At 71.3% G+C, this 221,980-nt stretch carries 182 protein-coding genes, 5 pseudogenes and 1 riboswitch (1 of these 188 cut by a window edge); of the genes and pseudogenes, 80 read left to right on the top strand and 107 right to left on the bottom strand.

Going from position 1 to position 221,980, the window contains the following annotated elements:
* Nucleotides 1-427: 427 nt before the first annotated feature.
* On the top strand, nt 428-514 hold the full coding sequence (locus ACFWPQ_RS15500; protein ID WP_384033855.1) for a DUF664 domain-containing protein: 87 nt from the start codon (nt 428-430) through the stop codon (nt 512-514).
* Nucleotides 515-768: 254 nt separating this feature from the next.
* On the opposite strand, the gene ACFWPQ_RS15495 is transcribed toward ACFWPQ_RS15500, so the two are convergent.
* Together ACFWPQ_RS15495 and ACFWPQ_RS15490 are read right to left on the bottom strand one after the other, a co-directional pair.
* Nucleotides 769-2,394, bottom strand: a complete 1,626-nt coding sequence (locus ACFWPQ_RS15495) for a bifunctional 3-(3-hydroxy-phenyl)propionate/3-hydroxycinnamic acid hydroxylase (RefSeq protein ID WP_384033786.1) — start codon at nt 2,392-2,394, stop codon at nt 769-771.
* Between the two features lie 17 nt (nt 2,395-2,411).
* Nucleotides 2,412-3,395 (bottom strand): amidohydrolase family protein, encoded by a 984-nt coding sequence (locus ACFWPQ_RS15490; RefSeq protein WP_384033783.1) that lies wholly within the window; start codon nt 3,393-3,395, stop codon nt 2,412-2,414.
* 194 nt (nt 3,396-3,589) lie between these two features.
* On the opposite strand from ACFWPQ_RS15490, the gene ACFWPQ_RS15485 reads away from it, so the two are divergent.
* Nucleotides 3,590-4,408 carry an IclR family transcriptional regulator gene (locus tag ACFWPQ_RS15485; RefSeq protein ID WP_384033781.1) on the top strand — a complete coding sequence of 273 codons (819 nt, stop codon included), beginning with the start codon at nt 3,590-3,592 and terminating at the stop codon, nt 4,406-4,408.
* Nucleotides 4,409-4,445: 37 nt separating this feature from the next.
* Here ACFWPQ_RS15485 and ACFWPQ_RS15480 read toward each other — a convergent pair whose 3' ends face one another.
* The 5 genes from ACFWPQ_RS15480 to ACFWPQ_RS15460 form a co-directional block, all read right to left on the bottom strand.
* Entirely contained in the window at nt 4,446-5,156 is a 711-nt protein-coding gene (locus ACFWPQ_RS15480; RefSeq protein WP_384033778.1) for a GntR family transcriptional regulator, read from the bottom strand.
* A gap of 138 nt (nt 5,157-5,294) precedes the next feature.
* Nucleotides 5,295-6,125, bottom strand: coding sequence for an amino acid ABC transporter ATP-binding protein (locus ACFWPQ_RS15475; RefSeq protein WP_384033775.1), 831 nt, complete (start codon nt 6,123-6,125; stop codon nt 5,295-5,297).
* Nucleotides 6,125-6,916 carry an amino acid ABC transporter permease gene (locus ACFWPQ_RS15470; RefSeq protein ID WP_384033772.1) on the bottom strand — a complete coding sequence of 264 codons (792 nt, stop codon included), beginning with the start codon at nt 6,914-6,916 and terminating at the stop codon, nt 6,125-6,127. Before ACFWPQ_RS15470 ends, ACFWPQ_RS15475 begins: the two co-directional genes overlap by 1 nt.
* 34 nt (nt 6,917-6,950) lie before the next feature.
* A complete protein-coding gene (locus ACFWPQ_RS15465; protein WP_384033769.1) occupies nt 6,951-7,823 on the bottom strand; it encodes a substrate-binding periplasmic protein in 873 nt (290 codons plus the stop codon).
* A gap of 287 nt (nt 7,824-8,110) precedes the next feature.
* Nucleotides 8,111-8,977, bottom strand: coding sequence for a LysR substrate-binding domain-containing protein (locus ACFWPQ_RS15460; protein WP_384033853.1), 867 nt, complete (start codon nt 8,975-8,977; stop codon nt 8,111-8,113).
* 70 nt (nt 8,978-9,047) lie between these two features.
* Here ACFWPQ_RS15460 and ACFWPQ_RS15455 point away from each other — a divergent pair, with 70 nt between their 5' ends.
* The 6 genes from ACFWPQ_RS15455 (at nt 9,048) to ACFWPQ_RS15430 (ending at nt 15,719) form a co-directional block, all read left to right on the top strand.
* Nucleotides 9,048-9,644, top strand: a complete 597-nt coding sequence (locus ACFWPQ_RS15455) for a short chain dehydrogenase (RefSeq protein ID WP_384033766.1) — start codon at nt 9,048-9,050, stop codon at nt 9,642-9,644.
* Nucleotides 9,645-9,817: 173 nt separating this feature from the next.
* Nucleotides 9,818-10,867: a proline racemase family protein gene (locus ACFWPQ_RS15450; RefSeq protein WP_384033763.1), complete on the top strand. Its 1,050-nt coding sequence runs from the start codon at nt 9,818-9,820 to the stop codon at nt 10,865-10,867.
* Between the two features lie 78 nt (nt 10,868-10,945).
* Nucleotides 10,946-12,190, top strand: coding sequence for an NAD(P)/FAD-dependent oxidoreductase (locus ACFWPQ_RS15445; RefSeq protein WP_384033761.1), 1,245 nt, complete (start codon nt 10,946-10,948; stop codon nt 12,188-12,190).
* Between the two features lie 29 nt (nt 12,191-12,219).
* Nucleotides 12,220-13,137: a dihydrodipicolinate synthase family protein gene (locus ACFWPQ_RS15440; RefSeq protein ID WP_384033758.1), complete on the top strand. Its 918-nt coding sequence runs from the start codon at nt 12,220-12,222 to the stop codon at nt 13,135-13,137.
* Complete coding sequence (locus ACFWPQ_RS15435) at nt 13,137-14,213, top strand: proline racemase family protein (RefSeq protein WP_384033757.1); 1,077 nt, start codon at nt 13,137-13,139, stop codon at nt 14,211-14,213. The genes ACFWPQ_RS15440 and ACFWPQ_RS15435 overlap by 1 nt, the downstream gene beginning before the upstream one ends.
* 3 nt (nt 14,214-14,216) lie before the next feature.
* Nucleotides 14,217-15,719 (top strand): gamma-aminobutyraldehyde dehydrogenase, encoded by a 1,503-nt coding sequence (locus ACFWPQ_RS15430; RefSeq protein ID WP_384033754.1) that lies wholly within the window; start codon nt 14,217-14,219, stop codon nt 15,717-15,719.
* Between the two features lie 84 nt (nt 15,720-15,803).
* Here the strand turns inward: ACFWPQ_RS15430 and ACFWPQ_RS15425 are convergent.
* The 4 genes and pseudogenes from ACFWPQ_RS15425 to ACFWPQ_RS15410 all read right to left on the bottom strand — a co-directional run.
* Nucleotides 15,804-16,073 (bottom strand): annotated as a pseudogene (locus ACFWPQ_RS15425) (gluconate transporter); the annotation flags it as partial.
* Nucleotides 16,074-16,756: 683 nt separating this feature from the next.
* Complete coding sequence (locus tag ACFWPQ_RS15420) at nt 16,757-18,397, bottom strand: choline dehydrogenase (protein ID WP_384033752.1); 1,641 nt, start codon at nt 18,395-18,397, stop codon at nt 16,757-16,759.
* A gap of 15 nt (nt 18,398-18,412) precedes the next feature.
* Nucleotides 18,413-19,576 (bottom strand): NAD(P)/FAD-dependent oxidoreductase, encoded by a 1,164-nt coding sequence (locus ACFWPQ_RS15415; protein ID WP_384033749.1) that lies wholly within the window; start codon nt 19,574-19,576, stop codon nt 18,413-18,415.
* A gap of 91 nt (nt 19,577-19,667) precedes the next feature.
* Nucleotides 19,668-20,675: a PucR family transcriptional regulator gene (locus ACFWPQ_RS15410; RefSeq protein WP_384033747.1), complete on the bottom strand. Its 1,008-nt coding sequence runs from the start codon at nt 20,673-20,675 to the stop codon at nt 19,668-19,670.
* 204 nt (nt 20,676-20,879) lie between these two features.
* Between ACFWPQ_RS15410 and ACFWPQ_RS15405 the strand changes: the two genes are divergently transcribed.
* The 6 genes and pseudogenes from ACFWPQ_RS15405 to ACFWPQ_RS15380 all read left to right on the top strand — a co-directional run bounded on the left by ACFWPQ_RS15405 (nt 20,880) and on the right by ACFWPQ_RS15380 (nt 27,455).
* A complete protein-coding gene (locus ACFWPQ_RS15405; RefSeq protein ID WP_384033744.1) occupies nt 20,880-22,418 on the top strand; it encodes an aldehyde dehydrogenase family protein in 1,539 nt (512 codons plus the stop codon).
* 429 nt (nt 22,419-22,847) lie between these two features.
* A complete protein-coding gene (locus ACFWPQ_RS15400) occupies nt 22,848-23,810 on the top strand; it encodes an amino acid ABC transporter permease (protein WP_384033741.1) in 963 nt (320 codons plus the stop codon).
* A 5-nt stretch (nt 23,811-23,815) separates the two neighbouring features.
* Entirely contained in the window at nt 23,816-24,610 is a 795-nt protein-coding gene (locus tag ACFWPQ_RS15395; RefSeq protein WP_384033850.1) for an amino acid ABC transporter ATP-binding protein, read from the top strand.
* Between the two features lie 104 nt (nt 24,611-24,714).
* Entirely contained in the window at nt 24,715-25,692 is a 978-nt protein-coding gene (locus tag ACFWPQ_RS15390; protein WP_384033739.1) for an ABC transporter substrate-binding protein, read from the top strand.
* 717 nt (nt 25,693-26,409) lie between these two features.
* A pseudogene (locus tag ACFWPQ_RS15385) lies at nt 26,410-26,825 on the top strand (ATPase); the annotation flags it as partial.
* 31 nt (nt 26,826-26,856) lie between these two features.
* Nucleotides 26,857-27,455: pseudogene (locus ACFWPQ_RS15380) on the top strand (response regulator).
* Nucleotides 27,456-27,473: 18 nt separating this feature from the next.
* Here the strand turns inward: ACFWPQ_RS15380 and ACFWPQ_RS15375 are convergent.
* The 3 genes from ACFWPQ_RS15375 to ACFWPQ_RS15365 all read right to left on the bottom strand — a co-directional run bounded on the left by ACFWPQ_RS15375 (nt 27,474) and on the right by ACFWPQ_RS15365 (nt 34,275).
* Nucleotides 27,474-29,804 (bottom strand): SpoIIE family protein phosphatase, encoded by a 2,331-nt coding sequence (locus ACFWPQ_RS15375; RefSeq protein ID WP_384033736.1) that lies wholly within the window; start codon nt 29,802-29,804, stop codon nt 27,474-27,476.
* 691 nt (nt 29,805-30,495) lie between these two features.
* Nucleotides 30,496-32,367: a putative nucleotidyltransferase substrate binding domain-containing protein gene (locus tag ACFWPQ_RS15370; RefSeq protein WP_384033733.1), complete on the bottom strand. Its 1,872-nt coding sequence runs from the start codon at nt 32,365-32,367 to the stop codon at nt 30,496-30,498.
* Between the two features lie 45 nt (nt 32,368-32,412).
* Nucleotides 32,413-34,275 (bottom strand): APC family permease, encoded by a 1,863-nt coding sequence (locus ACFWPQ_RS15365; RefSeq protein ID WP_384033847.1) that lies wholly within the window; start codon nt 34,273-34,275, stop codon nt 32,413-32,415.
* A gap of 389 nt (nt 34,276-34,664) precedes the next feature.
* Here ACFWPQ_RS15365 and ACFWPQ_RS15360 point away from each other — a divergent pair.
* Nucleotides 34,665-34,865: pseudogene (locus ACFWPQ_RS15360) on the top strand (IclR family transcriptional regulator); the annotation flags it as partial.
* A gap of 75 nt (nt 34,866-34,940) precedes the next feature.
* Here the strand turns inward: ACFWPQ_RS15360 and ACFWPQ_RS15355 are convergent.
* The gene (locus ACFWPQ_RS15355) at nt 34,941-35,312 is read right to left on the bottom strand and encodes a zinc-binding dehydrogenase (RefSeq protein ID WP_384033730.1); all 372 of its coding nucleotides are present in this window, start codon (nt 35,310-35,312) and stop codon (nt 34,941-34,943) included.
* Nucleotides 35,313-35,641: 329 nt separating this feature from the next.
* On the bottom strand, nt 35,642-37,030 hold the full coding sequence (locus ACFWPQ_RS15350; RefSeq protein ID WP_384033727.1) for a glycoside hydrolase family 43 protein: 1,389 nt from the start codon (nt 37,028-37,030) through the stop codon (nt 35,642-35,644).
* Between the two features lie 224 nt (nt 37,031-37,254).
* Between ACFWPQ_RS15350 and ACFWPQ_RS15345 the strand changes: the two genes are divergently transcribed.
* From ACFWPQ_RS15345 to ACFWPQ_RS15335, 3 genes are all read left to right on the top strand, one after another.
* Nucleotides 37,255-38,679, top strand: coding sequence for an amidase (locus tag ACFWPQ_RS15345; protein ID WP_384033724.1), 1,425 nt, complete (start codon nt 37,255-37,257; stop codon nt 38,677-38,679).
* 47 nt (nt 38,680-38,726) lie between these two features.
* Nucleotides 38,727-38,945 (top strand): hypothetical protein, encoded by a 219-nt coding sequence (locus tag ACFWPQ_RS15340; protein ID WP_384033721.1) that lies wholly within the window; start codon nt 38,727-38,729, stop codon nt 38,943-38,945.
* Between the two features lie 133 nt (nt 38,946-39,078).
* Complete coding sequence (locus ACFWPQ_RS15335; protein ID WP_384033718.1) at nt 39,079-40,569, top strand: SPFH domain-containing protein; 1,491 nt, start codon at nt 39,079-39,081, stop codon at nt 40,567-40,569.
* A gap of 51 nt (nt 40,570-40,620) precedes the next feature.
* Here the strand turns inward: ACFWPQ_RS15335 and ACFWPQ_RS15330 are convergent, their stop codons facing one another.
* Nucleotides 40,621-41,034 (bottom strand): MarR family winged helix-turn-helix transcriptional regulator, encoded by a 414-nt coding sequence (locus ACFWPQ_RS15330; RefSeq protein WP_361293748.1) that lies wholly within the window; start codon nt 41,032-41,034, stop codon nt 40,621-40,623.
* A gap of 61 nt (nt 41,035-41,095) precedes the next feature.
* Between ACFWPQ_RS15330 and ACFWPQ_RS15325 the strand changes: the two genes are divergently transcribed.
* Both ACFWPQ_RS15325 and ACFWPQ_RS15320 read left to right on the top strand, forming a co-directional pair.
* Nucleotides 41,096-41,896 (top strand): alpha/beta fold hydrolase, encoded by an 801-nt coding sequence (locus ACFWPQ_RS15325; protein WP_384033715.1) that lies wholly within the window; start codon nt 41,096-41,098, stop codon nt 41,894-41,896.
* A gap of 76 nt (nt 41,897-41,972) precedes the next feature.
* On the top strand, nt 41,973-42,365 hold the full coding sequence (locus ACFWPQ_RS15320; RefSeq protein WP_384033844.1) for a type II toxin-antitoxin system PemK/MazF family toxin: 393 nt from the start codon (nt 41,973-41,975) through the stop codon (nt 42,363-42,365).
* A gap of 150 nt (nt 42,366-42,515) precedes the next feature.
* On the opposite strand, the gene ACFWPQ_RS15315 is transcribed toward ACFWPQ_RS15320, so the two are convergent.
* A complete protein-coding gene (locus ACFWPQ_RS15315) occupies nt 42,516-43,337 on the bottom strand; it encodes a TIGR02452 family protein (RefSeq protein WP_384033712.1) in 822 nt (273 codons plus the stop codon).
* A gap of 279 nt (nt 43,338-43,616) precedes the next feature.
* On the opposite strand from ACFWPQ_RS15315, the gene egtA reads away from it, so the two are divergent.
* From egtA to egtD, 4 genes are read left to right on the top strand one after another with little or no spacing between them, the layout of a single operon-like run.
* Nucleotides 43,617-44,954, top strand: a complete 1,338-nt coding sequence (gene egtA, locus ACFWPQ_RS15310; protein WP_384033709.1) for an ergothioneine biosynthesis glutamate--cysteine ligase EgtA — start codon at nt 43,617-43,619, stop codon at nt 44,952-44,954.
* Nucleotides 44,951-46,276 (top strand): ergothioneine biosynthesis protein EgtB, encoded by a 1,326-nt coding sequence (egtB, locus tag ACFWPQ_RS15305; RefSeq protein WP_384033706.1) that lies wholly within the window; start codon nt 44,951-44,953, stop codon nt 46,274-46,276. The genes egtA and egtB overlap by 4 nt, the downstream gene beginning before the upstream one ends.
* Nucleotides 46,276-47,067 carry an ergothioneine biosynthesis protein EgtC gene (gene egtC / locus ACFWPQ_RS15300; protein WP_384033703.1) on the top strand — a complete coding sequence of 264 codons (792 nt, stop codon included), beginning with the start codon at nt 46,276-46,278 and terminating at the stop codon, nt 47,065-47,067. Before egtB ends, egtC begins: the two co-directional genes overlap by 1 nt.
* Nucleotides 47,064-48,026, top strand: coding sequence for an L-histidine N(alpha)-methyltransferase (gene egtD, locus ACFWPQ_RS15295; protein ID WP_384033700.1), 963 nt, complete (start codon nt 47,064-47,066; stop codon nt 48,024-48,026). Before egtC ends, egtD begins: the two co-directional genes overlap by 4 nt.
* Before the next feature lie 152 nt (nt 48,027-48,178).
* Here the strand turns inward: egtD and ACFWPQ_RS15290 are convergent, their stop codons facing one another.
* The gene (locus ACFWPQ_RS15290) at nt 48,179-49,441 is read right to left on the bottom strand and encodes an extracellular solute-binding protein (protein WP_384033697.1); all 1,263 of its coding nucleotides are present in this window, start codon (nt 49,439-49,441) and stop codon (nt 48,179-48,181) included.
* Between the two features lie 198 nt (nt 49,442-49,639).
* On the opposite strand from ACFWPQ_RS15290, the gene ACFWPQ_RS15285 reads away from it, so the two are divergent.
* On the top strand, nt 49,640-49,855 hold the full coding sequence (locus tag ACFWPQ_RS15285; protein ID WP_361293772.1) for a dodecin: 216 nt from the start codon (nt 49,640-49,642) through the stop codon (nt 49,853-49,855).
* Nucleotides 49,856-49,866: 11 nt separating this feature from the next.
* Here the strand turns inward: ACFWPQ_RS15285 and ACFWPQ_RS15280 are convergent, their stop codons facing one another.
* Complete coding sequence (locus ACFWPQ_RS15280; protein WP_384033694.1) at nt 49,867-50,358, bottom strand: hypothetical protein; 492 nt, start codon at nt 50,356-50,358, stop codon at nt 49,867-49,869.
* 88 nt (nt 50,359-50,446) lie between these two features.
* On the opposite strand from ACFWPQ_RS15280, the gene ACFWPQ_RS15275 reads away from it, so the two are divergent.
* Nucleotides 50,447-51,445 carry an LLM class flavin-dependent oxidoreductase gene (locus ACFWPQ_RS15275; RefSeq protein ID WP_384033691.1) on the top strand — a complete coding sequence of 333 codons (999 nt, stop codon included), beginning with the start codon at nt 50,447-50,449 and terminating at the stop codon, nt 51,443-51,445.
* Between the two features lie 18 nt (nt 51,446-51,463).
* Here ACFWPQ_RS15275 and ACFWPQ_RS15270 read toward each other — a convergent pair whose 3' ends face one another.
* The gene (locus ACFWPQ_RS15270) at nt 51,464-53,935 is read right to left on the bottom strand and encodes an ATP-dependent Clp protease ATP-binding subunit (RefSeq protein ID WP_384033687.1); all 2,472 of its coding nucleotides are present in this window, start codon (nt 53,933-53,935) and stop codon (nt 51,464-51,466) included.
* A 210-nt stretch (nt 53,936-54,145) separates the two neighbouring features.
* Here ACFWPQ_RS15270 and ACFWPQ_RS15265 point away from each other — a divergent pair, with 210 nt between their 5' ends.
* Nucleotides 54,146-54,337, top strand: coding sequence for an antitoxin (locus tag ACFWPQ_RS15265; protein WP_361293784.1), 192 nt, complete (start codon nt 54,146-54,148; stop codon nt 54,335-54,337).
* A 194-nt stretch (nt 54,338-54,531) separates the two neighbouring features.
* Nucleotides 54,532-55,923 (top strand): DUF3500 domain-containing protein, encoded by a 1,392-nt coding sequence (locus ACFWPQ_RS15260; protein WP_384033684.1) that lies wholly within the window; start codon nt 54,532-54,534, stop codon nt 55,921-55,923.
* Here the strand turns inward: ACFWPQ_RS15260 and ACFWPQ_RS15255 are convergent.
* The 5 genes from ACFWPQ_RS15255 to ACFWPQ_RS15235 all read right to left on the bottom strand — a co-directional run bounded on the left by ACFWPQ_RS15255 (nt 55,878) and on the right by ACFWPQ_RS15235 (nt 61,233).
* Nucleotides 55,878-56,741 carry a lysophospholipid acyltransferase family protein gene (locus ACFWPQ_RS15255; protein ID WP_384033682.1) on the bottom strand — a complete coding sequence of 288 codons (864 nt, stop codon included), beginning with the start codon at nt 56,739-56,741 and terminating at the stop codon, nt 55,878-55,880. The genes ACFWPQ_RS15260 and ACFWPQ_RS15255 overlap by 46 nt on opposite strands.
* On the bottom strand, nt 56,741-57,505 hold the full coding sequence (locus tag ACFWPQ_RS15250) for a GNAT family N-acetyltransferase (RefSeq protein WP_384033841.1): 765 nt from the start codon (nt 57,503-57,505) through the stop codon (nt 56,741-56,743). The genes ACFWPQ_RS15255 and ACFWPQ_RS15250 overlap by 1 nt, the downstream gene beginning before the upstream one ends.
* Before the next feature lie 359 nt (nt 57,506-57,864).
* Nucleotides 57,865-58,614, bottom strand: coding sequence for a succinate dehydrogenase/fumarate reductase iron-sulfur subunit (locus tag ACFWPQ_RS15245; protein WP_384033680.1), 750 nt, complete (start codon nt 58,612-58,614; stop codon nt 57,865-57,867).
* Entirely contained in the window at nt 58,611-60,560 is a 1,950-nt protein-coding gene (locus tag ACFWPQ_RS15240) for a fumarate reductase/succinate dehydrogenase flavoprotein subunit (RefSeq protein ID WP_384033677.1), read from the bottom strand. Before ACFWPQ_RS15240 ends, ACFWPQ_RS15245 begins: the two co-directional genes overlap by 4 nt.
* 1 nt (nt 60,561) lies before the next feature.
* Nucleotides 60,562-61,233: a succinate dehydrogenase gene (locus tag ACFWPQ_RS15235; RefSeq protein WP_384033838.1), complete on the bottom strand. Its 672-nt coding sequence runs from the start codon at nt 61,231-61,233 to the stop codon at nt 60,562-60,564.
* Between the two features lie 119 nt (nt 61,234-61,352).
* Between ACFWPQ_RS15235 and ACFWPQ_RS15230 the strand changes: the two genes are divergently transcribed.
* Both ACFWPQ_RS15230 and ACFWPQ_RS15225 read left to right on the top strand, forming a co-directional pair.
* Nucleotides 61,353-62,237, top strand: coding sequence for a LysR family transcriptional regulator (locus tag ACFWPQ_RS15230; RefSeq protein ID WP_384033674.1), 885 nt, complete (start codon nt 61,353-61,355; stop codon nt 62,235-62,237).
* 723 nt (nt 62,238-62,960) lie between these two features.
* A complete protein-coding gene (locus tag ACFWPQ_RS15225; RefSeq protein WP_384033672.1) occupies nt 62,961-63,293 on the top strand; it encodes a DUF397 domain-containing protein in 333 nt (110 codons plus the stop codon).
* On the opposite strand, the gene ACFWPQ_RS15220 is transcribed toward ACFWPQ_RS15225, so the two are convergent.
* The 7 genes from ACFWPQ_RS15220 to ACFWPQ_RS15190 form a co-directional block, all read right to left on the bottom strand.
* The gene (locus ACFWPQ_RS15220) at nt 63,290-64,153 is read right to left on the bottom strand and encodes a helix-turn-helix domain-containing protein (protein WP_384033669.1); all 864 of its coding nucleotides are present in this window, start codon (nt 64,151-64,153) and stop codon (nt 63,290-63,292) included. The genes ACFWPQ_RS15225 and ACFWPQ_RS15220 overlap by 4 nt on opposite strands.
* Nucleotides 64,154-64,870: 717 nt before the next feature.
* Entirely contained in the window at nt 64,871-65,791 is a 921-nt protein-coding gene (locus ACFWPQ_RS15215; protein WP_384033666.1) for a carbohydrate ABC transporter permease, read from the bottom strand.
* Nucleotides 65,788-66,720, bottom strand: coding sequence for a carbohydrate ABC transporter permease (locus ACFWPQ_RS15210; RefSeq protein ID WP_384033662.1), 933 nt, complete (start codon nt 66,718-66,720; stop codon nt 65,788-65,790). The genes ACFWPQ_RS15215 and ACFWPQ_RS15210 overlap by 4 nt, the downstream gene beginning before the upstream one ends.
* Entirely contained in the window at nt 66,717-68,105 is a 1,389-nt protein-coding gene (locus ACFWPQ_RS15205; RefSeq protein ID WP_384033659.1) for an ABC transporter substrate-binding protein, read from the bottom strand. The genes ACFWPQ_RS15210 and ACFWPQ_RS15205 overlap by 4 nt, the downstream gene beginning before the upstream one ends.
* A gap of 25 nt (nt 68,106-68,130) precedes the next feature.
* A complete protein-coding gene (locus ACFWPQ_RS15200; RefSeq protein WP_384033656.1) occupies nt 68,131-69,228 on the bottom strand; it encodes an enolase C-terminal domain-like protein in 1,098 nt (365 codons plus the stop codon).
* Nucleotides 69,229-69,281: 53 nt separating this feature from the next.
* Nucleotides 69,282-72,491, bottom strand: coding sequence for a discoidin domain-containing protein (locus ACFWPQ_RS15195; RefSeq protein ID WP_384033835.1), 3,210 nt, complete (start codon nt 72,489-72,491; stop codon nt 69,282-69,284).
* Nucleotides 72,492-72,783: 292 nt separating this feature from the next.
* Nucleotides 72,784-73,611, bottom strand: coding sequence for a FadR/GntR family transcriptional regulator (locus ACFWPQ_RS15190; protein ID WP_384033653.1), 828 nt, complete (start codon nt 73,609-73,611; stop codon nt 72,784-72,786).
* Between the two features lie 248 nt (nt 73,612-73,859).
* Here ACFWPQ_RS15190 and ACFWPQ_RS15185 point away from each other — a divergent pair, with 248 nt between their 5' ends.
* Nucleotides 73,860-74,183, top strand: a complete 324-nt coding sequence (locus ACFWPQ_RS15185; RefSeq protein WP_384033832.1) for an L-rhamnose mutarotase — start codon at nt 73,860-73,862, stop codon at nt 74,181-74,183.
* Between the two features lie 21 nt (nt 74,184-74,204).
* On the opposite strand, the gene ACFWPQ_RS15180 is transcribed toward ACFWPQ_RS15185, so the two are convergent.
* The 3 genes from ACFWPQ_RS15180 to ACFWPQ_RS15170 all read right to left on the bottom strand — a co-directional run bounded on the left by ACFWPQ_RS15180 (nt 74,205) and on the right by ACFWPQ_RS15170 (nt 78,444).
* Complete coding sequence (locus ACFWPQ_RS15180) at nt 74,205-76,349, bottom strand: EAL domain-containing protein (RefSeq protein WP_361293823.1); 2,145 nt, start codon at nt 76,347-76,349, stop codon at nt 74,205-74,207.
* Nucleotides 76,346-77,158 carry an SAM-dependent methyltransferase gene (locus ACFWPQ_RS15175; protein ID WP_384033651.1) on the bottom strand — a complete coding sequence of 271 codons (813 nt, stop codon included), beginning with the start codon at nt 77,156-77,158 and terminating at the stop codon, nt 76,346-76,348. The genes ACFWPQ_RS15180 and ACFWPQ_RS15175 overlap by 4 nt, the downstream gene beginning before the upstream one ends.
* Before the next feature lie 317 nt (nt 77,159-77,475).
* Nucleotides 77,476-78,444 (bottom strand): SCO0930 family lipoprotein, encoded by a 969-nt coding sequence (locus ACFWPQ_RS15170; RefSeq protein WP_384033648.1) that lies wholly within the window; start codon nt 78,442-78,444, stop codon nt 77,476-77,478.
* Nucleotides 78,445-79,195: 751 nt separating this feature from the next.
* On the opposite strand from ACFWPQ_RS15170, the gene ACFWPQ_RS15165 reads away from it, so the two are divergent.
* The 3 genes from ACFWPQ_RS15165 to ACFWPQ_RS15155 all read left to right on the top strand — a co-directional run bounded on the left by ACFWPQ_RS15165 (nt 79,196) and on the right by ACFWPQ_RS15155 (nt 81,100).
* Nucleotides 79,196-79,324: a hypothetical protein gene (locus ACFWPQ_RS15165; RefSeq protein WP_256216080.1), complete on the top strand. Its 129-nt coding sequence runs from the start codon at nt 79,196-79,198 to the stop codon at nt 79,322-79,324.
* Nucleotides 79,325-79,355: 31 nt separating this feature from the next.
* Nucleotides 79,356-80,120: a DUF4239 domain-containing protein gene (locus ACFWPQ_RS15160; RefSeq protein ID WP_384033645.1), complete on the top strand. Its 765-nt coding sequence runs from the start codon at nt 79,356-79,358 to the stop codon at nt 80,118-80,120.
* 197 nt (nt 80,121-80,317) lie between these two features.
* Entirely contained in the window at nt 80,318-81,100 is a 783-nt protein-coding gene (locus tag ACFWPQ_RS15155) for a hypothetical protein (protein ID WP_384033642.1), read from the top strand.
* A 65-nt stretch (nt 81,101-81,165) separates the two neighbouring features.
* Here the strand turns inward: ACFWPQ_RS15155 and ACFWPQ_RS15150 are convergent, their stop codons facing one another.
* A complete protein-coding gene (locus ACFWPQ_RS15150) occupies nt 81,166-82,017 on the bottom strand; it encodes a hypothetical protein (protein ID WP_384033639.1) in 852 nt (283 codons plus the stop codon).
* A gap of 335 nt (nt 82,018-82,352) precedes the next feature.
* Between ACFWPQ_RS15150 and ACFWPQ_RS15145 the strand changes: the two genes are divergently transcribed.
* Nucleotides 82,353-83,027, top strand: coding sequence for a class F sortase (locus ACFWPQ_RS15145; protein WP_361293843.1), 675 nt, complete (start codon nt 82,353-82,355; stop codon nt 83,025-83,027).
* A gap of 28 nt (nt 83,028-83,055) precedes the next feature.
* On the opposite strand, the gene ACFWPQ_RS15140 is transcribed toward ACFWPQ_RS15145, so the two are convergent.
* Together ACFWPQ_RS15140 and lysX are read right to left on the bottom strand one after the other, a co-directional pair.
* Nucleotides 83,056-83,889, bottom strand: a complete 834-nt coding sequence (locus tag ACFWPQ_RS15140) for a polysaccharide deacetylase family protein (RefSeq protein WP_384033635.1) — start codon at nt 83,887-83,889, stop codon at nt 83,056-83,058.
* A 117-nt stretch (nt 83,890-84,006) separates the two neighbouring features.
* Nucleotides 84,007-87,282 (bottom strand): bifunctional lysylphosphatidylglycerol synthetase/lysine--tRNA ligase LysX, encoded by a 3,276-nt coding sequence (gene lysX, locus ACFWPQ_RS15135; RefSeq protein ID WP_384033632.1) that lies wholly within the window; start codon nt 87,280-87,282, stop codon nt 84,007-84,009.
* Nucleotides 87,283-87,408: 126 nt separating this feature from the next.
* Here lysX and ACFWPQ_RS15130 point away from each other — a divergent pair, with 126 nt between their 5' ends.
* Nucleotides 87,409-87,864, top strand: coding sequence for a universal stress protein (locus tag ACFWPQ_RS15130; RefSeq protein ID WP_384033630.1), 456 nt, complete (start codon nt 87,409-87,411; stop codon nt 87,862-87,864).
* Here the strand turns inward: ACFWPQ_RS15130 and ACFWPQ_RS15125 are convergent.
* The gene (locus ACFWPQ_RS15125) at nt 87,800-89,047 is read right to left on the bottom strand and encodes an MFS transporter (RefSeq protein WP_384033628.1); all 1,248 of its coding nucleotides are present in this window, start codon (nt 89,045-89,047) and stop codon (nt 87,800-87,802) included. The genes ACFWPQ_RS15130 and ACFWPQ_RS15125 overlap by 65 nt on opposite strands.
* A 102-nt stretch (nt 89,048-89,149) precedes the next feature.
* Between ACFWPQ_RS15125 and ACFWPQ_RS15120 the strand changes: the two genes are divergently transcribed.
* Nucleotides 89,150-90,100 carry a LysR family transcriptional regulator gene (locus ACFWPQ_RS15120; protein WP_384033829.1) on the top strand — a complete coding sequence of 317 codons (951 nt, stop codon included), beginning with the start codon at nt 89,150-89,152 and terminating at the stop codon, nt 90,098-90,100.
* Between the two features lie 10 nt (nt 90,101-90,110).
* A pseudogene (locus ACFWPQ_RS15115) lies at nt 90,111-90,311 on the top strand (amino acid permease C-terminal domain-containing protein); the annotation flags it as partial.
* Here the strand turns inward: ACFWPQ_RS15115 and ACFWPQ_RS15110 are convergent.
* Nucleotides 90,308-91,123, bottom strand: a complete 816-nt coding sequence (locus ACFWPQ_RS15110; RefSeq protein ID WP_384033625.1) for an alpha/beta fold hydrolase — start codon at nt 91,121-91,123, stop codon at nt 90,308-90,310. The pseudogene ACFWPQ_RS15115 and the gene ACFWPQ_RS15110 overlap by 4 nt on opposite strands.
* 98 nt (nt 91,124-91,221) lie before the next feature.
* Between ACFWPQ_RS15110 and ACFWPQ_RS15105 the strand changes: the two genes are divergently transcribed.
* Nucleotides 91,222-91,695, top strand: a complete 474-nt coding sequence (locus tag ACFWPQ_RS15105) for a MarR family winged helix-turn-helix transcriptional regulator (RefSeq protein WP_384033622.1) — start codon at nt 91,222-91,224, stop codon at nt 91,693-91,695.
* Between the two features lie 6 nt (nt 91,696-91,701).
* Here ACFWPQ_RS15105 and ACFWPQ_RS15100 read toward each other — a convergent pair whose 3' ends face one another.
* Nucleotides 91,702-92,856, bottom strand: a complete 1,155-nt coding sequence (locus tag ACFWPQ_RS15100; RefSeq protein ID WP_384033620.1) for a CapA family protein — start codon at nt 92,854-92,856, stop codon at nt 91,702-91,704.
* A 221-nt stretch (nt 92,857-93,077) separates the two neighbouring features.
* Between ACFWPQ_RS15100 and ACFWPQ_RS15095 the strand changes: the two genes are divergently transcribed.
* The 3 genes from ACFWPQ_RS15095 to ACFWPQ_RS15085 all read left to right on the top strand — a co-directional run bounded on the left by ACFWPQ_RS15095 (nt 93,078) and on the right by ACFWPQ_RS15085 (nt 95,092).
* Nucleotides 93,078-93,626 (top strand): sigma-70 family RNA polymerase sigma factor, encoded by a 549-nt coding sequence (locus tag ACFWPQ_RS15095; RefSeq protein ID WP_384033617.1) that lies wholly within the window; start codon nt 93,078-93,080, stop codon nt 93,624-93,626.
* 144 nt (nt 93,627-93,770) lie between these two features.
* Nucleotides 93,771-94,286, top strand: a complete 516-nt coding sequence (locus tag ACFWPQ_RS15090) for a hypothetical protein (protein WP_384033614.1) — start codon at nt 93,771-93,773, stop codon at nt 94,284-94,286.
* Nucleotides 94,287-94,435: 149 nt separating this feature from the next.
* Nucleotides 94,436-95,092 (top strand): zf-HC2 domain-containing protein, encoded by a 657-nt coding sequence (locus tag ACFWPQ_RS15085; RefSeq protein WP_384033611.1) that lies wholly within the window; start codon nt 94,436-94,438, stop codon nt 95,090-95,092.
* A 7-nt stretch (nt 95,093-95,099) separates the two neighbouring features.
* On the opposite strand, the gene ACFWPQ_RS15080 is transcribed toward ACFWPQ_RS15085, so the two are convergent.
* Together ACFWPQ_RS15080 and ACFWPQ_RS15075 are read right to left on the bottom strand one after the other, a co-directional pair.
* Nucleotides 95,100-95,963 carry an Fpg/Nei family DNA glycosylase gene (locus ACFWPQ_RS15080; protein WP_384033608.1) on the bottom strand — a complete coding sequence of 288 codons (864 nt, stop codon included), beginning with the start codon at nt 95,961-95,963 and terminating at the stop codon, nt 95,100-95,102.
* A gap of 138 nt (nt 95,964-96,101) precedes the next feature.
* Complete coding sequence (locus ACFWPQ_RS15075) at nt 96,102-98,201, bottom strand: SpoIIE family protein phosphatase (RefSeq protein WP_384033605.1); 2,100 nt, start codon at nt 98,199-98,201, stop codon at nt 96,102-96,104.
* A gap of 158 nt (nt 98,202-98,359) precedes the next feature.
* Here ACFWPQ_RS15075 and ACFWPQ_RS15070 point away from each other — a divergent pair, with 158 nt between their 5' ends.
* The gene (locus ACFWPQ_RS15070; RefSeq protein ID WP_384033603.1) at nt 98,360-99,781 is read left to right on the top strand and encodes a lipase maturation factor family protein; all 1,422 of its coding nucleotides are present in this window, start codon (nt 98,360-98,362) and stop codon (nt 99,779-99,781) included.
* Here ACFWPQ_RS15070 and ACFWPQ_RS15065 read toward each other — a convergent pair.
* The 8 genes from ACFWPQ_RS15065 to ACFWPQ_RS15030 are packed head-to-tail and all read right to left on the bottom strand — an operon-like array spanning nt 99,769 to nt 107,623.
* Nucleotides 99,769-100,599, bottom strand: coding sequence for an amidohydrolase family protein (locus tag ACFWPQ_RS15065; RefSeq protein ID WP_384033600.1), 831 nt, complete (start codon nt 100,597-100,599; stop codon nt 99,769-99,771). The genes ACFWPQ_RS15070 and ACFWPQ_RS15065 overlap by 13 nt on opposite strands.
* Entirely contained in the window at nt 100,596-100,910 is a 315-nt protein-coding gene (locus tag ACFWPQ_RS15060) for an L-rhamnose mutarotase (protein WP_384033597.1), read from the bottom strand. Before ACFWPQ_RS15060 ends, ACFWPQ_RS15065 begins: the two co-directional genes overlap by 4 nt.
* Nucleotides 100,907-101,893, bottom strand: a complete 987-nt coding sequence (locus ACFWPQ_RS15055; protein ID WP_384033595.1) for an aldo/keto reductase — start codon at nt 101,891-101,893, stop codon at nt 100,907-100,909. Before ACFWPQ_RS15055 ends, ACFWPQ_RS15060 begins: the two co-directional genes overlap by 4 nt.
* Nucleotides 101,890-102,645, bottom strand: a complete 756-nt coding sequence (locus tag ACFWPQ_RS15050) for an SDR family NAD(P)-dependent oxidoreductase (RefSeq protein ID WP_384033592.1) — start codon at nt 102,643-102,645, stop codon at nt 101,890-101,892. Before ACFWPQ_RS15050 ends, ACFWPQ_RS15055 begins: the two co-directional genes overlap by 4 nt.
* The gene (locus ACFWPQ_RS15045) at nt 102,642-103,982 is read right to left on the bottom strand and encodes an enolase C-terminal domain-like protein (RefSeq protein WP_384033589.1); all 1,341 of its coding nucleotides are present in this window, start codon (nt 103,980-103,982) and stop codon (nt 102,642-102,644) included. The genes ACFWPQ_RS15050 and ACFWPQ_RS15045 overlap by 4 nt, the downstream gene beginning before the upstream one ends.
* Nucleotides 103,983-104,023: 41 nt before the next feature.
* A complete protein-coding gene (locus ACFWPQ_RS15040) occupies nt 104,024-105,049 on the bottom strand; it encodes an ABC transporter permease (protein WP_384033587.1) in 1,026 nt (341 codons plus the stop codon).
* Nucleotides 105,042-106,556, bottom strand: a complete 1,515-nt coding sequence (locus ACFWPQ_RS15035; RefSeq protein ID WP_384033584.1) for a sugar ABC transporter ATP-binding protein — start codon at nt 106,554-106,556, stop codon at nt 105,042-105,044. Before ACFWPQ_RS15035 ends, ACFWPQ_RS15040 begins: the two co-directional genes overlap by 8 nt.
* On the bottom strand, nt 106,553-107,623 hold the full coding sequence (locus ACFWPQ_RS15030) for a sugar ABC transporter substrate-binding protein (RefSeq protein ID WP_384033581.1): 1,071 nt from the start codon (nt 107,621-107,623) through the stop codon (nt 106,553-106,555). The genes ACFWPQ_RS15035 and ACFWPQ_RS15030 overlap by 4 nt, the downstream gene beginning before the upstream one ends.
* A gap of 175 nt (nt 107,624-107,798) precedes the next feature.
* On the opposite strand from ACFWPQ_RS15030, the gene ACFWPQ_RS15025 reads away from it, so the two are divergent.
* The 4 genes from ACFWPQ_RS15025 (at nt 107,799) to ACFWPQ_RS15010 (ending at nt 112,509) form a co-directional block, all read left to right on the top strand.
* The gene (locus tag ACFWPQ_RS15025; RefSeq protein ID WP_384033578.1) at nt 107,799-108,524 is read left to right on the top strand and encodes a FadR/GntR family transcriptional regulator; all 726 of its coding nucleotides are present in this window, start codon (nt 107,799-107,801) and stop codon (nt 108,522-108,524) included.
* 267 nt (nt 108,525-108,791) lie between these two features.
* A complete protein-coding gene (locus ACFWPQ_RS15020; RefSeq protein WP_384033576.1) occupies nt 108,792-109,907 on the top strand; it encodes an NAD(P)-dependent alcohol dehydrogenase in 1,116 nt (371 codons plus the stop codon).
* A gap of 105 nt (nt 109,908-110,012) precedes the next feature.
* Entirely contained in the window at nt 110,013-110,993 is a 981-nt protein-coding gene (locus tag ACFWPQ_RS15015) for a protein-ADP-ribose hydrolase (protein ID WP_384033573.1), read from the top strand.
* 55 nt (nt 110,994-111,048) lie between these two features.
* The gene (locus tag ACFWPQ_RS15010) at nt 111,049-112,509 is read left to right on the top strand and encodes an aldehyde dehydrogenase family protein (protein WP_384033570.1); all 1,461 of its coding nucleotides are present in this window, start codon (nt 111,049-111,051) and stop codon (nt 112,507-112,509) included.
* Here ACFWPQ_RS15010 and ACFWPQ_RS15005 read toward each other — a convergent pair.
* Complete coding sequence (locus tag ACFWPQ_RS15005) at nt 112,497-113,423, bottom strand: helix-turn-helix domain-containing protein (RefSeq protein WP_384033568.1); 927 nt, start codon at nt 113,421-113,423, stop codon at nt 112,497-112,499. The genes ACFWPQ_RS15010 and ACFWPQ_RS15005 overlap by 13 nt on opposite strands.
* Nucleotides 113,424-113,458: 35 nt before the next feature.
* Between ACFWPQ_RS15005 and ACFWPQ_RS15000 the strand changes: the two genes are divergently transcribed.
* A complete protein-coding gene (locus tag ACFWPQ_RS15000; protein ID WP_384033565.1) occupies nt 113,459-114,325 on the top strand; it encodes an NAD-dependent protein deacetylase of SIR2 family in 867 nt (288 codons plus the stop codon).
* A 35-nt stretch (nt 114,326-114,360) separates the two neighbouring features.
* On the opposite strand, the gene ACFWPQ_RS14995 is transcribed toward ACFWPQ_RS15000, so the two are convergent.
* From ACFWPQ_RS14995 to ACFWPQ_RS14970, 6 genes are read right to left on the bottom strand one after another with little or no spacing between them, the layout of a single operon-like run.
* Nucleotides 114,361-117,378 (bottom strand): alpha-mannosidase, encoded by a 3,018-nt coding sequence (locus ACFWPQ_RS14995; RefSeq protein WP_384033562.1) that lies wholly within the window; start codon nt 117,376-117,378, stop codon nt 114,361-114,363.
* 28 nt (nt 117,379-117,406) lie between these two features.
* Nucleotides 117,407-119,416 carry an endo-beta-N-acetylglucosaminidase gene (locus ACFWPQ_RS14990; protein ID WP_384033559.1) on the bottom strand — a complete coding sequence of 670 codons (2,010 nt, stop codon included), beginning with the start codon at nt 119,414-119,416 and terminating at the stop codon, nt 117,407-117,409.
* Nucleotides 119,413-120,660, bottom strand: coding sequence for a glycosyl hydrolase (locus ACFWPQ_RS14985; protein ID WP_384033557.1), 1,248 nt, complete (start codon nt 120,658-120,660; stop codon nt 119,413-119,415). The genes ACFWPQ_RS14990 and ACFWPQ_RS14985 overlap by 4 nt, the downstream gene beginning before the upstream one ends.
* Before the next feature lie 29 nt (nt 120,661-120,689).
* The gene (locus ACFWPQ_RS14980) at nt 120,690-121,595 is read right to left on the bottom strand and encodes a carbohydrate ABC transporter permease (RefSeq protein ID WP_384033825.1); all 906 of its coding nucleotides are present in this window, start codon (nt 121,593-121,595) and stop codon (nt 120,690-120,692) included.
* Between the two features lie 14 nt (nt 121,596-121,609).
* Complete coding sequence (locus ACFWPQ_RS14975; RefSeq protein WP_384033555.1) at nt 121,610-122,497, bottom strand: carbohydrate ABC transporter permease; 888 nt, start codon at nt 122,495-122,497, stop codon at nt 121,610-121,612.
* A 7-nt stretch (nt 122,498-122,504) separates the two neighbouring features.
* Nucleotides 122,505-123,797: an ABC transporter substrate-binding protein gene (locus ACFWPQ_RS14970; RefSeq protein WP_384033552.1), complete on the bottom strand. Its 1,293-nt coding sequence runs from the start codon at nt 123,795-123,797 to the stop codon at nt 122,505-122,507.
* A 263-nt stretch (nt 123,798-124,060) separates the two neighbouring features.
* Here ACFWPQ_RS14970 and ACFWPQ_RS14965 point away from each other — a divergent pair, with 263 nt between their 5' ends.
* Nucleotides 124,061-125,068: a LacI family DNA-binding transcriptional regulator gene (locus ACFWPQ_RS14965; RefSeq protein ID WP_384033822.1), complete on the top strand. Its 1,008-nt coding sequence runs from the start codon at nt 124,061-124,063 to the stop codon at nt 125,066-125,068.
* Nucleotides 125,069-125,163: 95 nt separating this feature from the next.
* Here ACFWPQ_RS14965 and ACFWPQ_RS14960 read toward each other — a convergent pair whose 3' ends face one another.
* The 3 genes from ACFWPQ_RS14960 to ACFWPQ_RS14950 are packed head-to-tail and all read right to left on the bottom strand — an operon-like array spanning nt 125,164 to nt 130,982.
* A complete protein-coding gene (locus ACFWPQ_RS14960; RefSeq protein ID WP_384033550.1) occupies nt 125,164-126,714 on the bottom strand; it encodes an alpha-L-fucosidase in 1,551 nt (516 codons plus the stop codon).
* A 16-nt stretch (nt 126,715-126,730) separates the two neighbouring features.
* On the bottom strand, nt 126,731-128,602 hold the full coding sequence (locus tag ACFWPQ_RS14955; RefSeq protein WP_384033547.1) for a family 20 glycosylhydrolase: 1,872 nt from the start codon (nt 128,600-128,602) through the stop codon (nt 126,731-126,733).
* Complete coding sequence (locus tag ACFWPQ_RS14950) at nt 128,595-130,982, bottom strand: alpha-L-fucosidase (protein ID WP_384033819.1); 2,388 nt, start codon at nt 130,980-130,982, stop codon at nt 128,595-128,597. Before ACFWPQ_RS14950 ends, ACFWPQ_RS14955 begins: the two co-directional genes overlap by 8 nt.
* Nucleotides 130,983-131,239: 257 nt before the next feature.
* Here ACFWPQ_RS14950 and ACFWPQ_RS14945 point away from each other — a divergent pair, with 257 nt between their 5' ends.
* Nucleotides 131,240-132,583 (top strand): amidase, encoded by a 1,344-nt coding sequence (locus ACFWPQ_RS14945; protein WP_384033544.1) that lies wholly within the window; start codon nt 131,240-131,242, stop codon nt 132,581-132,583.
* Nucleotides 132,584-132,700: 117 nt separating this feature from the next.
* On the opposite strand, the gene hutH is transcribed toward ACFWPQ_RS14945, so the two are convergent.
* Together hutH and ACFWPQ_RS14935 are read right to left on the bottom strand one after the other, a co-directional pair.
* On the bottom strand, nt 132,701-133,885 hold the full coding sequence (gene hutH, locus ACFWPQ_RS14940) for a histidine ammonia-lyase (protein ID WP_384033816.1): 1,185 nt from the start codon (nt 133,883-133,885) through the stop codon (nt 132,701-132,703).
* A gap of 235 nt (nt 133,886-134,120) precedes the next feature.
* The gene (locus ACFWPQ_RS14935) at nt 134,121-134,702 is read right to left on the bottom strand and encodes a TetR family transcriptional regulator (RefSeq protein WP_384033542.1); all 582 of its coding nucleotides are present in this window, start codon (nt 134,700-134,702) and stop codon (nt 134,121-134,123) included.
* A gap of 125 nt (nt 134,703-134,827) precedes the next feature.
* Here ACFWPQ_RS14935 and ACFWPQ_RS14930 point away from each other — a divergent pair, with 125 nt between their 5' ends.
* Both ACFWPQ_RS14930 and ACFWPQ_RS14925 read left to right on the top strand, forming a co-directional pair.
* Nucleotides 134,828-135,811 (top strand): aldo/keto reductase, encoded by a 984-nt coding sequence (locus ACFWPQ_RS14930; RefSeq protein ID WP_384033539.1) that lies wholly within the window; start codon nt 134,828-134,830, stop codon nt 135,809-135,811.
* Between the two features lie 67 nt (nt 135,812-135,878).
* A complete protein-coding gene (locus tag ACFWPQ_RS14925; protein ID WP_384033536.1) occupies nt 135,879-136,835 on the top strand; it encodes an SDR family NAD(P)-dependent oxidoreductase in 957 nt (318 codons plus the stop codon).
* A 22-nt stretch (nt 136,836-136,857) separates the two neighbouring features.
* Here the strand turns inward: ACFWPQ_RS14925 and ACFWPQ_RS14920 are convergent, their stop codons facing one another.
* The gene (locus tag ACFWPQ_RS14920; protein WP_384033533.1) at nt 136,858-137,340 is read right to left on the bottom strand and encodes a GNAT family N-acetyltransferase; all 483 of its coding nucleotides are present in this window, start codon (nt 137,338-137,340) and stop codon (nt 136,858-136,860) included.
* Between the two features lie 58 nt (nt 137,341-137,398).
* Nucleotides 137,399-137,572 (bottom strand): hypothetical protein, encoded by a 174-nt coding sequence (locus tag ACFWPQ_RS14915; RefSeq protein ID WP_107436349.1) that lies wholly within the window; start codon nt 137,570-137,572, stop codon nt 137,399-137,401.
* A gap of 485 nt (nt 137,573-138,057) precedes the next feature.
* On the opposite strand from ACFWPQ_RS14915, the gene ACFWPQ_RS14910 reads away from it, so the two are divergent.
* Both ACFWPQ_RS14910 and ACFWPQ_RS14905 read left to right on the top strand, forming a co-directional pair.
* The gene (locus ACFWPQ_RS14910) at nt 138,058-138,435 is read left to right on the top strand and encodes a hypothetical protein (RefSeq protein WP_384033530.1); all 378 of its coding nucleotides are present in this window, start codon (nt 138,058-138,060) and stop codon (nt 138,433-138,435) included.
* Between the two features lie 25 nt (nt 138,436-138,460).
* On the top strand, nt 138,461-139,231 hold the full coding sequence (locus tag ACFWPQ_RS14905) for an SDR family oxidoreductase (protein ID WP_384033527.1): 771 nt from the start codon (nt 138,461-138,463) through the stop codon (nt 139,229-139,231).
* A gap of 189 nt (nt 139,232-139,420) precedes the next feature.
* On the opposite strand, the gene ACFWPQ_RS14900 is transcribed toward ACFWPQ_RS14905, so the two are convergent.
* The 8 genes from ACFWPQ_RS14900 to ACFWPQ_RS14865 form a co-directional block, all read right to left on the bottom strand.
* Nucleotides 139,421-140,947 carry an SDR family NAD(P)-dependent oxidoreductase gene (locus ACFWPQ_RS14900; protein WP_384033812.1) on the bottom strand — a complete coding sequence of 509 codons (1,527 nt, stop codon included), beginning with the start codon at nt 140,945-140,947 and terminating at the stop codon, nt 139,421-139,423.
* Between the two features lie 103 nt (nt 140,948-141,050).
* Complete coding sequence (locus ACFWPQ_RS14895; protein ID WP_384033809.1) at nt 141,051-142,310, bottom strand: wax ester/triacylglycerol synthase family O-acyltransferase; 1,260 nt, start codon at nt 142,308-142,310, stop codon at nt 141,051-141,053.
* Between the two features lie 221 nt (nt 142,311-142,531).
* The gene (locus ACFWPQ_RS14890) at nt 142,532-144,865 is read right to left on the bottom strand and encodes a GH92 family glycosyl hydrolase (protein WP_384033524.1); all 2,334 of its coding nucleotides are present in this window, start codon (nt 144,863-144,865) and stop codon (nt 142,532-142,534) included.
* Nucleotides 144,866-145,063: 198 nt separating this feature from the next.
* The gene (locus ACFWPQ_RS14885; protein WP_384033521.1) at nt 145,064-145,828 is read right to left on the bottom strand and encodes an SDR family oxidoreductase; all 765 of its coding nucleotides are present in this window, start codon (nt 145,826-145,828) and stop codon (nt 145,064-145,066) included.
* Between the two features lie 13 nt (nt 145,829-145,841).
* Complete coding sequence (locus tag ACFWPQ_RS14880) at nt 145,842-146,753, bottom strand: aminoglycoside phosphotransferase family protein (RefSeq protein ID WP_384033518.1); 912 nt, start codon at nt 146,751-146,753, stop codon at nt 145,842-145,844.
* An 89-nt stretch (nt 146,754-146,842) separates the two neighbouring features.
* Nucleotides 146,843-148,063: a glucose-1-phosphate adenylyltransferase gene (gene glgC / locus ACFWPQ_RS14875; RefSeq protein ID WP_384033515.1), complete on the bottom strand. Its 1,221-nt coding sequence runs from the start codon at nt 148,061-148,063 to the stop codon at nt 146,843-146,845.
* Nucleotides 148,064-148,167: 104 nt separating this feature from the next.
* Complete coding sequence (glgA, locus tag ACFWPQ_RS14870; protein ID WP_384033807.1) at nt 148,168-149,319, bottom strand: glycogen synthase; 1,152 nt, start codon at nt 149,317-149,319, stop codon at nt 148,168-148,170.
* Nucleotides 149,320-149,357: 38 nt separating this feature from the next.
* Entirely contained in the window at nt 149,358-150,167 is an 810-nt protein-coding gene (locus ACFWPQ_RS14865; RefSeq protein WP_384033804.1) for a (2Fe-2S)-binding protein, read from the bottom strand.
* A gap of 210 nt (nt 150,168-150,377) precedes the next feature.
* On the opposite strand from ACFWPQ_RS14865, the gene ACFWPQ_RS14860 reads away from it, so the two are divergent.
* The gene (locus tag ACFWPQ_RS14860) at nt 150,378-151,562 is read left to right on the top strand and encodes a DMT family transporter (protein WP_384033512.1); all 1,185 of its coding nucleotides are present in this window, start codon (nt 150,378-150,380) and stop codon (nt 151,560-151,562) included.
* Here ACFWPQ_RS14860 and ACFWPQ_RS14855 read toward each other — a convergent pair.
* Nucleotides 151,552-152,775, bottom strand: coding sequence for a transglycosylase family protein (locus ACFWPQ_RS14855; protein ID WP_384033509.1), 1,224 nt, complete (start codon nt 152,773-152,775; stop codon nt 151,552-151,554). The two genes, ACFWPQ_RS14860 and ACFWPQ_RS14855, sit on opposite strands and share 11 nt — an antisense overlap.
* Before the next feature lie 328 nt (nt 152,776-153,103).
* On the opposite strand from ACFWPQ_RS14855, the gene gndA reads away from it, so the two are divergent.
* The gene (gene gndA / locus ACFWPQ_RS14850) at nt 153,104-154,543 is read left to right on the top strand and encodes an NADP-dependent phosphogluconate dehydrogenase (protein WP_384033506.1); all 1,440 of its coding nucleotides are present in this window, start codon (nt 153,104-153,106) and stop codon (nt 154,541-154,543) included.
* Between the two features lie 458 nt (nt 154,544-155,001).
* Here gndA and ACFWPQ_RS14845 read toward each other — a convergent pair whose 3' ends face one another.
* The 3 genes from ACFWPQ_RS14845 to panD are packed head-to-tail and all read right to left on the bottom strand — an operon-like array spanning nt 155,002 to nt 156,457.
* Nucleotides 155,002-155,661 carry an aspartate/glutamate racemase family protein gene (locus ACFWPQ_RS14845; RefSeq protein WP_384033503.1) on the bottom strand — a complete coding sequence of 220 codons (660 nt, stop codon included), beginning with the start codon at nt 155,659-155,661 and terminating at the stop codon, nt 155,002-155,004.
* A gap of 10 nt (nt 155,662-155,671) precedes the next feature.
* A complete protein-coding gene (locus ACFWPQ_RS14840) occupies nt 155,672-156,016 on the bottom strand; it encodes a GNAT family N-acetyltransferase (RefSeq protein WP_181805538.1) in 345 nt (114 codons plus the stop codon).
* A gap of 21 nt (nt 156,017-156,037) precedes the next feature.
* Nucleotides 156,038-156,457, bottom strand: a complete 420-nt coding sequence (gene panD, locus ACFWPQ_RS14835; protein WP_362602480.1) for an aspartate 1-decarboxylase — start codon at nt 156,455-156,457, stop codon at nt 156,038-156,040.
* 186 nt (nt 156,458-156,643) lie between these two features.
* Between panD and ACFWPQ_RS14830 the strand changes: the two genes are divergently transcribed.
* A complete protein-coding gene (locus ACFWPQ_RS14830) occupies nt 156,644-157,099 on the top strand; it encodes a MarR family winged helix-turn-helix transcriptional regulator (protein ID WP_384033500.1) in 456 nt (151 codons plus the stop codon).
* The gene (locus ACFWPQ_RS14825) at nt 157,096-158,874 is read left to right on the top strand and encodes an MFS transporter (RefSeq protein WP_384033497.1); all 1,779 of its coding nucleotides are present in this window, start codon (nt 157,096-157,098) and stop codon (nt 158,872-158,874) included. Before ACFWPQ_RS14830 ends, ACFWPQ_RS14825 begins: the two co-directional genes overlap by 4 nt.
* Nucleotides 158,875-158,961: 87 nt before the next feature.
* Here ACFWPQ_RS14825 and ACFWPQ_RS14820 read toward each other — a convergent pair whose 3' ends face one another.
* The 3 genes from ACFWPQ_RS14820 to ACFWPQ_RS14810 form a co-directional block, all read right to left on the bottom strand.
* A complete protein-coding gene (locus ACFWPQ_RS14820; protein ID WP_384033494.1) occupies nt 158,962-161,148 on the bottom strand; it encodes an RICIN domain-containing protein in 2,187 nt (728 codons plus the stop codon).
* Nucleotides 161,149-161,180: 32 nt separating this feature from the next.
* The gene (locus ACFWPQ_RS14815) at nt 161,181-162,542 is read right to left on the bottom strand and encodes a ricin-type beta-trefoil lectin domain protein (RefSeq protein ID WP_384033492.1); all 1,362 of its coding nucleotides are present in this window, start codon (nt 162,540-162,542) and stop codon (nt 161,181-161,183) included.
* A 194-nt stretch (nt 162,543-162,736) separates the two neighbouring features.
* The gene (locus ACFWPQ_RS14810; protein ID WP_384033801.1) at nt 162,737-164,602 is read right to left on the bottom strand and encodes an ABC transporter ATP-binding protein; all 1,866 of its coding nucleotides are present in this window, start codon (nt 164,600-164,602) and stop codon (nt 162,737-162,739) included.
* A 213-nt stretch (nt 164,603-164,815) separates the two neighbouring features.
* Between ACFWPQ_RS14810 and ACFWPQ_RS14805 the strand changes: the two genes are divergently transcribed.
* Both ACFWPQ_RS14805 and ACFWPQ_RS14800 read left to right on the top strand, forming a co-directional pair.
* Entirely contained in the window at nt 164,816-165,799 is a 984-nt protein-coding gene (locus tag ACFWPQ_RS14805; RefSeq protein ID WP_384033489.1) for a YbhN family protein, read from the top strand.
* Between the two features lie 46 nt (nt 165,800-165,845).
* Nucleotides 165,846-166,610 carry a crotonase/enoyl-CoA hydratase family protein gene (locus tag ACFWPQ_RS14800; RefSeq protein WP_384033486.1) on the top strand — a complete coding sequence of 255 codons (765 nt, stop codon included), beginning with the start codon at nt 165,846-165,848 and terminating at the stop codon, nt 166,608-166,610.
* Here ACFWPQ_RS14800 and ACFWPQ_RS14795 read toward each other — a convergent pair.
* From ACFWPQ_RS14795 to ACFWPQ_RS14785, 3 genes are read right to left on the bottom strand one after another with little or no spacing between them, the layout of a single operon-like run.
* A complete protein-coding gene (locus ACFWPQ_RS14795; protein WP_384033483.1) occupies nt 166,597-167,673 on the bottom strand; it encodes an NAD(P)/FAD-dependent oxidoreductase in 1,077 nt (358 codons plus the stop codon). The two genes, ACFWPQ_RS14800 and ACFWPQ_RS14795, sit on opposite strands and share 14 nt — an antisense overlap.
* Nucleotides 167,670-169,052: an FAD-dependent oxidoreductase gene (locus tag ACFWPQ_RS14790; RefSeq protein ID WP_384033480.1), complete on the bottom strand. Its 1,383-nt coding sequence runs from the start codon at nt 169,050-169,052 to the stop codon at nt 167,670-167,672. Before ACFWPQ_RS14790 ends, ACFWPQ_RS14795 begins: the two co-directional genes overlap by 4 nt.
* Entirely contained in the window at nt 169,049-170,554 is a 1,506-nt protein-coding gene (locus ACFWPQ_RS14785) for an FGGY family carbohydrate kinase (RefSeq protein WP_384033478.1), read from the bottom strand. Before ACFWPQ_RS14785 ends, ACFWPQ_RS14790 begins: the two co-directional genes overlap by 4 nt.
* A 140-nt stretch (nt 170,555-170,694) precedes the next feature.
* On the opposite strand from ACFWPQ_RS14785, the gene ACFWPQ_RS14780 reads away from it, so the two are divergent.
* Nucleotides 170,695-171,771: a mechanosensitive ion channel family protein gene (locus tag ACFWPQ_RS14780; protein ID WP_384033475.1), complete on the top strand. Its 1,077-nt coding sequence runs from the start codon at nt 170,695-170,697 to the stop codon at nt 171,769-171,771.
* Nucleotides 171,772-171,788: 17 nt separating this feature from the next.
* Here ACFWPQ_RS14780 and ACFWPQ_RS14775 read toward each other — a convergent pair whose 3' ends face one another.
* Entirely contained in the window at nt 171,789-173,372 is a 1,584-nt protein-coding gene (locus ACFWPQ_RS14775) for a M1 family metallopeptidase (RefSeq protein ID WP_384033472.1), read from the bottom strand.
* Between the two features lie 261 nt (nt 173,373-173,633).
* On the opposite strand from ACFWPQ_RS14775, the gene ACFWPQ_RS14770 reads away from it, so the two are divergent.
* A complete protein-coding gene (locus ACFWPQ_RS14770; RefSeq protein ID WP_384033469.1) occupies nt 173,634-175,850 on the top strand; it encodes an NADP-dependent isocitrate dehydrogenase in 2,217 nt (738 codons plus the stop codon).
* Nucleotides 175,851-175,928: 78 nt separating this feature from the next.
* Here ACFWPQ_RS14770 and ACFWPQ_RS14765 read toward each other — a convergent pair whose 3' ends face one another.
* Together ACFWPQ_RS14765 and ACFWPQ_RS14760 are read right to left on the bottom strand one after the other, a co-directional pair.
* Nucleotides 175,929-177,068: a DNA glycosylase AlkZ-like family protein gene (locus ACFWPQ_RS14765; protein WP_384033466.1), complete on the bottom strand. Its 1,140-nt coding sequence runs from the start codon at nt 177,066-177,068 to the stop codon at nt 175,929-175,931.
* Nucleotides 177,069-177,231: 163 nt separating this feature from the next.
* On the bottom strand, nt 177,232-178,113 hold the full coding sequence (locus ACFWPQ_RS14760; protein ID WP_384033463.1) for an SDR family oxidoreductase: 882 nt from the start codon (nt 178,111-178,113) through the stop codon (nt 177,232-177,234).
* Between the two features lie 161 nt (nt 178,114-178,274).
* Here ACFWPQ_RS14760 and ACFWPQ_RS14755 point away from each other — a divergent pair, with 161 nt between their 5' ends.
* Together ACFWPQ_RS14755 and ACFWPQ_RS14750 are read left to right on the top strand one after the other, a co-directional pair.
* Entirely contained in the window at nt 178,275-178,868 is a 594-nt protein-coding gene (locus ACFWPQ_RS14755; RefSeq protein WP_384033460.1) for a TetR/AcrR family transcriptional regulator, read from the top strand.
* Nucleotides 178,869-178,955: 87 nt separating this feature from the next.
* Complete coding sequence (locus tag ACFWPQ_RS14750) at nt 178,956-179,294, top strand: hypothetical protein (protein WP_384033457.1); 339 nt, start codon at nt 178,956-178,958, stop codon at nt 179,292-179,294.
* Here ACFWPQ_RS14750 and ACFWPQ_RS14745 read toward each other — a convergent pair.
* A complete protein-coding gene (locus ACFWPQ_RS14745; RefSeq protein ID WP_384033454.1) occupies nt 179,268-179,795 on the bottom strand; it encodes a hypothetical protein in 528 nt (175 codons plus the stop codon). The genes ACFWPQ_RS14750 and ACFWPQ_RS14745 overlap by 27 nt on opposite strands.
* A 465-nt stretch (nt 179,796-180,260) precedes the next feature.
* On the opposite strand from ACFWPQ_RS14745, the gene ACFWPQ_RS14740 reads away from it, so the two are divergent.
* From ACFWPQ_RS14740 to ACFWPQ_RS14725, 4 genes are all read left to right on the top strand, one after another.
* The gene (locus tag ACFWPQ_RS14740; RefSeq protein WP_384033451.1) at nt 180,261-181,625 is read left to right on the top strand and encodes a bifunctional o-acetylhomoserine/o-acetylserine sulfhydrylase; all 1,365 of its coding nucleotides are present in this window, start codon (nt 180,261-180,263) and stop codon (nt 181,623-181,625) included.
* Complete coding sequence (locus ACFWPQ_RS14735; RefSeq protein ID WP_384033798.1) at nt 181,622-182,779, top strand: homoserine O-acetyltransferase; 1,158 nt, start codon at nt 181,622-181,624, stop codon at nt 182,777-182,779. Before ACFWPQ_RS14740 ends, ACFWPQ_RS14735 begins: the two co-directional genes overlap by 4 nt.
* A 75-nt stretch (nt 182,780-182,854) precedes the next feature.
* Nucleotides 182,855-183,646, top strand: coding sequence for an N-formylglutamate amidohydrolase (locus ACFWPQ_RS14730; protein WP_384033448.1), 792 nt, complete (start codon nt 182,855-182,857; stop codon nt 183,644-183,646).
* Between the two features lie 58 nt (nt 183,647-183,704).
* On the top strand, nt 183,705-184,979 hold the full coding sequence (locus ACFWPQ_RS14725; protein WP_384033445.1) for a cytochrome P450: 1,275 nt from the start codon (nt 183,705-183,707) through the stop codon (nt 184,977-184,979).
* A gap of 56 nt (nt 184,980-185,035) precedes the next feature.
* Here the strand turns inward: ACFWPQ_RS14725 and ACFWPQ_RS14720 are convergent, their stop codons facing one another.
* From ACFWPQ_RS14720 to ACFWPQ_RS14710, 3 genes are all read right to left on the bottom strand, one after another.
* Nucleotides 185,036-185,527 carry a hypothetical protein gene (locus ACFWPQ_RS14720; RefSeq protein WP_384033442.1) on the bottom strand — a complete coding sequence of 164 codons (492 nt, stop codon included), beginning with the start codon at nt 185,525-185,527 and terminating at the stop codon, nt 185,036-185,038.
* The gene (locus ACFWPQ_RS14715) at nt 185,524-186,123 is read right to left on the bottom strand and encodes an RNA polymerase sigma factor (RefSeq protein WP_384033439.1); all 600 of its coding nucleotides are present in this window, start codon (nt 186,121-186,123) and stop codon (nt 185,524-185,526) included. Before ACFWPQ_RS14715 ends, ACFWPQ_RS14720 begins: the two co-directional genes overlap by 4 nt.
* Nucleotides 186,124-186,206: 83 nt before the next feature.
* On the bottom strand, nt 186,207-187,649 hold the full coding sequence (locus ACFWPQ_RS14710) for a S8/S53 family peptidase (protein ID WP_384033436.1): 1,443 nt from the start codon (nt 187,647-187,649) through the stop codon (nt 186,207-186,209).
* Nucleotides 187,650-187,798: 149 nt separating this feature from the next.
* Between ACFWPQ_RS14710 and ACFWPQ_RS14705 the strand changes: the two genes are divergently transcribed.
* Nucleotides 187,799-190,366, top strand: a complete 2,568-nt coding sequence (locus ACFWPQ_RS14705) for a CHAT domain-containing protein (RefSeq protein ID WP_384033795.1) — start codon at nt 187,799-187,801, stop codon at nt 190,364-190,366.
* Nucleotides 190,367-190,483: 117 nt separating this feature from the next.
* Here the strand turns inward: ACFWPQ_RS14705 and ACFWPQ_RS14700 are convergent, their stop codons facing one another.
* Nucleotides 190,484-192,220, bottom strand: coding sequence for a LuxR C-terminal-related transcriptional regulator (locus ACFWPQ_RS14700; protein ID WP_384033433.1), 1,737 nt, complete (start codon nt 192,218-192,220; stop codon nt 190,484-190,486).
* Nucleotides 192,221-192,314: 94 nt separating this feature from the next.
* Here ACFWPQ_RS14700 and ACFWPQ_RS14695 point away from each other — a divergent pair, with 94 nt between their 5' ends.
* A complete protein-coding gene (locus ACFWPQ_RS14695) occupies nt 192,315-193,394 on the top strand; it encodes a hypothetical protein (protein WP_384033430.1) in 1,080 nt (359 codons plus the stop codon).
* Between the two features lie 194 nt (nt 193,395-193,588).
* On the opposite strand, the gene ACFWPQ_RS14690 is transcribed toward ACFWPQ_RS14695, so the two are convergent.
* Nucleotides 193,589-194,437 carry a sulfurtransferase gene (locus tag ACFWPQ_RS14690; protein WP_384033427.1) on the bottom strand — a complete coding sequence of 283 codons (849 nt, stop codon included), beginning with the start codon at nt 194,435-194,437 and terminating at the stop codon, nt 193,589-193,591.
* A gap of 403 nt (nt 194,438-194,840) precedes the next feature.
* Here ACFWPQ_RS14690 and ACFWPQ_RS14685 point away from each other — a divergent pair, with 403 nt between their 5' ends.
* The 5 genes from ACFWPQ_RS14685 to ACFWPQ_RS14665 all read left to right on the top strand — a co-directional run bounded on the left by ACFWPQ_RS14685 (nt 194,841) and on the right by ACFWPQ_RS14665 (nt 199,499).
* Entirely contained in the window at nt 194,841-195,761 is a 921-nt protein-coding gene (locus ACFWPQ_RS14685) for an ABC transporter substrate-binding protein (protein ID WP_384033424.1), read from the top strand.
* Nucleotides 195,762-195,878: 117 nt separating this feature from the next.
* A complete protein-coding gene (locus ACFWPQ_RS14680; protein WP_384033422.1) occupies nt 195,879-196,916 on the top strand; it encodes an ABC transporter substrate-binding protein in 1,038 nt (345 codons plus the stop codon).
* The gene (locus tag ACFWPQ_RS14675) at nt 196,913-197,674 is read left to right on the top strand and encodes an ABC transporter permease (protein WP_384033419.1); all 762 of its coding nucleotides are present in this window, start codon (nt 196,913-196,915) and stop codon (nt 197,672-197,674) included. Before ACFWPQ_RS14680 ends, ACFWPQ_RS14675 begins: the two co-directional genes overlap by 4 nt.
* Nucleotides 197,671-198,432 carry an ABC transporter ATP-binding protein gene (locus ACFWPQ_RS14670; RefSeq protein WP_384033416.1) on the top strand — a complete coding sequence of 254 codons (762 nt, stop codon included), beginning with the start codon at nt 197,671-197,673 and terminating at the stop codon, nt 198,430-198,432. Before ACFWPQ_RS14675 ends, ACFWPQ_RS14670 begins: the two co-directional genes overlap by 4 nt.
* A complete protein-coding gene (locus tag ACFWPQ_RS14665) occupies nt 198,429-199,499 on the top strand; it encodes a phosphotransferase enzyme family protein (RefSeq protein WP_384033414.1) in 1,071 nt (356 codons plus the stop codon). The genes ACFWPQ_RS14670 and ACFWPQ_RS14665 overlap by 4 nt, the downstream gene beginning before the upstream one ends.
* 3 nt (nt 199,500-199,502) lie before the next feature.
* On the opposite strand, the gene ACFWPQ_RS14660 is transcribed toward ACFWPQ_RS14665, so the two are convergent.
* The 11 genes from ACFWPQ_RS14660 to ACFWPQ_RS14610 form a co-directional block, all read right to left on the bottom strand.
* Nucleotides 199,503-200,627 (bottom strand): MsnO8 family LLM class oxidoreductase, encoded by a 1,125-nt coding sequence (locus tag ACFWPQ_RS14660; RefSeq protein ID WP_384033411.1) that lies wholly within the window; start codon nt 200,625-200,627, stop codon nt 199,503-199,505.
* Nucleotides 200,620-201,702 (bottom strand): LLM class flavin-dependent oxidoreductase, encoded by a 1,083-nt coding sequence (locus ACFWPQ_RS14655; protein WP_384033408.1) that lies wholly within the window; start codon nt 201,700-201,702, stop codon nt 200,620-200,622. The genes ACFWPQ_RS14660 and ACFWPQ_RS14655 overlap by 8 nt, the downstream gene beginning before the upstream one ends.
* On the bottom strand, nt 201,699-203,072 hold the full coding sequence (locus ACFWPQ_RS14650) for an NtaA/DmoA family FMN-dependent monooxygenase (protein WP_384033405.1): 1,374 nt from the start codon (nt 203,070-203,072) through the stop codon (nt 201,699-201,701). Before ACFWPQ_RS14650 ends, ACFWPQ_RS14655 begins: the two co-directional genes overlap by 4 nt.
* Before the next feature lie 21 nt (nt 203,073-203,093).
* Nucleotides 203,094-204,308 carry an LLM class flavin-dependent oxidoreductase gene (locus ACFWPQ_RS14645; protein WP_384033402.1) on the bottom strand — a complete coding sequence of 405 codons (1,215 nt, stop codon included), beginning with the start codon at nt 204,306-204,308 and terminating at the stop codon, nt 203,094-203,096.
* A 66-nt stretch (nt 204,309-204,374) separates the two neighbouring features.
* Entirely contained in the window at nt 204,375-204,470 is a 96-nt protein-coding gene (locus ACFWPQ_RS14640; protein WP_384033399.1) for a putative leader peptide, read from the bottom strand.
* Nucleotides 204,471-204,522: 52 nt separating this feature from the next.
* Nucleotides 204,523-205,347, bottom strand: a complete 825-nt coding sequence (locus ACFWPQ_RS14635) for a GNAT family N-acetyltransferase (protein ID WP_384033396.1) — start codon at nt 205,345-205,347, stop codon at nt 204,523-204,525.
* A gap of 47 nt (nt 205,348-205,394) precedes the next feature.
* The gene (locus tag ACFWPQ_RS14630; RefSeq protein WP_384033393.1) at nt 205,395-206,420 is read right to left on the bottom strand and encodes an ABC transporter substrate-binding protein; all 1,026 of its coding nucleotides are present in this window, start codon (nt 206,418-206,420) and stop codon (nt 205,395-205,397) included.
* Nucleotides 206,421-206,483: 63 nt separating this feature from the next.
* Entirely contained in the window at nt 206,484-207,272 is a 789-nt protein-coding gene (locus ACFWPQ_RS14625) for an amino acid ABC transporter ATP-binding protein (protein ID WP_384033390.1), read from the bottom strand.
* Nucleotides 207,269-208,252 carry an amino acid ABC transporter permease gene (locus ACFWPQ_RS14620; protein ID WP_384033387.1) on the bottom strand — a complete coding sequence of 328 codons (984 nt, stop codon included), beginning with the start codon at nt 208,250-208,252 and terminating at the stop codon, nt 207,269-207,271. The genes ACFWPQ_RS14625 and ACFWPQ_RS14620 overlap by 4 nt, the downstream gene beginning before the upstream one ends.
* A gap of 387 nt (nt 208,253-208,639) precedes the next feature.
* Nucleotides 208,640-208,763: riboswitch (SAM riboswitch) on the bottom strand.
* A 77-nt stretch (nt 208,764-208,840) separates the two neighbouring features.
* Nucleotides 208,841-209,713, bottom strand: coding sequence for a glutathione S-transferase C-terminal domain-containing protein (locus tag ACFWPQ_RS14615; protein WP_384033385.1), 873 nt, complete (start codon nt 209,711-209,713; stop codon nt 208,841-208,843).
* A gap of 142 nt (nt 209,714-209,855) precedes the next feature.
* Nucleotides 209,856-209,987, bottom strand: coding sequence for a hypothetical protein (locus ACFWPQ_RS14610; RefSeq protein WP_361294119.1), 132 nt, complete (start codon nt 209,985-209,987; stop codon nt 209,856-209,858).
* A 161-nt stretch (nt 209,988-210,148) separates the two neighbouring features.
* On the opposite strand from ACFWPQ_RS14610, the gene ACFWPQ_RS14605 reads away from it, so the two are divergent.
* Nucleotides 210,149-210,406, top strand: coding sequence for a hypothetical protein (locus tag ACFWPQ_RS14605; RefSeq protein WP_384033382.1), 258 nt, complete (start codon nt 210,149-210,151; stop codon nt 210,404-210,406).
* 90 nt (nt 210,407-210,496) lie between these two features.
* Nucleotides 210,497-211,309 (top strand): hypothetical protein, encoded by an 813-nt coding sequence (locus ACFWPQ_RS14600; RefSeq protein ID WP_384033379.1) that lies wholly within the window; start codon nt 210,497-210,499, stop codon nt 211,307-211,309.
* Nucleotides 211,310-211,322: 13 nt separating this feature from the next.
* On the opposite strand, the gene ACFWPQ_RS14595 is transcribed toward ACFWPQ_RS14600, so the two are convergent.
* Nucleotides 211,323-212,222 carry an aminoglycoside phosphotransferase family protein gene (locus ACFWPQ_RS14595; protein ID WP_384033376.1) on the bottom strand — a complete coding sequence of 300 codons (900 nt, stop codon included), beginning with the start codon at nt 212,220-212,222 and terminating at the stop codon, nt 211,323-211,325.
* Between the two features lie 54 nt (nt 212,223-212,276).
* Nucleotides 212,277-212,615 (bottom strand): DUF2218 domain-containing protein, encoded by a 339-nt coding sequence (locus ACFWPQ_RS14590; protein ID WP_361294131.1) that lies wholly within the window; start codon nt 212,613-212,615, stop codon nt 212,277-212,279.
* A 272-nt stretch (nt 212,616-212,887) separates the two neighbouring features.
* Here ACFWPQ_RS14590 and ACFWPQ_RS14585 point away from each other — a divergent pair, with 272 nt between their 5' ends.
* Genes ACFWPQ_RS14585 through ACFWPQ_RS14575 form a run of 3 tightly spaced genes read left to right on the top strand, consistent with a single transcriptional unit; the run spans nt 212,888 to nt 221,771 of the window.
* Nucleotides 212,888-216,670, top strand: coding sequence for a hypothetical protein (locus ACFWPQ_RS14585; protein WP_384033373.1), 3,783 nt, complete (start codon nt 212,888-212,890; stop codon nt 216,668-216,670).
* Nucleotides 216,667-220,908 (top strand): hypothetical protein, encoded by a 4,242-nt coding sequence (locus tag ACFWPQ_RS14580; protein WP_384033370.1) that lies wholly within the window; start codon nt 216,667-216,669, stop codon nt 220,906-220,908. The genes ACFWPQ_RS14585 and ACFWPQ_RS14580 overlap by 4 nt, the downstream gene beginning before the upstream one ends.
* Before the next feature lie 14 nt (nt 220,909-220,922).
* On the top strand, nt 220,923-221,771 hold the full coding sequence (locus ACFWPQ_RS14575; protein ID WP_384033368.1) for a hypothetical protein: 849 nt from the start codon (nt 220,923-220,925) through the stop codon (nt 221,769-221,771).
* A gap of 30 nt (nt 221,772-221,801) precedes the next feature.
* Here ACFWPQ_RS14575 and ACFWPQ_RS14570 read toward each other — a convergent pair whose 3' ends face one another.
* Nucleotides 221,802-221,980, bottom strand: the end of a protein-coding gene (locus tag ACFWPQ_RS14570) for an MFS transporter (RefSeq protein ID WP_384033365.1). Its footprint extends 1,189 nt past the window's final position; 179 of the gene's 1,368 nt are visible here — the last part of the coding sequence; its start codon lies off the right edge, out of view; it ends in the stop codon at nt 221,802-221,804.

The following is a 221,980-nucleotide window of genomic DNA, read 5'->3' as shown; positions in this document are numbered from 1 at the left end:
ACCACTCCTCCCGGCCTGGCTCAACGAGCCAGACCCCTTGGAGGGGGTCAACTTTCAAGCGTCGCTACTGGTCCACTTTTCAGCCGTCGCCGACATGCCTGTCCGGACACTCCGAATGCTGCGGCCACCCCCACACCCAACGCGAGCCTGAGCGTAAGAGCGACCAAATACGGCTTCAGCGGCAGCTCGCCCTTGACTCTCCACGGAAGATTCTTCACGCGGCCAATGGTGCTGTGCAGCTGATGGGCCTCGATGGCACAGGCACCCAGAAGACCCCAGACACACGCCATCCATACCGACACAGGGGATACGCACCTCCTGTCACAGTGTGAACTCGCGTACATGGCCGGGCTCCGCCGTTCACAGAGTCCCACCGCAACAGGCCCTTCAGGAAGAGTGCAGCGAGCGGGGCGGCGGCAGTTGTCGCATGCGGCGCCACTGTCTCGAGTACGCACATCACAACGGGCATGCCGATCTCATCCGCGAGCAGATCGACGGAGTCACCGGCGCGTGAGATGTGCTTGAGCCGGTCTGGACGAGCGCGCTGTTGAAGGTCAGGCGGTCGGTGATTGTCCACGGTGAAGCTCATGGTGGTGGCCCTCGCCGCTGCCGGCGACCTCCAGCACGAGCCGACCTCCGGCGGGCTGCGGGCCGTTGAGACCAAGGACAGCAAGGGCTGCCGTGGACGGCCGACCCGTCGCGGCCCGGGAGGACCCCCGGTCGCCAACCCACCCTCGCCCGGAAACAGTTCCCCGACCGGAGCCCAGTTCAGCGCCCGATCCTGCCGATGCCCGCTGCCGAGGCTTGGGTGGGAGCAGATCGGCCGGGCCGGATCACTGATGCGAGCCTTCGCAGGAGCCTCGGGCCGTCCGCTGTGGTGGCCGCAGTGCCGAAGACGTAGAAGTCGGGGCGCCACAGCACGGCCGCGCATCGCTTCTCGTCGAACCATGCGCCGTACACGCCCGCCCGGTCGGTCACTTCACCGAGCCGGGCGTCACGGGTGACGAGATGGTGCACGGAAACCCCGAGTGCGGTGGCCTGCCGGAGCGCCGACTCGCCCAGTCGCGCGCCACCACGGCCGTCGACGAGCAGGACGAAGCCGCCGCCCAGTACGGCGTCGAGGAGATCCTCGCGGCCGTCCCGCGCCACGCGTCCGTGGGGCATCAGCTGTCCAGCAGGTGAGTCCACGTCGTGCAGCCCCGGGCCGAGCCCCGGAAAGCGCATCTTCTCGGGACGGCCGCCTGCCCTGCGCTGGACGATCAGTCGGACGTCGCGCGCCTCGGCGGCAACAGGGTCACGCATGGTCTGCACTCTGCCGAGTTCGACGCCCTTGGCGATGACAGCCCGTACGTGCGGTTCGCGTTCGCTCTGGTACGTGTCGAGCAGCGTGTCATCGGCACCACCCAGAACGGCGTCCAGTTTGAAGGCGAGGTTCTGGGCATCGCGAATGCCCGAACACATCCCCTGCCCGAGGAAGGGCGGCATCTGGTGCGCGGCGTCCCCCGCCAACAGCACCGGGCCGACTCTCCACTGCCGGGCCACCAGTGAACGGAACGTGTAGGTGGCGACACGGATCAGATCGGCCTGTTCCGGACCAAGACTGCCGGCCACACGTGCCCACACCCGCTCCGGCGCGCTCTCCGCCGCGAACCTCTCCGGGGAATCGAGCATGAAGCTGAATCTGTGGTGCAGGGGTCCCAGAGAGATCACCGACACGGGCTGCGCAGGATCACAGATCTGCCGGGCCCTGGGTACGTCCACGGGGCCTCGCAGACGGAAGTCGCAGACCATCCAGGGCTCGGAGAACCCGTAGTCGTCCTGGGCGACGGCGAGCCACTGGCGGGTGAAGCTGTTGCCGCCGTCGCACGCCACCACGTACCGGGCCGATATGACGGTGCCGTCTCCCCCGACCTCGACGTCCACGCCCCTTTCGGTGGTCCGCAGACCCAGGACCTCGGAACCCATCCTGACCTCGACGTTCGGCAGCGCGCGGACCACGCCGTCGAGCGCGTCCTCCAGATCGGGCTGGTACATCATGTGCCACTCCGCCCAGCCCTGCCCGCCGACGGCCGCGAACTCGTGCTCGATGAGGAGTTCGCCGACGCCGTTGCGCCACTCGTAGCTCGTCTGGACGTGCAGCTTCGGCAGCAGGTCGCGGGCGATGCCGAGGCGGTCGAAGGTACGCATCGTCTCGTCGTCGAAGGTCGCCGCACGCGGCAGGTTGTAGAGCGACGGGTAACGCTCCAGCACGACGACGTCGTGGCCGGCCCGGCCGAGCAGCGCGGCGACTGTCATGCCCACCGGCCCGTATCCGATGACAGCGACGTCGTACCGACTCCGTACGCCCTGCCCTCGCGCTCGTCGGCCCTGTGCGGCGTTCGTGCTTCCGGTCATGTCCTCCCTCCTCATGGTCAGGCCTGGACGGGTACGTGCGGAGCAAGGCCGAGCAGGAGTTCGGCATTGCGATGGGCGATCTTGGTCCGGTCCGCTTCGCTGATCGGCGCGGAGCGGAGGAACTCCGTGGCCGTGCCGATGTCCTCGAAGGGATAGTCGGTGCCGAAGAGAATGTGGTCGGCACCGAGCGAGAGCAGCGCTGCGAGCAGGGGCGGAGCCGAGCACACCCCGCTCGTCGTGACGTAGAGATTGTGGCGGAGGTACTCGGACGGGTTGCCGCGCTTCAGTTCGATCCCGTGGTGGGCGTGGAAGCCCCACCGGGAATCCATCCGCCACAGTGCGAACGGCAGTCCCTCCCCCATGTGCCCCAACAGCAGTTTGGCGGCGGGGAAGTCGTCGAAGACCCCACCGAAGATCAGTCGCAGGACGTGGGTGGCCGTGTCGATGCCCCAGCTCCACATCGGGCCGACCAGTTCAGGGTGTCCCGAGAACACATCGGCGGTGTCGACGCCGTTGGCCGGGTGCAGATAGAGCGGCACATCGAGGTGCTCGGCGCGCTCCCATACGACGCGCAGGGCGGGGTCGTCGAGATACCTGCCCTGGGTGTGGGCGTTGACCAGGGCTCCGCGCAGGCCGAGTTGGGTGACCGCACGTTCCAGTTCGTCGGCGGCCGCCTTGGGGTCCTGCAAGGGCAGGGCCGCGAAGCCGGAGAACCGGTCGGGGTGCTCGGCGATCACGCCGGCCAGGAAGTCGTTGACGGTGGTCGCCTGCCGTACGGCCGCCGCCGGATCGGTCTCGGCCTGGATGCCGGGCGAGTTGAGCGAGAGCACCTGCATGTCGAGCCCGGCGGCGTCCATCCGGTCCAGCCGCTCCTCGGTCAGGTCGAGGAGCCGCCGGGACGCCTCGGCCCAGACGTGCGGCTCTGCGATCGAGGCCGACGAGGCTCCGTGGCCCACTAGCGCAGGGGTCACGAAGTGTTCTTCGAGGGCTATGAGCTTCATTGCGGAGATCTCCTCGAACTGCAGCGCACGGTCGGGTGCGCGCTTGGAGACGGCGGGGCCGCCGTCGACAGCAGTTCACCAGAACGTAATGCGTTACGCAATAAGTAATCTCATGGCTCGCGGATCGATACGATGTCCCACGCCCTCCCGATAAGCTGCTCGGACGCATTCACCAGCACTGAGAGGCGTACGGCGTGACGTCAACCGACCCGACTCCGGACGCGAACGGCGAGTCCCCCGCCCCGGTGACCGACGGCGCCGGGCGCCATGGCATTCAGTCGGTCGAGACCGCCATGCGCGTACTTCTGGCGCTGGAGAGCGGCGGTGGTGCGCTGAGTCTGTCGGCCGTCGCACAAGCGAGCGGGATGCAGCCCAGCAAGGTGCACCGCTATCTCGTCAGCCTCGGTCGCATCGGTCTGACCTCGCAGGACCCGTCGTCGGGTCTGTACGACTTCGGTCCCACGATGCGGCGCATGGGCGCGGAGTCCCTGCGGCGCACGAACGAGGTGGCCATCGCCGGCGGCCATGTGACGCGACTGCGGGACCGCACAGGCCACTCCGTGAACCTGTCGGTCTGGGGCGACCACGGGCCCATCGTGGTGAGCTGGGCGTACGGTACCCAGCCCCTTCCGCTCACGGTCAGGGTGGGGGCCACGCTGCCGCTGCTCGCGTCCTCCGTGGGCCAGGTCTTCCTGGCCCACCTCCCCGAGAGCCTGACCTCCGCGGCCCTGACGGAGGAACTCGCCCGGAAGGACACAGACTGGACGAGGGAACGGGTCGCGGCCGTGTGCGCGCGCATCCGCCAGGACGGCCATGCCGTCACCTACAGCGGTGTGGTGCCCGGCATCATCTCGATCGCGGGACCGGTCTTCGCCGCCAACGATCCGTTGCCGCTCGCCATGTCCGTCGTACTACCGGAGAGCGCGGGCACGCCGGACCACCTCGCCGAGGTGACGAACGCACTGGACGACGCCGTCAGGGCGGCCTCGCAGGAACTGGGGCATCTGCCTTAGCAAGGGTCCGGCTCTCAGCCGTCAACCGGCGCCCGGTTCAGCCTTCGGCGTCTTCCCCTGCACGCTGTCGGTCAGCGATGATCTCGATCAGTTCGTCGGCGCTCGACCGAGTGTGGCGCTCCACCTCGGCTTCGATGACGACGGGGTCGCCGCCGAGAATGGCGTCGATCAGTCGTTCGTGCACATGCAGGGCCCGGTCGGGATCGGACCGGGTGCTCTCGTCGAAGGTGATGGCCAGGTTGATCTGCGCTTCGACGGTCGGCCAGATCCGCCTCAGCATCGCGTTGTCGGACGCGTCCCAGATGGTGCGGTGCAGGGCGATGTGGGCCTGGTGGAGACGAGTGGTGTCCTGGGCGCGGTGCGCAGCACGGTACTCCTCCCACGCCGTCCGCAGCAGTGCCTTGCCGGAGCCGTCGGGAGCGTCGACCAGGGCTCGTGCCGCGAGCGTTTCGAGGGCGACGCGGACGGCCGCGGTGTCGGTGATGAACTTCTCATCGATCGTCGTGACGACGACTCCGCGGTAGGGCTGCTGCTCCAGGAGTCCCTCGTGGATCAACTGGTAGATGGCCTCGCGCAGGGTGGGGCGGCTGACGCCCAGCTGCTGCGCGATGTGCACCTCGCGCAGGGGCTGACCTGCCTTGAGTTCTCCGGCCATGATCGCTCGGCGTAGCTCGTCCACCACCGCGTCGCGACGGGTCTGGGTGGCGACCGGCCTCGGACCGGCGCCCCGGGCGCCCTGCTCGCTCATGAATCCTCCGCAGATTGTCAGACTGCATTCTAGAGCGACGGAGCGAGCGACCGGACATTGCCCAGCTGGGTCCGGTGCACCGCGATGCCGTCGCCTCCATGCCGCTCGGCCAAGGGTGCGACGACATCGCGTGCGCGGTCAGAACCGGATGGCGTCGATGAACGCCCTGAGGCCTGGCGTGCGGGGAGCGGTGAAGGCCTCGTCGGGTGGCGCGTCCTCCTTGATCAGCCCGTCCTCGAAGAAGCACAGCCGGTCGGCCGCTTTGGAGGCGAACGCCATGTCGTGGGTGACGATGGCGCAAGCGATTCCTTCCTCCCTCTTGAGCTTGGTCAGCACGCCGAGTACCTCTGCGGCCACCGGCGGGTCGAGCGCGGAAGTGATCTCGTCACAGAGCAGCAGACGCGGACGCATCATCAGCGCCCGTGCGATCGCCACGCGCTGGCGCTCTCCTCCGGACAACTGGGTGCAGCGGCTGCGCAAGTGGTGAGCCATGCCTACGTCGGTGAGCGCCCGTTCGGCCCGATCCAGCAGTTGCGCCTTGCTCTCGCCGAGGACACGCCGGGGCGCGATGGTCAGGTTGTCGAAGACGTTCATGTGGGGCCAGAGAGTGTAGCTCTGGAAGATCATCCCCACTTGGCCCCGGAGGTCCCTCCAAGCCTCCTGGTATTCGCCGTCCTGCACGACCGGCTGCCCGGCGAGGTGGATGTCGCCGGCGTCCGGCTCCTCCAGGCCCGCGATGACCCGCAGCAGGGTGCTCTTGCCGGAGCCGCTCTTGCCCATGAGCACGGCGATCTCGCCGCTGCCGATACGGAAGTCGGCTTCCTTCAGGACCTGTCTCCCGTGGAACGACTTGCTGACACCTCGGGTATGCAGGAACGCCTCGCCGTCCGGCCGAGGGTCGGTGTCTGTGGTGGTCGCGGCTTCGGGCGTGTCCTCACCCAGGGGTGAATCGATTTCCTGCATCGCCATCAGGCACCTTCCGGCTGGGACGTCGAGCTGGGAGAGCCCGCCAGGGCGGGCGGCCGGTACCCGGGCCGCAGCCGGCCGAGTACACCGCGCAGCGGGGACGCCGGCGGCGGGGCGCCACGTGAGCCGGCAACGATCAGGCGCCGTTCGATGTAGCTGGTGAAGAGCGTGGCGGGGAAGGCGACGGCGAAGTAGATGAGGGCGACCATGGTGAAGATCTCCATGGGCCGGTAGGTCTGGCTGGACAGGATGTTCCCCTGGAACGTCAGGTCGGCCATGCCCAGCGCGGACACCAGGGAGGTGTCCTTGAACATGCTCACGTTCAGCGACAGGATCGAGGGGATCTGCTGGCGGAAGGCCTGCGGAACGATGATGTACCGCAGGATCTGGAGCCGGTTCAGCCGGAGCATCTCGGCCGCCTCGATCTGTTCGGCGGGCACCGACTGCATTCCGGCGCGGTAGGTCTCCGCCATGAAGGCCGTCAGGTGAGCGGTCAGCGCGAGGACTATGGAGAGGGTGGCGGGGAAGGTCGTGTCGAGAAGTGCCGGCAGGGCGTAGAACACCCACAGCAGCTGAATCAGCAGCGGCGTGCAGCGGAACACCTCGATATAGAGCTGGGCCGGCCAGCGGATCACCTCGATCTTCGACATCCGCGCCACGGCGACCGGGAAGCCGAGCACCGCGCTGGCCAGGATCACTACGCTTGAGATCTCCAGAGTCAGCTTCAGGCCGTCGAGCAGGGTCGGCAGCGAGGGACCGATGACTCCCAGGTCCGGGGAGTAGGCGAGTTTCATCGCGGCATACCTTCGGGAGACGGGGAGCGGCGGGTCAGGGCTTGATCTGCAGGTCGCCCAGTGCGTCGACGTCGCGGTAGCCGGCCTCGGCGAAGGCGCGAGCAACCTCGCCGCTGGCCACGGAGTTGTCGATCGCGACGTTGGCGATGTCCAGGGAGCGGGCGTCGATGTCGGCGGGGACGCCGTAGGCCACGTAGTGCACGAAGACCGCCGGATCGGGGACGACGATGCCCATCGACTTGTCCTTGGTCGCCATGTCGACAGCGGTTCCCAGGTCGGTGAAGAGGGCCACGGCCCGTCCGGCCTTGACGCTGCTGGCCGCATTCTGGTTGGTGTCCACCCGCAGTTCCTTGGCCTTGGCCTGCTGCAGCGCCGCGTCCTCGGCGGTGCCCTGCGGGGTGGCGATCGCCTTGCCCGAGGCCAGAATCTTCTTGCTGGTGGTGTAGCGGCCGTCACGCGCCGTCAGGAACACACCGGGGTAGGACCACGAGGGCTTGGTGAAGCGGATCGCCAGGCTGCGCTCGACGGTCTGGTCGAGGTCCGCGGCGACGTCGTACTTGTTGGCCTGAAGTCCCGCGACCATGTTCTGCCAGGTGGTCGCCACCGTCTTGAGCTTCACGCCGATGCCGTCGGCGAGATTCTGCATCGGGATGAGGTCGGGGCCGGTACACGTACCGTTCGACTTCACGACCAGGGTCGGCGGTGCGTCGGCACAACCGACCTTCAGTTCACCGGCGTTCTTGATCTTGTTGATCCAGACGGCCTTGCCTGAGGAGACGGACGAGGCGACGGTGACCGACGAGTCTCCGTTCGAGCCCGATCGTCCGCCGAGGTATCCGGCGAGAAGGGACAGGAGGAGGAGTCCCAGCACGTAGAAGGTGTATCTGCTCTGCTTGGTGAGAGCCATGGCGTACTCCGGAGCTAGAGGGTGGCGGAGGAGAAGACAGTCGGCGCAGGGGCAGGAGCGCGGGTTCTCATTCGCGAGTGCCGGGGCTCTGACGCCCGATGCAAATTGTCTGACAAGCAGCAAGATGGGGGAAGGCTAGAGAGGCGGCCCCCGGCTGTCAATGGGCGAATTCGTGATACTTCGAGGCCCCGCCCTGAGGCCCGGCCATCGGCGCCACGGGTTGCCTGCCGCCTACATCAGGGATCTGACCTGGGATTTCACAGCGTGAGCCAAGGCGTGCCGACCGGTCAGGGCTCCAGATCCTCGGCGCCGGCCACGATCCGCAGGTGTCGGAGAAACATATGTGTCGCCGGATGTGTGGGCAGGCGCGGCCAAGCGATGAGGACCGTCACGGGAGGCGCGTCGGCGAGCGAGACGTAGCGAACGCCAGGGTGCGGGTGGCTGTGCTCGGTGGCCGCCGCGGTGACGCCCACGGCCTCACCGGTGGCGATCACCGTGAGCCATTCGTCGACGTTGGCCACCTCGAAGGTGGTGGGCCGGCCTGCCTCGGGCCAGAGACCTGCCGTGGTGGCGGCGGTCGCGCAGAGCACCACCGAACGCTCGGCCAGGTCGGCAAGACGCACAGCCGCGCGCCGGGCCAGCGGATCCCCCTCGGGCAGGGCCGCCAGACGCCCCTCCCGGTACAGCGGCCGGACCTCCAGCCCGGCGCCCGGGGCGGGCGCGCCACGCAGCAGCGCCGCGTCGATCTCTCCACGGCGCAGCGCCGCCTCCGGGTCGTCCGGGCGGTGCACTTCGATCGGGGTGTCGGGATGCGCCTGACGCCAGGTTCGCAGCACCGGCACGGTACGGTCGCCGAGCGCCGCCCAGGCGAAGCCGACGCGCAAGGGCCGCACTCCCCTCGCGGTCTCCGTCAGCGCGTCGTCCAGCTGCCGGAGGATCAAGTGGGCGCGCTCATACAGCCGTTGGCCGGCGTCGGTGAGAGACAGGGCGCGGGTAGTGCGGTGCACCAGGCGTACGCCGACCCGGCTCTCCAACTGTTCCAAGGTCCGCGAAAGCGCGGGCTGACTGATGTGGAGCACGGCCGCCGCGCCGGTGATGGTGCCCTCGTCACCGATCGCCGCCAGCGCCCGCAGGTGCCGCACCTCCACATTCATAACCCGCAAGCATAAGTGCTCTCCGGAACGCATTTCCCGGGACCTCGTGAGCAGGCCTACCGTCGCGCCCATGAAGATTCTCCTCATCGGCGCCACCGGCACTCTCGGCACGGCCGTCCACCAGGCGCTCGCGCACCGCGGGCACGAGATCCTCACCGTGGGACGCAGCGGAGGCGACCTGCGCTACGACATCACCGACCCCGCACAGGTCACCGCCCTGTACGACCGGACCGGCCGGGTGGACGCGGTGGTCAGCGCCGTCGGCCATGTGCCGTACAAGCCGGTGGTGGAGCTGACCCCCGAGGACTACCTGGCCGGTTTCCGCGGCAAGGCGCTCTGCCAGATCGACCTGGTGCGTCAGGGGGTGCGTCGTGTCGCGGAGCGTGGCTCCTTCACCCTGATCACTGGGGTGCTGGCCCGCGAGCCGATCCCCACCGCGAGCGCGGCCGCCGTGGCCAACGGCGCCGTGGAGGCGTTCGTTCGCACCGCGGCCGTCGAGATCGCCCCGCAGCGCGTCAACGCGGTCAGCCCCACCGTCTTCACCGAGAGCCTCGCCGCCTACGGGGACTTCTTCGTCGGCATGGCACCGGTCGCCGTGGCCGATGCCGCACAGGCGTACGTCCGTTCTGTGGAGGGCGCTCAGACCGGGCGGATATACACCCTCTGAAGACACCTCTCCCCAGGTCAGGGCCTCCGTACCGGTACGGAGGCCCTTTCGCGTATCCGGTCGCCCGCAACAAGTTCACCGGCCCTTATTGACTGCGACCGGCGTTGAGCTTAGCGTCTGGTTTCGCAGATTGTTTGACAATCTGCAAAGTAGTCACCGTGAAGGGGAAGCCCATGAGGTTCAGTCGCGCCTTGAACGTGGTGGACGCGCACGCCGAGGGCGAATCCGGCAAGGTCGTGGTCGGCGGGGTCGGGCCGGTCCCGGGAGAGCGCGCCTTCGACAAGATGCGCTACTTCGAGGCTCACCACGACCAGCTGCGCAAGCTGCTGTTGCAGGAGCCGCGCGGAGCGATGTGGCACAACGCCAACGTCGTGCTGCCGTCGCAGCATCCGCGGGCCGACATGGGCTACATCATCCTGGAGTCCACGGAGTACCCGGCGATGTCCGGCTCCAACACCATGTGCGTGGCCACGGTGCTGCTGGAGACCGGGATGCTGCCCATGGTCGAGCCGGTCACGCGCCTTACGCTGGAGTCACCGGCCGGTCTGATCCACGTCGAGTGCCAGTGTGCCGACGGCAAGGTGCGGCGGGTGAAGCTCGTCAACCAGCCCGCCTTCGTCTACCACCGGTCCGCGGACCTGGATGTGCCCGGCCTCGGCCGGCTGACCGTGGACGTCGCCTACGGCGGGATGACCTTCGTCATCGTCGACGCCGAGTCGGTCGGCTTCAGGCTCGACGTGAGCGAGGAGGCAGCGCTGTGCGAACTCGGGCAGCGCCTCAAGAAGGCCGCCGTGCACCAGTTGGACGTGAGCCATCCGGAGAACCCTCTCCTCCCCGGCATCACGAACACGGTGTTCGCGGGCCCACTCCACCACGACACGGACAAGGACGGCACCGAGCTGATCCGGTCCAGGAACGCGACCGTCGTCTCCCCCGGCCGGATCGACCGCTCCCCGTGCGGCACGGGCACCTCCGCACGCCTCGCCGTCCTGCACGCGCGCGGTCTGCTCGAACCCGGGCAGCTCTTCCGGCACGAGTCACTCATCGGCAGCCGGTTCGACGCCCGTATCGAATCCACCACCACGGTCGGGCCCTACGACGCCGTCGTGCCGAGCGTCTCCGGGCGTGCCTGGATCACCTCGTTCAACCAGCTGGTCCTCGATCCCACGGACCCCTTCCCGCACGGCTTCGTGGTGGGACGCCCCTGGGAACCAGCGATCTGAGAACCAGCTATCTGACCATGCCGATCCTCGCGTCGCGGAGACATGGCGACGCACCCCTGTCAGGAGGTACACGACTCCATGCGGATCATTGTTGTGGGCGCCGGCGCCGTCGGCCTGGCCAGTGCCTACCGGCTGGCCCGGAGCGGCTGTGAAGTGGTCGTACTGGACGCCAGGCGCGCGGGTTCCGCCGCCACACACGGCAACGCGGCCAAGATCGCGCTGGCCGAGAGCGGACCGGTCCCCGCCCCCGGCGTCATCCTGCAGTCCCTGAAGTGGATGCTGAAGCCGGACAGCCCGCTCTACGTCAGACCCTCCCTTGCCCCGGGCTTCCTGAAGTTCATGCTGACCATGGCCCGGCACTGCACCGCCCGGGACTTCCGGCACGGCCTGGAGACCCAACTGCGCCTGGCCGAGGGCACCATGGACCTGCTCGACGACTGGACCCGGGACGGCGTCTCCTTCGAGATGCACAAGGCCGGTGTCCTGCTCGCCTTCGAGACCCGCGAGCGCTACGAGGAGCAGTGCGCGTCCCTGGACGTCTTCGAGCAGTTCGGCATGCTCCCCGACCACCTGCACGGCGACGCCGTCCAGGCGTGCGAGCCGGCGCTGAACAGCCGTACCCAGCACGGCCTCTACTTCCCGGACGACCGCCAGGTCGAGCCCGATTCCCTCACCGCCGGCCTGCTCAAACGCTGCCAGGAACTCGGTGTCGAGGTCCACGAACACGCCCCGGTACGACGGTTCCTGCGCCAGGGCGACACCGTCACCGGCGTGCTGACCGACCACGGTGAGTTCACCGGTGACACCCTCCTGCTGGCAGCGGGCGTTTGGACCGGCCGGATGACCCGGGCGCTCGGCGTCCCGCTCCCCATCCGCCCCGGCAAGGGATACAGCGTCGACTTCACGCCCGCACCCGTCCAACTGCGCACCTCCCTCACCCTGGAGGACGCCCGGGTCGCGGTGACCCCGCTGAACGGGTTCCTGCGGCTGGCCGGGACGATGGAGTTCGGCGGCCTGGAGGAGAACATCAACCCCAGGCGGGTCGCCGCCATCAAACAGGCCGCGGCCGACGCCTTCACCGACTGGGACAACCCGCCCGGCGAGGCCGCCCCGTGGGCGGGCCTGCGCCCCATGACCCCGGACGGCCTGCCAGTCATCGGCAGGCTCGGTCCCCTTCCCAACGTCTACGTCGCCTCGGGCCACGGCATGCTCGGCCTCACCCTGGCCCCCGCGACCGCCGAGATCATCACCGAGGCCATCACCCACCGGCGTCTCCCCGCCGTCGCCGAGGCGCTCTCCCCGCGCCGCTTCACCCGCCGATGACCCACTCCGACACTTCCGAAGGATCTTCCATGAGCGCCCCGCAGTTCACCGGCATCCTCGCCGCCGTGGTGACCCCGCTGACCGAGGACGGCTCCGCGGTCGACGCCGCGGGTGTCCGCCGCCAGGCCGACCACATCATCGACGGTGGCATCCACGGCCTCGTCCCCGGCGGCAGCACCGGCGAGTTCACCACCCTCACGCTCGCCGAACGCAAGCAGGTCACCGACCTGTACGTCGAGGCGGCCGCCGGACGCGTCCCCGTCGTCGCCGGAACGGGCGCGCTGAGCACGGCCGAGACCGTCGAGCTGAGTGTTCACGCCGAGAAGGCCGGCGCGGCCGCCGTCATGATCGTGCCGCCCTTCTACGACGCCCCCTCCTACGAGGAACTCCTGGCGTACTTCGGCGCGGTCTCCGACGCCATCGACATCCCGATCATGTACTACAACATCCCCTCGGCCTCAGGTGTCCACCTCACCCCCGAGCAACTGGCGAAGCTCGCCCGCGAGACGGCGGTGACCTCGTACAAGGACACCGGCGGTGACTTCGCCTGGCTCTCCGCCGTCCAGCAGCAGCACGCCCAGGACATCACCACCCTCAACGGCTGGGACACCCTCACCTTCGCGGCTCTCGCGAGCGGGGCGAAGGCCGGCGTGTGGGGCACCGCCAGTGTGATCCCCCGGCTGTGCGCAGAGTTGTTCGACGCCCTCTCCGTCCGTGGCGACCTGCACACCGCTCGGGAGCTGTGGGCCAGGATCTTCCCGATCTGCCGGTTCCTGGAGTCGCACAACTACGCCTGCGGCATCAAGACCGGCCTCGACCTCGTCGGCGTCAGTGCCGGGCCGACGCGCCGTCCCGTCCTGCCGCTGGCCCCGGAACACCGCGCGGAGTTCCGCGCCCTGCTCACCGCCGCGGGCGTCAAGACCGTCGAGGCACCGGTGGCGGCGTGATGACCGGACAGCCCCGCCGCATCCACGCGATCGACGTCCATGCCGAGGGCGAACCCGGGCGGGTGCTGATCGGCAGCCACCTGCACGTCCGGGGCGCCACCATGGCGGAACGGCTGGAGTACTGCGAGAAGCACCTCGACGAACTGCGCCGCCTCCTGCTGCGCGAGCCGCGCGGTTACCCGGCCCTGTGCGGGGCGCTCATACTGCCCCCGGCCGACCCGGCCGCCGACTTCGGTCTTGTCGTGCTCGAACAGGGCGGGTTTCGCCCCATGTCCGGCTCCAACCTCATCTGCGCCGTCACCGCCCTGGTGGAGACGGGCGCGGTCCCCGTCACCGAGCCGGTCACCGAACTCACCGTGGACACCGCGGTCGGCCTGGTCCGGGTCCGCGCCGACATCGAGAACGGCAAGGCGACCCGGGTCACCTTCGCCAACGTGCCCGCATTCGCCGTCGCCCTCGACCACGTCCTGGAGCTCCCCGAGTACGGCCTGGTCCCGGTCGACATCGTCTTCGGCGGCCAGTTCTACGTCCAGGCACGCGCCGCCGACCTCGGCGTGCGCCTCGACCCGTCCGCCGCCAAGGAACTGACCCGCGCCGGATCGGTCTTGCGGACCGCCGCGCAACAGCAGTTCCCGGTCGCACACCCGGTCAACCCGGGCATCGACGAGATCTCCCTGGCGATGCTGCACGGCCCCTCCCCCTCCCCGGGCATCTCCGGCCGCAACACAGTCGTCCTGCCGAACGGAGAGGTGGACCTCGGGGACCCGTCGACCTGGACCGGCACGCTGGACCGCTCCCCCTGCGGGACCGGCACCAGCGGGCGGATGGCGGCTCTGCACGCCCGTGGGCAACTCCCCCTCGACAGCCCGTTCGTGCACGAGTCGATCATCGGCACGACCTTCACCGGCACTCTCCTGTCCGAGACCCGGATCGGTCCGTACGAGGCCGTACTGCCGACGATCAGCGGACGCGGCTGGATCACCGCCTTCAGCGAGTACGTCCTCGACGACACAGACCCCTTCCCGTACGGCTACACGCTCGGCGACCTGTGGGGCGAGCAGACCTTGGAGAACTGACTGATGCACACCGACGGATCTGACGAGGGACTCCAGTTCATCGCGGGCAAACGGCGCTCCGGGACATCCGGAGAGCGGTACGAGGTGACCGCCCCGGCCACCGGGGAGGTACTGGCCGCCGGCGCCTTGGCCGGCTCCGACGACGTGGACGAGGCGGTGGCCGCGGCCCGCGCGGCCTTCGACGAGTGGTCGCACACCACGCCCGCGGAACGCTCCGAGGCGCTGCTGCGCTGGGCGGACCGACTCCAGCTCCGCGACGAGGAGTTCGCGGAGGTCGAGAGCCGGAACGCCGGCAAGCCGATCCGGCTCACCCGCGGTTTCGACGTCCCCGGCACCATCGACAACGTCCGCTTCTTCGCCGGCGCGGCCCGCAATCTGGAGGGGCGCGCCTCGGCCGAGTACTCCGCCGAGCACACCTCCGCCATCCGCCGCGAACCCATCGGTGTCGTCGGCTCCATCGCCCCCTGGAACTACCCGCTCCAGATGGCCGCCTGGAAGGTGCTGCCCGCTGTCGCCGCCGGCAACACGGTCGTACTGAAGCCGTCCGAACTGACCCCTCTCACCTCGGTGTTGTTCGCCGAAGCAGCCCAGGAGGCGGGCATCCCGGACGGTGTCATCAACATCGTCACCGGTACCGGGGGCGTCGCGGGCCAGGCCCTGGTCACCCATCCCGATGTCGCCATGGTGTCGTTCACCGGTTCCACGGCCGTCGGCCGCCAGGTCGCCGCGCAGGCAGCGGGGTCGGTCAAGCGCGTCCACCTCGAACTGGGCGGCAAGGCCCCGTTCGTGGTCTTCGACGACGCCGACCTGGAGGCCGCCGCCCGGGGCGCCGTGGCCGGCTCCCTCATCAACGCCGGCCAGGACTGCACCGCCGCCACCCGCGCCTACGTGCAACGGCCTTTGTACGAGGCGTTCGTCGAGCGGGTCGCCGCCCTCATGGACGACGTGCGTCTGGGCCCGGTCGACGACCCCGACACCGACATGGGCTCCCTGATCTCCCTCCGGCAGCGGGACCGGGTGGCCGCAATGGTCGAGGCCGCCCGCGGGGCCGGGGCCACGATCGTGCGCGGCGGCCGCGTCCCCGACGGGCCGCTGGGCCGGCACGCCTACTACGAGCCGACCCTTGTCACCGGCGCGGCCCAGGACTCTGCCGTCGTCCAGCAGGAGATCTTCGGCCCGGTGCTGGTCTGCCTGCCGTTCGACACCGACGACGAGGCCGTCCGCCTGGCCAACGACACCCCTTACGGGCTGGCCGCCTCCGCCTGGACGAGCAACGTCTTCCGGGCGGGCCGCGCGAGCCGTGAGATCAGGGCGGGCTGTGTCTGGATCAACGACCACATCCCGATCATCAGCGAGATGCCGCACGGCGGGTACAAGGCGTCCGGCTTCGGCAAAGACATGTCGGCGTATTCCTTCGACGAGTACACGAACGTCAAGCACGTCATGTCGGAGAACACCGGCGAACGGCACAAGTCCTGGCACGACGTGGTCTTCACCACCCGCTGACCCCGTCGGCCGCGCGAAGACGGACAGCGGCAGTGCCATGCCCAGTGCCAGCACGCTGACCAGACTCTGAACGACGGTCTGTGTCTTGGTCGCCTGGCCGAGGTCCATCCGGAAGGACTCCTTGACCAGCCAGAAACCGGCGTGGTTCACGTAGTTCAGACCGAGGGAACCCGCCCCGATGGCCACCACGAGCAGGGAGGCCTCCAGGCCTCCTCCGGCCACCACTGGTGCGACGATGCCGGTGGCGGAGGCAATGCCGACTGTGGCGGAGCCGGTGGTCAGCGAGAGCAGCAGGGCGATCAGCCTGCCGAGGACGATGACGTTGAGATGCGCTCCCTTCGGGGCGGAGGCGATCGCGTCGCCGATGCCGGAGTCCTGCGGGACCTGCTCAGCAGCATGAGGGCGACAGGGACGAGTACCGTCGTGACGGCCAGACCGGTGGGCACGGCGGAGCGAACCTTGTCGCTCGTGCCCAGTTGCGTGCCAGGACCGTCCTCCACCGCTTGAGTGCTCGGGCCGGTCCCGGTGAACTGGGCCACGAGGGTGGCGTCTGGGCGGACCTCGGACAGGCGCGGGGCGATCCAGCGGGCGTAGACGCGGCCGCCCTCTCCGTAGTGATCACCAATAGCTCGGTATAGATCGCTGGCACGGACGAGAGCATGAATCCTTGCGCGTGTTCCCCCAGCTGACTGACGGAGACCAAGCCGTCGAAACGCCACCTTGGTTCCCAATAGATGCCCAGACGAGGGCAAGCTTGACATCCGAGGATGCGTGCTGATCCTCGCCCGTCCGCTGAACCGCAGCCAGGAAATTCGTGGCTTCGGGGTCAAGCCAGGCCAACGCCGCTGCCCCACTCTCGAACTCATGCCCTATCCAGTTCGCCGCATCCGGCCGGATGATCTGCAGGTGCCGGCAGGCGGATTTTGCCTTCCCGGCATACCACTGCAGCACCCGCGCCCGGCCGCCGCCGCTGCTCGCGGAAGACCGTGGCCTTCAGCGAGCGGGGCGCGTTCGTCGTGTCGGGGAATCCCGGCCTGCTAGCCCGCGGACCGGTAGTACACGGCTTCGGACGGCGGCAGCGGCTCCCGTCCCCGGATCCGGTCGGCGATCTTCTCGGCCATCATCATCACGGGGGCGTTCAGGTTCCCGGTGATGACCTTCGGCATGATCGAAGCATCGGCGATCCGGAGGCCGGGCACAGCGTTGACCCTGCCCTCGCCGTCGACGACCGCTTCGGGGTCGGTGCCCATGCGGCAGGTGCCGGAGGGGTGGTACGACGTGCCGGTGGCCGTGCGGATCCAGCCCTCGATCTCACGGTCGCTGGCCAGGTCCGGGCCGGGGTTGAGTTCCTGCGGGCGGAATCGCTGCCAGGCGGGCTGCCTGACCAGCCGCTCCCGCACCAGCCGTACGCCGTCGACCATGTCCTGGAGGTCCTGAGGGGAGGCGTAGTGGTTGAACACGGTCACGGGCGCGTCCGCCGGGTTCGCCGACCGCAGCCTGACGTAGCCGCGGCTCTGCGGGCGCGAGAGGTCCATCCAGAACTGGAATCCGGGCACCGGTACCAGCTTGCCGTTCCTGAGCTGCCGGGTGAGCGGCAGGAACTCGTACTGCATGTTGGGGAAGTCGACGTCGTCGCGGGTGCGCAGGAAGGCGCCCGTCTCGAAGAAGTTGGTGGTCCCCAGGCCCCGGCGCAGGAACAGCCACTCGGCGCCGAGCCTGGCCCGGCCGGCCATGCCGAGTTCGGCGGTGAGGGAGTCCTCGTGCCGGGTGCCGAACTGGATGTCGACGCCGGGGTGATTCTGGAGGTTCTGGCCCACTCCGGGGACGTCCACGGTGACCTCGACACCGGTCTCGCGCAGGTGGTCGGCGGGGCCGATGCCCGAGAGCAGCAGCAACTTGGGTGTGTTCATGGCGCCCGCGCAGAGGATCACCTCGCGTTCGCAGGTGACCCGGCGCGGGCTGCCGTCGCGTCCGGTCACCTCGATACCGACGGCGGTGCCGTTCTCGACGAGGATCCGGTTCACCAGCGCCCTGGGCAGCACGGTGAGGTTGGGGCGGTCAAGGGCGGGGCGCAGATAGGCGCGCGAGGCGCTCCAGCGGACGCCGTCGTGGATGAAGGACTGGGCGATGTGCAGGCCCTCCTGCCGGTAGCCGTTGTGGTCCGGGGTGACCTCGAACCCGGCCTCCTCGCCGCCGCGAAGGAAGGCGTCGTACAGCTTGTGCCCGGCCTTGGCGCGGCTGATCCGCAGCGGGCCGTCACCGCCGCGGAAGTCGTCGGCGCCGTCCTCGAACGTCTCCATCTTGCGGAAGTACGGCAGGCAGTGGGCGTAGTCCCAGCTCTTGAGGCCGTCGGCGGCCCAGCCGTCGTAGTCCATCGGGTTGCCGCGATTGAAGATCATCGCGTTGATCGAGGACGAGCCGCCGATGACTCTGCCGGCCTTCTCATCGATGAGTTTGCCGTGCAGGTGCGGCTCCGGGCCCGACCGGTAGCCCCAGCCGATCCGCTTGTTCTGGTAGACGAAGGGCAGGCCGCCGGGCATGGTGATGAACAGGCTCCGGTCGGAGCCGCCCGCCTCCACCAGCAGGACCCGGACCGAGGGGTCCTCGGTGAGTCGGGCGGCGATGATGCAGCCGGAGGAGCCGGCGCCGATGACGATGTAGTCGAATGTCCTGCTCATCAGTGCTACGGCTCCTCAGATGATGCCCTGCTCGGGCAGCGGGGTGCCGTCGAGCAGTCGCTGCCAGCCGAAACGGGAGAGGTCGATCGTGCTGTACTCCCCGGTGAGGAGGAGTTCCGCCATCGCACGGCCGCAGCCCGGCGCGTGCATCAGGCCGTGGCCGGAGAAACCGGACAGCATGTGGAAGTTGGCGAGGCCGTCGGCGCCGGGGCCGATGATCACATTGCCGTCGAAGTCGTTCTGGTCGTACAGGCCGGGCAGGGTGCTGTGGCACTTGGTCCGCTCGAACTGCGGGAAGCGGTGGGCGAGGGCCGGCCAGACCGCGTTGTCGAAGTAGGCACGGTCGACGGCGAAGTTGTAGCCGCGCGGCTCTTCGAGGGTGGGCACGCCGCCTGAGTAGCCGCCGCCCTCGGGGCGGAAGGCGAGGCGCTGGGTGTCCTTGAGGTAGGGCAGCGGCTCGATCGGGTCCTGGGACTCGAAGTAGTGCTCGAATCGGCGCAGCGGCTCGATGGGCACCTTGATGCCGAGCATCGCGCACACGTCCTTGGCCCAGGCACCGGCCGCGTTGACGAACTGGCCCGCCGACACCCGCTGTCCCGACTTCAACAGCGCTTTGGTGACGTGATCGCCCTCGCGGGTCAGGCCCACCACCTCGTCCGCGAGGAACCGTGCGCCGAGCGACTTCGCCTTGTTGCGGAAGCCGGTCAGCACACTGTGCGGGTCGAGCCAGCCGTCGTCGGGAGAGTGCACGGCGGCGCCGAGGTCGCCGACGTACATGGACGGGAACTTGCGCTTCAGCTCGTCCGGTTCGAGCCAGACGACATCGCAGTCCTGCTCGCGCTGGATCTCGTAGTTGCGCCGGAGCATCTCGCGGTCGGCGGGCGGGACGATGAACAGGTATCCGTTTTTCCTGAACCCGATGTCGGCCGGGACCCCGTCGACGGCCATCGTTTCGGGGAACCGCTCGAAGAAGTCGATGCTGTACTTCGACAGTTCGATGTTCTCGGGGAGGTGGAACAGGCGCCGCACACCGCCGGACGCCCGGGGTGTGGAGGCCAGTTCGTAACGGGGATCGCGTTCGACGACGACGACGTCGGCGCTCGGATCGAGGAGTTTCGCGTAGTAGGCGACGGCCGCACCGACCGCTCCGCCGCCGATGACGACCATGTCGGTTCTCATGTCAGCCGACCGTAGGTGTGCTGGTCAGCGGCCGCATCCACGGTGGAGAGGAGAGATCTCCAGTGCCTTCGACAACTGTTGAAGACGGCCGCTACACGGCGGTGGCCCGGTAGGCCGCCAGCCACAGGGCGAGTTGCAGGCTGGTCCGGTCGGCGCCGGTGCGCAGGTCGGCGCCGGTGAGCTCGGTGATCCGGTTCAGGCGGTAGTAGAGGGTGGTGCGGTGGACATGGAGTTCCTCCGCCGCCGTGGTCACCTCGCCACCGTGGTCGAGGACGACGCGTGCCGTGGTCATCAGGTCGTCGCGCGGCTGACCGACGAGGATCTCGGCACCCGGATGCACCTGCCGGACGGTCAGCGAGTCAGGGGCGTCGACGATGAAGCGCCAGGCTCCCAGCGCGTCCCAGGACACCTTCTCCAGCCGCGCGCCTGCGGCGACGGCCCGTCGGGTGGCCGCCGCCCGGCGCGCCGCCTCGCCCAGGTCGGCGAGCGGCAGCGGGCCGCCGCTGGTCGCTCCGCGCTCCCGGCCTCCCGCGATGTGCGCGCTCATCCCGTCCGGCAGCGGCCAGCCGCCGGTCGCCGCCGGGGCCTCCACCTGGACCCGGGCATCCGGCGGCAGGTTCTCCAGACGGGTCAGCTCCCGCGCGGCTTCCTCGTCCGGGCCCCGGAGCAGGCGCTCGATCAGGTCGTCGCGCCTCTGGAGCCGTTCCTCGCCGGACCGCCGGGACTTCGCCATCGCCTCGGCGGCAAGGTCCGCGCACTCCACCAGCGCGGGCAGCTCGGCCTCGGTGAGGGTGTCCTCGGGGTCGAGCACCCACAGCAGACCCAGGACCCTGCCCTCGTACCGCACGGGCATGCACCAGCGGGCCCACATGTCGGCCTCCGGAATGGCCGGGGTGTGCACGGGGGCCGTCGCCTGCATAAGCCGGTAGCGCTGTACGACCGCGGCGGCGGCCGGCTCCACCCGCCGGTTCAGGATGGTTCGGACGCGGGTGTCGTCGACCGCGCCCCGGGTGCTCCACCAGACGGGCTGCTGGTGCTGGTCCTCGATGAGCACGGAGAGACCCACCGCGGCGGCCAGGTCGTCCACAGCAGCCTGCATGTCGACCCGCTCCATCAGGAGGTTCCCCTTCGTTCCGTCCAGGGTGCGCACCCCGGGACCTGGACTCTTCGACAAGAGTATGAACGCGGGCAGCAGATTCCACTCCATCGCCGAAGCCGGTCGGCGCACCCCCCTCCTAGGGTCGGGACACCTGCGCCTCTCTTCCGCCGGGACCACCGTGCCCGCATCGCCAACGGAGCTGTCATGACCGAACTCGCCGCGGCGCTCGCCGAGGTCCGCGCCGCCGACTACGACGTCCCGAACCTGGTGGGCGGCCGCGAGGTCCGCACCGGCCGGGTGCTGCCGATCGTCACCCCGCACGAGCACGCCGTACGCCTCGGGCAGGTGCACCACGCCTCCGCCGGCACCGTCACGGACGCGATCGAGGCGGCGGCCGACGCCGCGCGCTCGTGGGGCAGGCTCGGCTTCGAGGAGCGCGCGGCGCCCTTCCTGCGGGCGGCCGAGCTGCTGGAGACCGGGCCGTGGCGCGAGCGGCTCACCGCCGCGACCATGCTGGAGCTGTCCAAGACCCGCGAGCAGGCCGACGGCGACGCCGTACAGGAGACGGTCGAGCTGATCCGCGCCAACATCGCGAACATGCGGGCGATGTACGACGTCCAGCCGCACTCCCCGGAAGGCGTCCGCAACCTCCTCGACTACCGGCCCCTGGAAGGCTTCGTCCTCGCCGTCTCGCCTTTCAACTTCGTCTCCACCAACAACCTCGCCTTCGCCCCGGCCCTGCTCGGCAACACGGTGGTGTGGAAGCCCGCCGAGAGTGCCGCGCTGACCGCGCACCTGTCGACGCTGCTGCTGCGCGAGGCCGGTCTGCCCGACGGCGTCGTCAACGTCGTCCACGGCGGCGGCCCCGAACTCGGCCCCACCGCCCTCACCCACCCGCACCTGGCCGGGGTCCACTTCACCGGCTCGACCGGCACCTTCCGGCAGATCCTGCGGACCGTGGGCGAGCACATCGACGGCTATCGCGACTATCCGCGAGTGGTCGGCGAGACCGGCGGCAAGGACTTCATCATCGCCCACCCCTCTGCCGACCTGGACGCCCTCGCGGTGGCCTGCGTGCGCGGCGCCTTCGACTACCAGGGGCAGAAGTGCGCCGCCCCGTCCCGGTTGTACGTTCCGCGCAGCCTGTGGCCCGCGCTGAAGGAGCGGCTCGTCGAGCTGACCCGGCGCCTGGTGACCGGCGACCCGACCCTGCCGGGCACCCACATCGGTGCCGTCATCAGCGCCCGCCAGCACGCCCGGCAGACCGAGGCGCTGGCGCGGGCGCGGGCCGAGAACCTGGTGGTCACCGGCGGCACCACCGACGACTCGGTGGGCTGGTTCGTCGAGCCCACCGTCCTCGAAGTGGCCGATCCGCACTCGCCGTTCATGACGGAGGAACTGTTCGCTCCGGTGACGGCCGCGTACGTGTACGAGGACGCCGACTGGGAGAAGACCCTGCGGCTCGTCGACGAGTCCACCGCCTACGGCCTCACGGGCGCCGTCTTCGCCGACGACGAGCAGGCGATCGCCCGGGCGCGTGAAGTGCTGCGCTACACGGCCGGCAACTTCCACGTCAACGACAAGCCGACCGGCGCGGTCGTCGGCCAGCAGCCGTTCGGCGGCTCCCGGGCCTCGGGGACCAACGACAAGGTGGGCACGGTGTGGAACCTGATCCGGTTCACCAGCCCGCTGACCGTCAAGCGCCCGGACCGGCCGGAGCGGGCCCCCTGGCCGGCTCCCTGACACAGTCCCCGCCGCCCTGCCGGGCCCCGCCGATCCCCTCATCCGAGGGGGCGGCAGGGCCCTTTGCCATTGGCCCCGGGCATCGGTCGGTGACATCTGCGTTTCCTGGTGAATACGGCCGGGACGCGGTCGGATCTCTTTCGACATCTGTGGAAAAGCGGGGGCAGATCTCCAACATCCGTACATGTCCCACGAGGGTGATCTGCTCCACGATGGTCTCCAATCACACGGGGCCGAGCCCGGAATCCGGAATCCGACGGGGAGCCACACGGCCCGGTGTTCCGACCGCCGACGCCGACGCCGGCACCCCATGTCTTCCGCTGATCCCCCCTCGCACATGCCCTGAGAATCCGGCCTTCCCGGCGGATCTGACGAGTGATCGGAGCGACAGATGCGCACCCACCCGTGTCGCGACAAGGAACACACACGATGAAGGCAACGGCACCCGAGCAGACCACGCAGCTCCCGACGGAGCCCGACGAGATACGTGTCGCACACCGCTCGCATCCGGCCTGGTGGCTGCTGGTGGCGTTCGTCGCCCTGTGCGCCGCGGGGATCGTGAAGATGCTCTTCACCAACCCCAATCTCCAGTGGGGCGTCGTCGGTGACTACTTCTTCACCGCGCGGGTCCTCAAGGGACTGCTGGTCACCCTTGAGCTGACCGTGCTCGCGATGGTCTCCGGCATCCTGCTCGGCGTACTGACCGCCGTGATGCGGCTGTCGCCGATCCGGATCCTGTCCTCGGTCGCCTGGGCATACACCTGGTTCTTCCGGGGCACACCGCTGCTGGTCCAGATCATCTTCTGGTACAACCTGGCCGCGCTGTTCCCGAGGATCGAGATCGGGATCCCGCTGGTCGGGCCCACCCTCTGGGCGGGCGACTCGAACGCCGTCATCACCCCCTTCGTGGCCGCCCTGCTCGGGCTGGCGCTCAACGAGGGCGCCTACATGTCCGAGATCGTCCGAGGCGGCATCGTCTCGGTGGACCAGGGGCAGCACGAGGCTGCCGTGGCACTCGGGATGCGCAGCGGGCGCGTCATGCGCCGGGTCGTCCTGCCACAGGCGATGCGGGTGATCGTGCCGCCGACCGGCAACCAGGTGATCAGCATGCTGAAGTCGACGTCCCTGGTCAGCGTCACCTCGACCTCGGAACTGCTCTACACCTCGCAGCAGATCTACAACCAGACGTTCCAGACGATCCCGCTCCTGGTCGTGGCCAGCATCTGGTACCTGATCGTCACGAGTGTGCTGAGCGTCGTCCAGTACTACATCGAGCGCCACTACGCACGCGGCGGGCGCCGGGAACTGCCGCTGACGCCGTGGCAGCGACTCAGGCGCAGCGCCGGCGTCCTGTGGGCCCGGATCACGGTCGCCGGCCAGGGAAAGGCGTGATGAACATGCTTGCCGTCGAGGACAACACCCGCGAGACCGGGGAAGTGGTGCTCCGTGCCACCGGGATCAAGAAGCGGTTCGGGGCGCTGGAGGTGCTCCGCGGTGTCGATCTGACCGTCCTGCGAGGGGAGGTGATGTGCATCATCGGTCCCTCCGGTTCCGGAAAGAGCACCCTGCTGCGCAGCCTCAACCACCTGGAGGAGATCGACGGAGGAAAGGTCGAGCTGGACGGTGAGCTGATCGGCTACCGGGGGCGCGGCCACAAGTACGTCACCCTGCCCGAGAAGGAACTCGCCTCCCAGCGGGCCCGGATCGGGATGGTGTTCCAGTCCTTCAACCTCTTCCCGCACATGACGGTGGTGCAGAACATCGTGGAGTCCCCGGTCGGGGTGCTCAAGGTGCCGGCCGCCGAGGCGCGCGCCACCGCGATGGGGCTGCTGGACCGGGTGGGTCTGGCCGGCAAGGCCGACAACTATCCTCGCCAGCTGTCGGGCGGTCAGCAGCAGCGCGTCGCGATCGCCCGTGCCCTGGCCATGAAACCGCGGCTGATGCTGTTCGACGAGCCCACCTCGGCGCTGGACCCGGAACTCGTGGGTGAGGTCCTGGACGTGATGAAGAGCCTCGCCCGTGACGGTCTGACAATGGTCGTGGTCACCCACGAGATGGGCTTCGCCCGCGAGGTCGCCGACTCCCTGCTGTTCATGGACGGCGGCGTCGTGGTCGAGCGCGGACACCCCCGGGACGTGCTGGGCAACCCGCAGATGCCGCGCACCCGGGACTTCCTGTCGAAGGTCCTCTGACCTCCCCGCTCCCCCACGCTCTCTCCTCCACACCCTCCCCGGAAACACCCGGGCGGCCGGGGAACACCCCTGCCTCTTCGGAAGATCAGCTAGGAGAACCTGCCATGGCCTGCAAGATCGGAACCCGCCGTTCGATCGCCCTGCTCGCGTCCAGCGCCATAGGCGCCCTGGTCGTGTCGGGCTGTGCCGATCCGGCTGCCAAGTCCGGCTCCGGCAGCGGCGGCACGTCCGCCTCTGCGTCCGCGACGAGCCAGTCGGCCATCACCACCTCATGGGGCGGCAAGCCTGCCGCCTCGGTGACCGCGCTGGTACCGGACGAGTTCAAGAACAAGGCGATCAAGAACGCCATCTACAACAACTTCCCGCCGGAGGAGTTCCTGGAGGGCAGCACTCTCGTCGGGATCCAGCCGGACATCGCCCTCGCGATCAGCGAGGTGATGGGCGTCAAGCTGCAGAACACGCCAGTGGGGTCTTTCGACTCGCTGATCCCGGGCACCGTGAGCGGCCGGTACGACATGTCGACCGCCGACTTCGGCGTCACCGCGGAGCGCCTCAAGCAGGTCGACTTCGTGACCCAGTTCAAGATCGGCACTGGCTTCGCGGTCAAGAAGGGGAGTTCGGTCACCGTGAGCAAGGCGACCGACCTGTGCGGCCACTCGGTGGGCGTGGTGGCCGGCACGTACTTCATCGACCAGGTCAAGACCGCGAACAAGGACTGTGCGAAGGCCGGGCTCAAGCCGATCGACCTCAAGACCTACCCGGATGACGGCGCCCGCATCCTCGCCGTCACCAACGGACGCGTCGAGATCACGGCGACCGCCCAGGACTCGATGGGCTACGCGATCGCCGGCCAGAACATCCCGATCGAGCTCCAGAAGTTCGTCTACGCCCCGCTGGAGCAGGCCATCGTCGTCCCGAACGGGAGCAAGCTCGGCCCCGCCGTCGAGGCCGCGATGAAGGAGATCGTGAAGAACGGCACCTATGCGAAGATCATGAAGAAGTGGGGGGTCGAGGCGTCAGCCTACAGCTCGGCCGACGACGTCCTCTACCTCACGGACCCGTCCCAGACACCGAAGTCATGAGACGTTCCCGGACCAGATGCCGGACTTCCCAGGGGCGATGACGCCGGCCGGGGCGTGGGCGTCCTTGACGCATTCGCAGATGCTCTGGCGCGAGGCGACCCCGGCCGGCGTCTACCACACGGGACGTGAGCAATTCGGGAGCAGCTCCCTACGGGAGACCGACTATCTCTTCGAAGGGTACGTCGGCCGCCAACTCCGCCTGATACCGGAGGCCGAGGTCATCGCCGAGACACATGGTCCAGCCGTGGTAGCGCGCTGGGACTTTTCCGGGACTCCCGGCCCCATCAACCGGCACGAGCGTGCAACCGAAGGGTCATTCGCGCAGGTCAGCGACCACCGAGCGCCCATCGCCGCAGGCCATCGCGTCCGCTGGTCCCTTCCGTGCCGTCTGCCCAGCAGGATCAGTAGATCTGCGCTCAGCGTCGTCTGCCCTCGGCGCCCCATCGATGCCCGCCGCCTCGACAGGGCCCGACCTGCTCGACAAGCCGCCTGACATCCCATCAGAACGAGCGTCAGATGAGCGTCACATGCGTCATTTCAGCGTCAGGATTCCGTCCGTAACATCCACACCGCACATAACGCGCACGGGCAAACCCACAGGTCAGGAGCCCTTTGCCGTAGACTCAAGGATCGCGACGCACTCCATATGATGCGTCAGCAGTAAAGGTCGAGTTCATTGCGGTCAGCCCTTTTCGTCGCCATACGCTCGCGGGCGAGATGCTGGTGCTCCAACTCGCGATCGAGGTGGTCGTGTTGGTGGCCGTCGCGACGGTCTCGCTCGCCCAGTCCGAGGCCACCTTCGACCGGGTCGAGGGCCGACGCGTCGGGGCCCTGGCCGAGCAGCTGGCCGCCATCCCGTTGGTGCGCACCCAACCGTCCCGACCGGCACCAGAGGAAGCACTCGCGCCTTTGGCACACTCCACCCTGGTGCAGTCCGGAGTCACCTCCGTCACCATGGCCGACGCCACCGGACGCATCATCAGTTCGACCAACCCACTGTCGTCGGGGACCGTCTGCCCCTGGGGCCGGGGGTGGCCCAGGGCCGCGGCTGGTCGGGCGCGCTCACTTGGGACGGCAGTCGCGAGCCGGTCGCCCAAGTGCCAGCGCTCGGCGCCGCGGGCGACGACCTGGGAGACACCCGTCCTGGTGGTCGACGACGACTTCATGGCGGCCCGGGTCCACCGGACCTTCGTCGACCGCGTGTCACCCTTCCGGGTGGTCGGCACGGCGGGCACCGGCGAGCAGGCCATCACAGCGGTGGACGAGCTGCGTCCGGACCTGGTCCTTCTCGACCTGTTCGGTCTGGACGTCGTCCCGAGACTGCGCGCCGCCGGACACGACTGCGACATGATGGTCATCAGCGCCGTCCGTGAGGCCGAAGGGTGCGCCGCGCCGTCCGTCACGGCGTGGTCGACCACCTGCTCAAACCCTTCGACTTCGAAGGCCTGCGACCCCGCCTGGAGTGGTACGCCGCCCGGCGTGGCCGTCTCCTCACCACGGTGGTACGCGGGCAGGCCGACATCGACCGGGTGCTGTCCGCGGGGCCCGTACCCCGGACCGGTGCCACGCTTCCGAAGGGGCTGAGCGTGGAGACCTCCGACCTCGTCGAGCATGCGCTGCGTAAAGCCGACGGCACCTTGTCGGCGGCCGAGTGCGCCGCCGCCACCGGGATCTCACGCGTAAGTGCCCGCCGCTATCTGGAGCACTTCCACGCCGCCGGCGCCGCCGACCGGCCGGAGCGGCGCTGCGGCTGGCGCGGGTGAGCAAGGGGGCAAGGACGCTCAGGAACGGGGTTGGTGAAGCGTCTGTTCTGCCCAGATGGTCTTGCCGTCCCCGCTGTAGCGGGTGCCCCAGCGCTGGGTGAGCTGGGCTACCAGGAAGAGGCCGCGGCCGCCCTCGTCGAAGTCACGGGCACGGCGCAGATGGGGCGCGGTGCTGCTTTCGTCGGACACCTCGCACACCAGGCTGCGCTCCCGGATGAGCCGTAGCCGAATGGGCCCCGTGGCATATCTGATCGCGTTGGTCACCAGCTCACTGACCACGAGCTCGGTCACGAACCCGTCATCCTCCAGGCCCCACGAGGCAAGCCGGTCCGCGACCTTGCGGCGGACCTCAGCCACGGCCGCGGGTTCACACGCCACCTCCCAGTCGGCGACCTGACTCTCGTCTAGCATGCGGGTCCGCACCAAGAGCAGGGCCACGTCGTCGGTGCGGGACCCGGAGGACATGGACTCCAGAACGCCGTCGCTCAGCGCTTCAAGGGAAGGGGCGGGCCGGGCCAGGGCACGGCACAACTCGACGAGGCCGTGATCAGGGTCTCGGTCCCGCGTTGCGATGAGTCCGTCCGTGAACAGTGCCAGCAGGCTCCCGGGAGGTGCGGGAAACTCCATGGCTTCGAAGGGCAGACTGCCGAGTCCCAGGGGCGGTCCGAGAGGCAGGTCGACTGCCCGGCTGCTGCCGTCCGCGAGGACCAGTACCGGCGGCGGATGTCCCGCCCGGGCTGCGGTGCAGGTCCCGGAGACCGGGTCGTAGACGGCGTACAGGCAGGTGGCGCAGAAGTCTCCCGATGGCTCGCCGAGGGCGTCGCCTTCGAGCTCGCCCACCCCATGGGTCACGATGTCGTCCAGGTGGGTGAGGAGCTCGTCCGGCGGCAGATCAATGTCGGCGAGGGTGCGCACCGCTGTGCGCAGTCGCCCCATCGTCGCCGCGGCGTGGATGCCGTGCCCCACGACATCACCGACCACGAGCCCGAGGCGCGCCCCGGGCAGGGAGATCACGTCGAACCAGTCGCCGCCCACTTCGGAGCCGCTGTCGGCAGGCAGGTAGCGGGTGGCCGTCTCGGCCGCCGGATGGACCGGCGCCCCCGGCGGCAGCATGGCTCGCTGCAGGGTGAGCGCCACGCTTCGCTCCCGGGTGTACCGGCGTGCGTTGTCGAGGCAGATCGCGGCGCGGGCGACGAGATCCTCGGCGACGACCAGGTCGTCCGGTCCGAAAGGCGCCCGTGACGCCGCCGACCGGACGAACAGCACGGCACCCAGCGACACCCCCCGGGCACGAATGGGGACGGCGACGAGCGTGCATCCAGTCGCACCATCGCCATTCTCGCGCCACACGGCCTGGCCATCGGCGAGACACTGTTCCACGACAGAGAACCACTCGAGGGGAGCCGACCGTGCCTCGGCACCGCCGGCCCCGGGCTGGAGCGGCGACCGCGGCGCCCATGCGGATGCCGCCTCTCTGAGCGGTGCGGCACCTGCGAAATGCGGGGCCGGCACATCTCCCCGGAACACCGGCTCCAGGAGTTCCACACTCGCGTAGTCCGCATAACGCGGAACGGCGACCGCGACGAGTTCCTCGGCGGTCCCCGTGACGTCCAGGCTGCCGCCGATGCGCGCCCTGGCCTCGCTGAGCAGCGCGAGCCTCTCCCGCGAGCCGTACTGCTCCGAGTAGTCGGCGGCAGCAAACCCCACAGCCCGGGTACGGCCGGTCTCGTCCGTGAGCGGGAACAGATCGTCCACCCAAGCGTGCGCGCGTGTCTCTCCGGGAAGCCTGACGAAGTTCTCCAAGGACTCCGGCATCCCGGTCCGGGCGACCCGCAGGACTCGGCGCTCGATCTCGTCGTAGACCGGGCCCTCAAAGACTTCGGTCGTACGTTGGCCGCGCATCTGAGCGGCATCGGTGCGTCCAGCCATCCTGAGCGCACGCTCGTTCACATCGAGAATGCGTCCCTCGAGATCGAAGATCACAAGGACGGTGGACTGCTCATCGAACATTCGCTGTAGAAGCAGTCGGTCCGACCCAGTGAACGACTCCGCCGGTTCCTGGACAGCGAACACGAACTGTGTCCCCCGCTCGGTGTCCTCCAACCGACACAGCCGAAAAGCCAGGTCCATGACATGACCATCGCGATGCCTCAGCGCACGGTCACCGACCATCAAATCGGCGATCGGTCTGTCGACGATCTCTTCAGCGGCGTATCCGAGCAGCACCTCCGCGCCGCGACTCCAGGATCTGAGGCGTCCCTCGCAGTCCACCGTCGCGACAGGGAGAGACTTGTCCATGAGACCGGCCAGTTCCGGGAGAAGGCCGGGCTGCCGACCGTTTCTGTCCATTTCCGCTCCTGCCCACTACGCGAGGAGTGGAGCCAAGTCCAGAATTACCGCAATTGGAACGGAAGGCAAGAAATGAAAAGAGCTCGAAAACCTTCGCTTGCCCCAGGGCCACAATCGCTTCGGAGTACTCGGCATCGGCAGGTGCGCCGCGGTCGAGCGGGCGACGTTACGGCCGCGGGCGGCGATGATGCGGATGGCGATGCCCCGAACACGGCCGGAGAGCGGTCCCTGGCATCGGACTGCTGCGGCGCGCCCTCGAAGACCGTCACCCAAGGCCGCATGGAGAAACATCGAATCGAAGGGCCCCCGAAGGCCGCCATCGCCGTCGGTGAGGTGGAATGCACTGTCGGTGCGCGCGGTCCATCGGCAATGGCCGGTTCCGGCTCTCACGGATCCTCGCCGAGCGGGTCAAGGCCAGGCGCGGGACCCGGGTTCTGGTCGCTACTGGTGTCCACCAGACGCCCCCCGGGTTCCCCGGCGACACTCTGATGATCTTCACGCCCCACAGTACGAGGGCAAGAGCCCCGACATCGCCAGAACCGACCACTGCGCGATCATCTGCGATGTGATCCACGGCGGGGTGACGGCAATGGCCGCCCGTGCACCCGCACTCACGCGCTTCTACGGCGCGCGGGTACGAGAGCAGCTCGCGGATCCGGGAGACGGACGGGCCGAGCGGAGTCGATGACGTTCACTTGTCCCCCCTCATGTTCCCCGGGCGCTGTCGCATCTCGGGCATGACGAACCGCGCCATGTTGCCCATACGACGCTGACTGCCGACGACCACGCGGGTCACTTCCGCGAGGATCGCGCGGTCGACCGGTGTGAGGTGTTCGAGTCGGACCACGTCGGTCGGAGCCCGCCCGGCTGTCGCCTGCTCCATCTGCCACGCGAGCCTGATGCCCTGAACGGCGTCGAAGGCATCGGCGAGTGCGGTGGCGTCGGTCTCGGTGAGCATGTCGGAACCGCTCGCCGCGAGGAGCCGATCGTCCGTCGGCAACGCTGTCGAGCCCACGCTGAGGGCGGCCCAGCGCGCGATGTTGGCGATCGGAAGGAGGAACTGGGCCTTGAGGTCGACCTTCTTGCGACGCCATGGGGCAGGGCGACCGCTCTGTGCGATGGAGGCCGCCAGCAGCATGGACATCGTGCGCGGGTGCATCCTCAAGTCACCGAAGACCCGGACGACTTCAGGCAGTCCGCGATCGCCGTGGATCGGGCGTCCGTCGATGAGCAGACAGGTCATGATGACGGCGTCGTCGACCTCGGGTGCGGTGATCCAGTCCCGGCCGGCCCGGGCCCAGTCCGCGTGGGTCCGCGCGAACTTCGGGTTCGCCGGGCTGACCCCGTGCCGGTCGTGCGCGAGGCCGGCTTCCTCCAGCACTTCGGCGACCTTCTGGAACATGGGCCGGTACCGGGCGATCCCTGCGGCGTCGAAGGCGTTGTCGAAGGACGCCGCCGCGTCGATGTCCGACGACAGCAGGGCCTCCCGGCGCCCGTTGCTGCCCAGCGAGAGCCAGGTGAACGCCTCGGTGCTCAGGTCCGGGTACTGCTCCGAGACGAGTTCGATGGTCCGTCGTACCGCGGCGTCGATGACGGCCGAATGGACCGTGATGATCCGGCCCGGGGCCAGCCCCCGGGCCATGAGGCCGGTCAGCATGCCCGGCACGGATCGGTAGCGGCCCTTGAGGTCGTCGATGGTCTCGGCACGGTGGATCTGCTCGTGCAGAGAGGCTCCGGCGGTGGTCGAGGAGACGACGAAGTCGCGTGAGGCGATGGCACCTCGGAGCCGTCCCGCACGGTCGGTGACGAGAACGACATCGCCGTCCGACTCCAGCACGGCGATCAGAGCCTCGGCGGCGGAGGCACCCAGCCGCATGGACGGCGCGTCGGTCTGCATCGCGCTGCCCACCACCTCGGTGACCGGCGATGCCGAGGCCACCGCCCGCCGGATCCCGGCATCGGTGAGGATGCCGTAGCCGCCGTCCTCCTGCCTTACGGCGGCATACGGCAGTCCCTTCTCCTCCATCCGGGCCGCTGCCTCGGCGATGCTCGTCGTCGGTTCGACCAGCAGCGGCGAGGTCACGATCAGGTCGTCGACGAGGGTGTACGTCGGGATGGAGCCGTGCACCATCATCCGGCGGCTCATGTCGACCTCGCGCGCCAGCAGTCGAGCACCGTGCCGCGTCGCGAACACCGGATCCACCAGGTCGGGGTCGAGGCGTACGACCATGGCGTCACCCGAAGCCGCGACCCGCGGACCGACCGCCTCGCCGAGCAGGGTCGCGACGTACCCGAACATCTCGGTCGGTCCGAGGTTGAAGGCGGGCAGTTCCCGGATCCGGTCGGGGTTCGTCCAGACGGAGACCTGGCCGTGCCACACGACGTAGAGGCCCCGCTCGGGCCGTGCGAAGGCGTCGAGGATCACCTCGCCCGTGCGGTGGGAAGTCACCGTGGCACGCTCGGCCGCGCGGGTCAGGTGTTCCTCGTCCAGGGTGTCGAGCGGCGGGCAGAGTCTCAGGAACTCCACCAGCGCGCGGACGTCGGCCGGATGGCGGGCGTTCATCATGGGCTCCTCGGAGCGTAGGTGCGACCGGAGCGCGACGGGTTGCTACCGGGCGTCAGCCACGGCCTGTTCCTCGGCCTGTTGATGTGCCAGCACCTGGGTCAGCTCCTCCGTCGGGCCGCCCGACCGCACCGCCCAGACGAAGCTGCCGATGGCGATGAGCATCATGACGATCAGGTCGGTCGGGCCGTCCAGCGCGGGAGAATTCATGGGGCCGTACTCGCCGAGGTAGGAGATGAGCAGCATCACGAGGAAGGTGCCGACGATCCACACGCCGCTGCGCACCTGCCGTCGGCCCTCGGCCGTGCTCACGGCGTAGAGCCCGGCCATGAAGGCCACGACGGCGACGGCCATCGCCGTGTAGTACACGGGAAAGCTCCACCCGTCCGCCGACTGCTTCTGATCACGGTTGAACAGCCAGCCACCGCCGATCGCGATGAGGATCCAGGCGACGCTGAACACTCCGGACACCACCCAGCTGCCGACGGGATTGCTCCAGCCGTTCCGCACGCTGTTGTAGGCGCCGTAGACCGGCAGGGCCAGGAACACGATGGTGAACAGGTTGATCAGGGAGACCCAGCCCGCGAAGTAGATCAGCATCAGGCTCGCGACGAAGCCCGCGATCGCCCAGAAGTACGCCCACTTGACACGGACCGGCCGGTGCATGTCGGGCGCGGTGCGGCGCAGGACCATCATCACCGGACCGCCCATGACGTACGACAGCGTGAGCGCGACCGACACCTGGGAGACGAACGAGTACCAGCTCGGCGCCGGGAAGAAAAAGAAGAAGCCGAGCAGCGTGCACACCAGGAGTCCGACGATCGGCGTGCCGTACTTGTTGATCTTCTGGGCCCGCTTGGGCAGTTCGCCGTTGACCGACATCGAGTACACCGAGCGGGAGCCGATGCCCAGCCACACCCAGCCGGTCGCCGCGGGGGACAGCGCCGCGTCGGTCAGCAGAACCGTCGCGAACCAGGTGAAGCCGGCCGCCGTCACCGCGTTGAGCAGCGGAGCCGATGCCCAGCCGCTGCTCATCAGGCCCGCCCAGTTGCCGGGGGCGACGTGCGCGTCGCTCCAGTCGATTGCACCGATGAAGCCGACCTGCAGAACTCCGTAGATGACGAGTGGGATCAGCAGACCGCCGACGATCATCGCGATCGGGATGTTGCGCTGCGGGTTGACCGCCTCGCCGCCGAAGTCGAGGATCTGCCGCAGCCCCGAGTACGCGAACACGATGCCGCCGCTCGCCAGGGCTCCGAAGATCGCGCCCGATCCACGCGGCGTGAACCCGCCGCCGATCGTGAAGTTGGCGGACTTGAAGGCCGTGAACATCAGTACGGCGGTCGTGATCGGGATGACGAGCTTCCAGACCGTGACCCACTTGTTCGACTCACTGAGCAGCTTGGCGCCCATCGAGTTGAGGAAGAAGAACACGAACAGCAGGCCGAAGCCGACGAGGATGCCCCTCGGCCACGACAGCACCACCGTGCCGCCGCTCTTGGAGAGCCAGCCCAGTTGCGGCCAGTGACCGCCGACATAGGTGATGACCGCCTGGGCCTCGATCACCGGCAGGGACAGTGCGGCGATCAGATAGCCCCAGCCGTTGAAGAAGGAGAGGAACGCGCCGTGCGTCAGCCGCGGGTAGCGGACCCCGGCGCCGGACCTCGGCAGCATCGTGCCGAGCTCCATCCAGGTGACGCCGATGACGGCGAAGAACACCGCGCCGAGGACCCAGGTAATGATCGAAGCAGGCCCCGCAATACTGCTGGCGGCGAGTGTGGCCAACAGCCAGCCGGACCCGATCTGGACGCTCACGGCCAGGGCGATCAGTCCGAACAGGCTGATCTGTTTCTTCAGGTGCGCGTCACTGGCTTCGTACGCGCCCTCGGCCGGCACCGATGCCTGCATGTCTGTCACGGTGACTCCTCTGTTCATGATGCGAGGTTCCGAGCGGGATGAAGCCGGTGCAGTGGAGATTCCGAACACTCCAGCGCCCGCTGTTTGTCAGACAATCTGCGGGTAAAGTAAGCTCCGAAGGGAGGCCGGTCAACAGGCAGCACAAAATCCGCTGCAGATTGCCAGACAATGCATGGGCAGATCGGAGCCCGGCCCGCTCGGCGAGCGGTCCTATCGTGTGCGTAGGGCGCGGGACCCCCGGATCTTCTCGCGGGCAACGAAACCTCACGGCACTCAGCCGCTGCCGCTCACGGTCCGCGTCGGAGCCGCTCTGCCGCTGCTGACCTCTTCCGTGGGCCGGGCGCCTGGCCCACCTTCCCGAGACCCTGACGGCCGCAGGGGTGGCGGTGGAGCTCGCCCGGAAGGACACGGACTGGACGATCGAGCGGGTCGCGGACGTGTGCGCACGGATCCGCCGGGACGGCTGCGCCATCACCTACAGCGGCGGGGTCCCCGGCATCATCCCGATCGCGGCGCCCGTCTTCGCGGCCAACGACCCGCTGCCACTCACCGTGTCCGTCGTACTGCCGGAGAGCGCAGGCACGCCGGACCATCTGAGCAAGGTGACGGTCGAACTGCGAAGCACCGTGCGGGCCGCCTCACAGGCGCTGTCCGGCTCACGGCAGGAGGAGCACCTTGCCGATCTGACGCTGACTGTCCAGGTAGGCGTGTGCCTCGGCCGCCGACGCCAGAGGGAAGGAGCGGTCGATGACCGGCCTGATCTTCCCGGCCTCCAGCAGTTCCATGCACAGCTTCTGATCCCGGCGGCCGGCACCGCGGACACCGGCGATCGTCAGTTCCTGGAGGATGAACACCATCGCGCTCAGTTCGAGGCCGAATCCCTGCTCATACGGTGTGCCGAGGACCGTCACAGTTCCGCCGAGCCGTGTGCACGCGGCGGACAACTTGAGGAACGGGGTGCCGCCGACGCAGTCCCACACGGCATCCGCCCCCAGGCCGTGGGTGAGCTCCTTCATCTGAGTCGGCATGTCGGGATCGGTGGAGTACAAATGTGGTCGTAGCCCAGGGGCTTGAGCTCGCCCTGACGGCCGGCCTTGGTCGTCGTTCCGATGACAGTGGCGCCACTCAACTTCGCCAGCTGACAGCAGGCGATGGCCAGTCCCCCACTGGCCCCGGTGATGACCACGGTGTCGCCCAGTCCAACCGGAGCGCGTCGCGTGGCACAGTTGACCGGGGTCATGTAGGCCCAGTGCACAACTTGTGCACATCTCCGCGGGAAATCCCGGGAAATCGAGGGAACTCGCGGGCACTGCTGACGGGTCATCAAGAAGTTTGCCCAGGTCAGCATCGGTGCAGGTCAGGCCCAGGATGTCACCGGAACGAACGAACTGTCCTGCCGGAACAGGTCGGTTCCGTTCGAGATGTCCACGCGGAGTTGGTAGTTGTAGTGGCGCAGGTAGTAACCGGGGTAGTTGTACGACTCGAAGCGGACCGAGCCGGTGGTCGTGCCCGTGCGGGCTATGAACGTGGCGTCCTGGGCGAACGTCGTCGTGCCGTCGTTGGCGTCGAAGCGGCCCCGGAAGTCGTAGTGGCGCAGGTAGTTCCCGGCGGCGTCGCGGAAGGAGTAGCCGTTGGAGTCGGCGAGCCCCGCGACCACCGTGAAGGTGGCCGCCTGCTTGTCGGCGGTGGCGCTGGAGCTGGTCACCACGGGGAGGTTGAGGAGGGAGGACACCTCCTCCCAGTACCTCGTCGTGTAGTTGACCGACTGGAGGGAGCGGGTCGCGTTCTTGGTCACCGAGGCGCCGCCGGACACCGTCTCCTTGATCACCGTGAAGTGCCGGGCCGTGCCGGAGAGCGTGGCCAGGGCGGTGGGGGTGCTCCAGGTGGCGAACGTGTCGTAGCTGTCGCTGTAGTAGTAGTTGCCGTCGCCGTAGCCGTCGAAGAAGATCCGCCAGCCGCCGTTGTCGAGCTGGATCACCGAGGGGCCCTCGCGGTAGCTCCCCCAGCCGGCCCAGTCGCCGGTCCTGGAGATCGTGTAGGGGCCCTTGAGGCTGGCGGCCGTGCCGTACTCGATGTACTTCGCCGTCTCGTTCTTCGTGAACGCGTGGTACGTCGAGCCGACCTTCACGATGTACGTGTCGATGTGGTTGGAGCCGATGCCGGAGAGGGCGGTCGGTGAAGTCCAAGCTGTGAGGGCGGAGTTGGTCGCGGTCAGGACGTACGGGGTGAAGATCCACTCGTCGTCCGTCGTCGAGCAGGACACGATGACGTTGACGCTGCCGTCGCTGTCCACGAACCACTCGGGCGCCCAGGCCCGGGACAGGTCGGTGATGGGGATCGTGTAGTCGTACAGGAACGTCCAGTTGACCCGGTCGGCGCTGCGGGCGAAGCCGATCGTGGTGCTCTCGTCCTCCCAGGTGTGGGTGGTGTAGGTGATGTAGTAGTAGCCGTCCGTGTGCTTGAAGATGCTCGCGTCGCGGATGCGGTTGCTGGGCGGGGTGTAGGCCGAGGACTGGAGGAGGCGGAAGTCCGTGGCGTCGTCGGACTGGTAGACGTTCACCGTCCCGTCGTCGCTGTTGAGGAAGGGCACGATGGTGTAGCGGGTGGCGTAGCCGCTGGCGGGGGCGGCGGCCTCGGCCGCCCCGAGCAGGCCGGGCAGTTCGCCCAGGGCCAGGGCCGTCGCGGGCAGGGCGGCCAGCGCGCGCAGCAGGGTACGGCGGGACGGGGTGGGGGGACGTGTGGTCACGGCGGCTCTCCGGGTGCTCGTACAGACGCGGACGCAGCGGCGCGTCCGGTATTTCGAACTGGGTTCGACAAGTCGCGCAGAAACTAAGAGTCGCGGCAGGTTCACGTCAATGCTTTCTGCAGGACTGGGGCGCAGCTGGACGCCGGCTGTGCGAAACCTGTCCTCCGGGAACCGGATCGACGTTACTCTCCGGTAAACGCAGTGCCCCGGAGGTGGGTCCCCGTATGCCGTACGACCGTTCCGCAGGCCTCGCCGAGTCCGTACGCGCCCTGGCCGCAGGCGAGTTGACCTCCCGTCGGCTGGTGGAGGAGTGTCTCGCGCGCATCGAGGCCACCCAGGACTCCCTCAACGCCTTCCGGATCGTGCGCCGTACGGCGGCCCTCGCCGAAGCGGACGCCGCCGACCGGGAGTTGGCCGACGGAGTGCGCCGGCCGCTGCTCGGGGTGCCGGTCGCGGTGAAGGACGACACGGACGTGGCCGGCGAGCCGACCGCCTTCGGCTGCCGGGGCGACTTCCCGGCAGCGCAGGAGGACTCGGAGGCGGTACGGCGGCTGCGCGCGGCCGGGGCCGTGATCATCGGCAAGACCAACACCTGCGAGCTGGGGCAGTGGCCGTTCACGGAAGGGCCGGCCTTCGGCGCCACGCGCAACCCCTGGCAGCCGCGGCACACTCCGGGCGGGTCCTCGGGCGGGTCGGCGGCCGCCGTCGCGGCGGGCCTGGTGCCGGCCGCGCTCGGCTCGGACGGCGCCGGCTCGGTACGGATCCCGGCCGCCTGGACCCACCTCGTCGGCATCAAACCGCAGCGCGGCCGCATCTCCACCTGGCCGCGCGGCGAGGCGTTCCAGGGCATCACGGTCAACGGCACCCTGGCCCGCACGGTCGCCGACGCGGCCCTGCTGCTGGACGCGGCGAGCGGGAACCATCCGCAGGACCCTCATCGGCCGAGCCCGTTGACACTCACCGAGGCCATCGGACGCGCCCCCGGGCGGCTGCGCATCGCGCTCTCCCTCAAGCCTCCGTTCACCGCACTGCCCGCCCGGCTGCAGCCGGAGGTACGCGCCCGCGTGCTTGAACTCGCCCAGCACCTGGCCGCGTTGGGCCACACCGTCGAGGAGGCCGACCCGCCCTACGGTCAGATCGGGCTCACCTTCGTCCCACGTGCCACGGTCGGGATCGCCGAACGCGTCCGCGAGGCACCGCATCCGGACCTCCTCGACCGGCGCACCCTGGAGGCGGCCCGCCTGGGCCGGCTGCTGGACGGGGCCCCGCTGCGGGCCGCCCGGCGCGCGGAGGCCACCCTGCGGGGCCGGATCGGCTCCTTCTTCACGTCGTACGACCTGATCCTCGCGCCGACCACCGCCGCTCCCCCGCCCCGCGTCGGAGCTCTGCTCGGACTCGGTCAGTTCGCCACCGACCGGGCGATGATCGCCGCCTGCCCCTACGCGTGGCCGTGGAACGTGCTGGGGTGGCCGGGGGTGAACGTGCCCGCCGGGTTCACCGGGGACGGGCTGCCCGTGGGTGCCCAGTTGCTCGGACCGGCGGACAGCGAGCCGCTGCTGGTCTCCGTCGCCGCCCAGCTGGAGTCCGAACTGCGCTGGCACGAGCTCTGGCCGCCGCACGCCGTGGCCGCGGACTCCCCCGCTGCGTGACGGCCCGCGGCTTCTCTGCCGCCTTCACCTCCCCGTACCCTCTGGCCATGGACGATGCGCCGATGGTGGGGCTGATGGGTCGGGTCACCGGAACGATCGGGCCCGGGCTCGTCGGCGAAGTGATCGTCCGGGTGCGCGGGGGCGCCGAGCACTTCCTCGCCTACGCCGCCGACGGCACCGGCCGCTTCGAGCGGGGAACGGTGGTCATGGTGGTCGAGTACCTGGCGCCGCGGACTGTCTACGTCACGCCTGCGTACGAGAGTTGAGTCCCCTCAGCCCCAGGTGAGGGGCTTGTGCGCCAAGATGGCAACAAGGGTCCGCCGATGTCTTCAATCGGGGCCCCCGCGAGCGCACACTCCCCTCGTTCGGTGCCGAGAGGGCACCATTCAAAGGGGGCGAATGCCGATGATTGTCGGCGTCGTTGCGGGGGCGGCGGTTGCCGCCGTTCTCGCGCTGATCGGTGTGTTCAAGATGATGTGGCGGGTCGCCGAGCCGAACGAGGCGCTCATCATCTCCGGTTCGAATCATCGGACCGAGGGGCTCGAAGAGGGCATGGGGTTCCGGATCGTCACGGGGCGCGGCACGCTGGTGATGCCGGGTGTACAGGCGGTGCGCAAGCTCTCCCTCGACCTCAAGGAGACCGAGCTGTCGGTCGACTGCGTGACCTTCCAGGGCATTCCGCTGAAGGTGCGGGGTGTGGTCATCTTCAAGGTCGGCGACGACTTCGTGTCGATCGCCAACGCGGGCCGCCGTTTCCTGGACCAGCAGAAGCTGGTGTCCGAGCGGGTGCACAACGTGTTCGCCGGTCATCTGCGGTCCATCGTGGGCGGGTTGACGGTCGAGGACATGATCCGCGACCGCGACAAGCTCACCGGGCAGACCCGGGCCGCCTGCGGCACGGAGATGGAGAAGCTGGGGCTCATCGTGGACTCCCTGCAGATCCATGAGATCGACGACCCGACCGGGTACATCAAGAACCTGGCCATGCCGCACGCGGCCGCCGTCCAGCGGGACGCGCGGATCGCCCAGGCGGAGGCCGACCGTCTCGCCACCGAGGCGGAACAGCAGTCGCTCGCCCGGATGGCGGAGGCCACCCGGGACAGCGAGATCCTGCAGGCCGGTTACCAGGCCGAGCGCGACAAGGCGGGGGCCGAGGCACGCCAGGCCGGTCCGCTCGCCGACGCGGCCGCCCGGCAGGAGGTCGTCGTCCAGGAGACGCGGGTCGCCGAACTGGAGGCGTACCGGCGCGAACAGCAGCTCCAGGCGGACGTCCGCAAGCCGGCCGACGCCATGGCCTACGAGAAGCGCACGCTGGCCGAGGGCGAGCGTGACGCACGTATCTCGGCGGCCGAGGCCCAGGCGAGGGAGACGGAGCTGGCGGCGGTGGCCGAGGCGACCCGGGTCAAGACGGCCGCGGGCGCCGAGGCCGAGGCGACCAGGGCCCGGGGTGAGGCGAACGCGGCCGCGACCCGGGCCACCGGCGAGGCCGAGGCGGCGGCCGCCCAGGCCAGGGGGCTGGCGGCGGCCGAGGCGGCCAAGGCCAAGGGGCTCGCCGAGGCCGCGGCCATCCAGGCCCGTGCGGCCGCGCTCGCCGAGAACCAGGAGGCGGTCGTCGCCCAGCAACTCGCCGAGAACTGGCCGGAGATCGTCCAGGCCGGCGCGTCCGCCTTCGGCAACGTCGACAACATGGTGCTGCTCAACGGCGCCGACGGCATGGCCGAGCTGTTCGCGAAGGCGCTGACGATGGGCGGCACGGGGCTGGGTCTGGCCCGCCAGCTCCTTGCCTCGATGAACCAGAACGGGCAGGCACCGGGCGGGACTTCACCGGCCCTCGACGGGACCGCGGCCCCGAAGACGGAGAAGGTGCCGGTGGAGCAGGACGGCAGGTGACGGAGAACAGAGCGAAGGTGCCTCCGGTCCGGCCGGGGGCGCCCCTTCGGTTCACTCCTGCGCGTTGAGCCGCCGCAGCAGCTCCAGCAGTGTCGCCCGCTCCGCCGCCGTCAGCCCGGCGAAGCAGTCGGCGAGCACCTCGCCGGCCACCCCGTGTCCTGCCGCCAGCGTCCGCTCCCCGTCGGGGGTCAGATGGTGCTCGATGCGCCGGCCGCGGCCCGGCCGCCGTTCCACCAGGCCCTGCGCGGCCAGCCGGCCGACCAGCGTGCCGAAGGCCTGCTCGCTCTGGAAGGTGGCCGCGGCCAGCTCCCGTGCCGAGGCGCCCGGCGACCGGTCGACGGCGCGCAGTGCGTCCCACTGCGCGAGGGTGGTGCCGACGGCCGCGAGCGCGCTGTCCAGCGCCCGGTGCTGCCGGTACTGGGCCTGTTTCACCGCTCTTCCGAGAACCTGCAGGTCATCGTGCATGGCTCCACTGTAACCGATGACTAAGCTTGTTTACATAAACATCCTTAGTTAGATTGACGGCATGACGACGAACCGCATCGCCCAGGTGTATCCGGACCTCTCCATCTCGCTGACCGAGGCCGGTTCCGGCCGCCCGGTGCTCGTACTCCACGGAGGCGGCGGCCCGGCCACGGTCGCCGGCCTCGCCGCCCGCCTCGCCGGGTCGGCCCGCACCATCACCCCCGTCCACCCCGGCTGGGACGGCACACCCCGCCCCGGCTGGCTGACGAGCGTCGACGACCTCGCCGTCGCCTACCTCCACCTGCTCCAGGACGCCGAGTTGAGCGACGTCCTGGTCATCGGCTCCTCGCTGGGCGGCCAACTCGCCGCCGAAATGGCCGTACGCGACACGGCGGGGACGGTCACCGGCCTGGTCCTGGTCAACGCGGTCGGCGCGGACATCGAGGGCGAGCCGGTCACGGACTTCTTCGCGCTGGATCCGCGTGCCCAGGCCGAGCACTCCTGGCACGACCCGGACCGCTTCTACGTCGACCCGGCCACCCTGCCCGCCGCCGAACTCGCCCGCCGCCAGGCCAACATGGCGACCATGCGGGCGCTCACCGACGGCGGCCGGATGACCGACCCGAAGCTGCTGCCCCGGCTGGCGCGGGTGCGGCGGCCCGCGCTGCTGATCTGGGGCGAGAGCGACCGTATCGTCACGCCCGCGTACGGAGCCGCCTACGCGAAGGCCTTCCCGCAGGGCCGGTTCGCGCCGGTCCCCGAGGCCGGCCACCTTCCGCACCTCGAACGCCCGGACGTGACGGCCGCGTTGGTCGAGGCCGAGCTGCACCGCACCGCCACCCCGCCTGTCCTCGCAGGCTGAGGCCCCTTAGGGTGCCCTCGTGACTGCGTATATCGACGACGAGAACATCCCCGGCCGGTTCGGCCCCACCGCGACCATGGAGGCCGACCCGCACGAGGTCGGCAAGGTGCGCACCGAGTACTCCCCCGCCCACGACGGCGACCCGGACCCCGGTGAGATCGTGTGGACCTGGGTGCCCTTCGAGGAGAACGACGGACGCGGCAAGGACCGGCCGGTGCTGGTCGTCGCCCGGGAGGCGGCCGGCACCCTGCTCGCCGTCCAGCTGTCCAGCAAGCGGCACGACAACGACCGTGAGTGGGTGGCGATCGGCAGCGGGCCGTGGGACCGCTCCGGGCGCGACTCCTGGGTGGACGTGGACCGCGTGCTGCGGCTGCACGAGGACGGCATGCGCCGCGAGGCCTGCGCACTCGACCGGGGCCGCTTCAACCTCGTACGCAACCGGCTGCACGAGCGGTACGGCTGGAAGTGAGTTCCGGGCGCTCCGCCGGAACTGCCGCGATACGCCGTCTGCGGCGCCGTCGTGGCTGGTCGCGCCCGCACGGCGGTAGCCGCATATCGGATACGGCCCCGCGCCCCTTTCGGGGCGCTGCGGAACCGCAGCGGACTCCGCCGGACCCGCTCAGACCCCGGCGGTCCCGAACGCCTCGGCGAAGGCGCCCCGGACCACGGATCCCGGCGTGCGGTCCAGGACCCCGAACACCACGTGTTCGAAGGTCCGCGCGAACCGTCCGCCGGGGCCCAGCAGTGCCCGGAAGGCGCCCGCGACCTGTGCGGGGTCGTTCTGGAACACCCCGCAGCCCCAGGCGCCGAGGACCAGCCGCCGGTAGCCGTGCACGGCGGCGACCTCCAGCACCCGTTCGGCCCGTACGGCGAGGGCGCGGGGCAGTTCGCCGACCCGCTCCGGAGCCGTACGGCGGATCACGCCGGCGTTGGGCGCGGCGGCCGTGAGGAACCCGGCGAGGTAGGGCTCGGCGAGAAGGCGGCCGCGGTCGTCGCGGAAGACCGGGACGGCCGGGGAGTGGATCACGCGGTCCGTGTAGAACGTGTCGCGGTGGGCGCGGTGGTGGTCGTAGTACGCGGCGGCCTCGCGCACACACGTGTACAGCGCGGAGGCGCGGCACAGGGCCTCCTCCTGCGCCTGGGCGCCGTTCAGGTAGCCGCCGCCCGGATTGCGGGCCGAGGCGAAGTTCAGGACGGCCACCGGGGCGTCGGCGAGGCGGTGGGCGGCCTCCAGACTGCTCTCGCCGGTGACCTCGAAGGCGGTGTCCAGGTCAGGGGCGGGCGGGACCGGCACCGGCACCGGCCCGTACAGCCGCGTCCCCGCCCGGGCGGCGGCGATGTCGGCCGCCAGGACGACCTCCCGGCCGTCGGGCGCGCGGTAGCTGCCCGCCGCCACGATCTGTTCGGTCTGCTGGGCGATGCCGCGCAGGCGCGCGCTCATGGCGCCACCCCCGTGGACGCCATGACCGCGGCCCGCGCGGCCTCCCCCGTCGTGCTCATGCACGCATCCTGGGCGATGCTGGTGATGCCGTGCAACGGAGTTTCCATGGCCCGAAACGGTCGGAAACTCGCAAGGAAGCAGAGGTTACCGATCTAGAACGTCCCCATAGGTGCCCTTGTGCGAATGGACGCGACGGTCTTGGGTGGAACGGACGATGCCGCCCCGGACGCATCCACGGCCGGGGCGGTGGCATGGTGGAATCTTCAGGAGGATCCCTACATGTCCGACTCGATATCCGACGACGGCGACTGTACCGACGGGTCTGTGAGGACCGACTTCTCGGACGACCGCACCGCTGTCACCGAGGCCGAGGTGGAGGCCCTGGTCAAGGGCATCTGCTTCAAGACCGGCCCGCCCCGCACCCTCGGGGTGGAAGTGGAATGGCTGGTCCACGGGCTGCGCAGGCCGCAGCTCCCCGTAACACCCGAACGGCTCGAAGCGGCCTACGCCGCACTGCGCACGGTGCCCCTGGATTCGGCGCTCACCGTCGAACCCGGCGGCCAGCTGGAGCTCAGCTCGCCGCCCGCCGCCTCCCTCATGGAGTGCGTCGGCACCGTCTCCGCCGATCTGGACGCCGTCCGCAAGGTCCTCGCCGAACAGGACCTCGGACTCGTGGGCGTCGGTCACGATCCCTGGCACGCACCCCGCCGCTTCCTGCGCGAACCGCGCTACGACGCGATGGAGAGCTGCCTGGACCGTACCGGCACGGCGGGCCGCCACATGATGTGTTCCTCGGCCTCCGTGCAGGTCTGCCTGGACGCCGGCCACGAGGAGCCCGGCCCGCTCGGCTACACCCGGCGCTGGTGGCTGGCCCATCAGCTGGGCCCGGTGCTGGTGGCCGCGTTCGCGAACTCCCCGCTGGTCGGGCACCGGCCCACCGGCTGGGTCTCCACCCGGCAGCTGCTGTGGATGGAGATCGGCGCGGGCCGCGCGGGCGCGCCCGCGCTGGACGGCGACCCGCGCACCGCCTGGGCCCGGCACGTCCTCGACGCGCCGGTGATGTGCGTACGGCGGGACGGCGGCCCCTGGGAGGTGCCCGAGGGCCTGACCTTCCGGGCCTGGACCCGGTCGGGGACGCCCGCCCCGCCCACCGGCGCGGATCTGGCGTACCACCTCACCACGCTGTTCCCGCCGGTCAGGCCGCGCGGTCATCTGGAGCTGCGGATGATCGACGCACAGCCCGGCGACGACGGCTGGATCGTGCCGCTGGCGGTGACGACGGCGCTGTTCGACGACCCGGAGGCCGCCGAGACCGCGTACCGGACGGTGAAACCGCTGGCCGAGCGGGCGGGGCCGCAGCCCGCTCCGCACAACCCGCTCTGGCTCGACGCGGCCCGCACCGGGCTCCGCGACCCGGAGCTGCACGAGGCCGCCGTCGCCTGCTTCACGGCGGCACTGGAGGCCCTGCCGAGGATCGGCGCGACCCCCGAGGTCATCGACGCCGTGACGACGTACCGGGACCGGTACGTGCTGCGAGGCCGCTGCCCGGCCGACGACCTGCTGGACGGAGTGCGCGGCACGGCCGGTCGCGCCCATGGGAAGGACATCAGCGCATGACCGAGACCGACGTCGACATCGATATCGAGACCCTGCGGGACCGGGCGCTGAAGTCCCTGACCACCGCCCGGGACCGCACCACGCTGCTGACCAGCTGCGTGGAAGGGCCCGACCTCACCGCCCAGCACTCCCCGCTGATGTCCCCGCTGGTCTGGGACCTGGCGCACATCGGCAACCAGGAGGAGCTCTGGCTGCTGCGCAACGTCGGCGGCCGGGAGGCGATGCGCCCCGAGATCGACAGCCTCTACGACGCCTTCGAGCATCCGCGCTCCGAGCGGCCCTCGCTGCCGCTGCTGCCGCCCGCCGAGGCCCGGCAGTACGCGGCGGAGGTCCGCGGCCGGGCCCTCGACCTGCTGGACAGCGCGGCGTTCAGCGGCACCCGGCTGACCGAGGCGGGCTTCGCCTTCGGGATGATCGCGCAGCACGAACAGCAGCACGACGAGACGATGCTGATCACCCATCAGCTCCGCAGGGGCCCGCAGGCCCTGACCGCCCCGGACCCGGCCCCCGCGCCGCCGTTCACCGGTCCGGCCGAAGTGCTGGTCCCCGGCGGCCCGTTCACCATGGGCACCTCCACCGAGCCCTGGGCGCTGGACAACGAACGGCCCGCACACCGGCGGGAGGTGGCGCCCTACTGGATCGACACCACCCCGGTGACCAACGGCCAGTACCTGGCGTTCATCGAGGACGGCGGCTACGAACAGGAGCGCTGGTGGACGCCGGAGGGCTGGGCGCACATCCGGCAGCACTCCATCGTCGCCCCGCAGTTCTGGCACCGGGAGGGCGCCCAGTGGCTGCGGCGCCGGTTCGGGATCACGGAGGTGGTCCCGCCCGAGGAGCCGGTGCTGCACGTGTGCTGGTACGAGGCGGACGCCTACGCCCGCTGGGCCGGGCGCCGGCTGCCGACCGAGGCCGAGTGGGAGAAGGCCGCCCGGCACCACCCGGGCGAGAACCGGTCCCGGCGCTACCCGTGGGGCGACGCCGACCCGGCCCCCGCCCACGCCAACCTGGGCCAGCGGCACCTGCGCCCGGCCCCGGCGGGCAGCTACCCGGAGGGCGAGTCCCCGCTGGGCGTACGGCAGTTGATCGGTGACGTGTGGGAGTGGACGGCCAGCGACTTCGAGCCGTACCCGGGCTTCGCCGCCTTCCCGTACAAGGAGTACTCGGAGGTGTTCTTCGGCCCCGAGTACAAGGTGCTGCGCGGCGGTTCGTTCGCCGTGGACCAGGTGGCCTGCCGGGGGACGTTCCGCAACTGGGACTACCCGATCCGGCGGCAGATCTTCTCCGGCTTCCGCACCGCACGCTCGGCGGAGACCGCCTGATGTGCCGTCACCTGGCCTTTCTGGGACCCGAGGAGCCGCTCGGCCGGCTCCTCGTGGAGCCCGAGCACTCCCTCTACCGGCAGTCGTGGGCACCCCGGCGGCAGCGGTACGGGACGGTCAACGCGGACGGTTTCGGGGTGGGCTGGTACGCCCCGGACGATCCGCAGCCGGCCCGCTACCGGCGGGCCGGGCCGATCTGGGCCGACCCGTCCTTCGCCGACCTGGCCCGGGTCGTGCGCACCGGCGCGCTGCTGGCCGCCGTACGGGACGCGACCCTGGCGGGCGCGGACGGGGAGGCCGCGGCGGCGCCGTTCGCCGCGGGCCGCTGGCTGTTCAGCCACAACGGGGCGATCCCGGGCTGGCCGGGGTCCATGGCACCCCTGGTCCCGCTGCTGCCCCCGGCCGACCTGCTGTCGATGGAGGCCCGCACCGACTCGGCGTTCGTCTGGGCGCTGGCCCTGCACCGGCTGCGGTCCGGAACGGAGCCGGGCCCGGCCCTTGCCGAAACGGTTCGGCAGGTGGCCGAGGCGGCCCCCGCGGCCCGGCTCAACCTCCTCCTCACCGACGGCGAGACCATCACCGCCACCGCCTGGGGCGACAGCCTCCACTACCTCGCGGAACCCGGCCTGCGCACCGTCGTCGCCTCCGAGCCGTACGACGACGACCCGCGCTGGCGCGAGGTCCCCGACCGCACGCTGCTCACCGCGAGCCGCGCGGGCGTCGTACTCACGCCCGTCGAGAACCCGGTCGAGGACCTGGCGTCGGTACCCCCTAAGGAGCCCTGTACGTGAGTCCCTTCCGTGTCACCCGCACCCTTCCCGAGGACGCGACGGACGCCGCGCTGCGCGCCGACGTCCTGACCGGCCTCACCGCCACCCCCAAGACGCTGCCGCCGAAGTGGTTCTACGACGCCCGGGGCAGCGAGCTGTTCGAGCAGATCACCGAGCTGCCCGAGTACTACCCGACCCGGGCGGAGCGGGAGATCCTGCGCACCCGGTCCGGCGAGATCGCCGCCGCCTGCGGCGCCCGCACCCTCGTGGAGCTGGGCTCGGGCTCCTCCGAGAAGACCCGCCTGCTCATCGACGCGCTCACCGGTCTCGAGGTGTACGTCCCGGTCGACGTCAGCGAGAGCGCGCTCACGCAGGCCGGCCAGGCGCTCGTCGCGGAGCGGCCGGGGCTGACCGTGCACGCCCTGATCGCCGACTTCACCGGCCGGCTTGAGCTGCCCGAGACGCCCGGGCCGCGGCTGGTGGCGTTCCTCGGCGGCACGATCGGCAACCTGCTGCCCGCCGAGCGGGCCGGGTTCCTGGCCTCGGTGCGGCGGCTGCTCGCGCCCGGTGACGCGCTGCTGCTCGGCACCGACCTGGTCAAGGACGAGGAGGTGCTGGTCCGGGCGTACGACGACGCGGCCGGGGTGACGGCCGAGTTCAACAAGAACGTCCTCGCCGTCGTCGACCGCGAACTGGACGCCGACTTCGACCCGGAGGCCTTCGACCACGTCGCCCTGTGGGACGCGGAGAACGAGTGGATCGAGATGCGGCTGCGCTCCCGGGTCGCGCAGACCGTGAAGGTGCCCGCGCTCGATCTGGCCGTGGACTTCACGGCGGGCGAGGAGCTGCGCACCGAGGTGTCGGCGAAGTTCCGGCGGGACGGCGTGACCGCGGAACTGGCCGATGCGGGGCTGGAGCTGACCGACTGGTGGACCGACGCGCAGGGGCGCTTCGCGCTGTCCCTGAGCTTCGCGCGCTGAGTCGCTCCGCCTCAGCGCTCCGCTGGAAGTGCCGCGCCATGTCGTCGGTCGTCTGCGGCGCCGTCGTGGCTGGTCGCGCCCACGCGGCGGTGGCCGCACATGCAATACAGCCCCGCGCCCCTTTGGGGCGCTGCCGAACCGCATGCGCCGGGTCACCCGAAGTCCGGTGCCAGTAGCTCGGTGATCCGTCGGGAGGCGCGGCGGGCCTCGGTCGCGGGGTCCGCTCCGCCGAGCACCTTGGTCATGTAGCCCTTGATCGGGTTGTCGGCCTCGACGGCCGGCCAGTCCGGGGAGTGGGGCGTCGCCCGCCCTCGCGCGGCACCCGCCGCCATCGCGGCGACCCCCTCCTCCCCGGCCACCGCGCCCGCCAGCGTGGTCTTGTTGGGCACGTAGTTCATGGTGCGGGCCAGCTCGGTGTCCCACTTGGCGCCGGCCAGCGCGCCGACGACGGCGGTCGCGTCGTAGGGCCGGTCGGTGTTCTGCGGTACGACGAGGTCGGAGCCGCCGGTGAAGACGGCGCCGGGGTGGGCCGCGGTGAGACCCGGCACCGGGAAGTAGCCGATCTCGTCCTTGAGTTCGGGGTTCTCCTGCACGATGGACTGGGCGAGGCCGGGCACCGCGACGATCTGCGCGACCTGTCCGCCGGCGAACACCTGCGCCTGGGGCGGGTGTTCCTCGTCGGCGTCGACGGGCCCCTTGCCGAGGGCCTGGAGTTGCCGGTAGAAGTCCATCCCGCGCAGCGCGGCCGGGCTGTCGAGGGTGCCCTTCCAGCCGGCGTCCGTCTCCTCGGCGAGGTCGCCGCCCTCGTCCCAGACGAACCCGGAGAGGGTGTACCAGTCCTGTCCGGCGAGGTAGATCCCCTGGTTTCCGCCGGAGTTGAGCTTCCCGGTGTCGGCCAGCCACTCCTCGCGGGTCTTCGGCGGGGAGGTGATCCCGGCCTTCCGGAACAGGTCCTTGCGGTAGATGACGACCCGGTTGGCGGCGTACCAGGGGATGCCGTACTGACGGGAGTCGTCCCGGCCGGGCTCGGCGAGGCCGGGCAGCCAGTGCTCCTTGCCCCAGTCGCGCATCGACTCCAGGGTGAGGTCGGTGAGCCGGCCGCCCTCGACGTACTGCGGGACCTGGGTGTTGCCGACCTCGATGACGTCGGGCGCGTCGGCGGAGTCGCTCTTCAGGGCCGTCTGCACCTTGTCCACGATGCCGGTCCACTCCTGGATGCGGATGTCCAGGCGGATGTCCTTGTGGGTGCGCTCGAAGTCCGCGGTGAAGCGGCGCAGGAAATCCGCGGAGGCGCTGTTGCGCATCAGCCACACCGTCACCGTGTGCCGGTCGCCGCCTCCGCCCGGCAGGACTCCACAGGCGCTCAGCAGGGCGGCGGACACACAGACGAGGGCGAGCGGGCGGCGATGTCTCACGAGGGGGTCCTGTTCTGTCTGGCGGACAGCCGAAGAGGCCCGACGTGGGGGAACGAGCACCAGGGGCTCGTGCGGGTGTAGGGGATTTTGGTATGGACCAATACGGAGGGTCAAGAGCTGTCGGCATTTCGGAACCGACGCCTCGCGCTCCGCTTCCGGATACGGCACGGTGGAGTGACGACGAGAGGAGCTCCCCCGATGGCGAATCACACCTACCGCGTCACCGAGATCGTCGGCACCTCGCACGAGGGCATCGACCAGGCCATCCGCAACGGTGTCGCACGCGCCAACCAGACCCTGCGCAACCTGGACTGGTTCGAGGTGACGCAGGTCAGGGGCCAGATCGAGAACGGGCAGATCGAGCACTACCAGGTCGGCCTGAAGGTGGGCTTCCGCATCGACGACGAGGGCTGACGATCCTGCCGTCAGGTCCGTCCCTCCCCCTCCTGGGCCTGTTCCAGGGCCGCCGAGCGCTCGGCCCAGCGGGCCCGCACGACGGTGAACCCGGCCCGTTCGGCGGCATCGCACACCAGCTCGTCGTCGTCGGCCAGGAAGCGGACCTGACGTCCTTCCGCGAGCCGCCGCAGGATCTCCAGCTTGGTGTGCCGGGCGGGCCTGCGGTCGGCGTTGCGCCGCATGTGCACCCGTCCCTCGGGCAGCGCGTGGGCGGCGAGCCAGTCCAGCGTGTCGCGCCGGCAGCGCTCGGGCCGCCCGGTGAGATAGACGATCTCGCACTCCTCGGCGGTCGCCACGGCCAGCGCGATCCCCTCGGCGATCGGCGGATCGTGCGGCGCCGCCGCGAAGAACGCGTCCCAGTCCCTGGGCTTGCGCTCCAGGAACCGCTGCCGGTGCGCGGTATCCGCGAGCGTGTTGTCGATGTCGAACACGGCGATCGGACGCTTGCTGCTCTCTGTCACGCGGCAACCCTAGAGCGGCAGCCCCGGAACGGGCGGCGACCGCCTGTGACGGCGGGAATCCTGGGGCCGCCCGGCTGTTGAACCCCTTGTGAACGCAACCATCGCCCGGACCCGGTTCTCCGTCCTCGACCGCTCGCGCACCAGGGAGGGGCATGCGCCGGGCGAGGCGCTGCGGGACACCGTGGCGCTGGCGCGGGAGGTGGAGGCGCTCGGGTACCACCGCTTCTGGGTGTCGGAGCACCACGGGGTGCCCGGGGTCGCCGGTTCCGCACCGACCGTGCTGGCCGCCGCCGTGGCCGCCGCCACCCGGAGCATCCGGGTCGGGACGGGCGGGGTCATGCTGCCCAACCACCGGCCTCTGGTCGTGGCCGAGCAGTTCGGGGTGCTGGAGTCCCTGTATCCGGGGCGGATCGACATGGGGCTCGGCCGGTCGGTGGGCTTCACCGACGGCGTGCGCAGGGCACTGGGACGGGACAAGGACGACGCCGAGGACTTCGCGGCGCAGCTCGGCGAGCTGCTGGGCTGGTTCGAGGGCACCTCGCCGACGGGGGTGCGGGCCCGCCCGGCGGAGGGGCTGCGGGTGCCGCCGTTCGTGCTGGCGATGGGTGAGGGCGCGGACATCGCGGCCCGCGGCGGGCTGCCGCTGGTCATCGGCGACCTGCGCAACCGCGAGAAGATGCGGCGCGGTGTCGACCACTACCGCGACCGGTTCCGTCCCTCCCCCTGGGCCGCCGAGCCGTACGTCGTGATCTCCGGGACGATCGCCGTCGCCGACACCCCGGAGGCGGCGCGCCGGCTGCTCGTCCCGGAGGCCTGGTCGATGGCGTACTCCCGCACCCACGGCACGTTCCCGCCGCTGCCCCCGGCCGAGGCCGTCGAGGCCCGGACGATGACCGCGAAGGAACGCGGCTTCTACGAGTCCGGGCTCACCGGACACCTCGCCGGCACCGAGGACCAGGTGGCCCACGAACTGGAGACGGTCCTGAAGGAGACCGCCGCCGACGAGGTGCTGGTCACCACGAGCACGTACGACCGCGCGGCCCTGCTGGACTCGTACCGGCGGCTGGCCGGGATCGTGACCTCCTGAACAGGCCGATCGGACCGGTCAGACCGTGGCCGGCTTGGCGGACCTGATCACGATCTCGCCGTTCGCCGCGTCCACCACCGCTCGCTCGCCCGCCACCAGCTGGCCGGAGAGCAGCAGGTCGGCGAGGCGGTCGTCGACCTCGCGCTGGATGGTGCGGCGCAGGGGGCGGGCGCCGAAGTCGGGCTCGTGGCCGAGGTTGGCGAGCAGCTCCGCGGCCGTGTCGGTGACTTCGAGGCTGACGTCCTGGGCGTGCAGCCGGCGCCGGGTGTGTTCCAGCAACAGGTCGACGATCTCGCGCAGTTGGGTGCGGTCCAGGCCCCGGAAGACGATGATCTCGTCGATGCGGTTGAGGAACTCCGGCCGGAAGTGCTGCTGGAGGGCCGGCATGACCGCCTCGCGGACCTTTGCGTAGTCCTCGGTGCCGGCGGCCAGGATGCGGTCGGCACCGATGTTCGACGTCATGATGACGACGGTGTTCTTGAAGTCGACGGTACGGCCCTGGGCGTCGGTGAGACGGCCGTCGTCCAGCAGCTGGAGCAGGGTGTTGAAGACGTCCGGGTGCGCCTTCTCCACCTCGTCGAGGAGCAGCACGGCGTACGGCTGCCTGCGCACCGCCTCGGTGAGCTGGCCGGCCTCCTCGTGGCCGACGTATCCGGGCGGGGCGCCGACCAGCCGGGAGACCGTGTGGCGCTCCTGGAACTCGCTCATGTCGAGCCGGATCATCCGGGTCTCGTCCCCGAAGAGGGCGGCGGCCAGGGCGCGGGCCAGTTCGGTCTTGCCGACGCCGGTCGGGCCGAGGAAGAGGAAGCTGCCCACGGGACGGTTGGGGTCGCTCATGCCGGCGCGGGCTCGGCGGACCGCGCGGGCGACGGCGGTGATCGCCTCGTCCTGGCCGACGACCCGCTCGTGCAGGTGCTCCTCCAGCTTCATCAGCCGTTCCCGCTCCTCCTCGGTGAGCTCGGCGACCGGGATGCCGGTGGTGCGGGAGACGACCTCGGCGATGTCCTCGGCGGTGACCTTGGGTGCGTGTTCCTCGGCGGTGCCGGCCTGCGCCAGCTCGGCCTCGGTCTCCTTGATGCGGTCGCGGACCTCCTTGGCCCGCTCGTACTCCTCGTCGGCGACGGCCTGGTCCTTCTCGCGGTTCAGGGCGGCGATCCGGTCCTCGATGTCCCGGGTGTCGGTGGGCGGGGTCTTCGAGCGCAGCCGCACCCGCGCGGCCGCCTGGTCCATCAGGTCGATCGCCTTGTCGGGCAGGAACCGGGAGGTGATGTACCGGTCGGACAGCTCGGCCGCGGCCACCACCGCCTCGTCGGTGATGCGGACCTGGTGGTGGGCCTCGTAGCGGTCGCGCAGGCCGCGCAGGATCTCGATGGTGTCGTCGACGGTGGGCTCGCCGACCAGGATGGGCGCGAACCGGCGCTCCAGGGCCGCGTCCTTCTCGATGTGCTTGCGGTACTCGTCGACGGTGGTCGCGCCGATGAGGTGCAACTCGCCGCGGGCGAGGGCGGGTTTGAGGATGTTGCCGGCGTCGAGGGCGCCGTCGCCACCGCCGCCCGCGCCCACCACGGTGTGCAACTCGTCCAGGAACAGCACCAGTCCGTCGCTGTGCTCGCGGACCTCGTCGAGGAGCTTCTTCAGGCGTTCCTCGAACTCGCCCCGGTACTTGGTGCCGGCCACCATCCCGGCCAGGTCGAGGGAGACCAGCCGCTTGCCTTCGAGGGTCCTGGGCACGTCACCGGCGACGATCCGCTGCGCGATGCCCTCCACGATGGCGGTCTTGCCGACGCCGGGGTCACCGATCAGGACCGGGTTGTTCTTGCTGCGCCGGGAGAGCACCTCGATGGTCTGTTCGACCTCCTCGTCCCGCCCGATCACCGGGTCCAGGCGCCCGGCCCGGGCGTCCTCGGTGAGATCACGGCCGTACTCGTCGACGGTCGGCGTGGTGCTGGGCTTCTTGCGCTCCGCCGCGCCCTCGGCCGGCATCCTGGTCGGCTCCCAGCCGCTGTCGCCGAGCACCCGCCCGGCCGCCGACTCCGGGTTCGCGGCGAGCGCGCGCAGCAGGTGCTCGGGGCCGATGTAGGAGGCGCCCTCGGCGCGGGAGATCTGGTAGGCGTCGAGCAGGGCGCGCTTGGCGGCCGGGGTGAGGGCGGTGGGCTCGGTCTTCTCGCCGCCGCCGTGGCCCGCGGTGAGCCGCGCGCGGAGCTGGTCGGGGTCCGCGCCCGCCTCGGTGAGCAGCCGCCGGGTGGAGTCATGGGTGGTGGCGGCGGCCAGCAGGTGCCGGGCGTCCAGTTCCTCGCTGCCCTCGAAGGCGGCGAGGTCCCGGGCCTCGGCGACCAGTTCCCGGGCCCGCTCGGACAGCAGGCTGCCGATGTCCACGCGCTGCGGGCGGCGAGGCTGGGCGCCCGCACCCGCGCCGCCGAAGAAGCGGGACATCAGCTCGTCGAACTCCTCGAAGGGACTGCGTCCGAATCCGAAACCGGGAGTGCTCATGGGGCCGGGCCTTTCTGCGGACGGCTGTGCGGGCGGCGCTACGGGGCGGCTGCGCGAGAGCCCCTGCCCAGGGCTCCGCGATCGGCGGCATTCCGCGCCTTCAAAGCTCGCACAGGCTTGCCGGGCCCGCACGGGGACGCCCGCCGAGATGCGGACGGCGCCCCGGCCGGTGACGCTGGGGGTGGAACGCAACCAGCGAGGAGGGCTGCCATGTCCATGCTGGACAAGCTCAAGGGGATGCTCAAGGGCCACGAGGACCAGGCCAAGAAGGGCGTCGAAAAGGGCGGCGACATGATCGACCAGCGGACCGGGAACAAGTACCAGTCCCAGGTCGACATGGCCCAGAAGCAGGCCGACGACTACATCGAGCGGGAGCGGAGGCAGGGCAACCCTCCGCAGTAGCGAACGACCGCGCACCAGCGAACGACCGCGCCGGCCGGCCTCGCGGGATCTGTCCCTGCCCCGCGAGCCGCCGGTCGCGGGGTGTCCGCCCACGGCATACCCGCCGACGCCCCCGGACGTCGGTGTCCGCGGGCGCGTTCCCTGTCCTCCGGGGTCTTCAGGAACGCTTCAGGTTGCCCCGGGACCTTGGGCCCATGCACGGACACCACCCCCGCACCCCCGAAGCCGAGCGCAGCCGCCGCTGGTTCATGAACAAGGCGCTGCTCGCCGGCGGTGTCGCCGCGCTGGCGACCATGACCGGCTGCTCCAACGGCTCGTCCAACGCGTCGAGTTCGCCCTCCTCCGGGGCCCCGAACGGCGGCATGCCCTCGGGCGGCCCCGGCGGAGCCGGCGGCATGGGTCCCGGCCAGACCGAGGTCAAGTACAAGGACTTCACGGGCCTCACCACGGACGGCAAGGTCGTCGACGGCCTGTACTCGATCCACTCCACGGACGTCTCCACGGACAAGGTCGTCAAGGCCGCGCAGGCGTTCCTGGACGGGCTCAGCGCGAAGGAGCGCAAGTCCTGCACGTTCGACGTGGACGACGACGAGTGGCTGGCCTGGAGCAACGTCGACGGCTACGAGCGCAAGGGCGTCCGGATGGGTGACATCACGGACAAGAAGCGGGAGCTGGGCTTCGCGCTGCTCGGCACCGCGCTCTCCGCGAAGGGTCTCACCCAGACCCGCAACATCATGAAGCTCAACCAGTTCCTGGGCGACTACAACGGCGGCAACCGGGACACCCTGACCGAGGGCGCCTACTTCTTCACCTTCATGGGCACCCCGTCCACCACCAAGCCGTGGGGCTTCCAGTACGAGGGCCACCACGTGGCGATCAACTACTTCGTGCTCGGCGACCAGGTCGTCATGACGCCCACCTTCATGGGCTCCGAGCCGACGTCGGCCACCTACAACGGCGAGAAGATCACCCTCTTCAAGCCGGAGACCAAGGCCGGTCTGGCGCTGCTGCGCTCGCTCACCTCGACCCAGCGCGCCAAGGTGATCGACTCCAAGGTCGGCAAGTCCGGCACCGACATGAAGGCGGGCGCGGGCGCCGACAACCTCAAGCTCGCCTACCAGGGCCTGCCCGGCTCCGAGCTCACCTCGACCCAGCAGGACAAGCTCCTCGACCTGGTCCGGGTGTACGTCGGCTACATGGACGACGGGCACGCGGGGGTGAAGATGACCGAGGTGGAGAAGCACCTGGACCAGACGTACTTCTACTGGCTCGGCGAGACCAAGGACACCTCGGCGTTCTACTACCGGGTGCACAGCCCGGTCGTCCTCATCGAGTACGACGCCCAGTCCCCGCTCGCCTACGGGACGAAGACCGGCACCGGCGGCGGCCAGCCCTCGGGCCAGCCCACCGGTCAGACGACCGGCCAGCCCACCGGCGGTATGCCCTCCGGCGGGCCGGGCGGCGGTGGCATGGGCGGCCCCAACGGCACGCCCACCCAGCAGCACATCCACACCATCATCCGCACGCCCAACGGCGGCGACTACGGGGTGGACCTGCTCAAGCTCCACTTGGAGACCGACCACTGAGCAGCCCGCTCAGGGCTCACCAGAGCCGCGTGCGTCCAGGCGGGTTCGTGGGTCCCCGGCTGGGCGGCGCGGGCGAGGGTACGACGGTCCGCGTGGCTGCCGGCCGGTATCAGCGGCCGCACGTCCACCTCGGCCACCAGGCCGCGGGCCGTCACCACTCGCCAGAGGGAGGCCAGCAGCGTGTCCTCGCCGACATAGGCGGGCACGGTGCTGGCCGCTCCCGCTTCCAGCCGGTAGTGCAGCCGCACCGGCTGGACGGGGGCGCCGGCGTCCAGCGCGGCCTGGAACACGGCCCGCCTGAAGCGTCCCTGGGCCCGGCCGCACCAGGTGCTGCCCTCCGGGAAGGCGACCACCGCGGCCCCCTCCCGCAGTGCCCCCGCGATCCGGCCGACGGTGTCGGGCAGCGCGCGCAGCCGGTCCCGGTCGATGAACAGCGCCCCGGCCCCGGCCACCAGCGCGCCGGCCACCGGCCACTCGCGGATCTCCTTCTTGGCGAGCATCCGGGCCGGCCGTACGGCGGCCAGCAGCGGGATGTCCATCCAGGAGATGTGGTTGGCGACGAGGAGCACCCCGCCGGCGCTCGGCGCACTTCCGGTGATCCGGACCTGGACCCCGGCGGCCCGGACGAGTGTCCGGGAGAACCGCCGCACCCACTCGGCGGGGATCCGCCCGCCGAGCGGCAGCAGCGCGATGGCGACGAGCATCAGGGCCACGACCGCGGCGAACCGCAGCACGGCCCGGGGCAGGGCCGTGACGGACCCGGCGCGCTCCACACAGGCGCCCGGAGTGCAGGGCGCGCTGGGCAGCCAGACGCTCATCAGGCCGGGACGAGCGAGAGGAAGTGCCGCAGATAGCGCGCGTTGACCCGGCGCATCGACAGCAGCACGTACATGTCGGCGACCCCGAAGTCCGGGTCGTGCGCGGGCTCGCCGCACACCCAGGCGCCGAGGCGGAGGTAGCCGCGCAGCAGGGCGGGCAGCTCGGTGCGCCCCTCGGGGGCGGGTCCGGTGGGCACCCAGGGGTTGAGGGGCCGTACCCGGAACTCCTCCGGCGCGAGGTGCTTGGCCTGGACCTTGTCCCAGGTGGCGGTGGCGAGGGCACCGCCGTCGGCGAGCGGGACGGAGCAGCAGCCGGCCAGCCACTCGTGGCCGCGGTCCACCATGTACCGGGCTATGCCGGCCCAGATCAGACCGATCACGGCGCCGTCGCGGTGGGCGGGGTGCACGCAGGAGCGGCCGACCTCGACCAGGCCGGAGCGGATCCCGGCCAGCGGGCCGAGGTCGAACTCGCCCTCGGAGTACAGGCGGCCGGCGACCGTGGCACGCTCCGGCGGCAGCAGCCGGTAGGTGCCGACGACCTCGCCGGTGAGGGCTTCGCGGATGAGGAGGTGGTCGCAGTACGCGTCGAAGGCGTCCACGTCCAGACCCGGCTCCGGCCCGTCGAGCCGGGCGCCCATCTCTCCGGCGAACACCTGGTAGCGCAGCCGCTGTGCGGCCCGGACGTCGTCCTCGTCACGGGCGAGCTGCACCAGATAGCCGGAGTCCCCGGGCGGGGCGGCGAGAGCGGGGGGTGAGGCGGGCATGGCGGTCATGGAGGTCTCCTGCGCCGAGCGGAAGCTGAGGAAATCTGCACCTGCTTTCTTCCGTGGCAGGCTGGACTCGGCGTGACGTGCGCGGGACCCGTGGATGTGGGACTGCTGAATGCCGGGGGTCGCAGGGCGTACGGTCACTGAGAGACGCGCCGGGGTAACGCTACCGTGGTCCGACGGCCACCCGGAAACGCGAGACGGGGCCGGAGAGCACCACCCCGACCCCGCCCGTCCGCACCTTTCGGCGAACGTTCACTGAATCGCCCCTGAAAGGGGCGCGGGGCTGCATTTGATTTGCGGCTGCCGCCGCGTGGGCGCGACCAGCCCCCGCGCACCCGCACTCCCCGACGGCGCTACCGCTTCCCCGCCTTCCGGGTAGCCCGCAACCACTCGCGATTCATACTGGTGATCGACACCAAGGGAATGCCCTTCGGGCAAGCAGTCGCGCACTCCCCAGTCAACGTGCACCCCCCGAACCCCTCCGAATCCATCTGCGCCACCATGTCCAGCACCCGCGTCTCCCGCTCGGGCGCCCCTTGCGGCAGGACGTTCAGGTGATTCACCTTGGCGGAGGTGAACAGCATCGCCGCCCCGTTCGGGCAGGCGGCCACACACGCCCCGCACCCGATGCACTCCGCATGCTCGAACGCGAAGTCGGCGTCGGGCTTCGGCACCGCCGTGGCATGGGCCTCCGGCGCGGCCCCGGTCGGCGCCGTGATGTATCCGCCGGCCTGGATGATCCGGTCGAACGCCGACCGGTCCACCACGAGATCCTTGATCACCGGGAACGCCGACGCCCGCCACGGCTCGATGTCGATCGTGTCGCCGTCCTCGAAGGACCGCATGTGCAGCTGACAGGTGGTGGTGCGCTCCGGCCCGTGCGCGTCCCCGTTGATCACGAGGGAGCACGCGCCGCAGATGCCCTCGCGGCAGTCGTGGTCGAAGGCGACGGGGTCCTCGCCGCGCAGGATGAGTTCCTCGTTGAGGGTGTCGAGCATCTCCAGGAAGGACATGTCGGAGGAGATGCCGTCCACCTCGTACGTGGACATCGCGCCGTCGGCGTCGGCGTTCCGCTGCCGCCAGACGCGCAGGGTGAGCTTCATGCGTAGCTCCGCTGGGTGGGGTGGACGTACTCGAAGACCAGGTCTTCCTTGTGCAGGACCGGGGCGTCCCCGGTGCCGGTGAACTCCCAGGCGGCCGCGTAGGCGAACGCGTCGTCGTTGCGGGCGGCCTCGCCGTCCGGCGTCTGGGACTCCTCCCGGAAGTGGCCGCCGCAGGACTCGGCGCGGTGCAGCGCGTCGAGGCACATCAGCTCGGCCAGTTCCAGGTAGTCGACGATGCGGTTGGCCTTCTCCAGGGACTGGTTGAACTCCTCGCCGGTCCCCGGCACCTTGATCCGCCGCCAGAACTCCTCACGGATCTGCGGGATGCGCTCGAGTGCCTTGCGCAGCCCGGCGTCCGTGCGGGCCATCCCGCAGAACTCCCACATCAGTTCGCCGAGTTCGCGGTGGAAGGAGTCGGGGGTACGGTCGCCGTCCACGGACAGCAGCAGGTTCAGCCGGTCCTCCGTCTCGGCCAGCGCCTCCTGGACCACCGGGTGTTCGACCGTGACCGCCTCCTGGTGGGGGTTGCGGGCGAGGTAGTCGTTGATGGTGGCGGGGAGCACGAAGTAGCCGTCGGCCAGGCCCTGCATCAGCGCGCTCGCGCCGAGCCGGTTGGCCCCGTGGTCGGAGAAGTTGGCCTCGCCGACCGCGAACAGGCCGGGGACGGTGGTCTGGAGGTCGTAGTCGACCCACAGCCCGCCCATCGTGTAGTGCACGGCGGGATAGATCCGCATCGGCACCTGGTACGGATCCTCGTCGGTGATCCGCTGGTACATGTCGAAGAGGTTGCCGTACTTGGCCTCGACGGCCGCCCGCCCCATCCGCCTGACGGCGTCGGCGAAGTCGAGGTAGACGCCCTGCCCGCCGGGACCGACGCCCCGCCCCTCGTCGCAGACGTTCTTCGCGGCGCGGGAGGCGATGTCACGCGGGACCAGGTTGCCGAACGACGGGTAGATGCGCTCCAGGTAGTAGTCGCGCTCGTCCTCGGGGATCTGGTTCGCGGGCCGGGTGTCGCCCTTGGCCTTGGGCACCCAGATCCGGCCGTCGTTGCGCAGCGACTCGCTCATCAGGGTGAGCTTGGACTGGTGGTCGCCGGTGCGCGGGATGCAGGTGGGGTGGATCTGCGTGAAGCAGGGGTTGGCGAACCAGGCGCCGCGCCGGTGCGCGCGCCAGACGGCGGTGGCGTTGGAGTTCATGGCGTTCGTCGACAGGTAGAAGACGTTGCCGTAGCCACCGCTGGCGAGGACGACGGCGTCCGCGAAGTACGTGTCGATCTTCCCCGTGATCAGGTCCCGGGCGACGATCCCGCGCGCCCGCCCGTCGACGACGATCACGTCGAGCATCTCGGTGCGCGGGTGCATCTCCACGTTCCCGGCGGCGATCTGCCGGCTCAGCGCCTGGTAGGCGCCGAGGAGCAGTTGCTGCCCGGTCTGGCCGCGGGCGTAGAAGGTCCGCGACACCTGCACGCCGCCGAAGGACCGGGTGTCGAGCAGACCGCCGTACTCACGGGCGAACGGAACGCCCTGCGCCACGCACTGGTCGATGATCTCGACGGAGATCTGCGCGAGGCGGTGGACGTTGGACTCCCGCGCCCGGAAGTCACCGCCCTTGACGGTGTCGTAGAACAGCCGGTGGACGGAGTCGCCGTCGTTGCGGTAGTTCTTCGCCGCGTTGATCCCGCCCTGTGCGGCGATGGAGTGGGCGCGGCGCGGGGAGTCCTGGTAGCAGAACTGGACGACGTGGTAGCCCTGTTCGGCGAGAGTGGCGCCGGCGGAGCCGCCGGCGAGGCCGGTGCCGACGACGATCACCGTGTGCTTGCGCCGGTTGGCGGGGTTGACCAGCTTGGCCTCGAAACGGCGCTTGTCCCAGCGTTCGTTGATCGGGCCGTCGGGGGCCTTGCCGTCGGAGACGGGTGCGCCGGTCGGGTAGTTCACGTAGTCGGTCATGTCAGCTCACCACTCCGGTCATGACGCCCACGGGTACGGCGATGAAGCCGGCCGTGAGCAGCAGCGCGAGAACGTCGGCCGTGATCTTGAGGGCGCGGTCGCGCGTGCGGCTGCCGACGCCGAGGGTCTGGGCGGCGCTCCAGAAGCCGTGCCGGATGTGCAGGCCGAGCGCGAGCATCGCGACGATGTAGATGACGTCGCCGTACCAGGTGGAGAAGGTGTCCACGACGTTCTGGTACGGGTGGCCCTCCTGGAAGCCGCCGGAGTGCACGGTGCCGGTGGTCAGGTCGAGGATGTGCCAGACGATGAAGAGGCCGAGGATGATCCCGCCCCAGCGCATGGTGCGGGTGGCGTAGGAGGCCCTCGGCTTCTTGTGCACGTACTTGCTCGGGCGTGCCCGGATGTCGCGGCGGCTGAGCTGGTACGCGGACGTAGCGTGCGCGACCACCGCGACGACCAGGACGATCCGGATGAGCCAGAGCGTCCACTCGTAGTGCATGAACGGTTCACCGACGGTGCGCAGCCAGTGGGCGTAGTGGTTGAACTCGCCCGCCCCGAAGTAGATCTTCAGGTTCCCGATCATGTGCGCCACCAGGTAGAGCAGCATGATCAGGCCGCTGACGGCCATCACGGTCTTCTTGCCGACGGAGCTGTCCCACATCGTGCGCGCCATGGACGGCCGTCGGTCCGTCCGCGTTGCCAGAGCCATGTGCAGGACGGTAGGGCCGAACGGCCCCATCGGTCCAAGACATGGTCCGGCTTGATTCGATAGGCAGAAGCTATCGTGTCACCATGCAGTTCCAGCAGCTTCAGTACTTCGTCGCCGTGGCGGAGACCCGGCACTTCACCCGGGCCGCCGAGCTGGTCCATGTCGCCCAGCCGTCACTGTCCCAGCAGATCAGGGCGCTGGAGCGGGAGCTGGGGGCGGACCTGTTCCTGCGGGCGCGGGGCAACATCACCCTCACCGACGCGGGCGAGGCGCTGCTGCCGCTGGCCCGGCGGATCCTCGCCGACGCGGACACCGCCCGGTACGAGGTGCAGGAGCTGGTGCAGCTGCGCAGCGGCCGGGTGCGGCTGGGGGCGACGCCGAGTCTGTGCACCGGGTTGCTGCCGGACGTGCTGCGGGCGTTCCACGACCGGTATCCGGGGATCCAGCTGCTGATCGAGGAGAGCGGGTCCCATGATCTCGTCCGGGAGCTGGCGCGCGGGGCGCTGGACCTGGCACTGATCGTGCTGCCGCTGCCGCCGGGATCACCTGCCCTGACCACCGTGGAACTGCTGCGGGAGGACCTGGTGGTGGTCTCCTCGCCCGAGGCGACGGTGCCCGGGCGCGGGCGGGGTGGAGTGAAGATCTCTGATCTGGAGGGGGAACGGCTGGTGATGTTCCGGCACGGGTACGACCTGCGGGAGCTGACCGTCGCGGCGTGTCGCTCCGCCGGGTTCGAGCCGGGGTTCGCTGTCGAGGGGGGCGAGATGGACGCGGTGCTGGGGTTCGTGCGGGCGGGGTTGGGGATGGCCGTGGTGCCGCGGATGGTGGCGGCGCGATCGGGGCGGGGGCTGCGGGTCACTCCGTTGGCCCGGCCGGGGTTGCATCGGACGATCGCTCTGGCCCACCGGAGCGATGTGGCGCCGCCTCGGGCTGCTCGGGAGTTGCAGAGGATGCTGTTGGAAAGGTGAGAGAGCCTGCCGGCACCGGATTGGTCGATCACCGTCCGAGGCCGCGGGTTCGCCCTGGCTGGTCGCGCAGTTCCCCGCGCCCCCGAGGGGACGTCTCGATCGTGGCCAGGGCCCTCCGGCCTGACCTCGCCGAAACGATCTGTTCGCTGCAGTCGGGACGGCGCACTGCAGGGCGCATGTGGTCATGACAGACCCCCAGGGGGCGTTGGCTTCGGTCGGCCCCGCGTAGGTTCTGATCCCATGGGTGCACGGGACGCTTCTGCGTGCCGAGGGTGCGCCCTTCGTACCGCGCCGAATGAGGGCGACGATGATGCGAAGTGGCCCAGGACCGGCCGCGTCGGCGCCTGCCGGGGGCGGATGCCGGGCAGGCGCGCTCGGGACGGTGGCGCCTGGAGGTGCTTCGAGAGTGGGCCGAGTTTAGGCTAGCTAGCCGCGCTGGGCCCACCACACTATGAGGGACACGAAGGCAGCGCCGACGGCGGTGCCCGCACCCTGCAGGACGTGACCTGCCGTGGTGCGGCCCCAGGCGTGCCAGTGTTTGCGTGCAGCTGTGCGGATGACGTGAGTGGAAGAATCGCTAGACTTCATCGAGTGAGGTGTCCTTATCGATCCGAACGGGACGCTTCGCCAGGGGAGCCCACGGCCGGATGCTTGCCGGCTAGGCCATGGGCTCCCTTTTTAATGTGCATATTCAGGTGAAAATTTTCCAAACATGCACATATCGTGCCTTGTCGCTCTTTTTGTGTTTTCCGTTGCCCGCTGCGCGACGGGCAACGTGCCTGGAATACTGCCTTGTCCCACGTCATCAGGTCACTCATACTTTTCTGTGCCATTGACGGGGACCCGGGAGGCGCAGTGATTCGCCCTGGAGACAACTGGAAGAAAAGCTCCTACAGTGAAACCAACGCCTGTGTCGAGGTCGCTTTCCGTGCCTCCGTGCGGGTGCGCGACTCGAAGCAGTCTTCACCGACCTTTGTGGAATTCTCGACTCCAGCATGGCGTTTCTTCGTCGGGGCCTGCCAGGCGGAACCCTCCCTTCGACGACGGGTTGACTAGTCTTCTGGCCCGAACAACACCTCGCGGGTGATCGGCCTGGCCAGCGTCTTCTCCACGAGCCAGAAGGCATCCAGGTAGTCGGCCGGCTCCTTGCGTTCGCCCAGGGCCGCCCGCTCGTTCAACAGGGCCTCACCGCCGGGGCTTTCCAGGTAGGCGACAAGGTCGTCATTGGCTGTCCCGAATTCGAAGATCTGATACGGCGTGCGGAACAACGGGTAGGGCCCCACCGTAAACGGAACGTACAGGATGGTGACATTCGCCAGGGCGTCGAGCCGCAGCAGCGTCTCGTACTGCTGATTCATCACGGCCTCGGTCCCCACGGTGCGCCGCAGCACGGCTTCGTCGAGGATGAAGAAGAACTGGGCATCGGCCGATTCCAGCGCTTTCTGGCGCTTCATGCGCAGGTCGACCCTCAGCTCCAACTGCCGCTCTCCGGTACCGTCCGCCTCCTCCTGCAGCGCCTTGAACAGGGCGCGGGCATACTCCTCGGTCTGCAGCAGTCCGGGCACCACGTTCCGCTCGTAGTTGCGCACGATGGTGGCCGACTCCTCATAGGCGATATACGCCTCCAGAGCCGGGGTCATGACCTGCCGGTAGGGGGCATACCAGGAGGGCTGACGGGCCGCCCTGGCCAGCTCGACGAGTTCATGCTGCTCCTCCTCGTCGACGCCGTAGTGGGACGTCAGCGCCATGGCGTCGGTGATGCTTACCGCGATCTTCCCGTTCTCGATACGGATGACCTTCGACGGGGACCAGCCGAAGGCGTCGGCGACTTGTTGCTGGGTCTGTCCGGCGGCCTCTCGGGCCTTCTTGAGCCGGTCCCTCAGCCGCTGCCGCAGGAACATCGGGTTTTCAGACAAGATCACGGCATCCCTTTCGCGTCATCACTGGCACGGGCCATGACGCCGTTGCTGCAGCGGCAGGGCCGCGCGCCAGGCTACCGGGCTTGGACGCAAACTGCCCCCTGGCCGAATCGGCTCTACCATGCCGTGCCCGATCGAAATGTGACCGAACAGCGTACTGGCAGGCACACTCAGGCATGACTAAATCCCGCATGGCATGCGGGAGGGTGACGGATACATGTCTGGCAAAGCAGACTCTAGCCGATGTCACGGTGGCCTTCGTTCATACGACTGAATGCTATGTAGCAAAATTGTGCCTGCCAGCACCTCACCAGGCAAGTAGCGGTCCTGCGGCGACACCCACACACGAGACGCGCAGCCACCAGTGGGCCTCCCGTGCCGAATGAGTTTTCTCGACCACCCGCTCACCTGCACGGAGGCTCCCCTCAACAGAGCGAGTCCCCCGCTCCCGCCGGCCCCTCCGCCTTCGTGGAACAGACACCACAACAGTCGATACCGACGGCCCCAGGTACCACGTTCGCCGTCCAGGCACCGCACGTGCGGCGCAGCACCCTGCTGCCGGCGAGGACGACGGCATCGCATCGTCGGCCCGCCGACGCCGGGAGGCTCACCACCTGCTCAGGCCCGGAAACAGGAAAACCAACGGGCAGGGGTCGGCAGTCCCGCACCCACTGATCCGCGAGGAACGGTTTCAAGGGGCGCTCCACGCGCCGTTCATTCCTTGGTAGATCCCGCCAGCATCCCCGACACCAGCGTGCGTTGGGAGAAGAGGAACAGGACCAGGACCGGGAGGATCGCGATGATGATCGCCAGGGCCAGTTCGGGGATGGTGATGTTCAGGCCTGCGCCTGCCACGGGGTTGAAGGACGGGGTGGAGGTGAGGAGTTGGTTGAGGCCCACCTGGACCGGGAACTCGTTGCTGTTCGGGAGGACCAGGTAGGGGAGGAAGAAGTTGTTCCAGTTGCCGACGAAGCTGAAGAAGGCGACCAGGCCGATTACCGGCTTGGCCAGGGGCAGGGCGATGCGGGAGAAGAGCTGCCATTCGGTGCAGCCGTCGATACGGGCCGCCGACAGCAGGTCCCTGGGCAGGCTGCTGCCGAAGTAGATGTACACGAGGTACACGCCGAACGGGTAGAAGGAGAAGGGCAGGATCACCGACCAGACCGTGCCGATCAGGTGGAAGCGGTTGAGCTCCAGGAAGACCGGGAGCACCAGGGTGGCCTGCGGCATGATCATGGTGACCAGGGTGATCACGAGGAGCGTCTTGCGGCCTTTGAACTTCGTCAGGGCGAGGGCGTAACCGGCCGGGACGCTGACGGCGAGGGTCAGGACGAGGGAACCGCCGGAGTAGATCGCCGAGTTCTTCAGCCAGGTGAGCATCGCGCCGTCCTGGAAGGCGAAGAGATGCCGCCAGGCCGCGCCGATCTGGCCGAACGAGCCGAAGGAGAGCGGGTTGTCGCGGACCACCTCGCCGGCCGTCTTGGAGGGGGCGAGCAGCAGCCAGATCACCGGCAGGACGAAGAACACCAGCAGGAAGGCCAGGAGGAGGGCCACGATCAGGAAGGAGAGGGCCCTCGATGTCGACGGCCTGACGCGTCGGATCGGCGCCGCCGGAGCGAGAGTTGGTTGCGTCATGACTCGTCCAACCTGAACAGGTTCGAGCGGGCGACCAGCAGGCCCGCGGCCAGGAGTCCCACGGCGAGCAGGACGACGGAGATGGCGGCGGCGCCGTTGAAGTCGCCCTGCTGGAAGGCGTACACGTACGCGAGCTGGTTGGGCGACCAGGTGGGACTGACCCGGCCCAGGCTGGCCGTCTGGAGCAGCTGAGGCTCGACGAACAGCTGGGTGCCGGTCGCGAACGCCATGATGGTCATGTAGACGATCCACTGCCGGATCATCGGGATCTGGATGTGCCAGGCGGTCCGCCAGGGACCCGCGCCGTCCATCCGGGCGGCTTCGATCACCTCGTCGGGGATGTTGTTGAGCGCCCCGTACATCACCACCATCCAGCCGCCGGCGCCGGTCCAGAAGGCGATGAGCATGAGGATCAGCGGGAGGTTGGAGGGGGCGAGGACGGCCGCGAAGGTCTGCATGCCCATGCTCTTCAGCAGCCAGGACACCGGGCTGACGTCGGGATCCAGCATGAACAGCCAGACCAGGACGCTGGCCACGCCGGCGAGGGCGCCGGGGATGTAGTAGAGGAAGCGGAAGAGGGCGGAGGTGCCGGGGCGGACCCGGCTGCGCAGGATCACCGCGACCAGGACGACCAGGACCACCAGGGTGGCCAGCCACAGCAGCAGGTAGATCAGCATGTGGGTGAATGCCGGCCCGAAGCGGTAGTCCTGGACCACCTTGACGAACTGGTTCAGTCCGGTGAACTGCCCCTGGTCGTTGGTGAACGCCAGGTAGAAGGAGTACGCGGTCGGGACGATGCCGAACGCGAGCAGGAGCAGCGCGTAGGCGGCGACGAACCAGTAGCCCGCACGGCCGCGGGCCCTGCGCCGCGGCGGGCTGCCGCGGCGCAGGGCGGAGACGGCGACGTGCTCGGTCTCCAGCAGGGTCACTGGTTCTCCACCTTGTATCCGTGCGCCTTCGCCTCGTTGCTGATCTCCTTCTGCCAGGCCGGCAGCGTGTCGGTCAGGCTCTTTCCGGCGGTCAGCGCGGGCAGGACGACACTGGACCAGGCGGTGGCGTCGGAGAACTTGGTGTTCGACCAGCCGGTCCACACCTCGTTCGCGGCCTGCTGGAACGCCGTGCTGACGTCGTTGGCGAAGTAGCCGCTGTTGGCGGGGTTCTTCAGCCAGGCCTGCGCGGCCTTGGTGTAGGCCGGGTAGGTGGGTGCGGTCGCCTGGTTCTCGTCGGACGTGGTCAGCCAGGTGACCAGGTCCGTGGAGGCCTTGAGGTTGGCGCTGTGCGAGGACACCATCCAGACCCCGCCGCCGACGTTGCCGGTGGCCGCCTTCGACTCCCCCTCCCAGGTGAGCGGGGGTGCCGCGGCGATCTGCTTGGCCGGGGCGTTGAAGGCCGCCTTGAAGAGGTACTGGCCGTACCAGGACGGGCCGTACGCCATCAGGACCTTGTTGCCGCTCTCCTTGGCGAAGCCCTGGCTGAAGAAGCCCTTGGTGGTGACGGCCTTGGCGTCGATCAGGCCGTCCAGGAGCTTCGCCGTGCGGGTGCAGTTCTGGTCCTGCAGGTCGGTGCGCAGGGTGTCCGGCTTCACCAGGTCGAAGGCCGGGCACTGGCCGGACCAGAAGTACGACTCGTGGGAGTTGGTGTCACCGACCGAGCCGACGAGGTAGCCGGGGTGCTCCTTGGCCACCTTCTTGCCGAGGGCCTCGTACTGCTCCCACGTGGTGGGGACCTGGTAACCCCACTTGTCCATCAGGGACTTGTTGTACCAGAGGACGACCTGCGCGATGTCGTTGCGCAGGCAGTAGGTGTGGCCGTTGAACTGACAAGGCGTCAGGGAGCCCTTGGCGAAGCCGTCCAGCGTGTTCTGCGGGACGAGCTTGTCGTCCAGCGGGGCGGCGAACGGCTGCACGCCGGGCTTGGTGGGCTCCGAGGCCCAGGTGACGTCGGTGGGCGAGCCGAACACCACGTCGGGCCAGCCGCTGCCGGTCCGGTCGAAGAGCTGCACCTTCGACTGGAGGTAGGTCGAGCCGTCGGCACCGCCGTCGTACGTGACGATGTCCATCTTCACGTCCGGGTGTGCCTTCTGGTACGCCTGCACGGAGGGCAGGCGGGTCGAGTCCGCCCAGACCGTGATCTGCGAACCGTCCTTCTGCGCGGCCGGCTTGAACGTCGACCGGGCGGAGGAGGAGGACTGGGCGGTGGTGTCGGCGCTGGCGCAGCCGGCCAGCAGCGCCGCGGTGGACAGGGCGAGCACGGCGGCCGCGGTACGCAGAGCGGTGCGGCGGGAGCCCGGTCTCGGGGACTCGGAAGACCTCATCGTCTTGCCTTTCTGTTCTTGCCGGTCAGCGCGGCTGTTCGACGAACGGCAGGAGTTCGCTGCCGTAGCCGAGGTCGAGGGGAAGGGCGATGCCGGGTCCCGTGGGGGCGTGGACCAGGCCCTGGTCGTCCACATGGCGTTCGCGCACGACCGTGGTCGCGGTCACCAGGGACTCGTAGTAGGTGGTGTTGGAGATGGCCATGCACAGGTGGTGGTTCGGGATGTCCGAACCGTGCACCTCGGCGCGGAGCCGGTAGGCGTCGGCGAGGTGGGCGGTGCGCATGGCACCGGTGATGCCGCCCCGCAGGTTGGTGCTCGCCCGTACCCCGAAGGTGGCGGCGCCGGCCCGGATGAAGTCGGCGGAGTTCATGTGGACGCCGTCGGAGGTCTCGGCGACCAGCAGCGGGACGTCCACCGCCGCGGCGAGCTGCTGGTAGGCGGAGACGCTGAACTCGCGCATCGGCTCCTCGTACCAGAGGTAGTCGGCCTCGGAGAGGGCCCGTCCCAGGCGGATCGCGTCGGGGAGGTCGAAGCCCGCAGAGCCGTCGTACATCAGGGGCACGTCGGGGCCGACGTGTTCGCGGAGCGCCAGGCAGAGGTCGGCGTCGCGGCGGGCGTCGCCCCAGGCGTGCAGTTTGATGCCCCGGTAGCCGAGGTCCAGGCACTGGTCGGCGACGTCGAGGAACTCCTCGGTGGTGGCGAACGTCGACGTCGACGCGTAGGCGGGGATGGCTTCGCGGAAGCCGCCGAGCAGCCGCCAGACCGGCTGGCCGTGGTAGCGGCCGGCCAGGTCCCACAGGGCGATGTCGATCAGGCCCAGGGTGGGGAGCGGGAGTTCGTGGATACGGTCCAGCTCCCACACCCGGTGCCACAGCCACTCCCGCTGGAACGGGTCGGCACCTACCAGTTCCTCGCGGAAGACCCGGTCCACCAGCTCGGTGAGCGTGGTGAAGGCTCCCGGGCGGGCGAACAGGGCCACGCCCTCGGCCCCCTCATCCGTGCCGATGCGCAGGACCGCGCCGTCGCCGACCGGAGCGCTGCCGCTCAGCCCCTCCCGCCAGCGGAAGGGCGGGTTGGCCGCCGGAACGTCGATCCGGTGTACTTCGACATGGGTGATCTTCATCCTGGCTTTCGTTTCTGTGGGAAAGGGGACGGCGACGACCGGGAGCGGACGGCTCAGAAGCCGCCGTACGCCTGGAGTTCGTAGACGCTGCCGCCGTTCCAGCTGGAGCCGGTGACGGTCAGCCGCAGATAGCGGGCCGTGACGGGCTCGTCGGCGAAGGAGTAGTCGGTCTGCGCGACGGTGTTGTCCGCGGTGTGGTCCTCGAAGGTCGACCAGTTGGCGCCGTCGGTGGAGTACTCCAGGCGGTACTTGTAGCCGCTCGGCTTCTCGAAGGTGGTGACCACGGCGGAGACGCCGGTGTCCTTGCCGAGGTCCACCTGGAGCCAGGACGGGTCGGGCAGCCCGAGGCCCTGCGCCCAGCGCGTCGACAGGTCGCCGTCGACCGCCTTCGCCGGAGCGTATCCGTCCGAGTCGGAGGAGGCCGTCGCGGTCTTGTCCAGGGCCAGGTCGTCGTCGGACGGGGTGGTGACCTCGGCCGCCGCACTGGGGTCGGAGGCGTTGAGTTCGGCGTCGCGGGCGACGACGGTGAAGGAGTACTTCGTTCCGGGCTTCAGGCCCGTGACCCGGTAGCGGGTGTCGCCGGTGACACCGATCCGAGTGCCGTCCTGGTAGACGACGTAGCCGGTCACGCCGGTGTCGTCGGTGGCGGCCGGCCAGCTGACGTCCACCAGGCTGGGCAGCAGCGCCTTGGCGGTGGGCTGTCCGGGTGCCGTGGGGGCGGTGTGATCGGTGCCGGGGGCACGGGCGGTGCCGTAGACCTGGAAGTCGTAGATGCTGCCGCCGTTGCCGCTGGAGCCGGTGACGGTGAGCCGTACGAAGCGGCCGGTGACCGGGGTGCCGGCGTCGGCGTAGTCGGTCTGCGCGGTGGTGTTGTCGGCGGTGTGGTCCGCGAGGGTCTGCCAGTGGACCTCGTCGGGCGACACCTGGATGCGGTACTTGTAGCCGCTGCTCTTCTCGAAGGTGGTGATCGCGCCGGTCACGTCGTACGACGCGCCGAGGTCGACCTGGATCCAGGACGGGTCGGGCAGCCCGAGGCCCTGTGCCCAGCGTGTCGACAGGTCGCCGTCGACCGCCTTGGCCGGGACGTTGCCCTCGGAGTCGGAGGACGCGGTGACCGGCTTGTTCAGCGCGAGGTCCGAGCCGTCGGGCATGGTGACCTTCAGCGACCTGCTCGGCGCGGACTCGTTGCCGGCCGCGTCCCGGGCGGTGACGGTGAAGGTGTACGTCTGTCCCGCCGTCAGGCCGGAGAGCCGTACGGAGGTCTTGCCGGAGGCGCTGACCAGCTTGCCGTCCCGGAAGACCGAGTAGCCGGTGACTCCGGTGTCGTCCGTGGCCGCGCCCCAGCTGAGGTCGGCGACGGTCGGGAAGTCGGTGACCGAGGTCGGGTCGCCGGGGGCGGTGGGCGCCTGGTGGTCGGTGATCGCGGGGCCCGGGTCGAGGTGCTGGTAGGCCTTCTCCAGGCCGGCGTTGTCCACGACCGAGGCGGGCAGCTGGTCGCAGGAGCCGACCGTGGTGTTGCCGCTGACGTCGTTGTTCTGGCTCAGGTACTGGACGCTGAAGGCGGGCTGGGTGGTGAAGTTGCCCGTCGCCGCGTTGTCCTGGGCGTGGTTCATCAGCAGCCACTGGAAGGAGACGTCGCAGAACGCGTTGCCGGTGTTCTCCCAGTGCCGGCTGCCCTCGTCGTGGTAGACGGCGCCGTAGGCGGGGGCCGGGATGCCGTGGACGTAGTTGCCGGTGACCTTGCCGCCGGGGTCGCTGCTGAGCGTGTAGATCGCTCCGCCGTCGGCCTGCGACTGCATGATGTCGCTGATCTCGTTGTCGCTGACCACGTTGTCACGGCTGATCGTCGGGGTGTCCGAGACCGGGACGCCGGCGTTGCCCGGGTAGGCCGAGTTGCCGCCCTGGTCGGTCAGGCCCCAGCCCCAGCCGACGGAGATGCCGCTGTAGGGCAGGTCGTGGACCTTGTTGTGGGTGATCACCGTGGAGTCGGTGTACCCGGCCAGGATGCCCAGCGAGCCGTTGTACTGGTCGGCGACCTTGGTGACGACGTTGTCATCGACCAGGGTGTCCTTGGTGATGTCCCTGGGGTCGTCGGGGTGGGCGTCGCCCCAGGTGACTCCGCCGATCTGGATGCCGGTCGCGGCGATCTGCTTGAAGACGTTGCCGGTGATGGTGGTGTGCTGGGTGCCGGTGTTCAGGTTCAGGCCGACGGCGCCGAGGTGGGTGAAGGTGTTGCCGGTGAACTCGACGCCCTGCCCGTGGCTGACGTTGACGGCTCCCGGTGTCTTCTTCCAGTTCAGGCGCGTGGAGTCGAAGGTCGGGTTGTCGTCGCCGACCATCCGGAAGCCGGCCTGGCCCTCGATGAGCCCGTCGGACGAACTCGGCTCCAGCCAGCTGGAGCAGGAGAAGGTGAGGCCCTGGAAGGACACGTTCGCGACGGGGTGGTCACGGGTGCCGTTCAGGTCGACCAGGTCCTGGACGACGGGCACGGTGACGTCCGCGGTCCTCATGTTCTCGCCCTGCTCGGGCATGTAGTAGACCTCGCCGGCGCTCCTGTCGAGGTACCACTCCCCCGGGCTGTCCAGCAGCTCGCGGGCGTTCTCCAGCCAGGTCGGGTTCTGGATCTCCTGCCCCTGCTGGAGGTTGGCGTTGTGCCAGCACGGCTGCTGCATCGTCATCGAGTTACCGGAGATCGACTCGACCGGGCAGCGCATCAGCTTCCATCCCCAGGAACTGACGACTTCGAGGTCCGAGGGGTTCTTGTAACTGCTGATGCCGCTGTCGGTGAAGGTGTAGCCGGTGGACGTCTTGCTGAAGCCCGAGGGGTTCTTCCCGCTGCGGGCCCGAGTCCTCGACTCGCCGTTCACGTACAGCTGGCGGGTGTCGAGGCCGGTCAACTTGGCCTTGTAGACCCTGCCGTCGGCGTCGGCCTTCGTCCAGCCGGTGACCTGCCTGCCGCCGCTGATCACCGGGTGCGCGCCGGGTGCGGCCTCGTAGACGATCCGCTGCCCGGCCTCGCCGGAGTCCTTGGCGGTGAGGGCGAAGGTGCGGCTGAGCCGGTAGGTGCCGGACAGCAGCCGGACGTGGACGTCGCCGTCGGCCTTGCTCTTGGCGTCGCGCACGTAGTCCCGTGCGTGTTCCAGGGTCTTGAAGGGGTGGTCGGCGGTGCCGCGGCCGGTGTCCTTGCCGGTCGGGGAGACGTAGACGGTGAGACCGGAGGCCTTCGGGGCCGCCTGGGCCGGGCTGACGGCCAGCGGGGCCATCGCAAGGGCGAGGGGCAGGGCGGCTATGAGGGTTCTCGGCAGGGGCACGGCTCTGCCCCTGCGCACAGACAGAAGAGACACGGAGATCCAATCGCCTGATGGGATGAAGCATCGGAACCGGGTCGTCCGCCCGGTTCCCGGGGTGCAGGCCTTCTCGTTCGGGTGCGGGCCGGTGGGGGCTGGTCGCGCAGTTCCCCGCGCCCCTGAAGGGGCGCCAGGTGCACGCGCCTGAAAGGGGCGCGGGAATTGCGCGAGCAACCACCCACCGGCCCGCAGCCGGCACTGAACCGGCCTATGACACCGACGTCTGCGGGGGCTGCGCGGAGTCCCGGGGACCGCTGCCCGCCGACGGCCCCGCGGACGCCCCGGGGGCACCCCGTTCGCCGAGGTTGAACAGCCGGTCGCGGATCTTCCGTTCGAACTGGCTCTGCGTGGTGGCGATGTGCTCCACCATCAGCTCGCTCGCGAGATCGGCCTCCCCCGCGGCGACCGCCTCTGCGATGGCGAGATGCTGCCGTGCGGCGACCTCCAGCGAGCCGGGGGCGTCGCCGTGGAAGAGCAGCACGTCGGACTGGGACGCGAGGCGCCGTACGCCGGCGACGCTCGACCGCAGGAACACGTTGTGCGAGGCCGCGCCCACCGCGTCGTGGAAGGCCTCGTCGGCCCGTGCGAAGGCGTGCGCGTCGTTCTGCTGGGCCGCCGTCAGGGAACTCTGCGCGCCCTCCCGGATGGTGCGGACCTGGATCGGGGTGGCGAGGCCGGCGGCCCGGCGAGCCGTCTCCGACTCGATCACCGTGCGGTAGTCCAGCAGCATCAGGACGTCTTCCATGCTCGTCGGCCGGAAGTGCGCCAGGTGGTCGTCCACCAGCCCGCCGGACGCCTCCGCGACGAAGATTCCGGCGCCCCGGCGCACGCTCAGCCGCCCGATGGCGGCCAGCACCTTGACGGCCTCACGCGTGACGTTGCGGGACGCCCCCAGGATCTCGGCCAGACCCGCCTCCGTGGGGAGCCGGTCGCCCGGCCGCAGGTCCTGCTCGGCGATGTACTCCAGCAGCTGTTCGGCGACCAGCTCGTACCCCGGCCGGTAGGGACCGCCGGATGCCGCTGACGGATCGGCCACGGTGTACCCCCTCCTCCACGTTCGGATTAATCAGGTTCATCGGCGGTGGTCACTATGACACCCGCGTTACGGGGAGGGAAGACGTCGGACGGATCTGGTTTCAAGTGCCCGATGACGCCGGGCAGATCCCTCCCGTAAGCGACATCTCTCCGGGCCATTGCGCAGGAAGGATCTGATCCTTAGGGTCCTGCCCGTCCGATGAAACTGATTCTTCGCCGTTCGTCCCCCGGGAGGGAGAGGTGAGCAAGGTGCAGCGCTTCGCCGCCGTCATCCGACTGCGCCCGGAGAAGGAGTCCGAGTACCGAGCACTGCACGCGGCCGCCTGGCCGGGTGTGCTGGCGGCCCTCGAACGGGCCCGCATCGGCAACTACTCGATCTTCCTGCGGGACGGGCTGCTGTTCAGCTACCTCGAGTACTCGGGGAGCGACTACGCCGCCGACACCGCGGAGATCGCGGCCGACCCGGTGACCCGCGCGTGGTGGGCCCTCACGGACCCCTGCCAGCAGCCGCTGGACACCGCCGCCGAGAACGAGCGGTGGGCCCCCGCCGAGGAGATCTTCCACCTCGACTGAGGGCCCCGAGGGGACGCCGGGTCAGCCCGTGGCGTCCACCAGCGCCAGCTCGTGCAGGCGCTCCGGCGGGCCCGGACGGGCGTAGTACCAGCCCTGGGCCGTGTCGCAGCCCAGTATCCGGAGTTGTTCCGCCTGGGCGCCCGTCTCCACGCCCTCCACCGTGACCGCCAGGTCCAGGCTGTGGGCCAGGGTGACGATGCCCTCCACGATCTTGAGGTCGACCGGGTCCGCCGGGAACTGCTGCATGCTCTGGGTGAAGGAGCGGTCCAGCTTGAGGATGCTCACCGGCAGGCGGCGCAGGTTCGCGAGGTTCGAGTAACCGGTGCCGAAGTCGTCCAGGGCGATGTCCACGCCCATCTCGGCGAGGCGCCGCAGGGGTTTGAGGAGGTCGTCGTCGGCGCCGATGAGCGCCGACTCGGTGACCTCCAGGCAGAGGGCGTCCGGGGCCACCCCGGTGCGCTCCAGGATGTCCACCGTGTCCTGGACCAGGCCGGGGTGGCTGAGCTGGCACGGGGAGAGGTTCACGTTGATCCGCAGCGGACCGGCCTCGGTGTCCTCGCCGTAGCGCTCTCGCCATTCGCGGGCCTGGCGGATCGACTCCTCCAGGACCCAGCGGCCCAACGGGACGATGAGACCGGTGTGTTCGGCGAGCGGGATGAACCGGTCGGGGCCGAGGACGCCGTGCTGCGGGTGCAGCCAGCGGACCAGGGCCTCGGCACCGCGGACGCTGCCGTCGCCGAGGTGGACCAGCGGCTGGTACTCGATGAAGAACTCGTTCCGGTCCAGGGCGGCGGGCAGCGCCGTGGTCAGGCCGTGGCGGGTGATCGCGCGGGCGTCCGCCTCCGGGTCGGCGAGTTCGGAGCGGTTGCCGCCCGCCGACTTGGCCCGGTACATCGTGATGTCGGCGCTGCGCAGCACCTCGGCCGGGGTGCGCTCGCCCGCGGGGCCCTCGACGATGCCGATGGAGCCGCGGACCATGAGGTCACGGCCGTCGATGCTGATCGGGGTGACCAGGGCGTTCATGATGCGGTCGGCCAGGTCGTCGACCTCGCGCTGGGTGGCCGGGCCGGTGGTCAGCGCCACGAACTCGTCGCCGCCGAGCCGGGCGACCATCTCGCCGGGCGCGGTCGCGCAGGACTGCAGCCGGTCGGCGACCTCGACGAGCAGCCGGTCGCCGGCCGAGTGGCCGAGGCTGTCGTTGACGGTCTTGAAGCCGTCCAGGTCGAGGTAGCACAGCCCGAACCGCTGGCCCTCGCCGGCCGCCAGGGCCTTCTCCAGTCGCTCGAAGAACAGCGTGCGGTTGGGCAGGCCGGTGAGCGCGTCGTGGGTGGCCTCGTAGCGCAGCCGGAGGTTGAGCAGGCGGCGCTCGGTGGTGTCCTCCATGAGGGCCAGCTGGTACTGCGGTTCGCCGTCCGCGTCCCGCAGCAGGGAGACGGTCAGGTTGGTCCACAGGACCGTTCCGTCGGAGCGGTTGAAGGCCTTCTCGACGTGGTAGTGCTCGCGTTCGCCGCGGACCAGTTCCTCGTAGAGCCGCCAGGTCTGGGGCGCGTCCTCGGGATGCGCCCACTCCAGGACGTTGCGGCTGCGCAGGGTCTGCTCGGAGCCGCCGAACATGCGCAGCAGCGCGCCGTTGACCTGGAGGACGTTGCCTTCGAGGTCGGCGATGCCGATTCCTATCGCCGCGCCCTCGAAGACGGCGCGGAAGCGGGCCTCGCTGGCGTGCAGCGCCTGGGCGACCACGCCCTGGGCGCGCAACGCGGCCTGGGCGATGGCCTCCTGCTCGGCCAGCGTGCGCTCGCGCAGCGCCTGGGCGAACCCGGCGGCCATCGCGTGCTGGATCCGCGAGGAGCGCATCCGCAGCTCCTCCTGGGGGCCGTCCTCGCCGCAGTACAGGACCAGGTAGGCGTCGACGCAGTCGAGGGTGCGGGTCAGCGCCTCGGGGTCGGTGCAGTGCGCGTCGATCAGCGCGGCGCCCACCTGCCGGGCCTCGTCGGCGTCGAAGCCGTGCGCCAGCAGGATCTCGCTCAGCCGGCGGGCCAGCGGCAGCAGTTGCTCCTCGAACTCCGGGCGGGTCAGCGACGTCGAGGTGACCGGGAAGACCGCCCGGCTCCAGATCGTCGCGAACCTGTGCAGTCTGTCCTCCGGGCCGCCCGGCTCCGCGGTCACGCCGCGATCCCCACGCCGGCGAATCCGGAGAAGGCGTACGGATCCTCGTCCTCCGGTGCCGACTCCGGCCGCCAGTGAGGCATCGGCACCAGTCCGGGTTCCACCATGTCGTACCCCTCGAAGAACCGCGCGATCTCGTCGCGCGAGCGCATGATCAGCGGGTTGCGAATGTCCTTGTATACGTCCACCGCGCCCTCGGCCCGCTCGGCCGGCAACGGGATTCCCTCGTACGAGGCATGCGTGAGAACAAGCAGGCTGCCGGGCGCGAGTGCGTCGCGCAGCTGTGCCACTGCCCCGTACGGGTCGTCCGCGTCTTCCACGAAGTGCAGTATGGCAACGAGAAGCAATGCCACTGGCCGATTCAGGTCGATGAGGCGCTCCACCTGAGGGCTGGACAGGATCTCCTGGGGCTTGCGGAGGTCGGCCGCCACGACGTCCGCGTCCTCGTTGCCATCGAGGACGGCGTTGCTGTGGGCCACGGCCACCGGGTCGTGGTCGACGTACACCACGCGGGCGCCGGGGTGCGCCGCCTGCGCGACCTCGTGGACGTTGCCGAAGGTGGGGATGCCGGAACCGATGTCCAGGAACTGGTCGATGCCGGTGCCCACCGCGTGGCGTACGGCGCGGCGCATGAACGCCCGGTTGGCCTGCATGATCTTCGGCAGGCCGGGCAGGTGCGTCATCGCCTTGCGGGCCGCTTCCCGGTCGACCTCGAAATTGTGCGAACCGCCCAGGTAGTAGTCGTAGATACGCGAAACGCTCGGCACCGAGATGTCGATGCTTCGAGGGGCCCAGGCGGGACGCTCCATGTATCTCTCCAAGGCTGAGGCGATCCGGTGTTCGAGCAGAGGCTACTGATCGTCTGCGAACAGGGCGAGCCGAAACGGAAATTGACCGTCCGTTCCCGGTCATGGCCTGGGAATTCGGTGTTCGGTTTGGGGCGCGTTCGGTTTGTTCGTCGGGTGCGGGTGATTCGTGGTTGCTCGCGCAGTTCCCCGCGCCCCCAAAGGGGCGCTCCGCATCGCGTACGCCAAGAAGCCCGCCCCCTCCGTGCGGTGTGGAGGGGGCGGGCGGTCGTGCGCCGTTGTGTTGTCGTGGGGGGCGGTCAACGCCGGGGAGGTGATCCCTAGCTGGCCGGCGCGCCGACCAGCTTCCCTTCGGGCGAGACGGCGTACCACGTGCCGCCGACGCCCTGGCCGTTGGTGTCACCGGCCTTCGCGTCGCCGGAGAAGGTGTAGATCGGCCAGCAGTTGACCGTCTGCTGCTTCTGGCCGTTGTCGGGCCGGGTGAAGCCCATCAGGCCCTTCTTCACGACGCCCTTGGTGTCGCTGGAGGCGACCTCGGCGACGGCCGGCCACTTCGCCAGGCAGTCACCGGTGCAGTTCGAGACGACCTTGGGCCACGCCTTGTCCTTGATGAAGCGGTAGACCGTCATGCCGTTCTTGTCGACGATGATGTCGCCGAGCTTGGCGTCCTTGCGGACCGACAGACCGGGCAGCGAGGCCAGCGTGGCCTTCTTGCCGTCGGGGGCCAGCGCGAACCACTTGCCGCCCACACCCTGGCCGTTGACGTCACCGGCGTTGACGTCCTTGGCGTAGCGGTACACCGGCCAGCCGCCGACGGTCAGCTGCTTGGTGCCGTCGGAGCGGGTGACCTCGCCGAGCAGGGACTTGTCGATGCCCTCACCGGCCGTGGCGTCGTTGGCGGGCACCGGCGGCCAGGTGGTGGCGCAGTCGCCGTCGCAGTTCGACTTGGGGGGATTGGCGGTGTCGGCATCGAAACGGTAGAGGGTGAGGCCGCTGCCGTCGGTCAGCACCTTGCCCAGGTCGGGGTTGCTGGCCACGGTCAGCTTGCCGGCGGGCGCGACCGCGGCCGGGGAGCTGGCGGCCTGGCTGCCGTCGGCGCCGTAGCCGTTGCCCGCGCCGGTCGAAGCGGAGGGGTCGGTGATGCTGCCGATGCCGGCCGGGGCCGTGGCACCGACGTTCTGGGCCGCCGAGGACGGAGTGGTCGTGTTGTCCTGACCGCACGCCGTCGCGAACACCATCACCCCCGCGGCCGTGGCCACCAGCGAGGCGCTCCTCCACGAGGTCTTCATCGTCAACTCCATATAATCGCCCGGTTATTGCAGCGCCTCTGCGCCGCCGCACGACACCAGGTACGGATGCCGGGGGCCGGAGTGTTCAACGGGCGCAGAAATTTCTTTCGGCGCACTGTGACCGCGGACCGCGTCCCGCACGGGCGTACGCTTCGAGCCATTCGCGGGACGGTGTGATTCAAACCGGTTTACGGCGCATGTCCCCCGTTCGGGCCAATCGCCCGGTACTCCGGCGTGCGACGGCGCCCGACGCTCCATGATCTCCGTCGTGCATGCACCCGATGCGACCAGACTCGCGCCCGTCCCAAGGGTGTTGGCCCTGCTGACGCTGACGTGGACCCTGGTGGGCTGCCCGGTCGGCACGGCGTCGGCCGACGCCTGCGCCTCCGCCTCGACGGGCCCCGACGGCATCCACGCGGTGGCCGTCGCCGGGGGCTCCTGGCCCACTCCCCCGCCGTGTCCGGAGCCCACCCCGCCGCCCTGTCCCACGCCCACCCCGACACCCACGCCCACGCCGACGCCCACCCCGAGGCCGACACCGAAGCCGACACCGAAGCCCTCACCGACGCCGAAGCCGACGCACAGCAAGCCGCCGGCACCGCGCCCGGCCCCACCGCCACCACCCCGGCGGGCGCCGGCCCCGAAACCCACGCCCACTCCCACCCCGCCACCGGCTCCCCGGCCCCGGCCGAAGCCCACCCCGGCCCCGACCCCGTCGCCGAAGCCCACCCCGCGGCCCTCGCCGACCCCGGTGACCTATCCGCCGTACCACGTCCAGTCGACCGGCGCGGCGGCCCCGAACCGCACCTCCCCGGTCACCTACGTCCTGCTCATCGCCGTACCCGCGATCATCGCCGTCGCCGCGTTCCGCGCGCGCTGACGGCCTGCCCACCGAATCCTGGAGGCTTCCGTTGCCGGATTGGCTTGTTCTCGTCCTCGCGATGCTCGCGGCCGTCGCCGTGGTCGTGATCATCACCCTCGTCCGCGACAAGAGGGCGGCGGAGGACGAGGATCCCTCCGAGACGCCGGACGTCATCGAGTACATGACCATGTGGATCGGCGTCATCTACGCCATCGTCCTCGGTCTGGCGGTGGCCGGGGTGTGGGAGGCCCGCAGCGCCGCCCAGGACCATGTGCAGGCGGAGGCGCAGGCGCTGCACGAGATCTACGAACGGGTGCGGGTGTATCCGCCCGACGCGCGTGACCGGATCCGGGCGGACGTGGACGCCTACGCGGCCCAGGTCGTCGACAAGGAGTGGAAGGAGATGGCCGACCACGGCCGGCTCTCCCAGCGCGGTGCCGATCTGCTCGCGCAGATCCGCCAGGACGTCACCGACTACGAGCCGAAGACCGACTTCCAGGCGCAGGCCTACCAACCGCTGGTGGACCAGGTGGCCGCTCTGGACCAGGCGCGCAGCGCCCGGGCCGACTCGACCGGGGCGACCATGCCGAACGTGGTGTGGATCGGGCTGCTGGCCGGGGCGGCGATCACCATCGGCATGGTCTTCGCGCTGCAGATCAGGCGCACCCGGCGCGAGCTGGTCCTCGCCGGCCTGTTCTCCGCGACCATCACCTTCATGCTGTTCCTGATCTGGGACTTCGACGAACCGTACAGCCGCGGGATCACGGCGACGGCACAGCCGTTCCTGAACCTCTTCCCGCACATCAAGGGGTAGCAAGGTTCAGGAGGTGCCCCCGGGGGACGCCGCGCCACGCCGCCGGCGTCCCCCGTACGGCCCAGGCATCTCCCCCGTTCGCACTACTGCGTTCGCGCGCGTGTGCGGATGTTTCTAGCGTTCCGATCATCGAGGTGCATTCCCGGCACTGGCGGAACAGGTCCGCATGCTGCTCCTCGGGGACCGGAGGAACCACCATGCGCGCGATACGCGTTGCTTCGGCCGCACTGCTGGGTGTCGGTGCTCTCGCCCTCTCCGCTCCGGCCATCCTGGCGAGCGACAGCGGTGACGGGGGCGGGGACGGCACGCCCTTCGGCTTCCGGGTGACGCCCTCCACCGTGACGGCGGGCGGCCGGGTGAGTCTGCACCTGGACCGCGACAGCGGCTGCCGGGGCGCCGCGACGGTCACTTCGGGGGTGTTCGACACGGTCCGCATCCCGTCGGAGCGGGACTCGGTGACGGCCACGGTCGACCGGGCCGCGAAGTCGCAGGCGTCGTACCGGGTGACGTTCACCTGCGACGGGTCCAGCGCGACGACGGAACTGGCCATCGCGAACAGCACCTCGGCCGGGCACGGCGACGGACACACGGACGGACACACGGACGGACACACCGACGGACACACCGACGGGGACGGCAACGGGCGCGCCGACGACGAGAGCGGCGCGAGCGACGGCGGACGCACGGACGGGGGCACCACGGGCGGGCACGGCGACGATGCCACCCACGTGAGCACGGGCGCCGCCACGGACGGCCACGCCGACGCCGGTACCGACGGGCGCGCGGACGGTGGCTCCGGCAGCGGCGAGTCGCTCAACCCGCAGCCCATTCCGCCCGGGCGAGGTGTCCAGGCCGGTGAGGGCGGCAGCATCGGGGGGGTCGACCTCGAGGAGATCGGCCTCGGCGCGGCGCTCGTCCTGGGCTCGGTCGGTACGGCGTACCGGCTCTCGCGCAGGCCCGCCGGCGAGGACGGCGCCTGATCGTGACACGGCCGTCCCTGCCCGTGCCCCGGTCCGCCGAGGGACCGGGGCGCAGGCCCGCCGGGTCAGATCCGCTTCTCGCTCCGGCGGCGCACCCAGATCCCGCAGCCGGCGAGTACGGCCGCGCCCACCAGGCCGCCGCCGATCGCCATGTCGGTCGGGGTGGCCCCGGTGGAGACACTCCCGCCGAGTCCGCCGCGCACCCCGCCCAGCACGAAGAACGCGGCCGGCCGGAGCAGGGTGCGTCCGTCGCAGCGGACGGTGAGGTCGTAGGGGCCCGGGCTGGCGTTCCGGTCGATGGTGGCGACACCGCGCGCCATGTCCCCACCGAACGGGAAGAGCGGTGTCGTACGGAAGGCGCGGGAGGTCATGACTCCGCTGCGGCAGTTGTTGACGGTGACGGTGAGCCGCTGGCCGGTGGCGATCGACCGGGGCTGAGCGACGATGTCACGCGCGCCGTCGAAGTTGTCGAAGCGCCCGTCACCCCGGCCGTCGAAGTCGTCGAACCGCCCGTCTCCGCCTCGCCCGTCCCCGCCCCGCCCGTCCCCGCCCCGCCCGCCGAAGCCGTTGTTGAAGCGCCCGTCTCCGAACCCGCCCACCCCGTATCCGGGGACCACGACTCCGGGGACCGCGATCCCGGGAGCCACTCCGACACCGCCGACACCGGGGGCCACACCGACACCGCCGACACCGGCCCCCGGGGCGACGCCCACCCCGCCTACCCCGCCTACCCCGCCGACTCCGCCGACTCCGCCGACTCCGGTCCCGGGGGCGACGCCCGTCCCACCGACGACCGGGGCCTGGGTGTTGGCCGGGCCGCCGGGGTTGCCCAGGCCGTCGGCGACGGCCACCGGGGCGGCGGCGCCGAGAACGGCGACCACAGTGCACGCGGCCGCCAGCGCACGTGAGTTTCGCATCTCTTCCTCCGCGGAAGGCGCCCCGGGAACGGTCCCCGGTGGATCGGCGAGAAAGCACCTCCCGAATAGACCCTCAGATGCCCGGAACACGCCCGCATTTCGAGAATGGGCCGTCCTGGTGAGGGGACACGCCGAACGAAAAGCACACAATCGGATATTGCCGCAGGTCACGGACTGTCAGAAAAATCCTGAGAACGGCAACTCGGATGGCTCACCGGAATACCCGCGGGCCACCCGTTCGCCCGTCGCCCCGTCGCCGCACGTGCGCGGGGGACTTAGCTTTTTCCCATGCGCGATACGGACCTGAAGGCGGCCGCGTCGAGAGGGGTTGGCGAATGTCTGCGTCCGAACTTTCCGAGCTGGCCGAAGAGGAGGAGCGGCGGAGGAAGCGTGCCCCTTGGGGCGTGATAGCGCTTGTTCTGCTGACCGGTCTGGCACTCATTCGGAATGGTTCGGGAGAGTTCGACGTCGGTCCACCGCAGCCGGCTTCGGCCGCCGCCCCCGACACCCGTACCACGGTCCCGGGCACCTTCGCCACGGCGCCCGCCCCGCTGCCGTTCGCCACGGCGGACCGCATCAGGATCCCGGCGATCCGGGTCGACGCACCGGTGATGCCGGTGGGTCTGGACACGGACGGCTGGATCGCGGCACCGCCGCCGGACGACCCGAATCTGGCCGGGTGGTTCACCGGAGGTGTCTCGCCCGGGGAGAACGGCACGTCCGTCGTCGTGGGCCATGTCGACAACACGAAGGGCCCGGCGGTTTTCTACGGACTCGGTTCCCTGAAGAAGGGAAACCGGATCGAGGTCGACCGCCAGGACGGCAGGACGGCCGTGTTCGAGATCTACGGAATCGAGGTCTTCGCGAAGGCCGGTTTCCCGGGCGACCGGGTCTACGGTTCCAAGGGCACCCCGGAGTTGCGGGTCATCACCTGCGGCGGCGGTTTCTCGAAGCAGAACGGCTACGACGGGAACGTCGTGGTCTTCGCCCGCCTGGTCGAGGCCCGCTGAGGCCACCACCGGGCGGGCGCGGGCCCGTTCACGTACGGCGGCGCGGCACGGTCAGGTGGTAGCCGTTGTCCAGCAGATAGGGCAGGTACTCGCGCAGGGCCTGGACGCTCTGCGAGCGGTCGCCCCCGGCGTCGTGGGAGAGGACCACGACACCGGGGGCGGCGCCGTTCTCGATCGTGTCGACGATGGTGCGGGTGCCCGGGACAGTCCAGTCGGTGCTGTCCACGGTCCAGGCCATCGGCTCCATGCCCATCTCGGCGCCGAGCTGGAAGGCCGCGCGGTTCCAGGCTCCGTAGGGTGCGCGGAACCACTGCGGGCGTTCGCCGTAGGTGTCCTCGATGGCGTCGCTGGTGCTCGTCATCTCGTCGCGGATCTCACTGCGGTTCAGGGTGGTCAGCAGCGGATGCGTCCAGGTGTGGTTGCCCACGACATGCCCCTCGTCCGCCATCCGCGCGACCAGTTCCTTGTTCACGACGATGCACTCCCCGCACAGGAAGAACATCGCCCGCACGTCGTACTTGGCGAGGGTGTCCAGGATGTGCGGGGTGTAGTTCGGGTTGGGGCCGTCGTCGAAGGTGAGCATCATGCGTCTGCCGCTGCGGGAGATCTCCGTGATGGGTTCCTTGCGGACCTTCAGCTTGCCCGGCCGGGCGGGCGGCGGGCCGTATCCGGTGAGCGGCTGGAGCCGGAAGGCGGAGGACTTGAGCGCCGGGCGGGCCTGCGCCCCCGCGGCGGGGGCGACCCCGCCGGCAGCTTCCTCGGCGCTGCTCGCCAGCACGATTCCCGCGGTCCCCGCGGCTCCCAGAGCAGCGCCGCCGGCGAGCAGCAGCCGGCGTCGGGTGAACAACTGATCCTTCTCCATGACTCATCAGTCGCCCGGCGGGGCTCCGGCGCACCACTACGACACCGGTGCGGCGGCGGGAAAGCACCCGCACGGACCAGCAGCTGGAGGTTTCGGTAAGAAAAGACCAAAAAAACATCAACGATGGCGGACCAGCGGGAAAGGAAGCGTCTCGCGGATGGTCAGGCCGGTGAGGAACATGACGAGCCGGTCGATGCCGATGCCGAGCCCGCCGGTGGGCGGCATCGCGTATTCGAGGGCGTCCAGGAAGTCCTCGTCGAGTTCCATCGCCTCGGGGTCGCCGCCGGCGGCGAGCAGCGACTGGGCGGTGAGCCGACGGCGCTGTTCGAGGGGGTCGGTCAGTTCGGAGTAGGCGGTGCCGAGTTCGGTGCCGAAGGCGACCAGGTCCCAGCGCTCGGCGAGCCGCGGGTCGGTGCGGTGCTGCCGGGTGAGCGGGGAGACCTCGGTCGGGAAGTCCTTGTAGAAGGTGGGCAGCTGGGTGCGTTCCTCCACCAGGCGCTCGTACATCTCGAGGACCACGTCCGCGGGCCCGTCGTCGGCGGTGTACGGCACGCCGAGGCGGTCACAGTGCCGGTGCAGCCGCAGCAGTTCGGTGCCGGGGCCGATCTCCTCCCCCAGCACCTCCGAGATCGCCCCGTACACGGTCCTGACCGGCCAGCTGCCCGAGATGTCGTACTCCAGTCCGTCCCTGCGGGCCACGGGTGCGCCGTGGGCGGCGGTCGCGGCGCCCTGGACCAGTTCGCGGGCGAGGTCGAGCATCACGTCGTAGTCGGCGTACGCCTGGTAGGCCTCCAGCATCGTGAACTCGGGGTTGTGCTTGTGGGAGACGCCCTCGTTGCGGAAGGTCCGGCCGAGTTCGAAGACCTTCTCCAGACCGCCGACGCAGAGCCGCTTGAGGTACAGCTCGGGGGCGATGCGCAGGTACAGGTCGAGGTCGTAGGCGTTGATGTGGGTGGTGAAGGGGCGGGCGTTGGCGCCGCCGTGGATCTGCTGGAGGATCGGGGTCTCGACCTCCAGGTAGCCGCGGTCCAGGAGGCCCTGGCGCAGTGCCTGTACGGCGGTGGAGCGGGTGCGGACCACGGCGCGGGCGGCGGGGCTGGTGGCGAGGTCGAGGTAGCGGCGGCGGACCCTGGCCTCGGGGTCGGCGAGGCCGCGGTGTTTGTCGGGCAGCGGGCGCAGGCACTTGGCGGTGAGCTGCCAGTCGGTGGCGAAGAGGGTCGGTGCGCCCGTGTCGCTGACGCCCATGCGGCCGGTGGCGCTGATCTGGTCGCCGATGTCGGTGTCGGCGGTGAAGCGGTCCAGGGCGGGTCCCGACCCGTCGCGGGTGAGTGCCAGTTGGCGGTCGCCGGACCAGTCGCGCAGCGTCACGAAGACGATGCCGCCGAAGTCGCGGACCAGCATGATCCGCCCGGCGACGGTGACCGTCTCGCCGTCGCGGACGCCCGCGAGGGCGCGGGGTGGTGGGCCGCCGGCCACCGGGTAGGGATCGACGCCCGCCGCCCGCAGCCGGTCCAGCTTGCGGCGCCGGACCCGGAACTGGTCCGGCAGGCCGGCGTCGGGTGCGCCGGGCCCGGCCTCGTCCCCGCCTACGGCACCGGGCACCGGCGCGGACGGCGCCGCCGCCTCGACGAGCGGCGGTCCGGTTCGCGGGTGCCCCTTTCCCCAGAGCGTGCGCAGGGACGGTACGGAGACGAAGCCTTCGGCGATTCCGGAGGCGAGGCCGATCCGGGCCAGGGAGCCGGCGTCGCCGTAGCAGAGGAAGCGCGGGTACCACTCGGGGCGGTACTTGGCGTTGGAGCGGTACAGGGCCTCCAGCTGCCACCAGCGGGAGAAGAACAGCAGCAGCCGGCGCCACAGCCGCAGCACCGGTCCGGCGCCGATCCGGGCGCCCTCCTCGAAGACCGAGCGGAAGACGGCGAAGTTCAGCGAGATGCGGTGCACGCCGAGTTTGGGGGCGGCCGCGCACAGGTCGGCGACCATGAACTCCATGACGCCGTTGGGGGCGGTGCGGTCACGGCGCATCAGGTCGAGGGAGATGCCGTCGGCGCCCCAGGGCACGAAGGAGAGCAGGGCGAGCAGTCTGCCGTCCTCGGCCATGGCCTCGACGAGCAGGCAGTCGCCGTCGGCGGGGTCGCCGAGCCGGTCCAGGGCCATGGAGAAGCCGCGCTCGGTCTCGGTGTCGCGCCAGGCGTCGGCCCTGTCGACGACCTCTTCCATCTCGGTCTCGGTGAGGTCGGCGTGGCGGTGGATGCGGCAGCCGGCGCCGGTGCGCCGGACGCGGTTGACGGCCTGCCGGGTGACCCGCATCTCGCGGCCGCCCAGGTCGAAGTCGGCGACGTGCAGGATCGCCTCGTCGCCGAGCTGGAGGGCGCCGAGGCCGGCACGGACGTAGGCTCTGGCGCCGTCCTCGGAGGCGCCCATCACCGCGGGCGCCCAGGCGTGCCGGCGGGCCACGTCCAGCCAGGCGGCGATGGCGTGCGGCCAGGCCTCGGGGTCGCCGACGGGGTCGCCGCTGGCCAGGCAGACGCCGGCCTCGACCCGGTAGGTGACGGCGGCCTTGCCGCTGGGCGAGAAGACGACGGCCTTGTCGCGGCGGGTGGCGAAGTAGCCGAGGGAGTCCCGGTCGCCGTAGGCCTTGAGGAGAGCGCGGATGCGGGTCTCCTCGTCGCCGTGCAGGGCCGCTTCCAGGCGCTGCGAACGGAACAGGGTGGCGGCGGCGTTGAGCAGGGCGAGGGCGCCGAAGAGGCCGAGCAGGAAGGCGACGAAGCGGGGCGGGCGGCCGCCGTAGCTGCGGACGGATACCAGGCCGCCGCAGACCCGGTCGGCCGCCCAGGCCAGGTGCTGGCCGTGCGGGAGCGAGCCGGGGAAGAGCGAGACCAGGCCCCAGCCGGCCAGGATCGCCACCAGCAGGCCGATCAGCAGGACGCCGAGGGCCCGGCGTACGGCGGCTCTTCGGGAGGCGGCGTAGAACTCCCGGCGGGCCACGATCAGCAGGGCCAGGGCGAGTCCGCAGACCACCAGTGAGCTGAACGAGTACCAGTCGAAGCCGAAGGCGACGGTGAGGACGTCGGCCAGCACCAGCAGGCCGAGGTAGATCACCACCAGCCACCAGGCGACCTTCTTGCGGGCGGCGGTGGCGCCGCCGAGCAGGAACAGGAAGACCGCGTAGGCCAGGTTGGGGCTGACGGGCACCACGACGGCGTCGACGAAGTGCACGACCGGGTGGAGCAGTACGCGCAGCGGGGCGACGAAGGAGAGCAGGGCGCACAGCAGGGCGAGGGTGCCGAAGAAGGTCCCGAAGGCCTCCGGCACCCAGGTCAGCCGCCCGCCGCCGGGCGGGCGTATCGGCCCCGCCGGATCCCTGCCCGCGGCGGGCTCCACGGCGGCACTCATGTCTCCGACTGTAGGAAGGGCCCGCCCGGCCCGCCCGTCGAGCGACCTCGGACCGGTCGGCGTGCGGGTGCGCGCCGGGCCGCCCCGGACACCCACCGGACCTGCGGATTCCGATAGCCTCGGATCGTGGCGGAACAACACCAGTTCGAGCGGGGCACGGACGGCCCCAAGGTCATCGTGGTCGGCATGGACGGCTCGGACTCCTCCTGGCGTGCGACCTCCTACGCCGCCGGTCTGGCCCGGCGGCAGCACGCGCTGCTGGCCGTCGTGTACGTCCAGCCGGTGCTGGCGGCCGGGGCGGTGCTCGGGGCGCCGGTGGCGGAGACCACCGACGAGATCGCGGAGGACCTGGTCGCCCAGATCCGGGACGCGGCCGAGCGGCTCAAGGGGATATTCGAGGTGCGCTGGGAGTTCCACACCTTCCGCGGCGACGCCTACGGCGGACTGGTGAAGGCGGCCGACGAGCTGAAGGCCGACGCGGTCGTGGTGGGCGCCTCCGAGCAGGCCGGCCACCGGTTCATCGGCTCGGTCGCGATCCGTCTGGTGAAGGCGGGACGGTGGCCGGTGACGGTCGTGCCGTAGCGGTCTCCCGCCGGAGCAGCAGCGGGGTCGCGAGGAGCAGGATCCCGGCGAGGGCGATCGCGGTGCGCGGGCCGGTGAGACTCGCCAGCAGGCCCCACAGGGCGGTCATGGCGGCCGTGGTGGCCTTGCCGGTGACCGACCAGGCGGACAGGGTGCGGGCGACCCGGTCGTCGGGGGTGTGCTCCAGACGGCGGGTGGCGTACACCGGGCTGTAGACGGCCGAGCAGGTGATCACCCCGAACTCCAGGACCATCACCAGCAGCAGTCCGGGCAGCCCGGGCATCACGAAGGCCAGCCCGAGGGGCCAGACGGCGCGCAGGGCGCTCGCGGTGCGCAGCACCCGCCACTGCCCGTACCGGGCGACCAGCGGGCGGGCCAGCCGGGCGCCGAGGAGGCCGCCCAGGCAGGGCACGGCGAAGGCGAGGCCGTACTGCCAGGGGGCGAAGCCGAGCCGGCCGAGCATGAGGACGGCCAGCGGTGGCGCGGCGACCATGATCAGGGCGTTGCCCGCGAGGCTGTTGAAGAAGAGGGGCCGCAGGGCCGGGCTGCCGAGGATGTACCGCCAGCCGACGAGCAGGTCGGCGGCGCGCAGGCGCTGCGTGTCCCTGGGGGCGGGGCGGGGCTCGCCGCCGCCGACGGCCCGGATGCCGAGCGCCGACAGCAGGAAGCTGACCGCGTTCGCCGCGACGGTCGTCACCGGTCCGAACAGGCCGATCGCGGCGCCGCCGAGGGGCGGGCCGAGGACCAGTGCGGTCCAGTTGGTGGACTCGAAGCGGGCGTTCGCGGTGAGCAGCCGGTCGGCCGGGACGAGGGACTTCAGGAAGGCGCCGGAGGCCGCGCCGAAGGTGATGTCGGCGGCCGCGACGACCACCGAGACCAGCAGCAGCTGGCCGAGGCCCAGGGCGCCGAGGGCGTAGGCGGCCGGGACGGTGAGCAGCGCGGCGAACCTGACCAGGTCCATCGCCACCATCACCGGCCGCTTGCGCCGGAACTCCACCCACGGCCCGAGCGGCACCGCCGCCACCGCGCCCACGGCGGGCCCGATCGCCGCGATCAGCGCCACCTCGGCGGACCCCGCGTACAGCGCGATGACCGCGATCACCGAGAACGCGTCGAAGGCGAGATACGTGCCGAGCGCACTCACCGAGTACGCGGCCCACAGCCACCCGAACCGCCGCCCCATGCACAACCTCCCGTTGACCCGGGACATGAAAACCCGCAGGTGGCCGCCGAATCAAACAACCCCCGGGCCCGCTGCCACAACCAGCGGTTGTACGGTGTGGACGTGGACCTCACCGCCGTACGCACCTTCGTCACCGTCGCCGACCACGGGCAGTTCCAGGAGGCCGCGGCCGTGCTTGCGGTCACCCAGCAGGCGGTGTCCAAGCGGATCGCGGCGCTGGAGAAGGAGCTGGGGGTACGGCTGTTCACCCGGACCGCCCGGGGCGCCGAGCCGACCGTCGACGGCCGGACCTTCCTGCCGTACGCCCGCGAGCTGCTGCTGGCCGAGGAGCGGGCGGCCGCCTCCGTACGACGGGGCCGGCGCCCCCTGCGGGTCGACGTGGTCGGCGCCCGGCTCGCCCCGGCGGCGCTGCTGCGCGGCTTCCACGAGGCGCACCCGGACCTCCCCCTGGACGTCGTCACCCTCTTCGACGTGGACTCGGCGCTGACCGCGCTGCGCTCCGGTGCGATCGACGCGTCCTTCCGGGCCGTCGCCATGCCCGGCCGGCCGCTGCCCAGGGGCGTCGAGGCCGCCCGGGTGTACGACGAGCCGGTCCAGTTGCTCACCGGCCCGGGGCACGCCCTGGCCGGCCGGACCTCGGTCGCGCCCGGGGAGCTGGCCGGGCACCGGATCTGGATCCCGGGGATCGTGGACGGCACCGAGTGGGCCGCGTACTACGCCTCCCTCGCCGCCGAGTTCGGGCTCGCCATCGACTCCTCGGGCCCCAACTTCAGCGGGGCGTTGCAGGACACGCTCGCGGGCTCCGACACCCTGGCGACCCTCGTCAGCGAGCAGACGGGGCTGACCTGGCCGGACGGCCACGACCTGCGCCGGATCCCGCTGGTGGACCCGACCCCTCTCTACCCGCACTCGCTGCTGTGGGCCGCCGCCAACCCGCACCCGGCGCTGACCGTGCTGCGCACCCATCTCGCCGGCACCCGCCCGCCGCGCAGCGCCGCCCGCACCTGGACGCCGGGCTGGGCCGAGACCGTGCGTGGCGTCTTCCGTCCCTGACGCCCCTGAGCGCTACCGGCAGCCGGACCTGCCGCGCACCTTCCGTACGCCGTGGATGCCGTTCGTGCCGGCGCTGGGCGTCGTCTTCTCGGTCTGGCTGATCACGTTCCTGAACTGGGAGACCTGGGTGCGGTTCGCGGTCTGGTTCGTGGTCGGGTGCGTGATCTACTTCGGCTACTCGTACAAGAGGTCGCGGCTGGCCGGGCGTTAGAGGCCACGGAGGAAGCCGAGCAGGAGGGCGTTGAACTCCTCGGGCTTCTCCAGGTTCGGATAGTGGCCGACCCCTTCGACGACCTCGGCGCGGCCGTTGCGGACCTCGCGGGCGAGGCGTTCAGCGGCGGTGAGCAGGTCGGCGGGTTCGAGGCTGCCGTTGATCGTGAGTACCGGCACGTCGATCTTGGCTACCCGGGGCCAGGAGTCGGTCACCGGGACATGCCGGTCCGGCTCGCCGGCGGTGTGCTTGGAGATCGTTCGCAGGGCCATCTCCCGCAGTCGGCGCGGGATGTCCGGGTCCAGGTCGGCGACCGCCCGGCGCTCGCCTGCCACGCCCCGCAGGAAGGCGTCGAGCCAGCCCTCGATGTCGCCGGCGCCCAGGGTGCGGGCGTACTCGGACTGGAGTCCCTTGTGCCAGCAGTCGGTGTACCGGAAGTCGCCGGTCGCCGCACCGCAGGTGACCACCGCGCGGACCAGCTCGGGGTGTTCCAGCACCGTGTCGGTGGCGATCACCCCGCCCATGGACAGGCCGACGAGGACGGCGGGCCCCGCATCCAGATGGCGCAGCAGCTCCGCCAGATCGTCGGCCCAGCGGAAGTGCCTGCTCGCGTTGGCGGAGGAGCCGTGGCCGCGCACGTCCGGGGCGATCACCCGGTACTCGGCGGCCAGCGCCGGGATCTGCCGGTACCAGAAGCGGTGGTCGACGTACCCGGAGTGGAGCAGGACCACCGGGTCGCCGGAGCCGGTGTCGAGGTAGGCGAGGTCGCCGTCGGAGGACGGGAAGCAGCGGACGTCCGCAGCAGCATTCATGACAACCAAGGTGTCATCTTCGGAAGGCTTTGACAACCTGGTTGTCATGATGCCTTTGGCACCTCGGCTGCCATGACAGCGCGGTGCATGATGGCCGGGTGAACGACATCGACAAGCCCCTCGCCCCCGACGAACTCGGCGAACGCATCACCGAGGTGTTCGATCTGATCGGCCCGCTCTACCGGCGCGCCTTCCGCAAGATCGAGCAGGGCGAGCAGATCGAGGGCGCCTCGGTCGGGGTGCGCTCGGTGCTGGACCTGCTGCGCCGGTACGAGCCCATGACGGTCCCCCAGATGGGCCGGATCATGGCGCTGAGCAGGCAGTTCGTGCAGCGCATGGTGAACGACGCGGTGGCGCGCGGCTGGGCCGAGGTCACCCCCAATCCGGCGCACCAGCGCTCCTCCCTGATCCGGCTCACGGCCGATGGCCGGGCGACCATCACGGCGGTCCTCGCCCGCGAGCACGCCCTGAACCGGCAGGTCGGCGGCGACCTGACCGACGCCGAGATCACGGCGTGCGTACGGGTGCTGAAGCAGCTGCTGGTGACGTTCGACAACGTCGACGTGGAGTGAACGCCGCTACTCCCCCATGACCAGCCCGTCCTTCGCGGCCCCGCGGCTGAGCACGACGTCCCGGACGGCGTCCCGGGCGGCGGTGAAGTCGGCACCCTGGTCGATGGCCGCGTTGAGGTTCACGACCCGGCCGGCGTCGAGGTCGTACAGCTGCGGGATGAACTCGGCCTTGGCCACCTCCCAGCGCCCGCCCGGCCGGGCGGGCGGGGTGAAGGTGAAGCGGGCGAGGGTGGACTGGTTGCCGCGCGGGTCCTGCCGGCCCTGGCTGTTGAGCATCTCACCGGCCAGCTGGTCGCCCAGACTGTAGACCACCCAGGTGCCGTTGACCTTCTCGTACGCCTGCGGGATGTGCGCGTGGGTGCCGAGGAGCAGGTCGATGTCGGGGCGGCCGCCGGTGCGCGCGGCGGTGAGCCGCTTGGCCAGGGTGAGCTGCTGCTGGTCGGGGGCGTCGGTCCCCTCGGTGCCCCAGTGCACGGAGACGACGACCACGTCGGCACCGGCCTGCCGGGCGGCGCGGGCGTCGGTGAGGATGCGGTTCTCGTCGAGGAGGCCGACCGCCCAGGGCTGGCCGGGCGGCAGGGAGTTGCCGTTGACGTCGTAGGTGTAGGAGAGCTGGGCGACCCGGGCCCGGCCCGCGTTCATCAGGGTGAGGGTGCCGGCCTCGGCATCGGTGCGGGCGGTGCCGGAGTGCCGCAGGCCCACCCGGTCCAGCGCGTCGAGGGTGCGCTGGATGCCCGCGGCGCCGTCGTCGAGGGCGCGGTCCGAGGCGGTGGAGCAGCCGTCGTAGCCGGTGGCCGCGAGGGCCTCGGCGAGTTGCGGCGGGGAGGTGAGGCCGCCGGCGCGGGCGCCGTCCGCGCCGGTGACGGTCGCCAGGTGACAGAGCGCCAGATCGGCGCGGGAGACGACGGGTTCGACGCCGGCGAGCATCGGGCGGAAGTCGTAGCCGTTGCCGCCCGCGTCGAAGTTCGCGTGGTCGACCGCGGACTTCTGCGGCATGACGTCACCCCCGGCGACGAGCGTGAAGCCGCCGGTGGCGGGCACCGCCGGTGCCGGGTGGCCGGGCGGGACGGCCCGCTCCTCCCGCACGTGGTTCTGGCAGGCGGCCGCGGCGGCGAGCAGGGCGGTCAGGGCCAGGGCCGCCTGGCGTCTGCGATTGATCATCAGGAGCACCCCAGAGTCGCAAGCCTTGTCCGATTTACAGATCAATGGGTACGAAGGTGAGGGCGACCGCAAACAACTCAGGCGTCCCGATTGACCCATCCGGGTCGGGTAAGGGGTGTGACGGACCGTTCGTCGCACCGTTCGCCGACGCGTTCGACCGTCCGCCGCACATCCCTGTGCACCCCCTGTCCCCCCGCCTGGCCCTGCGATGCCATACGGCCATGACGGCCGGAACCACCCTTCCCCACGGGACGACGACCGCCGAGCACGAGCTCGTCGCACTCCAGCGCGACCACGGCCGGCCGCTCTTCGCGCTGCTGCTGCGGCTCAGCGACGGGGACCGGCAGCGGGCCGAGGACCTCGTCCAGGAGACCCTGGTACGCGCCTGGCAGCATCCCGAGGCGCTGCGCGCCGACGCCTTCGACTCCGTGCTGCCGTGGCTGCTGACGGTCGGCCGGCGGCTCGCCATCGACGCGCGGCGGGCCCGGCAGGCGCGGCCCGCCGAGGTGCACGACGCCGTCCTGGAGAACACCAGGGCCGCCGGCGACCACGCCGAGCGCGCCGCCGCGGCGCTCGACGTCCGGGAGGCTGTGAAGACTCTCACTCCCGAACACCGTGAAGTCCTGGTGCTGGTGTATTTCCAAGGGGCGAGTGTTGCGGAGGCCGCCGAGACCCTGGGGATTCCACCCGGTACCGTGAAATCGCGGGCGTACTACGCGCTGCGCGCCCTGCGCCGGGTTCTGCCCGGTTATGCACCCGACCTGCGATGAAACCGTAAGCCAGGTCAAACCTCGGTAAAGCGCCTTGCTGAGGACCGTGTTTGAGCAATCAGCTGTCTTCATCCGTGTTCCGCACCGGGAGAGGGACGGACCCGGGGTCGGGGCCACGCGCGCACCGGAGGAAGGCAGGACGGGATGCTGCACAGAGGTCAAGAGAGCACGGGCGGGGCCGGGAGCGGGGAACTGGCGGTCCCGATGGCCTGGTTGTACGCCGAGTACATCGCCGACGAGCTGCTGCGCACCGGCGATCTCATGCCACCGACGTCCTTCGAGTTCCGGGCCGGCCGCGACGCGCTGGCGCTGACCATCTTCCTCTCCGACACGGACGGCGAACTGTCGGGCATCCGGGTCGTGTCCCAGTTGGAGAACTGGCTTTCGCTCACGGCGTACGACCAGCCGTGGCAGGACTGGGTCGGCGAACGTATGGCTGTGGTGACGGCCGAGACCCTCGAGTCGGGCGGGCCGTCACCGGACCTGGATCTGGCCGCGGCCGCCTGGCGCTGGCTGGAGGAGACCGAGCTGCTCGCGCCCGACCTGGACGCGGTGCCGGGCGGCGCCTCGGTGTTCGGCGAGGACGACGGACCGAAGGTGTGGACCCCCGCCTGGCGGCTCGGTCTGCCCCTCGGACACCTCGCGATCCATCTTTTTTGATTCAGGACCAATCCGCGGGCCCGGCCGCTCCGAATCCGTTGATTACGATTCTGTACGTGGCTTGAGTGAAACGGCTGCCGACTGCGTACGGGTGGGAGCAAGGAACAACGAGTAACCCCCACCCGCACCCATCGGCACGAGGATTCGGCATGAGGTCCCTGGAAAGGCATCGCGACGTCGGCGCGTACGCGCTCGGCGTGCTGGACGAGGCGGAGGCCTTCCGCTTCGAGGACCATCTCATGGAGTGCCCCAGCTGTACGGCACACGTGACCGAGTTCGGCCCCGCGGCACGGCAGTTGATGCTGTACCGCCGGGCCACGCCGCGCTTCGTGCATCCCATGGCCCAGCCCGGCCCCCGGCTGCTCGACCGGCTGCTCGCCGAGGTCGCGACCCGGCACCGGGCCAAGCGCCGCAAGCTGCTGTACGGCCTCGCCGCCTCGGTGGTGTTCGCGGTCGCCGGCCCCGGCATCGCGACCTATGTCGGCCACGACGCCGCCCCGGCCGTGCAGGTCACCGCGGCCACCGACGCCCAGTCCGGCATCTGGGCGCAGGTGAAGTCGCAGGACACGGACTCCGGCAGCACGATCGAGCTGGAGGTGAAGGACCCGGACGGGCCGCGCTCCTGCCGCCTGATCGCCGTCGGCGAGGACGGCTCCGAGCAGGTCGTGACCACCTGGGCGGAGCGGGACCACGACGACCGGGTGAGCACCATGACGGGCGGCTCCTCGATGCACCCGGACGAGATCGACCGCTACGAGGTGCGCGACGCGGACGGGCAGCGCCTGGTGACGCTGGACCCCAAGTGAGCGCCGGCTACCTGAGCAGCCGGGACATCCGGCGGTCCGCGAGCGGTTTGCCGCCCGTCTGGCAGGTCGGGCAGTACTGCAGCGAGGAGTCGCTGAAGGAGACCTCGCGGATGGTGTCGCCGCAGACCGGGCAGGGCTCGCCGGTCCGGCCGTGGACCCGCAGCCCGCTCTTCTTCTCTGCCTTGAGCCGCCCCGCCGCCAGGCCGTGGGAGCGCTCCACCGCCTCGGTGAGGGTGGTGCGCAGCGCCTCGTACAGCCGGTGCGTCTCCTCCGGGGTCAGGGACGCGGCCAGCTTGAACGGGGACATCTTCGCCGCGTGCAGGATCTCGTCGCTGTAGGCGTTGCCCACCCCGGCGATCAGGCTCTGGTCGCGCAGGGCCCCCTTCAGCTGCCGTCGCTCGTCGGCCAGCAGGGCCGCCAGGCGGGCCTCGTCGAAGTCCGCGGCGAGCGGGTCGGGGCCGAGCCGGGCGATACCGGGGACGTCCTGCGGGTCCCGGACGATGTACACGGCCAGCTTCTTCTGGGTGCCGGCCTCCGTGAGGTCGAAGCCCGCGCCGGTCTCCAGGGCCGCCCTGAGCGCCAGCGGGCCCTTCCCCGGGCGGGGCAGTCCGTCCGGCAGCCGGTCCTTCCACTGGAGCCAGCCCGCACGGGCCAGGTGGGTGACGAACCGCAGCCCGCGGTCGCCCTCGATGTCCAGGAACTTGCCGTGCCGGTGCACGGCGACGACCTCGCTGCCCTCGAAGGCTCCGACCGGCGGGTCGTACGTCTTCAGCACGCTGATGGCGACCGGCAGCACGCGCACGACCTCGCGGCCGACCAGGTTCTCGGTCAGGAATTCCCTGAGCGCTTCGACCTCGGGCAGTTCGGGCATGCGTCCAGGGTGCCATCCGCTGCGCTGTGCCCCGCCGGAAGTGCCGCATCGGGTCGTCTGGCGGCTGCGGCGCCGTGGGGGGCTGGTCGCGCAGTTCCCCGCGCCCCTTACGGGGCGCGCTGCCGGAGCCGTAAGGGATCAAGCCCCGTCGTCCTTTTCCGGCATCCGGAACTCGCACCACACCGCCTTGCCGCCGCCGCGGGCCTCCACGCCCCACACGTCGGCGATCTCGTCGACGAGCAGGAGCCCCCGCCCCGACACTCCGTCCTCGCCCGCCTCGCGGCGGCGCGGCAGGGCGCTGGAGGAGTCCTCGACCTCGACGCGGAGCCGGCGGTCGCTGCCGCCGAGGACCCTCAGGGTGACGATCGCGGAGCCCTCGGTGTGCATCAGCGCGTTGGTGATCAGCTCGTCGGCGACCAGCTCGATCTCGTCGGCGCGGTCCCCGGCGCCCCAGGCGCGGACGGCGGCGCGGACCATGTGCCGGGCCAGGGCGAGCGCCTCGGGGTCGCCGGAGGCCACGTGCTGCTGGAGGCGGCCGACGGCCTGTGCGGTGTCGGAGCCGCAGCGGCGCAGCAGGAGCAGGGCCACGTCGTCGTCGCCGCCCCGTTCGTCGGCGATCTCGATCAGCAGGTCGGCGAGGTCGCGCACGTCCTCCGGCCCGTCGGCGACCTGCTCGGCCAGAGCCCGCACGCCGTCCCCGAGGTCGGCGCCGGGCTGTTCGACGAGCCCGTCGGTGCACAGCAGCAGCGTCTCGCCGGGGTCGAGCTCCAGGGTGGAGACCGGGTACTCCAGGCTCTGGAACTCGGCGGACAGGCCGAGCGGCAGCCCGCCCTCGACGGGGACCCGGCGGCAGCCGCCGTCGGCGGCGCGGACCAGCGGGTCGATGTGCCCGGCGCGGACCACCTGGACGACGCCGGTGGCCAGGTCGGCCTCGGCGTACAGGCAGGTGGCGAAGCGGTCGGTGTCGAGCTCGTCGAGGAAGACGGAGGCGCGGGCCATCACGGTGGCCGGGGCGTGGCCCTCGGCGGCGTAGGCGCGCAGCACGATGCGCAGCTGGCCCATGACGGCCGCCGCGTGCGTGTCGTGCCCCTGGACGTCGCCGATGACCGCGCCGACCCGGCCGCCGGGCAGCGGGATCAGGTCGTACCAGTCGCCGCCGATGTCCCGGCCCAGGGAGCCGCCGGCGCTCGCCGAGCGGTAGCGGACGGCGACGTCGGCGCCCCGCACGCTGGGGATGGTGCGCGGCAGCATCGCCTGCTGGAGACCCTGCGCGAGGTCCTTCTCCTGCTCGAAGAGCATGGCCCGCTGCAGGCTCTGCGCGATGCTGCTGCCGAGGGCGACCAGGACCGCGCGTTCCTCGCTGGAGAAGCCGAGCCGGTCGTTGTAGAGCAGGCCCATGGCGCCGATCGGGCGGGCCTGGGCGATCAGCGGCAGGTAGGCGGCGGAGGTGATGTGCAGGTCGGTGATGTGCGGCCACAGTATGGGGTAGCCCTCGGCGAACTCCTCCGGCGACTCGATGAAGCACGGGCTGAGGGTCCGCACCACCTCGCCCATCGGGTAGGGCTCCTCTATCCGGGTGATCCGGGTGCCGGGCACGAAGCTGCCGGCGGGCCCCTCGGCGACCAGCCGGATCCGGCCGGCCTCGACCAGGCCCATCACCAGGCTGGTCGCGCCCAGGTTGGGGATGCCGTGGGTGTCCTTGAGGACGTCGATGACCTCCTGGACGCTGCTGGCGTGCGCGAGCGCCGCGGTGACCACCTGGACGACGCCGGTCTGCCGGCGCAGCGCCTGCCCCTGGGCCTCCCGCAGGTTCCGGGCCTCGCCGTCCTCCAGCTCCTGGGTGGCGTCCCGGACGATCCCGACGACGCGGCGCGGGCGGCCGGTCTCGTCGCGCCGGATGTAGCCCTGGGTGTGGGTCCAGCGCGGGGTGCCGTCGCGGCGCCGGATGCGGAAGTACGTCCCGTAGTTCTCGCTGCCGTCCTTGATGGCCTGGGACACCACCGCGTCCAGCCTGCTGGACTCGGCCGGGGGCACCCGGGCGGCGAGGGTCTCGGGGCGGCCGTCGTACTCCTCGGGGGTCAGGTCGAACACCTCGTACGCCTGGGCGTCCATGTGGAAGAGGCCGGCGTCGAGGTCCCAGTCGAAGGTGCCCATGTGGTTGAGCGCCAGGATCGGGTGGTCCGGGTGGGCGGGCCAGTCGTCCGGGAGTGACGGAGCGCTCGCTCCCCGATCAGCCATGGGGCCACCATGCCAGGGGAACCCCATATGGGCAATTTCTCCCCTATTGTCTGCTTCACTCGCCCGGGTTACGCAAGCGGGGAGGCGCGGTACACAGGGTGACAGGCCCCCGCCGGTCCGGCGGGCCGCACAATGGAGAGAGGCAGGAGCGCACGGCCGTGGACTGGTTCACCGCACCCGGGTACTGGTTGAGCCGGCTGGTCTTCCAGCGGGCTCTGGCCGGCGTGTACCTCGTCGCGTTCCTGACGGCGGCGCTGCAGTTCCGGGCCCTGCTGGGCGAGCGCGGGATGCTGCCGATCCCGCGGTTCCTCGCCCGGGTGCCCTTCCGGCGGGCGCCGAGCCTCTTCCATCTGCGCTACTCGGACCGCTTCTTCGCGGCCTGCGCCTGGGCGGGCTGCGCGGTGTCGGCGGCGCTGCTGGCGGGGGCGGACTCCGAACTCCCGCTGTGGGCCGGGATGGTGCTGTGGCTGATCCCCTGGGCGCTGTACCTGTCGATCGTCAACGTCGGCCAGACCTGGTACGCGTTCGGCTGGGAGTCGCTGCTCCTGGAGACCGGCTTCCTCGCCGTCTTCCTGGGCAACGACGAGGTGGCCCCGCCGGTCGTCGTGCTCTTCCTGCTGCGCTGGATCCTGTTCCGGGTGGAGTTCGGGGCGGGCCTGATCAAGATGCGCGGGGACGCCTGCTGGCGCAAGCTGACCTGCCTGCACTACCACCACGAGACCCAGCCGATGCCGGGCCCGCTGAGCTGGTTCTTCCACCACCTGCCGGGCCCTGTGCACAAGGCCGAGGTGGCCGCGAACCACGTCACCCAGCTGGTGGTCCCCGTCCTGCTGTTCACCCCGCAGCCGATCGCGACGGCGGCCGCGTCCCTGATGATCCTCACCCAGCTGTGGCTGGTGGTCTCCGGCAACTTCTCCTGGCTGAACTGGATCACCATCGTGCTGGCCCTGTCGGCCCTCCGGCTGCCCACGGACCGCACCACCGCACCGCCCACCCCGCTCTGGTACGAGGTGGTCGTCCTCGCCGTGACCGCGCTGCTCCTCTACCTGAGCTACCACCCGGTGCTGAACATGGTCTCCCGCCGCCAGGTCATGAACCGCTCCTTCGACCCGCTCCACCTGGTCAACACCTACGGCGCCTTCGGCAGCGTCAGCCGGATCCGGTACGAGGTGGTGGTCGAGGGCACCCTGGACGCCGCGCCGCACGAGGACTCGGACTGGCGGGAGTACGAGTTCAAGGGCAAGCCCGGCGATCCCCGGTACTGGCCGCGCCAGTTCGCGCCCTACCACCTCCGCCTGGACTGGCTGATGTGGTTCGCCGCCCTCTCCCCCGCGTACGCCGGCGACTGGTTCGGCGGCCTGGTGGAGCGCCTCCTGGAGAACGACCGCGACACGCTGCGGCTGCTGCGCCGCTCCCCCTTCCCGCCCGACCGGCCCCCGCACTTCGTCCGCGCCCGCCTCTTCCGCTACCGCTACACCAGCTGGCGGGAGCTCCGGGAGACGGGCGCGTGCTGGGAGCGGACGTACGTAAGGGAGTTCCTGCCGCCGACGCGGCTGGCGAAGGCCGCTCAGAGGCGGTAGACGCGGGCGGCGGTGGTCTCGAAGACGGCGGTGCGGTCGGCCGGTGCGATCAGCTCGATCGCCGCTTCGAAGACTTCGCCGTAGCTCCCGGCCAGGAGGCACACCGGCCAGTCCGAGCCGAACATCAGGCGGTCCGGGCCGAAGGCGTCCAGGACCGTGTCGGCGTACGGGCGCAGGTCGTCGACGGTCCAGGAGGCGGGGTCGGCCTCCGTGACCATGCCGGAGAGCTTGCAGACGGTGTTGGGCAGGGCGGCGAGGGCACGGACGGCGGAGGCCCAGGGTTCGCGGGGGCCGGCGGCGATGGGGGGCTTGCCCAGGTGGTCCAGGACGAAGGTGAGGTCCGGGTGGGTCTCGGCGGCCTTGACGGCGGCCGGGAGCTGCCGGGGCTGGACGATCAGGTCGTAGACCAGGCCCGCCTCCGCGAGCGCGGTCAGGCCCCGGCCGACGTCCGGGCGCAGCAGCCACTCCGGGTCGGGTTCGCCCTGGACCTGGTGGCGGATGCCCTTCAGGCAGGAGCCGCCGGGGAGTTCGCGCAGGCGGGCGAGTTCCTCGGCGACGTCGGGGCGGGTGAGGTCGGTCCAGCCGACGACTCCGGCGACCAGGTCGTGGGCGTCGGCGAGGGCGAGGAACTCGGGGGTCTCCTCGGGAACGGTGATCGTCTGGACGAGGACCGTGCGGGTGACCCCGGCCGCCGCCGCCTCGGGTTCCAGGTCCTCGACGGTGAAGTTCCGTCGGAGCGGCTGGAGTTCGGGTCCGGCGATCCAGTCCTGGTCGCGTACCGAGAGATCCCAGACGTGGTGGTGGGCGTCGATCGTCATGGCAGCTCCCATACGACGGGCAGGCCGGCCTCCGAGCCCGCCTCGGAGTAGTCGTGGACGACGTCGAGAAGCTCGGCCATCCGGGCCTGCCAGGCCACGTTGACCGGGAGCTTCTCCAACTCGGCGAGGAGCAGGCCGTAGTCGGCGCAGTCCAGGACGTGGAAGAGGTCGGTGCCGCTGCGCCAGATGGTCCAGGAGGTGGCGCCGGCGGCCCGGATGGCGTCGGTGAGTTCGACGGGCACCTCGCGGTGGGCGGCCTCGTACTCGGGGATGCGGTCCGCCCGGACCCTGGTGTGCAGGGCGACTCTCATGGCCGGTCCCCCGTGGGTACGGGGACGTCGGCGGGCAGCAGACCGGTGGCGTGCAGCTCCTGCCAGAAGGCGGCGGGGACGTGCGTGGCGAACTGCGCGGCCCCGTCCGCGATCTCGGCCGCCGAGCGGGCGCCGACCAGGACGCTCGCCACGGCCGGGTGGGCCGCGCAGAAGGCGAGGGCGGCGGCGCGCAGGGTGGTGCCGTGTTCCTCCGCGAGCGCCTTGAGACGCAGGGCGCGGGAGAGCAGCTCGGCGGACACCTGGGCGTAGTTGTAGGTGGCGTCCGGCTTCGGGTCGGCCAGCAGGCCGGAGTTGAAGGCGCCGCCGATCACCACCGAGGTGCCGCGCTCCTCGGCGGCCGGGAGCAGGTCGGCGAGGGCGCTCTGGTCGAGGAGGGTGTAGCGGCCCGCGCAGAGCACCACGTCGACGTCGGTCTCGCGCACGAAACGGGTGAGCATGGCCGTCTGGTTCATGCCGGCGCCGATCGCGCCCACGATCCCCTCGGCGCGGAACTTCTCCAGGGCCGGGTAGCCCTCGCGGAAGGCCTGCTCGGCGTGTTCGTCGGGGTCGTGCAGGTAGACGACGTCGACCCGGTCGAGACCGAGCCGCTCCAGGCTGGACTCCAGGGTGCGGCGGATGCCGTCCTCGGTGAAGTCCCAGACCCGGCGGAGGGTGTCGGGCACGGCGAAGCCCTGGGCGAGGTCGTCGCCGTCCCCGGGCCCCGGCTCCAGCCGGCGGCCGACCTTGGTGGAGAGGGTGTACGAGTCCCGGTCGTACTGGCGCAGGGCCGCGCCCAGCCGCCGCTCCGACAGCCCCAGGCCGTAGTGCGGGGCGGTGTCGAAGTAGCGGATGCCCTGCTGCCAGGCGGCGGTGACGGTCTCGTACGCCTGCCGGTCGGGGAGTTCGGTGTAGAGGTTGCCGATCACGGCGGCGCCGAGGCCCAGCGGGCTGACCCGGACGCCGCTGCGGCCGAGGGCGTTCACTGGCCCACCGGCCGAAGGCGCAGGCCCTGCATGCCGCCGTCGACCGCGAGGGAGGTGCCGGTGGTGGCGCCGGACAGCGGGCTCGCCAGGTAGGCGATGGCACCGGCGACCTCGGCGGCCGAGACCAGGCGGCCGGCGGGCTGGCGGGCCTCCAGGGCGGCGCGCTCGGCGGCCGGGTCGGACGCCCTGTCGAGCAGCCGGCCGATCCACGGGGTGTCCGCCGTGCCGGGGTTGACGCAGTTGACCCGGACGCCCTCGCGGACGTGGTCGGCGGCCATGGCCAGCGTCAGGGAGTACACGGCGCCCTTGGTGGCGCTGTACAGGGCGCGCTGCGGCAGGCCCGCGGTGGCGGCGATGGAGCAGGTGTTGACGATCGCCGCGTGCTCCGAGCGGCGCAGGTGCGGCAGGGCGGCGCGGGCGGCGCGGACCATGCCGAGGACGTTGACGTCGAAGACACGGCGCCATTCGTCGTCGCCGTTGTCCTCGACCGTGCCCTGGGCGCCGATGCCGGCGTTGTTGACGAGGATGTCGAGGCCGCCGAGGGCCTCGACGGCGCTCTCCACGGCCGTCCGCACGGAGGCGTCGTCGGTGACGTCGGCCTGGAAGCCGAGCAGCGGCTTCTCGACGGAGGACGGGTCGAGGTCGAGGACGGCGACCTGGGCGCCGCGCTCGGCGAGCAGCTCGGCGGTGGCCCGCCCGATCCCGGAGGCGCCGCCGGTGACCAGGGCCCTCAGGCCCTCGAAGTCGGTCATGCCGCCCGTCCCTTCTGTGTTTCGGGGTCGGCGGCCCAGAAGGTGCCGCCGGGATAGGTGTACTCCGTGATGGACTCCGGTCGCATGGCGGCCGAGAAGCCCGGTGCGGTGGGTGCCGCGTAATGACCTTCGCGGATCACCACCGGATCGCGGAAGTGGTCGTGCAGATGATCGACGTATTCGATGACCCGGTCCTCGGTGGTGCCGGAGACGGCCAGGTAGTCGAACATCGACAGGTGCTGGACGAGTTCGCACAGTCCGACGCCGCCCGCGTGCGGGCAGACCGGGACGCCGAACTTGGCCGCGAGGAGCAGGATGGCGAGGTTCTCGTTGACGCCGGCGACCCGGGCCGCGTCGATCTGGACGATGTCGAGGGCGCCGGCCTGGAGCAGCTGCTTGAAGACGATCCGGTTCTGGACGTGTTCGCCGGTGGCGACCTTGACCGGGGCGACCGCCCGGCGGATCGCCGCGTGGCCGAGGATGTCGTCGGGGCTGGTGGGCTCCTCGATCCAGTACGGGTCGAACCCGGCGAGGGCCTTGGTCCAGCGGATCGCCTCGTCGACGTTCCAGCGCTGGTTGGCGTCGATGGCCATCCGGATGTCAGGGCCGACGACCCGGCGGGCGACCCGGCAGCGCCGGATGTCGTCCTCCAGGTCGGCGCCGACCTTCAGCTTGATCTGCCGGAAGCCGTCGGCGACCGCCTGGGCGGCGAGCCGGGTGAGCTTCTCGTCGTCGTACCCGAGCCAGCCCGCGGAGGTGGTGTAGGCGGGGAAGCCGCGATCGAGGAGCCGGGCCCGGCGTTCGTCCACGCCCTCACGGCCCCGGCGCAGGATGGCGAGGGCCTCCTCGGGGGTGAGGGCGTCCGTGAGGTACCGGAAGTCGATCTGGCGGACGATCCACTCGGGTTCGGCGTCGGCGAGCAGCTGCCAGAGCGGCTTTCCTGCGCGGCGGGCGGCGAGGTCCCAGACGGCGTTGACCACCGCGCCGATCGCCATGTGCATCACGCCCTTCTCGGGACCGAGCCAGCGCAGCTGGCTGTCGCCGATCAGGTCCCGGTGGACGGATCCCGGGTCGTCGCAGATCTCGTCGACCGGGCGGCCGAGCACATGGTTGCGCAGCGCGTCGATCGCGGCGACCTGGACGTCGTTGCCCCGCCCGATGGTGAACGTGAACCCGTGCCCCTCGTGCCCGTCGCCCGCGTCCGTGCGCAGCACGACATAGGCCGCCGAGTAGTCGGGGTCCGGGTTCATCGCGTCGGAGCCGTCGAGCTCGCGCGAGGTGGGGAAGCGGATGTCGTAGGTGTCGACCGCGGTCACGCGGGCCGGGCTCGGGGACACGGATTGCCTTTCCGTCGGGGGGAGTGCGGGACGCGGGCCGGTCAGTCCTGGGCCCGTCCCGTGGTGACACGGGCGATCATGAGGGCGACCAGGATGATGCCGCCGTAGATGGCCTGGATCCAGAACGACGGCACCTGCGCCAGGGTGAGCAGGTTCTGTACGACACCCAGAAGGAGTACGCCGGTCAGGGCGCCGAACATGGTGCCCTTGCCACCGTCCAGGCTGATGCCGCCGATCACCGCCGCCGCGAACACCGTGAAGATCATGTTGTTGCCCTGGTTGGCGCTGATCGCGCCCACGTACCCGGTCTGCATGATCCCGCCGACGGAGGCGAGGACACCGGCGACCACGAACACGCCGAGCATCACCCGGTCGACACGGATGCCGGCGGCGCGGGCGGCGTCGGCGTTGCCGCCGATGGCGTAGAGGGCGCGGCCGACCCGGTGGTACTTCAGCACGAGCCCGGTGACCGCGAAGGCGACCGCGGCCAGCCACACCGACATGGGGACGCTGAGGAAGGTGGAGGTGGCCAGGGTGAAGAAGCTGTCGGGCATCCCGAACAGGGTCTTGCCCTTGGTGGCGCCGACCAGCACACCGCGCAGCACGATCAGCATCGCGAGCGTCACGATGAACGCGTTGAGCTTGAACTTGACGACGAGAATCCCGTTGAAGGCGCCGACGGCCGCGCCGACGACCAGGATCGCCACCATGGCGAGGGCGGCGGGGAACTCGGTGCCCCAGCCGGACTCGGCCGACGGCAGCACCAGCAGGGCGCCGACGGCGGGGGCGATGCCGACGACCGACTCCAGGGAGAGGTCGAACTTGCCGGTGATCAGGACCAGCGACTCGGCGAGCACCACCATCGCGAGGGCGGCGGAGGCGCCGAGGATGGAGATCAGGTTGCGCTCGGTGAGGAACGAGTCGTTGACCACCGCGCCGAGCACCATGAGCAGCAACAGGGCCGGGACGAGGGCGAGTTCACGGGCGCGGCGCAGGAGGACGGTACGGGCCGCGCGCGGGTCCGGGGAGCGCACCGGGACGAACATCGGGGCCTTGGTCTCAGCCATGGTCCACTCCTTCGGGCATGGAGTCCACTCCTTCTATGGAGGCGATCAGCTCGTGGTCGTGCCAGCCGGCCGGGTGTTCGGCGACGATCCGGCCGTGGAAGAGGACGAGGACGCGGTCGCAGCGGCGCAGGTCGTCCAGTTCGTCGGAGACGACCAGTACGGCGGTGCCGTCCTCACGGGCGCTGTCCACGCGGGCCAGCAGGGACTCCTTGGACTTCACGTCGACGCCCGCGGTGGGGTTGACCAGGACCAGCAGCCGGGGGTCGGAGGCGAGGGCACGGGCCATGACGACCTTCTGCGCGTTGCCGCCGGAGAGGTCGGAGACGGGCTGTTCGGGGCCCTCGGCGTGGATGTCGAGGCGTTCGATCAGCCCGGTGGCGAAGCCGCGCTTGCGGTCGGTGCCGACGAACCCGCCACGGCCGAGCCGGTCGAGGACGGTCATGGTGGCGTTGTCGCCGATGCTCATGCCGGGGACGAGTCCCTGGTCGTGCCGGTCGCGGGGCACGAACCCGACGCCGGCCCGGAGCGCGGCCCGCACATCACCGAACGGCAGTTGCCTCTCCTGCAGTTGGGCGGTCCCGCCGGTCGGGGTGCGCAACCCGGCGATGGTCTCGGCGAGTTCGATCTTGCCGCTGCCGCTGGTGCCGGCGAGACCGACGACCTCGCCGCTGCGGACGGTGAGGTCGATGCGGTCGTACGACTCCGACGTCAGCCCGCTGGTGCTGAGGACGACGGGCGCCGCGGCGGCCACCGCGTCCCGCGGCCGCTGTTCCTGCCCGGTCACCGCCTCCCCCGCCATCGCCTCCACCAGGGCGGCCCTGGGCAGGTCGGCGACGGGGGCGGTGATGATCCAGCGTGCGTCGCGGAGCACGGTGACGGTCTGGCAGACCTCGTAGACCTCCTGGAGGTGGTGCGAGATGAACAGGAAGGTCACGCCCGAGTCCTGGAGCGCCCGCATCCGGCTGAACAGCCGCTCGATCTCCCGGTTGTCGAGCTGGGCGGTCGGTTCGTCGAGGACGATGAACCGGGCGCCGAAGCTCAACGCCCGTGCGATCTCGACCATCTGGCGGTCCTCGACCTTGAGGTCGGCGGTGCGCGCCTCGGGGTCGACGTGGACGTCCCAGGTGTCGAGGAGCGCGGCGGCTTCCCTGCGGAGTCGCCGCCAGCTGATGAAACCCCGGTGCAGGGGCTGCCGGTTGATGAAGAGGTTCTCGGCGACCGTCAGCTCCGGTACGACCGTGGGCTTCTGGTAGACGCAGGCGACCCTGCGCCGCCAGGCGTCCCGGTCGGCGAGCGGTGGCGCCGGTTCGCCGTCGAAGCGGACCGTGCCCTCGTCCGGGGCCTGCAGGCCGGTGAGGACGTTGACCAGGGTGGACTTGCCGGCGCCGTTGCGGCCGACGAGGGCGTGGGACTCGCCCGGCAGCACGGTGAGCCGGCCGTCGGCGAGGGCGACGGTGGGGCCGTACCGCTTGACGATGTCCCGGGCCTCAACGAGTGGCGTGATCATTTGACCGTGTTGCCCCACAGCTTCGGGTCGTCCACGTTGTCCTTGGTCACCAGGGGCGCCGGGAGCTGGTCCTCCAGGATCCCGCTGGACAGCTTGACGATCGTGGAGTCGTGGTCGGTCGGGCCGGGCTTGAACGTCTTCCCCTCCATCGCCGCCTTGATGTAGTATATGCCGTACTTGGCGTAGGCGTCGGCGGGCTGGGAGACGGTCGCGTCGATCTGGCCCTTGCGGATGGCGTCGTACTCCTGCGGGATGCCGTCGTTGGAGACGATCACTATGTGCCCGCTCTGCCCGGCCGTCTTGAGCATGCCCTTGGACTTGAGGGTCTGCAGGGTCGGGGCGAGGTAGACGCCGCCGGCCTGCATGTAGATGCCCTTGATGTCGGGGTTGGCGTTGAGGAGGGTGCTCAGCTGGGAGGCGGCCGTGTCGGACTCCCACTTGGCGGGGATCTCCAGGACCTTGAGCTTCGGGTACTTCTCCTTCACGCAGGAGCGGAACGCCTCGGAGCGGTCCCGGCCGTTGACGGAGGCCAGGTCGCCCATGATCTGCACGACCTTGCCGCTGGTGACGTGCTGGCCGAGGTAGTCGCAGGCCTTGGTGCCGTAGGCGACGTTGTCGGCGCGCACCACCATGGCGACCTTGCCCTTGTCGGGCGCCACGTCCACGGCGACGACCGGCACGCCCTTGCGCTCGGCCTGGTCGAGTCCGGCCTCGATGGCGGCGCTGTCCAGCGGCGCGACGACGAGACCCTTCACGCCCTGGTTGAGCTCGTTGTTGATGTCGGTGATCTGCTGCGAGGGGTCGCTGTTCGAGTTGACCGTCTTCAGCGCGTCCACGCCTTCGGACTTCGCCATCTTGGGCACGTAGTCGTTGTACGACTGCCAGAACGGCGAGGTCAGCAGGGGCAGGATCACCCCGACCTTGCCGGTGCCACCGCCTCCGGCACTGCCGCTGCCGGTGTCCTTCGTGCTGCCGCAGGCGGCGAGCAGGAGCGAGGCTCCGACGGCCACGGCCGTCGCGGCGATGATCCGGGACCTGTTCCGCTTCCTCAGTGTTCTGCCGGGCATCTTGGCAGCTCCTCATCGAGCGTGTTCGAGCAGATGACCGCATACTTATCAGACCACTCGACGGATTCAACACCCTGCAGACGCTATTTTTCCGTCGATGAGCCATCGAACGAGCCATAGTGGTCCGACCACCTCACTGGTTAGACTTCGGCGCACCGGCGACAGGAGGAGTGGCGTGGCGGACACCGGGGAAACAGAGAACGGCGTTGCTGCTCCGCAGAAGGGCACGGTGACGCAGCGCGCCATCGAGCGGATCAAGGCGATGATCGCGGAGGGCCGGCTGGAGCCGGGTCAGCGGCTGCCGACGGAACGGGATCTCGCCGCCCAACTGGGCATGTCCCGCAGCTCCATGCGCGAGGCGATCCGCGCGCTCACGGTGCTGGGCGTCCTGGAGGCCCGGCACGGCTCCGGCATCTACGTCACCCAGCTGGAGGCGGGCGACCTGCTGGAGACGTTCGGTGTGGTCGCCGATCTGTCCCGCGGGCCGCAGCTGGTGGAGCTGCTGGAGGTGCGGCGGGTACTGGAGTCGACGGCGACGGCGCTCGCCGCGGCGCGGATCACGCCCGACCAGCTGGCCGAGGTGGAGAAGCACCTCACGGCGATGAACGCGACGGACGATCCCGAGGAGATCCTCGCGCACGACCTCGCGTTCCATCGGGTGATCGCGGGCGCCGCCGGGAACGACACGATGGCCGCGATCCTGGAGGGTCTGTCGTCGCGGACCTTCCGGGCCCGGGTGTGGCGGGGGTACGAGGAGGAGGGGGCGTTCGCAAGGACGCGCCGCGAGCACGCCGCCATCCACCGGGCCCTCGTCGCCCGGGATCCGGAGGCGGCGAGGGCGGCGGCGGCCGCGCATGTGGGTGAGGTGGAGGAATGGCTGCGGAGTCAGCTGGGCGCCTGAGGGGTCGTCCCGTGCGGTGTGATTGTGCGGTCTGACCGTGCGGTCTGGCCGTGCGGTGTGGCCGTGCGGTCTGGCCGTGCGGTCTGGCCGGCCGGCATCCGCCGCTTCGGCCGGCCGTCCCCGTCCGCCGATGCTGTCGGATTCTGACCATAGGGCGTCACGATTGCGTCAGCTCTTTCGCCGACCTGGCTCCTAGGTTGGGAGCGCGGCGCGGCGCCCGGGGTGATGCGCCGCCTCCCACGCATTCACCGGCAGGAAGGCGCGACCATGACCGAGACGCGAGCAGCGGTGGTCCATCCCGGCTCGGGGAGGTTCGTCTGGCAGCAGGTCCGGCTGGAGGACCCCCGGCCGGACGAGGTCCTCGTGCGTGTCGTGGCCGCGGGAATCTGCCATACCGACCTCGCCGTCCGGGACGAGAAGCTCCACACCCCGCTGCCCGCCGTCCTCGGCCACGAGGGGGCCGGTGTCGTGGAGGCCGTCGGCTCCGGAGTCACCCGGGTCGGCGTCGGTGACAAGGTGCTGCTCTCCTTCAGTTCCTGCGGCCGCTGCGGTGCCTGCGCACACGGCCACCCCGGCTACTGCGAGACGTTCATCCCGCGCAACTTCGCCGGTGCCCGGCCCGACGGCAGCACGCCGATCCGCGCCGCCGACGGCACCCCGCTGGGCGGGCGCTTCTTCGGCCAGTCCTCCTTCGCCCGCCATTGCGTGGTCGACGAGCGCAGTGTCGTACCGGTCGAGGCCGCCGACGAGGACGAGTTGGCGCTGCTCGCCCCCATCGGCTGCGGCGTGCAGACCGGCGCGGGTGCCGTGCTCAACGAACTGCGTCCCGGCCCCGGAGACACGGTCGCCGTCTTCGGCGCGGGGGCGGTGGGGCTGTCCGCGGTCATGGCGGCCGCGCTGACCCCGGCCGCCCGGGTCATCGCCGTCGACATCGTGCCCTCGCGCCTCGACCTCGCCCGGGAGCTGGGGGCGACCGATGTCGTCGACGGCGCGGAGGAGGACGTTCCCGCGCGGCTGCGGGAGATCACGGCGGGCCGGGGCGTGACCCACGCGCTGGAGAGCAGCGGCGTTCCCGCCCTGCTGCGGCAGGCCACCGACTCGCTCGCCGTTCGGGGAACCGTGGCCGTGGTCGGGGCTCCGCCGGTCGGCACCGACGGCACCTTCGACGTCAACTTCCTGCTCAACGGGCGGGTCGTCCGGGGCGTCACCGAGGGCGACAGCGACCTGCTCGGCTTCGTCCCGTCCCTCGTCGGCCTGTACCGGGCGGGGCGCCTGCCCTACGACCGGATGATCCGCTTCTACTCGCCCGACGAGATCAACGACGCCGCCGCCGACGCGGCGAGCGGAAAGGTCGTCAAGCCGGTGCTGCGCATCCCCGCCTGACGTCGGCGCGCGCCGCCCTGCCGTCTCCTCGCCCCCCGCCAGATGCGTCGTGCCGACGTCGCCCCCGTCAGCTGTGCCGTGCCGACGTCCGTTCCGGAGCCTGCCATGCCCCTCTCCCCGTTCCCGCCCGACGGCCTTGCCCAGCCGAGCGCCCCTCACCCGGCGCTCCCGCTGTCCGCCTACCGGGAGGCGATAGGCCTCGACGAGCCGTTCCGGCCGGCGGCGGCCCCGGCACCCGCCGACCGGCTGGACGACCACGTGCGTACCGTGCTGCAGCTGCTGGGCGGCACCCCGGGCGTGTCACGCCTCGGGCCGCGCGCCCACTCCCTGCTCGATCCCGGCGCGGCCGACGCGACCACCGTCCGGCAGCTCCTGCGCACCCTGCTCACGGTCCGTCCGCCCGGTCCGCTGCCCGGCGCCGCCGCCGAGCTGATCGACGCCGTACTCGGTGCGGAACGCCGGCTGCGGCCCTCCGTCGCCGTCCGGCAACTCCCCTCGATCGCCGAGGAGTTCCCCCGAAACCCGTACCGGGCGGCGCGGCACACCGCGCTGTGGCGGGGCGACATCACCACGCTCGCGGCGGACGCGATCGTCAACGCAGCGAACAGCGCCCTGCTCGGCTGCTTCCGGCCGCTCCATCCCTGTATCGACAACGCCATCCACAGCGCCGCCGGTCCTCGGCTGCGGGACGACTGCGCGACCGTCATGGCGCTCCAGGGCACCTCCGAGCCCACCGGAACCGCCAAGATCACCCGGGGCCACCACCTGCCGGCGCGCTACGTCCTGCACACCGTCGGCCCGATCACCGACGGCAGGCCCCGTCCCGGGGACGCGGCGGCGCTGGCCGCGTCCTACCGAGCCTGCCTCGACCTCGCCGCCGAGGTGGGGACGATCCGCACCCTGGCCTTCTGCGCCGTGAGCACCGGCGTCTTCGGATACCCCAAGGACGAGGCCGCCCAGGTCGCCCTGCGCACCGTCGCCGGCTGGCTCGCCGCACACCCCGGCCGGTTCGACCGGATCGTGTTCACCGTGTTCACGGCCGACGACGAGACGGCCTACCGCAGAGCCCTCGGCAAAGCCGCCTGACCCGCACCTCAGCACAACCGCCCGGCCCGCACCCCCGTACCGAAGGAAACCCACCATGCCCGTCACCCGTGACATGCTGATCGACGGCAAGGACGTGCCCGCGCTCTCCGGCCGTACCACCCAGGACATCAACCCCTACACCGCCGAGGTCTACGCGACCGTTCCGGCGGCCGGCCCGGAGGACGTGACGCGGGCGGTGGACGCCGCGGACGCGGCCTTCGCGCAGTGGGCGGCGGTCACCCCGTTCGCCCGCAGGGCGGTCTTCCTCAAGGCCGCCGACCTGCTGGACGCCAGGACGGAGCAGGTCGTCGAGACCATGGCCCGCGAGGCGGGCGGAACGCGCCCCTGGGCGCACTTCAACGCCCGCCTCGGGGCCGACATCCTGCGCGAGGCGGCCGCCGCGGTCACCGCGCCGCGGGGTGAGGTGCTCAGTTCCCAGGAGGAGGGGGTGCTGGGACTGGCCGTGCGTGAACCGCTGGGCGTGGTGGCGGCGTTCGCCCCGTGGAACGCTCCGGTCATCCTCGGTGTGCGGGCCGTCGCGGGTCCCCTGGCGGCGGGCAACACGGTGGTCGTCAAGCCGAGCGAGGACGCACCCGTCGCCTGCGGGCTGCTCATCGCCGACGTGCTGCGCGAAGCGGGTCTGCCCGACGGGGTGCTCAACGTGGTCACGAACGACCGCGAGGACGCCCCCCGGATCGCGGAGACGCTGATCGCGGATCCCCGGGTGCGTGCCGTGAACTTCACCGGCTCCACGAACGTCGGCCGCGTCATCGGCATGCACGCGGCCGACCACGTGAAGCCGGCCGTCCTCGAACTGGGCGGCAAGAACGCGGTGATCGTCCTCGCCGACGCCGACGTGGACTACGCCGTCGACGCCGTGACGTTCAGCGTGTTCATGAACTCGGGCCAGATCTGCATGTCGGCCGACCGCGTCCTCGTGCACGCCTCGCTCGCCGAGGAGTTCAAGGAGAAGTTCACCGCGAAGGTCGCCGCGCTCCGGGCCGGTGACCCCGGCCACCCGCAGACGGTCGTGGGCCCGCTGGTCGGCCCGTCCGCGGCGAGGCGCGTCGCGGGTCTGGTCCGGGACGCGGTCGCCGAGGGTGCCACCGTGCTCACGGGCGGCGGCCGCCCGGAGGGCGCCGTGCATCCGGCGACCGTGCTGACCGACGTGCCCAGGAGCGCCGAGCTCTACTACGCGGAGGCCTTCGGTCCGGTGTGCGTCGTCGAGACGTTCGCCGACGACGACACCGCGATCACGCTCGCCAACGACACCGAGAACGGCCTGACCTGCGGCATCATCACCGAGAACGCGACGCACGGCCTGGCCGTCGCGCGCCGCGTCCGCACCGGGATCGTGCACATCAACGACCAGTCCGTGGCGGACGAGCCGCACGCGCCCTTCGGCGGCGTCAAGGCCTCGGGCTACGGCCGGTTCGGCGGACGGTGGGGCATCGAGGCGTTCTCCAACACCCGTTGGGTGACCGTCGCGGACCGGCACGCCCGCTACCCGTTCTGAGCGCCCGTCGGCCCATGAGGGGCCCGGCGACCACGGACCGTGTCGCGGAAGTCGATCGGGGACCGGCCGACCCGGTGCAGGAAGTACTTGCTGAACTGGGAGGGGTTCACGAAACCGAGCTGGTCCGAGATCTGGGCGGCGGTCCGGTCGCTGTGCGCCAGCAGCCGCTTGGCCTCCAGTACGACACGGCGGTCGACGAACTCCTTCGCGCTCAGCCCGGCGCCGTTCAGCGTGGCCCGGGCCAGCGTGCGTGCCGAATAGCCGAGGATCCGGGCGTAGTCCTCCACCCGCCGGGTGCGGGTGAAGTTCCGCTCGACGACGTCACGGAAGCGGCGATAGATCTCGTCGGGCTCCGGTGCGGGGCCGCCGGCCGGAACCGTCAGATGGGCCAGCCGCAGCACCAGCACCGCCAGCAGGTGGCGCAGGGCCGCCATGTGCGCCTCCAGCGGCAGCTGCCCCAACGCCCGGAACTCGTGCCGCAGATGTTCGGCGGCCAGCTCCAGCGCCGGTGCGTCGTCGGTGCCTGGCGTGCAGACGACGGGCGCGTACGGGTCGTCGACCCGGGCGGCCGCCGCGGTGGCGGCGTCCAGCATGTCCTGCCGGAACAGGATCAGCGCGCCGTCCGCGTGCGTGAGGTCCCCCCACTGCTGCACCCGCCCGGGCCGGACCCACAGCCAGGAACCGGGCCGCAGGGTGTAGCCCGTGAAGTCCACGGTCTGCCGGTGTTCGCCCGAGGTGAGGGTGAGCAGCTGGTGGAAGTCGGGGCGCTGGGGCCGGGAGAGGGCGGGCGGTGACACGCGGCTCCGCAGCTCGGCCAGCGACATGACCTCGGCACCCGCGGGGGTGCCCACAGGTGCGGCGAACGGAATCTCGGGGATCTCCCGCGGGGCGGCGTGTCGCTTTTTGACCATCATCAGCCATCAGGCTAACCGGAAGGAACCGAGGAATCGTGAGTTCCACGAGCAACACCCACACCTCCGCGCCGCACGCGGTCGAGACACTGCGTTCCTGGCTGGGCGAGGCCGACCGGGTCCTGGTCGGCGCGGGCGCCGGGCTCAGCGCGGCCGCCGGCTACGACTACGGGGACGCCGACCGCTTCAGGGAGCTGCTGCCGGCGCTGCACCGGCTGGGACTGCGATCGCGCTACCTGCTGGGCGCCCCGCTGCCGGCCGACATGATGTGGGGCTACTGGGCCGTCCACATCGACGACATCCGCCATGGTCCGGGCCCCAACGACCTCTACCAGCGGCTGCGGGCACTGGTCGGCGACCGCGACCACTGGGTCATGACGTCGAACGTCGACGCCCTCTTCGCCCGCAACGGCTTCGCCGCGGACCGCGTCTTCACTCCCCAGGGCGACTACGGCCGTCTGCAGTGCACGGTTCCCTGCACACGAGAGACCTGGCCCAGCAAGCCGTACTTCGACCGGATCCTCGGGGTGTACGACCGTGAGAGCGGGCGGGTGACCGACCCGGCCGCGCTGCCGGAGTGCCCACGCTGCGGTGCCGCCGTCTTTCCCAATGTCCGGGTCGGCCCCGAATTCGTCGACGACCCCTACCTTCCCGCGGGGCAACGGCTCTCCCAGTGGCTCGGCCCGGCGCCCGCGGACAGCAGCCTGCTCGTCCTGGAGATGGGCGCCGGGTTCAACACCCCCGGCGTGATCCGGCTGCCGATGGAGAACCTGGTACGCCGTACCCCGCGGGCCCGGCTCGTGCGGGTGAACCCCGATCATCCCGACGTGCCGTCCGACCTCGGCGACCGGGCGCTGTCCCTGCCTTGCGGGGCAGGCCCGGTCCTCGACGCACTCGTCCCCTGAGGGGCGCTCTGTCCCCTGAGGAGCGCTCCGTCGCCTCAGGCCCGCCGGAACCGCAGAGTCACCAGTTCGAAGGGCCGCAGCCGAAGCGAGACCGCGTCACCCGCCCGGTCCGGGGCCGGTGCGCCCGACGGCCGCTCCAGCAGGTCGGTCACCGTCACATCCGCCACCTCGAAGCCCGCCGTCAGCGTGGCGCGCGCCCGGCCGCCGTGGGCCTCGTGGAAGCGGACCACCACGTCGCCGCTCCCGTCGTCCGCCAGTTTCACCGCCGTGACGACCACCGCGTCGTCGTCGACCGTCACCAGCGGGGCGACATCGCGGGCGCCGAGGATCCGGCGCTCCGGCAGGTTGATCCGCCAGCCTTCCCGCACCGCGTCCGCGATGCCCGCACCCGGCACCAGGGCATGCCGGAAGCGATGGATGCCCTGGTCGGTCTCGGGGTCGGGGAAGCGGGGCGCGCGCAGCAGCGAGACCCGGACCGTGGTCGTCGTACCGCGGTCGCCGTCCGTGCGGACACTGCGGGTCACGTCGTGGCCGTACGTGGAGTCGTTGACGACCGCCACGCCCCAGCCCGGTTCCTCCAGCTGGACGAAGCGGTGGTTGCAGGCCTCGAACTTGGCCGCCTCCCAGGAGGTGTTGGTGTGGGTCGGGCGGTGGAAGTGCCCGAACTGGGTCTCGGACGCGTACCGTTCGGCGTGCAGGTCGAGCGGGAAGGCCAGCTTCAGGAACTTCTCCGTCTCGTGCCAGTCGGCCTCCGTGTCGATCAGCAGGCGGCGCTCCCCGGGCGGCAGCGACAGCACCTGCGTGACCCGGGAGGAGCCGAAGGACCGTACGACCCGGACGGACCGGCCGTCCTCGCCGGCCGTCAGCTCGTCGGTGTCCGTGAGGTCGGTGACCGCGTTGCGGTAGAAGGCGTCGACGTCCCACGCGTCCCACTGGTTGGGGAAGTCCGGGTGGAGCTGGAGCAGGTTGGCGGCGGTGCCGGGGGCGACGGTCTCACGGTCGGCGTCGAGGTCGTAGACGGATACGACGAGACCGCGGGCGTCGATCTCGACGCGCAGGATGCCGTTGGCGAGGACGTGTCCGCCGTCGGGCCGGTCCGAGACCGTCACCTCTCCGGTCGGCTGTTCCGGCCCCGCTCCCCCGGCGGGGACGCCACTTCTGCCGTGCGGCGCCGCGTTGAAGAGCAGCGGCCGGTCGCCCTCCCCCGCCGACGCCCGCTGGGCCGCGTCGATGATCCCGTCGAGTTCGGCGGCGATCCGCTGGTACGTGGCCCTGGCTTCCCGGTGCACCCAGGCGATCGACGAGCCGGGCAGGATGTCGTGGAACTGGTGGAGCAGGACCGTCTTCCAGATCCGGTCCAACTCCTCGTAGGGATAGGCGAATCCGGCGCGCACCGCGGCCGTCGCCGCCCACAGCTCGGCCTCCCTCAGGAGGTGTTCGCTGCGCCGGTTGCCCTGTTTGGTCTTCGCCTGGCTGGTGAGGGTGGCGCGGTGCAGTTCGAGGTAGAGCTCACCCACCCACACCGGCGGGTCGGGGTATTCGGCCTCGGCCTTGGCGAAGAAGTCGGCCGGGGTCTCCCAGACGACGGTCGGCGAGCCCTCCAGGCTGCGCAGCCGGGCCGCCTTGGCGACCATCTCGCGGGTCGTGCCGCCGCCCCCGTCGCCCCAGCCGGTGGGTGCGAGGGAGTGCCGGGCGCGGCCCTTGTCCTTGAAGTTGCGGGCCGCGTGGGCGAGTTCGCTGCCCTTCATGGAGCAGTTGTAGGTGTCGACGGGCGGGAAGTGGGTGAAGATCCGGGTGCCGTCGATGCCCTCCCACTGGAAGGTGTGGTGCGGGAACTTGTTCGTCCGGGACCAGGAGATCTTCTGGGTGAGCAGCCGGGTCGAGCCCGCCGCCCTGATGATCTGCGGCAGCCCCGCCGCGAAGCCGAAGGTGTCCGGCAGCCAGGCCTCGTCGTTCTCGATGCCGAACTCGTCCAGGAAGAACCGCTTGCCGTGCACGAACTGACGGGCCATCGCCTCCGAACCCGGCATGTTGGTGTCCGACTCCACCCACATCCCACCGGCCGGCACGAACCGTCCCTCCGCCACCGCCTTCTTCACCCGCGCCCACACCTCCGGCCGGTGCTCCTTCACCCACGCCCACTGCTGCGCCTGGGACATCGCGAACACGAACTCCGGCTCCTCCTCGATCAGGGCCGTCATGTTCGCGGTCGTACGGGCCACCTTCCGCACCGTCTCCCGCAACGGCCACAGCCACGCCGAATCGATGTGCGCATGACCCACCGCACTGATCCGGTGCGCGGAAGGCGCCGCGGGAACGGCAAGGACCCCGGCGAGACACGAACGCGCCCGCTCCGCCGTACCGTTCACGTCCTGGAGGTCCACGGCGTCCAGCGCCCGCTCGACCGCACGCAGGATCTCGTACCGACGTGCCCCGTCGGCCGGCAGTTCGGCCATCAGCTCGCCGAGCACCTCCAGGTCGGTCACCAGCTGCCACACGGTCTCGTCGAAGACCGCGAGGTCCATCCGGGTGAGCGTGTACTGCGGTTCGTGCCCGGCGGTGTCCTTGTCACCGAGCCAGGTGGGCCGGAAGGGGTGGTAGTCGAGGATCACGGGGTTGGAGGCGGCCTCGACGTGCAGCCGCACCTCCTCGCCGCCCGCCACGGGGGCGCCGACGCGGACCCACTGGTTGCGCGGGTTGAGGCCCTTCACCGGGGTGCCGTCGGGCCGGTAGACGAGACCCTCGCACTGGAAGCCGGGCATGTTCTCGTCGAAGCCGAGGTCGAGCAGGGCCTCCACGGTCCGTCCTGCCCACTCCTCGGGCACGGTCCCGGTCACCCGGAACCAGCTGGTGCCCCACGGAGCACCCCACCGGGCGCCGACCGCGATCGGCTCGGGCTCGGCCGCGAGTCCCTCGGCGACCGGTACGGGCTCGCCGGGCGCGTGCCACACCGCGACGTCGAGCGGCACGGACTCGGGGTACACGGCGGGACGGATGCGCTCGTCGAGGACGCGCCTCAGGCGGGCTTCGACCAGGCTGCGGTCGTCATGCATGTGGGGTGCTCCGTTTGTTGGTTACCGGTTACCAGGTGTGCGTGACGGTCACGGGATCCGACGAGGTGTACAGCTCCCCTACGGCACGCACTTCGAACCGTGCCGTCGTCTCGCCCTGCTCCGGCTGGAGGCCGGTCAGGAAATAGGCCCGCTGGCCGGTGGCGCCGAGGAAGCGCCGGGTGCCGTCGGGGAGGAGCCGGTGCAGGGTGTACTGCCGGACGGCCCCGGGCGCGGCGTCCCAGGCGAGCCGCAGGCTGCCGCCGTCGGCCGCGGTGACCTGCGCGGCGGCGGGAGCGGCGGGGGTGCTCGGCGCCTCCCGTACGGCGATCGCGCCGAGCCGCCACTGGACCGGCCCGGTGGTCGCGGTGAGGCGGACCCCGAGGGCGTGGACGGTGCCGGAGAGACCGGTCAGCGGTACGGTCGCGGTCGACCAGCCGTCGCCCGAGTCCACCGGCAGGTAGGTGTACGGCGGCGCGGCACCGGCGCTGCCCGGTTCGGCGGTGGCGATGGCGAGCTCGACGTCCACGCCTCCAGAGTCGGTCCGGTAGGTCAGCTCGACAACCGTCTGTGCCGTGATCGGGAGCTGGGTCGCGTAGAGGTCCAGGACCGTCGGCTGGTCCAGCGCGCCGTTCACCAGCACGCTGCTGCCGCCCCGCCAGGCGTCCGCGAAGTCGAAGGTCACGGCCGGCCTGGTGCCCGCCGTCCGGACCGCCCAGCGCCGCGACGGCAGCCGGTCCTGCAGGCCGAGGTGGTTCCAGGGCGCGTCCGAGGCGACCTCGCCGTCCTCGTACCAGCGCAGTCCGTGCCCGGTGTTGAAGACGCTCGCGAACGGCACCGCCGTCACCGTCGACCGGTCCGCCACCGACACGGCCGGGGCCCGCCAGGGATCCGTGCTGTCGGGCAGGGACGGGTCGAGTGACCGTCCGGTCCAGAACCGGTCGTCGGCGGCGTGGAAGTCGCCGGGGGTACGGCTCGCGGGCAGGTGGTTGCGGGTCCACTCGGGCCGGTAGAAGCCGACGGACGTGATGTGCGCCGAGCTGCTGGGCACCATCGCGTTCCAGTTCACGGAGGTGTTGGAGCCGTTGGACTCGACGTCGACCCCGGCCCACAGCTCGTAGCGGCTGCGGCCGAGCTGGACGGCGTTGGTGCCCGACGAGGTGAGCGTCGAGGTGCTCCACCGGAAGTCGACGAACATGTCGTCGGCCGCCTGGAAGAACGACTGGTTCTGGCTGTTCAGCGCGCCCTGCCAGCTGACCGTGCCGTTGACGGTCATCGCGTCGTACCAGGTGACCCGCTGTCCCCGGGCCGCGGCGAGGGACTTGAGCTCCCTGACGAAGCCGAGCATGGCGGTGCCGAGGGCGGTGTTGCCGCCGCTGGTCTCGGCGTTCACGAACCAGCCGTCGAAGCCGTAGGCGGCGGCCAGGGCGACGAGCTGGGCCGCGAGGGGGTAGTGCCCGGTGGTGTCCGTCTGGACCAGGTCGCGGGTCCACTGGAGCTGGCCGCCGTAGGCGGTGGGCGGCAGGAAGATGTTGCCGAGGACGGGCACGCCGTGCCGGTGGGCCGCGTCGACGATCGGCGCGTTCGGGGCGAGGATCAGGCCCTCGCCCGCCGAGCCGCCCCAGAAGACCAGCTCGTCGAGGTAGGCCCAGTGGGTGAGGGCGTAGTAGTCGGCGGTGGCCGAGCCCTGGGACGGGTTGCTGGACGTGGGCCCGAAGGAGACCAGCGACTGGATGCGGGCCTGTCCGGAGCGGGCGGTGGTGTTGGCGGGGGTCGGGGTGAAGCGGGTGGCGAGCGGCACGGAGGCGGCGTTGAAGGCGAGATCGGGGTCGCCGGCCGCCGTCCAGGTCTTCAGGCTGCGCCAGGTGATGCCGGTGCCCGGGCTCCCGGAGGGGAACGAGTCCGGGTAGAAGTACGACGCGTAGGGCGGGGTGGCCGTGGTGGCGGCCGCGGTGGCCTTCGGGGTGGCGGCCCTGGCGGGAGTGGGTAAAAAGGCCGCCGCGGTGGCGGCGACGAGGACGGTGCGTCTGGTGGGGTTCACGAGCGGGTGCCTCCTTGTGGGGTGGGGAGAACCTGGTCGGGAGTGACGACTTCGGTGATGCCGCGTGCGACGAGATGCTCCTGGTCGGTCGCGCGCGTGTCGAGGACGGTGGTGGGGCGGGCGCCGTCGGCGGCCAGCCGGAACCAGGCGTCGAAGACGGGACCGCCGGGCGCGCACCGGGAGCGCAGGGCCGGTTCCGAGGGCACGACGAGCGCGGTGGAACGCGCCGCCGCCGCCCTGGACTCGGCCGCCGCGAGGACGTGGGCGATGTCCTTGGGCTTGCGGTCGTTGGTCAACAGGCCTAGACCATATTCGAGTTCGGGGAAGTCGGCGAGGCTCCGGCTGACATCGTGGGAGCACCACCAGGTGATGCCCCACAGGTCGGGGCAGTCCAGTACGGCGGTGATCGTCGCCTCGGCGAAGGCGGCCGCGTGCTCGGCGGGGATCAGCGGGGCGGGCGCGCCCACCTCCTGGAGCCAGACGGGCCGGTGCGCGTCCTCGGCCCAGGCCTTGCTCAACTCCACCAGATACGCCGCGTGTTGCTCGGTCTGGAGAGCGGTGCGGCCATGCCGCTGGGCGGTGCCGTCGAACACCCAGGAGTGGACGGCGGTGACCTCGCCGAGGCGGGCCGAGTGGGCGGGGGTGAAGGGCTGGTCGTCCTGGTACCAGGCGGCGTCGTAGGAGGCGTGCAGATGGAGCCGGCCGGGGGCGCCCTCGGCGCAGGCGGCCAGCAGCCGTACGAGCCACTGTTCCGCCTCCGCCGCGCTGATCCGGTCCGGATCGGGATGCGGTCCCGCGGCGAACTGGTTGACCTCGTTGCCGACGGTCATCCCGATGAAGTTGGGCCGGTCCGCGAGGGCGGCTGCGAGGGTGCGCAGGTAGGCGGCCTCACCCTCGACGACCTGCGGGTCGGTGAAGAGGTTGCGCCGGTGCCAGGTACGGGTCCAGGCGGGCAGGAAGTCGAAGCTGCTCAGGTGCCCCTGCAGACCGTCGACGTTGACGTCCAGGCCCCGTTCGGCCGCCGCGTCGGCGAGGGCGAGGAGCTGCTCGACGGCGTGCGGGCGGATCAGTGTGCGGTTGGGCTGGAAGTAGGGCCACAGCGGGAAGACCCTGATGTGGTCCAGGCCGAGCGCGGCGATCGAGTCGAGGTCGGCGCGTACGGAGTCGAGGTCGAAGTCGAGCCAGTGGTGGAACCACCCTTCGCTGGGGGTGTAGTTGACGCCGAAGCGCACGGCAGGAGGCATGCGTATTCCTTGCTGGCGATTGACGGGGGTCAGCCCTTGACGGCTCCCTCGCCGACGCCCCGGAAGAAGTACCGCTGGAGGCAGGCGAACAGGGCGATGAGCGGGGCCACGGCGATCACGGTGCCGGCGGCGACGAGGCGTTCGTCGTTGGCGAAGGTGCCGTGCAGGTAGTTGAGGCCGATGGTGAGCGTGAACCTGGAGGGGTCGCTGAGCACGATGAGCGGCCACAGGAAGTCGTCCCAGGCGCCCATGAAGGCGAAGATCGCGACGACGGCGAGGGTGCCCTTGACCGACGGCAGGGCGATCCGCAGGAACCGCTGCCAGGCGTTGGCGCCGTCGACGTAGGCCGCCTCCTCGATCTCGTAGGGGAGGTTGAGGAAGGCGTTGCGCATCAGCAGCACGTTCATGGCGCCGATCGAGCCGGGCAGGACGACGCCGGTCAGGGTGTTGTTGAGGCCGAGTTCGCGCATGGTGGTGAACTGGGCGATGATGATGCCCTCCACCGGCACCAGCATCGCGAGGATGAACACGAGGGTGGCGATCCGGCGGCCGCGGTAGCGCAGCCGGGCCAGGGCGTAGCCGGCGAGTGCCGAGCCGACGCAGTTGGTCACCACGCTCGCGCTCGCGACCTTCAGGGAGTTGAGGGCGTAGTCCCAGACGGGGATGGTGTCGGCGACCCGCCGGTAGTTGTGGAGGGTGGGGTGTTCCGGCAGGAAGCTGGGCGGTGAGGCGAAGATGTCCTCGGTCGGGCCCTTGAGCGAGGTGGACAGCTGCCACAGGAACGGGCCGATCGTGATGGCGAGGACGACCAGCAACAGCGCGTACCGCAGGACCAGTTCGCCGATCCGGATGCGGCGCCCGTGTTCGTCGGTGACCCGAGGCTCCTTGACGGGGCGTACGGGCGGCGCGCTGCTCGTGGGCGCGTCGGTGCTCATGGGCGGCGCGGTGCTCACGGGCGCTCCCTCCGGTCGGCGCGCAGCACGAGGAGCATCAGCGCGACGGTGACGACGAAGACGACGACGGAGAGGGCCGAGGCGTAGCCGACCCGGCCGGTGAGTCCGGTGCCGGTCTGCTGGACGAGCATGACGAGGGTGGTGTCCTCGCCGGCCGGGCCGCCGTCCGGTCCTGCCAGCAGGTAGACCTCGGAGAACGTCTTGAAGGCGGCGACCGAGGAGAGCGCGGCGACCAGCACCATGGTGGAGCGCACGGCGGGCACGGTGACGGTGAGGAAGCGCCGGACCGCTCCGGCGCCGTCCACGGCGGCGGCCTCGTGCAGCTCGCGCGGCACGTCGGCGAGCGCGGCCAGATAGATGATCATGTAGTAGCCGAGACCCTTCCAGACCGTGACCGCCATCGCGCTCAGCAGGAGCAGCCACTGGTCGCTGAGGAAGCCGACCCGGCCGATCCCGACGGTCTCCAGCAGCGAGTTGACCAGGCCGCGTTCGTCCAGGAGCCACACCCAGATGAGTCCGACCACGACGATCGAGGCGACGACCGGGGTGTAGAAGGCGGACCGGAAGAAGGTGATGCCGGGGATGTTCTTCTGCACCAGCAGGGCGAGCAGCAGGGGCAGGACGACGAGGGCGGGCACCACCCCGACGATGTACAGGGTGCTGTTGCGCAGTCCGGTCCAGAACATGTCGTCGTGGATGAGCTCGCGGAAGTTGGCGAGACCGACGAAGCGGCCCGGGATCAGGGTGCGGCGGTCCGTGAAGGAGTTGACCACCGTCGAGACGAAGGGGTAGAGCACGAAGGCACCGACGACCAGCAGCCCGGGGGCGGCGAACAACCAGGGGCTGGTGGGCAGTTGGCGCCGCACGCGAGTCACGCCGGCCATCGGGTCCTCAGCCCTCCTGCTGGAGCAGCCGGTCGCAGGCCTTGACAGCGTTGTCGAGGGCTGTCCTGGGGCTCTCCTTGCCCTGCAGCGTCTTGGCGACCTCGTTGCGCAGCGCGGTCTTCATCTGGTCGCTGAACAGCACGGGCGTGTAGTTGACCGCGTTCTTCAGCGACTTGGCGGCGGCGATGCGCACCCGGGTCTCGTCGGTACCGTCCTCCTTGGTGAAGTACGGGTCGTCGAGGGAGCCGGCGGTGCTCGGGAAGATGGCGACCTTCTTGGCGAAGGACATCTGGTTCTGCGCGTCGGTCACGAAGTGCGCGAAGGCGACGGCGGCCGCCGTGTGCTTGGTCTTCGAGTTGACCATCACGCCCATCACGTACATGTTGACGTGCCCGGTGCTGGTGATCTGGTCGGTGATGCCGATGTTCTTGTACAGGCTCGGCGCCTGCTTCTTGAAGTTGGCGAGGTCGAGGGCGCTGCCGGGATTCATGGCGACGGCCCCGGTGAGGAACTTCTTGCCGGTGGACTCGGGAGTGGCGGTCAGCGCCTGCGGGTCGAGCGCCTTGGCGTCGTACAACTCCTTGTACTTGGTGAGCAGTTCGACCCCCTTGGCGTCGTTGAAGGCGAACCCGGTCCCCGCCTCGTTCATCAGCTGCGAGCCGTACCGCCCGAAGTCCTCGATGGTCGGCACGTTGGCGAGGGTGGCGACCTTGCCGTCGCTCTGCTGCGCCATCTTCAGGGCGTCGGCGAAGAGTTCGTCGTACGTCTTCGGCGGCTGGTCGGGGTCGAGCCCGGCCTGCTTGAACAGGGTCTTGTTGTAGAAGAGCGGTCCGGTGTTCAGGTACCAGGGGAAGGCGTACGTCCCGCTCGTCCCCGGTATCTGATGGCTGGCCCAGGCGCCCGCCAGGTACTCGGGCTTGTACTTGGCCGCCGCCTTGTCGAGGTCGAGGGCGAGGCCCGCCTTGGCGAGCGGGGCGACCAGGTCCGGGGAGACGTTGACGACGTCCGGGAGCGTGCCGCCGGCCGCGTCCGCGCTGATCTTGTCGGCGTAGCCCTCGGCCGGCTGGTCGATCCACTTCACATGGGTGCCCGGGTACTTCTTCTCGAAGTCCGCGACGAGGCCGTCGAAGTACGGCTTGAAGTTGGCGCGCAGGTTCCAGGTCTGGAAGGTGATGTCGCCCTCGACCTTGCCCGAGGCGTCGGTGGAACCGCCGTCGTCCCCGCCGGAACCGCAGGCGCTCAGCGGCAGGGCGAGGACGGCGGCAGCGGCGAGGGCGAAGGCTCTGCGGGAGATACGCATGGTCCGTTGCTCCTTTGCGGCGGGGTCGGCCGGAGGTGCCGCGCCAGACCTTGCACGCCGTTTTGGCACCGCGTCAATGGATTCGGCGGAGCTAAAGTCATTAGTGGCTCAAACCCCCTGTTCAGCAAGGTATTATGAGCGCATTGCGCTCGATCACTAATACGCTTTAGGGTGTTTGGACTCAAGCGCATTAGCAGATCGCCGTCCCGACCGAATGAGGAAGTGAGTTGGCGGAGAAACGCGTCCCCGCGCGCCGGCCGACGATGAAGGACATCGCGCGCCGCGCCGGAGTCTCCGAGAGCGCGGTCTCCTTCGCGCTCAACGGCCGCCCCGGGGTCTCCGAGACGACCAGGGCCCGGGTGCAGCGGGTGGCCGAGCAGCTCGGCTGGCGCCCCAGCACGGCCGCCCGCGCGCTCTCCGGCGAGGGCGCGGCCACGGTCGGTTTCGTCCTCGCCCGCCCCGCGCACTCCCTGGGCGTGGACTCCTTCTTCCTCCAACTGGTCTCGGGCATCCAGGAGGTGCTCGCCGAACGCCATCTCGGTCTGCTCTTCCAGATGGCGGAGGACGTGGCCGACGAGTGCGCGGTCTACCGCCGCTGGTGGGCGGAGCACCGCGTCGACGGGATCCTGATGGTGGACCCGCGCGCCGACGACCCGCGCCCCGACCTGCTCGACGAACTGGGTCTGCCCGCCGTGGTGATCGGCGGCGCACCCGACGACCGGCACCCGGGTCTGTCCACGGTGTGGGCGGACGACGCGGCCGCGATGGCGTCGGTGGTCGACGAGCTGACCGGTCTCGGCCACCGGCGCATCGTCCACATCGCCGGCCTGCCCGGCCTCGCGCACACCCAGCGCCGTATCCGCACCCTGCGCGCCGAGGCCGACCGGCGCGGCCTGGGCGAGGTCCACTCGGTCACCACCGACTACTCCGACGCCGAGGGCGCGGCCGTCACCCGCCGCGTCCTGCGCGCGACCCCGCCCCCGACGGCCCTCATCTACGACAACGACGTGATGGCGGTGGCCGGCGTCGCGGCAGCGGCGGAGCTCGGCTACTCGGTCCCCGACGACGTCTCCGTCGTCTCCTGGGAGGACTCGGCCCTGTGCCGCATGGTCAAGCCCTGGCTCTCCGCCCTCTCCCGCGACAGCACGGAGTTCGGCCGCACGGCGGCCCGGGAGCTGACGGCCCTGTTGGACGGGGGTGCGGCTCGGGCGGTGCGGGTGCCGGTGCCCCGGCTGACGGTACGGGGCAGCACGGCATCCGCTCGCGTCTGAGCGCTCCGCGGGTCATGCAGTTCGTTCACCGCGGGCCGGTGGGGGCTGGTCGCGCCCACACGGCGAAGCCGCATATCGGATACAGCCTCGCGCCCCTACGGGGCGCGGTGCAGCGACGATCGGAACAGAGCGAACTCCGCCAATCGCACCGTCCCGCGCGCCGCCGTGACCCGGACCCGCCACCGGCGGGCCCGCACCGGCTCGGCGAGTCGCAGGATCCTGCTCGCCCCGACCGTCCCGGCCGTGGCCACCCCGAACCATCCTGCGTCCGCGTACGCCTCGACCACGAACCCCTCCACCTGCTGCCCGTACCGGATGTCCTCCGCCAGCCGGACCCGGTCCACCTCCCGCTCCCGGCCCAGGTCCACGGTCACCCCGCCCGGCGTCACCGACCGGCGCGCGCCCCGCGCCAGGTCCTCGGGCAGTTCCCGGTCCACGCGCTCGCGGAACTCGCGCAGCCGGACCACGTCCGTGGCGTGCAGCAACCCGTCCGTGTCCGGTGGGACGTTGAGCAGCAGGACCGCGTTGCGGCCGACCGAGCCGAAGTAGATGTCGGTCAGCTCGTCGACGGATTTCGGTAGTTGGTCCGGGTGGTAGAACCAGCCGTCCCTGATCGACACGTCGCACTCGGCCGGCCACCACTGGAGGTAGTCGGTCTTCGGCTGTGCTGCGACCAGCGCGGTCCGGCTGCCCTCGTCGGCGGTGTCGTAGGACAGGGCCCAGTCCGTGCGCCCGTACTGGTTCTCCTTGACCGGGATGACGCTCCACTCGTCCTCGCGCGCCAGCCCGCCCTCGTTGCCGACCCAGCGCAGGTCGGGGCCGGTGACCGCGATCGCCGCGTCCGGGGCGAGCGAGCGGACCAGCGTGTACCAGCTGTCCCAGTCGTAGTCCTCCACCTTGTCCGGCGGGATGTGGCCCTGCGCGCCGTCGAACCAGACCTCGTCCACCGGGCCGTACTCGGTGAGCACCTCGTAGAGGGTGTTGAGCATGTGGGCGCCGTAGTCGGTGGCGTCGAGGGTGAAGGAGCGGGCCGGGGAACGGTCGTCGCCCGCCACCGGGGTCGGGATCGTCCGGGCGGTCCGCGCGCTGCCGTTGGCGTAGACGCCGTGCAGGTACTGGTTCTCGTCGGCCGGGGAGATGTAGACGCCGACCTTCAGGCCGTGGCCGCGCATGGAGTCCGCGAAGGAGCGCAGGACGTCGCCCCGGCCGTCGCGCCAACTGCTGCTCGCCACCGTGTGGTCGGTGTACCGGGACGGGTAGAGGACGAAGCCGTCGTGGTGCTTGACGGTGAGGATGGCGAGGCGAAAGCCGCCGTCGCTCAGGGCGCGGGCCCACTGGTCGGTGTCGAGACCGGTGGGCTGGAAGACGTCCGGGTCCTCGTCGCCGGTGCCCCACTCCAGGCCGGTGAAGGTGTTGACGCCGAAGTGCAGGAACGCGGTGCGTTCCAGGGCCTGCCAGGCGATCTGCCGTGCCGTGGGGCGGACCTGGGAGGCCTTGCGGACCAGGTCCGCCTCGGTGTCGTCGGGGCCGACCGGGATGCGGGAGCGGTCGGTGTCCGCCATGGCGGCGGCAGGGAGGGCCGGAAGTCCGGCCGTCATCGTCAGGGCCGCCGCCGAGGTGACGAAGACGCGTCTTGAGAGATCCATGGGCGTGCTCCTCGGGTCAGGAGAGGTGCCAGAGGGCGGGGGCGCGCTGGTCGGGCGGGTACTGGACCGCTCGGCCGTCGTCCGTCACGGTCAGCGCCATGCGCGTGATCGCGTCGATCAGGTGGTAGCCGCCCGCCGTCGGCTCCAACTCCCAGCGCTGCAGGGTGTTTTCGCTGTCGCAGGGCTCCCAGGTCGCCGCCACCCCGGGCTGGAGCGGGGCGTTGAGCGTGAGCTTGCCGCCGCGTATCTCCAGGCAGCCGTCGGCGCCGCGCAGGGTGGCGTAGCCGTCGGCGGTGCGGAGGACCTCCGCCCGGTACGACACCCCGTCCGCCCGGAGGGTGTACGTCCCGTCCGGTACCGGCACCTCGGTCAGGTCCCGCAGGCCGGGTGCGTGCCCGACGGCCGTGCCGCGCGCGGTGAACTCCGCGTACGTGGCGTCGGGGTGCGGGTCGCCCCAGGTGGCCTGGGCGATGTGGCGCAGGGCGGGCCACAGTTCGGCGGCCACCTCGTTCTCGGTCTCACCGCTGCCGTTGTCCGGCCAGAGGCTGATCTTCGCGCCGGTGATGCCGTCGGCGGAGGCGAGTTGCTCGCCCTCGAAGGAGCGCGGGTCCCAACTCTGGTCGTACAGGGCCTCGGTGTCGCTGTGGAAGCCGCCGCGGACGAGGTAGAGGGAGTAGGACGCGTTCATCACCGCATAGCCCTGGGCGATGAGCCGGCTCGGTTTCACGGCCACGTTCAGCCAGTGTTCGACGGTGGTCCCGGCGGCCACGGGGACGGTGTTGGCGCCGGTGAGGCCGTCGTTCCAGATGCGCAGGTGCCGGCCCTTGCTCTCCGCGTAGGCCTGGACGCGGTTGACGAAGTCGACGTAGGCGTCCTGCGGGGTGGCGTTCGGGCCGTACTTGTCCTGCGCGTACTTCAGCATCTGGGGGTACTTGGCGTAGTCGGAGCCGAGCATGTACTCGTCGGCGCCCATGTGCCAGGACTTCGCGGTGAAGACCTGGGCGTACTCGTCCATCAGGCTCGTGTAGTAGTCGAAGGCGGCCTGCCGGGTGACGTCGAGGCGGGCGGGCTGCCTGGCGCCGTCGGAGTCGGTGAGCTGGAGGTCGGGGCGGTTCTCGATCCACGGGTCCATGTGTCCCGGGGAGTTGATCTCCGGGATGATCTCGACGTGGTAGCGGTCGCCGAGGGCGACGAGGCGGCGTATCTCGTCCTTGGTGTAGTAGCCCCAGGTGTCGGCCTCGGGATGGGCGTCGCTCTTCACCTTCAGTTCCAGGAGCAGCTGGTTGAGCTTGTGGTAGGCCATCTCCCGGACCAGGTTCTCCAGCCAGGGCAGGGAGACGTGGATGTAGCAGGCGCAGACGCCGACGCCCCGCTCCCGGTAGCGCGGTACGTCGGTGGTGTGCCCGGCGGGGATCCGGTCGCCCTGGGCGAGCAGCTGGAGCAGGGTGCGGGTGCCGTAGAAGGCGCCGGTCTCCGTCGCGCCGGTGATCGACAGTCGTCGGCCGGAGGTGAGTTCGTAGCCCTCGGTGCCCAGCGTGGGCCGTGCCGAGGGGCGGACGTCGATGACGATGTCGCCGGGGCGGGAGGCGCCCCCGACGACCGGGACCACGCCGCGCCCGGCGGCCCTGAGGTCGTCGGCGAGGGTGTCGGCGACCTTGCGCCCGGCCGTGCCGGCGGCGACGAGACGCGTACCGGGGCCGAACGTGTAACTCCCGTTCGACGGGGCCCAGTCGGTCAGCGCGGGCACGGTGACCGGCGTGGCCGCCTGGTGCTCCCGCTCCACCGCCGCGGTCGGTGCCGCCGTCGGCAGGGCCAGTACGGCCGCCAGCAGGGTCAGCGCCGCCGCGGCCCCGAGGAGCCGCAGCAGCCTCTGTCCGGCCTCAGGCATGCCACTCCACCTTGAACACCCAGGCGTGCTGTCCCGCCCTGCGGGCCGCCTCGGGCACGTCGATCACCAGGGCCCCGTTGGCGACGGTCCAGGTCAGCGGTCGGCCGTGGCCGAGCATGGTCACCTTGTCGCCGGCGCGGACCGGCACCGGGGCCTCGACGGTGAGCTTGGCGCCCGGCCGGGTCAGGGAGTGGATGTAGAAGGCCTCGTCCGGGCGGACCGTGAACCGCAGGTCGTCGCCGAGCTGGGCCATGCGCGACCAGTACGTGGTGGCGTAGATCGCCTCGCCGTTGACGGCCAGCCAGGCGCCCGTCTCGCGCAGCCGGGTCTGCATGATCTCCGGGATGGTGCCGTCGGCGCGCGGGCCGATGTCGAGCAGGAAGTTGCCGTTCTTGGAGACGATGTCGACGAGGCTGTGCACGACCTCCTCGGCGGTCATGTAGGAGCCGTCCGGGGTCGCCTGGTTGTAGCCGTAGCTGCGCGGGTCGAGGCCGCGGCTGGCCTCCCACTTGGCGACGACCGTGTCGGCGTACGTCGTGTACTCCGGCGTCGTGTAGTCGTGGAAGCCGATGCCCGAGCGGTCGTTGACGGTCACGTCGATCGGACGGGCCCGGTTCTTGGCGTGGTTGAAGTACTCGGCGAGGACATGGACGCTGTCGTTGTCGCCGCCGATGTCGCACCAGATGATCTCCGGGTCGTAGCCGTGGACCAGTTCCAGCATCTGCGGTGCCTGGTAGTCCCGCACGAAGTCCTTGCCCGGGGTGTAGCCGGTGTACGGCAGCGGATCCAGGGTGTACGGGTTGCGCGGGGCGTGGCCCATCCAGGGGCTGTCGGGGTTGAACCACTCGGGCATGGAGAAGTAGAGGCCGCGGTGGAGTTCTGGGGTGTACCGGCGGGACGCCTCGAACAACTCCTTGACCACGTCCCGTTTCGGGCCCATCTTCACCGCGTTGCGGTCGGAGACCTTGGTGTCCCACAGGGCGAAGCCCTCGTGGTGCTTGGAGGTCAGGACGTGGTACTGGGCACCTGCGTCCCGGAACAGCTCCACCCAGGCGCGCGGGTCGAACTTCTCCGCGGTGAAGCGGGGGATGAAGTCGTCGTAGGCGAAGTCCGTGCCGTAGGTGTCCCGGTGATAGGCGTACGTCGGGTTGTTCGGGTCCTGCATCTGGTCCCAGTACCACTCGGCGTACTGCACCCCGACCGGCGCCCACGCGGGCACCGCGTAGACGCCCCAGTGGATGAAGATGCCGAACTTGGCGTCGTTGAACCAGTACGGGGCCCGGTGGCCGGCCAACGAGGTCTCGGCGGGCTGGTAGTCGGCGGTGCCGAGGGTCAACGTGCTCTTGTCCGCGGCGACTTGAGTGCCGCGGCCGTGAACGCTCACCGTGCCGTCCTGCGCGGTGCCGGGGGCGGTGCCGGTGCGGTTGCGGATGCCGACGTGGACGCGTGCCTGTTCGCCGGGGTCGAGGCGGCGGATGCGGGCGGGCTCGACGGTGCGGGCGCCGGGGACGTCGACGCGCACGGACACCGCGTCGCCCGCCAGGATCGCGACGGTACCCGCGTTGACGACGGTGGCCTCGACGCTCTGGGCGCCGGAGGCGTCGAGCAGGGAGTTGGTGGAGCGGGCGTCGCGCAGGGCAAGGGCCCGTCCCTGGGCCACGGGCTGGAGGGAGAGCGCGAAGACGTGCAGGGCGGTCTTGCCGGCCTCGGCCGGGTTGGTGACCGGCAGGGTGAGGGCGACGGCCTCGCGCTGCGGGTCGATCCACACCTCCGAGGTGCCGATGCCGACGCTGTGCGCGTCCTTGCCGCCGTCGGGCTGGTAGCGGTACGGCGCCGACAGCGATCCGCCCACCGCGTACCAGTCGCCGCCGCTCAGGCCCGCGGTACTGGTCGTGCCGTCGGCGTAGTGGACGGTGGCCGTGCCGGCGGCGTTGCCGTAGCTGCCGGAGGTGAGGAAGACGGCCGACAGGTAGCGGCCCTGCGGAAGGCCGACGCGCTGGCCCAGCGCGACAACGTTGTTCTTGGCGCCCGCCGTCGCGGCGGGGAAGTCGAAGGGGACGCCGTCGACCTCGATCCGGCCGGCCGGGAGTTCCTCGCCCGGGAACGTGTAGCCGGAGCCGTCGAAGTCACCGCCCCGGGCGGCGGCGGTGTCGATGCCATCGTTGTCGAACAGGGCGTCGAGCGGTACCGGGATCGGCACCGGTACCGGAACCCAGGACGACGCGGCCGCCGCACCGGCGGTCCGCCCGCCGGTCGCCTCGGCGGCGGGGGCCCCGGCCGTCGCGGCATGCGCCCCGGCCGGCGCGGCGAGGGGCAGGGCGGCCGCCGCGACGGCCCCCGCCGCGACCTCGAGAACCTGACGTCTTGGGTAGGGAGGCATGCTCATGAGCGGCTCCATTCATCGGATGTCTGATGATTGAGCGGGCCCAGGGGCCTGTCAATGGGGCGTGCACTGACGGGAGTTGAGCCAGTCGTCGGATGACCTGCGAGGTCGGCACTGACCTGGGCGAGCGGCCCGCAGCGCACCGGATCACCGTCTCCGGACGCGTGGACTCTCGACGCGAAGCCCGCGGCGGGGCAGAGTGCCCTTTCGTACCGACGAGTAAGCAAATTTTCCGCACCCCCCGAGGAGCGCCCGTGACCAACTGGGCCGGCCGGACCGCCGCCGAGATCGCCGCCGCCGTACGCGAGAAGCAGGTCACCCCCCGGGAGGTGGTCGCCGCGCATCTGGAGCGGATCACCCGCCTGGACGGGCGGATCGGCGCGTTCCGCAAGGTCCGGGCCGAGGCGGCACTGGCGGAGGCCGACGAGCTCGCGGCCCGCGCCGACCTCGCCGAACTCCCCCTCGCCGGGGTGCCGTTGGCGGTCAAGGACAACCTGCCGGTACGCGGGGAGGCACACCGGGACGGTTCGGCCGCGACACCGGACACGCCCGCCGACGCGGACCATGTCACCGTGGCGCGGCTGCGGGCGGCGGGCGCGGTGGTCATCGGGCTGACGAACGTGCCCGAGCTGTGCGTCTTCGGCACCACCGAGGGGGTCAGCGGCATCACCCGCAACCCCTGGGACACCGGGCGCAGCGCGGGCGGCTCCTCGGGCGGCAGCGCGGCCGCGGTCGCCGCCGGGCTGGCTCCGATCGCCCTCGGCAACGACGGCATGGGCTCGCTGCGGATCCCGGCGGCCAACTGCGGTCTGGTCACCATCAAGCCGGGGTTCGGCGTGGTGCCGGCCGGGATCGGCAACGGCGACTGGTTCGGCATGTCGGAGAACGGCCCGCTGGCGACCACCGTGGCGGACGCCCGGCTGATGCTCTCGGTGCTGGCGGAGCAGGAGTTCGAGGGCGCCGGGCAGCGCACACCGCGGAGGATCGCCGTGTCGCTGCGCAGCCCGCTGGTCGGCGTGACCGTCAGCAAACCGTATACGAACGCGGTGACGGAGGCGGCCGGGCTGCTGGCGGGCACCGGACACGAGCTGCGGCGCGCCGAGCCGCCGTACCCGGCGTCGATCGGTGTCACCGCGCTTCGGCACTGGACCGCCGGGACGGCCGTGGACGCCGCCGATCTGGACCCCGCCCTGCTGGCCCGGCGGACCCGGGTGCACGCGGCCATCGGGCGCCGCTTCCTGCGCGGGGTCCAGGCGGGCGACGCCCGTGAGCGGCTGCGCGCCCGGCTCGCCCCGTTCTTCGCCGAGCACGACGTGCTGCTGACCCCGGCCCTGGCCCGCCGCTCCCCGCGGGCGGCCCCCTGGCACGAGCGGGGCTGGCTGCGCAACGCCCTGGCCGGTTCCAACTACTCCCCCCTGACCCCGGCCTGGAACCTCACCGGCTGGCCGGCGATGTCGGTCCCGTTCGGCACGCTGCCGTCGGGCGCCCCGTGCGCCGTACAGCTGGTCGGCCGGCCGGGCTCGGAGGCGGTCCTGCTGGAGGTGGCCCAGCAGCTGGAGACGCTGCGGCCTTGGCAGCGGACGGCGCCTGTCGACTGAGGCACTCACGTGGCAGCGCCGAGACGGGCCGTCGTTCATCCGCGGCGCCGTCGTGGCTGGTCGCGCCCACGCGGCGGTAGCCGCACATGCGATGCAGCCCCGCGCCCATTCGGGGCGCTACGTCAGGTCGTCAAGGGCACCCGAGCGGATGAGGTCCACCACGGCCGCGATGTCCGCGTCCATCCGCCGGTCCGTGTCGACGAACGGCGCGCGGGCCCGGATCAGCTCGTACGCGGCCCGGGTCCGCGAAGCCATGAGCTCGGCCCCGCGCAGGTCCAGCGCCTGGCAGGCGGTGAGCAGGTGGATCGCCGCGACCTCCGCCACCAGGCGGATGACCGTGCGCGCGTCACGGGCCGCGAGCGGCGCCATGCTGACCTTGTCCTGGTTGTGGGCCTCGGTGGACCGGGAGAACACGCTGGCCGGGTTCGTGCCCTTCAGCGCCTCCGCCGTGACGGCCGAGCACGCCGGCTGCATCCCCTTGAAGCCGTGGTGCAGCCCGGCCTCCCAGGAGTCCTGCTCCGCGGGGACGATCAGGTTGGGGGTGAGCCCGTTGTTGAACTTCTCGTCCACGAGAGGCTCGACCTGCCGGTCCAGCAGGTCGGCGATGTTGGCCGCGGCCGTCTTGAGCGAGTCCATGGCCTGGACCACGTGGCCGCCGTAGGAGTTGCCGCCGCTGTGCACGGTGCCGCCCTCCACGTCGAACAGCGGGTTGTCGTTGGAGGAGTTGATCTCCGTGCTCAGCCACCGGGTCACCCAGGTCGCGGTGTCGATCAGCACGCCGATGACATGGGGTGCGCAGCGGATCGAGTAGCGGTCCTGGATGCTGCGGCGCAGGTGCTGGAAACCGGCCTCGTCGAGCGGGTCGTTGAGGTCCAGCACCTGGCTGTGCGGGAGGGCCAGCCGGGAGTCGGCGAGCAGCCGGGCGATCAGCTCGGCGCCGGCGAGTTGTCCGGGGTGCGGCTTCGCCTCGTGGATGAACGCGGCGAAGTGCCCCCGGTTGCCCAGCAGCGCCTCGGAGGCCATCGCCGTGCACAGGGCGGCGACCGAGGCGAGCCGTTCGGCTGCGACGGTGGCGAGGACCGCGAAGGCGGAGCTGAACGAGGTCCCGTTGATCAGGGCCAGCCCGTCCTTCGCCTCCGGCACCAGCGGTTCCAGCCCGAGTTCGCGGAAGACCTCGGAGGCCTCGCGCACCTCGCCGCGGAACCGGACCCTGCCGGATCCGGTCAGCACGGAGGCGATGTAGCACAGCGGGACCAGGTCGCCGCTGGCTCCCACCGAGCCGCGCTCGGGGACGACCGGCAGCAGAGGAGGCTACGCACGGCCGAGTCACGGGGTTAAGGGGACTTTTCGCACCTCGCGGTGCCCGTGTGACGCGCGGGACGCGAGGGCGCGAGGGGGCGAGGGCGCGGGGTGGTCGCTGCGGGTGTGACGGGAGTACTGCGGCTTCTTCGGCAGTACTGCGGCGTCCTCGGCAGTGCTACGGCGTCCTCGGCAGTGCTACGGCGTCCCCGGCAGTACTACGGCGTCCTCGGCAGTACTACGGCTTCTTCGGCTCGGTCATGCGGCGGGCCGCCTCGACGACCGCCGTACGGTGCAGGGCCAGCCGCTCCGCGGGCCAGGACTCACTCGCCTCCTTGGGGTCGACGCCCTCGGCGGCCCAGAACCAGGCCTGGGCCGCGGCGAGCACCATGGTGAGGAGGTCGTCGGGGGCCATGGCCGGGTCGAGGTCGCCGCGCTGCTGCGCCTCGGCCACCAGGGCCGCCTTGTTCCGGAACGCGTCCTGTTCGAGTCCGGTGGCGGAGGGCCGCTCCAGCAGTTTCCACAGGCGCAGGCGCATCAGGTCCGGGCGTGCGACCAGGTGGTCGAAGATCGCGCCGGCGTATCCGGGCAGGTTCCCGACGTCGAACGGCACGGACTCGGCGCCCGCCGTCATCGCCCGTTGCAGCACCGCGTCGAAGAGCTGTTCCTTGTTGCCGAAGTAGACGTAGATCAGTCGCTTGTTCGCCCCTGCGGCCTCGGCGATCCGGTCCACCCGGGCACCGGCGATGCCGTAGGCGGCGAACTCGCTGAAGGCCGCGTCGAGCAGCCGGGCCTTGGTGGCGCTGGAATCCCGTGACATGACCACCACCCTAGCAAGTAACTATCCAGTTATTGACATCGATGACGAGCAGGCCTACGGTCAACGTATCTATCCAGTTAGTTATGGGTCCGGGCACGGATCCGAACGCGGAAACGAGGAACCTCATGGAACAGCGCGCACTGGGCGGCCAGGGCCTGACCGTCGGCGTCCAGGGCCTCGGCCTCATGGGTATGAGCGCCTTCTACGGCGCCACCGACGAGACCGAGTCGCTGGCCACCGTCGACCGGGCGCTGGAGCTCGGCGTCACCCTGCTGGACACCGCCGAGAGCTACGGCCCCTTCGTCAACGAGCAGCTGCTCGGCAAGGCGCTGGCCGGGCGCCGGGAGGCCGCCGTGGTCGCCACCAAGACCGGCGTGGAGATCACCGACGAGGGTCAGGTGGTCGGCCTGAACGGCACGCCGGAGTACGTGCGCCACGCACTCGACCGGTCGCTGCGCCACCTCGGCACCGACCACGTCGACCTCTACTACCTGCACCGCATCGACCCCAAGGTGCCGATCGAGGAGACCGTCGGCGCCCTGGCCGAGCTGGTCGACGAGGGCAAGATCGGGCACATCGGTCTCTCCGAGGCCTCCGCGCAGACCATCCGGCGGGCCCACGCGGTCCACCCGGTCGCCGCCCTGCAGATCGAGTACTCCCTCTTCGAGCGCGGCATCGAGCACGACGGCGTCCTGGACACCCTCCGGGAGCTGAACATCGGCCTGGTCGCCTACTCCCCGCTGGGGCGCGGCTTCCTGTCCGGTGCGATCACCAGCCCCGACGACTTCGCCGCGGACGACTGGCGCCGTACCGACCCGCGCTTCCAGGGCGAGAACTTCCGGCGCAACCTCGACGTGGTCCGCGAGGTCCGCCGGCTCGCCGCCGACAAGGGCGTCACCCCCTCCCAGCTGGCCCTCGCCTGGGTCCAGCAGCAGGGCGCGGTCGCCATCCCCGGCACCAAGCGCCGCCGCTACCTGGAGGAGAACATCGCCGCCACCGAAGTGACCCTCACCGCCGAGGACCTCGCTGCCATCGAGGCGGTCGCCCCGCACGGCGCGGTCACCGGCGAACGCTACGCGCCGGAGCACATGGGAACCCTGAACGGCTGACGGCCGACACCTCCCTCCGGGGCGAACCCCGGCCACACCCCCCACTCATCCACAGGAGAAACCCCTCATGTCCGTACCCCAGAACCCCGCCGTCCTCGGAGCCACCACCACCGCCGCCGAGGTCGTCGACGGCGTCGACCTGCACGGCCGCCGGGCCGTGGTGACCGGAGCAAGCTCCGGCATCGGCGTGGAGACGGCCCGCGCGCTCGCCTCGGCCGGCGCCGACGTCACCCTGGCCGTACGCAACACCGAGGCGGGCAACCGCGTCGTCGCCCGCCTGGAGGCCGAACTTCCGGCCGGCTCGGGCGAGTTGACCGTGGGACGGCTGGACCTGGCCGACCGGTCGACGGTCGCGGCCTTCGTGGCCGACTGGCAGGGCCCGCTGCACATCCTGGTCAACAACGCCGGTGTGATGGCCCCGCAGGAGATCACCCGCACCCCCGACGGCCGCGAGCAGCAGTTCGGCGTCAACCACCTGGGCCACTTCGCCCTGACCACCGGCCTCCACCGGGCGCTCGCGGCGGCGGACGGCGCCCGGATCGTCTCGGTCAGCTCCACCGGCCACCTCTTCTCCCCCGTCGTCTTCGACGACCTGGACTACCGGTTCCGCCCCTACGACCCGTGGACCTCCTACGGCCAGTCGAAGACCGCCAACATCCTGTTCGCCGTCGCCGCCGCGGAACGCTGGGCCGACGACGGCATCACGGCGAACGCCCTGATGCCGGGCAACATCGCGGACACCAACCTGGCCCGGCACATGGACCTGCAGGAGATCGCCGACTTCATCGCCTCGGGCGCCATCGCGCTCCCGCCGCAGAAGACCGTGGAACAGGGCGCCGCGACCTCGGTGCTGCTGGCCGCCTCGCCGACGGTGGCGGGCGTCAGCGGCCGCTACTTCGAGGACTGCGCGGAGGCGAAGCCGGTCACCGAGCGCGGCACCAACGTCGGCGGAGTCGCGCCGTACGCCCTGGACCGGGACAACGCGGCCCGGCTGTGGCACGTGTCCGAGGCGCTGATCGGCTAGGCCGCAGGGAACGGCAGTCGGGTCACAGGGCGCGGTACATGATGTGCAGGCCGACCGGTCCGTGCTTCGGGTGGTCGAAGGCCCCCGGGACCGTGCCGAGGATCGTGAAGCCGAGGGAGGTCCACAGGGCCGCGGCGGGGTTGGTCTCGACGACGGCGTTGAAGACCATCGCCCGGTAGCCGTGCGCCCGGGCCTCGGCGAGGACGTGCTCGGCGAGCGCGCGTCCGATGCCCTGACCGCCCCGGTCGGGGTCGACCATGAAGCCGGCGTTGGCGACACCCGCGGCGGGGCCCCCGTAGTTGGGGGTCAGGTAGGCGGAGCCTACGACGGCTCCGGTGGGGTCCTCGGCGACGTAGACACGTTTCGCCGGGCTCATCCACAGGGCGCGGGCCGCCTCCTGAGAGGTCTCGGGGTCCCAGCCGTAGGTCTCGGCGGCGGCGACGATCCGGTGCCAGAAGGGCCAGATCTGCGGCCAGTCGGCCGCGGTGGCTTCTCTGATCAGCATGGGCGTGAGTCTCGCACGCCCATGCGCGTCGGCGATCGCGACGGGACTGACCGACCTGTCAGTCCACGCTCGGCAGGATGTGGGGCTCCGCGAGGTCCTCCTCGTAACCCGCGAGGCGGATCGGGGCGGACCGGGCCCACACGTCGAGGCTGCCGAGCTGTCCGGGCCGCGTGCCCGCGCGCTCCGTGCGTTCCTTGGGGCGCTGCTCGCGATTCGTCTTCTCAGGTGTCACCGCGCACTCCTTATGTGTCGGTCACCCTCGGGGCGTGCCGGACGGTCTGCGTTCCGGTGCCGGGCGCCCGCTCGGGTCTGGATGGAAGGCCAGTTCGGACGCGGTGGCGCCGGTGATTCTCAAGAGAGCAGGCCGTTGTCTGCCGGCTTGTCCCGGGACGGACCGTGGGTGTGGGTGGGACCCCTAGGTGCTGTCCGTCCTCTATAGATTAACCAAATGAGCAGGGGTCCGCTCGATAGGGAGTGCAAACAAGGTGTAACTATCGCGAGTCGTTGCGCACTTCGGCGACCCCGAAATACACCTGTTCGTAAAATGATGCCCCGTTTACGCCCCACCCGCTCGACCTATCCATCCGAACACGTCTTCGATCACGCAACCGGCCGCTCCCTTCACAGGCTGTGCAGTTCAGGTTGCGTTGGCCGGGTCGAAAACTCGACATGATCCGATGGCGCAGGACAACGGCTGTCTCGCGGAAGGACTGACGCATGGAGCTGCGCAGCGTCGAGGAGCTGATGGATCTGCTGTACGCCTGCCGGCACCAGCGCGCCCTGCGCACCGCGGCCCTGCTGCGCCGCGCCCGCCCCGCCGACAAGGAACTCCAGGTGGCGGGCCTGGTGCACGGCGTCGAGGAACTGCTCGGCCCCGCCGACGGCGCCGCACACGCGGTACGCCACCTGCTCGGGGAACGCGTCTACCACCTCGTCCGCGGGGACGGCGCCGCCACCGACGAGGACGTGCTGCGACTGCGCCAGGCCGACGAGGAGAGCCGCACCGCGAGCTTCGACGCGGGCGTCCTGGAGGACTGGCGGACCGTCCTGGAACTGGTCGCCGCCCGCAACTCCCGCCTGGGGGCTGTCGACTGACGTTCCGTCATGAGACGGTACGGCGATGACGTCATCGTACGGGCCGTCGTACGGGCTCAGGGGCCGGGCGGCCGTCGTCACCGGCGGCACCCGCGGCATCGGGCGCGCGGTCGCCGAGGCGCTCGCGGCGGCCGGAGCGCTGGTGTGCGTGAGCGCGCGGGACCCGGACGAGGTACGGCGTACCGCCGCGGAGCTGGGCGGGATCGGCCTGGCCGGCAGCGTCGCCGAGCCGGAGCACGCCCGGGAGCTGACCCGGCTGGCGCTGACCGAGTTCGGGCGGCTGGACGTCCTCGTCAACAACGCGGCGACCAACCGCCCGTACGGCCCGCTCATGGACGCCGACCTGGGCCTGTGGCGGGAGGCGTTCACGGTGAACGTGGAGGCACCGCTGCGGCTGACCCAGTGCGCGTGGCGCGGCTGGATGCGGGAGCACGGCGGCTCGGTGGTCAACATCTGCACGGAGGGCGCGACCCATGTCGGCCCCCACGTGGGTGCCTACGGCACCAGCAAGGCCGCGCTCCTGCACCTGACCCAGCAGCTGGCGGGCGAACTGGCACCCCGGGTGCGGGTGAACTCGGTCTCACCGGGCCTGGTGCGCACGGAGATGGCCCGCTTCATGTGGGAACCCCGCGAACGGGAGATCGCCGACGGCCTGCCGCTCGGGCGGATCGGAGAACCGGAGGACGTGGCGGGGGCGGTGCTGTGGCTGGCCTCGGACGCGGCGGAGTGGGTGACGGGAGCAGACCTGGTGGTGGACGGCGGTACGAGGGTGAGAGCGGCGCGTATCTCCACCTGAAGCGGCGCAGGACTTCCCGATATGCGGCTGCTGCAGTGCCCTGGGGGCGCGGGACTGTTCCGATCTGCGGCTGCCGCCGCGTGGGCGCGACCTGCAGCGTCTCGCGACGCCTCAGGCGCAACCCCCCAGGGGCGCGGGGAACGGTGCGACCAGCCCCCACTCACCCGCACCCGCACGACCAGCCGAAACTCACCACTTACCCGGCGCGTAGTCCTTCAAGAAGACCCCGTACACGTCCTCGCCCTGCTCCCCGAGCACGATCGGGTCGTAGACGCGGGCCGCCCCGTCGACCAGGTCGAGCGGTGCGTGGAAGCCCTCCTCGGCCAGCCGCAGCTTGTCGAAGTGCGGCCGTTCGTCGGTGATCCACCCCGTGTCGACGGAGGTCATGAGGATGCCGTCGGTCTGGAACATCTCCGCCGCGCTGGTCCGCGTGACCATGTTCATGGCCGCCTTGGCCGCGTTGGTGTTGGGGTGCCCGGCGCCCTTGTAGCCGCGGCCGAAGACACCCTCCATCGCCGAGACGTTGACGACGTACGACCGGCCGCGCGCCGCCTTCTTCGCGGCCACCGCCATGGCCGGCCGGAGCGCGCTGATCAGGATGAACGGCGACGTGTAGTTGCAGAGCTGGGTCTCCAGGAGCTCCACCGGGGAGATCTGGTCGATGGTCTGCACCCAGGTGTTGGTGTCGACGACGTCCGGGACCAGGCCGCCCGCGTCGATGGCGGTGCCGTCGAGGTGCCGGGCCACGCTGGCGTTGCCCGCGACCAGCGCGAGGTCGGCGACCTTCTGGGCGTCGAGGCCGCTGGTGCCCAGCGGCAGCGCGGCGAGGCCGTCGACGGCTCCGGAGTTGAAGGCGCCGATGACGTGGTGGGCGGGGAGCTCGCCGGCGGGCAGCGGGGCGCTCTCGCCGTCGACCAGGGCCGCGTAGGCGGCCGGCAGCCGGCGCACGGTCTGGGTGGCGTTGTTGATCAGGATGTCGAGCGGGCCGTCCGCGCTGACCTGCTCCGCCAGGGCGACGGCCTGCGCCGGGTCGCGCAGGTCGATGCCGACGACCTCCAGGCGGTGCAGCCAGTCCGCCGAGTCCTCCATCGCCTTGAACCGGCGGATGGCGTCCTTCGGGAAGCGCGTGGTGATGGTCGTGTGGGCGCCGTCCCGCAGCAGCCGCAGCGCGATGTACATGCCGATCTTGGCGCGGCCGCCGGTGAGCAGGGCACGCTTGCCGGTCAGGTCGGCGCGGGCGTCGCGCTTGGCGCGGTTCAGCTCGGCGCAGTCCGGACAGAGCTGGTGGTAGAAGTAGTCGACCTCGACATAGCGGGTCTTGCAGGTGTAGCAGGAGCGCGGGCGCTGGAGTATCCCGGCGACCCGGCCCTCCTCGGTCCGGGACGAGGGCAGCAGGCCCTCGGTCTCGTCGTCGATGCGCTCGGCGGAGCCGGTGGCGGTGGCCTCGGTGACCGACCTGTCGTGGGCGGTCTTGGCGGCCCGGCGCTCCTGGCGGCGGCGCTGCTTGACCGTGCGGTAGATGCCGGCCGTGGCCCGGCGCACCGCGATGGCGTCCGGGTGGTCGACCTCCAGCTCGTCCAGTTCGGCGAGCACGCCGAGGCAGACGGCGAGCCGCTCGGGGTCGATGCCGGGGCCGTGGACCACGGCCTCGTCCGCGGCCTCGTCCACGGCCCGCACCGCGTCCTCGGCCGCCGGGCCGTCCTGTGTCACCGTCATCGCGCTGCCGCTTCCCTGGTCCACCAGCGGCGCTCCGTATCGCGCCCGCTTTCGAACCGGGAATTTTACGGAGCGCCGGGCAATACCTCCAAACCCGACCGGATCATGGGTCGCAGACCGCGATCAGCGAGTCCACCTCGTCGGTGACGGCGCGGGCCAGCACGTCGAGGTCGGGGACGGCGCTCGCGTCGGCGACCAGGCCGTAGTGGACGCGGTTGCGGTAGGTGGAGATGGCGACGGCCAGGGACTGACCGGGCGCGAGCGGGGCCAGCGGGTAGACGGCGGTGAGCGGGTGGCCGCCGAGGCGCAGGCCGACGCCGGGCAGCGGCACGCTGGTGACCAGGATGTCGAACCAGAGCCGGGCGGCCTGGCCGACGAGCGGCCCGCCGAGCCGGTGCCCGAGCGCGGGCACGTGGTCGGCGAGCAGGGCGACGGCACCGGCGCCCCGGTTGGGGCCGGCGTCCTTGTTGCGGACCATCGCCGTGCGGACGCGGTCGAGGCGGGCGATCGGGTCCGGGTTGTCGACCGGGAGCCGTATCAGGTACCCGGAGAGCCGGTTGCCCTGTGGGGCCACGGTGCGCGGGCGGCGCTTGGAGACGGGGATCAGGGCGCGCGGGGCGACGCCCTCGGTGCCGTCGCCGCGCTCGACCAGCCAGCGGCGCAGGGCGCCGGCGACGACGGCGATCAGCACGTCGTTGACGGTGCCGCCGACGGCCTTGCGGACCCGGTGCACGTCGTCGATGTCGAGGTCCACCCCGGCGACGCTCCGGGTGCCGGTGGGCTCGGACGTCAGCGCGGCCGAGGAGCTCACCCCGAGGGCGGACAGGGCGACGGAGGCGCCGATGTCCAGTGCCCGGCCCACGTCCGAGAGGGCGCCGCGCACCAACTCGGGCAGCCTGCGCACGTCGGGCAGTGCCAGCATCGGGCGCGGCGGTTCGATCGAGCGGGGCGCGCGCACGGGCAGGTCGAGCGGGTCCATGACGCCGGCGGCCAGCTTGAGGGCGCGCAGCCCGTCGGCGAGGGCGTGGTGGAACTTGAACAGCACCGCGAAGGACACCCCATCCTCGCCGGGCAGCACATGCGCCTCCCACGGCGGCCGGTCGCGCTCCAGCGGACGCTCCATCAGCCGGCCCGCCACGGCCTGGAAGTCCGAGGTCGGGGCGTGCAGCCGGACGTGGTTGAGGGGGTCGAAGTCCGGGTCGGTCTCGCGGGCGGCGCCGCCGAACCCGAGCGGCTGCCAGACGTCGCGGATGCGCATGCGCAGTCCGGGCACGGCGGCGGCACGGGCGGCGAGCAGGTCGGCGGCGTGTGCGCCGGCGGTCGGCGAGTGCGCCGAGAAGACGCCGAGCGCGCCGAGGTGCATCGGGTGCTGGTCGGACTCGATGTTCCAGAACGCCAGATCGAGAGGGGCGAGCAGGTCAGCATTAGCAGTCTTCAAAGGGGGTGCCTCGCGTCGACGGAGGGTGGATCAGCAGTCAAACGCCGACTCATGATTACGGTCAAGTACGATCACGCTACGCTCAGTTAACAGCAGATTAAGTCCCGCCTCCTCCGAAAGAGGCGGGGCTCATGGGGCACCTGAGGTCACTTCAGCGCCGGTGGCGCCGCCTCGGGTGACGTACCCCACTCCGACGGGCGCGGGCCGACCGTGAACGCCAGTGACCGCAGGGAGCGCAGCGCACCGGTCGTCAGATACGTACGGCCGTAGTCGGTACCGTCGGCGCGGGCCTTCTGGATGTACCGGTGGTCGGCGGAGGTGCCCGGCGCGGTCACCGTGAACCCGCCGCTCGGCCAGTAGCGGCGGTCGAGGCGGACGTCGGCCCGGTCGAAGACGGGCGTGGACAGGCCCCAGGTGCCGTAGCCGGGCTGCACCGGGAAGAGGCCGAGGGACGACAGGACGTTCCAGGCGGACATGGTGCCGAGGTCGTCGTTGCCGGTCATCCCGGTCGGCCCGTCGGTGAACAGGGTCAGCGCCGCGTGCACCACGTCGGTGGTCTTCCAGGGCTGGCCGGTGGAGAGGTAGGCGTACGGGGCGATCAGGTCGGGCTCGTTCATCGGGTTGTAGACGGCCGCGTTGTAGTAGGCGTACGCGTTGCCGTGCACCCACACCTCGCGCGCGGTCCTCGCCGGGTCGGCGAGCAGCCTGTCGTAGGCGAAGAAGGAGTCGAGCCGGGCGTTGGCGGCGCGCTCGCCGCCGATCAGGGAGATCACGCCGGGCAGGTCCTGCGGGACGAGCCACTGGTACTGCCAGGCGGTGCCCTCGTGGAAGCCGATGCCGCGGGCCGGGTCGGGGTCGCCGGTGAAGGCGCCGGAGGCGTCGCGGGCCCGGAAGAAGCCGGTGGAGGGGTCGAAGACGTTGCGGTAGTTCTGCGCCCGGGTGGCGTAGCGAGCCGCGTCCGCGCCGTGGCCGAGGTCCCGGGCCATCTGCCCGAGCATCGCGTCCGACAGCGCGTACTCCAGGGTGACGGAGGCGCCGTGGTCGTAGTCGGAGTCGCCCACCTTGGTGTGCGGGCGGCCCTTGAGGTACGGCGCGAAACCGTCGGCGAGGTACTCGGCGTTGGCCTCGCGGCCGACCCCGGCGTTGGCGGCCGGCGGCACCCCGTCGGCGTTCTTCCGCAGCGCCCGGTAGGCCCGCTCCTCGTACCCCTTGAGCAGGCCCGTCTGATAGGCGGTGGTCAGGAACGGGGTGACCGGGTCGCCGGACATGATGTTCGTCTCGACCGTGCCGTAGCCCCACTTGGGCAGCCAGCCGCCCTCCTCGTCGACCTTCAGCACCGACAGGGCCATGTCCCGGGCCTCGCGCGGGGCGAGCAGGGCGAGCGCCTGGGCCTGGGTGCGGTAGGTGTCCCAGAGCGACCAGTTCTGGTAGTAGGTGAACCCCTGCGCGCGGTGGATCCGGCGGTCCCAGCCGGTGTAGCGGCCGTCGGCGTCTCCGCCGACGTTGGGCGCGAGGAAGGTGCGGTACAGGGACGAGTAGAAGGTACGGCGCAGGGTCGGGGAGCCGCCCTGGACGCGGATGCCGCCCAGCCGCCGCTCCCAGGCGTCCCGGGCCTGCCGCCGTACCGTGTCGAACGAACGTCCGCCCTCGGCGCGCAGATTGACCTCGGCGCCCTGTGCGTCGACGTACGACAGGGCGGTGGTCGCCTCGACCTTACGGTCCCGGGTGGTGTCGAAGCGGACGTAGGCGCCGTGGGCTCCGGTGCGGGCGCCGGGGGTGACCGTGCTGCCGTTCCAGGTGCCGTACGCGGTGAAGGGACGGCTGAAGCGGGTGACCGTGTAGACGGTGTACGGGGCGGTCTCCCGGCAGAAGCCATGGCCGGTGATCCGGGTGCGGACGGTGTGGTCGTCCAGGATCTCGACCTCGCTGCTGACCGGCTTGTGCAGTGCCTGGTGCGCGTTGAACAGGACGTTCGCCCGGTCGGTGGCCGGGAAGGTGTAGCGCTGAACGCCGGTGCGGGCGGTCGCGGTCAGCTCGGCGGTCACACCCGAGTCGAGGCCGACCCGGTAGTAGCCGGGGCTCGCCGCCTCGTCGGCATGGCTGAACCCGGCGGCGTACTTGGCGTAGTCCGTCTGCGTGACGTCCCCGGTGGTGGGCAGCACGGGCAGGTCGCCGCCGATGGCGCAGCCGACGCCGGAGAGGTGGACCAGGGAGAAGCCGCGGATCCGGTGCTGGGAGTAGTCGTAGCCGGTGCTGTGCCCGGTGTCCGGAGAGAGCTGCACCATCCCGAAGGGCACGGCCGCGCCGGGGAACGTGTTGCCCTCGTCCTGGCTGCCGATGAAGGGGTTCACCAGGTCGGCGAGGTGGCCGTCGGTCGGTTCGGCGGCCCCTGCCGCGGGGGTGGCGAGCAGCGCGGACGCTGTCAGCGCCCCGGCGAGGCACAGCCGTGTGCGCCGGAGAGCCGCGGTGGTATGTGACATACCACTGGTCCCTCTCATGTCGGATGACCTCCGAAGTTCGACATTGCTGTCTGCATCGTGAGGGGAGAGGTCCGCAAAGTCCGGCAAATGACGGTTTTTCACTCGCAGCGCGTCGCGCCCGAGTTCAGGTGTGCGCAGGTGAGTCCCAGGAACGGCTCGATCTCGGCCCGCCGGTGTGGCCTCGGCGGCCCATGGGCGTCACAAAGCCGAGCCGCCGGACACGTCGATGCACTGCCCCGTCACCCAGCGGGAGTCCGAGGAGGCGAGGAAGGCCACGACGTCCGCGACGTCCGCGGGTTGCCCCATCCTGCCGAACACGGAGAACGCGGCGTGCTGAGCCTCGGCCTCGGGCGTTGCCCAGCGCCTTCGGTTCAGGTCCGTCTTGACGAAGCCCGGTGCCACACAGTTCACCGTGATCTGCCTGGTCCCCAGTTCCTTGGCGAGCGTGTGCGTCAGAGCCTCCAGGGCCGCCTTGGCCATGGTGTAGGCGAGGGAGGACGGGAGGGCGACACGGGTGGCCGCCGAACTGATGTTGATGATGCGGCCGCCCTCGCGCAGTATCGGAAGTCCTTCCTGCACGAGAAAGAGCGGCGCCCTGGCGTGGACGGCCATGAGCCGGTCGAAGTCCTGCGGGGTCACCTCGCGGACACCGCCGCCGATGTTGAAGCCGGCGTTGTTGACCAGGATGTCCAGCGCGGTCGGCTCGCCCAGTGCGCGCAGGCCGACGTCGAGCCGCTCGTACACCGTTCGGATGTCGTCGGCCGCGTCGAGCGGACCATGCACGGGAAAGGCGTGCCCGCCGGCCTCGGTGATCAGTGCGACGGTCTCCCGGGCCGAGGACTCGTCACTGCCGTAGTGCACGGCGACGAGCGCACCGTCCGCCGCGAGACGGCGGGCGATGGCCCGGCCGATCCCGCGCCCGGCGCCGGTGACCAGAGCCGTTCTGCCGTTCAGCGTACCCATCGTCACTCCGTACCTACGTCAACACACCTTGCAGAACACGGTCGAGCGCCGCCCGGCCCGCGGGTCCCCAGGCCGGCTTGCCGCCGGGAAGGCCCCGGTCCCCGCTCTGGCCCATGAGGATGAGGAAGAGGCTCTTCATGGCGGCCAGCCCGCGGGCGCGCCGGATCGTCGCCTCGTCCGCAGACGCGTACACCTCGAAGAACCGTGAGCCCGCGCCCGCGGGAAGCAGCACCCATGCGGCCGCCAGGTCCCACGCCGGATCGCCGGCGAACATCGCGTCGAAATCGATCACGCCCGAGAGCGTCCCGTCCGCGACGACGACGTTCGCGGGATGGAGGTCACCGTGCAGCCATACCTGCGGGCCCTCCCACTCGGGGGCCGCGACAGCGTCGTCCCAGACGGCCCGGACGGCACGGGCGTCGGCGGAAAGACCGCCGGGGGCGATGGCGCGCAGGAACTCCTCGAAGCCGCCCGTGCACTCCTTGGGGTGAGCGCCGCGGTCCGTACTGGCCGGCGCCTCGGCGGGCGCCTCCACATGGAGCGCCCTGAGGAAGCCCGCCAGGGTGTCTGCCGCGTGGTCGCCGCGACTGATCGAGGTGTGGTCCAGCGGCTCGCCGTGAACCCACGTCATGACGCTCCATGGCTTCGGAAAGCGCGCGGACGGTTCGCCGATCCGCACGGGTGTCGGAACCGGGAGCGGAAGGCGCGGGGCCAGGACGGGCAGCCACCGGCACTCCTTGCGCAGGAGATCCGGGGCACCTTCCATGCGCGGCATACGCACGGCCAACTCGTCCCCGAGGCGCCACATCTGGTTGCCCCAGCCGCCCGCCACCTCGCGGACGGGCAGCCCCGCAAGGTCCGGATGCTGGTCCTCTAGAAGACCGTGCACCAGCTCTGCGGTGATCTCGATCCCGGAGTCGGTCATACGAAGGCACACTACCGAGTCCGGCGCCGACTCCGGCAGTTCGAGGCCTCGAGCAGCAAGGCCTCAAGCAGCGAGGCCTCGAGCAGCTCCTACGTGACCAGCTGTCCCTTCCCGAGGCCGATGACCCCGCCCTTGGAGACGGTGTACAGCTCCGCGTCCCGGTCGGGGTTGACGCCTATCGTCGCGCCCGGCGGGACCTCGACGTTCTTGTCCAGGACCGCGTTGCGCACCACCGCGCCGCGGCCCACGATGACGTTGTCGTGCAGCACCGACCCCTGGACCACCGCGCCCGGGTCGACCCGCACACCGGGTGACAGCACGGACCGGGTGACCTGGCCCCGGATCAGGCAGCCGGCGCTGATGATGGACTCGCTCGCCATGCCGCCCGAGTTGAAGCGGGCCGGGGAGAGCTGGTTGGAGTGGGTGTAGATGGGCCAGCTGCGGTTGAAGAGGTTGAAGGCGGGCCGCTCGGCGATCAGGTCCATGTGGGCGTCGTAGTACGCGTCGAGGGTGCCGACGTCCCGCCAGTAGCCGCGGTCGCGGCTGGTCTCGCCGGGGACGTGGTTGGTGCCGAAGTCGTAGAGCTGGGCCTCACCGCGGGCAGTGAGCTGGGGCAGGATCGAGCCGCCCATGTCGTGTACCGAGTCGTCGTCCTCGGCGTCCCGGTGCAGGGCCTCCACCAGGGTCTTGGTGGTGAAGATGTAGTTGCCCATGGAGGCGAAGACGCAGTCCGGGGCGTCCGGCAGGCCCGGCGGGTCGGCGGGCTTCTCCAGGAAGGTCTCTATCGTCTGCCCGTCCGAGCCCGGAGTCATCACGCCGAACGCCGAGGACTCCGCGCGCGGGATGCGGATGCCCGCGACCGTGACGCCGGCGCCGCCCTCGATGTGCTGCTGCAGCATCTGCCGGGGGTCCATGCGGTAGACGTGGTCGGCGCCGAACACCGCGACGTAGTCGGGCTGTTCGTCGTGGACGAGGTTGAGGGACTGCAGGAGGGCGTCCGCGCTGCCCAGGTACCAGCGCGGGCCGAGCCGCTGCTGCGCCGGGACCGGGGTGACGTAGTTGCCGAGCAGGCTGGACATCCGCCAGGTGGTGGTGATGTGCCGGTCCAGCGAGTGCGACTTGTACTGCGTCAGCACGCAGATGCGCAGCACGTCCGCGTTGACCAGGTTGGACAGCACGAAGTCGACCAGGCGGTAGGTACCGCCGAAGGTGACCGCTGGTTTGGCCCGGTCGGCTGTGAGCGGCATCAGGCGTTTGCCCTCTCCGCCGGCCAGCACGATCCCGAGTACCGAAGGTCCACCACGACGCATGGCCGCTCCCCTCACCCTGGTGCTCCATGCTTGCCCTGGGAGCACATCCGCTAAGCCTGCACCGGGATCGCGTCGAACAGGCGGCCTGTTCGTTACGCCTGTCGTTACGCCTGCTTGAGGATCTCCTCATAGAGCCGGACCGTGCGCCGGGCCACCGCGTCCCACCCGAACTCCCCGACGGCGCGCTCGCGTCCGGCCTCGCCCATCCGCCGGGCCGTCTCCCGGTCGCCGACGACGGCGTCCAGCGCCCGCGCCAGACCCCCCTCGAAGTCGTCGTCCAGGTCGACCAGCAGGCCGGTCTTGCCGTCCTCGACCACCTCGGGGATACCGCCGACCCGGGACGCCACCACGGGCGTGCCGCAGGCCATCGCCTCCAGGTTGACGATGCCGAGCGGTTCGTAGACCGAGGGGCAGGCGAAGACGGCCGCGTGGGTGAGGAGTTGGATGACGTCGGCGCGCGGCAGCATCTGCGGGATCCAGTGCACGCCCTCGCGGACCCGGCTCAGCTCCGCGAACAGCTCGCGGAACTCCCGGTCGATCTCGGGCGTGTCGGGTGCCCCCGCGCACAGCACGACCTGCGCCGCCGGGTCGATGTCCCGTACCGCGCGCAGCAGGTGGGGGACGCCCTTCTGGCGGGTGATCCGGCCGACGAACAGCACGTACGGGCGGCCGGGGTCGATGCCGATCCGGGCGAGGACGTCGGTGGCGTGGTCCGGGCGGTAGAGGGCGGTGTCGATGCCGTTGTGCACGACGTGGACCTTCGCCGGGTCCAGGGCGGGGTAGCAGTCGAGGATGTCCGTGCGCATCGCCCCGGACACCGCGATCACGCCGTCGGCGGCCTCGATGGCGCTGCGCTCGGCCCAGCTCGACAGGGCGTAGCCGCCGCCGAGTTGCTCGGCCTTCCAGGGGCGCAGCGGTTCCAGCGAGTGGGCGGTCACCACGTGCGGGACGCCGTACAGCATCTTGGCCACATGGCCGGCGAGGTTGGCGTACCAGGTGTGGGAGTGGACGAGTTCGCGGCCTTCGAGGCCCGCGGCCATCGCCAGGTCGACGGAGAAGGTACGCAGCGCGTCGTTGGCGGTGTCCAGGGCGGACCAGGGGCGGTGCCGGACGACGCCGACCCCGCGGCCCTCGCCCCAGCAGTGCACTTCGAGGTCGACCAGGGGCCGCAACTCACGGGCGAGGAACTCCACGTGAACACCCGCGCCGCCGTAGACGTCCGGGGGGTACTCCCGGGTCAGCAGTCCGACTCGCACCCGCAACCCCTCGCTCTCCACGGCCGGTTGTTCCATGGTCACCCAGATGCGGCGCGCGGGGAAGAGCGCGGTGGTTGTGTGAAACAACAGTCACCGCAGACCCCGCCGCCCGGTACCCGGTAGTAGAGACAGCAGCTGCGGCGCCGGAAGGCCAGGCCGGTGCGGGTGCCGGAGGCGCTCAGCAGGGGGTGTGCGAAGAGAGCGTCGGTGAGGGTACGGGTCCGGGCGGCCGCTTCCGCACGGTTGTTCGCGCGCGCCCAGCGGTCCAGTTCCCGTGCCGCACCGGCCAGCGCCGAGCCCGCGTTGCCCCACAGCAGACCGGCGGCGATCCCGTAGCGGTCCCTCAGGGCCTCCCCCAGGGGTTCGAGATGGCCGGGTACGACGGCTTGCACGACGGTGTCGGCGAGCGCGGCCGGGTCGGCGCCGCCGGGCAGCGGGCGCACCTCGGTGAGCCAGAGGTCGTCGGGGGCGGTGCCGGCGGGGTCCCAGCGGAGCAGGTCCGGGGCGAGGTCGGGGAGGCGGCCGTAGCGGACGGCGCAGCCGAGGGCGACGGACCAGAGCCGCGCGGCCAGCGCCTGGTGGGCGATGGAGGCGGCGACCCGGGGTTCGGAGACCCCGAGACGCCCCGAAACGGCGTCAATACGGAAAGTCAGGGAGTTTTCGTAAACATCCGATGTGAGTTTTTCATAGGCTTTTGCCAGCGTCGCCAGCGCCCCGACCCGTGCCGCGCCCGGGTCTGCGACCTGCGAGCGGACCGTCCGCAGGACGAAGAACCCGCCGAGCGGGCGGAGCGCGGCGAGATCGGGGTCCAGGTCGACGAACGGGTCCACGAACAGCAGTACTACCAGGGTTCCCGGGACCCCTGCGCACGCCTCCTCCACCCGGCGGCCCCCACCCTGGGGATGATCGGGATCCCTTCGTACTCCATCGGTAGTAGGACCCATTGGGTGCTCAGGTACGACGACGGGAAGCAGCCGGACCGGCAGAGTGTTGCTCATGGAAGCCGACCGATCACCGCGCGGGGCCGCGCGGTCCCGCCTGACGCAGAGGAGCCGAGTATGAGTGCCCTCGCGTTGTCCGTGTTGCTTTCCTTCGTCTCCGCCGTCGCCTACGCCGGCGGAGCGATCATGCAGGAGCAGGTGGCGGTCTCCTCCCCCGACGAGCAGTACGCGCCGCTGCGCCGCCCGAGCTGGTGGGGGGCGATGGCGCTCAACGGCCTCGGCGGCCTGCTGCACGTGGTGGCGCTGGCCTACGGGCCGCTGAGCCTGGTCCAGCCGCTGGGCGCGCTCACCATCGTGTTCGCACTGCCCATGGCGGCCCTCTTCGTCGGCCGCAGGGCCGGGACGACCGCCTGGCGGGGCGCGATCATGGCCACCGTCGGTCTGGCGGGTCTGCTCTCCCTGGTCGGGTCCTCCGACTCGCACACCCTGGCCTCCGCGGGGCGGATCGGGGTCGCGGTGGTCACCGGCGCGGCGGTCGTCGCCCTGATGATCGCGGGCCGGGCCGCGCACCGGCACCCGGCGGTGCGCAGCGTGCTGCTCGCCACCGCGTCCGGCATAGCCTTCGGCATGTCCTCGGTGTTCACCAAGGTCGTGGCGATCGACTGGGACGGCGGGATCGCCACGGCCGACCTGCTCTGGCTGTCCGTGATCGGCGCCTACGCCGTCGCGGGCGTCCTGATCTCCCAGGCCGCCTACCGGGGCGGCGGCCTCGCCGCGCCGCTGGCCACGCTGACCGTGGTCAACCCGGTGCTGGCCGCCGCGGTCGGCATCACGATGTTCGGCGAGACGTTCCGCTACGGCGCGACGGGCACCCTGCTGGCGCTGGGCTGCGGTGTGGTGGCGGCGGGCGGCCTGATCCTGCTGACGACCGAGCGCATCGAGCGCGCCCCGCACCCGGACGGGCCGGTGCCGGTGCCGGAGCCCGCCGTGGCCGAGGTGTCGCCCGAACCGCTGGTCGAGGCGCTGGTGGAACTGGCCGAGGCGGGCCTGGCGCAGTCCGGTGCGGCGCGCGCCGACGCGGCGCAGGCGGAGACGGCGGGGGCCGGGTCGGCGGAGGTCCGTTCGGCGGGCGACGGCCCCACGCGTCCCGCGCCGGCACCACTGATCGAGATGCCCCAGCAGCGGTCGGGTTCCGCGGTACCGGACGTGGTGGTCCCGGACGTGCCCGACGTCCTGCTGCCCGCCGCCGACTACGTGCACGGTCCGCTTCTCGACCGGCGCCGTACGCGGGTCACATACTGACGCCGCCGGCCCGGAGATAGGCGACCGGGTCGATGTCCGTGCCGAATCCGGGCCCCGTCCGCACCTCGAAGTGCAGATGCGGGCCCGTGGCGTTTCCGGTGGAGCCCGAGCGGCCGATCCGCTGGCCGGTGGAGACGCTCTGCCCGGCCCGCACGGAGATCGCCGACAGATGGGCGTACTGCGTGTAACGGCCGTCGGCGTGCCGGATCACCACCTGGTAGCCGTACGAGCCGCCCCAGCCGGCCGTGACGACCTGCCCGGCCTCGACCGCCTTGACGGAGGTGCCGGTGGGCGCGAGGAAGTCGACGCCGGTGTGGTAGCCCTTCGACCAGTGCGAACCGGAGGCGTGGTAGGGGGTGCCGATCGGGGCGTCGACGGGGGCGACGAGGGAGTGTCCGGTGCGGGTGGCGGCCGACGTCGTCTCGGTCTTGGTCTTGGTCTTGGTCTTGCCTTTGCTCTTGGCCTGCGTGTGAGGCTTGGTCCTGGTCTCGGCCTTCGTCTGCGGCTCGGCCTTGGCGGCCTGGCCCGTGAGGCTCAGCCGCTGTCCCGGCAGGATCAGGTCGGGGTCGGAGCCGACCGTCGTACGGTTCGCCGCATACAGCCGGTGCCAGCCCCCGGCCACGTCGTGGTCCTCGGCTATCCCGGAGAGCGTGTCGCCGCGCACCACGGTGTACATCTCGGACTGGCCGGCCCGGGACTGCGGCGTGGTCTGCGGCTGTACGTCCCGTACGGAACTCTTCGCCGAGCCCTTCGCGGCGCCCTTCGTGGAACTCTTCGCGGAGTTCGTCGCGGGGCGGGTGGCGGAGCTCTCGGTGTGCACGTCGGGGGTGTCGCCGCCGCGGGTGAGGCCGGCCCGTACCGAACAGACCGGCCAGGCGCCCGGCCCCTGGCCGTCGAGGACCTTCTCGGCGACCGCTATCTGCTGGTCCTTGGTGGCGAGGTCGGCGCGTGGCGCGTATCTCGTGCCCCCGTAGGCCTCCCAGGTGGACTGGGTGAACTGGAGCCCGCCGTAGAAGCCGTTGCCGGTGTTGATGCCCCAGTCGCCGCTGGACTCGCAGGCGGCGACCTTGTCCCAGGTGGACACGGAGGCCGCGTCGGCGCTTGTGGCGGCGGCGAGCGGGAGCGCGAGGCCGGCGCCGCCCGCCGTGACGGTGAGCGAGGCCCGGTTGATCCTGTTCGGCTGGTACCGGCGGTGCCGACCGCGTTCGGCCATGTCTGAAGCCCCCCTCGCCACACGCGTCAGGAAGGCCAAAAGTAAGCGGCCCGAACAGGCCATGACAAGACGGCAATCAGCCGCCTCTTCCGAAGGAATGCGGAGCGCAAACACATTGACGTGCCGTCAGCCCCACGCCTCCCACGGCAGCCGGGAGAAGCGTTTCACGAGGTTACTGAGCCGTTGGGCCCGTGTGATCCGTATCTGCGTGTGCGGCCGGTCGGACGGCGGGTCAGGATGGCCTTTGGGCAATACTGGCGGGCATGAGCGGCGGCAGCATCCCTCGCACGTTCTATGGGATCGACTTGATTCTTGAGGAGCAGTCGGTATGAGCACTTCGGCGCAGATCGGCGTCACGGGTCTCGCGGTCATGGGCCGCAACCTCGCCCGGAACTTCGCGCGCAACGGCTACACGGTGGCGTTGCACAACCGCACGGTGTCGAAGACACACGAGCTGGTGGAGAACTTCGGGGACGAGGGCGACTTCATCGCGGCCGAGACCGCCAAGGAGTTCGTCGAGGCGCTGGAACGGCCGCGCCGGCTGGTCATCATGGTGAAGGCGGGCGGTCCGACGGACGCGGTGATCGAGGAGTTCGCACCGCTCCTGGAACCCGGCGACATGATCATCGACGGCGGCAACGCGCACTTCGCGGACACCAGGCGCCGCGAGAAGGCGCTGCGCGAGCAGGGCATCCACTTCGTGGGCATGGGCGTGTCCGGCGGCGAGGAGGGCGCGCTGCACGGGCCGAGCATCATGCCGGGCGGGCCGAAGGAGTCGTACGACTCGCTGGGCCCGATGCTGGAGAAGATCTCGGCGAAGGCGGCCGACGGTGCGCCCTGCGTGACGCACGTGGGTCCCGACGGGGCCGGGCACTTCGTGAAAATGGTGCACAACGGCATCGAGTACGCCGACATGCAGCTGATCGGTGAGGCGTACCAGCTGCTGCGGGACGTCGCCGGGTACTCCCCCGCGCAGATCGCGGACATCTTCCGTACCTGGAACACGGGCCGGCTGGACTCCTACCTGATCGAGATCACGGCGGAGGTGCTGGCGCACGTGGACGCCGCGACCGGGAAGCCGTTCGTGGACGTGGTCGTGGACCAGGCCGAGCAGAAGGGCACCGGCCGCTGGACGGTGCAGATCGCGCTCGACCTGGGTGTGCCGGTGTCGGGCATCGCCGAGGCGGTGTTCGCGCGCTCGCTGTCCGGTCACGCCGACCTGCGGGCCGCCTCGCGCGGGCTGGCCGGTCCGAAGCCGACGGCGCTGTCCGAGGCGGAGGCGGCGGCGTTCGCGGACCGGGTGGAGCAGGCGCTGTACGCGTCGAAGATCGTGTCGTACACGCAGGGCTTCCACGAGATCCAGGCGGGCAGCGACGAGTACGACTGGAACATCGACCTCGGGGCGGTGTCCTCGATCTGGCGGGGCGGCTGCATCATCCGGGCGGCGTTCCTGGACCGGATCCGTGCGGCGTACGACACGCGGGCGGACCTGCCGAGCCTGCTGTCGGACGAGACGTTCGCGCGGGAGATCGCGGAGGCGCAGGACGACTGGCGTGAGGTGATCATCGCGGCGACGCGGGAGGGTGTCGCCGTGCCCGGGTTCTCGGCGGCGCTGGCGTACTACGACGCGCTGCGGGCCGAGCGGTTGCCTGCGGCGCTCACGCAGGGGCAGCGGGACTTCTTCGGGGCGCACACGTACCGGAGGGTGGACCGGGAGGGGGCGTTCCACACGCTGTGGGGCGGGGACCGCTCGGAGGTCACGGCGTAGGGCCGGTCGTCGGTGTGGGGTGCGGGCGGGCTGCGGTTTCGCGCAGTTCCCCGCGCCCCTGGGGTGGGCTGAGCTCGTGCTTCGGCTGCGGGCTCGTCTCGTTTTTTGCGCCGTTCCCCGCGCCCCCAAGCGGTGGCTGGGCTCGTACTTCCGGTGCGGGCTCGTCTCGTTTTTTGCGCCGTTCCCCGCGCCCCCAAGCGGTGGCTGAGCCCGGTTGTCAGGTGAGGGGTGGGCCCGGTTCCGGGGTGGGGGTGGGGTCTGGGATCGGGGTGGGGGGTGGTGGGGGCGGGGGTGGTGGGGGCGGCGCGGGGGCCGGGGGTGGTTCGGGGGTGGGGACCGGGCTGGGGTAGGGGTCCGGAGGGTGGGGGGCTGGTGCGGGGTCGGGGTTCGGGACTGGGTTTGTCATGGCGTCCTCCGGCCAGTGGCTCGATATCGCCTCTGGGGGTCTACTGCCCCATTTACCCGAGCGGGGCTCGCGCACTCCCCCGGTCGACCGCTGCCGCGCCCGCCGCGAGGCCCGGGCGTGGGCTGGACAGGATCGGGACCGTGGTGGTGGTGAGGTTCGCGGCCGAGGTCATGGAGGCCTGGGCCAGGACGATCACGTCGGCGTCGAGCACGGAGTCCGCCGCCGCTGCCACCAGGCGGGCACATCCCTCGATGTCGCCGGCGTCGAAGCGGGTCCAGGCGTCCGGTACGAGCTCGGCGCGGGCCCGGATCGGGCGGTCCGCGCGGCGGGCCTCGTCGTCCAGCAGGGCCAGGGTGGGCGGCAGGGTGCTCTCGACCGTCGCGAGTACCGCGATGCGGGGGCCCGCCGCCACTGCCGCGGCCGCCATCGGCCGGTCGCCGCGGATGACCGGTACGCCGACCCGGGCGGCCGCCCGCTCCGCCACCTCGCCGATCGTCGAGCAGGTGCAGAGCACGGCCTGTACGCCGGGGGCCGCTGCCTGCCGCAGGGCCGCGGTGACGTCCTCTGCCACCGCTTCGGGGCCCTCCCGGCGGGCCCGGGACAGGAGGTCCGGGGCCACGGAGTGGCGCAGCTCCAGACCCGGGTGGTGCGCGTCGCGCAGGGCGTCGAAGACGGGGACGTGGAGCGGCGAGGTGTGGAGGAGGGCGAGCATCGGGGAGCGCTCAGAAGCGGCCGGGGTGGGCGACCAGCCATTCCTTCGCCGCGCGCAGCAGCTCGGGGTCCGGCGTCGGTGCCACGTCGGGGTGGCGCTCGGCCCATCGGACGACGTACGGGCAGAGCGGGGCCACCGGGGTCTTCTCGCGCTCGGAGATCGCGTACAGCTCGCGGGCGAGGGAACCGGCGATGCCCTTCCCCTCGTGCTCGGGCTCCACGATGGTGTGGACGGGCACGAGGGCCCGGGAGGGCGACTCCAGGACGAAGTACTCGATGTGGCCGACGACTTCGTCGCCGGCGACCGCCTCCAGACGCCCGGCCGCCCGGTCGTCGCGGATCTCGATGTCGCTCATGTCGCCCTCCTGGTCCGCCGGTCAGGCCGAAACGGCCTGCGGGCTGCGCTCCTGGTCCGAGCCCGGTACCGGCTCGGACGGGTCGGCGCCGAGGGCCACGACCCGGTTGTCGTGGTCGACGTGCACGACCCGCGGCCGAAGCGTACGCGCCTCGGCGTCGGTGACCTGAGCGTAGCTGATGATGATCACCAGGTCGCCGGGATGCACGAGATGGGCCGCCGCCCCGTTGATCCCGACGACCCCGGAGCCCCGCTCGCCCTCGATGACGTACGTCTCCAGCCGGGCGCCGTTGGTGATGTCGACGATGTGGACCAGCTCGCCGGGGAGTAGGTCGGCGGCGTCGAGGAGGTCGGCGTCGATGGTCACCGACCCCACGTAGTGCAGGTCGGCCTGGGTGACGGTGGCCCGGTGGATCTTGGACTTGAACATGGTGCGCAGCATTGAGTGCTCCAAAGGTTCGGCTCCCTGCTTGCGTTTATGCAGGTCAAGGGCTCTACGGAGAGCAGCCTACGCAACCGGCGGGGAGTGTGTTCGTGACTGTCGTCACGCCGGTCCGGCAGGGTTTACTAACGTCTGGTTGAGCAGTCCAGACTGATAAACCTAGTGTTAGTACATGTGAAGACAGACATGGCCGCCGATGACGGGCGCATTAGCGATCTGAGCGACACCACCCGGCTCGCGTCCGAGCTCCGGCTCGCCGTGGGCCGCGTGACGCGGCGGCTGCGGCAGGCGCATGCCGTGGGGGACGTGTCCCTGTCGGGGGTGTCCGTCCTTGCACGGCTCGCGGGCGAGGGTCCGGACTCCCCGACCGCCCTCGCCGAGACGGAACGGGTACGGCCGCAGGCCATGGCCAGCACCCTCGCCCAGCTCGAACAGCGCGGTCTGGTCCGCCGTACCCCCGACGCCACGGACGGGCGGCGGAGCATCGTGGCCGTCACCGAGGAGGGGCGGGCCGTGCTCGCCGAGCGGCGCTCCGAGTCGGTCCAGCGGCTCGCGGCCGTCCTCGACACGTTCTCCGAGCGGGAGCGCGCGACGCTCGGGGCTGCCCTGCCGCTCCTCGACCGGCTGGCGGAGCGGCTGTGAGCGGCCGCGGGTGGTCCGCCGCCCTGCGCTCGGCCCGCCACCAGGACACCCCGGCCGGGCCCGGCTACAAGTGGGTCGCGCTGTCGAACACCACGCTCGGCGTGCTGATCGCCACGATGGACGCGTCGATCGTGATCATCTCGCTGCCGGCCATCTTCCGCGGTATCGGGCTCGACCCGCTGGCGCCGGGCAACATCGGCTACCTGCTCTGGATGATCCTCGGCTATCTGCTGGTGTCCGCCGTCCTGGTCGTCGTGCTCGGACGGCTCGGCGACATGTTCGGGCGGGTGAAGATCTACAACCTCGGGTTCCTGATCTTCGCGTGTGCCTCGGTCGCGCTGTCGCTCGACCCGTTCCGCGCCGGGGCCGGCGCCCTGTGGCTGATCCTGTGGCGGATCGTGCAGGCCTTCGGCGGGTCCATGCTCACCGCCAACTCGGCGGCCATCCTCACCGACGCCTTCCCGGCCCGGCAGCGCGGCATGGCCCTCGGCATCAACCAGATCACCGCGCTCGCCGGCCAGTTCCTCGGGCTGCTCGCGGGCGGACTGCTCGCCGTCGTCGACTGGCGTGCCGTGTTCTGGGTGAGCGTCCCCGTCAGCATCACCGGCACGATCTGGTCGTACCTGAGCCTGCGCGAGACCTCGGCGGGCCGGCCCGGCCGGATCGACTGGCTCGGCAACCTCACCTTCGCGGCCGGCGCCGGCATCCTGCTGGCCGGGATCACCTACGGGATCCAGCCCTACGGCGACAGCGCCACCGGCTGGGGGAACCCGTGGGTACTGGCCGGCCTGATCGGCGGCGTCGCCCTGCTGCTGGCGTTCTGTGTCGTCGAGACGCGGGTCGCCGAGCCCATGTTCAACCTGGCGCTCTTCAGGAACCGGGCGTTCGCCGCGGGCAACGTGGCCGCCCTGCTGACCTCGGTCGCGCGCGGCGGCCTGCAGTTCATGCTGATCATCTGGCTGCAGGGCATCTGGCTGCCGCTGCACGGCTACGACTTCGAGGACACCCCGCTGTGGGCCGGCATCTTCATGCTCCCGCTGACGCTGGGGTTCCTGATCGCGGGGCCGGTGTCCGGGTACCTGTCGGACCGGTTCGGCGCCCGGTTCTTCTCCACCGCGGGGCTGCTGGTCGTGATGGCGTCCTTCTTCGGCCTGCTCGCGCTGCCCGTCGACTTCGACTACGGGCTGTTCGCCGCGCTGCTGCTGCTCAACGGCCTCGGCCAGGGCATGTTCTCGGCGCCCAACACCTCGTCGATCATGGGCAGCGTGCCGGCCGAGTACCGGGGTGTCGCCTCGGGGATGCGGTCCACCTTCCAGAACTCGGGCACCGCCCTGTCCATCGGGGTGTTCTTCTCCCTGATGGTCTCGGGGCTCGCCTCCTCCCTCCCGGCGACGCTGAAGAGCGGTCTGGTGGCGCACGGCGTGCCGGCCGCCTCCGCCGCGCACGCCGCGGCGCTGCCGCCGGTGAGCACGCTGTTCGCGACGTTCCTCGGCAACAACCCGATCGAGCACCTGCTCGCCTCGGAAGGTGTCCTCGACCATGTCACCCACGCCCAGCGGTCCGTCCTGACCGGGCACACCTTCTTCCCGCAGCTGGTCTCCGGGCCCTTCCACCACGGCCTGGCCATCGTCTTCGGCGTGGCCGCCGGCATGGCCCTGGTCTCCGCGGTGGCCTCCGCACTGCGCGGCGGTCACCGGCCGGCACCGGACCAGCAGGAGCCGAAGGACCGGCCCGCGGCGCGTGCGGCGCGGTCCCGGCACAACGCGCCGTCGTGACAGAAGACGTGACAGAAGACGTGACAGAAGGCGGGTGCCCCGGCGGAGATCCGCCGGGGCACCCGTTGTCCGCTCACCGGGCCACGGTCACGGATACGAGGTGAGGTTCGCGACGTTGGTCGACGAGTTCGACGGTCCTCCGCTGTTGTTGATGACGTGGGTGATGGTGCCGGTGCCGCCGAGGGAGACCGTCACCATGCTGGTGAACTTGACGTTCGAGTTGGTCGGCGCCTCGATCGCGTGATCGGCGACGACGCTCGAGTTGGTGCTGAAGTAGCAGTAGCTGCCGAGACCGTACGCCTGGTGGCTGGTGACCGAGTCGGCGACCTTGTAGGCCGCGTAGCCCTTGGTCGAACCGTTCATCCAGGACGACTGGTTCGGCGGGTCGTACGGCATCTCGTTCTGGTAGAAGTACGTCTTGCCGCCGTTGCCGTTCCAGATGGTCTGGTACTTCTGGAAGTGCTCGACGAACAGCCCGTACATCGTCACGTTGTCGCCGTTGACCACCAGGCCGGTGTCCGCGGTGTTGGTGGTCCAGCCGACGCCGGTGCCGTGGTCGGCGCGCCAGATCCACATGTGGTCGCCGATGACGTTGTCGCTGTTGACGACCAGGCTGGTGGTGGCCTTGCCGACGCCCGCGCCGCCGACGCGGAAGTACACGTCGTGCAGGGACGTCGGGTCGCTGGCGTGCGAGGCCGAGGAGCCGCTCGGGCCGACCTCCACCAGGGTGGAGGAGTTGGTGGTGCCGGCGTCGAAGAGCAGGCCCGCGATGTTGACGCCGTCGACGTCGGCGACCTTCATGGCGGTGATGCCGTTGTCCGGGACGAAGGTGGCGAGGCCGAGGCCGAGGACGACGGTGTCGGCGCGGTTGATCTGGAGGGTCTGGTCGAGGTGGTAGACACCCGGGGTGACCAGGAGGTTCTTGCCCGCCGTGAGGGCCGCGTTGATCTGCGACGCGGTGGCGCCCGGCTTGACGATGTAGAAGCTGTCCAGCGACAGCGACGAACCGGCCGCAGTGCCGGAACTCCAGCTGGTGCCGGAGGTGTTGGTGCGCGTGGACGGCACGAACACCTGGTAGTTGCCGGAGCCGTCGACGTACAGGAACGGCTTCTCACGGGTGGTCGGGCTCTGCGCGACCGTGGTGTCCGGCGGGCTCGGGAAGGTGGTGGACGGCACGCCCGTGCTGCCCACGAAGACCATGTTCCAGTTGGAGCCGGTCCAGCTGCCGAGCTGCGAGTTGCGGGTCAGCCACTGCTGTTGGGTACCGGAGTTGACCTGCCCGTTGATCTGGCTGTCGGCGATCAGGCCACCGCTGGACCAGCCGCCGTCGTCCAGCGCGAGGCCGCCGCGCAGGTGCACCCGGCGGTAGGCGGACGCCTGCGAGACCGCCCACCGGTCGCTGCCGCTGGTCGGGTTGACGGAGAGGTTCTCGGCACCGCGCCAGAAGTTCTGGGTGGCGTTGCCCGAGAACCAGTCGGCCTCGGCGTGCACCGCGCCGTTGATGGAGACCGCGTCGGGCGACAGGCCGAGGCCGAGGACCTGGGTGTAGAAGCCCACGTTCACGTCCGCGCTGTAGGCGCCGGGCTTGAACATGACGGCGTAGCGCTGGGAGCCGAACTGGTTGGTCTGCTGGGCCTGGAAGATCGAGTCCAGCTTGCTCTGGATGGTCGACGCGGACATCGACGGGTCGAAGACGACCACGTTGGAGCCGAGGTCCGGGTTGCTCGACTGGGTCACCGGGACGACCTGGAACCGCTGGGCCTGCGTGCCGTTGCAGGTGTACTGCACGAACTGCACGCTGTCGGCGGTCGAGGCGGAGGGGTCGTCGAGGCACTTGCCGCTGTTGCGGTTGACGAAGTGGTAGGCGCCGCCGCCGTCGTCGACCGGCAGCCACTGCTGGTTGGTGCCGCCGCCGTAGGTCCACATCTGGACGGCCGCGTTGTCGGCCGTGGAGACGCCGGTGACGTCCAGGACCTCGTTGGCGTTGTTGCCGTTGTTGATCCGGACGTAGCCGTCGCTGGTGGAGGTGAAACTCCACTGCTGGGCGGTGGTGTTGTTGCAGGTGTACTGCTGGACGACGGTGCCGTCGGCGGTGGCGGCCGCCTTGGCGTCCACGCACTTGCCGCTGGCCGCGTTGAGCAGGGTGGTGTTGCCGGTGGGCAGCGTGGCGGCGGACGCGGGCGAGGAGGCGCCCGCCGCGGTGAGCAGGGAGGCGGCGACGACGGCCACCGCTGCGGCGGCCGTCGATCTGCGGCGCCGGGGAAGGGAAGGCACTGGTTCTCCTTGAAGGCGGCTTGGGCAGGGGGTCAGCCGGTGTATCCGGCGAAGACGCGCGTGTAGTCCCAGTTGGACTGGCTCACGCCGGAGCAGCTGTCGGCGGAGCCGCCGGTGCAGGGCCGGTCGCGGTTGGCGGACCAGAAGGTGAGCCGGGCCAGGTGGTGCTGCTGGGCGTAGGCCAGGATGGTGCGGAAGTCGGCCACCGTGACGGTCTCGCTGTTGTCGGTGATGCCGTTCATCGACGAGATGCCCATGTCCCGGTAGGCGGTGTCGTCGCTGTAGCCGTACGCGTTCTTCAGCGCGTTCTTGAGCCCCTCGGCCGCCTGGGTGGTGAGGTTGCCCATGTTCTGGCCAGCGCCGCCGAAGTCGAACGGCATGATGGCCCAGGCGTCGACGGTCAGCCCGGAGGACGCGGCCCGGTTGATCAGGCTGGTGTCGGGGCCGCTCTGGCCGGTGCCGATGGTGATGTACACCTTCAGGCCGGAGTTGTTGGCCTTCACCGTCTTCAGCGCGTCCACGACCCGCTGCTGCACGGTGCCGTTGCTGTAGGCGTCGGCCTCCAGGTCGATGTCTATGGCTCTGAGCCCGCCATAGGCGTTGATGACCTTCTGGTAGGCCGCCGCCAGCTCGCTCGCGCTGGAGCAGGAGCTCTCCAGCTTGTTGCCGCTGTAGCCGCCGAAGGACGGGATGACGTCACCGCCGCCTGCGCGCACGGTGTTGACGGTGCTCTGGTCGACCCCGCCGGTCAGCGCCCGGCTGCCGTCCCACTGCGGGTTGCAGTAGCCGTTGCTGAGGACGAAGGCCAGCGTGTAGTACTTCACGCCGGTCGCGTTGGTGATCGTGGTCGGGCTCGGCGGGTCGCCCCAGCCGTTGTAGAGGTACGGCGCCACGGCCATCGGCGAGGACGGGGTGGTGCCGCCGTCGGCCGCCGGGGCGGTCCACTTCTGGTTGGCGGTGCCCGCGCAGGTCCAGATCTGTATCCGGGTGCCGTTGGCGGAGTTGTTGCCGGTGACGTCCATGCACTTGTTCGCCTGCGGATTGACGATGTCGTTCGCGGACGACACGGTCCACTGCTGGTTCGCACCGCCACTACAGGTCCACAGCTGCAGCTTGGCGCCGTCGGCGGTCGAATTGCCGGTCACGTCGAGACACTTGCCGAGGGCGCGGAGGGTGCCGTCGCTGCCGCGGGTCCACTGCTGGGCGGAGGTCCCGTTGCAGTCGTAGAGCTGGACGGCGGTGCCGTCGGCGGAGTTGGCGCCGGCGACGTCGAGGCACTTGCCGGCGAGGCCGGTGACGGTGCCGGTGGCGGCCTGTGCGGGAGCGGCGGTGAGCAGGCCTGCGGAGAGCGTCAGCGCGGCTATGGAGACAGCCGTGGGGAGGGTTCTGGCCATATGCGGGGGGTGGCCTTTCATGCGGGGGGTGGCAGCACGGTGTGGCCCAACACCCTTTGGTCAGGTGGGTGTTGGCTACACGCGTGAGACTTTGTTTAAGGCGTGAAGCTAAAGGTCCGGACCACAGTCGTCAAGTAGGGGAGCGCTCCCCTCCTCGACTCACAGGAAAACGTGACGGTGATGTGAACGCTCTGTCAGGGCGTCGTCACCTGTGTGAACTGTGTGCGGTGCAGTTCGGCGTATCGCCCGTCCGCCAGCAGGAGTTCGCCGTGGGTGCCGCGCTCCACGATCCGCCCGGCCTCGACCACCAGGATCTGGTCGGCGGACCGGACCGTGGACAGCCGGTGGGCGATGACGACGGCGGTGCGTCCCGCCAGCGCCTCGGCGAGGGCCTCCTGGACCGCCGCCTCGGAGGTGTTGTCGAGATGGGCGGTGGCCTCGTCGAGGATGACCACGCGCTGGCGGGCCAGCAGCAGCCGGGCGATGGTCATCCGCTGCCGCTCGCCGCCGGAGAGCCGGTAGCCGCGCTCGCCGACCACCGTGTCCAGGCCGTCGGGCAGCGACCGGACGACCTCGTCGAGGCGGGCGCGGGCGAGGGCGTCCCACAACTCCTCGTCCGTGGCCGAGGGCCGGGCGAGCAGCAGGTTGGCGCGGACGGTGTCGTGGAAGAGGTGGCCGTCCTGGGTGACCATGCCGAGGGTGGCCCGCAGCGAACCGGCGCTCAGGTCGCGGACGTCGTCGCCGCCGATGCGGACGGTGCCCTCGTCGACGTCGTACAGGCGCGGCAGCAGCTGGGCGATGGTGGACTTGCCGGCGCCGGAGGAGCCGACGAGGGCGACGGTCTGGCCGGGTTCGGCGCGGAACGAGATACCGTGCAGGACCTCGCTGCCGCCGCGCGAGTCGAGGACCGCGACCTCTTCGAGTGAGGCGAGGGAGACCTGGTCGGCGGCCGGGTAGGCGAAGCGGACGTCCTCGAACTCGACGGCCACCGGGCCCTCGGGGACCTCGCGGGCGTCCGGTTTCTCCTCGATCAGGGGCTTCAGGTCGAGGACTTCGAAGACCCGCTCGAAGCTGACCAGTGCGCTCATCACCTCGACGCGGGCGCCGGCGAGGGCGGTGAGCGGGGCGTAGAGGCGGGTCAGCAGCAGGGCCAGGGAGACCACCGCGCCCGGTTCCAGGGTGCCGCGCAGCGCGAACCAGCCGCCGAGGCCGTAGACCAGGGCGAGGGCGAGCGAGGAGACCAGGGTCAGCGCGGTCATGAACACCGACTGGGCGGTGGCCGTCCGCACGCCGATGTCCCGGACCCGGGCGGCTCGGGCGGTGAACTCCGCCGACTCCTCCTCGGGGCGGCCGAAGAGCTTGATCAGGGTGGCACCCGGCGCGGAGAACCGCTCGGTCATCCGGGTACCCATGTCCGCGTTGAGCGCGGCGGCCTCCCGCTGCATCCTGGCCATCCGGCCGCCCATCCGGCGGGCGGGCACCACGAACACCGGCAGCAGCACCAGCGCGAGCAGGGTGATCTGCCAGGACAGGGTCAGCATGACCGCGAGGGTGAGGACCAGCGTGACCAGGTTGCTCACCACACCGGAGAGCGTCCCGGCGAAGGCCCGCTGGGCGCCGATCACGTCGTTGTTGAGACGGCTGACCAGCGCTCCCGTACGGGTACGTGTGAAGAACGCGACGGGCATGCGCTGCACATGATCGAACACAGCCGTGCGCAGGTCGAGGATGAGGCCCTCCCCGAGCGCCGCCGAGAGCCGCCGCCCGAGCACCCCGAGCGCCGCCTCCACGAGCGCGACCAGCGCGATCAGCAGCGAAAGCCGTACGACAGTGCCGGTGTCGTGCCCCGACACGATGGCGTCGACGACATGGCCGGCGAGCACCGGGGTGGCGACGGCGAGCAGGGCGGTGACCACCCCGAGCAGGACGAAACGGACTATGCCGCCCCGGTACGGGCGGGCGAAGGCGGCGATGCGGCGCAGCGTGGCCCTGTCGAACGGGCGCCGCTCCTGCTGGGCGGTCATCACGCTGTGCAGCTGCATCCAGGCGGTGGTCTCCATACTCATGAGGGAGAAGGTAGGACCTCAAGCAACGTTGAGGTCAATGTCCGCGCGCCGTCCCCCCGTACGAAGGACCCGACGAGCCCTCCCCGAGCTCCGGCCGGCTCCGCGAAGCCCCAGGTGGGCCCTCCCCCTCAGCCGCTTCCCGGCCGTCATCCGGCGTCTCCTCTTCCGCCACCCGCAGTTGGGGCGGCGCGGAAAACCTCTCCCGATGTGACAGCGGTAAGAATCCCCGACTTCCGTGAGAGCCGTCTCCCCCGGCTCGCCCGCCGCATCCCCTGGCGGCACATCCTCACCCTGATTCCGCTCGTGCTGGTCGCGGGCATCGCGGTGCAGCACTGGCCGGTCCTCGTCGAGGGCTTCGGCCACCTGCGCGACGCCTCCTGGCCCTGGCTGCTGGCGGCCGGCGGTGCCACCTGCCTGACCTGGGTGGCCGCCGCCTTCACCCGGCAGGGTGCGGTCGTCCAGCCGCTGCCCCGCTGGCGGCTGCTGGCCACCCAGCTCGCGGCGGGCTCGGCCAACCACCTGCTGCCCACGGGTCTCGGCTCGGGCGCGGTCAACCTGCGGTTCATGACCGTGTGCGGGGTGCCGCTCGCCACCTCCTCCGCCGCGCTGGCCCTCTACCTGCTCGCCGAGTCGATCGCCCGGGTGGGCCTGATGGCCGTGTTCTTCGTCGCCTTCCCCGACGCGCTGCGGCTCGACGGCCTGCTCCCCGACGGGGACGTCGGACCGGTGCTCGCCGTCGCCGGCGCGCTGGTGGCCGTGGCGCTGGCCGCGCTGTTCCTCGTCCGGCGGGTGCGGGAGCCGGTGGTCCGCTTCGTGCGCAGCGCCCTGGGCGAGGCCCGCTCCGTGCACACGCGTCCGTCCCGGGCGCTGGCGCTGTGGGGCGGCTCGCTGGCCTTCCCCGCGCTCCAGGCGGCCGGTCTGGTGGCGGTGGGGCAGGCCCTGGGCCTCGACGTGCCGCCCGCGCACATGGCGCTGGCGTACCTGGCGGCCACGGTCGCCGTCGCCCTCATCCCCACGCCGGGCGGCCTGGGTTCGGTGGAGGCGGCGCTGATCGTGGCGCTGGTGGCGGCCGGCGGCCCGGTGGCGGTGGCCACGGCCGTCGTCCTCGCGTACCGGATCATCACCGTGTGGGTGCCGTTGCTGCCGGGAGCCCTGACACTGGGAGCGCTGGTACGACTCAAGGTCATCTGACGAAGGTCATCTGACGCGGGGTGGCCTTCCCCAGGGAGGGAAACGCATGCCGGTCCGCCTCGAACGCAAGGGTCATGTCACCACGGTCGTGCTCTCCCGGCCCGAGGTGCGCAACGCCGTGGACGGGCCGACGGCGGCCGGACTGGCCGCAGCCTTCCGGGAGTTCGAGGCGGACGACGAGGCCCGGGTGGCGGTGCTGTGGGGCGAGGGCGGCACGTTCTGCGCCGGCGCGGACCTCAAGGCGATGGCCGGCGAGCACCGCAACCGGGTGGCGGAGGACGGCGACGGCCCGATGGGCCCGACCCGGCTGCGCCTGTCCAAGCCGGTCATCGCGGCGATCGCCGGGCACGCGGTCGCCGGGGGCCTGGAGCTGGCCCTGTGGTGCGATCTGCGGGTCGCCGAGGAGGACGCGGTGTTCGGCGTCTTCTGCCGCCGCTGGGGCGTGCCCCTGATCGACGGCGGCACGGTACGGCTGCCCCGGCTGATCGGCACCGGCCGGGCGATGGACCTGATCCTCACCGGCCGCCCGGTCCCGGCCGCCGAGGCGTACGAGATGGGGCTGGCCAACCGGGTGGTCCCGACCGGAAGGTCCCGCGAGGCGGCCGAGGAACTGGCCGCGTCCCTCGCGGACTTCCCGCAGGCCTGCCTGCGCAGCGACCGGGCCTCGGTGCTGGACCAGGAGGGGCTGGAGGAGACGGCGGCGATGGGCGCCGAGATCCGTCACGGCATGGGCGTGCTGCTGGCAGGCCTGGAAGGGGCCGCGCGGTTCGCGTCGGGGGCGGGCCGGCACGGGTCCTTCACGGGCGACTGACCAGCCACTCCAGCACCGCCCGCGCCGCCTCGGCCCCCTCCCGGGTCGCGGTCCGGGCGTCCGCTCCCGGGTGCCGCAGGCCGCCGGCCGCGAAGACACCCGGGCGGTCGGTGTACGGCCCGTGGGCGAGGGCGATCCGGGCCCGCCGGGCGAGTTCGTCCTCGGCGGCGAAGTCCCCGGTGAGGACGACGGTGTCGCAGGCGAGAATGCCGGTACGGCCGTCGAGGTGCCGGATCCGCACGCCGGACAGCCGCCCGTGACCGAGGAGTTCGGTGACCGTGGTGCCGGTGAGCAGCGGGACGCGCGAGCGGAGCCGGGCGTCCAGGGCGCGGACGGATCCGGCGCGCGGCCGGTCGGTGACCATCGCGACCACCTCGGCGCCCGCCGCGCGCACGGTCCCGGCCGCCGCGTAGGACACGTCCTCGGCCCCCACCACCACCGCCCGCCGCCCGATCGGCTGCCGGTAGCGGTGCACCGCCTGCTGCAGCTCTCCTCCGGTGCAGACCCCGGCGGGCCGGGTGCCCGGGATCAGCCGTGCCGCGCGGGGGCGTTCGTAGGCGCCGGTGGCGAGGACCACCGCCCGTGCGGTGACCGTCTCCGGGCCGCGCACGCCGACGGTGGCGAGGCCCAGGCGCTCCGCTGGAATTGGCGCGCTGTGCCGTGTGTCGGCTGCGGCGCCGTCGTGGCTGGTCGCGCCCACGCGGCGGCAGCCGCACATCTCATCCAGCCCCGCGCCCCTTTGGGACGCTGCCGAACCGCAGCAGCCTGCGGCGGACCCGCTGGGCGGCCCGGCCCACTCCAGCACGGTGACCCCGGTGCGGACCACCGCTCCCGCCCGCGCGGCCGCCTCGACGAGCAGCCGGGCGTACCCCGGTCCCGTCAACGGCCGGGTCCAGGTGCCGAATCCGCCGTGGACGCAGTACCGCGGCACTCCCCCGGCCTCCGGTTCCCGCTCCAGCACCTCCACCCGGCCGGCTCCGGCGACGGCGAGCCGGGCGGCGGCCGCGAGCCCAGCGGGGCCGGCACCGACGACGAGGACGTCGACGTGGCGCTCCGTGGTCACGCTCCGCCCGCCTTCTCGAACAGCTCCCGGACCGTCGCCCCGCAGTGGAAGCCCTGGCAGCGGCCCGCCCCGGCCCGGGTGCGGCGGCGCAGGCCCGGCAGGCCGCGCGGCGGGATCGTGGCGGCGAGGGCGTCCCGGATCTCGCCGAGGGTGACGTGCTCGCAGTGGCAGACGATGGTGTCACCCCTCTGCTGGTAGGGGCGGGGGAAGGCGGCACCGAGGTTCGGCATGCGCACCGGTTCCAGGTCGACGGGGTTCCTCAGGTCCAGCCCCGCGTCCCCCAGCAGTCCGGTGGCGTGGGAGGCGATGGCGAGCGATGCGGTGAGGCCCGTGGAGCGGATGCCGCCGACGGTGACGTACGCCTGGCCGGGGTGGGCGGAGATGCGGTAGTCGTCGTGTTCGGTGGCGGCGCGCAGGCCGGCGTAGACGGCGGTGACCTCCTCGTCGAGGAGCGCGGGCAGGATCCGGCGGCCCTTCTCGCGGAGCAGTGCCAGTCCCTGCGCGGTGGACTGGGTGGCGGTCCTGTCGTCGAGGTCCTCGGCGGTCGGGCCGAGCAGGACGTTCCCGTAGACGGTGGGGGCGACCAGGACGCCCTTGCCGAGGGCGGTGGGGACCGGCAGCAGGATGTGCCGGACGAGGGTGCGGGCGAGCCGGTCGTAGACGATCAGCTGGCCGCGGCGCGGGGTGACGGTGAAGGCGTGGTGGCCGAGGAGGCGGTCGAGGGTGTCGGCGTGCAGACCGGCCGCGTTGACCAGGTGGCGGGTGTGGAGGGGGCCGCGTGAGGTGGTGAGGGTGTGCACGCCGTCGCGTCGGCTCGCCGCCGTGACGCGGGCATTGAGGTGGAGGTCGACGCCCCCTCGGACCGCCTGGGTGGCGTAGGCCAGGGTGGTGCTCCACGGGCAGACGATGCTCTCGCCGGGCACGTGCAGGGCGCCGAGGGCGCCGGGGCCGAGGTGGGGTTCGCGGGCGTACAGCTCGTCGGCGCCCAACTGCGCCGTGTCGTGGCAGTCGTTGCGTACGGCCTTGCGCGCGAGGTCCGGCAGGGCGGCCAGTTGCTCCCGGTCCCAGGCGACCAGCAGCGCGCCGACCGGCTCGACCGGGATGCCGGACTCGGCGGCGTACGCGGCGAGGAGGCGGGAGCCCTCGCGGACGAGGCGGGCCTCCAGGGTGCCGGGGGTGGCGTCGAAACCGGTGTGCAGGATGGCGGTGTTGGCCTTCGAGGTGCCCTGGCCGACGTCGTCCTGCGCCTCCACCAGGGCGATCCTGAGGTGCGGGTGGCGGGCGAGTTCGCGGGCGATCGCACTGCCGACGACCCCGGCGCCGACGACTGTCACGTCGTACGGGGCGGCGGGCGGCGGTCCCTCGGCGGTGACCGTCATGCGGGCGCTCCGGGACCGGGCCCGGAGTCGGATCCGGATCCGGGAACGGCCCCGGAGCCGGATCCTGAGCCGACTCCGGCCGGCTGCCCGTCGAGCAGGGTGGCGACGGCGGCCCGGAAGACGCCCAGGCGCTCGGCGGCCTCGGCGGCGGAGATGCGCGGCTCGTAGACGGCGGAGGGTCCGTCGTCCGGCAGGAAGTCGACCGGGTCGCTGCCGAGGTGGGCGAGCGCGCCCACGCCCAGGGCGGTGGCGTCGGGCAGCGTGGACACCTCGACGGGGCGTTGCAGCAGGTCGGCCTGGGTCTGCATGAGCAGGGCCGAGCGGGTCAGGCCGCCGTCGACGCGCAGCGCGGTCAGCGGGGTGCCGAGGTCGGTCCCGGCGGCTTCGGCGAGCTCCGCCACCTGGGCGGCGAGGCCCTCGCACAGGGCCCGCGCCAGATGTCCGGGGCCGGTGTCGAGGCCGAGACCGGTGAGGGAGCCGCGCAGGTCGCCGCGCCACCAGGGGGCGGCGAGCCCGGCCAGCGCGGGGACGAAGGTGACCCCGCCGGTGTCGGGGACGGTGCCGCCCACCCGGTCCAGGTCGGCGGGGCCCGAGATCACGCCGAGGTCGGTGAGCCAGCGCACCGCGGAGGCGGCGGTGTACACCTGGCCGTCCAGGCAGTAGCCGGGCTCTCCGGCCAGGCGCCAGGCGACACAGCTGACCAGTCCGGAGGTGCTGTGCCGGGGTGTGTCACCGGTGTGGGCGAGCAGGAAGGCCCCGGTGCCGTAGGTGCACTTGGCGCCGCCGGGCTCGGTGATGCGCTGGGCGAGGAGGGCGGCCTGCTGGTCCGTGGCGAGGCCGGTGAGCGGGATCTTCTCCCCGAACTCCTTTGTGGTGCCGACGAGTTGGGCGTTGTCGACGATCTCGGGAAGGCGTTCGGCGGACAGCCCGTAGAGGTCGAGGGCGCGGGAGGACCACTGCACCCGGTCCAGGTCGAGGAGGTGGGTACGGCCGGCGGTGGCGGCGTCGGTGACGTAGGCGCCGGTGAGCCGGTGGACCAGCCAGGCGTCGGTGGTGGTGACGACTCCCTCGGTGGTCAGGTGCCGGCGGATCCAGGCCATCTTGGGCGCGGCGAAGTAGGGGTCGAGCGGGAGGCCGGTGAGGGCGCGTAACTCCTCCGCGTGCTCCGCGAGTCCGGCGCACACGGACTCGGCCCGGCGGTCCTGCCAGACGATGGCGTCGGTGAGCGGACGCCCGGTGCCGGGGTCCCAGGCGAGGACGGTCTCGCCCTGGTTGGCCAGGCCGAGCGCGGTCACCGGTTCACCGGCCTCGGCGAGCGCCCGGCGGCCGGCGACGAGTACCGATTCGTAGAGCTCCAGGGGGTCGGCCTCCACCAGGCCACCGGGCAGGTGGCGGGTGCGTACGGCGACGAATCCGGTGCCGATGACGCCCCGTTCGGGGCAGATCACCAGGGCCTTGGTGCCGGACGTGCCCTGGTCGACCGCGAGCACCGGACCTGTCATCGAGCCTCCCCTGACGATCACTGCGCGACAGCCTGCCGCAGTGGTGAGGGGCAGCACAAGCGCACCCGGGTGCGGCCGGCACGAACCTCCGTGCGGATACGGCAGGATGAGCGGTTGCACATTCGAATGGGAGGTAACCGGTGAACCGAGCGCTCACCGTCGATGACCTGGTCCTGGCCGGAATCGCCCTGGCTGCGGGTCTGTTGCTGGCCTTTCTGTCGCGCGGGTTGCTGCGCTGGCTGGCCAAGCACGCGAAGCGGACCCGTTGGAGCGGTGACGACGTCGTCGTGGACGCGCTGCGCACGGTGGTCCCGTGGGCGGCGATCGCGGGCGGCGCGGCGGCCGCGGCGGCGGTGCTGCCGCTGACGAGGACGGTCCAGCACCACACCGACCAGTGCCTGAAGGTGCTGCTCATCTTCGCGGTGACGGTGTCGGCGGCGCGGGTGGTCGCCGGGCTGGTGCAGTCGGTCACCCAGTCCCGCTCCGGGGTCGCCGGTTCCGCCACGATCTTCGTGAACATCACCCGGGTGCTGGTCCTGGCGATCGGCTTCCTGGTGATGCTCCAGACGCTGGGCATCTCCATAGCGCCCCTGCTCACCGCCCTCGGCGTGGGCGGTCTCGCGGTCGCGCTGGCCCTGCAGGACACCCTGGCCAACCTCTTCGCGGGCGTCCACATCCTCGCCTCCAAGACCGTCCAGCCGGGTGACTACATCCAGCTGAGCAGTGGCGAGGAGGGCTACGTCGTGGACATCAACTGGCGCCAGACGACCGTCCGCCAGCTCTCCAACAACCTGGTGGTCATCCCCAACGGCCAGCTGGCGAAGACCAACATGACCAACTACACGCGTCCCGAGCAGCAGTTGACGGTCCTGGTGCAGGTGGGGGTGGGCTACGACAGCGACCTGGACCACGTCGAGCGGGTCACGCACGAGGTCATCGCGGAGACCATGACCGAGATCACCGGGGCGGTCCCGGAGCACGAGCCCGCCATCCGCTTCCACACCTTCGGGGACTCGCGGATCGGCTTCACGGTGATCCTGGGCGTCGGCGAGTTCAGCGACCAGTTCCGGATCAAGCACGAGTTCATCAAGCGCCTGCACCGCCGCTACCGCGAGGAGGGCATCCGCATCCCGGCTCCGGCGCGCACGGTGGCGCTCCAGCAGGGGGCCGTGGTGATCCCGCAGCAGCGCACCGCGGAAGTGCCGGTCACCGACTAGCCCCCTGCGGGCCGCGACTACAGCGTGGCCGAGTTCTCGTGGTGATGGCCGCCGCGCAGGCTGTGCGGGGTGGCCAGGGAGGAGGTCACCGGGGTGACCGTCCAGTCGGGGTGGCCGGGCATGCGCGGGGTCGTCGTGCCGTAGAGCCAGTCGCGGAGGAATCCCGACCGGTCCTGGCCGGTGACCTCGGTGGCCACCGCGATGTAGTCCTCCGTCGAGGCCGAACGGCGCCGGAAGCGGTCCAGGAAGGTGCGCTCGACCGTGTGGAAGGCGTCCTCGCCGACCAGCTCGCGGAAGGCGTACAGGACCAGGACGCCGCCGAGGTAGCGCTGGTTGTCGAAGAGGTTGACCTCGTTCGGGGCGGCGACCGGGCCGGAGTCGTGGCGCCACTGGTCGCCGCGGGCGTAGGTGTCCTTCATCCGGGCCTCCAGCGTGGTGAGGCCCAGCGAGTCCGGCCAGCCGCGTTCGTAGCGGTAGAGCAGCCCGTAGAAGTCGGCGTGGCCCTCGTTCAGCCAGAGGTCCGCCCAGGTGGCGGGGGAGACCAGGTTGCCGAAGTACGAGTGGACCAGCTCGTGCATCATGTGCGAGCCGATCTTCGGCTCCGCCTGGAGCAGGAAGTTCGGCTTGTAGAGGGTGAGGGTCTGCGTCTCCAGCCCTGTGAAGTCGAAGGCGTTCGAGGCGTCGGAGTTGCAGGGCAGCAGGCCGTACGTCTCGAACGGGAAGGCGATCCCGAGCCGGTCCTCCAGCCAGGCCACCTGGCCCGGGGTGAGGGCCAGCGCCGGCTCCAGGGCGGCGGCGCGGGCCGTGGGCACGACATCCCGCAGCCGCAGGCCGTGCGGGCCCGGCCGGTCCTTGATCACGTAGTCGCCGACGGTGATCTGGACGAGTTCGGTCGCGATCGGGGAGCGGGAGCGGTACGCGTACGCCGTCCGGTCGCCGGGGAGGTTCTCCACGCAGGTGAGCAGCCCGTTCGCGACGCCGCGCAGACCGCTCGGGACGGTGATGCGGAAGGTGAAGTCCGCCTTGTCCGAGGGGTGGTCGTTGCACGGGAACACGGTGTGCGCGGAGTTCGGCTGCGGGCAGATCGCGAAGCCGTCCGGGGTGGGCACCCAGGCGGTGTGCGGCAGGGTGCGGCGCGGGTCGGCCGTGTAGGTCACGCACACGGTGACGTCGTCCCGCTCGCGCAGCGGCCGGGCGGGGGTGATCCGCAGCTTCTCCTCCGCCTGTTCGAAGGCGGCGTCGCAGCCGTCGACACGCACCGCGGATATGTCGAGGCCGAGGGCGTCCAGGGAGAAGCGGGACAGGTCCTGGGTGGTGCGGATGCGCAGGGTCGCGGTGGCGCCGACCAGCAGGGTCGTGGCGTCGTACGCGAGGTCGAGGTCGTAGGCGAGGACCCGGTAGCCGTCGTTGCCGAGGGCCGGGTAGACGGGGTCGCCGAGGGTCTCCGGGCCGGGGGCCGGTGTGCTGCTCCCGGCCCTCGCGGCGCCGCTTTTCTCCCCCGCGGAGAAGGGACGCGCGAGGGCCGGGGTCCCCGTGGCCAGGGCGGTCGCCGTGCCGAGCAGGGCGACCGCAGGGGCCGTCACTCTGGTGCGATTTCTCATGGTCCGCTTTCGCTCGGGCGGGCCGGGTGGTCGGTCCGGCCGCCGGGTCGGTCGTGGCTCGTGTGATGGCTCACGTGGTGGCTCGTGTGATGGCTCATGTGGTGGCTCGTTTGTCATGACCACCCTTTTGACCGATCCGGTTGCCCGTCGTATGACAACCGGACAACCGGATCTTCCGAGTCGCGGACCCCTGTCGAGCATGGGTCGATCACGAGATATCTTGATGTCGAGCAATGTTGCAGACGTGGAGCGGAGCACCCGGTGACTGACTCGACCATCATCTACACCTACACAGACGAGGCCCCGGCCCTCGCGACGCACTCGTTCCTGCCGGTGATCCAGGCGTATGCCTCGCAGGCCGGTGTCGCCGTGGAGACCCGCGACATCTCGCTGGCCGGCCGCATCATCGCCCACTTCCCGGAGTACCTGAACGAGGACCAGCGCATCCCGGACGCGCTCGCCGAGCTGGGCGACCTGGCCAAGACGCCCGAGGCCAACATCGTCAAGCTGCCGAACATCTCGGCCTCGATCCCGCAGCTGAAGGCCGCCGTCGCCGAGCTCCAGGGCAAGGGCTACGCGCTGCCGGACTACCCGGACGACCCCAAGTCCGACGAGGAGCGCGACATCCGCGCCCGCTACGACAAGGTCAAGGGCTCCGCCGTGAACCCGGTCCTGCGTGAGGGCAACTCGGACCGCCGCGCCCCCGCCTCGGTCAAGAACTACGCCAAGACCCACCCGCACCGCATGGGCGCCTGGACCCCCGAGTCCAAGACCAACGTGGCGACCATGGGCGAGAACGACTTCCGCTCCACCGAGAAGTCCGCGGTGATCTCCGAGGCCGGCGCGCTGAAGATCGAGCTGGTCGCCGAGGACGGCACCACCACCGTCCTCCGGGAGTCCGTACCGGTCCTGGCGGGCGAGGTCGTCGACGCCTCCGTGCTGCACGTCGCGCAGCTCAACGACTTCCTGGCCGCGCAGGTCGCCCGCGCCAAGCAGGAGGGCGTCCTGTTCTCCGTGCACCTGAAGGCCACGATGATGAAGGTCTCCGACCCGATCATCTTCGGTCACGTGGTGCGCGTCTTCTTCCCGAAGACGTTCGCGAAGTACGGCGAGACGCTCAAGGCGGCCGGTCTGTCCCCGAACGACGGTCTGGGCGGCATCCTCAAGGGCCTGGAGAACCTGCCCGAGGGCGCCGAGATCAAGGCCTCCTTCGACGCCGAGATCTCCGAGGGCCCGGCCCTCGCCATGGTCGACTCCGACAAGGGCATCACCAACCTGCACGTGCCGTCGGACGTCATCGTCGACGCCTCGATGCCGGCCATGATCCGCACCTCCGGCCACATGTGGGGCCCGGACGGCCAGGAGGCCGACACCCTCGCGGTGATCCCGGACTCCTCCTACGCCGGTGTCTACCAGGCCGTGATCGAGGACTGCCGGGCCAACGGCGCCTTCGACCCGTCCACCATGGGCTCGGTCCCGAACGTGGGCCTGATGGCGCAGAAGGCCGAGGAGTACGGCTCCCACGACAAGACCTTCGAGATCGCCACCGCCGGCACGGTCCGCCTGGTCGACGCGGCCGGCAACGTCGTGATCGAGCAGCCGGTCGCCGCCGGTGACATCTTCCGCGCCTGCCAGACCAAGGACGCGCCGATCAAGGACTGGGTGAAGCTGGCCGTCAGCCGCGCCCGCGCCACCGGCGACCCGGCCGTCTTCTGGCTGGACGAGGGCCGCGCCCACGACGCGCAGCTGATCGCCAAGGTCGAGCAGTACCTGGCGGAGCACGACACCGAGGGCCTGGACATCCGGATCCTCTCCCCCGTCGAGGCCACCAAGCTGTCCGTGGAGCGCATCCGCCGCGGCGAGAACACCATCTCCGTCACCGGCAACGTGCTCCGTGACTACCTGACCGACCTGTTCCCGATCCTGGAGCTGGGCACCAGCGCCAAGATGCTGTCGGTCGTCCCGCTGATGGCGGGCGGCGGTCTGTTCGAGACGGGCGCCGGCGGCTCCGCGCCGAAGCACGTGCAGCAGCTGGTCAAGGAGAACTACCTGCGCTGGGACTCCCTCGGCGAGTTCTTCGCCCTGGTGCCGTCCTTCGAGCAGTACGCCGACTTCACCGGCAACGCCCGCGCCAAGGTCCTCGCCGACACCCTCGACCGCGCCACGGCGACCTTCCTCAACGAGGACAAGTCCCCGACCCGTCGCGTCGGCGGCATCGACAACCGCGGCAGCCACTTCTACCTGTCCCTGTACTGGGCGCAGGAGCTGGCCCAGCAGACCGACGACGCCGACCTGGCCAAGGCGTTCGCGCCGTTCGCCGAGTCGCTCGCCGCCGACGAGCAGAAGATCGTCGACGAACTGCTCGCCGTGCAGGGCTCCCCGGCCGACATCGGCGGCTACTACCAGCCCGAGAAGGCCAAGGCGGACGCGGTCATGCGCCCGTCGGCCACCTGGAACGCGGCGCTGGCGGCGCTCTGAGCGACGCCGACGCCCCGTTTCGAAGGCTCCGCCCCGGCAGGCACCCCGCCTACCGGGGCGGAGCCCTGTCCGGCCCGGTCAGCCGGGCAGCACCGGCTCCGGCTCCAGCTCCAGCTCCAGCTCCAGCTCCAGCTCCAGCTCCAGCCAGCTCGCCAGGTCCTCGATCTCCCGGCCGATCCCGGCGCTCATGTCCTTGGTGAACGGCACGTCCTGGTGGACGGCGTCGACCCGCAGCCGCCCGGCGGTCCGGTCGGCGGTGGCGTCGAGCTTTCCGACCAGCCGGTCGCCGTACAGGATCGGCAGCGCGAAGTACCCCCAGCGGCGCTTTGCGGCGGGCTTGTACATCTCCAGCTGGTACTCGTACTCGAACAGCTCGGTGGTGCGCTTGCGGTCGTGGACGAGCCGGTCGAAGGGGGACAGGAGCGCCGCGCGTCCTTCGAAGGGAAGGCCCAACTGGGCCGGATCGACCCGCCAGGTGCCCCGCACGCCCTCGACGACGGCGGGCTCGCCCGCCTCGCCGACGCCCACCGGTTCGACCGGGCTCTCCGGGCCGCGGGCGCGGGCGATGCCGAGGGCGCGCAGCCGACGCTCGTCGCGGATGCGCAGGGCCTCCTCGACCGGGACCGACGGTATGCCGGGGTAGACGCGGTCGGCGAGGTCCCAGAGCCGGTCGCCGCCGGTGCGTCCGGCGACGGCGACCTCGCCGCGCTGCACCATCAGTTCCAGGAGTTTGGTGACGTTGCGGTTGTTGCTCCAGCCGCTCGACCGCCACGGCTCGGCGCAGGTGTCCGGCAGGGCCCGTGAGGGCAGCGGACCCTCGGCGCCGAGCCGCGCGAGGATGTCCCGGCGGCACGCGTCGTTGGCCGCCACCCACGTCCGGTGGTACTCCCGCCAGGACGGCGGTGTCCCGCGCTCGGGCCACTCGGCCATCTCGGCGCGGTAGAGCGCGAGATCCTCGCCGGGACGGATCATCGCCTGCAGCTCCAGCAGCGTCCGCTTCTCCAGTTCCGCGGTCAACCCGGCCGGTGTGTACGACGATCCGAGCCTGCTCCACGCCACGAGGTCGGCGTTGGGCGCGACGGCGGCGGTCGGGTCGATCTGCAGCAGGGTCAGCCCGCGCACCACGTCGAGCAGGCCGTCCGGCCGGGTGGCGTCGAGGAGTTGAGCCCGGACGGCGATACGACGGGCGTCGGCACGCGAGAGCTGGTGGGCGGTCATGGTGGCGAGACTAGACGCAGGGTCTGACAGTGAGGATGCGCGCCGCATCGCTCGGGGTTCGGTTCGGGGGTCCTGCTCCGGGTCCGGCTCCGGGTCCGGCTCCGGGTCCGGGTCCGGCTCCGGGTCCGGCTCCGGGTCCGGCCGGCGCTTCGGCCCGGGTTGGTCAGATGAAGTAGTGGCCTTGTTCGATGTCCTCGACGAGGCCGGCGTGGGTGGGCTTCCAGCCCAGGAGCTCCTGGGTGAGGGCGCTGGAGGCGGGCATGTCGGTGCCGAGCACGTACACGTGCATGCCCTGGTACTCCGCGGCGGGCAGCGACCTGGCCGGCAGGTTCAACTGCCGGCCGATGGCCTCGGCGATCTCGCGGACGGGCACGCCCTCGTCGCCGACGGCGTTGAGCACCGCACCGGCGGGCGCCCGCTCGACGGCCAGCCGGTAGAGGCTCGCGGCGTCCTTCACGTGGACCGCGGGCCAACGGCTGCTCCCGTCCCCGATGTAGCCGGAGACGCCCTTGGCGCGGGCCATGGCGATGAGCTGGGGGACGAAGCCGTGACGTTCCCCCTCGCCGTGCACCGAGCGGGGCAGCATGACCAGGCAGGAGCGAACGCCCCTGTCCGCGGCGGCCAGCCCGGCCCGCATGGTGGTGATGCGGGCCGCGATCGGCCCGGCGGGGACGAGTTCGTCGCGTTCGGTCGCGGGCCGCCCGGGCCTGACGAGCGTTGCGCCGGAGATCACCAGGGGCTTGCCGGAGCCGGCGAGGGCGGCGGCGAACGTCTCGACGGCCCTCGCGTCGGTCCGCGTCGCGGCCTCGGTCACGCTGGGCACGACGAAGGCCAGATGGATGACGCCGTCGCTGTCGAGGGCACCGGCGCGCAGCACCTCGATGTCGTTCAGGTCGCCGCGCACCACCTCGGCGCCCATGTCGGCGACGGCTCGGGCGGCGGTGTCCGAGCGGGCCAGGCCGAGGACCTGGTGGCCGGCGCCGATGAGTTCGGGGACGACGGCCGAGCCGATCCAGCCGGAGGCACCGGTGACGAAGATGCGCATGGAGATTCTCCTTGGTCGTGCCTGTGTGAGGAGGATGCGCGGCGCACACGCCGCGGCCGGAACGCTGATGCGATCCGGTCGCATCAACACTAAACGAGGATGCGACTGCGTCGCATCACATCCAGGCGATGCGACCCCGTCGCCTCGCCTATGCTGTGCCGGTGAGCAGATGGGCACCGGACGCGCGTGAGCGCTTGGAGACCGCCGCGCTGGACCTGTTCGTGGAGAACGGGTACGAGGAGACGACCGTCGCGCAGATCGCGGATCGCGCCGGCCTCAACCGCGCCACGTTCTTCCGGCACTTCGCCGACAAGCGGGAGGTCCTGTTCGGCGGTGAGGAGACGCTGGCCGGGCTGTTCGGCGACGCCATCCGCGGCGCCTCGCCGGATGCGACGCCCGCCGAGTGCCTGCAGGCCGCCTTCACGGCCGCCGAGGCCACGATGACCCCGCAGCAGCGCGCCAAGGCCGCCCAGCGCGTGCGAGTAGCCGCGGCGAACAACGAAGTGCAGGAGCGGGGGCTGCTCAAGCACGCCAGGATCGCCGCGTCGATCAGCACCGCCCTGCGCGCACGCGGCACGGACGAGCTGACCGCCCGGCTGGGGGCGGAAGTGGGGATGCTCGCCTTCAGAATCGCCGTCGAGCGCTGGCTGACGTCGGACGCCGGCGAACCGTTCGCGCACCATGCCGTAGCGGCCTTGAACGAACTGCGGACACGCGCGGCCGAGCTCGACTCCCGGCCTCACCCTTCAGCCTGACGTCGCACCCGTTCCGGACCGGCCCCGATCAGCAAGATCAGGTTCTGGTCCCGAGCGCCGGCTGTGGAGTTGAATCGGCTGATGGACATGTCCTCGCGAGAGATCCGCGTACCCCTCGCCGAAGTCGTCGCAGTGCTGCGGGACCTGAACGAGTTCGTCGTTTCCCTGGACCGGCTCGGATCCCGCCAGGCGTCGGGAACCGCCGACGAGCACACCGTCGGCAGATTCATCGCCGACCGGGATGTCGCTCGGCGACTGGCCCGGGCCCGACACGTCCTCGGCGTCGCACTGGACGCACAACTGAGCGCGGAGGAGAGCGCCGAGATCGACGCCCTGTGCGACCGGGGCCACTTCTACGGCACGGACAGCGCCCTCAGCGCCCCGCCGCCCGGAGCGGAGTCACCCCGGCGTCACGATCCGCGGTGAGGAATAGAGGAACTGGTCCTTGCCCAGGGGTTGTGCCACGACCTGGCCACGCCACAGGAGTACGCCGTGGCGCCGCTCCCAGAAGAACGCGTACACGCCCTTGACGATCCGCTCCGGCACGAGGAAGACCACCGCGAAACCGATGGCCGCGAGACCCCAGACCAGGCCGAAAACCAGGGACATCAGTCCGATGAGAACAACAAAGGCTCCGTCGAAGCTGCGGCGCAGGGACTCGCGCGGGGTGGGGAGTATCGCCTCGGGGTCGGCCAGGGGCACTGCGCTCTCGAAATCGCGCTTCTCTCCGCCCAGCCACCGTGACCGGGTCGAAACCGCCAGCAGGCTGAAGAACACGCTGCACCCTGCCAAGTACAGCAAGATGGCCACGAAGTTGCTGTCGTCCTGCGGCAGCCCGCGCACGCCGAACACCACAGGCGCGGTCACGGCCAGGGCGGCCCCCGCCTCCACGACGGTTATCAACTGATGGTGAACGTAACGCACCACGGCATTCCCCCTCCGTACGCGCCCGGCCGGGACGGACGCAGCATTCACTATCCACGCCATGCGCGCCTCGGCAAGCCGCCCGCCCCGTCGGCTCGATACCGACACCGGCCGTGTGCTGCCCGTTCGCACGGCATTGGCGGAATCGTGGAGTCTGCGTCAGGCCCCTGGGACACCCGGGCGCGCGGCATGACGCGTGTATGTCGTTCGTGAAGTCTGCGTGTCACGCGTGGCGCGTGGCTGGTCCGCCGTGAGGCGCTGTGGTTCGCTCGAACCATGACGGTGCTTGTGACCCGACGTCATGTCGACCACGCGCGTGTCACCACCACAGGGTGTCGCGCCGAGAGCTGACGCCCCGCTCCGGCCCTTTCCGCACACTGCCCGTCCCTCCCCCCCGTTCTGACCTGTTCTGCCGACGCGTGCCCGTACGCGCACGCCGTCATGCCTTCCCGCACGAGGAGCAGCACCATGAGCCAGCCCATCGACTCCGTCACCGCCGGTCACACACCCGAGGAGGCGCCCGCCGGGCCCGACACCTCGGCCTGGTCGTTCGAGACCCGGCAGATCCACGCCGGGGCCGCGCCGGACCCGACGACCGGTGCCCGGGCGACGCCGATCTACCAGACGACGTCGTTCGTGTTCCGGGACACCCAGCACGCCGCCGACCTGTTCTCGCTCGCCGAGCCCGGCAACATCTACACCCGCATCCACAACCCCACCCAGGACGTCTTCGAGCAGCGGATCGCCGCCCTGGAGGGCGGGGTCGCGGCGGTCGCGCTGGCGTCCGGGCAGGCCGCCGAGACGCTCGCGATCCTGACGCTGGCCGGCGCGGGCGACCACATCGTCTCGAGCACGTCGCTGTACGGCGGCACCTACAACCTGTTCCGGCACACGCTGCCGAAGTTCGGCATCGAGGTGTCCTTCGTCGACGACCCCGACGACGCCGAGGCCTGGCGGGCGGCCGTCCGCCCGAACACCAAGGCGCTGTTCGCGGAGACCCTGGGCAACCCGCGCGGCAACGTGCTGGACGTCCGCGCGGTCGCGGACGTGGCGCACGCGGCGGGCGTGCCGCTGATCGTGGACAACACGGTCCCGACTCCCTATCTGCTGCGGCCCCTTGAGCACGGTGCGGACATCGTCGTCCACTCGGCGACCAAGTTCCTCGGCGGGCACGGCACGGCGATCGCGGGCGTGGTCGTCGACGGCGGCAGCTTCGACTTCGGCGCGCACTCCGACCGCTTCCCCGACTTCACCGAGCCCGACCCCAGCTACCACGGTCTGCGCTACTGGCCGGCGCTCGGCCCGGGCGCGTTCGCCATCAAGCTGCGGGTGCAGCTCCTGCGCGACCTCGGCCCGGCGCTCTCCCCGCACTCGGCGTTCCTGCTGCTGCAGGGCGTGGAGACGCTGAGTCTGCGGCTGGAGCGGCACTCGGCCAACGCGCAGGCGCTGGCCGAGTGGCTGGAGCAGCGCGACGAGGTCGCCGCCGTCCACTATCCGGGCCTGCCGTCCAGCCGCTGGTACGAGGCGGGGCAGAAGTACCTCCCGCGCGGCGCCGGCGCGATCGTCTCCTTCGAGCTGCGGGACGGGATCGAGGCGGGCAAGCGGTTCGTGGACGCGGTCGAGCTCTTCAGCCACCTCGCCAACATCGGTGACGTCCGCAGCCTGATCATCCACCCGGCGTCCACCACCCACAGCCAGCTGGACGAGGAGCAGCTGGCGGCGACCGGGACCGCGCCGGGTCTGGTGCGGCTGTCGGTCGGCATCGAGAACCTCGCCGATCTCCGGGCCGACCTGGAGGCCGGGTTCCGCGCGGCCAAGGGCGCGGCGTCCTGAACGCCGTACCGCATCCCGAGGTTCCGGTTTCCCTCCCCCTTCCGCCGGTCCGCGGGGCCTGGCGGGACGGGGATCCGCCGGGCCGCCGGCGGTGGTACGCGGCGGAGAAGCCGCTGCCGCTGGAGGCCGGCGGTGGACTTCCCGGCGTGCGGCTGGCGTTCGAGACCTGGGGGCGGCTCGCCCCGGACGCCGGCAACGCCGTGCTCGTGCTGCACGCGCTCACGGGGGACAGCCATGTCGCCGGGCCCGCCGGTCCGGGGCATCCGACCCCGGGCTGGTGGGAGGGCGTGATCGGGCCGGGGCTCGCGCTGGACACCGACCGCTGGTTCGTCGTCGCCCCGAACGTCCTGGGCGGCTGCCAGGGCAGCACCGGACCGGCCGCGGAGCGAGCCGACGGGCGCGGATACTGGGGCGGTGCGTTCCCCTTCCTGACCCAGCGCGACCAGGTCGCCGCCGAGGCCGGGCTGGCCGACGCCCTGGGCATCGGGCGGTGGGCGCTGGTCGTCGGCGGCTCGATGGGCGGGATGCGGGCCGTGGAGTGGGCGGTGTCGTACCCGGAGCGGGTGGCGGCCCTGCTGCTGCTCGCCACGACGGCGGCGGCGAGCGCGGAGCAGATCGCGTGGTCGGCCGTCCAGCTCACCGCGATCCGCACCGACCCCCACTGGCAGGGAGGCGACTACCACGGCACCGGACGCGCCCCGCACACCGGCCTGGGCCTGGCCCGCCGGATCGCCCATGTCACCTACCGCAGCGAACCCGAGCTGGCGATCCGCTTCGGCCGGACCCCGCAGAACACCGAGAACCCCTTCGACGGCGGCCGCTACCAGGTCGAGTCCTACCTCGATCATCACGCCGCCAAGCTGGTACGGCGGTTCGACGCGGGCAGTTACGTGGTGCTGTCGGAGGCGATGAACGCCCATGACGTCGGCCGCGACCGGGGCGGGGTGCGCGCGGCCCTCGGCCGGGTCACGGCCCGCGCCCTGGTGGCGGGCGTGGACTCCGACCGCCTCTATCCCCCGGCCCAGCAGGCCGAGTTGGCGGCGCTGATCCCGGCCGCGGACCGGCTCCGGGTGATCGAGTCGCCGTACGGCCACGACGGCTTCCTGATCGAGACGGAACAGGTGGGCGCGCTGGTGCGGGAGCTGCTCGGCTGAGGGCTCACCGTCTCCGTCGTCGATGTGACACCGTGATCCCGCACCCCGCCACCGCACACACCCCGGGAGCCGCCCGTGTCCCAGCCGTCGTACGCACTCCTGTCCGGCGCCGCCGAGTCGCCCGTGATCCTGCACGTGCCGCACTCGGCGCGGGCGATCCCGGCCGGGGTACGGGCCGGGATCGTGCTCGACGACGCCGCGCTGGAGCGGGAGCTGGACCACATCACGGACGCCCACACGGCGGAGCTCGCGGAGGCGGCGGCCGCGCTGGCCGGGGTGACTCCTTGGCGGTTCGTCAACCGGCTGTCCCGGCTGGTCGTCGATCCCGAGCGGTTCCCGGACGAGCGGGAGGAGATGCTCGCCGTCGGGATGGGGGCCGTGTACACGCGGACCACGCACCGGGGTGTGCTGCGGGACGAGTCGTGCGACCACGGGCCGTTGGTCGAGCGGTACTTCCGGCCGTACGCCCGGGCGATGACGGAGGCCGTCGCCGGGCGGCTGGCCGCGACCGGGCGGGCCGTGGTGATCGACGTGCACTCCTATCCGAGCCGTCCGCTGCCCTACGAACTGCACGGGGCGGGGCCGCGGCCGCCGGTCTGCCTGGGCACGGACGCCTTCCACACCCCGGCCGGGCTGACGGAGGCGGCCCGCGAGGCCTTCGCGGGGTGCGGGGAGACGGGGCTGGACAGCCCGTTCGCCGGGACCTATGTGCCGCTGGAGTTCTACGGGACGGACGCGCGGGTCGGTGCGCTCATGGTGGAGATCCGGCGGGACCTCTACATGACCGAGCCCGGCGGTCCGGCGGGCCCGGGCGCGGACCGGCTCGCCGCCGCCCTAGCCGCGCTCGTGGACGCCGCCGGCCGCTGACCCTCCGGCTGGAGCATTCCCGCAGGACACGGGGTGGGGGCCGTACGACCGTGGAGACATGACCACGGAGATGACCGCGCCCAGCACCGCGGAGACGACCGCGCCCGCGACGACGGAGCCGCTCCCGCCCGTCTGCGAGGCCGCGCCGCCGGTGCGGGACTGGCCCGCGCTCGAACTGGAGGGCACGGACTTCGACCCGGTTCTCGCCGCCCTGATGACGGAAGGGCCGGTGACCCGGATCCGGCTGCCGTACGGCGAGGGCTGGGCGTGGCTCGCGACCCGGTACGAGGACGTCAGGACCGTCACCAACGACCCGCGGTTCAGCCGCGCCGAGGTCACCCGGCGCCAGGTGACCCGGCTGGCCCCGCACTTCAGGCCCAGGCCGGGCTCACTGGCCTGGGCGGACCAGCCCGACCACAACCGGCTGCGCAAGCCGCTCGCCGGTGCCTTCACGGTGGGCGCGATGAAGCGGCTGCGGCCCCGGGCGCAGGAGATCCTCGACGAACTGGTCGACGGGGTCGTACGGGACGGGCCGCCCGCCGATCTGGTCGAGCGGGTGCTTGAGCCGTTCCCGATCACCGTGGTCAGCGAGGTGATGGGGGTGCCGGAGGCGGACCGGGAGCGGGTGCACGCCTGGACCCGGCAGATCATCTCCACCGCGGGCGGGGTCGAGGCCGCCGAGACGGCCAAGCAGGGGCTGTACGGGTGGATCACCGAGGCGGTACGCGCGCGGGCCGACAGTCCGGGAGACGACGTGTACTCGCTGCTCGGGGTCGCGGTGGCCCGCGGCGAGATCGGCGAGGAGGAGGCCGTCGGGCTGGCCGGACCGCTGCAGATCGGCGGCGAGGCGGTCACCCACAACTGCGGGCAGATGCTGTTCCTGATGCTGACGCGGCCGGAGCTGATGGCGCGGATGCGGGAACGCCCGGCGGAGCGCGGGCCGGTCCTGGACGAGTTGCTGCGCTGGATCCCGCACCGCAGCACGGTCGGGCTCGCCCGGATCGCCCTGGAGGACGTCGAACTGGGCGACGGCAGCCGGATCGCGGCCGGCGATCCGGTGTACGTCTCCTACCTGGCCGCCAACCGCGACCCGGCCGTCTTCCCCGACCCGGACCGCATCGACCCGGACCGCGAACCCCACGCGCACCTCGCCTTCGGCCACGGTGCGCACTACTGCACGGGCGCGGTCCTGGCCCGGCTGCAGACCGAACTGCTGGTCGACACCCTCCTCGACCGACTGCCGGGGCTGCGGCTCGCGGTGCCGGCCGAGGGGGTGGAGTGGCGCCGCAAGACGATGATCAGGGGGCCGCGGACGCTGCCGGCCGCCTGGTGACCTTTCGGTCGCCCGACGGGGCGGCGGCCGGGCGATATGTGACATAGCACCCTGCCTCAGGCCCGCAACCACTCCGTGACGATCACGTCCCCGCCCCTCCGCAGCCGCAACGCGAACGGCCCGGCGGGTGGGGTGTCGCTGGCGAAGCGGCCCATGTCGTCGACGGTGAGCGGGCGGGCCGCCGCGGGACCGTCGAGCACCTCGATCCGCGCGGACTGCGGGGGCAGCAGCTGGCCGAGCAGCCCGTCGTCGGTGACCTCGACGTCCACGGTCAGCTCGCCCGCCCGGAAGGTCAGCATCCGGGGCGGGTCCTCGACGCCTCTGACCGGGATGGCGTCGACCAGGGAGTCGAAGGTCAGCTCGGCGACCCGGGCCTCCAGGTCGTGCAGCACGTAGGCGTCCATGGCCAGTTGGAGCAGTTCGGCCGGGAGCGGGTCGAGGACGGCGGCCGCGCTCCGCAGCTCCTCCTCCAGGAGGTCCGCGTCGAACTCGGCATCGAACTCGGCGTCGTCGAAACCCTCGTCGGCCGGGAAGTCGTCGTCGCTCACGCCGCACCCCTCGCGTCGAGCCGGGCTCGCAGCCGGCGCAGACAGCGCTGGCGCAGCGGGCCGATGCTGCCCACGGCGATGCCCAGCGCGACGGACACCTCGACATAGCTGGGCGGCGGCGAGGCCATCAGGACCCGCAGCAACTGCCTGCAGCGGTCGCCGAGTTCCTCGAACTCCTGCCAGACGAGGCGGATCCGCTCCGCCTCGTCCGCCTCGTCCTCCGCGTCGATCAGGGACTGTTCGGGCGTACGGTCGTCGCTGACCCGGTCCAGGACCTGGGGATCGTCGGTCGGCAGCAGCCGGGTCAGTCCCCGGATCACCTTCAGGCACTCGTTGCGCGCGGTGCTGGCCAGCCAGGAACCCGCCTTGTCGGGCTCCCGGATCCGGCCCAGGTGCTGGGCGAACCGGAACCACACGGTCTGGTACACCTCGTGCCCGTCGGCGTCGGAGAGCCGGTGCGCGCGCACCACGGACCACACCAGTGGGCTCAGCCCTTCCACGAGCGCCTTCCAGGCCGCCGCGTCACCGTCGACGGCGGACTGGACCAACGCGCCGACCTCTGCTCGGTCCACGGCCCCACCCCTCGTGTACGGCAAGTCATGGTACGCCGTGGAGGGGAGTGTTCCGGAACCCGGGCGGGATCCCGGGCCGGATGCCGGGCCGGAACTCACACCGGAGCTCAGGCCGTCGTAGCCAGCCTGACGACCGGTACCGGCTGCCAGCTCGCCGGGCGGAGCACCGGTACGGCGGCACCGCGTACCTCGGCGTACTCCTCGATGCCCGCCAGGAGTTGGGTGCGTGCCGTGCGCGCGTCCGGCTCCTTGTGCGTGGTCATCCGGTCGGCGACGAGGCCGGCGGCGATGGGGGTGGCGAACGATGTTCCGCTCCACTGTGCGAACCCTTCGAACATCACTTGGTCCGGTTTGCCGGGGCCGGTCGTCCCGGTGCTGGTCAACACGCCGGTGTGGCGCGGGTACTGGCAGGTGCAGGCGTAGGTGAAGCCGAACCGGCAGGCGTCGTAGGTGGTGTGCTGGTACACGTACGGCACGGGTGCGTCGAACCCGGCCATGGCGCCGATGAGTTGCTCGCCGGGGGCGTAGACCTTGACCCAGCTGCCGTGGTTGGTGAAACAGGCGCCGTACTCGCCGTCGCTGCGCAGCGCGCCGACCGAGAGGACCGTGTCCTCGTAGCCGGACAGGTCGGCGCAGGCGGCGGGCCAGAAGTTGGTGGCGCTGCCGTTGTTGCCGGCGGCGGCGACGAGCAGGGTGGACTGGTCGCGCAGGGCGTCCATGAAGGCCTCGACGGCGAGCAGTCCGTCGGCGCTGCCGTTCGAGGTGCCGGCGGAGAGGCTGATGATGTCGGGCCAGCCGTGCTGGTCGACCGCCTCGAACAGCTTGGCGCCGAACTCGGACTCCAGGATGGCGCCCGCGTCGTTGAGGGTGTTGGTGACGGTGATGTCCGTGTTCGGGGCGAGGGCGGCGATGAGACCGGCGATGAACGTGCCGTGGCCGACGTACTGCTGGAGGATGCCGTCGGCGTCGGTCTCGGTGACCTGCAGGTCGCCCTGGACGCGGTCGAGGAGCGGGTAGGAGCGGTAGTCGTGCACCAGACCGGTGTCCATCACCAGCACGCTGACCGCGGTGTCCGGGTCGTGACTCCCGGCCACGGGCTGCGGGTTGGGGATCTGGGTGAGCAGGGCGGGGAGCGGTTCGCAGGGGTTGCAGGAGTTGGCGTTCCCCGTGGTGGACACGATGTGGTTGCGGCTGACCAGGCGGCGGCCGGCGCGGCCCTCGGCCTCTCGGAGGGCGCGCAGGGCGTGGCCGACGGCGCGGTCGCCGGTGCGGTCGCCGTGGTTCGGGTCGCCGACCTGGATGCGGGTGACCCCGGTGCGGTTGGTCTCCGGTGCCGCCCTGCGCACCTGGTCGGCGATCAGGCCGGTGGTGGCGGTGAAGTGGGCGCGCACGGTGTCCTCGACGACCCGTGCCTCCTCGCCGTCGCGGGCGAGGACGACCCCCTTCTCGTACAGGAACTCGGCGGCGTCGTCCGGCCCCATCGCCAGCGGAACGTCCGGCATGGAACGCTGGATCTGTTCGAACTGCTCATGGAATCGCTGAGGTGCCATGGCCTGTCCTCCCCCGGTAACGGCGTTCTTCAGTCAGAGTCACGGGCCCGCCGCCTGATACAGCGCCAAACCTGTGGGGCATGTATGCCCAGGCCACTACCATCCGAGGGGTGACTGCGCGAAGCGATTCGGTTACGGAACTCCTGCCGATGGTGTTCGCCGCCCCCGGCGAGGCCCTGGCGCGTGCGGAACAGGTCCTTCGGTCCGATCCGACGCCACTGGACGCGTCCGTCGCCCACCAGGTCATCGGCATCTGGCAGCGGGACTTCGGGGACCTCGCCCTGGCCCTCGACCATCTGCGGCGCGCCCGGGACTTCGCTGCCCGGGCGGACTCGGCGGACCGGGAGGCGGACGTCCTCGCCGCCCTCGGAGTCGCCCTGGTGCACGCGGGGCGCACCCGGCAGGGACTGGCCGCGCTGGACCGCGGGGTGGCCCGGGGCAACGGGCACACCCGGGCCCGGGTGCTGTACCGGCGCGCGTTCGCCTCCTGGGTGCTGGGCCGGCACAAGGAGGCCCTGGAGGACCTGCGGCGGGCCATACCGGTGCTGCGCCAGGCCGACGACGTCATCTGGACCGCGCGGGCGCTGAGCGTGCGGGCGACCGTGCATCTGGCGATGGGCGCGGTGGAGCGGGCGGACGCGGACTTCACGGCGGCGGAGCGGCTCTGGGAGACGACGGGCCAGGAGCACGACAAGGCGGTCGCCGTGGAGAACCGGGGCCTGGCCGCGTACCGGTCCGGCGACATCCCGGCGGCGCTGCGGCTGCTGGCCGAGGCCAAGGAGCGGTACGACGAGCTGGGCACCCCGCCGTTCATGCTGTACATCGCGCGCTGCGACGTGCTGATGGCGGCCGGTCTTGCCCCGGAGGCGCTGGCCGAGGCGGACGGGGCGATCGCCGCCCTGGACCGGATCGGCGGGCAGTCCACCCGCAAGGCCGAACTGCTGCTGACCGCCGCCCGCTCCGCGCTGTCGACCGGGGACGCGCAGACCGCGATCGCCCGGGCCGCCGTCGCCGTCCGGCTGTTCTCGGGGCAGCGGCGGAGCTGGTGGGAGACGCATGCGCGGCTGGTGCTGATCGAGGCGCGGGTGGCGGGCGGGGCCGCGTCCGGGCGGCTGGTGCAGGACGCGGCGGCGGTCGCCGAGCAGCTGGCGTCCTTCGGCGCGCCGGCCGCGCCGGAGGCCTCGCTGCTCGCCGGGCGGATCGCGCTGGCGCTGGGCTGGACGGCGGACGCGGAGCGGCATCTCGCGGTGGCCGCGCGCAGCCGGAACGCCGGTCCGCCGCTGACCCGGATGACCGGCTGGGCCGCGCAGGCGCTGCGGGCCCGTGCGGCCGGCTCGGGCCGGGGTGTCCTGGAGGCGTGCCGGCGCGGCCTCGACGTCCTGGACGACCACCGGATGACGCTGGGCGCCTCGGAGCTGCGGGCCCGGGCCACCGCGCAGGGCGCCGAACTGGCCGCGCTGGCCCAGCAGGCGAGCCTCGCGCACGGCGGGCCGCGCCGCCTGCTGGAGTGGAGCGAGCGCTGGCGGGCCACGGTGCTGTCCACTCCCCCGACCCGGCCGCCCGCGGACCCGGCCCTGCTCGCCTCGCTCACCGCGTTCCGGGAGATCGCCTCGCGCGCGGAGGAGGCCCGTCGGGAGGGAGGCCGTCCGGTGCTCGCTCTGGAACGTGAACAGCGGCGCCTGGAACGGGAGATCCGCTCCCGGACCCATCACACCCGGGGGGACGCGCCCGGCGAAGGCGACCGCTTCGACCCGGCCCGGCTCCTGGACCGGCTCGGTGACGCCCGGCTGGTCGAACTCGCCGTCGTGGACGGCCGGGTGCACATCCTGCTGTGCGGACAGGGCCGGGTACGGCGCTTCGCGGGCGGCCTGCTGGCCGAGGCGGTCGCCGAGGCGGAGCACGTCCAGGCGGGGCTGCGACGGCTCGCACACCCGGGGGCGGAGGCGCGGCTGCCGGTGGTGGAGGCCGCCGGGAAGCGGCTGGAGGAGCTGCTCCTTGGCGCGGCGGCGGACCAGCTCGGCTCCGGCCCTGTGGTGATCGTCCCGCCGGGCGCGCTGCACCGGGTGCCCTGGGCGCTGCTCCCCTCGCTCCGGGAGCGGGTGCTCAGCGTGTCACCGTCGGCGGGGAGCTGGCTGCGGGCCCGGGAGACCGAGCCGCCGCCGGGCGGCCGCCATGTGCTGGTCCGGGGGCCCGGGCTGGCGACCGAGGGCGCGGAGGTGCCCGAAGTGGCGGGCCGCTACGCGACGGCACGGATCCTGGAGCACGACGACGCCCAGGTCCCGCGTGTCCTGGCCGAGTTGGACGGGGCCGCGCTCGCCCACATCGCCGCGCACGGCACGTTCCGCGCGGACAGCCCGCTGTTCTCCGCGCTGCGGATGGCCGACGGCCCGCTGATCGTGCACGACTTCGAACGCCTTGCCCGCAGCCCCTACCGGATCATCCTCTCCAGCTGTGACACGGCCCGCCTCGCCTCGGTCGGTGCCGATGAACTCCTCGGCCTGGTCACGGCGTTGCTGCCGCTGGGCACGGCCGGGGTGGTGGCGAGCAGCGCACCCGTCAACGACGCGGCCGTGGTCCCGCTGATGCTGGCCCTGCACAAGGGGCTGGGCGCCGGCCTGTCACTGGCGGAGGCCCTGCGCGACGCCCGGGCCGCCCTGCCGGGCGACGCCCTCCACCAGGCCACGGGCTGGGCGTTCGCGGCGTTCGGGGCGGCCTGAGCGCCCCAGAGGGGCGCTGGGGGTCCCCCCGGCCGAAGGCTGGGGGAGGAACTGCGCGACAAGCCACGACGGCGCCGCGGACGACCGACGACATGACGCGGCCTTCCAGCGGAGCGCTTACGCCGACTGCCGGTCCGGCCGTTCCACCAGCCACGGCAGGGCCGCGCGGTCGCTCGCGCCGAGGCGGGTGTAGGCGCTGTAGAGGTGGTTGCCCACCGTCCGTACGGACAGGGTCAGTCGCTCGGCGATCTGCCGGTTGCTGAGGCCCGAGGCGGCGAGGGTGACGATCTGGCGCTGGCGGGCGGTGAGTTCGCCGAGGACCAGCCCGGCCAGGGCCGGGGTGCGGGCGCCCTGGCAGCGGCGGGCGAGGGCGACCGCGCGGGTGCGGGCCGTCCGGGCGGCACGCGGGTCGCGGTGGACGCGGACGGCCTGGGCGTGGGCCTCCGCCGCGAACAGCAGCAGACCGCGCTCCGCCAGCGCCGTGGCCGCCCGGTCGAGGGCGGGTCCGTCGCCGCGGGCGAGGGCCTCGGCGTGCCGCGCGAGCACGCCGTACAGCCGCCCCGCGGCCTGCACCGCCTCCTCGGGCTCCCCGAGCCGTACGGTGCCGTAGTGCGCGAGACCCCCGTCCCCGCGCACTACGGCGCCTTCCCCCGACTCGGCAGCGGCACGGGCGAGTTCGGTACGGCAGGAGGCGTCGCCCGGCGCCGTCCGCAGTCCCTCCCTCGCCCACGCCGCCGCCTCTCGCAGCTCCCCCCGAAGCCACGAGTACCGGGCACGCACGGCCGCGTACCCGGCTGGTACGGGCAGGCCTCCCGACGCCAGCCACTCCCCCACCGGGGCCGGCACCTCCCGTACGTCCAACTGCTCGATGCGATCTTCCAGTTGCTCCTGTTCGTCCTTCAGGGCGGGCTCGCACTGGCCGGGGGTGCGGGACAGCCGCCGGGCCCGCAGCCGGCCCGTAGAGGCGCGCAGCGCGGGGCCGTGCAGGGGGTGGGCGAGGCGGACCGCGCCCCGTTCGTCGACGTGGATCAGGCCCTCGGTCTCCAGCCGTTCGAGAACGGCCAGGTCGAGTCCGTCGTCGAGGAGGAGCGGCAACGGCTCGGCGAAGGCGAGGCGTTCGAGGGTGTCGTGCTCTCCCGGGCCCCGCCGGTCCAGCAGGGGTGCGATGCGGTCCCGTACGGTCGCGGTGAGCGGCAGCGGGCCACGCCAGGCCCACTCGCCGGTGTCCGGGACCCGGGTCAGCGAGCCGGACTCGCGCAGCGCGCCGAGCAGGTCGCGCAGCAGCCGCAGATCGCCTTGGCAGAGCCGGTGCAGCCGGCGCACGGTGAGCGGGTCCAGGCCGCCCCCGTCGAGCAGCGTGGCGGTCTCGTCGTACGGCAGGGGTTCCAGGGCGAGGTGGGTGAGGAGTTCCCCGGTCCAGAGCCGGGAGACGGCGCCGGGCAGGGCTGCCGGGGTGGCGGCGGCCACCACGAGCCGGGTGCGGCCGTGCACGGCGAGCTGGTGGACGAGGGCGGCCGAGGCCTCGTCGAGGAGGTGGGCGTCGTCGACTACCAGGAGCCGTACCCCGGACAGGTGCCGGACCGCACCGGGCAGCGAGACGTGGTCGGAGAGCAGGTGCGCGAACGCCGCGAACGGGAGGGCGCTGGTCTCGGGGGTGCCGGTGACCCGGACGCCATCGGTGCCCCGGACGGCCTCGGTGATCAGCCGGGTCTTGCCGATGCCGGCCGGGCCGGTCACCACGACACCCTGCCGTCCTGCCACCGACGACCGCCTGACCAGCTCCAGTTCGTCCTCCCGGCCGGTGAACGGCCAGGGCAGTTCGAGGGTTCGCGCATCCCGTTCGTAAGTCGTCACGTGAGTATGAGTCGCGATACTCAGCTCTGATACAGGGGGACTTGAGTAGCTTCCGACTCAGGCGTCCGGCCGGGTCGAACGGCAGTCTGGGCGCATGACCCGACGCTACTGCTCGCTTCCGCAGCAGTCGGCCCCGGCGTTCGCGCCGGGACTGGCCGCCGAGCGGCTCGGCGCGCTCGTCGGCGGGCGGCGGATGTGGGTCAACGGCACTGCTCTGCACTACTACTTCTTCGACGCCGACACCGACGTCTCGGTGATCCCGGTCCCGGGGACCGGGGAGACCCGCCGGGTGCCGTGGGCCGGTGCCAAGGAGCAGCGGGACGTGGTGCGCGAGTGCTTCCGGGAGTGGCAGGACCTCGGCATCGGGGTGATGTTCGCCGAGGTCTTCGACCGGCGCGAGGCGGAGCTGCGGATCGGCTTCCAGCTAGGGGACGGATCCTGGTCTGCGGTGGGCCGGGACGCGCTCTCGATGGGCGCCAACGACCGCACGATGAACCTGGGCTGGGACCTGACCGAGGCGGGCGGGCGCTGGACGGCCCTGCACGGGATCGGGCACGCGCTCGGCATGCAGCACGAGCACCAGAGCCCGTTCGCGGGCGTCCACTGGGACGACGAGGCGGTCTACGCCGACCTCGCCGGACCGCCGAACCACTGGAGCCGGGACCGGACGCACTTCAACATCCTGCGCAAGCTCGACGCCGCCGAGGCCAACGGCTCGGTGTGGGACCCGCAGTCCGTGATGCAGTTCCCCTTCGGTCCCGGGCTGGTCCTGGAGCCGGAGCACTACCACAGCGGCCTCTACCCGCCGGGGTCGCTGTCCCCGGCCGACAAGGAGTTCGTGCTCCGCTGGTACCCGCCCGCGGATCCGCCGGCCGTGCTGGTGCCGTTCCGCTCGGCACCGCTCAGCCTGGGTCCTGGCGGGCAGGCCGACTTCGCCGTGGAGCCGCCGGAGACCCGCGTCTACAGCGTGGGCACCTTCGGGGAGAGCGACTCCGTCGTCGTGGTCTTCGAGGAGCGCGACGGGGAACCGCGCTACCTCGCCGGCCACGACGACGGGGGCACCCCGCACAACACCAGGATCAGGGTCCGGCTCGTCAAGGGCCGCCGCTACTTCGTCCGCGTCCGTCTCCACTCCACATGGGGGTCGGGGGAGACAGCTGTCATGTGCTGGTGACACCGGCACACGACCGCGACGCGGAGGTCGGACCACTGTCCGGCGCCGGGGGAAGCGGTCGCGGCACGTAACCTTCGGGGGAGGGATACGTGCCGCGACCAAACCGGAAACGCTGCGCATACCCACCTGGGGGCGCGGGGAACTGCGCGACCAGCCCCCACGCACCCGCACCCGGCAGCGCACCGCCCCACCCGCTAGCCGCCCAACTCCAGCGGCCGCGAGGGGTCCTTGGACCACTCCTCAAGCGAACCGTCGTACACCGACACGTCCTCACGGCCCAGCAGCGTGAGCGCAAGCGCCGCCCCCGCCGCCGAAATCCCCCCGCCGCAGTAGAGGACGACGGGCGAAGCGTCACCCAACTCCCTCACCTTCTCATCGAGTTCGGCAGGCGGCAGCCCCCGCCCCGGCAGGCTGACGCTCCCCGGAATATGCCCCCGCCGGCTGTACCGCGTCGGCACCGACCCGGCGAACCCCCCGGAGGGCAGCGCACAGACGAGCACCCCCGGCCGCTCCCCCCTGCTGATCGCCGCCACCTCCTCGATGTCCGACCAGAGCCCGGGCCGCGGCACCGGCGTCACCGGCACGGCGGCGGGCTCGGGGACTCGGTCCCCCTCGGCCACCGGTCGCCCCGCCGCCTCCCACGCCGCCAGGCCGCCGTCCAGCACCGCGGCCGGCACCGAGATCGCCCGCAGCATCCACCACACCCGGGCGGCCCAGATCCCGCCCCCGGTGTCGTAGACGACGACCTCGCTGCCCTCCCCCACACCGAGCCGGGCCAGTGCGGCGGCGAGCTTGTCCGGCGCCGGGACGGCGAAGTGGTACGGCGCCTCGGGGTCGGAGAGATCACCGGTGAGGTCGGCGTGGCGGGAGCCGGGGACGTGGCGCTCGGCCCAGCCGGCGCGGCCGGAGGCGGAGCGGTGGTCGCCGTCGTGGCGGGGCGAGGGCAGCAGCGCGGTGGCGTCGAGGACGGCCAGTCGGGGGTCGTCCAGGTGGGTCGCGAGCCAGGTCTCGTCGACCAGGGGGCCGGGCAGCAGGGTGGTCATGGCGGGCGATCGTACGCCCGCGACCTGGACGTCTCACCCATCGGGCATACACATCCCACATCGCGGACGCGGCTTGCACAGCAGGCGGGAGCTGCGGTTATGGTTTCGGCCATCTACGCGGGAGCCCCTCCCCGACCGGGCTGAGAGGGCGTCTGGGATCCGTGTGCCGCAGCGGCGGACACGGTCCCCATGGGGACGCCGACCGCACCAGCAGCGCCATGCGCCCCGCGTAGGAGTTCACGTGTCCACAGCAGTCGAGCCGCGGCCCCCGGTGTTCCACCACGCTGCCCGCTCCTGTTGTTGTCGCGCGTGCTGCCGCCGGTCCTGCTGACCGCCGCCTCCCTCACCTCCGTCACCCCGCTCATCCCCGCGCGCCCCCGCGCGCCGCTTTCGGAGTACTCCCATGCCACACATCCGGGTCATGCTCGACTATTTCCATCCATGGCCGAATTCTGCCGGTCTGTACGTGGCCCGTGCCCGCGACGGGTACGCGGCCGCGGGACTGGACGTCGAGCTGGTGGTGCAGGACCCGGGGCGCGGGGACACGCTGGAGTACCTGGCCCGGGGCGAGGTGGACTTCGGGATCTTCCCGCCGAACCGGCTGCTCGCCCGCCGGGCGGCCCTCGGCCAGCCGCTGGTGGCCGTCGCCGCGGTCAACCACCGTGGTCTGGAGGCGATCCAGACCACGACCTCGACCGGCATCACCCGCCCCCGCGATCTCGCGGGCCGGCGTCTCGCCTACAACCCGACCCCGCGCGGGCGGGCCCTGGTCCGCCATCTGGTGGCGGCGGACGGCGGCGACCCGGACGCGGTGATCACCGTCGACGCGGGCTCCCGCGAGCTCACGGTGGACGACATCGAGGCCGGCGAGGCGGACGCCACCTTCGGCAACTACTGGTCCTGGGACGCCCTGCGCGGCGACCTGCCCGAGCACAGCCGGCTGACCTGGCCGGTCGACGAGATAGGCGCGCCCCGCTACCACAGCTATCTGCTGGGCACGAGCGAGCGGCTGCTCGACGAACAGCCCTCCCTGGTACGGGACTTCCTGGCCGTGACGGCCCGCGGATACGCCACCGCCGCCGACGAGCCCGACGCCACGCTGGAGATGCTGGAGCGGGTCATCCCGTACTTCCCGCGTCCGCTCATCGCCCGCTCCCTCGCCCTGATCGCGCCCACGTGGACGGACCCGCAGGGCCGTTGGGGCGTGATCGACGAGGGCCGGATGGGCCCCTACGCGCACTGGCTCGCCGAGAACGGCGCCATCGCCCACGACCACGACTGGGACCGGTCGTTCACCAACAGCCTGCTGGACGTGACCGCATGACCCTGCTCACCCGGCGGCTCGCCGTCGACTTCAAGCGGACGGACAGCGCGCTGTGTCGGGCCTGACCGCCCCGCACCGCCGCCCGACTCCCCTCCCCCGTACGAAGGACCCTCCACCATGCTCCGCCGCACCGCGCTGCCGGCCCTCGCCGCCCTGGCACTCCTCGCCGTCACCACCGCCTGCTCGGCCGACGCCGACTCCACGGCGGCCGCCGAGGACGGCACCACCACCGTCACCCTGGCCCTGGACTGGACCCCCAACACCAACCACACCGGCATCTACGTCGCCCAGGCCAAGGGCTGGTTCAAGGAGGCCGGGATCGACCTGAAGATCGTGCCCTACGGCTCGACCGCGCCCGAGACGCTGATAGCGAGCCACAAGGCCGACTTCGGCATCTCCTACCAGGAGGGCGTCACCACGGCCCGCGCGGCCGGCCAGGACATCACCTCCGTCTACGCCGTCACACAGAAGACGGACGTGACCGTCTCGGTGCGCGCCGACCGCACCGACATCACCTCGCCCAAGGACCTGGACGGCAAGACGTACGCCGGGTTCGGCGCCCCCTACGAGAAGCCGCTGCTCCAGAAGGTCATCAAGAACGCTGGCGGCACGGGCGACTTCAAGCAGGTCACCCTCAACACCTCGGCGTACGCGGCGCTGTACGCCGGCAAGGCGGACTTCGCGATGCCGATGCCGACCTGGGAGGGCCTGGAGGCGAAGCTCAGCGGGAAGCCGCTGAAGGACTTCCAGCTCTCCGACTACGGCTTCCCGGCGATCTACTCCACGCTGATCGCGTCCTCCGACCAGTTCCTGAAGAAGAACCCGGCGGTGGCGAAGAAGTTCCTGGCAGCCGTCGACAAGGGCTACCGCTACGCGGCCGGGAACCCCGACCAGGCTGCCGACCTGCTCATCGCCGCCAACAAGAGCGTGCTCACCAACACCAAGCTGGTGAAGGAGAGTTCGCAGCTGCTGGCCAAGGAGTACTACAAGGGCGCCGACGGCTCGATCGGCACCCAGAGCGCCGCCCGCTGGAAGGCCTTCGCCGACTTCGAGTACGACGCCGGGCTGCTCGTCGACGCGAACGGCAAGAAGCTCACGAAGGCGCCGGACACCTCGGCCTTCTTCACCAACGCCTACCTCCCGGACACCAAGTGAGGTCCGTACTGCGGTCGTTGTGGCCGCCCCTGCTGGTGCTCGCCGTGGTCGTCGGCGGCTGGCAGCTGTACGTGACGGCGGCCGGGGTCGACCCGACCACCCTGCCCTCCCCCGCCCGCGTGGCGGAGCAGGGCTGGGCGAACCGCCAGGACCTGTGGGACCAGACGCTGCCCACGCTCCAGGAGACGCTGCTCGGCTTCGCGCTGTCGTTCGCGGCGGCCTGGCTGGTGGCTGTGGTGCTGGACTTCTCCGCCGCCGCCCGCCGGGGCCTCTACCCGCTCCTCGTCGCCTCGCAGACGATCCCGATCGTGGCCGTGGCGCCCCTGCTGATCATCTGGTTCGGGTTCGGGCTGCTGCCCAAGATGCTGGTGGTGACGCTGACGACGTTCTTCCCGCTGGCCGCCAACCTGGCCGCAGGGTTCGCGGCGACCGACCGGGAGGCCATGCGGCTGCTGCGCTCGCTCGGCGCCGGACGGTGGCGGGCGTTCCGGCTGGTGCGGGTACCGAGCGCGATGCCGTACTTCTTCGCGGGGCTGCGGGTGAGCATCACCTACGCCGTGGTCGGCGCGGTGTTCGCCGAGTACGCGGGCGCCGAGTCGGGGCTCGGGATCTACATGCAGGCCCAGAAGAGCGCGTTCCGGACCGACCTGGTGTTCGCGGCAGTGGCGGTGACCGCCGTGCTCAGCATCGCCCTGTTCGGGGCGACCTGTCTGCTGCAGCGGCTGGTGCTGCCCTGGGAACGGAAGGCCGGGAAATGAGCAGTCTGCGCATCGCGGGTGTGGGTAAGTCCTTCGGCTCGCTGGAGGTCCTGCGGGACCTCGAACTCACCGTGGAACAGGGCGAGTTCGCCGCCGTCATCGGTCCCAGCGGCAGCGGCAAGAGCACCCTGTTCAACCTGGTGTCCGGGCTCGACCGGCCGACCTCCGGGCAGGTGCTGGTGGAGGGCGAGCCGGCCGGGGTGGCGTCCGGCAAGGTCGCCTACATGCCGCAGAAGGACCTGCTGTTCCCCTGGCGGACGGTCCTCGACAACACCGCACTGGGCCTGGAGGCACAGGGTATGCGGAAGAAGGCGGCACGGGCGCGGGCCGACGCGCTGTTCGCCGACTTCGGCCTCGACGGCTTCCAGAAGGCGTACCCCGCCCAGCTCAGCGGAGGCATGCGGCAGCGGGCCGCGCTGCTGCGCACGGTGGTCCTGGAGCGGCCGGTGCTGCTGCTCGACGAGCCGTTCGGCGCGCTGGACTCGCTGACCCGCACCGAGATGCAGCTGTGGCTGGCCGGCATGTGGCAGCGGCACCGCTGGACGGTCGTCCTGGTCACCCATGACATCCGGGAGGCGGTGCTGCTCGCCGACACCGTCCACGTCCTGTCCCCGCGCCCGGCCACGGTGGTGGACCGAGTCGAGGTCCCGCTGCCCCGGCCGCGCGGCGCCGACGACTTCACGGCACCGGAGTTCGCGGCGACGGAACGCCGGATCCTGGATGCCCTGCGCGGCACAACGGCGGTGCGGACGCCATGAGTTCGCATCTCGCTCACGGCCTGGGCACCGAGCCGGTCGAACCGGACTGGCCACCGCTGACCGACGCCGAGGCAACTGCCGTGACCGGTCCGGCCCGGGTGGTGTGGCGCAGTCCGCGTCCGCTGTCGGCGGCGGCCGTCGTGGAACGGGACGGACGGCGGCTGTTCGTGAAACGGCACCATGTCTCCGTGCGCACCCCGCGGGGTCTGGCGGAGGAGCACGCGTTTCTCCGTCACCTGCGGGAGCGTGGGGCACCCGTGGTGGAGGTGCTGGACCTGGTGGAGCGCGGCGAGTGGACGTACGAGGTCCACTCGACAGGGACCGGCACCGATCTGTACCGGGACGCGCTGTCCTGGTCGCCGTTCCTCGGTACGGCCCATGCCCGGGCGGCCGGCGAGGCGCTGGCCCGGCTGCACCTGGCGGCCGAGGGCTTCGCCGCACCGCGCCGCTCGCCACAGCCCCTGGTCGCCTCCTTCACGGTGTTCGCGGCCCCTGACCCATGGGCCGCGCTGAACACGTACCTGTCCGAACGTCCGCGACTGGCACGGGCGTTGGCGGACTGCCCCTGGCGCGAGGACACCCACCGCGTGCTGCTCCCGCTCCATGAGCGGCTGGCCCCGCACCTCACGGGTCTCACCCCCCTGTGGACCCACAACGACTGGCACGCCTCCAACCTCCTCTGGGACGAGGACGGCCGGGTCGCCACGGTCCTGGACTTCGGCATGAGCGACCGCACCACCGCCGTGCACGACCTGGCCACCGCCCTGGAACGCAACACCGTGCAGTGGCTCCACCCCGACCGTCCGGTCCAGGAGAAGCACGCGATCGAGCTGCTCCACGGATATCAGTCGGTACGCCCGCTCACCGCCGCCGAATCGGCTGCCCTGCCCGCCCTTCTCCCCCTGGTCCACGCCGAGTTCGCCCTGTCCGAGCTGGACTACTTCCACGGCGTCACCCGGTCACGGGAGAACGCCCGGCTGGCCTACGAGTACTACGTCGGCCACGCGGAGTGGTTCTCGGGACGGGCGGGCCACCGGCTGCTGGAGCTGGTGGCCGCGCAGGTGTGAGCCTCAGCGCCGGCGCCACTCCGCCGCGAGGAGTTCGTACGAGCGGACGCGGTCGGCCTGGTCGTGGGTGATGGTGGTGATGAGCAACTCGTCGGCGCCGGTGGCCTCCTGGAGCTGTTCCAGGCGGTCGGCGACGTGTTGCGGAGATCCCACGAACTGGGTGTCGAGGCGGTCCTGGACCAGCTCCTGGTCCTCGTCCGTCCAGACGTGCGCCCGGGCCTCCTCGGGGGTGGGGAAGGGGATGGCGCCCTCGGCGGTACGGATGCTGCGGACCCAGGGGCCGTAACCGGTGGCGAGTTCGCGGGCGGTGGCGTCGTCCTCGGCGACCACGACGTCGGCGGAGACGCTGACGTACGGCTTGTCGAGGACGTCCGAGGGCTGGAAGTACGCGCGGTAGCCGTCCACCGCCTCCAGGACCGTGGCCGGGCTGACGTGGTAGTTGGCGGCGAAGCGCAGCCCCCGTTCGCCCGCGACCTGTGCGCTCTCGCCACCGCTGCTGCCCAGGATCCACACCTCGACCTCGGCACCCTCGCCCGGGACGATGTGGGCCTCGACGCCGTCCTCGGTGCGGTAGGTCCCGGCGAGCAGCGCGAGGATGTCGTCGATCTGTTCGGCGTAGTCCTGGGACTCGGCGTTCGGCAGCAGGAGCAGTCTGCGGTGGAGCGCGAACCGGGGAGAGCGGAGGAGGTGGGCGAAGGAGAAGCGGGGCGGGACGACCAGGCCGTTGGGGGCCCGGCCGTCGACCACCGGGGTCGCCGTCGGCGCGGCCGCCTTCTCGCCCGGCGGACGGCCGCCGGAGCGGCCGAGGCCCAGGTCGAGGCGGCCCGGGTACACGGCGTCCAGGAGGCCGAACTCCTCGACCGTGGACAGCGCGGTGCGGTGTCCGAGCTGTACCGCGCCGGAGCCGAGCCGGATGGTGGAGGTCGCGGCGGCGGTCAGCGCCAGGACCACCGCGGGGGAGGTGCCGGCCACCCCGGGGTTGAGGTGGTGCTCGGCGAACCAGTAGCGGGCGTAGCCGAACTCCTCGGTGCGCTGCGCGAGTTCGACGGAGTTACGCAGGGCGTCGGCGGCGGTGGCACCGCTCGGTATCGGCACCAGGTCGAGGACGCCGAGCGGGATGTCAGACATGGGCGGGCTCCTCGGCGGCCGGGCGTACGGGCGCCCACGGGAACGGTGGGTCGGGGATGTCCCTGCGCAGGGCCGGGGCCACCGCCGACTGGAACAGCTCCAGCGAGTCGCGGTGCTGGGCGTCCGTCAGTCCGCCGGCGTCGGCGTGCAGATGCAGGACGGTGTGCCCCAACTGCTCGTGGTAGCGGTGGACTTTCTCGATGACCTGTTGCGGGCTGCCGATGAGCGCGGAGCTCCGCTCGACGAAGTCCTCCAGGGACTCGAAGACGACCGGCAGTCCGGCCCGGCGGAAGAAGGCCAGGTTCGCCTCGAACACCGGGCGGTAGGCGGCCAGCGCCTGCTGGCTGGTGGGTGCCACCAGGAGGCCCGCCGAACCCGCGCCGACCGCGATGTCCGCCGCGTCGTGGCCGTAGTGCTCCCAGCGCTCCCGGTAGTACCGGACCAACTCGGCGTACGGCTCGACGGGGTTGGTGACGTTCGCGGAGAACAGCGGGTCGCCGTAGCGGGCGGCGAGGTCGACGGACTCCTTGCTGGTGGCGCTGCCGTGCCAGACCCGGACCGGCCGCTGGTAGGGGCGCGGCCAGACCTCGGCGTCGGTCAGCTCCGGCCGGAACCGGGTCTTCGCGGTCACCTTGTCCTGCCGCCACAGCTGCCGGAACACCTCGTAGCTCTCGGCGTTTCGGTCCCACTGGTCCTCGGGTGTGACGTGGAACAGCTCGCGCTGGGCGGAGCCGTTGCCCTTGCCGATGATCAGGTCGAGGCGGCCCTCGGAGAGGTGGTCGAGGGTCGCGTAGTCCTCGTACGCCCGGACGGGATCCAGCAGGCTCAGGGTGGTGACCGCGGTGAAGAGCCGGATCCGGCGGGTGAGCGCTGCGACATGGCTGAGCACGACCGTCGGGGAGGAGGAGATGAACGGGCGCTCGTGCCGCTCCCCCACCCCGAAGCCGTCGAAGCCCAACTCCTCGGCGAGCACGGCGTTGTCGAGGACCTCGCGGAACCGGTCGTGGGTGGACTTCTGTCGCCCCGTGACCGGATCCGGGCGGTGCACGATCAGGGTGATCGCGAGGAACCTCACGACGCCACCCGCTCGCCCCGGGGCTCGTCGGGGTGGGCGAGGCCGAGGTGGTCGCGCAGGGTGGTGCCCTCGTACTCGGCGCGGAAGACGCCCTGCTCCTGGAGGAGCGGCACGACCGTGTCGGCGAAGGTGTCCAGGCCGCCGGGGGTGATGTGCGGGACCAGGATGAAGCCGTCGGAGACGTCGGCCTGCACGAAGTCGTTGATGGTGCGGGCGACGGTGGCCGGGGAGCCGACGAAGGTCTGCCGGTTGCCGGTGTTGATCACGAGGTCGCGGATGGACCACTTGTTGGCCTCGGCGAGCTCGCGCCATTCGCGGGCGATGGCGATCGGGTCGCGGTACATCCGGACCTGTGCGCGGCCCCGGGAGATGTGGTCCTCGCCGACCAGCGGGTCGACGTCGGGCAGCGGGCCCTCCGGGTCGTACGACGACAGGTCCCGGTTCCAGACGAACTCCAGGTGCTTGAGGGCGGTCGCCCCGCTGACCTGCTGGCGGCGCACCTGGTGGGCGATCTCCTCGGCCTCCTCGTCGGTGTCGCCGAGGACGAAGCTGGCGGCGGGCAGGATCAGCAGTTCGTCGGGGCGGCGGCCGTACTTGGCGAGGCGGGACTTCACGTCGGTGTAGAAGGCCTGGCCGGCGTCGAGGGTGGCGTACCGGCTGAAGATAGCGTCGGCACCGGAGGCGGCGAACTCACGGCCTTCGTCCGACTCGCCTGCCTGGAAGATCACCGGGCGGCCCTGCGGGGAGCGCGGCACGTTGAACTGGCCGTGGATGTCGAACTGGGGGCCCTTGTGGACGAAGGAGCCGGCCCTGGCGTCGCTCAGGAAGGTGCCGGTGGCCTGGTCGGCGAGGATCTCGTCGCCGTGCCAGGAGTCGAAGAGCTCGTGGGTGGTGGCGAGGAACTCCTTGGCGCGGGAGTAGCGCTCGTCCTGCGGCAGGAAGCCGCCGCGCCGGAAGTTCTCGCCGGTGAAGGCGTCCCAGGAGGTGACCACGTTCCAGGCGGCCCGGCCGCCGGAGAGGTGGTCGAGGCTGGCGAACTGGCGGGCCACCTCGTAGGGCTCGTTGAAGGTGGAGTTGATGGTGCCGGTGAGACCGAGGTGGTCGGTGACGGCGGCCAGCGCGGCGAGGACGGTGAAGGTGTCGGGGCGGCCGACGACGTCCAAGTCGTAGATCTTCCCGCCCTGTTCGCGCAGTCGCAGGCCCTCGGCGAGGAACAGGAAGTCGAACTTGGCGCGTTCGGCCGTCTTCGCGAAGTGCGCGAAGGAGCTGAACTCGATGTGGCTGCCGGCGGCCGGGTCGCTCCACACGGTGGTGTTGTTGACGCCCGGGAAGTGCGCGGCCAGGTGGATCTGCTTCAGCGGCTTGCTCATGTCGGGTGCGGTCCTTCCGGCTCAGGCGGTGGCAGCGGCGTAGCGGTTGGCGGGGCGGGCGAGCCCGAGCAGGCCGCGCAGGGTGTCCGCCTCGTAGGCGGTGCGGAAGCGGCCGCGGCGCTGGAGTTCGGGGACCAGGTCCGCGGTGATGCGCGGCAGGTCGTGGCCGAGGACGGCGGGGCGGAGCCGGAAGCCGGTAAGGCCCTCGGCGGCGAACTCTTCGAGGAGATCCGCGAGTTGGACCGCCGTGCCGGTGAAGATCCGGGCGTCGCTGAGGTATTCGCCGCCGTCGAGGGCGTCGAGGCGCTCCTTGCGGGCGACGGCCGTGGCCCGGTCGTCGTCGAGGAAGACCACGAGGTCGCCGAAGACGTGCACGGTGTCCCCGGCCCGTCCGGCGGCCTCCTGCTCGGCGCGGATCTCGGCGACGATGGCGCGGGCGTCGGCGGCGTCCTGCGGGGTGACGTAGCCGACGTCGGCCTGGCGGGCGATCAGCCGGTAGGGGACGGTCTGGTGGCCGAGGGCGGTGACGAGCGGCTGGCCCTGCGGCGGGCGCGGGGTGATGGAAGGGCCCTTGACGTTGAAGTGGCTGCCCTCGAAGTCGATGTAGTGCAGCTTGTCGCGGTCGACGAAGCGGCCGGTGGCGGCGTCCCGGATCTCGGCGTCGTCCTCCCAGCTGTCCCAGAGCCGGCGCACGACCTCGACGTGGTCGGCGGCCTCGTCGAAGTGCTCGGCAAGCCGCTCCTGCCCGGCCGGGGACCGCAGTGACGCAAGGTCGATCGGCGGGAAGGCGCGCCGGCCGAAGTGGTCCGCCTCGTGCGGGCGGGCGGATATCTGCACCCGCAGCCCGGCGCGGCCGGTGCTGACGTAGTCCAGGGTGGCGATCGCCTTGGAGATGTGGAACGGCTCGGTGTGGGTGGCGATCACCGTCGGCACCAGGCCGATGTGGCTGGACAGGGGCGCGATCCGGGATGCGATCAGGACGGCGTCCAGGCGGCCGCGGACCTGGTCGGTGCTGCCGTCGAGCTCGCCGTAGTGCGAGGACTGCAGGCCGAGGCCGTCCTCGATGGTGACGAAGTCGACGAGGCCGCGCTCGGCCTCGGCGACCAGGTCGGCCCAGTAGCCGGCGGTGAACAGCTCACGGGGGCGGGCGACCGGCTCGCGCCAGGACGCGGGGTGCCAGCCGGTGCCGTCCAGGGCGACGGCGAGGTGCAGGTGGGAAGCGGGAGATGAGGACACAGGGGTGCCTTCCTGAGGGTCCGTACGAGGGCGCGCCGGAGACGGGGGCGCTGCGGGGACGACTGGTCAGGAACAACAGAGCGCGCCGGCCACGCGCTGGAGGTCGATGTGCGGCCGGGAGTGCAGGACGGTACGGCGGCTGGGGCTGGGGACACGTGTCATGTCCCGCACCTCCCCGCTCTTCCGGCCTGCTCCGCGTACATCTCGTCGTGAGTCACAACAGACCGGTTTCCGTGGTTGTTCCCGGGCTGCGCAGCAGCAGGGTGCGACCGCGCAGCCGCTCGGTGAAGCCGATCGACTCGTAGAGCCGGATCGCGTTGGCGTTGCCCGGGGCCGCGTGCAGGAACGGGGTGTCGCCGCGTCGCCGGATCCCGGCGGCGACCGCGCGGATCAGGCGGGTGGCCAGGCCCCGGCCCCGGTGCTCCGGGTCGGTGCAGACGGCGCTGATCTCCGTCCAGCCGGGCAGCCGCAATCTCCCCCAGCCTTCGGCCGGGGGGACCCCCATCTCGCTTCGCTCGCCCGCCATGGCGATCAGCCGGCCGCGTTGCCGGATGCCGAGATAGGTGCCCATCTCGACGGTCCGGGTGCGGAACGGGCCGGGCTCGGTGCGGGCGACCAGGTCCAGCATCTCGGGCACGTCGCCCGGCCCGAGCCGTTCTGCCTCGGGGGCGGGCTCGGCCCGGAGCGCCGTGTCCACGAACTGGACGCCCGTCCCACCGCCGACCACCTCCCAGCCGGGCGGTGCCGCCTCGACCGGCTTGATCTTCACGGTCGTTCCCGGGCCGACGAGCGTGCGCAGGTCGGCCCAGGCGGCCGGGTCCGAGGGGTCGGCGAGGGCGGCGTAGGCATAGACGTCGTCGGGATAGCGGGCCGCCCGGCCGACCCTCCCCCAGCCTTCGGCCGGGGGGACCCCCATCTCGCTTCGCTCGGCGAGGTGGGCGTGCGGGCCGGCGAGGGCCGACCAGACGGCGTTGTCGAGCGGGGACGTGCACGGAGCGGGAGGGGCTCCGCCTCCGCGAAGGCCGGTGTGCAGAGTCACGGAGGCGAAGTCCTTTCTCAACCAGCAGGTCTGCTCTTCGACAGGGATCAGGAGTTGTCGAGCGGCAGCCCGGGCGGGTTCACCTCGGACTTGGCGACGGCCTCGTTGGAGAGGTTGTAGGCCTTGAGCCACTGGGCGTACTGGCCGTTCTCGATCAGGTAGTTGATGGCGTCGGCAAGGGGCTTGGCGAGGCCGCTGTCCTTCTTTGCGGTGGCCGCGATCAGGCCCTGGAGGCTGGCGCCCGCGCCGGAGTAGGTGCCCGCGGTGCGGGTGGCGTTGGGCGTGTTCTCGGTCTGCTTGTTGTGGTACGCGATGCCGGGGTTGGGGCCGAGGTAGGCGTCGATCTTGCCGCTGGACAGGGCCAGGTAGACGCTGTTGCTGTCCTGGAAGTACTTGACGGTGAGCTTCTTGCCCTCGCTCTCCAGCTTCTTCTTCCACTCCAGGAGGATCTTCTCCTGGTTGGTGCCGGCGCTCACGGAGACGGTCTTGCCGGCGAGGTTCTCGTAGTCGCCGTCGAAGTTCCAGGTGCTCTTCTTCGGGACGGTGAAGGCGAGGTTGTCCTGCCGGTAGGAGGCGAACTCGTACTTCTTCTTGCGCTCCTCGGTGTCGGTGACGTTGGAGAAGGCCACGTCGACCTTGCCGCTGTCGATGCCGACGAACATGTTCTCCCAGGTGGCGTTCTGGATCTCGGGCTTGAGGCCGAAGACCGCGGCGACCAGGCGGCCGAGGTCGGGCTCGGAGCCGGTGAGGGTCTTCTGGTCGCTGCCGACGTAGGCCAGCGGCGGGAACCCGGCGGGCAGGGCGCCCTCGCCGATGACGAGCTTGCCGCTCTTCTTGACGGAGTCGGGCAGTTCGGCGCTGATGGACTTGACCTCGGAGACCTTGATCGTGGTCTGGGTGGCGGCGCCGTTGGAGACCTGTCCTACGACGACCTCGCCGGTCTTGGCGGCGGAGGTGGTGGTGGCCGCGTCGCTGTCGCCCCCGCAGGCGGCGAGCCCGGTGGCGAGGGAGGCGACCGCGGTCGCCGCGGTGATGCCGCGTATCAGGCTGCGTCGGGTGAAGTGGGCAGGCATGGTCGTCCTTTGTGACTGGGTGAGATGAGAGAGACGTGGGGGGAGATCTGGGGGTACGGCGGTTCAGAGGACCTTGCTGAGGAAGTCCCTGGTCCGCTCGTGCTGCGGCTTGTCGAGCACCTGGGAGGGCGGGCCCTGCTCGACGATCCGGCCGCCGTCGATGAAGACGACACGGTCGGCGATCTCGCGGGCGAAGCCGATCTCGTGGGTGACGATGACGAGGGTGGTGCCGCTGGTCGCCAGGTCCTTGATGACGGCGAGGACCTCACCGACGAGTTCGGGGTCCAGGGCGGAGGTCGGCTCGTCGAAGAGGATCACGCCGGGGCGCAGGGCGAGGGCGCGGGCGATGGCCACCCGCTGCTGCTGGCCGCCGGAGAGCTGGCGGGGGTAGGCGCCGATACGCTCGCCGAGACCGACCCGCTCCAGGAGTTCCTTGGCCAGGGCCTGGGCCTCCGGCTTGCCGAGCTTTCCGGTGGCGACCGGGGCGGCGGCCACGTTCTCCAGCACGGTGAGGTGCGGGAAGAGGTTGAAGTTCTGGAAGACGAAGCCGATCCGGCCGCGCTGGGCCAGGATGGCGCGCTCACTCAGCTCCTTCAGCCGGTCGCCCTGCCGCTTCACGCCGATCGGCTCGCCGTTGATGCTGACATGGCCGATCTCGGGCTTCTCCAGGTGGTTGATGACCCTCAGGAGAGTGGACTTGCCGGAGCCGGACGGGCCGAGGACGACGGTGACCTCGCCGGGGCGGATGGTCAGGTCGATGCCGTCCAGGACGCGGTGGGTGCCGTACCACTTGTGGACGCCGTTGATCTCAAGGGCGGCCGGGGCCGTCTCCAGGGTGTCGGTGATGGTCATACCGCGGCCTCCCGGCGGATGCGGGCGCGCAGGTCGGTGAGACCGGTGCGCAGTTTCTGCAGGGGGGTCGGCGGCAGCGTGCGGGTGGCGCCCCGGGCGTAGTACCGCTCGACGTAGAACTGGATCACGGAGACGACGCTGGTCAGGATCAGGTACCAGACGGTCACCACCAGGAGCAGCGGCACGATGTCGCCGGGGTAGGTGGAGCCCATGCTCTGCGCGGAGCCGAACAGGTCGAGCAGGGAGACGTAGAAGACCAGCGAGGTGCTCTTGATCAGGCCGATCAGCTGGTTGACGTAGTTCGGGGTGATCGACCTGAGCGCCTGCGGGAACACGATCTTCCGGAACTGGTAGCCCTTGGGCAGGCCGAGTGCGGCGGCCGCCTCGTGCTGGCCCTGGTCCACGGAGAGGATGCCGCCGCGGACCACCTCGGCGGCGTAGGCGGCCTCGTTGAGGCTGAGGCCGATGACGGCGACGACCATGTCGGTGGCGAGCTTCGACTCGTCGAAGGAGAAGAAGGCCGGCCCGAAGGGGACTCCGATGCTCAACGTCTTGTACAGGGCGCTGAAGTTGTAGAGGAAGAGCAGGACCACGATGAGCGGTATGGAGCGCAGCGCCCAGACGTACGTCCAGCTGACCGCGCGCAGCACCGGGCTCCTGGAGAGCCGGGCCAGGGCGAGCAGGATTCCGCCGAGGAGGCCCAACACCGCGCTGTAGGCGGCGACTTCGAGGGTGATGACCAGTCCGTCGAGGATGGTCGGCCGCAGGAACCAGTAGCCGAAACGGTCCCACTGGTAGAAGGGGTTGGTCGCCAGTCCATGGGCGAACTGGACGACGAGGACCAGGACGACGGCGGTGGCTATCCATCGTCCGGGCCTGCGCAGCGGGAGAACTCGCTGTGCGGCGAGGGGCTTTGACGGTTCATCGGCTGCAGGGGGCGCCTCGGGGGCGGCGATCGTGGCGCCTGGGGGTTCACTCATGGCGGGCTCCGGCGGAGTCGGACGCCCACGTGTCCCACGGCGGAGGCCGCGCACCGGGCCGTGTTCGGGCACGGCGCGGTGCGCGGGGGCGCGCGGGCACGGGGGCTGGGCGGACGGCGGCACACCGGGCGGCCGGTGTCTCGACGGGGACGCTGGGGTGCGGAGCTGCGGGAAACCGGCGGAAAGGCCTGGTCAGACCCGACAGCGGGCACAGCCCGGTGCGGTACACGCGCTACACAGGGCGCTGTTGACACGGAGCAGGTCGACGGCGCGGTCGGCGACGAGCGGGCTCGGGTACGGGCGTACGCAGCCCTCGGCGCGGCGCTGGGCCGTCCTGGAAGCTGCGTACATGTCCGTCACCTGTCACTGTCGTGCCGGCCCCGGGGGGCCTCGCGCTTACCGAATCGTCGCTTGCCGAAACGTCGTCGGTCCGGTCGTCACCTGGGGCACCCCACCGCGATGCGAGGGTTGCCGGTCAGCAAGCCAGGGCTTGACGCTGACGCTCTTGACCGTTCTGGTCCGTAAGTAACGCAGTTGCCCGAACGAATGTCAACGCCTGTCCGACTGGCGAAACGGTTCGGGCCGCTCTCACCTGCGCGGAACGCCGGGAGCGTCCGCCGCGTGACCCGCCCAGTCCAGGATCTGGACAGCCGCGCCGGCGGCCTCCAGGCCCTGGCAACGGCCGTGGTGGCGGCGGGCGATGCCGTCGAGGTCGAGGTGGGCGCCGAAGGCCGGGTGGGCGGCCAGCCGCCGGGCGTAGGCCCACAGCACCGGGTGGCCGGCGATGGCGTGCACGGCGGCGGCGTCCAGGTGGTTGCGGTGCACGGTGTCGAGTTGCACCAGGGTCACCCACAACTCGATGTCCGCGGCCGTGAGTTGACCCCCGACCAGGAACTCCACACCGGTCAGCCGGCGCTCGAGACCGTCCAGGGCGGTGAGCAGCACCTCGAGCGCCTCCGGGTCGCCGCCCTCGCGGCCGACCCGCTGGGCGGCCTGCTCGATGTCCTCGGCGCAGAGCCGCTCGACGGCCTCGATCTCGGCCTCGGCACCGCACGGGTAGAGCCGGGCGACGCCGTCGCCGAAGTGCTGGTCCAGGTCGCGCAGGATGTCCCGGCTGTGGGTGCTGACGATCCGTCCGGACCAGTCGTCGCTGAACACCGGCGCGAGTGCCGGTCCCGAGTAGTGGTGGGCGCTGGCCTCGTACAGCGGGCGCAGTGCCGGGTGGCTGCCGTCGGGACAGTCCGGGACGGCGGGCAGGAAGGTGACCGGACAACAGTCGTCCAGGGCCAGCAGGCTGTGGCCGACTGCGATGCGGAGGCCGTCCGGACAGGCGGTGGAGAGGTGGAGCCGGTAGCGGCGCGGCACGGCGTAGTGGCCGCTGCGCGCGTCCCGGCCGATGCGGCCCCGGAAGGCGGGGGCGGTGCGGACGGAGGGCAGGGCGGTGAGTGGAGCGATGGACATGCGTCTCCCCAGGGGCGGGCGCGCGGACGTACGCGCGGCGGAAGCGTTCGTCGGTGGGTTCAGTGGGATCTGAGTGGGTTCCGGTGCGTCCTGGTGAGTCCAGGCGGACGGGCGCTCGGCCCGTACGGCCGGGATCGGGTGCTCAGCCTCTGCGGCCGGTGGCGCCGCACACCCGCAGCAGGTCGATGTGGCGGCGGGAGGTGAGCAGGGGGCCGGCCCAGGGCGCGGGGCTCTCGCGGCGGTGTCTGCCGGTGAGCGTGCGCAGGCGACCCATCTTTCCCTACCTTTTCACTAGGATTCCCATCTGGAGTGTCGATCGGCCTCCGCCCGGCGTCAAGGGGGCGTCCACGCCTGGGACACCCGGCCCCGACTTGCCGCCCGACGGGAGGGGCGGTGCGCTGGGTGACGGAGGCCGAGTGACAGGAGCCGGAACCGATGACCGAGCCCCCGGGTCCCGGGCCCGTGCCCGGCGCCGTGCCCGAGACCTTCGCGTTCCACTGCGGTCGGTGCGGACACGGCTGGGAGGCCACCTTCCAGGCGGTGTTCTTCACCGACCCGGTCGCCGACCCCGACCTGCAGAGCACCCTGGAGTACGTCGACGAGGCCGGCCGGGCCGTACCGTCGCCGCTCACGGACGCGGTGTGCCCGCGCTGCGGCAGCCGGCGGGTACGGATCGCGGCGGCCGGATCATGACACTCACCCGAATGGCACGCGCGAGTGGTCGGCGCTCACGGGCGGTGGTGGCGTGGAGGGACCTACCGCGTTCCCGAGGAGGCAGTCGCGATGAACCGTCCGTCCCGACCCGCGCGTGTTCTCGCCACGGCCCTGACGGCGGGGACCCTGTTCGCCACGGCGGCGGCCTGTTCGGGCGACAGCGGCTCCCCCGAGGCCGCGGCCGTCTCCCCCGCCGCCGAGCGCCCCGCCTCCCCGTCGGCGACCCCCGCCCTCACCGGCGCGGGCGCGCAGGCCGCGCTGATCACGCCTGCCGACATCGAGGACGACTGGCAGCTGGCCAACGACGCCGCCACCTGGCGCAACCAGATGCTGGTCGGCAAGGTCGACGTCGCCGACTTCCTCACCGGCAAGGCCGATGCCGCCGACTGCCAGCGGCTGCTGGACAGCCTCTACTCCGACACCCTGCTGGGCCGCGCCACCGGCGCCTCCGGACTGCGCGGCTTCACCTCGGACGACTCCCGGATGCTGTACCAGGTCGGGGACTACGGCCAGGCCCAGATGGACGCCACCATCGACTGGCTGAAGGGGCTCCCGGAGAAGTGCAACCAGTTCACGGCCACCGGTTCGGACGGCAGCAAGCGGACCGTTCAGGTCGTCGAGTACAAGGAACCGCCCAAGGTGGCCGACGCGCTGGCGGCGCTCACGGTCACCGTCCAGGGCACCTCGAACGGGCAGCCCGCCACGACCACCCTGGACGTCGTGGCGTTCCGCGTCGGCGCCTCAGGGGCTGCGGTCACCAACGGCGGCCTCTCCGGCGTCGACCACGACAGCACCGCCCTGGCCGTGCAGAACGGCTCACAGCGCCTCGAACAGGTCCTGTCCGGCAAGACCCCGGCGCCGCTGCCGAGCCAGTTCGACTAGGGCCGGTCCGGCCTCAGCCCTCTGCCAGCACCGTCCGGATCACGTGCCGGGCGTTGGCGGCCATCGCCGGGTTCGTCCTCCGGTAGTACGGCAGGGCCATCAGTGCCTGCGAGAGCGTCCGCCCACGGCCACGGATCCAGGTCGCGTCGTCCACGTCCAGCGCCTCGCGGAAGGCTTCCCTCGCGTCGGCCGGCAGCAGATTCCACGCCGGGAACAGGTCACAGGCCGGATCGCCCACCCCCACGCACCCGAAGTCGATGACCGAGGTCAGCCTGCCACCGTCCACCAGCAGGTTGCCCGGCATGAGATCGGCGTGCAGCCACACCGGCGGCCCGTCCCAGTCCGGGGCCCCGAGCGCCTCCTTCCACACGGTGGCGGCAGCATCGCAGTCGACGCCCTCCTGCGGGATTCCGCGCAGTTCCTCGATCGCGGCCCGCGTCTGCGCGTCGAGCGAGGCGATCGGCCCGCCACGATGGGCCCGCGGCGCACCTGGCAGGGTGACGCTCCGCATCGCCGCCACGAACGCGGCCAGATCCCCGGCCAGCAGCACCGGCTCGCTCAGGGCTCCCGCCCGGGGGTTCTCCCCCGCCAGCCACCGGTACACCGACCACGGCCACGGATACCCTTCGCCGGGCTCCCCGTTCCCGAGCACCTCAGGGATGGACGTGGGCAGCTGCGGCGCGAGTCTGGGCAGCCAGGTCCGCTCCGTCGACACGTCCCCGGCCCCACCCTGCACCAGCGGCAGCCGTACGACCATGTCGTCCCCCAGCCGGAACATGGCGTTGACCGTGCCACCGGACGCGATCCGCTCGACGGCCGACCCCGCCCATTGCGGGAACTGCCCCGCGATCAGCCGCCGCACGAGGTCGTCGTCGATGGGATGCGTACCGGGATGCATCTGCTCTGTGTTCATCGACGTCATCCGACCGCCTGCCGCCGACGAGCGTCAAACCCGTTTCCGGTCGGCTCAGTGGGGCATCGGGTCACCGGGGTTGCTCTGGGTGGTGCCCGGCTCCCCGTTGTCGCGGTGCCAGGCGACGACGAGTTCGTCACGGGTGCCGAAGCGGACCAGGTGCCGGCCGACCACGCCCTCCAGGAGTTCGAGGTTCTCGGGGTCCGTCTCCACGGTGAGCAGCAGGGCGCCCTCGGTCGCGGTGAGGGTGCCGGTGCCGTTCTGGAAGACGATGCCGCCGGTGCCGGTCTCCTCGTCCCAGGTGGTCTGCGAGCGGCGGCCGAGATGCGAGGCGAGCTGCTTGGCATAGCGGGCGGGGCGGTCGGTGGGGACGCGGGCTTCGGAGCGGGCCATCTGGGACTCCCGGTGCTGCTGCGAGGACGGGCATGGGTGACGGGCTCACGCTACGTCCGGGCGGGGGGTGCGGCGCCGTACCGGACACCGCAAGCTTTGCATTCGGGCCGCGTCACCGAAGCTGTCAAGACCCACGGACCTCATTCACTCATCCGGATGCACATCACCACACGATCACCCTTACGGGTGAATTTACACATTGATCTACATGTCGGACCGAGGCTACGGTCATCGCCCGGGGCGGACTCCCTTCACCTGGGCAGGAGCGGCTGGTGACCTCAACGAATCCCACTCCAGCACCCATCAGGCTGTTACGTACGGACGATCTGCTGGATCTGAGATTCAGCTTCCCGGGGCTGCGCCTGGACGCCTCCCCGTTCGGCAGGCGAACACTCCAGCGAGCCGATCCGGCGGTCGAGGGCCGGCTGGTGGTCGACTTCGGACCGCAGCACCTCACCGAGCAGGCGTTCTTCGAGGCCGCCCCCGGACTGCCGGCCGAGGGCGAACCGGGTACGGGTGAACCCCACCCGGCCCCGCCCGTGCTCGCGCGGATCGCCGGGCGCAGCACGCTGGTCTTCGTGGTCGGCGCACAGGACCGGATCGACTACTCCGCCACCGGCCTGCTGACCGCGATGCGCACCCTGCCGTTGCGCGTGGTCGACGCCGCGGTGGCACCGGCCGCGCCCACCGCCGCCACCGCCCGGCTCGCCGAGGCGCTCGCGAGCCGGCCCGCCGAGCACGTCCTGCGGGCGGTCCGCGCGCTGGCCGAACTCACCGCACGGTACGGCGAGGAGACCGCGCTGGCCGCACTGACCGGCCCCCTCGGCACTCCCCACCCCGCCCCAGTGCCGTCGGCCCACGCCGGCCCGCCGCAGTCGGCGCACTCCGGCCCGCCACAGCCACCGCCGGGCCCGCAGAACCCCTTCGCCGACCCCGCCGACCCACGCACCGGCATCGAACTGCCGTACCGGCTGCTGCTGTCCCCCACCCAGGACGCGCGCTGGACGCACACCACCGCGCTCGGCCCGGCGCAGCCGCAGGAGCGCATCGCCCTCTGGTACACCCGGCTGCGGCAGGAGACCGCGAGGGCCGTGTGGACCCGGGACCCCGACTTCGTACCGGGCCGGATCAGCCTGCCCCCGCCCGGCCAGTACGAGTTCCGGATGCCGCTGGACTCCCGCGACCGCCACCAACTGGTCCACCTCACCTCGGACTTCGCGCTCACCGGCGACCGCCCGCCCGAGCCGGTGGACGTCCGGGGCCTGACCCTGTCCGCCCTCGGCGGCGGCCTGGACTCGCTCGGCCGCTGGCCGAAACCGCCGGCCGGGCTGGACGTCACCCAGTGGCGGCACCGCGCGGCACTCGGCCGGGACCACTACGTACGGGTCATGTACGCCGGGCGGCTGTGCCCCTTCGGACACCGGGCCGAGCTGGTCAAGGTCACCGAGCGCAAGTTCGACCCCGGCCGTCCGGACCACGGCGCCTATCTCTGCCAGCGGATGTTCGTCGTCGTACGGGAGCCGGTCGTCACCTACGACCGCGAGGTGCTCGGCCCCGGTGCCGAGCCCCGGGACCGGCTGCATCTGCTGTTCCCCTTCACCAGCGTGCAGTTGCTCACCCAGGTGACCCCGGATCTCGCCGAACCCGTCAACCTCGACGGCATCCTGCCGGGCGACCACGCCTTCTTCCCGGTCGCGAGCGGCAACGACCCGGCGCGCCCCGAGGACGCCTTCCGGTTCGCCGTCAGCGCCGTCGACCGGGACGGCAGGCTCGTCGAGTTCCAGGTCCCGCTGCTGTTCCTGGGGAAGACGGCACACGAGTCCCCCGACGCCGTGACCGCCGTCGCCGACCACTACAACCGCCAGGACACCGGCCCCACCTCGGGCCCACCGGACGAGACCACGACCGTCGGCCGCGTGACCGCGGCCCTGCGCGGCCAGTCGGTGGCGATGGCACCGAGCACCACGCCGGGCGACACCGCGCTCGAACTCGCCGAGGCCGTCTGGGGCATGGAGACCACCGACGAACTGCTGGCCGGGGACAGCGAGGAGGCCCCCCGTTTCGTCCCCCGGCTGCGCTGGGCGCGCGCGGTGCTGCCGCAGGTGCGGTCGCTGAGCGGATTCCGGTCCGCGCTGCCCCTGCGCTACCCGGCCCCGTACGCGAAGCACGCGTTCGAGGACGGCAACCGCGGCGAGCTGTTCGCGGAACTCGTCCTCTACACCGCACCCCTGTCCTTCCACCGCGCCGCCGACCGGTCCGGGGCCCTGGTGACGCCGAGTTTCGACGTGGCCGGCGTCTCCCGGCTGACCGGACCGGTCGCCGCGCCGCAACTGCCCCGCGCGGCGGGCACCGACGCGTCGGACGCGGACGCGGCGGGCGCCGACGCGTCGGACGTTCTGGAGCACGACTGGTCCGCGATCGCGGCGGGCCGCTTCGAACCGACGGCGTTCTTCGGCCAACTGCTCGGCGCCAACGCCCGGTTGTTCGGGGTCATCCCTTTGGTGGACCTGCTGGAGGCGACCGGCCTGGACAACCTCCAAGCACCCAACTTCTTCTCCGAGACGGTCGACGCCGTCACCGGGTTCCTGGGCGACCTGCGCCGGGTGCGCGGGCTCACCTCGGCGCTGGAGCGGCAGTTCCCGGAGATCGCCGATCGGGTGATCAGGACGACCGACGCGGCGGCGATCTTCGCCGACACGCTGGTGGAGTTCGTCGTCGGCGCGCTCAAGGGCGACGACCAGGCACCGGGACTGGAGGACGTCGAGAACGCGTTCCACGTCTTCTCGTCGGCGCTGACCGACCTCCGCACCGTGCTGCCCGCTGCCACGGACCCCGGTGTCCGGGCCGTCCTGGAACGGGTCCAGCAGCAGGTGGCGACCTGGGACGACACGGTCGGCGGTGCCCTGGCCCTCAAGGACGCGGTCCAGCTCGCCGCCAGGGGCGCCAAGCTCGCCGAGGTGGTGAACGCGAGGATGGAATGGGCCCCGGACCTCAAGGACTGGCCGGACGCCCCGAACACCCTCTTCCGGCTGTCCGACGGGCAGGCCGCAGGACACCTCACCCTCGTGGTGGACCGGCGCGGTGCGCTGAGCGAGGGCGTCCCGCAGGGCGCCGACGTGACCTGCACGCTGTCCGACTTCGATCTGCTCCTGGTGCCCGGTGTGCTCCAGGGCCTGGAACTCCACTTCGAGCTGATCCGCTTCACCATGCGGATCGGCAAGAAGCCGGACATCGAGGTGAAGTTCGGGCACGTCCGGTTTGTCAACGAGCTGTCGTTCGTGGAGACCCTGCGGCAGTTGATCCCGCTGGACGGCTTCAGCGACCCGCCGGCCGTCGAGGTGACCTCCTCGGGCATCACGGCGAACTACTCGATGCCGCTGCCGAACCTGGCCGTCGGCGTCTTCAGTCTGGAGAACCTCGCGCTCGGCGCCTCCCTCCAGGTGCCGTTCCTCGGCAGCGCGCTGGAGGTCGGCTTCGCGTTCTGCCGCCGGGAGGCGCCGTTCCGGCTGACCGTGTCCATGCTGGGCGGCGGCGGGTACTTCGGCATCGTGCTCTCCGCCCAGGAGATCACGGTGCTGGAGGCGGCCCTGGAGTTCGGCGCCGCGGTGTCCATGAACTTCGGGGTGGCCAGCGGAAGTCTCTCGGTGATGGCCGGGGTGTACTTCCGGCTGGACACCGCGAAGGGCGTGAAGCTGGTCGGCTATCTGCGGGCCCGCGGCGAGGTCGACGTGCTCGGCCTGGTCTCCGCCTCCATCGAGCTGTATCTGGAGCTCGGCTACAGCGACGGCTACGCGGTCGGCCGGGCCACCCTGTCGATCAGCATCGAGATCGGGTTCTTCTCCGCGTCGGTGGAGATCACCTGCGAGAAGCGGTTCGCGGGCTCGGGCACGGCTCCCGCACCCCTGGCCGGGGGGTTCTTCTCGGCCGCCGATCCCCCGCCGCTCGTCCCGCCCTCGTTCGCCGACCTGATGTCCGTCTACCCCGACCCGGTGAGCGGAGCGGACCGGGATCCCGTGTCCGAGTACTGCACCGCCTTCGCGAAGGTGACCCCGTGACCGCACCACGCGCCCTGCGCTGGACCGTGCTCCCCGACGGCATCGCCGGCCAGGACCCGGCCGGGCACGACGTCCTGCGGGTCTCCGTCCTGGTCACCCCGCTGCTCACCGGGTCCGCGCGGCTCGGTGACTACGAGGGGATGCGCGACTGGCCGACCGCACTGCACGGCCTCGTCGACCACCTGTCCCTCGACTTCTACGGCAGTCCGGGCAGTCCGGGCGGCCCGGTGATCGCCACGGCCGGTTCCGTCGCCCGCGCCGACCGGTTCCCGCCCGCGGACAGCAGGGCCTGGACCGCGCTGTTCCGCGACAGCACCCCGGTACGGCCGCCGGGGCAGCAGACCACCGGGGCCACCGCCGGTCCGGTTGGTTCGGCTGGTCCGGTTGGTTCGGCTGGTTCAGCTGGTTCAGCTGGTTCGACTGGTCCGGTTCAGCAGACCCTCCGCTCCTATCCGGCAGCCGCGGTACACACCGAGGTCACCGGCCTGTACCGGGAGGTCGCGGTCGCCACCACCGCCCAGCGCCTGCGCCTGGAGGCCGCCGCACAGGAGCTGAGCGAGTGCGGCCCGCCGGACCCGGACCTCGACCAGGGCTGGAAGTTCCCGGCGCCCGGCGCGGTCCTGGACCTGATCGGACCGGGCGTGCGGGACTTCGCGCTCGACCCCGGCGAGGCCTACCGCGCGCTCGACACCCTGCTCGGCGCCGGGAGCGCCGAGGCGGCCGCGGGCTCGTCGCCGTACACCCCGCGCGTCATGCGCCGCACCGGCAACCCGGACTACGAGGCGCAGGCCAGGACCTTCGCGTTCGCCGAGGCCCACCGCTTCTTCGACCGCACCCCTGCCTCGGCGGCGCGGACCACCGCCGCGCAGTCCGCACCGGAGCCGCACCAGGTCGACTTCCACGAGGCGTGCGCCCTCCTCGCCGACTACCCCGAGCTGCAGCGCAGGTTCGGGCTGGTCGTCGACCTCGTCTTCACCGCACCACCCGGTCTGGCGGACGAGGGCGCGGTCCAGGTCTCCTTCGCCGGGCACCCCGACCAGGACCGGCTGCACGCCCCCGGACTGCGCCCGGCGACCAGGCTGCGCTACCGGGCGGGGAACCGGTTCGAGCCCCTGTCCGCCGACGAGGGCGTCCTGCGCGGCCGGATGCTCGACCTCGGCTCCGAAGCCTTCCGGGTCACCGACCTCGACGTGGACGGCGCGGCGCTCAAGCACGTCGACTACGCCCGGGCGCTCGACGCGCTGGACCAGGGCCCGCTCGACGACTCGGCAGCGGCCCGCAAACAGCTGGGCACCGGCACCCCGGCGGCGCGCGGCAGCGGGCTCACCGTGCTGTGCGCCGACGGCGACCACCGGCTTGCGGGCCGGATCGGCGCCGACGGCGAGCGCACCGCGGGCACCGCCGACCCCGTCCTGCACGCCGAGGACCTGGTACGCGGCTACCGGGTGGACGTCGGTGTCGCCGACCCGACCGGAGAGGTGCACAGCTGGCACTCCCTGTGCCGGCGCCAGGGCACCTACACCGTCCGCCGCCCCGGTGAGGCGCCCGTGCCGCTCGCCGTCCGGCCCGACGAGGGCCACGTGAAGACCAGCGCGGTGACCAGGCAGTCGCCCGGGGCCGACGAACTCTACGGCCACCAGGCGCTGTTCGGCTGGGAGGGCTGGAGCCTGGTCGCCGCCCGCCCGGGCCGCACCATCGGCCTGAGCGACCGGCCGGAGGCGGTGGCCCCCGAGGTCTCCCCGGACGTACCGCTGGAGACCCGGTTCACCGCCCAGCCCGGCAGCCTGCCCGCACTGCGCTACGGCCGGACCTACCGGCTGCGGGCACGCGCCGTCGACCTGGCCGGCAACAGCCTCGACCACACCGCCGAGACCCCCGCGGAGACGGCCACCCCGGCGGTCACCTACCGGCGCTGGGAGCCGGTGCCGCAGCCGGTGGTCGTACCGTCGAAGCCCTTCAACGAAGGCGAGTCGGCGGAGCGGCTGGTGATCAGGAGCACCGTCGAGGACGACGGCACGGAGGTCTCCGCGCTCGCGTACAGCGTGCGGCGCTCGGACGTCCCGGACCACGGCACCGACACCGGCGTCGACCACCTGGACCGCAGCTACGGCTACCGCGACGAGCGGCACATCGCACCACCCAAGTGCGCGCTGCGGATGGCGGAGGAACACGGCTGCTACGACGCGGCGTTCGGCCCGGACGTCGCCGAGGAGGTGCGCCGACGCTACTTCGCCTCCGCCGCCCGGGAGTCCGGGTCGTTCCTGGACACCGTGGTCAGCGACCCGGACGACCCCGACTCCACCACCGACCTGCTGCGGTTCCGGGAGATCCGGGTGGCCAAGCACAGCGTCCGGGACACCGAGCCGCTCACCGCGTTGCCGCTGGCCCACCGGGGCGCGGGCCTGAAGACCGGCGAGTTCGTGATCCACGACCGCGATCAGCTGCTGCTGCCCTACCTGCCGGACCCGCTCGCCCGGGGTGTCTGTCTGCGCGGTCTGCCGGGCACCACCGGCGACTACCTCTTCCCTTTCACCGGCCCCTGGCCGCAGGCGAGGCCGTTCGTGCTGCGCATCGAGGAGGGCGACGACGAACCACGGGTCGAGGACAACCCGCTGTGGCGCCGGCTGACCGTGTATCTCACGAAGGGCGAGACCGCCCGCGTCTACGTCAGCTGCTACCTCGACCCCGCCGACCTGCCGCTGTTCAACCAGTGGGCGCTGCTGACCCGTTCCGACTACTGGGCGGGACTCCCGCAGCGCGACCGGGACCTGGTCGCGCGGCTCAGCGTGGCGGGCGAGAACTGGCTGCTCACCCCGTGGGTGCGACTGGACCTGGTGCACGCGGTGGAGAAGCCGCTGCGCCCGCCGGAGCTGGACCGGCCGCGCGTGGACCGGGGTCCGGAGCAGACGTCCGCGCTGCTGGCGAGCACCCTGCTGGTGCACGTGGAGAGCACCGCGACGGTGGCCGTGGAGGGCACCTGGAGCGAGTGGGTCGACGACGTCACGCAGGCGGGCCCGCAGCGCTTCACCCACCTCGCCCACCTGGAGGACACCACGATCCCGGCGGACGCCGACTTCGGATTCGCCTCCGTCTCCCACGAGTTCGGCGACACCCGGCACCGGAACCTGACCTACACGCCGACGGCGATGACCCGGTTCCGCGAGTACTTCCACCCGACCATCACCGACGACCCGAAACTCGTCACCCGCACCGGCCCGGGCGTCGCGGTGCCCGTGCCCAGCTCACGGCGCCCGGAGCCGCCCGACGTCAGCCACTTGGTGCCCACGTTCCGCTGGTCCACCGCGGTCGACCGGGACACCCGGACGGTGACCAGGACCCGGCACCTCGCGGGCCTGCGGCTCTACCTGAACCGCCCGTGGTACTCCTCCGGCGACGACGAACTCCTCGCCGTACTCCTGGATCCGGCCGGCACGCTGCCCGACGAGTACGCCACCCGCTGGGGCATCGACCCGGTGTGGGCGGACACCACACCCCTGCCCCCGCCCTCGGCCGCCGCCTTCCCGAACCCGACGGTCACCGCCACCGGCCTGCCGCTCGCCGAGTCCACCGGCGCCACCCCGGTCACGGTGTCCGTCGCCGCTTACACACCGGTGTACGACACCGACCGCCGCCTCTGGTACGTCGACATCGACGTGGACCTGGGCGCGGCCGGGGCCACCGCCTACTTCCCGTTCCTGCGGCCGGCGGTCGCCCGCTACCAGCCCTTCGCCCTGCCCGGTCTCGAGCTGTCGAAGGCGGTGGTCGCCGAGTTCGGCCAGCTGCCGCCGCCCCGGACCGTCACCGCCGGCACGGTCGACAACCGTGCCCGGCTGCGGCTGTCCGGCCCGACCACCTGGAACGACCTCGGCCAGCGGATCGGCACGGGACCGGCCGCGGTGGCCGGGAGCCGGCGGGTCCGGGCCACCCTGCAGAAGCTGACCGCAGGCGACGAACTCGACTGGACACCGGTCGGCGACCCGGTCGAGCTCACCTGCCGGGCCGACGGCACCGGCTTCGCCTGGTCGGTCGACTTCCCCGACCGGCCCACCGAACTGCTCGCCCGCTACCGGTTCCTGGTCGAGGAACACGAGCTCCACCAGAGCGACGCGGACACCGCCACCGAGACCGTGACCGTGGGCGGCACGCCCGTCCCGGTGGCCCGCCGGCTGGTGCACGCCGACTACGTGCCCGCGAGGCGCGGTCTGCTCGGCGGCATCGTCATCGACATCGAACTGTGAGGCGGCCCATGCGGATGCGGACATCCACCGGTTACGCCGTCGCCCTTGCCGCCGTGGGCTGTCTCAGCCTGGTGCCGTCGGCGCTCCACACCCCACGCCCACTGGCCGAACCGGCGCCCTACGGCCGGGCCAACGACGTACAACCGCACTTCGGCGGCGCCGCCCTCTCCGTCTTCCCGACCGTGCAGGAGAGCGACTACCACTGCACCTCGGGATTCGCCGTGCGGTTCAACGCCGACCGCAGGAAGAAGGGCATGGTGACCGCCGGGCACTGCTTCAAGAAGGACACCGACCTCGGTTCCGGCCACGACCGGTCCGGCGGAGCCATCGACTTCGGCACGGTCACGGTCGTGAGATTCGAGGACGGTGTTCCCGACGGACACCACGACATGGAGCTGATCACCGGTGTACGTCTGCAGTCCGGACCGCAGACGTACGCGGCCACGATCTGGGTCGATCCCCAGGTCCCCAGCGCGGTCCGGGTGGTCGGCAAAGGGTCCGTCGCGCAAGGGGACATGGTCTGCTACAGCGGGATGGTCACCAAGGTGAACTGCGGATTCGAGGTCCGGACCCCGGATCACGGCACGTTGTGCAGTACGGAACCGGGGCACACCGACGACTGCACCGTCGGCCTCGCGGCGGCCACCAAGCAGGTCTCGTCCGGCCCCCTGGAGGGTGACTCCGGCTCGCCGGTGTACCGGCTCGACGACAAGGGCAACGCCGTCCTGCTGGGCATGCTCGTCGGCGGAGGTCCCAACGAGGAGGAGCCCCAGCACAAGGACGCGGTGATGTACTTCCACAGGCTCTCGCAGATCGAGTCGGCCGACGGCCTCGGCGTCACCGTACTCACGCAGAAGCCGTAGCCGCGTCACGACGTCGGGAGACGTCAGCCGTCAGCCGCCCGCCGGCCCACGGGCCGTCCGGGCCGCCTTCGCGAGGTCCAGGTCCGTGGTCTCGGGGGCCAGGAACTGGGAGACCAGGCCGCCGAGTGCGAGCACCCCGGCGCCGACGAGCAGGACGAACTCCACCCCGAACCGGTCGAGGCCCATCGGCAGCAGGAAGGTTCCGACGG

Origin of the sequence: Streptomyces sp. NPDC058464, from assembly GCF_042721035.1 — a bacterium.
GTDB lineage: Bacteria > Actinomycetota > Actinomycetes > Streptomycetales > Streptomycetaceae > Streptomyces.
Note: the sequence above shows the minus strand (reverse complement) of the source record. Positions and strands in the feature narration are given on the sequence as shown.

Excerpts from the sequence above, each read along its gene's own strand:
- ACFWPQ_RS15500 (WP_384033855.1), top strand. The coding sequence starts at position 428 with ATGCGGCGCCACTGTCTCGAGTACGCACATCACAACGGGCATGCCGAT.
- ACFWPQ_RS15495 (WP_384033786.1), bottom strand. The coding sequence starts at position 2,394 with ATGACCGGAAGCACGAACGCCGCACAGGGCCGACGAGCGCGAGGGCAG.
- ACFWPQ_RS15490 (WP_384033783.1), bottom strand. The coding sequence starts at position 3,395 with ATGAAGCTCATAGCCCTCGAAGAACACTTCGTGACCCCTGCGCTAGTG.
- ACFWPQ_RS15480 (WP_384033778.1), bottom strand. The coding sequence starts at position 5,156 with ATGAGCGAGCAGGGCGCCCGGGGCGCCGGTCCGAGGCCGGTCGCCACC.
- ACFWPQ_RS15475 (WP_384033775.1), bottom strand. The coding sequence starts at position 6,125 with ATGGCGATGCAGGAAATCGATTCACCCCTGGGTGAGGACACGCCCGAA.
- ACFWPQ_RS15470 (WP_384033772.1), bottom strand. The coding sequence starts at position 6,916 with ATGAAACTCGCCTACTCCCCGGACCTGGGAGTCATCGGTCCCTCGCTG.
- ACFWPQ_RS15465 (WP_384033769.1), bottom strand. The coding sequence starts at position 7,823 with ATGGCTCTCACCAAGCAGAGCAGATACACCTTCTACGTGCTGGGACTC.
- ACFWPQ_RS15460 (WP_384033853.1), bottom strand. The coding sequence starts at position 8,977 with ATGAATGTGGAGGTGCGGCACCTGCGGGCGCTGGCGGCGATCGGTGAC.
- ACFWPQ_RS15455 (WP_384033766.1), top strand. The coding sequence starts at position 9,048 with ATGAAGATTCTCCTCATCGGCGCCACCGGCACTCTCGGCACGGCCGTC.
- ACFWPQ_RS15450 (WP_384033763.1), top strand. The coding sequence starts at position 9,818 with ATGAGGTTCAGTCGCGCCTTGAACGTGGTGGACGCGCACGCCGAGGGC.
- ACFWPQ_RS15445 (WP_384033761.1), top strand. The coding sequence starts at position 10,946 with ATGCGGATCATTGTTGTGGGCGCCGGCGCCGTCGGCCTGGCCAGTGCC.
- ACFWPQ_RS15440 (WP_384033758.1), top strand. The coding sequence starts at position 12,220 with ATGAGCGCCCCGCAGTTCACCGGCATCCTCGCCGCCGTGGTGACCCCG.
- ACFWPQ_RS15435 (WP_384033757.1), top strand. The coding sequence starts at position 13,137 with ATGACCGGACAGCCCCGCCGCATCCACGCGATCGACGTCCATGCCGAG.
- ACFWPQ_RS15430 (WP_384033754.1), top strand. The coding sequence starts at position 14,217 with ATGCACACCGACGGATCTGACGAGGGACTCCAGTTCATCGCGGGCAAA.
- ACFWPQ_RS15420 (WP_384033752.1), bottom strand. The coding sequence starts at position 18,397 with ATGAGCAGGACATTCGACTACATCGTCATCGGCGCCGGCTCCTCCGGC.
- ACFWPQ_RS15415 (WP_384033749.1), bottom strand. The coding sequence starts at position 19,576 with ATGAGAACCGACATGGTCGTCATCGGCGGCGGAGCGGTCGGTGCGGCC.
- ACFWPQ_RS15410 (WP_384033747.1), bottom strand. The coding sequence starts at position 20,675 with ATGCAGGCTGCTGTGGACGACCTGGCCGCCGCGGTGGGTCTCTCCGTG.
- ACFWPQ_RS15405 (WP_384033744.1), top strand. The coding sequence starts at position 20,880 with ATGACCGAACTCGCCGCGGCGCTCGCCGAGGTCCGCGCCGCCGACTAC.
- ACFWPQ_RS15400 (WP_384033741.1), top strand. The coding sequence starts at position 22,848 with ATGAAGGCAACGGCACCCGAGCAGACCACGCAGCTCCCGACGGAGCCC.
- ACFWPQ_RS15395 (WP_384033850.1), top strand. The coding sequence starts at position 23,816 with ATGCTTGCCGTCGAGGACAACACCCGCGAGACCGGGGAAGTGGTGCTC.
- ACFWPQ_RS15390 (WP_384033739.1), top strand. The coding sequence starts at position 24,715 with ATGGCCTGCAAGATCGGAACCCGCCGTTCGATCGCCCTGCTCGCGTCC.
- ACFWPQ_RS15375 (WP_384033736.1), bottom strand. The coding sequence starts at position 29,804 with ATGGACAGAAACGGTCGGCAGCCCGGCCTTCTCCCGGAACTGGCCGGT.
- ACFWPQ_RS15370 (WP_384033733.1), bottom strand. The coding sequence starts at position 32,367 with ATGAACGCCCGCCATCCGGCCGACGTCCGCGCGCTGGTGGAGTTCCTG.
- ACFWPQ_RS15365 (WP_384033847.1), bottom strand. The coding sequence starts at position 34,275 with ATGCAGGCATCGGTGCCGGCCGAGGGCGCGTACGAAGCCAGTGACGCG.
- ACFWPQ_RS15355 (WP_384033730.1), bottom strand. The coding sequence starts at position 35,312 with ATGCCGACTCAGATGAAGGAGCTCACCCACGGCCTGGGGGCGGATGCC.
- ACFWPQ_RS15345 (WP_384033724.1), top strand. The coding sequence starts at position 37,255 with ATGCCGTACGACCGTTCCGCAGGCCTCGCCGAGTCCGTACGCGCCCTG.
- ACFWPQ_RS15340 (WP_384033721.1), top strand. The coding sequence starts at position 38,727 with ATGGACGATGCGCCGATGGTGGGGCTGATGGGTCGGGTCACCGGAACG.
- ACFWPQ_RS15335 (WP_384033718.1), top strand. The coding sequence starts at position 39,079 with ATGCCGATGATTGTCGGCGTCGTTGCGGGGGCGGCGGTTGCCGCCGTT.
- ACFWPQ_RS15330 (WP_361293748.1), bottom strand. The coding sequence starts at position 41,034 with ATGCACGATGACCTGCAGGTTCTCGGAAGAGCGGTGAAACAGGCCCAG.
- ACFWPQ_RS15325 (WP_384033715.1), top strand. The coding sequence starts at position 41,096 with ATGACGACGAACCGCATCGCCCAGGTGTATCCGGACCTCTCCATCTCG.
- ACFWPQ_RS15320 (WP_384033844.1), top strand. The coding sequence starts at position 41,973 with ATGGAGGCCGACCCGCACGAGGTCGGCAAGGTGCGCACCGAGTACTCC.
- ACFWPQ_RS15315 (WP_384033712.1), bottom strand. The coding sequence starts at position 43,337 with ATGAGCGCGCGCCTGCGCGGCATCGCCCAGCAGACCGAACAGATCGTG.
- egtA (WP_384033709.1), top strand. The coding sequence starts at position 43,617 with ATGTCCGACTCGATATCCGACGACGGCGACTGTACCGACGGGTCTGTG.
- egtB (WP_384033706.1), top strand. The coding sequence starts at position 44,951 with ATGACCGAGACCGACGTCGACATCGATATCGAGACCCTGCGGGACCGG.
- egtC (WP_384033703.1), top strand. The coding sequence starts at position 46,276 with ATGTGCCGTCACCTGGCCTTTCTGGGACCCGAGGAGCCGCTCGGCCGG.
- ACFWPQ_RS15285 (WP_361293772.1), top strand. The coding sequence starts at position 49,640 with ATGGCGAATCACACCTACCGCGTCACCGAGATCGTCGGCACCTCGCAC.
- ACFWPQ_RS15270 (WP_384033687.1), bottom strand. The coding sequence starts at position 53,935 with ATGAGCACTCCCGGTTTCGGATTCGGACGCAGTCCCTTCGAGGAGTTC.
- ACFWPQ_RS15265 (WP_361293784.1), top strand. The coding sequence starts at position 54,146 with ATGTCCATGCTGGACAAGCTCAAGGGGATGCTCAAGGGCCACGAGGAC.
- ACFWPQ_RS15260 (WP_384033684.1), top strand. The coding sequence starts at position 54,532 with ATGCACGGACACCACCCCCGCACCCCCGAAGCCGAGCGCAGCCGCCGC.
- ACFWPQ_RS15255 (WP_384033682.1), bottom strand. The coding sequence starts at position 56,741 with ATGAGCGTCTGGCTGCCCAGCGCGCCCTGCACTCCGGGCGCCTGTGTG.
- ACFWPQ_RS15250 (WP_384033841.1), bottom strand. The coding sequence starts at position 57,505 with ATGCCCGCCTCACCCCCCGCTCTCGCCGCCCCGCCCGGGGACTCCGGC.
- ACFWPQ_RS15245 (WP_384033680.1), bottom strand. The coding sequence starts at position 58,614 with ATGAAGCTCACCCTGCGCGTCTGGCGGCAGCGGAACGCCGACGCCGAC.
- ACFWPQ_RS15240 (WP_384033677.1), bottom strand. The coding sequence starts at position 60,560 with ATGACCGACTACGTGAACTACCCGACCGGCGCACCCGTCTCCGACGGC.
- ACFWPQ_RS15235 (WP_384033838.1), bottom strand. The coding sequence starts at position 61,233 with ATGGCGCGCACGATGTGGGACAGCTCCGTCGGCAAGAAGACCGTGATG.
- ACFWPQ_RS15230 (WP_384033674.1), top strand. The coding sequence starts at position 61,353 with ATGCAGTTCCAGCAGCTTCAGTACTTCGTCGCCGTGGCGGAGACCCGG.
- ACFWPQ_RS15215 (WP_384033666.1), bottom strand. The coding sequence starts at position 65,791 with ATGACGCAACCAACTCTCGCTCCGGCGGCGCCGATCCGACGCGTCAGG.
- ACFWPQ_RS15205 (WP_384033659.1), bottom strand. The coding sequence starts at position 68,105 with ATGAGGTCTTCCGAGTCCCCGAGACCGGGCTCCCGCCGCACCGCTCTG.
- ACFWPQ_RS15200 (WP_384033656.1), bottom strand. The coding sequence starts at position 69,228 with ATGAAGATCACCCATGTCGAAGTACACCGGATCGACGTTCCGGCGGCC.
- ACFWPQ_RS15195 (WP_384033835.1), bottom strand. The coding sequence starts at position 72,491 with ATGGCCCCGCTGGCCGTCAGCCCGGCCCAGGCGGCCCCGAAGGCCTCC.
- ACFWPQ_RS15175 (WP_384033651.1), bottom strand. The coding sequence starts at position 77,158 with ATGGAGCGTCCCGCCTGGGCCCCTCGAAGCATCGACATCTCGGTGCCG.
- ACFWPQ_RS15170 (WP_384033648.1), bottom strand. The coding sequence starts at position 78,444 with ATGAAGACCTCGTGGAGGAGCGCCTCGCTGGTGGCCACGGCCGCGGGG.
- ACFWPQ_RS15155 (WP_384033642.1), top strand. The coding sequence starts at position 80,318 with ATGCGCGCGATACGCGTTGCTTCGGCCGCACTGCTGGGTGTCGGTGCT.
- ACFWPQ_RS15150 (WP_384033639.1), bottom strand. The coding sequence starts at position 82,017 with ATGCGAAACTCACGTGCGCTGGCGGCCGCGTGCACTGTGGTCGCCGTT.
- ACFWPQ_RS15145 (WP_361293843.1), top strand. The coding sequence starts at position 82,353 with ATGTCTGCGTCCGAACTTTCCGAGCTGGCCGAAGAGGAGGAGCGGCGG.
- ACFWPQ_RS15140 (WP_384033635.1), bottom strand. The coding sequence starts at position 83,889 with ATGGAGAAGGATCAGTTGTTCACCCGACGCCGGCTGCTGCTCGCCGGC.
- lysX (WP_384033632.1), bottom strand. The coding sequence starts at position 87,282 with ATGAGTGCCGCCGTGGAGCCCGCCGCGGGCAGGGATCCGGCGGGGCCG.
- ACFWPQ_RS15125 (WP_384033628.1), bottom strand. The coding sequence starts at position 89,047 with ATGGGGCGGCGGTTCGGGTGGCTGTGGGCCGCGTACTCGGTGAGTGCG.
- ACFWPQ_RS15110 (WP_384033625.1), bottom strand. The coding sequence starts at position 91,123 with ATGAATGCTGCTGCGGACGTCCGCTGCTTCCCGTCCTCCGACGGCGAC.
- ACFWPQ_RS15100 (WP_384033620.1), bottom strand. The coding sequence starts at position 92,856 with ATGATCAATCGCAGACGCCAGGCGGCCCTGGCCCTGACCGCCCTGCTC.
- ACFWPQ_RS15095 (WP_384033617.1), top strand. The coding sequence starts at position 93,078 with ATGACGGCCGGAACCACCCTTCCCCACGGGACGACGACCGCCGAGCAC.
- ACFWPQ_RS15090 (WP_384033614.1), top strand. The coding sequence starts at position 93,771 with ATGCTGCACAGAGGTCAAGAGAGCACGGGCGGGGCCGGGAGCGGGGAA.
- ACFWPQ_RS15085 (WP_384033611.1), top strand. The coding sequence starts at position 94,436 with ATGAGGTCCCTGGAAAGGCATCGCGACGTCGGCGCGTACGCGCTCGGC.
- ACFWPQ_RS15080 (WP_384033608.1), bottom strand. The coding sequence starts at position 95,963 with ATGCCCGAACTGCCCGAGGTCGAAGCGCTCAGGGAATTCCTGACCGAG.
- ACFWPQ_RS15075 (WP_384033605.1), bottom strand. The coding sequence starts at position 98,201 with ATGGCTGATCGGGGAGCGAGCGCTCCGTCACTCCCGGACGACTGGCCC.
- ACFWPQ_RS15065 (WP_384033600.1), bottom strand. The coding sequence starts at position 100,599 with ATGACGATCGACGCCCACCACCACGTCTGGGATCTCTCGGTACGCGAC.
- ACFWPQ_RS15060 (WP_384033597.1), bottom strand. The coding sequence starts at position 100,910 with ATGAGAGTCGCCCTGCACACCAGGGTCCGGGCGGACCGCATCCCCGAG.
- ACFWPQ_RS15050 (WP_384033592.1), bottom strand. The coding sequence starts at position 102,645 with ATGACCGACTTCGAGGGCCTGAGGGCCCTGGTCACCGGCGGCGCCTCC.
- ACFWPQ_RS15040 (WP_384033587.1), bottom strand. The coding sequence starts at position 105,049 with ATGGCTGAGACCAAGGCCCCGATGTTCGTCCCGGTGCGCTCCCCGGAC.
- ACFWPQ_RS15035 (WP_384033584.1), bottom strand. The coding sequence starts at position 106,556 with ATGATCACGCCACTCGTTGAGGCCCGGGACATCGTCAAGCGGTACGGC.
- ACFWPQ_RS15030 (WP_384033581.1), bottom strand. The coding sequence starts at position 107,623 with ATGCCCGGCAGAACACTGAGGAAGCGGAACAGGTCCCGGATCATCGCC.
- ACFWPQ_RS15020 (WP_384033576.1), top strand. The coding sequence starts at position 108,792 with ATGACCGAGACGCGAGCAGCGGTGGTCCATCCCGGCTCGGGGAGGTTC.
- ACFWPQ_RS15015 (WP_384033573.1), top strand. The coding sequence starts at position 110,013 with ATGCCCCTCTCCCCGTTCCCGCCCGACGGCCTTGCCCAGCCGAGCGCC.
- ACFWPQ_RS15010 (WP_384033570.1), top strand. The coding sequence starts at position 111,049 with ATGCCCGTCACCCGTGACATGCTGATCGACGGCAAGGACGTGCCCGCG.
- ACFWPQ_RS15005 (WP_384033568.1), bottom strand. The coding sequence starts at position 113,423 with ATGATGGTCAAAAAGCGACACGCCGCCCCGCGGGAGATCCCCGAGATT.
- ACFWPQ_RS14995 (WP_384033562.1), bottom strand. The coding sequence starts at position 117,378 with ATGCATGACGACCGCAGCCTGGTCGAAGCCCGCCTGAGGCGCGTCCTC.
- ACFWPQ_RS14985 (WP_384033557.1), bottom strand. The coding sequence starts at position 120,660 with ATGCCTCCTGCCGTGCGCTTCGGCGTCAACTACACCCCCAGCGAAGGG.
- ACFWPQ_RS14980 (WP_384033825.1), bottom strand. The coding sequence starts at position 121,595 with ATGAGCACCGACGCGCCCACGAGCAGCGCGCCGCCCGTACGCCCCGTC.
- ACFWPQ_RS14975 (WP_384033555.1), bottom strand. The coding sequence starts at position 122,497 with ATGGCCGGCGTGACTCGCGTGCGGCGCCAACTGCCCACCAGCCCCTGG.
- ACFWPQ_RS14970 (WP_384033552.1), bottom strand. The coding sequence starts at position 123,797 with ATGCGTATCTCCCGCAGAGCCTTCGCCCTCGCCGCTGCCGCCGTCCTC.
- ACFWPQ_RS14965 (WP_384033822.1), top strand. The coding sequence starts at position 124,061 with ATGAAGGACATCGCGCGCCGCGCCGGAGTCTCCGAGAGCGCGGTCTCC.
- ACFWPQ_RS14960 (WP_384033550.1), bottom strand. The coding sequence starts at position 126,714 with ATGGATCTCTCAAGACGCGTCTTCGTCACCTCGGCGGCGGCCCTGACG.
- ACFWPQ_RS14955 (WP_384033547.1), bottom strand. The coding sequence starts at position 128,602 with ATGCCTGAGGCCGGACAGAGGCTGCTGCGGCTCCTCGGGGCCGCGGCG.
- ACFWPQ_RS14950 (WP_384033819.1), bottom strand. The coding sequence starts at position 130,982 with ATGCCTCCCTACCCAAGACGTCAGGTTCTCGAGGTCGCGGCGGGGGCC.
- ACFWPQ_RS14935 (WP_384033542.1), bottom strand. The coding sequence starts at position 134,702 with ATGTCACGGGATTCCAGCGCCACCAAGGCCCGGCTGCTCGACGCGGCC.
- ACFWPQ_RS14930 (WP_384033539.1), top strand. The coding sequence starts at position 134,828 with ATGGAACAGCGCGCACTGGGCGGCCAGGGCCTGACCGTCGGCGTCCAG.
- ACFWPQ_RS14925 (WP_384033536.1), top strand. The coding sequence starts at position 135,879 with ATGTCCGTACCCCAGAACCCCGCCGTCCTCGGAGCCACCACCACCGCC.
- ACFWPQ_RS14920 (WP_384033533.1), bottom strand. The coding sequence starts at position 137,340 with ATGCTGATCAGAGAAGCCACCGCGGCCGACTGGCCGCAGATCTGGCCC.
- ACFWPQ_RS14910 (WP_384033530.1), top strand. The coding sequence starts at position 138,058 with ATGGAGCTGCGCAGCGTCGAGGAGCTGATGGATCTGCTGTACGCCTGC.
- ACFWPQ_RS14905 (WP_384033527.1), top strand. The coding sequence starts at position 138,461 with ATGACGTCATCGTACGGGCCGTCGTACGGGCTCAGGGGCCGGGCGGCC.
- ACFWPQ_RS14900 (WP_384033812.1), bottom strand. The coding sequence starts at position 140,947 with ATGACGGTGACACAGGACGGCCCGGCGGCCGAGGACGCGGTGCGGGCC.
- ACFWPQ_RS14895 (WP_384033809.1), bottom strand. The coding sequence starts at position 142,310 with ATGCACCTCGGCGCGCTCGGCGTCTTCTCGGCGCACTCGCCGACCGCC.
- ACFWPQ_RS14890 (WP_384033524.1), bottom strand. The coding sequence starts at position 144,865 with ATGTCACATACCACCGCGGCTCTCCGGCGCACACGGCTGTGCCTCGCC.
- ACFWPQ_RS14885 (WP_384033521.1), bottom strand. The coding sequence starts at position 145,828 with ATGGGTACGCTGAACGGCAGAACGGCTCTGGTCACCGGCGCCGGGCGC.
- ACFWPQ_RS14880 (WP_384033518.1), bottom strand. The coding sequence starts at position 146,753 with ATGACCGACTCCGGGATCGAGATCACCGCAGAGCTGGTGCACGGTCTT.
- glgC (WP_384033515.1), bottom strand. The coding sequence starts at position 148,063 with ATGCGTCGTGGTGGACCTTCGGTACTCGGGATCGTGCTGGCCGGCGGA.
- ACFWPQ_RS14860 (WP_384033512.1), top strand. The coding sequence starts at position 150,378 with ATGAGTGCCCTCGCGTTGTCCGTGTTGCTTTCCTTCGTCTCCGCCGTC.
- ACFWPQ_RS14855 (WP_384033509.1), bottom strand. The coding sequence starts at position 152,775 with ATGGCCGAACGCGGTCGGCACCGCCGGTACCAGCCGAACAGGATCAAC.
- gndA (WP_384033506.1), top strand. The coding sequence starts at position 153,104 with ATGAGCACTTCGGCGCAGATCGGCGTCACGGGTCTCGCGGTCATGGGC.
- ACFWPQ_RS14845 (WP_384033503.1), bottom strand. The coding sequence starts at position 155,661 with ATGCTCGCCCTCCTCCACACCTCGCCGCTCCACGTCCCCGTCTTCGAC.
- ACFWPQ_RS14840 (WP_181805538.1), bottom strand. The coding sequence starts at position 156,016 with ATGAGCGACATCGAGATCCGCGACGACCGGGCGGCCGGGCGTCTGGAG.
- panD (WP_362602480.1), bottom strand. The coding sequence starts at position 156,457 with ATGCTGCGCACCATGTTCAAGTCCAAGATCCACCGGGCCACCGTCACC.
- ACFWPQ_RS14830 (WP_384033500.1), top strand. The coding sequence starts at position 156,644 with ATGGCCGCCGATGACGGGCGCATTAGCGATCTGAGCGACACCACCCGG.
- ACFWPQ_RS14815 (WP_384033492.1), bottom strand. The coding sequence starts at position 162,542 with ATGGCCAGAACCCTCCCCACGGCTGTCTCCATAGCCGCGCTGACGCTC.
- ACFWPQ_RS14810 (WP_384033801.1), bottom strand. The coding sequence starts at position 164,602 with ATGGAGACCACCGCCTGGATGCAGCTGCACAGCGTGATGACCGCCCAG.
- ACFWPQ_RS14800 (WP_384033486.1), top strand. The coding sequence starts at position 165,846 with ATGCCGGTCCGCCTCGAACGCAAGGGTCATGTCACCACGGTCGTGCTC.
- ACFWPQ_RS14790 (WP_384033480.1), bottom strand. The coding sequence starts at position 169,052 with ATGACGGTCACCGCCGAGGGACCGCCGCCCGCCGCCCCGTACGACGTG.
- ACFWPQ_RS14785 (WP_384033478.1), bottom strand. The coding sequence starts at position 170,554 with ATGACAGGTCCGGTGCTCGCGGTCGACCAGGGCACGTCCGGCACCAAG.
- ACFWPQ_RS14775 (WP_384033472.1), bottom strand. The coding sequence starts at position 173,372 with ATGAGAAATCGCACCAGAGTGACGGCCCCTGCGGTCGCCCTGCTCGGC.
- ACFWPQ_RS14765 (WP_384033466.1), bottom strand. The coding sequence starts at position 177,068 with ATGACCGCCCACCAGCTCTCGCGTGCCGACGCCCGTCGTATCGCCGTC.
- ACFWPQ_RS14760 (WP_384033463.1), bottom strand. The coding sequence starts at position 178,113 with ATGCGCATCTTCGTCACCGGTGCCTCCGGCTGGATCGGCTCGGCCGTC.
- ACFWPQ_RS14750 (WP_384033457.1), top strand. The coding sequence starts at position 178,956 with ATGTCCTCGCGAGAGATCCGCGTACCCCTCGCCGAAGTCGTCGCAGTG.
- ACFWPQ_RS14740 (WP_384033451.1), top strand. The coding sequence starts at position 180,261 with ATGAGCCAGCCCATCGACTCCGTCACCGCCGGTCACACACCCGAGGAG.
- ACFWPQ_RS14725 (WP_384033445.1), top strand. The coding sequence starts at position 183,705 with ATGACCACGGAGATGACCGCGCCCAGCACCGCGGAGACGACCGCGCCC.
- ACFWPQ_RS14710 (WP_384033436.1), bottom strand. The coding sequence starts at position 187,649 with ATGGCACCTCAGCGATTCCATGAGCAGTTCGAACAGATCCAGCGTTCC.
- ACFWPQ_RS14705 (WP_384033795.1), top strand. The coding sequence starts at position 187,799 with ATGGTGTTCGCCGCCCCCGGCGAGGCCCTGGCGCGTGCGGAACAGGTC.
- ACFWPQ_RS14695 (WP_384033430.1), top strand. The coding sequence starts at position 192,315 with ATGACCCGACGCTACTGCTCGCTTCCGCAGCAGTCGGCCCCGGCGTTC.
- ACFWPQ_RS14690 (WP_384033427.1), bottom strand. The coding sequence starts at position 194,437 with ATGACCACCCTGCTGCCCGGCCCCCTGGTCGACGAGACCTGGCTCGCG.
- ACFWPQ_RS14685 (WP_384033424.1), top strand. The coding sequence starts at position 194,841 with ATGCCACACATCCGGGTCATGCTCGACTATTTCCATCCATGGCCGAAT.
- ACFWPQ_RS14680 (WP_384033422.1), top strand. The coding sequence starts at position 195,879 with ATGCTCCGCCGCACCGCGCTGCCGGCCCTCGCCGCCCTGGCACTCCTC.
- ACFWPQ_RS14670 (WP_384033416.1), top strand. The coding sequence starts at position 197,671 with ATGAGCAGTCTGCGCATCGCGGGTGTGGGTAAGTCCTTCGGCTCGCTG.
- ACFWPQ_RS14665 (WP_384033414.1), top strand. The coding sequence starts at position 198,429 with ATGAGTTCGCATCTCGCTCACGGCCTGGGCACCGAGCCGGTCGAACCG.
- ACFWPQ_RS14660 (WP_384033411.1), bottom strand. The coding sequence starts at position 200,627 with ATGTCTGACATCCCGCTCGGCGTCCTCGACCTGGTGCCGATACCGAGC.
- ACFWPQ_RS14650 (WP_384033405.1), bottom strand. The coding sequence starts at position 203,072 with ATGAGCAAGCCGCTGAAGCAGATCCACCTGGCCGCGCACTTCCCGGGC.
- ACFWPQ_RS14640 (WP_384033399.1), bottom strand. The coding sequence starts at position 204,470 with ATGACACGTGTCCCCAGCCCCAGCCGCCGTACCGTCCTGCACTCCCGG.
- ACFWPQ_RS14630 (WP_384033393.1), bottom strand. The coding sequence starts at position 206,420 with ATGCCTGCCCACTTCACCCGACGCAGCCTGATACGCGGCATCACCGCG.
- ACFWPQ_RS14625 (WP_384033390.1), bottom strand. The coding sequence starts at position 207,272 with ATGACCATCACCGACACCCTGGAGACGGCCCCGGCCGCCCTTGAGATC.
- ACFWPQ_RS14620 (WP_384033387.1), bottom strand. The coding sequence starts at position 208,252 with ATGAGTGAACCCCCAGGCGCCACGATCGCCGCCCCCGAGGCGCCCCCT.
- ACFWPQ_RS14615 (WP_384033385.1), bottom strand. The coding sequence starts at position 209,713 with ATGTCCATCGCTCCACTCACCGCCCTGCCCTCCGTCCGCACCGCCCCC.
- ACFWPQ_RS14610 (WP_361294119.1), bottom strand. The coding sequence starts at position 209,987 with ATGGGTCGCCTGCGCACGCTCACCGGCAGACACCGCCGCGAGAGCCCC.
- ACFWPQ_RS14605 (WP_384033382.1), top strand. The coding sequence starts at position 210,149 with ATGACCGAGCCCCCGGGTCCCGGGCCCGTGCCCGGCGCCGTGCCCGAG.
- ACFWPQ_RS14600 (WP_384033379.1), top strand. The coding sequence starts at position 210,497 with ATGAACCGTCCGTCCCGACCCGCGCGTGTTCTCGCCACGGCCCTGACG.
- ACFWPQ_RS14595 (WP_384033376.1), bottom strand. The coding sequence starts at position 212,222 with ATGAACACAGAGCAGATGCATCCCGGTACGCATCCCATCGACGACGAC.
- ACFWPQ_RS14590 (WP_361294131.1), bottom strand. The coding sequence starts at position 212,615 with ATGGCCCGCTCCGAAGCCCGCGTCCCCACCGACCGCCCCGCCCGCTAT.
- ACFWPQ_RS14575 (WP_384033368.1), top strand. The coding sequence starts at position 220,923 with ATGCGGACATCCACCGGTTACGCCGTCGCCCTTGCCGCCGTGGGCTGT.